Consider the following 215,684-nt stretch of genomic DNA (forward strand, 5'->3'; position numbering starts at 1 on the left):
ACCCATCACCGGCCCCAACCTGACCACCACCACCGGCGCCGCCGCCCTCTCCATCCTGGCCGGCGTCATCCTCAGCTACGCCGCGCGCCGACGCCCACCACACCGGACCACATAGAAACCAGGTACCACCAGCCCACACCACCGCCCCCGGGGCCGCGAAGAGATTCTTCCGTTCCGGGAAGGACCACGTCATGGCAGGGCGCGGGGTGCCCCTGGGGCGGTTCAGAGCGAATCGGGCAGGTTGAACGAGGCGAAGACCTCGGGGGAGAAGGCGGTGATCTCGCGGCGGCCTCGATGGCGGGCCAATCGAGGACGTCGCGCAGGATCAGCACCGCCCGCTGCCGCGGGGGTAGGTGCTGAACCGCCACGAGGAAGGCGAACTCGATCGTTTCTCGCGCCATGATCTGAGATTCGGGCTGCCGTTCGGCCGGCGCGACGGGTTCGAGCAGGTGGTCGGGGAGGGGCTGCAGCCAGGGGACCTCGTCGGTCGGAGGTGGGGGAGTGGACGGTCCGGCGCCCAGGGTGGCCCGCGTGTGGGGGTGTGAGGCGGCCCGCAGGTCGGTAGCGTTGGGCGCGACGCGGCCTCAGAAGTCCGGCGAGGCCGTGCGGCAGGCTCGCCGTCACGATGCGGCAGCGATCTCGTCAAGGCCGCGTCGGGCACGTCACTTGATCGAAGTCGCGCGCACTACGGCAAGGGCGATAGGGAACCGACGGTCGGGATGCTGCGGCAGGCGTACGAGTCCGCCTTCGAGACGATTCGCTTCAACGGGTACGCCCGTCAGATCACCTTGGACCTGCTTGGCGGCCCGCGTGCCACCCGAGACGATGCCCGCGACCTCGCGGTCCGAGTTGGACTCGTCTCGTGCTCCGGAGGTAGGAACTTTACCCACTTCAGCATGCAACCCACCGTGGCTTGTCGTGCACGGGACGCGGCGGGCGGTGCGCGTTTCCTACCAGCGCGAGTGCGGCAAATCGGGTTGAGTCGGGGTGCCGGATGCTGGCTAGATGGGTCGCATGCGCACCATCGTGAGCGACCGCCTCCGGCTGCGCCCTTGGCAGGACGAGGACGCCGACTTTCTGTTGGATCTTGAGTCACGCTGGGAGGTCGTGCGATTTGTGGGCCCGCAGCCCACGATCATGCACGATCGCGAGCGCGCCCTCGCCTCGATCGCACGCCGACGCGCCATCGATGATCCGGTCCACGGGATCTGGGCTATCACTACGGCGGCGGATGGCCGGCTGGTCGGTAATCTCCTGCTCAAGCCGATTCCGCTGTCGGCGGGGGAGCCGGCCGGTGGGCCGGCCGAGGTCGAGATCGGCTGGCAGCTACATCCGGAATCCTGGGGGCACGGCTACGCCACCGAGGCAGCGGCGGCGGTCCTGTCGGACGCGTTCAACCGAGGGCTGACGAGAGTCATCGCGGTCACGCACCCGGACAATCGGGCCTCCCAGGCTGTCTGTCGGCGGCTCGGCATGACACACCTGGGCCGAACAACGAAGTACTACGACATGCCGAACGAACTCTTCGAGAGTGAGACGCGGGAGCCCCAGCCGGTGAGACCCGATCAGGTTCGTCCCTTGCGGGCAACGTGGTCGAAGGTGGCGCCGCATCGGTAGGCGCGATGGCTCAATGACGCTGCCTGGATCCGGCCCTGGTTGGCGGGTTGCGGGTGCCCCCTACCCTTGCCGGCATGGCGTTAGCACCCGCTGCGGTCCACGATCTGGGCGACGAACTGCGAGGTCTCGGCTGGGTCAGCGACCTGATGGTCGCCGGGTCGTTGGCCACCGGCGACTACATTCCGGGCGTCAGCGATCTTGATCTGGTCGCGCTCGTGGATGGGCGCGTTGACGCCGGCCGGAAGGCGGCGCTCGCTGCCATTCACCGCCGGCTCGACCGCGGAAGTGGCGCGGGAGCCAAGCTCGGGTGCGGGTACGTCGACGGCGCGACCGTTGCGGAGCTCGAGCTACCGCATCCCACCTGGTCCCATGGCCGCTTCGTTCACCGCACTCTTTCCCGGGTCACCCGGGCGGAGCTGGTGCGACACGGATCCGAGGTCTTTGGGCGTTCGCCCCGCGAGGTCTTTCCCGAGGCATCGGACGCCGACGTCCGAGCAGCCGCGCGGGCGGAGCTGACCGGCTACTGGGGCTTGGCTGTCCGGCGTCCCTGGTGGTGGCTGGAACCCACGATTGCTGAGCTCGGTCTTACCGCCATGGCTCGAGGCCGGCACGCCCTCGACCACGGCGAGCTCCTCACCAAGACGCAGGCCATCAAGCAGGCGAACGCTCCAACCTGGCTGATCGGCCACCTCAGCGCCAGACGGTGCGGCGAAGCCGTCTCCCTGCCTCGGCTCCGGACCGCTTGGATTGCCTGGCGCGACGCCCGCCGGACAGTCGCCTACGCGAAGCGCACCCGGTGAGTCCACTCTCGAGCGCGGCGTCGACCTCAGCATCGATACTGTGTTCGCGAGTGATCATCGCATGATGGGGGGGGAATGCAGCGATGCCCTTGACGAACCCGTGGCTCGCGGAACCCGCGCCGACGCGGCGACTGCCGCGGGACCGGCTTGCCGAGCGGATCCTTAACCTGCTCTCGTCGCAGAACATGTGCGTGCTGGCCACGGCCGGGCCCGACGGACCGCTGGCCACCCCGGTGCGCTACTACCCGCTCGACTTCGCGGTGATGTTCACCGCCGCGCCACGATCGCCGAAGCTGCGCAACATTGCCGCGGACCCGCGGGTCTCGGTGGGTGTCTTCGCCCCGCTGGTCGGGCTGGCCAGCAGTCGCGGCGCGCAGCTCTTCGGCGAGGCTCGGGTGCTGCCACCCGAGCACCCCGACCGCGAGCCCTACTGGGCGGCGTTCCGGTGGGAGAACGAGCACGCCGAACGGGGCCGGTCGCTCGCCGAGCCACCACGGGACACCCTGGTGGTGATCGAGGCGAACCGGATCGTCTACACCGAGCACTGGCTTCGACGGGAGGGTTTCGCCGCCCGTCAGTTCTGGCGACGCCGCGAGCACGAGCCCGGGGGCGGCGAACGCACCGGCTTCCGCCCGGACCGCGACGACTAAGCCCGGCCGGGGTGTCAGCCGCCGAGCTGTCCGACCTCGGTGATCCGGAGGACCGCCGCGCCCGCCTCGTCGGAGGCGGCGAGTTCCACCTCGGCGCTGATTCCCCAGTCGTGGTCACCTTCGGGGTCGTCCAGGATCTGGCGTACGCTCCAGGTCGTGCTGCCCTGCTCGATCAGCAGCAGCGCCGGCCCGCGGGCGTTCGGCCCGATGCCGATCTCCGGGTACTCCTCGAAGTACGGTGCCAGGGCATCTTCCCAAGCGGCGGCGTCCCAGCCGGCGGCGCTGTCCAGCTCGCCCAGCTCGTCCCAGCGGTGCAGGGCGGCCAGCTCCACCCGACGGAACAGGGCGTTGCGAACCAGCACCCGGAACGCCCGGGTGTTGCGGGTGATCGCCGTCGGCTGGTCGTCCAGGGCGACGGCGACCTCCTCGACGTCGGAGGGGTTGCGCAGCCGCTCCCACTCGTCGATTAGGCTGGAGTCAACCTGGCGGACCAGCTCGCCCAGCCACTCGATGAGGTCGATCAGCTCCTCGGTCTTGGCGTCCTCGGGGACGGTGTGCCGGAGCGTCTTGTACGCGTCGGCGAGGTACCGCAGGACGAGGCCCTCGGACCGGGTCAACCCGTAGAACTGGACGAATTCGCCGAAGGTCATCGCCCGCTCGTACATGTCCCGGACGACGGACTTGGGGGAGAGCTGATGGTCGGCCACCCAGGGGTGCCCCTGGCGGTACATCTCGTAGGCGTTGTCCAGCAGCTCGGCGAGGGGCTTGGGCCAGGTGACCTCGTCGAGCAGTTCGAGGCGGGCCTCGTACTCGATGCCTTCGGCCTTCATCGCGGCGACGGCCTCACCGCGGGCCTTGAACTGCTGCGCGGAGAGCACCTGGCGCGGGTCGTCGAGGATCGACTCGATCACGCTGAGCACGTCCAGGGCGTAGGCCGGGGACTCGCGGTCGAGGAGCTCGATGGTGGCGAGGGCGAGGGGCGACAGCGGCTGGTTGAGGGCGAAGTCGAGCTGGAGGTCGACGGTGAGTCGGGCCCGGCGGCCGGACTCGTCCGGCTCGGGTAGCTCCTCAACGACGCCACCGGCGCGCAGCGCCCGGTAGATGGCGATGGCGCGGCGGATGTGCCGGCGCTGGGCGGCGCGGTCCTCGTGGTTGTCGGTGAGCAGGTGTCGCATCGCCGCGAACGCGTCGCCGGGGCGGCCGATGACGTTGAGCAGCATAGCGTGGCTGACCTGGAAGCTGGAGGCGAGGGGCTCCGGATCGGCCTCAACCAGCCGTTCGAAGGTGGGCTTGCCCCAGCCGATCGACCCCTCCGGTGGCTTCTTCCGGACGACCTTGCGGCGCTTCTTCGGGTCGTCGCCGGCCTTCGCCAGGGCCTTCTCGTTCTCGATGACGTGCTCGGGTGCCTGCACCACGACCCGGCCGAGGGTGTCGAAGCCGGCTCGTCCGGCGCGGCCGGCGATCTGGTGGAACTCGCGGGCCTTGAGGAGCCGGGTCCGGGTGCCGTCGTACTTCGACAGCCCGGTGAAGAGCACGGTGCGGATCGGTACGTTGATGCCGACCCCGAGGGTGTCCGTGCCGCAGATGACCTTGAGGAGCCCGGCCTGGGCCAGCGTCTCGACCAGGCGGCGGTATTTGGGCAGCATCCCCGCGTGGTGTACGCCGATGCCGTGTCGGACCAGCCGGGACAGGGTCTTGCCGAAGCCGGAGGTGAAGCGGAAGTTCCCGATCGCCGCCGCGATCATGTCCTTCTCGGCCCGGGTGCAGACGTTGACGCTCATCAGTGCCTGGGCCCGTTCCAGGGCCGCCGCCTGGGTGAAGTGTACGACGTACACCGGGGCTTCACGGGTCTCCAGTAGCTCCTCGAGGGTCTCGTGCATCGGCGTCGTGGCGTACGAGAAGAGGAGAGGGACCGGGCGTTCGGCCGTCTGGACGACGGCGGTCGGGCGATCGGTGCGGCGGGTGAGGTCGGCAACGAACCGGGTGGTGTCCCCGAGCGTGGCGGACATCAGGATGAACTGTGCCTGCGGTAGCTCGATCAGCGGCACCTGCCAGGCCCAACCCCGGTCCGGCTCGCTGTAGAAATGGAACTCGTCCATGATCACCTGGCCGACGTCCGCGCGGGTGCCCTCGCGCAGCGCGAGGTTGGCCAGAATCTCCGCGGTACAGCAGATGACCGGCGCATCCGGGTTGACGCTGGCATCGCCGGTGAGCATGCCGACGTTGTCGGCCCCGAACACCTCGCAGAGCGCGAAGAACTTCTCCGACACCAGTGCCTTGATCGGGGCCGTGTAGAAGGTCGTCCGGTCGTCGGCGAGCGCGGCGAAGTGGGCCGCCATCGCGACCAGGCTCTTGCCGGACCCGGTCGGCGTATTCATGATCACGTTCGCGCCGGAGACGATCTCGATGACCGCTTCCTCCTGGTGCGGATAGAGATCGAGGCCGCGGTCGGAGGCCCAACCGGCGAACGCGTCGTACAGGGTGTCGGGGTCGGCGCTGGCCGGCAGCGCGGCGGTAAGTGTCATGGCGGGGTCCATGGTGCCCCGACCATCACCGCCCGCGCCAACCGGGCCGGTCATCGGCGTCCCGCGCGGGCTCAGCGGCGGTGGTAGATCAGGTCGGCCACCGGTCGGCCGGCAGTCCGGGCGCGGCGTTCGAACTTCGTCACCGGACGGTGCTCGGGACGGGGCGCGAAGCCGTCGTGCGGGTTCACCAGCCCCGGATCGGCGTCCAGGGTCCGCCGCATCGCCTCCGCGTACTCGGCCCAGTCGGTCGCGCAGTGCAGCGTGCCCCCGGTCGCCAACCGGGAGCGCAGCAGGGCGACGTGAGCGGGCTGGATGAGGCGCCGTTTGTGGTGGCGGACCTTCGGCCACGGGTCCGGAAAGAAGACGTGTACCGCGTCGAGTGAGCCGGCGGGCAGAGCGCTGACCAGGTCCAACGCGTCGCCCTCGGCGATCCGAACATTGCTCAGGGAGTGCCGCTCCACCAGGTCGAGGAGGTTGGCGATTCCCGGCGTGTGCACCTCAACCGCCAGATAGTCTCGGTCCGGATCGGCGGAGGCCATCGCCACGGTGGCGTCGCCCATCCCAGAACCGATCTCCAACACCAGGGGCGCCCGGCGCGGGAACAGGACAGCCGGCTCCACCGGCGTGCCGGGCACCTCCGGGACGGTCAGGCCGTACCGCGGCCACAGCTGTTGCAGCGCGCTGGTCTGGCGCGGCGACATCCGGCCGCGTCGCGGGTGAAAGGTCCGGATGCTCCGCGCGGGCGCGGTGGGGTGAGAGTCGGTGATGGTCACAGCGATCCGAGCGTACGCGAGGACCGCGCCGAATCGGATGTGATGTGCGACGGGGATGTCGGGATTCCCCGTGTGACAGGCCGGGTGTGCAGGGCAGCCCAGCCGGGTCGGGAGGGGGCTGTGGTGCAGGGGACCCGCGGGGGCCTGGTGGCGACGATCGCGGTCGCGGTCGTCGGCCCGCTGCTCGCGGTCGGGGCCACGAACGCGACGGCTGGGCCAGCATCAGCCCAGGCGGTGTCGGCTGCGCCGACTGCTGCCGGAGCGGCATCAGCCTGGTCCTCCCCCGTTGTGGCGTCGGCCCCCGCGGGGGTGCTCCGCCCGGTTGCCGCCCCGATGCAGCCCGAGGGGTCGAAGCCGTCGACCGTCTTCGTTGAGGTGAGTCCGAGCACGGTGAAGGCGGGCTACCTGGTCTGGATCCGGGCGAGTTGCCGGGACAACTCCATCCCGGCAAACGTCTGGTCCGACGCCTTCGGCCGCGTCCAGGTGAAGCCGGACAATGGGCTGTTGACCGCGACGGCGATGGTGCGGGAACGAACCCTGCCCGGCAGCTACCGGGTCAAACTGGAGTGCCGCGACGGCGAGACCGCGTCAACGATGCTCCAGGTCGTCAAGTCGGTCGCGCCCAGTCGTGGCCCGGCCACCGGGTTCGGCGGGTCCGCCAGCAACTTCTCCGCGGGGCTGCTGCTGCCGGTCGGGGTCGGGCTGACCGTGGCCGGTCTGGTGGTGTGGCTGGTGTCCCTCCGCCGTTTCCGCGGGGCTGCCCGCCGATGACCAGGGCCCGTGCGGCCCGCGCGGCCCGCCGACCGGCGGGCCGGCGCAGCCCGTGGGCCGTACCGCTCGCCGTGCTGCTGGTGTTGGTGGGGGTCTTCGCCACTGGTGCCGGGCTGGGTCGAACCACCGGCCCGCTGGAGTGGGCGAACACGGCAGAAGTGGACCGACCCGCCAGCGGCGCCCGGCCCGAACCGGCCACCAGCCGGCCGGTTCGCCTCGCCGTACCTGCGATCGGGGTCGCCGCGCCGATCGCGCCGGTGGGGCAGGCCCGGGATGGCTCTATCGCTGTCCCTCCCCTGGAGCGGGCCCACGAGACCGGCTGGTACGACCAGGGACCGGTCCCCGGCGATCCGGGACCGGCGGTCATCGTCGGTCACGTCGACACCAGGGCTGGTCCGTCGGTCTTCGTTGACCTGCACCGGCTGCGTCCCGGCGACCCGATCGAGGTGACCCGCGCCGACGGCTCGGTCGTGGGATTCCGGGTCGACTCGGTGGAGCGGTTCCCCAAGGACCAACTTCCCGCCGAACGGGTGTACGGCGATTCCGGGCCGGCCGGGCTGCGCCTGATCACCTGCGGTGGAGCCTGGATGGGGGGCCGCACCGGCTACGCCGACAACGTCATCGCCTTCGCCACGATGACGTGAGACCGGCCGGTGATCCGGTCAGGAAACCGCGTCGCGGGCCGGATAGCCGAGAACCTCAACGAGATTTCCGGTCGCCGCCGTGAAAGCCGCGTAGATCTCGTCATCGAAGTGGTTGCGCCAGTCGCCGGATTTGCCTTTTCGGTAGTGGGAAATCTTCCCAGCGCTCTCCCGATCCTTCCGCATCTTGGCGAAGCTGTACCGGGACAACAAGGGCTCCAAGTCGGCGGAGGGCAGCGTGATCCCGCAGTGCCGCATCAGCTGGTCCACCTCCTCCAGCTGCCGCTCCCCGGTTAGGTCCTCGTAGCGGAACAGACGAAAGGTCTCGGAGCTCGGAGCGACCGCCCACGACCGGAGCTGCTTGAAGAGGTGCCGCTTGGAGTGGCGTTCGATGACGTAGAGCAGCCCTTCCTTCATCGGGATTTCCCGCAGGGTTTTCCGCACCTGGAGGATATCGCCCATGGGGGCATGTGAGTTGCGCAGCGAAAAGTAGCTCGAAATGACGATGTCGCGTGGGTCGCGAATCACGAAGAATGCACGGTAGGAGCCAGGCTTCGAGATCTTCTTGAAACGTGGGTAAGAGTGGAATAGTGCCAGACCCACCCGGCCGGATGGAATGAGGGGTAGGTTGCGCCGCTTGTAGAACCGTGGGTCGTAGGGGAGTAGCCCGGAGTGGCGATAGACGGTGGGGTCGCTGAAGAGGGCCTTGATCCACTGGCTGCCCGTCTTGTGTACGGTGCAGTGGTAGATGTTGTCGAACTCGCACCGGTTGACCACCGGCACGGCGAGCCGCTTCTTTGTGTTGTGGGCCTCGAGCTGCGCTCGGCGTGCCATGCGGCGCATGGAGTTGGGCGTGTGGTGCTTGGCGAAGTCGATCGTGCGATTAATCATTGTTGAGGCCTCGTCTACGCCTTTTGGTTAGGGAAGTTCCGGGGGCGTCGTAGGGGGTGGCGGCGGTTGAATCACCGGTCAAACCGTTCCCGTCTCGGTATGTCAGGGTGCCACTAGGAATATCCCCGACGGTCCAATTAAAGTCAATCCTACCCTCGGCGATTGGCTCGTGACGTGGAGTGCGGCGTGAATTGTCGCCGTGTGGGTGCTCAGAACGCCTCCACCGCGGGGACAAGGTCGGCGTCCACGACGATCGGGGCATGGTCAGAGGGACCCTTCCCCTTGCGGGCCTCCCGGTCCACGTACGCGGCCCGGACCACGCGGGCGAACGGAGCGGAGGCGTACACCAGGTCGATCCGCATGCCCTTGTTCTGATGGAACATTCCGGCACGATAGTCCCAGTAGGTGAACGGGTGCGGGCCCTTCAATGGGGTCGGGACCACGTCGGCGAGGCCCAGATCGCGTAGCGCCGCCAGTGCGGCCCGTTCGGCCGGCGTGACGTGGGTGGAGCCGGTAAAACGGGCCGGATCCCAGACGTCCGCGTCGGTGGGGGCCACGTTGAAGTCGCCGCACACCACCAGCGGTGCGTTGCCGGCCAGCTCGACCTCCAGCGCGTCCCGGAGCGCGCCGAGCCAGGCCAGTTTGTACGCGTAGTGCGGGTCGTCGAGGGTCCGGCCGTTGGGCACGTAGACGGACCAGACCCGTAGCCCGGCGCAGGTGGCGGAGAGGGCACGGGCCTCCGGATCGGGAAAGCCCGGCTCGGCGGGGAAGCCGAGGGCGACATCGGTCAGGCCGACCCGGGAGAGAATGGCGACCCCGTTCCACCGGCCGCCACTGTGGCTGGCGACCGTGTAGCCGAGCGCACCAACCTCGGCGACCGGGAACGCGCCGTCCGGGCACTTGGTCTCCTGGAGGCAGACCACATCCGGATTCGTGTCCGCCAGCCAGTCGAGCAGCCGGGGCAGGCGGGCCTTCACGGAGTTGACGTTCCACGTCGCCAGGCGCATGTGTCCCAGCCTGCCCGATCTGTCGCCGGCTCGCTGCCTGCCCAGGGCGTGTCATCAACGGGCTGTCGGGGAGGGCGCTCGGCGCCGCTCCCCGACCTTCGCCCTCGCCGCGGCCCGCCGGGCCGGGCTCAGTGTTCCGGCGGGGATCCCCGCGGCTGGCCGAGCGGCCCGTCCGACCAGCTCAGCCGCCGGGGTTGTCGTTGGGGCGGGTCTGCTCGGCCAGGAAGCGCTCCAACTCGGCACCGAGTTCGTCGGCGGTCGGTAGGGCCTCGGTTCCGGTGTTTAGTAGGTTCGGCTGGCCGCGCCCACGGGTGAAGGCGTCGTACTGCTCCTCCAGCGCCTGGACCAGCGTTGCGGCGTCCTCGGTCTGGGCGACCTGTCGGTCGATCTCCGTCCGGACCGCCTCGGTCGCGGCCCGCAGGTTGTCGCTGGGAAGGAGGAGCCCGGTACTGCGCGAAACGGAGGCGAGCAGCACCTCGGCCGCAGCGGGGTACTCCGTCTGCGCGACGTAGTGCGGCACGTGCGCGGCGAAGCCCAGCGCGTCGCGGCCCTGCTCGCCGAGGCGGTACTCGAGTAGGTGTCCGATGCTGCCGGGCACCTGCACGCGTTGCAGCCACGGCTCGTAGCCCGCCGTGAGTTCACGTCGGGTGGCGTGGGCGGTGACGCCGGTGCGGCGGGTGTGTGGAACCGCCATCGGAATCGCGTTGAGGCCGACCGTCAGCCGGACATCCAACCGGGCGGAGAGCCCGGCCACGGCGGCGACAAAACGTTCCCATTGCAGGTCCGGCTCGGGGCCGGTGAGCAGCAGGAACGGGGTGTCGGCGTCGTCCCGGAGCAGGTGCAACTCCAGGGTTGGGGCGTCGTAGGACTCCCAGTGGTCCTCGACGAAGGTCATCACTGGCCGGCGCGAGCGGTAGTCGAAGAGCTGGTCCAGGTCGAACCGGGCCACTGGCCGCGCATCGAGCGAGGTGAGCAGTTGCTCGCGAGCCAGCCGGGTGGCGTTGCCGGCGTCAACGAAGCCGGAGAGTGCCTGGATCAGGACGGGCTGCCCGAGGTCGGGCAGATCGTCGGTGAGTTCGTAGAGCTCGTGTGGATCGAGCACCGGTGCGGACCTCCCTGGATCTGGCTACGGGCCGTCGTGCACGGACGGCACCCGGTTGGGGAAACTACTCGCAGCCCTGCGGCATTCCGCCGGCCCCCCGGGTCAGGGTCCGGGGCCGCGCTCCCGGCCGGGTCGCCCGGACCGGCGTTTGCTCGGCCGGGGCGTCCCTGCCGACGGGGGGGCGAGCCCCGTGACCGGCCCCAACCCGCCGTACGCTTACCGACCAGCCAGGCACAGCGGACGAGTGCTTCCGTGCCTCAGCACGGGTGTTGTCCCGGCGCGGTACACCTGGATACAGCAATCCGGAAGGAGGCCGACATGTCCCTCAATCGACCGGATCAGCGCGTTCCTCCGTCACGCCGCGGAGAACGACCGATCTTGCAGGGGGCGGGCGGAAAGGTCCAGCAGCCGGGGGTTCGCCGTGCGACCTGAGCGCCACCGTTGACCGTGTCCGAGTCCAGCCGTGAAGCTGGCAAGCAGGCCGCCCAACCGCAGACCCCGGGGAGCCCACCGTGACCGATGCCGCACCCGCCGATGGTCAGCCCGGCGTTCGCCCGCCGCAGCAACCCGAGGCGGCCCCGGCCGTAGCGGGGCCGCCAGCCGGGCTGTGGGACCGGATGCGCGAGGATCCGCAGTACGCACCGGAGCACCTCGCCCTGGCAGCGGTGCGTCAGCTCGGTCCGGAGGCGGCTCAGTGGGCGCGGCGAGTCGGCGCCGAGCAGCCCGCGACGGTGCCGGTCGAGGCCTTGGCCGAGCAGGCGGTTCGCCGATTCGTCAACCATGCCCGGTTCCCCGAGACGGCCGCTGGGGCGACGGGCCTGCCCGGCCTGGTGATCGACGTGGGTCTCCTCGCCTGGACCCAGGCCCGGATGGTGTTGCACGTCGCAGCCGCCTACGGGCTGGACGCCACGCACCACGACCGCGCAGTTGACCTGCTGGTGTTGCAGAAGGTGCACAAGGCCGAGCAGGCCGCACGGCTCGCGCTCGGGGTAGCTGCCGGTCGAGAGCGCGCTGATGCGCTCTTCGGCTCCAGCGCCGGTCAGGCCCCGCTCGGCCAGGTGACACTCCGCCTCGGTGCCCGGCTGGCCCAGATGGCCGGCGCGCGGGCCACGAAGCGGGTTGTCGCGAAGGTACTCCCGGGGGTCGCCATCATCCTGGGCACTTGGGCAAACTCCTCGGCGACCAAGGAGCTCGCGGCGCGGTCCCGGGCGTTGTACCGCCAGCACAGTGGGGTGGGTTGCCGGTGTGGTGGAGCGGGGGAGCACCGGCTCAGGCGTCGCGTTCCCAGGCTCCCCAGGTGACCTCGGCGAGCCGCTCCTGGCCGGCGAGGTTGGGATGGAACCAGTCAAAGGCGTTGACCAGGTCCAGTGTGAAACGGAGCTGGTGGGCGGCGCCGTCGTCGTAGCGGCAGCGGGAGCCGTACGCCGTGCAGGCCGCGGCGAGCTGGTTGTTGTAGTCGGCGACCCGTTCGCGCACGGCGTCTCGCCGGGAACGATCCGCCGGGTCGGTGGAGGTCGGATTCTTGAGCAGGGCTGGGCAGATTCCCAGACTCCAGGCCCGTACCGCCCGGTCGTTGGTGTGCCCCACCTCCCAGAGTCGGTACAGGTCTGGAATGCTGACCACCAGCAGTCGCGCCTTCGGCAGCTCCGCTTTCAGGACCCGCAGCCCCCGATCCACCTGGCTCCGGAACGTCTCCACCGGCGTCATCGCCGTGACCTCGCCGTGGCAGACGTCGTTCGCGCCGATGAGCACGGTGATCCGGTCCGGTCGGTCCCGCGTTGCCTGCTCCGCCTGGCCGGCGAGCGCGGACGCCCGGGCTCCCGCCTGAGCGTGGTTGAACGCCTGCCCGCGGATCGTCGGATCCTGGTCGAGTAGCCGTCGGTAGTGACTCTCCACCCGGAGGCTGTTCCCGGTTGACCAGGAGTTGCGTTCGCACGGGGCCACTACCAGGCAGGAACCGAGGCCGGTGCTGATCGAGTCGCCGAGGGCGGCGATCCCCCCGGCTTCGGTGCCGGGCGAACCAGGACTGGGGCTGGGCGCGGTCCCACCGCCGTTTTCGCAGGCGAGCACGACGAGTGCGAGCAGGCAGAGGACGGCGGTGACCCAGCGTCGAGGCATGGCTTCCCCAAGCGGCCGAGCGGTGAGTGATTGCCTGGGCACTCTAAGGGTGTGGTCGGGGTGGTGGTGGGGCAGTGTCGGATATCCAGCACCGAACTGCGCTGCGGCTCCCGCCCGCTCGCGAGAACCGCAGCCTGCGGTAGTGGGGCTGACTCACCGCGGCCTACGGTCGTCACCGCTGTCCGCGGTTGCTCCTCATCGTGGGCCGCGGGCGGCAGGTCGGCGGTGCAGCCACCAGCCGAGCGCGTGGGTGATCCGGGGCAACACCACGTATGTCATCAGCGGTGTCAGCGTCAGTGTCATGAGCAGCACGCGAGCTGGCACCGGGACATCTGGCATGAACCGGCCGGTCAGCAGGGTTGCGGTCAGGCTGAGGGGGAAGAACGCCAACCAGATCGTCACCGCCTGCTTCCACCGCGGCGGCGACGGTGGCGGAGCGGTCGGTTCTGCGCTGACCGGCTCGACAACCTGTCCCCGCCGGGAGAACCAGCCCTCGACCCCGGTCCGGCGTTCCACCTGGGTGTGCTCGACGACGCCCTGCGCCGAGGCCAGCCACCAGTGCCGTTGCGGTGACTCCTCCCAGCGACGCAGCGTCTCGTCGTCGGCGAACCGGTAGAGCATGTGCCACTCGCCGGAGCCGGGGGCGCTGCGGATCCATCCGGCCCCGAGGAAGCCGGGAAACGCCTCCGCCAGCGCCGTGCCGGCGCGCATCCACGCCACCATCTCCTGGGTCCGAGCGGGGTCGGTACGTCGGGAGACTGAGACGGTCACTGGCATCGCGGGCGTCATGGTCATGTCTCCATGTTCCTCGCCGACACCGGGATCGGCCGGCGCGCGGTGGGTCGGTGTAATGCGACTAACCCGCGTGGTGAGCCGACTCACCACAGCCAGCCCGAGCAGCCGGAACAACCGGCTGGGAGGTGCTGCTGGCCGGGACGTGTTCCTGGTTAGGTATGCCCGGAGCGGGTAGGCCCGGGTGATGACGAGATCGCAGCCCCGGCGTGCCCGTGGCACCGTCGGTCACGCCTACAGCGCGCTCAATCTTCGCCTCGTGCTCGCCAGCTTCGGCTTGGTCACGATGGTGGTTTTCGGTGTGTTGGCGTTCCGGGCGGGGGTGGTCTGGTTGGGGGTGTTCTGCGCCCTCTTCGCCGTGGTCGCCGTCGTCGACCTGGTGATCATCCAGCGGCGACGGGGCGCGCGCCGCCGGGAGGAGCCGGGCACCCGGCATTCGTTGTTCGAGTGACAGGAGTTCGCGATGCCCATCGCCACTACGAACCCGGCCACCGGCGAGACGCTGAGGACGTTTGCGCCGCTCTCGTCCGAGCAGGTGGAGGCGGCGATCAGCCGGAGTTCCCACGTGTTTCGGCAACTGCGCGACACGACCGTTGAGGAGCGTGGTGACTGGCTCAACAGGGCCGCCGCCCTACTGGAGGCCGAGCGCGACGACGTGGCCCGGCTGGTGACAACCGAGATGGGAAAGACCTACGCCGCTGCCCGGGCCGAGGTGGCCATCTGCGTGAACGCCTGCCGCTTCTACGCGACGAAGGCACCGGCGTTCCTCGCCGACGAGCCTGCCGACGCCGCCGGTGTCGGTGCCGCTCGGGCCTTCGTCCGGTACCAGCCGCTCGGGCCGGTGCTTGCGGTGATGCCCTGGAACTTTCCGCTCTGGCAGGTGCTCCGCTTCGCCGCGCCGGCGCTGATGGCCGGCAACACCGGCCTACTCAAGCACGCCTCGAACGTCCCCCAGAGCGCTCTCTACCTGGAGGACCTCTTCCGTCGGGCCGGCTTTCCGCCGGGGGCGTTCAGCACCCTGCTGGTCGGCTCGGACGCGGTGGAGGCCATTCTCCGTGATCCGCGGGTTCGTGCCGCGACGGTGACCGGCAGTGAGCATGCTGGACGCGTCATCGCCCAGATCGCGGGTAGTGAGTTGAAGAAGACTGTGTTGGAACTCGGCGGCAGCGACCCGTTCGTGGTGATGCCCTCGGCCGACCTGGATCGGGCCGCCGAGGTGGCGACCGCTGCCCGGTGCCGAAACAACGGCCAGTCCTGCATCGCCGCGAAGCGCTTCATCGTGCACACCGACGTGTTCGACGCCTTCGCGGAGCGGTTCGCTGCGCGGATGTCCGCACTGCGGGTGGGTGACCCGATGGCGGAGACCACCGACGTGGGTCCACTCGTCAGCGAAGAAAGCCGTGCCGAGATCGTCGCCCAGGTACGCGACGCCGTCGACCAGGGGGCGACCCTCCGCTGCGGGGGTGAGGTGCCGGCGGGGGAGGGCTGGTACTACCCGCCCACGGTCGTCGCCGATCTCACCCCGCGGATGCGGATGTGGGCTGAGGAGGTCTTCGGGCCAGTCGCCGGGCTGTACCGAGTCTCGTCATACGACGAGGCGATCGAGGTGGCCAACGGCACCGCGTTCGGGCTCGGCGCGAACGCCTGGACCCAGGACCCAACGGAGCAGGAGCGGTTCGTCATCGACCTGGAGGCGGGCAACGTCTTCGTCAACGGTATGACCACGTCCTTTCCGGAGCTGCCGTTCGGTGGGGTGAAGAACTCCGGGTACGGCCGTGAGCTGGCCGCGGTGGGGATGCGCGAGTTCTGTAACACCAAGACTGTGTGGGTTGGTGGCGACGGCGGTACCGACTCGGTGGCAGCGCTCGCCGAGTAGAGCGGATGAGCGGTGGCGCGAGCCGGTTGGATGATCGTTGGGCTCGGTACCGGTGAGATTCGCCGCGCCACGCCGGGTCAGGGTGCCTCCTTGAGACAACGGCCTCTCCGCCTGGCAGGCTGCCTCCCATGACCTTGAAGCTGCGTTCGTTCGGCATGAGCGACCGTGGGCTGATCCGGAGTGGGAACCAGGACGCCCTGTACTCAGGTAGCTGGCTCGTCGCCGTCGCCGACGGTATGGGTGGGATGGCCGCTGGTGATCTTGCCAGTTCGATGGCGATCAGTTCGATCGCGCCAATCGACGTGGCGACCCCGGAGGATGAGCTGGTAGCCGCGTTGCAGCGGGCCATCGCGGGGGGGACCGCACGAATCCGGCAGGCCGTCAGTGCGGAGCCGGAGCGCCAGGGCATGGGTACCACGCTGACTGCCCTGCTCCTGGCGCGAACGGGCAGCTGCCTCGCGTTGGCTCACGTTGGCGACTCCCGGGCGTACCTCTTCCGCGAGGGCGTGCTCAAACAGATCACCCGGGACGACACGTTCGTGCAGCTCCTCATTGACCAGGGGGTCATCAGCCCGGAGGAGGCGAGTAGCCACCCCCGGCGAGCGGTCGTGACCCAGGCGCTGCAGGGCGAGGAGGTCTCCCCGGCCTACGCGACGATGATCCCCTGGGCCGGCGATCGTTGGTTGCTGTGCAGCGATGGGCTGTCGAACGTGGTCCGCCCGGAGACGCTCACCGAGGTGCTCGCCGAATACCCCGACCAGACCGAGTGCACCCGAAAGTTGATCGAACTGGCGCTGCACGCCGGCGGCCCGGACAACGTCACTGCCGTCGTCGCCGACCTGGTGGCGGAGTGACCCTCAGCGGCGGCGCGGATTAGCTCGCCGGGTCGGCTCAGCGGTCGTCGGATCCACCGGCCAGGAGTGCCGTGGGTAGCGCCCGCGCAGCTCCGCCCGCACCTGCGGGTAGCCGGACCGCCAGAAAGAGGCCAGGTCCCCGGTGACCGCGACGGGACGCCCGGCGGGGGAGAGGAGTCGTAGCAGGACGGGGACCCGACCAGCGGCGATCCGGGGCGCCTCCGGCCAGCCGAAGGTCTCCTGGAGCCGGACCGCCAACACCGGTGTGGTCGGATCCGTGTAGTCGACGCGGATCCGGGAGCCGCTGGGCACCGTGAGTCGTTCCGGGGCGAGTTCGTCCAGGCGGGCCGCGAGTGGCCAGGGCAGCAGGCGGCGCAGCGCGGAGAGCACATCAATCTGGGCCAGGTCGGCTCGCCGTCGTGCCCCGGCCAGCTCCGGCGCGAGCCAGTCCGGCGCCGCCGCCAGCAGGGCCTCGTCGTCCACCTCGGGCCACTCGTCGCCGAGGGCCGTGTGGCAGAACGCCAACCGCTCGCGGAACGCCCGGGACGCCGGGGACCAGGTCAGCAGTTCCAGCCCGGTACGGCGCAGGCCGTCCACGAGCGCGTTGCGCAGTTCGTCCCGGTTCGGTGCGACGAGCGGGCGCTCCAGGAGGTCGAGGGAGCCCAGTCGGACCACCTCCCGAGCCACCACGTCCGTCCCGGACCAGGCCACCTCGCGCGCCGTGGTCAGCAGCGAACCACCGGCCGCCCGGGCGGTCGCCTCGTCGATCGGAGCCGCCAGTCGGATTCGGGCAGCCGGCGCCCCCGGCGTCCGGTCGGCGACCGCGACCGCCAGCCACACCGAATCGGTCAGCGCTGACCCGGGTGCCAGCGTCGCGGCGGTCCCACCACTCATCAGGTATGTCGGGTCGCCCGGCCGCCGGGCTCGGGCCAGCCGTTCCGGGTACGCCAGGCCGACGACCAGCCCCGCGGCCAGGTCGTCGGGGAGGCCCCGCTCCGGCGTCGTTGGCCCGGCGCCCGAGGGCAGGGCGGTACGCAGCCGGCGTACCTCGGCTCGCCAGCGGTTGGTGGCGGTGACGTCCGTTCCGGCGCGAAGCCGTCGCAGCGCGGCGGTGAGGTCGTCCCGGGCGCCGGCGACCCCCTCCTCGGCGAGGAGCGCGACGACCTCGGCCGCGCGGTCCGGGCCGAGGTGAGCGGCGCCATCGATCAGGGCGCGGCCCAGCCGCGGGTGCGTGCCGACCGCGGCGATCGCCCGGCCGCGGTCGGTGACCCGCCGATCGGCGTCGAGCGCGCCGAGCGCGACGAGGGATTCCTGGGCCACGGCGAGCGCGGCTGGTGGCGGTGGGTCTGGCAGCGCGAGGCCGTGTCCGTCCGGCGTGCCCCAGGCCGCGATGTCCAGCGCGAACCGGGTGAGGTCGGCGGTGGCGATCTCTGGCTCCGGCTGTGCGGCGAGTCGCTCGTGCTGCGCTGCCGACCAGCAGCGGTACACCTGCCCCGGGCCCTCCCGACCGGCCCGTCCGGCCCGCTGGGTGGCGGCGGCCCGGGACACCGGGACGGTGACCAACGCGCCCAGCCCGCGGGCGAGGTCCGTACGCGCGACGCGGGCCAGCCCCGAGTCGACGACCACCCGTACCCCCGGCACCGTCAGGCTGCTCTCCGCGACCGACGTCGCCAGCACCACCCGCCGACGGGGGCGGTCGGCGCCGGCGCGGGGTGGGGTGTCGGAGGTGCCGCGCCGGAGCGGTTGCGCCCGCAATACGGCGTCCTGCTCCGCTGGGCGCTGCCGGCCGTGCAACGGCAGGACCGCGACCTCGCCGGGCAAGCCGGCCAGCCGGGCGCTGATGGCGGCGATCTCGCCGGTGCCGGGGAGAAAGACCAACACGTCGCCGTCGTGCTCGCGTAGGGCCCGCCGGATGGTGGCCGCCACATGGTCGAGTAGCACCGGGTCCACCCGGCCGCTGCCGGCGGGGAGGACCGGGCGGGGCGGCGGTGCCCAGATCCGGGCCACCGGGTGCGCTGCCGCCGACGCTCGCACCACCGGTGCGGCCGTGTCACCGCCGAGCAACGCGGCGACCCGATCCGAGTCAGGGGTGGCCGACATGCCGAGTAGCCACAGCTCCGGGCGGAGCGCGGCCCGCGCCTCCACCGTGAATGCGAGCGCCAGGTCGGCGTCGAGCTGCCGTTCGTGGATCTCGTCGAGCAGGACGGCGCTGCTGCCGGCCAGCTCGGGGTCCCGGTGCAGCCGGCGGACCAGCAGGCCGGTCGTCACCACCTCGACCCGGGTGCGTGGTCCGACGCGGCGGTCGCCCCGCACCGCGTACCCGACCCGCTCGCCCACCCGCTCGCCGAGCAACGCGGCCATCCGGCGGGCGGCGGCGCGGGCGGCCATCCGGCGGGGCTGCGCCACCAGCACCCGGCCGGTCACCTCCTCGGCCACGGCGAGCGGGAGCAGTGTGGTCTTGCCGCTGCCCGGCGGCGCTACGAGCACCGCGGTGCCGGTGGCGTGCAGCGCCGCCAGCACCGCGGGCACCACCGGCCGGACCGGCAGGTCAACGGGGGCGTCGGAGTACACGGCAGGAGTGTCCCACCGGCGATGGGTCAGTCGCCGCCTACCCCGTTGATACCGGCGACGAAGGCCCGCCAGGCCGGTGTGGGGAAGGCGAGCACCGGGCCGCGACGGTCCTTGCTGTCCCGGACCGCGACCTGGTTGGTCGATGTGGACACCTCGATGCAGTTGCCATTGCCCACACTGCGGCTGCTGGTGCGCCACTCAGTCCGGTCGAGCGCCGTCATCGCGTACCTCTCGTCAATGTCGGCGTGCCTCGCCGACGTTACTGAAAGTTACGAGAAGCTGCCAAAAGATGTGCCTGGGACGCCGCTGGATCGAGCGCCAGACGACGCAGCTCCTCGTGCACAAGGCTATACCCAGCCACGTGTTCCGCCCCCTCCAGTGCTAGGCCTGTCGTTAGATTTTCCAGGTAGACCACGGCTGCGTCGGCCGTGTCGGCGAAGGCCAGGATGACGTAGGGCGCGCTCATGGCGGGGTGCCCGCCGGCCGAGAAGGGTAGTACCTGCACCGTGACGTTCGGTAACTGTGTGACCGTCGCGATGTGCGCGAGCTGGTCAGCCATCACCGCGTCCCCGCCGACCGGCCGGCAGAGCACCGCCTCATTGAGGACAACCGACAGCTCCACCGGGTTGTCGCGGTGCAACACCTCCTGGCGGCGCAGGCGCGCTGCCACCTTTCGTTCCAGGCCGCCCTCGCCGGCGGTGCGCCGGAAGACCTCGCGCGCGTACGCCGGGGTCTGTAGGAGTCCGGGTACGGCCTCGCCCTCGTAGGTGTGCAGTGCGGCGGCCTCCGCCTCCAAGCCGACGTAGAACTCGAACCACTCCGGCAGGACGTCGCTGTAGCTCTGCCACCAGCCGCGCTGCTGGGCATCGCGGGCGATCTCGATCAGTGCCTCGGCGTCGGCGCCGGTCACCTGGTAGAGGGCGAGAGCGGCGCGGACATCCCGGGGCTTGATTCCAATCTGGGCGTTCTCGATCCGGGACAGGTTGCTCTTGGACATGTCCAGCTGGCGGGCGGCGGCGTCGAGGGTCATGTTGGCATGCTCGCGCAGCTGGCGGAGTTCACGGGCGATACGGCGGCGGCGTACGGTCGGGCTCGCGGTCACCCTCCGAGTCTGTCACGACAAGATCCCCAGGTCGTATGGATACGGAGTGCAACCCTCCGCATTGGGAGTTGCAGTTCAGCCCGGTGCAGTGCATCCTTGCCCAGTTGCGATCACTGTGGACGAGATAGGTGGGAGGACCGGGTTGCTGGTCGCCGACGAATTCTTCCTGATCGCCCACAACGACTCCCGGGGTAGGGCGAAGCTGCACTCCTCCGCCACCGGCCTCGGGCTCGCTGGCTGCCTCCTGGCTGAGCTGCTCCTAAGTGGAAATATCACTGTGGGCAGTGGTGAGGTTTCGGTCGTCCATACCCGGCCGCCTGCCGATGCGCTCGCCCATACCGTGCTAGACCAGCTGGTGGGCGAGGCGCAACACCGGTCGGTGCGCATCTGGCTCAGTTTCCTCGCGCAGAGCGCCACCACCTCGGTGGGGGAGCGGCTGTCCCGGGCGGGCGTGCTGCGTCGCCAGGAGAGCCGGCGGTTACTACGCAGCAAGGTCGGCTATGTCCCGGTGGATCCGAACGCGGCAGCCTGGCCGGCGACCCGCCTGCGGTTACTGCTGGAGCGGTCGGACCCCCCACCAACCCTCCCTGATGCGGTGCTACTCGGGCTGACCGCCGCGGCAGGCCTGAGCCGGGAGGTGCTGTGGAGCGTCGGACCCCGAGCCGAGCACCGGTTCACCGAACTGGTTGCCTCGCTGCCCCCGCCATTGAAGGAACTGGCGACGCAGACCGAGGCCGCTGTCGGGGCGGCGGTGCTGCGCGGTTCCTCGTGATCGCGAAAACAACATCCCTCGTGTCCCTCAACCGGAGTGGTAATGCCCTCGACAGCAACCATAGAAAAGCCGAGCAACGTCTCTGAGGCGCTGGCCCGTGGCCGGCTCGGCGTGCCATCCGTGGTCTTCTTCGTCCTGTCCGCGGCCGCACCACTAACCGTGGTAGCGGGTGTGGTGACCACCGGCTACGGCGTCATCGGCGTGCTCGGCATCCCGCTGGCCTTCCTCATGGTCGCCGCGTTGCTCGCCCTTTTCTCAGTTGGCTACGTGACAATGGCCCGCCGGCTGGTCAACGCCGGCGCCTTCTACGCGTACATCTCCCGCGGGTTGGGGCGTCCGGCCGGTGTCGGCGCCGCCTGGGTGGCGCTGATCGCGTACAACGCCCTGCAGGTCGGGCTGTACGGCACTATCGGCGCCGCCGCCGAACCGGTCCTGGACCGGCTCTTCGGCGTCAGCGTGCAGTGGTGGGTGGTGGCCCTCGGCGCCTGGGCGTTCGTCGCCGTGCTGGGGCTGCTTCGGGTCGACATCAACGGCAAGGTCCTCGCGGTGCTGCTGCTCGCCGAGATCGCAGTGGTCCTGGTGTTCGACCTCGCCCAGCTGGGCAACCCCGCTGGTGGCCAGGTCAGTTTCGCGGCGTTCGCACCGGACAACCTCTTCGTCCCCGGCCTCGGCGCGGTGCTGGTGCTGGCGATCCTCGGGTTCGTCGGGTTCGAGGCAGCCGTGGTGTTCAGCGAGGAGAGCAAGGATCCCCGCCGGACGGTGAAGGTAGCCACCTACCTGTCTATCGCGATCATCGCGGGCCTCTACGCACTCTCGTCGTGGAGCATGACCGTCGCGGTCGGGCCGGACCAGATCTCCGAGCAGGCCGGCGAGCAGAGTGTCGCGCTGATCTTCAACCTGGCCGCCGAGCACCTCGGCGACACGGTGGTGACCATCGGCCAGGTGCTGTTCCTGACGTCGGTGGTGGCCGCGATGATCTCTTTCCACAACACCACCGCCCGGTACGCGTTCGCCCTTGGCCGGGAGCGGGTGCTGCCGGCGGCCTTCGGGCGCACCTCGCCGAGTAGCGGCGCCCCTCGCACGGCTTCCCTCGCCCAGAGCGCTCTGGGCCTGTTCGTGATCCTGTTGTACGCGGTCAACGGGTGGGACCCGATCGTGCAGCTCTTCTTCTGGTGCGGCACCAGCGGCTCGTTCGGGGTGCTGCTGCTGATCGTCACCACCTCGATCGCGGTGATCGCCTACTTCGCCCGTGATGGCCAGGGGGAGTCGCTGTGGCGGCGGGCAGTGGCACCCGGGCTCGCCGCGGTGGCGTTGCTGACTGTCTTCACCCTGGCGGTGCTCAACTTCGCCGACCTGCTTGGCGTCCCGGCCGACCACACCCTGCGCTGGGGAGTCCCGATCGCGTACCTGGTTGCCGCGCTGCTGGGCGTGGTGTGGGGGCTGGTCCTGCGGTCAAGCCGTCCGGTCATCTACGCCCGGATCGGGCTCGGCGCGGAGAGCGCCGCCACGGCCCTGCCGGAGCCGACCGATCCCCTGCCAGCGGCGTCGGAGCGGGCGGAGGCCCGGCGATGACCGGCGTCGGTGTCGAGCGGCTCGGGCCGGAACGGACGCAGCTGGTCGCGGAGCGGATCGCCGCGGCGTTCCTGGTGCTCGACCAGCCGCGCTGGCTGGTGCCCGACGAAAGCAAACGGGAGACGGTGATCGCCGGACAGTTCGAGATCCTGGTCGACCATGCGATGCGGCACGGCCTGGTCTTCGGTACCACCGACCTGACCGGGGTGGCCGTCTGGTTCCCCTCGATCGGTGCGGAGCCGGCGCCGCCGCCGCCGGACTACGACGCCCGGCTCGCCGCGGTGTGCGGTGAGTGGACGGATCGCTTCGTCCACCTCGATGAGCTCTTCGCCGCGAACCATCCGCAGCCCGACCACCATCACCTCGCCTTCCTCGCCGTGCAGCCGGACCGGCAGGGCCAGGGAGTGGGTACCGCACTGTTGCGGCACCACCACGCGTGGCTGGACGCCAACCGGATGCCTGGATATTTGGAGGCGTCCAGCGAGGTGGCCGTCGAGCTCTACGCCAAGCACGGCTACCAGGTATGGGAACCGTTCCGGTTGCCCGATGGCACGCCCTTCTGGCCGATGTGGCGGGATCCCCGCTGAGCTGATTCTGCGGTGGCCGGGCTCTGCAGCCCGGCCACCGCCCGCTCGGCCCCGCGCCCCGGCCTCCCGCCTGCCGGGGCGAGCAGGTGACTCGGCACGGTTACCTCCTGCCTCGGTGGGTAACTCATTCCTCGGTGCGTCCAGCGGGGGAGCGCAACAGCCCTCGCGGCAACGGGCGCGTCCGCCAGATTCGGACCTGGTTCCCGACTGGCCGGCAGCCGGACGGGACTAGCCCCGAGCGTCGAGGAGGCCAGTCAATGCCCGGTGAGACGAGGAACCGCGGAACCGAAGACCGCCCACCGGCGGCCGAGGGGGAGCGGGGGGCGCTGGTGGCCGTCCTGGTGATGGTGCTCTTGGGCATCGCGGGCATATTCGCGCTGTCCTGAGCCGGAGATGAGTGCACCCCGGCCGCCAGCGGCGGCCGGGGTGCACTCGGTATACGTCCGGTGTCGGCGCCGCTCCTCCACCCGGTCGGTGGCGGCCAGCAGCCGCCTGCCCGGGCGGTGCGAGCTAGTCCGGTTGCCGCTGCGGTGCCTGCAGGTGGAGCCGGCCCAGCAGCTGACGGGCCTGCTCGGCGTACTGCTGATCAACGATGACCGCGTACTGGTTGGCGCGAAGAGAACTGGCCGAGGTGAAGTCGCGGCGACCGCCGGTCATCGCATGTGCCACGGCCCCGAACACCGCACCCCAGATCGCACCGATCACCAGGCCGGCGAGGACCACCGCGAGCCAGTTTCCCGCGGTGAAGATGCCGAACAACAAGCCGATGAAGAGACCGAACCACGCGCCGGTACCGGCGCCGAGTAGCCCCGCCCGCCCGGTGCTCAGCCGGCCGAGGACCGTCTCGACCAGGGTGAGGTCGGTGCCGACGATGGCGGTGTGCTCCACCGGGAACCGGTTGTCCGCCAGGTAGTCAACGACCCGCTGGGCGGTGCGGTAGTCCGGGTATGAGCCGATTGTCACCGTCGGCGGTCCCATCCCTGGCCCGTCGCCGTCGCCGCTGGGCGGTGCCGGATGACCCGCCGGACCGGAGGGGATGGTGTCGCCGCCCGCTGAACCGGGACGCCAGGCTGAGGCCGGACTCGAAGGTGTGTTCATGAGTCTCCTCCTTCGTCACCATCCACGTTCCCCGTTGGCCGAGGGGGTAACCCGTGCTCGTGGCCGGCGAGGGCGGAACCAGGGTGGCGGCGCACCGGCGACCAGTAGGCTCAACCGGTGCACGGGGAAGCGGCGAGCGTGGTGGTGATCGGCGCGGGTCTGGCCGGAGTGGCGTGCGCCCGTGAACTGGCCCGGGCGGGCGTACCGGTGCAGCTTCGAGAACGTGGGCAGGTGGCCGGCGGACGGATGGCCAGCCGGAGCTTCGCGGGGCGCCCGGTGGACCTGGGTGCCGCGTACCTGACGGTCAGCGACCCGGGCTTCGCCGCGGTGCTGCGGCAGTGGCGGGCGGCGGGCCTGGCCCGCGAGTGGACCGACACCTTCCTCGCCTACCGCGGCGAAGACCGTCGGGAGGTGGTGGGTCCCATGCGCTGGGCCGCCCCCCGCGGGCTGCGTTCGCTGGTGGAGCAGCTCGCCCAGGAGCTGCCGGTGAGCTACAGCCGCCCAGTACACAGCGTCGGACCCGGCCCGACCGTGGACGGGCAGCCCTGCGCGGCGGTGGTGCTGGCCATGCCTGGCCCGCAGGCGGAACCGCTGCTGGACCCGGCCCTGACCGCCGCGACCCGGGCCACGCGAGCCCAGGCCTGGTCGCCGTCGCTCGCCGCGATGCTGCGGTTCCCGGAGCGTTGTTGGAGCGGACTACGCGGCGCCTTCGTCAACGACCATCCGGTGCTCGCACTGGTCTGTGATGACGGCGACCGCCGGGGCGACGCCGCACCGGTTCTCGTCGCGCACACCACCCCGGAGTTCGCCGCCGCCCACCTGGATCAGCCCGCCGCTGCTTCCTCCGCCGTCGAGGTGGCCGTTCGGGACCTACTCGCGCTGCCGATGTCGGCCGAGGAGCTGTATGTGCACCGGTGGACGTACGCGAAGCCGACCGTGGCGGCGGCGGCCACCTACCACCTGGATGCCGACGGGATCGGGCTGGCTGGTGACGCCTTCGGCCCGCCCCGCGCCCAGACCGCCTGGCGCTCCGGCCACGACCTGGCCCACGCCCTTCTCGCCCGCCGAGCGGACCAGTAGCGCCCCACCCACGCAGCCAAGGGGGTGGGTAGGCGGCAGTGGCGACCGGAACGGTCTTCGTGGCCGGTCAAGGCGACCCGGCGAGCGTCGGAAAACGCTGAGGAGCGCTGCGGAGTGCCGGTGCGGTGACTGGGTATGCGCGCGAGGTAGTCCATGCGAAGGAGGGCATCATGCCGGAAACCCTCGCGGTACGGCAGGTCGACATCGGGGCCGCCTTGACCGATATGTGGCGGGCGGTGCTGTTGTTCATACCGAGAGCTGTCGCGTTCATTGTGATCCTCGTGATCGGATGGCTCATCGCCCGAGCCGTCCTCAAGGCGGTGGACGCGGCGTTGGAGCGGGTGAACTTCGACCGCGCCGTGGAGCGCGGCGGCATCAAACGGGCACTGGCGCGTACCAAGTACGACGCCAGTGACATCCTCGCGCGGCTCGCGTACTACGCCGTACTGCTGTTCACGCTGCAGTTCGCGTTCGGGGTGTGGGGACCCAACGCGATCAGTGACCTGATCAGTGGTGTGGTGGCGTGGATTCCGCGGGCGTTCGTGGCGATCGTCATCGTGGTGGTGGCGGCGGCCATTGCGAGCGCGGTCCGCGACCTCGTCAGTGGTGCGCTCGGCGGTCTGACGTATGGCCGGGTCCTGGCCGACGCGGCGGCCGTCTTCATTCTGGCCCTTGGTGTGATCGCGGCGCTGAACCAGGTCGGCATCGCCACCACGGTGACCACGCCCGTGCTGATTGCCGTGCTCGCCACGGTGGCCGGGATCCTGATCGTGGGTGTCGGTGGTGGTCTGGTCAAGCCGATGCAGAGCCGCTGGGAGGGCTGGCTGAACCGGATGGCCGAGGAAGGACGGGCCGTCCAGCAGCACCGGCAGGCCCAGGGCGCCGGCCGCAGCGACGTCGAACGGCAGATGGCCGACCGGACCGGGCGCGAACCGGAACGGACGCATGCAAAGACCCACGAGGCGGCGACCGCGGGTAGCGGTGGTCGCAAGTCGGGCGGTGCGGGCGACGAGACCCAACAGTTCGACCGTTGAGCGGCGGCTGGAGCATGGGGGTGGTCGCCGCCGGGTGGCCACCCCCCGATTCGGGTCAGAGCGGCGGGAGCGGGGCCGGTCGGGGACCGTCCAGGGATCGGGCCAGAGCGGCGACCGCGAGTAGGCGGGTGAGGAGCCAGTCCGGCGGCCCCGCCCAGTCGATCGGCCCGGCCGGCGGAGCCCAGTCGTGCTCCCGGGCCGCGGCGTGGATTCCCTCCGTGTAGCCGGCCAGGGCAGCGACAGTGAGCGGCCGACGATCCCCGTCGAGGCTCTCCCGGACCGCCGCGGCGTGCTGGTCAACCAGGGCGAGGAGACCGGGCCGCGCCGCCGCCGCAGCCAGGCCGTCGGTGCCCACGGTGCTGGACAGCGACGCCAGCGTCGAGCGGGCGGCGTCAACGAGCAGGCGGGGGTTGACCCGTTCCAACGGTGCGCGCATGAGGAACGAGACTAGCCCGTGGAACCGGCAGGCGACCTCGTCTGCTCCCCGGCTTGCTTCCTCGGCCAGTTGGCCGATGCGCACCGGTATCCCGGCTCCGCCGCAGCGATATGGGGCGGGCCAGGGGTGCGCAGCGCTCGTGCCGGTGCCGGTGCGTCCCGTCGGCGGGGGATGCACCGGCACCTGGTCAGCCAGGAGAGCCGGCCCCGGTGGATCAGGGCCGGTGTTCGAGATCACATGGTGTCCGGTCCGGTCCGCCCGGTCGTGGACGGGCGGTAGGCCCGGTCCGGGTCAGTCGGTTCCCGGCCGGTCTCGGCAGCCTGGCCGCCGCGATCCACCGCCTGGGGCCCGTGCCCGAACGCGGCCTCCTCCCCGGCGTCGTTCGCGGTTACGTCGTCGGCCTGGCCGTCCATCGCCGAACGAGCGATGGCTCGGTCCAACTCCACCAGGGGAGTCCGCTCCTCGTCACGCCACGCCTTGTCGTCGGTCATACCTCCGGCGGTACCCCGACTCCACCCGCGCGAAACCCGCCGACGGCCCCCGGTGGTGCCGGAGGCCGTCGGCGAGGAGGGCCGCGGATCAGGGCTGCGGGCGGTCGACCTTGCCGCGCCAGGCGCCGGTCGCCTGGTTGCGTCCCTCGATGAACTGCTTGAACCGTTCCAGGTCACCCTTGGCCCGGTGGTCCACGACGCCGAGCGTGTCCCCAGCGTGCTCCACCGCGCCGTGCGGCTCGAAATCGAGTTGGAGCGTGACCCGGCTGGTGTTTTCGTCCAGCCGGTGGAAGGTGACCACCCCCGCGTGCTGGGCGCCGCCGATCGAGCGCCACGCGACCCGCTCGTCCGGGAGTTGTTCGGTGATCTCGGCGTCGAACTCGCGTCGCACCCCGGAGATCTCCACGGTCCAGTGGGTCATCGTCGGGGAGAGGTGCCGCACCTCCTGCACCCCCTCCATGAAGTGTGGGAACTCCTCGAACTGGGTCCACTGGTCGTAGGCGGTGCGGACCGGGACGGCGACGTCCACGAATTCCACGACACCACTCATCAGCTCCTCCTCCCCGCCACTTTCTGGCGGCTCGGGCCGGGTGACGGCCCGGGTTACCAGCGGGTCGTCTCGTTGCGGTGGCCGAGCGCGGCCCAGATCTCCGAGATCGTCTGGTAGCGGGTTCCCGTGGGCAGGCGTTCCAGCGCGGCGACCAAATCGGCCGGAGCGTCGTTGTCCCGTGCGTTGGCGACCAGGGTCTCGCGGTCGCCCGGCAGGGCGGTCATCGTGATGAACCGCCCGAGCCGGCTGCGGGCCTCGACATCCTCGGAGCTCATGCCCTGTGGGCTGCCGCTGCGCAGCGCGCCGGCCGGCGCCGTTGTGGGCTCCGGTTGATCCTCGCCCGCCGGTTCCGGCTGACGGAACTCGTCGACCCGCGATCCGGCCGCTCCCGGACCCTGTACGAGGCCGCTGACCTCGCTCTCCATCTCGTCGTCGAGCCTCGGACCGTGCTTGCTGCTGCCGCGTTCCATGTCTTCTGCGCTACCCGACGGGCTCCGGGGGTAAACCCCGGAGAGATCCGGTTTGTCGCATCGGCCGTGGGGAAAGATCACTGGAGACACCGACGTGGAGGAGGATCGAGATGCCCGGGCGGGAGGACATGCCCAGCACGCTGCGACGCTCCCCAGACAAGGCGCAGCGTACCTGGGAGAAGACCCACGATTCGGCCCTGCAGACGTACGGCGAGGGGGAGCGGGCCAGCCGGACCGCGTTCGCGGCGGTCAAGAACGAGTTCGAGAAGGTCGGCGACCACTGGGAGCCGAAGGGCCGCAAGGGTCCGAGCGATCGGCAGGCCGCCGGTGGCGGTCCCCAGCGCCGCGCGGCGACCGCGGGGGGCGTTGACGCGAACGCCAGCAAGGACCACCTGCTGCAGGTTGCCCGCGAACTCGACGTCGCCGGCCGGTCAACCATGACCAAGCCGGAGCTGGTGCGGGCGATCGAGAAGGCCAACAACCGGCTGACCGCCCAGGCCCGGCAGCGGGGCCGGTAACCACCATTCGGCGCCGGGCGGCCCACGTCACCAGTGTCCGCCGCCCGGCGCCTGCAGGTGGACCACCTTTGTGGCGGTGAACTCGTCGAGCAGCTCCGGCCCGTACCCGAAGCCCTGCCCGCTGCCCCGACGCGGATGAGCGGCCCCACCCGGCGCCCCGCCGAAGACAGCGTTGATTTTGACGGTACCGACGGGGAGATCCCGGCAGGCGCGTTGCGCGTGACTCATCGACGCCGTCAGCACAGTCGCGGCGAGCCCGTACGGCGAGTCGGCCGCGCACCGGAGGGCCTCCGAGAACGAGTCAACCACCACGACCGGGGCGACCGGGGCGAAGGTCTCCTCGCGGATCAGGGGCATGTCCTGCCGGCAGTCCGTGACCACCGTCGCCGGGTAGAAGGCACCCGGCCCATCCGGCAGGGTACCGCCGATCCGAAGCTTCGCCCCCTGCGCCACCGCGGCCGTGACCTGTCCGTGTACGTGGTCTCGGTGCCGCCGGTCAACCAACGGGCCCAGCTCGGTCGCCGGATCGACGCCCGGGCCGGTACGCAGGGCCTGCGCCCGCTCGACCAGGGCGGCAACGAAGTCCTCGGCCACATTGCGGTGTACGTAGATCCGCTCCACGGCGACGCAGATCTGGCCGGCGTTGGCGAACGCTCCAATGGCCGCCTGCTCGGCTGCCCACCGCGGGTCCACGTCCGCGTCAACGACGAGCGGGTCGCTGCCACCGTTTTCGAGGAGCACTTTCGCTCCGGTCCGGGCTGCCGCGGCGGCGACCGCCCGCCCGGTGGTGGTCGAACCGACGTGGGCGAGCACGTCCACCGGCTGGGCGGCCAGCGCCGCCCCCACCTCGGGCCCGCCGGTCAGTAGCGAGAGCACCCCGGGCGGCAACGCCGCGTCCACCGCCTTCGCCAGCAGCCATCCGGTCGCCGGAGTCCGTTCGCTGGGCTTGTAGAGCACCACGTTGCCGGTTACCAGCGCCGCGCCGAGCAGGCCACAGGAGACCGCGACCGGGTCGTTCCAGGGGGTCATCGCGGCGACCACACCGCGGGGCTGCGGCAGCATGAAGTCGATCGCCTCAGCGGCACCGTGTAGGGTCCGGCCACCGCGGATCGGCGCCAGCTCGGCGTACTGGCGCAGGGTGCTTACGCCCGCGTCCACCCCGCCCCGCGCATCCGCGAGCGGCTTGCCCATCTCCACGGTGGTGGCCTGCGCCAGCTCGGCGGCGGCCGCCGCCACCGCGTCCGCGGCCCGATGCAGGGCGGCGGCCCGCTCCGCCGGGGGCGTCCTGGCCCACTCGGTGGCGGCGCCCCGCGCCGCCGCCACCGCCTTGCGGACCTCTTCCGCCGTCGCCACCGGCACCGAGCTGACCGCAGTGCCGTCGGCCGGGTCGTGGACGACGAGGTCGCCCCCCTCGCCGCCCGCCCCCCACACCCCGCCGATGAGCTGAGCAACCGTGTACATGCGGCGGTAGATGCCCCGGGCAGCCCCGGGCAAACGCTATTTGTCCTGGCGACCGGCGGCTAGCATGCTCGAGTGAGTCGAATCGATGTGACGTCCCCGGACGCCATCGTCGTCGGAGCGGGCCACAACGGCCTGGTGGCCGCCAATCTGCTCGCCGACGCCGGCTGGGACGTGCTCGTGCTGGAGGCGACCGGGGCCCCCGGTGGCGCGGTCCGGTCGGCCCAGGTGACCGCTCCCGGCTACCTGAGCGACCTCTACAGCTCCTTCTACCCCCTTGGCTACGCGTCGCCGGTGCTGCGCGGGCTGGGCCTGGACCGGTACGGGCTGCGGTGGCGACATGCCCCGGACGTGTTGGCGCACCTGATGCCGGACGGGCGGGCAGCGGTGCTCAACCGCGACCCGGAGGCTACCGCCGCCTCCCTGGAGAGCTTCGCGGTTGGTGACGGGGAACGGTGGCTGGCGGCCTACGACGACTGGCGTCAGGTGGGCGGCCCAGTGTTGGACGCCATCACCACCCCGTTCCCGCCGGTGCGTAGCAGCGTCGCGCTGCTACGCCGGCTGCGGGTCGCCGGCGCGCTGCGTCTGGCCCGCCGGTTGGTGACACCGGTACGCCGGCTCGGCGACGAACTCTTCACCGGAGCGGGCGGGACGGCGCTGCTCGCCGGCTGCGCGCTGCACACCGACCTCGCCCCGGAGGACGCCGGCTCCGGGGCGTACGGGTGGCTGCTGGCCATGCTCGGTCAGCAGGTCGGTTGGCCGGTGCCGGACGGCGGTGCCCAACGGATCACCGATGCTCTGGTGGCCCGGCTCGCCGACCGGGGCGGCCAGATTCGCTGCGTCGCGCGGGTGGATCGGGTGCTGACCGCCCGGGGCCGGGCGATGGGCGTCCGGACCGAGGACGGCGGGCTCTGGCGGGCCCGCCGTGCGGTGCTCGCCGACGTGCCGGCCCCCGCGCTCTATCTGGATCTGGTCGGGGCCGACGTCCTGCCGCCGCGGCTGGTGGCGGACCTGGCCCAGTTCCGCTGGGACGGCTCAACGCTGAAGGTCGACTGGGCGCTCTCCGCCCCGGTGCCGTGGCGGAACCGGGCGGTCGCCACCGCCGGCACCGTACACCTCGGAGCCGACCTCGACGGGATGACCGGCTATGCGGCGGCGCTGGCCCGCGGGGAACTCCCCCGGGACCCGTTCCTGTTGGTCGGGCAGATGACGGTGGCCGACCCCAGCCATTCGCCACCGGGTACCGAGTCGTTGTGGTCGTATACCCACCTGCCGTTCCGACGGCGGTGGCGGGTCGAGGAGATCGCCGCGCAGGTGCAGCGGATGGAGCAGGTGCTGGAGGAGGCCGCCCCGGGCTTCCGTGCGCTGGTGGTGGGCCGGCACGTGGCGGGACCGGCGGACCTGGAGGCGGGGGACCCGAGCCTGGTCGGCGGGGCACTCGGTGGTGGCACGGCCGCCGTCCACCAGCAGCTCTTCTTCCGCCCGGTCCCTGGACTCGGCCGCGCCGACACCCCCGTTGACCGGCTCTTTCTGGCCAGTTCGTCGGCGCATCCCGGCGCTGGGGTCCACGGCGCGCCCGGTGCGAACGCGGCGCGGGCGGCGTTGGCGCGTGACGCGGCGCTCACCGGTGGTGTGTACGCGGCGACGGTCGGCGCCGCGCAGCGCGCGATCTACCGCTGACCGGGTTCGTGGTGTGGTGCGCCCGAACCCCGCCGGCGCCGTGCCGGTCTCGACCACCGTGCCGGTATCGGCGCTTCGCGGGAGGCGGGCCGCAACTCCGGCCCGGCCCGGCTCAACGTTCGACGTTGCGATGCTTACTGCGTAGGCGGAACGGCATCAGGGCACTTTCAATCTTGGTGGCGGTGGTCATCTTCGAGGCGCCGTCTCGCCGCTCCTCGAACCGGATCGGCACCTCAAGGATCGTGTGCCCCAGCTTCGTGGCCAGGTAGTGCATCTCCACCTGGAAGCTGTACCCATTGGACTGCACCCGCTCCAGGCCGATGTCGCGCAGCGCGTCTGCCCGCCAGATCTTGAAACCGGCGGTGAGGTCCCGGATCCGTACCCGCAGCAGGGTGTGTACGTACAGGTTCGCCCAGCCGCTCAGCGCCCGCCGATAGAGCGGCCAGTTCTCGTCCAGCTCGCCGCCCGGCACGTAGCGAGACCCGATCACTACACCAGCCTGGGTGGACAGCAGCGCGCCCAGCATGCCCGGCAGTGCGTCTGGTGGGTGGGAGAGGTCGGCGTCCATCTGCGCCACGAACTCGGCACCGTCGTTGAGGGCCCGCCCGATGCCGTCAACGTACGCCCGGCCCAGGCCTTCCTTGCCGGCCCGGTGGACGACCTCGATCTGGCCGGGGTGCTCCAGGGCCAGCTTGTCCGCGACCTCGCCGGTGCCGTCCGGCGAGTTGTCGTCGGCCACGAGGACCTTCAACCCGGGCAAGGGCAGCGCGAGTAGCTGTTCCACCAGCGCCGGAAGGTTGCCCACCTCGTTGAAGGTCGGCACCACCACGGTCAGGCGCACGTCCCGCCAGGGCGACGGCAACTGCACGGGTTCACTCATGTCGGAAATCCTTGTTTCGCGGACTTGGCTCCCTGCGAGGGTAGCCAGTGCTCCGGTACGTCATGTGACTGCTCCCTGGCCTCGGCCCGACCCACGTCGGCTGTCAGCGCCCAGCGCAGCCCCGAGGACACGCTTGGTCACCGAAAGGCCCCTCCGCGGGGCAGTCGGGCACATTCTGCCCGAACGCCGGGGACGAACCGAACCGGCGCGCGGGGACGACCGGCGGCCGGGTTAGCTTCTCGGGGGCGGCGGGTAAGTCCACGGCGGGGCGGAGGCCGAGTCAGGTCCACCGCGCCCGCGCCCGCGTCGGCGGCGCCGGCGCTGAGGTTTACTCCCCGGGGCGCCGGGAACCCGCCGGCCGTGCCACAGGTGGAGCCGGATCAGCGCAGGTCGGCCCGGGCAGCAGCCCGCTCCGGCCCAGGTGGGGCTCCCCGCCTCTTTGCTGCGGTGCTGCTGGACCGGGATGGCACCCTCATTGAGGACGTCCCGTACAACGGGGATCCGGAGCGGGTACGGCCGATGCCGGGGGCGCGGGCGGCGCTGGATGCGCTCCGCGCGGCGGGTTTACGGCTGGCGGTGGTGACGAACCAGTCCGGGCTGGCCAAAGGGCTATTTACCAGGACGCAGCTGCGGGCCGTGCACGCCCGGGTTGAGCAGTTGCTCGGCCCGTTCGATGCCTGGCTGGTCTGTCCGCACGACGAAGCGGACCGGTGTGACTGTCGTAAACCCAGGCCCAAACTCATTCACTCCGCTGCCCGCCGGCTCGGCACCACACCGCAAGAGTGCGTTCTGATCGGTGACATTGGCCGCGATGTCACCGCCGCCCTGGCTGCCGGCGCCCAAGCCGTGTTGGTGCCCACGCCGCTGACCAGACCAGCCGAGAGCAGCGCCGCCCCGTGGGTCGCCGCGGATCTACCGACCGCGGTGGCCGAGATTCTTCGTCGGCAGACCGCGATTGCCCCGGCCACCCACCGGCCCACCGCCGCGTCGGCGGCCCCGCAGGTCCCGGCCGCTGTCGGGTCCGAGTCGACCCTGGCCGCTGTCAGGTCCGAGTCGACCCTGGCCGCTGTCGGGTCCGCGCCGATTATGGTCACTGCCGAGCCGGCGCGGCCGTCGCGCTCCCACGGCGGCACCGGAACCGTTCTTGTCGTTCGCTCCGACTCGGCTGGTGACGTGTTTGTTACCGGCCCGGCGATTCGGGCTGTCGCCGCCCACGCCCGCCGAGTCGTCCTGTTGTGCGGACCGCGGGGTCGCGCCGCCGCCGACCTCCTACCCGGCGTGGACGCCGTCGTCGTACACAAACTGCCCTGGATCGATCCCGCGCCCGAACCGGTCTCCGGGCCGGACATCGCCGCGCTCACCGCCACCCTCGCCGCCGTGAACGCCGACGAGGCGGTCATCTTCACCAGCTACCACCAGTCTTCCCTCCCCCTGGCACTGCTGCTGCGTACCGTCGGCGTAGAGCGCATCAGCGCGATCAGCGACGACTACCCCGGAAGCCTGCTCGACATCCGCCACCGCGTTCCGGTCGGCGTCCCCGAGCCCGAACGCGCACTCTCGCTCGCCGCCGCCGCTGGTTACTCCCTACCTCCCGATGACGAACCGGCCCTGCGACTGCGGCCCGTGCCGCCGCCGCCCGCGCGGGCGGGTGCACCGGGCTACGTTCTGCTCCACCCCGGCTCGGCGGCACAGTCCCGGGGGTTGCCACCGGACCTGGCGGTGGAGATTGTCCGGACGCTGGTCAACGCGGGCCACCGCGTCGTGGTTACCGGCGGCCCGGACGAGGTGGCGCTGACCGCCCAGGTGGCCGGCGGACTCGCCGTTGACCTCGGTGGCGGGACCGAGCTGGTCGACTTGGCCGCGGCCGTCGCCGGCGCCGCCGCGGTGATCGTCGGCAATACCGGTCCGGCCCACCTCGCCGCCGCGTACGGCGTCCCGGTGGTCAGCCTCTTCGCCCCGACCGTCCCATTTGGTCAGTGGGGACCGTGGCGGGTGCCGACCGTTCGGCTCGGCGACCCGGACGCCCCCTGCCGCGGCACCCGCGCCGCCACCTGCCCGGTGCCCGGCCACCCGTGCCTGAGCCGGATCCAGCCCGAGGAGGTGCTTACCGCGCTGGCCCTGCTCGGCGTAGCGCCGTCCCGACCGTCGAGCTCGGCGGGGGTCGTTGCCCTGGCTCGGAGCGGCCGATGAACATCCTGCTCTGGCATGTGCACGGCTCCTGGACCACGTCGTTCGTCCATGGCAAGCATCGTTACCTGGTGCCGGTCACCCCCGACCGCGGCCCGGACGGCCGGGGTCGGGCCCGTACCTATCCGTGGCCGGAGAACGCGGTCGAGATCAGCCCGTCGGAGTTGGCCACCGCCGAGGTGGATCTGGTCCTTCTGCAACGACCCGAGGAAGAGGCCCTGGCCATCGAGTGGCTGGACCGCCGGCCGGGCCGCGACATTCCGGCGATCTACGTCGAGCACAACACCCCGAAGGACGGTGCGGTGCCGAACAGCCGACACCCGATGGCCGACCGAGACGACCTGTTGATCGCTCACGTGACCGCCTTCAACCAGCTCTACTGGGACACCGGTGGCACCCGGACCACCGTGGTGGACCACGGTGTCGTGCCGCCGACGGTCAGCTACAGCGGCGAGTTGGAGCGGCTCGCAGTGGTGATCAACGAACCGATTCGTCGCTGGCGGGTCACCGGTACTGACCTGCTGCCCCGCTTCGCCGAGCTCGCTCCGCTGGACGTGTTCGGCCTGAAGGTGACCGGGCTCGCCGACCGGCTCGGACTGCCCGCCGACCGGGTGACCAGCCACGACGACCTGCCCCAGGCGCGGATGCACGCCGAGTTGGCTCGGCGGCGGGCCTATCTGCACCTGTGCCGCTGGACATCGCTCGGGCTGAGTCTGATCGAGGCGATGACGATCGGAATGCCGGTCGTCGCGCTCGCTGCCACCGAGGCCGTGATGGCGGTGCCGCCCGGGGCCGGTGCCCTCGCTACCCGGGTTGACGACCTGCTCACCGCCACCGGTCAGTTGCTGGCGGACCCAGCGAGCGCCCGCCGGGCGGGCGCTGTCGCCCGCCGCGCCGCCCGCGACCGGTATGGCCTGGACCGTTTCCTCACCGACTGGGACCGGCTGCTGGAGGAGGAAGTATGCGGATCGCGATGATCTCGGAACACGCCAGCCCGCTCGCGGTCCTTGGCGGGGAGGACGCCGGCGGCCAGAACACGCACGTCGCCGAGCTCTCCGCGGCGCTCGCCGCGGCCGGCCACGAAGTCCGGGTCTACACCCGCCGGGACGCCGTTGACCTGCCGGGAACGGTTCGCTGCCCGGACGGGTACGAGGTGGTGCACGTCCCGGCCGGCCCGGCCGAGCCGCTGGCCAAGGACGCCCTGCTGCCACACATGCGGGAGTTCAGTCACTGGCTGACGGAACGGTGGCGTGGTGATCGATGGACCCCGGAGGTGGTCCACGCGCACTTCTGGATGAGCGGCCTCGCCGCGCTCGCCGCTGGCCGCAAAACCGGTGTGCCGGTGGTGCAGACGTACCACGCGCTCGGTGTGGTGAAGCGGCGGTACCAGGGCGTACAGGACACCAGTCCGGCCCGCCGTATCGGTTACGAGCGGCAACTCGGTCGCGCGGTGGATCGGGTGATCGCCCAGTGCCAGGACGAGGTCGGCGAGTTGGTGCGGATGGGGGTGCCCCGGTCGCGGATGACGGTCGTCCCCTCCGGAGTCAACCTCCGTACCTTCGCCCCGCTTGGCCCGGCCGCCGCACGCGACGACGGCCGCCCCCGCATTCTCACCGTGGGGCGGCTGGTCGAGCGGAAGGGCTTCCAGACCGTGGTCCGGGCGATGGGATACGTGCCGGAGGCGGAGTGCGTGGTGGTCGGCGGCCCACCGGCCGGGCTCCTCGAAACCGACCCGTACGCGGGGCGGCTCCGCGCCCTGGCGCACACCTGCGGGGTGGCTGACCGGGTGCGGCTGGCCGGAGCGGTGCCCCGGGAGGAGATGGGCCACTGGTACCGGTCCGCGGACGTGCTGGTCGCCGCGCCGTGGTACGAGCCGTTCGGGTTGACCCCGCTCGAGGCGATGGCGTGCGGCGTGCCGGTGGTGGGGACCGCGGTCGGGGGGCTTCGGGACACGGTGGTGGATGGGGTGACCGGTGACCTGGTGCCCGCCCGGGATCCCCGCGCGCTCGGTACCGCGATCCAGCGACTACTCGACGACCGGATTCGTCGGTTCGGGTACGCGGCGGCGGCGCTGGACCGGGCTCGGGAGCGCTACGCGTGGGCGGCCACGGCGGAGCGGCTGGTGGAGGTTTACGGCGACGTGGCGGCCATCGGCCGGGCGACCCGGGTGGTGGCCGGATGACGCCGGCCCGGTCGCTGCTGGAGGAGCACCTGACGGGGCTTACCGCCGCGCTGCCGTCGTATCGCCGAGCCGCCCAGCGACTCCCCGCCTGGGGAGCCGAGCTCGCCCGTACCCTCGCTGCTGGTGGTCGGCTGCTGGCGGCCGGCAACGGCGGTAGCGCCGCCGAGGCGCAACATCTCACCGCCGAACTCGTCGGCAAGCTTCGCGCCGACCGTCAGCCCTTCTCCGCCATCGCCCTGCACGCCGAGACCAGCGCCCTTACCGCCATCGGCAACGACTACGGCTACGACCAGGTTTTCGCCCGTCAGGTGTATGCCCACGGCCGCCCCGGGGACATCCTCCTGCTGCTGTCCACCAGTGGCCGGAGCCGGAACCTCCTCGCGGCAGCGCAGGCCGCCCACCAGGTCGGCCTGCGCTGCTGGGCGCTGACCGGCCCCGCCCCCAATCCGCTGGCCGACCTCTGCCACGAGACCCTCGCCGTCCCCGCACCGGACGGGCAGATCGTCCAGGAGCTGCACCTGGTCACCAGTCACCTGCTCTGCGAGTACACCGAGCAGGCGCTGCCGGTGGTCCTGGCCGCCACCGCGGGTACACCGGAGGGGCTGCCGGTGGCGGGGATGCCGTTGACCGGCCTGGAAGCCGAGGTGCCGGCCGATCCACCGGCCACCGGGCCGGTGCGGACCGGGGTTGAGGTGGTCCCGGAGGACGGGCAGCAGGTCGAGGGGATGAGGAGGTAAGTGTGAGGGGACCCCTGGTGGTGGTCGGCGACACCCTGCTCGACCGGGACGTGGAGGGGGCGGTGAACCGGCTCTGTCCGGACTCGCCGGTGCCGGTGCTCGACGAGACCTCGTCTGCCGACCGGCCGGGCGGTGCCGGTCTGGCCGCGATGTTCGCGGCGGCGGCGCCGGACACCGAGGTCGTCCTGGTGACCGCCCTGGCCGACGATGCCGGTGCCGCCCGGCTCAGCTCGCTTCTCGCCGCCGCCGGCGTCCAGGTGTATGCCCTCGGGCTGGCTGGCGGGACTCCGGAGAAGGTCCGGTTGCGGTCGCAGGGCCGGGTCTTGCTGCGCCATGACCGCGGCGGTGCCGTCGGTGAGCCCAGCCCGCCGGCGGAGGCGGTGCTGCGGGTCATCGCCGGGGCCGCCACCGTGCTGGTCAGTGACTATGGCCGTGGAGTGGCCGGGCAACCGGTACTGCGGGCGGCGCTGGCCGGCACCCGGGCACCGGTGGTCTGGGATCCGCATCCTCGGGGGCCGGCCGCGGTGCCCGGGGTGCACCTGGCCACGCCCAACGAGTCCGAGGTACGCGAGCTGGCGAAGGTGCCGCCGGGCGAGACCCGGCTGGTGACCGCGTCGCGGGGCGCGCTGGAGTTGCGTCAGCGATGGCAGGCGCGGGCCGTCGCGGTGACGATGGGCGGGGAGGGAGCGCTGCTCTGTCACGCCGGGCCGACGCCGCTGATCGTGCCCGCGATTTCCACAGCGGACGGAGACACCTGCGGTGCGGGGGATCGATTCGCGGCCACCGCCGCCATCGCTCTGGCCCGGGGTGCGTTGGTCTCCGAGGCGGTGCAGGAGGCGGTCGCCGAGGCGTGTGCGTACGTGGCGGGTGGGGGAGTGGCGAGTATGCTGCCGCCACCGGTTGGGCCGTTGCCCTCGGTGCTGCCGGGTGTCCCGGCCGAGCGGGTCGGCGTGGCGGCTGCCGCCACCGTCGTCTCCGAGGTCCGCGCCGCCGGCGGCACCGTCGTCGCGACCGGCGGCTGCTTTGACCTACTGCACGCGGGGCACGTGGCGACCTTGCAGGCTGCCCGTCAACTTGGCGACTGCCTGGTGGTCTGCCTCAACTCCGATGCCAGCGTGGCGGCGTTGAAGGGTCCGGACCGGCCGGTGATGCCGCAGGGCGACCGGAGTCGCCTCCTCGCCGCCTTGAGCTGCGTCGACGCGGTCATGGTCTTTGACGATCCAACTCCGCAGGCGGCCCTGACCTGGCTCCGGCCGGATATCTGGGTCAAGGGGGGCGACTATGCCACCGGTGGTGGCGAACCGGTGCTGCCGGAGGCGGACCTGGTGCGGCGGTGGGGCGGGCACACCGTGGTGGTGCCGTACCTGGACGGGCGCTCGACCACCGAGATGATCGCGGCTGCGCACCAGCGGGGTGGTGCCAACGCCACCACGTCGGCGGCAACCGCGGTGCTGCGCGCAGACCCATCACCGGGGGTGGCGACCCGGCCCCATCGATCGGCGGGGATCCGATGAACGCCGGGTACACGGTCCTGGTGACCGGTGGGTCGAGTGGGCTGGGCGCGGCGGTGGTCTCGGCGGTGGCCGAGGCGGGTGGGCGACCGCTGGTGCTGGACCGGCAGCCCCCGGCGGATGGGGTGCCGTGGGCTGCGTGCGATCTGGCGGATACTCGGGGGGCCGAGGCCGCCACTCGAGAACTCGCCGAGGACAGCGGCGGCCTGGACGCCGTGGTGACGGCGGCCGGAATGGATGTACCGGGTCGGCTGGCCGATCTGCCGGGGGAGGTCTGGGACCGGATCGTCACGGTGGACCTGCTCGCCACCGCCGCCGTTATCCGCGCGGCGCTACCGTTCCTCGAGACGGCTCGGGGCCGGATCGTCACCGTCGCCTCAACGTTGGGGGTCAAGGCGGTCGGCGACGCGACGGCGTACTGCGCGGCGAAGTTCGGGGTGGTCGGGTTCACCCGTTCCCTCGCCGCCGAGCTCGCCGGCCGAGTCGGCGTGACCCTGCTCATCCCCGGTGGTATGCGCACCGCCTTCTTTGACGACCGGGACCCGCAGTACCGACCCGGACCGGACGCGATCCTCAACGACCCGGCGGACACCGCCGCCGCCGTCATGTTCGCCCTGACCCAACCCGCCGGCTGTGCCGTCCGGGAGCTGGTGGTCTGCGCCGAACAGGAGTCCTCCTACCCGTGATCCTGATTCTTCGTGCGCTGGGCCTCGGCGACCTCGCCACCGCCGTGCCGGCCCTGCGTGCCCTGCGTGCTCGCTACCCCGACGAGCACCTGGTCCTGCTTGCCCCGCGCTGGTTGGCCCCGTTGGTCGAGCTGATCGGCGGTATCGACGAGCTGGTCGACACCGCCGGTCTGGCTCACCTGCGGTGGCGCGGCCCCGCCCCCGACCTGGCGGTTAACCTGCATGGCCGCGGGCCAGAGTCACACCGCCTGCTGGTCGGCACCCGCCCCCGTCGGCTGTTCGCCTTCGTGAACCGGGCCGCCGGGCACCACGACGGCCCCTCCTGGCGGGCCGACGAGCACGAGGTCCATCGGTGGTGCCGCCTGCTGGCCTGGCACGGTGTTCCGACCGACCCGACTGATCTGGGTCTGCGCCGGCCAGCACCCGGCCGGAACCCGACCGGGGTGACTCTGCTGCATCCTGGCTCGAAGATTCCGGGCAAACGCTGGCCGGTGGAGCGGTTCGCGGCCCTCGGCCGCCAGCTCGCCGGGACCGGTCATCAGATCGTCATCACCGGTGACGCCACCGAGCAACCCCTCGCCCGCCGGGTCGCGCAGCTCGCCGGGCTGCCCGCGCACACCGTACGAGCCGGCCGTACCGACTTGCGTCACCTCGCCGGCCTGGTCGCCCACGCCCGCCTGCTGATCAGCGGTGACACCGGCATCGCCCACCTCGCCACCGCCTACGGCACTCCCTCGGTGGTCCTCTTCGGTCCCCACTCGCCGGCCCATTGGGGACCACCACCCGAACGGACGTGGCATCGGAGCCTCGGGGCGGGCGGCGGGGACTGTCCGGACCGGGACGGGGCGGGGCCCCATCCGACGCTGGCGGCGATCAACGTCGACCAGGTGCTGGTCGCCGTGGCCGAGGTGGAGCGGATGGTGCGGGCGACCGGTGCGACTGCGGCGTAGCGATCCGGGCCGGCCCGGCTACCGGCGCCACCGGCGCGGCCGGGGCTGGGGGTTCTGTGATCCGGCCGGCGAGCCGGTCCGGGATCCGGATCGGCTGGCCCGCCTGCGTGACCTCGTCATCCCGCCGGCCTGGCAGGACGTGTGGATCTCGCCGTATCCGAACGGGCACATCCAGGCAACCGGCGTTGACGCTGCTGGGCGCCGACAGTACCTGTACCACCCGGAGTGGCGGCGCAAGCGGGACGAGGCGAAGTTTGACCACGTGCTCGAGGTGGCCCGGCGGTTGCCCCGGTTGCGCGAACGCATCGCGGAGGACCTCGACGGTCGGGGACTGAACCGAGATCGGGTGCTGGCCACTGTGGCTCGACTGTTGGACCTGGGTGCCTTCCGGGTGGGCAGCGAGCGGTATGCGGCCGGCGACGATCCGACGTTCGGAGTGTCCACCCTGCGCCCGGAGCACGCTCACTCCCGCCGTGGCTGCATGGTCCTCGAGTTTCCGGCGAAGGGCGGCGTCGAACAGGTTCGGTGGATTGAGGATCCGGTGCTGTGTCGGGTGCTGGCCAATCTACGGCGTCGCCGCCGCGCCGCGGCTCGGCTCTTCGGTTACTGGGACGGCCGGAACTGGCGGGACGTGCGCCGAGACGATGTCAACGGGTATCTGCGAGTGGCCAGCGGTGGTGAGATGACCGCGAAGGACTTCCGGACCTGGCACGCCACCGTTTTGGCGGCCACCGGGCTGGCCACTGCTGGCGGAGAGCGGTCCGCCACCGCTCGTCGGCGCGCGGTGGCCGCGGTGATGCGTGAGGTGGCGGGGTTGCTCGGGAACACGCCGACGGTGGCCCGCACGTCCTACGTTGACCCCCGGGTCGTGGACCTCTACCACGACGGGGTGCTGGCGCCGGTCGGTCGGTGGATGCCCCGCGAGGATGCCGAGCGGGGGGTCCTCGAACTGTTGGCCGAGGCCTGAGCGGTCGCCCCCCGAGCCGGGGCAGTCGCCCGGCCGGCGCCGGCGGTCTGGGTAAGCAGTGGCGCAGGGGCCGGCCTCAGCGGCGGAACATCGCTCGGATCGCGGCGACCAGCAGTAGGCCGCCCACCACCACGCCGAGAAGGCGTACGCCGGGGATGTCGGCCGGGCCCGTCGCCTCGGCCAGGAGTTCGGAGTCCATCCCTGAACTCTCCCGGTCCGGTCGCCACCCAGCAACTGTAAGGTTTATTGACTATTTATTTGGGTGATGTGACCATGGCAAAGCGTCGCCACCCGGGCGCAGAGGGGGAGGGACATGACCGACTGGATTGCCGAGCGGCCTGAGGCGGCGGTGTGAGTACACGTGAGGCACACCTTGCTTCCCTGGCCGCCACCGTCCTTCAGCCGGGCTTTGTCGGTACCACCGCCCCGTCCTGGGTGCGCCGCTGGCTGGGGGAGGGGCTCGGCGCGGTGGTGCTCTTCGCCCGTAACGTGGTCGACTCGGAGCAGGTCGCCGCGCTGACCGCGACGCTGCGCGCGGAGCGGCCGGACGTCATCGTCGCCATCGACGAGGAAGCCGGTGACGTGACCCGGATCGAGTCGGGCCTCGGCAGCTCCCGCCCCGGCAACTTGGCCCTCGGCGTGATTGACGATCCGCTTTTGACCGAGGAGGTGGCCAACGACCTCGGCGCGGAGCTGGCGGCGCTCGGGATCACCCTGAACTACGCGCCCACCGCCGATGTCAACTCCAATCCGGACAACCCGGTGATCGGAGTCCGATCCTTCGGGGCGGACCCGGATCTGACCGCCCGGCACACCGCCGCCTGGGTGCGGGGCCTACAGGCCGGCGGCGTCGCGGCCTGCGCCAAACACTTCCCCGGGCACGGTGACACCCAGGTCGACTCCCACCACGGTCTGCCCCGGATCGCCGGCGATCGGAGCCGGCTGGACGCGGTGGAGCTGACCCCGTTTCGCGCCGCGCTCTCCGCTGGCGTGCAGGCCGTCATGACCGGTCACCTGTTCGTGCCCGCGCTGGACCCAGACCTACCGGCCACCCTGAGCCGCCGGATCCTCACCGGCCTGCTCCGGGACGAGTTGGGCTTCGCCGGGGTCGTGGTGACCGACGCGGTGGAGATGCGCGCGGTCGCCGACCGGTACGGCTTCACCGGCGCCGCGGTACGTGCCCTGGCCGCGGGGGCCGACGCCATCTGCGTCGGCGGCGAGCACGCCGACGAGGACGCGGCCCGGCGGCTGCGGGACGCGATCGTGGCCGCCGTCGCAGCGGGAGAACTGCCCGAGGAGCGCCTAGCCGAGGCGGCCAAGCGGGTGGACCAACTCGCCGCCGCCACCGCCGCCCGCCAGGCCGGCCGGCCCACCCGTCCAGCGGCCGGCAGCGGCTCGGCGATAGGGTTCGCCGCCGCCCGCCGGGCCGTGCGGGTAACGACGGTTGGTGCCGGGCTGGGCGCGCTGCCGCTGGCCGGCCCCGCCCACGTGGTCGAGTTCGCGCCGCCCCGCAACCTCGCGATCGGCACGGAGACACCGTGGGGCGTCGCCGCGCCCCTGGCGGCTCTGCTACCGGGCACGACCACCGCCCGATATGTCGAGGCCGAGGTGCCCCTGGACCTCACCAGCCAAGCCGGTGGCCGCCACCTTGTCCTCGTCGTGCGTGACCTACACCGGCATCCGTGGATGCGGGCAGCCGTGACGCGCGCTTTGACCGGTCGCCCGGATGCCGTCGTCGTCGAGTTGGGCGTACCCGAACTGGTCACCGGGGCGGTGCACGTCGCCACCCACGGCGCGACCCGCGCCGGCGGCCGGGCCGCGGCGGAGCTCCTGACCGGGATCAGCTGATCGCGAGCCGCGACGGCCGCCGGACCGGGATCGGCTGACTGCGAGCTGCGGCGGTCAGCGGTCTGGGGAGAGCCTCGCCACCTCGTCGAGCAGACGGTCCACTTCGGGGTGGGTGTTGTAGTGGTACAGGCTGACGCGTACCGCCCCGCCGCTGTCCCGCAGCCCCAACGTCTGGAAGTACTCGTAGGCGTAGTAGTCACCGGCGGAGAGGCAGAACCCCGCCGCACCGAGCGCCGCCTGAGTTTCCGCCGGCGACTGGCCGGCCAGCCGGAACGACACCGTGGGGCAGCGCCGGGCCGGGGAGCCGAGCACGGTGACCGCGGGCAGGTCAGCGAGACCGCCGAGTAACCGGTCCAACAGCTCCTCCTCGTACGCGCGCGCCGCGCTCAGGCTGCTCCGCAGTCGCTCCCGCCGGCTCCCGGTGGCCGTCGGGTCCAGCCCGGCGAGATGGTCCACGGCGACGGCCGCCCCGGCCAGCAGCGGAAAACTGGGCGTCCCGTACTCGAATCGATCGGGTACGGAGTCGGCGGAGGGGCGTAGCTTCGCCGGGCGCAGCTGCTCCCAGCACGCCGGATCCGCCGCCACCGCGGCCAGGTGCGGTCCAGACCACTTGTAGGCGCTGGTGACCAGGAAGTCAGCGCCCAACGCGGTGCGGTCGGTCGGACCGTGCGGCACCGAGTGCACACCGTCCACGCAGACCAGCGCTCCGACGGCGTGGGCTGCTTTGGCGATCGCCGCCACGTCGGGCATCGTGCCGATCGCATTGCTAGCGGCGGTGACCGCCACCAGCCGAGTCCGTTCGTTGACCAGGTCGGGGTACTGACCAGTCGGCAGCTCGCCGCTGTGCCTGTCGAACTCCGCCCACCGTACGGTTGCGCCCGCCGCCTCGGCTGCCTGGATCCACGGCCGGACGTTGGCGTCGTGGTCGAGTCGGGACACCACCACCTCGTCTCCTGGCCGCCAGGTTGCCCCGAGGGCGCGGGCCAGGGTGTAGGTGAGCGCGGTCGCGCTCGGGCCCAGCACCACCCCCTCCGGATCCGTGCCGAGCAGGTCGGCCAGGGCCGTACGGGCGGCGGCCACCAGCTCCAGCGAGCGTCGGCCGGGAAGGTTGCCGCCGCTGCGGTTGCCCAGCGCCGCACCCATCGTCTCGGTCACCGCGGCGATCACCGGCGCGGCGGTCTGGGTGCCGCCGGCACCGTCGAAGTGGACGTGCCCCTCGGCCAGGGCGGGATACGCGGCCCGAATGCGGGCGATGTCGAACGGCATGAGCGGACCCTAACCCGCGCTGCCGAAGTTGGCGGAAAGTCGGTACGGCGGCCGTCTCGTACCCTTGGGCCGTGACGAACCGATGCATTCCCCTCCCCCCGAAAACCCCCCGTCGCACCGCCGGCCTCCTCGTCGGCCTGGCCCTCGGTGCCGCAGTGCTGGCCGGCTGCGGCTCCGCCGAGGGGGTCTCTACCGACTGTGGGCTGGACGGCTGCACAGTCACCTTCGACCGTGAGACCAACGCCGAGGCCAGCATCCTCGGTGTCGAGGCGAGGTTGATCGGTGCCCAGGACGATGAGGTGACCGTCGAGGTCGCCGGCGAGCAGCTCACCCTCACCACCGGGCAGCCGGCCGCCGAGGTTGGCGGTTTCTCGGTCACGCTGGAAAACGTCACCGCCGACCAGGTCGCTATCCAGGTGGCGCAGGGCTCGGAGGGCTGAGCGCCCGGAGCCCCTTCGTCCCGGGGTGGATTTTCTACTCGCTCCGGGACGGCGTCTCCGGGGCTACCGCCGCAGGCGTGACGTACGGTAGCTCCGGGCAGGTGTTATCAGCGCCGTCGCTCCGGCATCCCCCTTTCGGTGCCTTCTGCCTCCTCTGCTGTCGTGACCAGAAGGTCTGAACTGGTCGGCCCGGCCGATCGCCGGCACCATTGGGCCTTCGCCGGGCGTCCTGACGCCCGGTTGGTGAGGAGGAGAGACCGTGCAGAGCTACCTCGGGACGATCATCGTCGTGCTTGCCGCCGCGGCGAGCGCCCTGTTAGTGGTCGGCGTCACGCACCGGGTAACCCAGCGGCTCGGCCAGCGTTCACTGCTGTTGACCGGGCTGGCCCGGCACGCGCACCGCGCGTTCCAGGTGGCGACGACCATCCTCGCCGTGCAGTTCGCCGTGCGGTTCACCACCGGCTACGCGGCCAACGCCAGCTGGCGTAAGGCCCTGCTGCACTTCCTGGTGCTCGGGGTGATCGCAGCCACCGCCTGGCTGGTCGCCGCCTTGCTGGTGGTGGTCGAGGACACCGCGCTCGCGCGGTTCCAGGTCGAGGTGGCGGACAACCGGCACCGCCGGATTCGCACCCAGGTGGTGCTCCTGCGCCGGTTGACCATCGCGGTGGTCGTCTTCCTGGCGCTCGGCGTGATGCTGATGACCTTCCCTGCCGTCCGCGGAATCGGCGCTGGGGTGCTGACCAGCGCTGGCGTGGTCGGTGTGGTGGCGGCATTGGCCGCGCAGAGTCTGCTGGGCAACGTCTTCGCCGGCCTCCAGCTCGCCTTCAGTGACGCGGTACGCCTCGGCGATGTGGTGGTCGTGGACGGGGAGTGGGGTCGGATCGAGGAGCTGACCCTCAGCTATGTGGTGTTGCGAATCTGGGACGACCGGCGGTTGATCCTGCCCACGTCGTACTTCACCAGCAAGCCGTTCCAGAACTGGACCCGGAGCGAGGCTGCGGTGCTCGGCACCGCCGAGTTCGATGTCGACTGGTCGATCTCGGTGCAGGCGATGCGGGAGGAGCTGCGTCGGCTGGCGGAGAGCAGCGAACTGTGGGACGGCAGAGTCTGTGTGTTGCAGGTGATCGACGCGACCGGCGGCATGATCAAAGTGCGCGCGTTGGTCAGCGCCGCGAACGCCGGCCACCTTTGGGACCTGCGCTGCCTGGTCCGTGAGCACCTGGTTGCCTGGGTGTGGAAGCAGCGGCCGACCGCGATGCCGCGAATGCGGGCCGAGGTCGGTGATGCCGGGGGTGGCCAGCCGTGGCAGTGGGCCTCGCCCCGTCGACCGTCCCAGGCGGGCCTGCTCGCCGACGGTGCCGGGTCCGACGATGCGCGGATCTTCGGCGGCAGCGAGGACGGCACCGCCCGCAGCGAGGCCTTCGTCGGCCCGGACGAGCCGGCCGACTCCCGCCGCTGATCGGCTTGCCCTGTCGCTGATCGGCTTNCCCTGCCGTTGATCGGCTTTGCCCGTCGTGGCCACCTCCGTTCTGCCGGTCGGCCGGTCCGGACCGACGGGCCCGCGGTGGGTTCCACCGCGATCGCCGGCTGCGCGGGCTTGGCTGGGGGAGTTAGCGTGACGTGGTGGGGTGGGGGACGTTGGGCCGAGTGCGGCAACGTTTGGAACGGCGTTTTGGGGGGACCTGCTGCGCGACCCCGTGACCTGCGCCGCGCGTTGGCGAAATCAGGCGACGGATCGGCGGCTGGCTGCCAGGGGGCATGAAGCGCGGTGACGAGGAGAGGAGGACAGCATGGCTGACGTGGCGAACGCCCGCCCGACCCAGACTGGGAGTGAGCCGTCCACCGCCGAACTGGTGCAGCGGGCCACCGAGCAGGTTTCCCGGCTGGTCCGCGACGAGCTGGCGCTGGCCCGCGCGGAGCTGGCCCAGAAGGGGAAGCACGCCGGGGTCGGGGTCGGCCTCTTCGGCGGCGCTGGGGTGTTGGCGCTGTACGGGCTCGGTGCGCTCGCGGCGACCGCGATCCTGCTGCTCGCCCTGGTCCTGCCCGCCTGGGCGGCCGCCCTGATCGTCGCGGTGGTGCTCTTCATCGCCGCCGGGCTCCTCGCCCTGGCTGGGAAGAAGCAGGTCAGCCGGGCGGTGCCGCCGGTGCCGGCGAGCGCGGTGCGCAGTGTCCGGGCGGATGTCGACACCGTCACCGCGGCGGTGAAGGATGGGAAAGCCGCGGCGCAGGACGGGAGACAGGCATGACGGGTAACGGGCGGGCCAGCGGGGACACCGAGGCGCTCCGCGAGGAGATCCGGCGGACCCGGGTCGAACTCAGCGAGACCATGGAGGCGCTGGCCGCCAAGGCGGATGTGAAGAAGCGGCTGCGTTCCTCGACCGAGCAGGCGAAGGATCGGATGCGGGAGCAGGCGACCGCGGCGGCGGCCCGGGTGCGCGGGCGGGCTCGCCCGCACGGTGAACGGGTCCATGGCAGCCCGGTGCCGTTCACCGCGTTGGCCGCGGGCGCGGTGGCCGTCGTCGTCGTACTGATGATCGTCCGAGGGAGGCGTCGGTGAGCAGAGGGTTGGAAAAGGCCGCCTACAAGCCGGTCGGCATTCTGTTGGGTTTCGCCGCCGGTGCCGCTGCCGGCGCCATCTTCGAGCAGGTGTGGAAGGTCGCGGGTGCTGGCGCGGCGCCGAACGCCACCGACGAGGACCGCGGTTGGGGCGAGATCCTGGCCGCCGCGGCGTTGCAGGGGGCGATCTTCGCGGTAGTCCGGGCGGCGGTGGACCGGGGCGGTGCGGTGGGGATGCGCCGGATGACCGGCAACTGGCCGAAGTGACCTGGGTCGTTCGAGCTGAGCCCCCTCGCCGAATTCGGGCGGCATGGGGGCCTTTCCGTTGGTTTGCGGGGACCTGCCGGGCTGATCTTTGGCAGCCGACAGGTCACATGTCAGAGAATTTCGTCCGGTAGGCTGTGCAGAGTTTTTGCGTACGTGGTTTGCTGTTCCACGCTGTTGAAGAGATGGCGTGGGTTGAGAGAAGTCTCCTTCAGGGGGGCCGCCTCAGGCGCCGCTGCTCGAAAACGGCCAACCGGCCGCACGGCGTGCACGGCCGCCAGTTTTAGAAGGAGATACACATGGCGCAGGGAACCGTGAAGTGGTTCAACGCTGACAAGGGCTTCGGCTTCATCACCGTCGACGGCGGGGGTGCTGACGTGTTCGTCCACTTCTCGGCCATCCAGTCCAGCGGCTACCGCACGCTGGAGGAGAACCAGCGGGTGGAGTTCGAGATCGCCCAGGGTCAGAAGGGTCCGCAGGCCGAGCAGGTCCGCCCCCTCTGAGCAACGTTGACCGGCGGAGCGCCGGTCAGTGGCTGATCCGGCTCGCCCGGATCGATAAGAGCCCCGCATCCCTTCCCGGGATGCGGGGCCTCGTCGTTTTCGGGCTGGTGGGGCTCAGCGGCGGCGGGTGCGGAGGCCGAACCAGAGCGAGACCAACCCGGCGAGCGCGAGCGCCGGACCGGCGAGGGCCCAGAGCCGCACGTCGGTCATCACGCTGCCCTCGATGTATCCCAGCCCCTGTACCGTCCAGAGGGCACCGAGCACCACGGCCAGCAGCCCGAGTGCCAGCGCCAGCCAGCCCCGCAGCACGAATTCACGTTCTCGCCCCCCGGGGGCGTCCGTCCCGTTCACCACCGGTCGTGCACCGGTGGCCGGACCAGGTCGTTGTAGACGGTGCCCCAGCCGGCTCCGAGCTGTCGGGTGCCGAGGCCGACCATGCCGGGGGCGCGGTTCAGTCGGGGGAAGGTGCGTTGCTCCATGAGGTGAGCCTAGTGATTCGGGCTGGTCCGGATTCGCGGCGGGGCATAGCTTCACAAGACGTACGTACGGTTTGGAGGGGTCATGTGGGATCCGACAACATATCTGCGCTACGGCGACGAACGGGCCCGGCCGTTTCACGACCTGCTCGCCCGGGTGCCGACCACCCAGCCCCGGGCGGTGGTCGACCTCGGCTGCGGGCCTGGCACACAGACCACGATCCTTGCCGAGCGCTGGCCCGGCAGCCGGGTCACCGGCATCGACGCCGCACCAGAGATGATCGACCGCGCCGCCACGCTGGACAGTCCGGTGGAGTTCGCCGTCGCCGACGTCCGACACTGGCGCCCCAGCCGGGACCAGGACGTGGTCATCAGCAACTCACTGCTCCAGTGGGTACCCGAGCACCGGGACCTGCTCACCCGCTGGGCTCGGGAGTTGCCGTCCGGCGCCGTCCTCGCCGTGCAGGTGCCGGGCAACTTCGACGCGCCGTCGCACCAGGCACTGCGGACGGTGGCCAACGGCTCGGCCTGGCGTACGGTGCTCGGCCCGCTGCTCCGCGACGCGCCGGTGGACGACTCGGTCGGCTACGCCCGGCTGCTGGCCGCCGAGGGGTGCGCGGTGGACGCTTGGGAGACTAGCTACGTGCACCTGCTTGCGGCTCCGGCGGACGCCGACCATCCGGTGCTGAGCTGGATGGAGGGGACCGCACTGCGCCCGGTGCGCGCCGCGCTCGACCCCACCCGCTGGGCCGACTTCCGGCGGGAACTGAGCGTACGGCTCGTTGAGGCGTACCCGGTGCAGCAGGGCCAGGTGTACTTTCCGTTCCGCCGCGTCTTCTTCGTTGCCCGTACCGCCGCCCGCGCAGAGGAGAGTCTGTGACCGACCTGTCCACCTTCATCGCCGGTCTGCCCAAGGCTGAGTTGCACGTGCACCACGTTGGCTCCGCCTCGCCCCGGATCGTCGCCGAGTTGGCCGCCCGGCACGAGGGGCGCAGCCCGGTCCCGGCCGACCCGGCGGCCCTCGCCGACTACTTCGCCTTCCGCGACTTCGCGCACTTCATCGAGGTCTACCTGAGCGTGGTGGACCTGATCCGGGATCAGGAGGATGTCTGGCTCCTCACCCACGAGGTGGCCCGGGAGTTGGCCCGCCAGCAGGTCCGCTACGCGGAGCTGACGGTGACCCCGTACTCGCACGTGCACCGTGGCATTCCCGCACCGGCGTTCTGCGAGGCGATCGAGGACGCCCGCAACCGGGCGGCCGCCGACTTCGGTATCGAGCTGCGCTGGTGCTTCGACATCCCGGGCGAAGCCGGCCTGCCGGCGGCCGAGGAGACCCTGCGGATCGCTCTGGACGAGCGCCCAGATGGTCTGATCAGTTTCGGGTTGGGTGGCCCGGAGGTCGGCGTGCCCCGGCCCCAGTTCAAGCCGTACTTCGATCAGGCCCGCGCGGCCGGCCTTCGGTCGGTGCCGCACGCGGGGGAGACCACCGGGGCGCAGACCGTCTGGGACGCGCTGCGCGACCTGGGCGCCGAACGACTCGGGCACGGCATTTCGGCGATCGAGGACCCAGAACTGCTTGAGTTCCTGGCCGAGCGGCAGCTTGCCCTGGAGGTGTGTCCAACCTCCAACGTCCGCACCCGGGCGGTGGCCCGCATTGAGGAGCATCCGTTGCCCCGGCTGGTTGAGGCCGGGCTGTTGGTCACGATCAACTCCGATGATCCGCCGATGTTCGGCACCACCCTCAACGACGAGTACGCGGTGGCCGCCCGGCTGCTCGGCCTCGGTCCGCAGGGCGTCGCCGCGCTGGCCCGCACTGCCGTGACCGCGTCCTTCCTCGACCCGGCGAGCAAGCAGCGGATCGCTGGGGAGATCGACGCCTACCTGGCGAACGCGTCCTGAACGGGGTGCGCGCGGCGGGAGGAGGGGGGAACGGGTTCCCGCCGCGCGCACGGCTTCACCGGTCGAGGCTGCCTGAACGGCGGGCCGGTGAAGTGGTGGGTTCGCGCCCCGATCATGGCACGTTCGCATTGGCGTACCGCCGGTGTTAAGCGGGATCTAAGGAGAACTTACGCCTGGGCACAGCCCGGGGTAATTCAGCGATCAGCCGGGGCGGTACCGCTTCCAGCGTCGGCCCCCGTCGCGGGCCTCCCGGGTCCGCCGGCCCACCAGGCCGAACCGGCTGACCTGTCGCGGCGTCGCCTCCGGGTCGGCCAGTAGCATCACCACGCTCGCCCCGCCCATTCGGGCGCGGTCGATGCTGACCGAACCGTTGGCCTGCACCGCCACCCGCTTCACGATGTCCAGGCCGAGGCCGGTCGAGCCACGGTCGCTGGCGCCCCGGCGCAGCGCCCGGTCCGGGTCTGCGACGCCCGGCCCGGCGTCGTCGATTCGGATGGCGACGTAGCCGTCCCGCCGCGAGACCGCCACCTCGAACGCCGTTCCCTGGGACGTGTAACGGAACACGTTGCCGATCACGGCGTCCAGCGCGGCGGCCAACTCCGCACGCGGCACCGGCGCCGGGATGCGCAGCTGTGCCCCGGTGACCCGGAACGGCCGGTTCTGGTCGCCGGCCAACGCGGACCAGAACCGCATCCGTTCCCGGACCACCTCGCTGACATCGCAGCTGCCCGGCGCGGTCTCCTGGGTAGCCGCCTTTCGGGTCGTCTTGATTAACTGGTCGACCTCGTCCTCCAGCGTGGCGATCGCCTGCCGGATCCGCCGGATTCCGCGCCGGCGATCCAGCTCTGCCTCGCTGAAGATTCCGATGCTGGTGTCGTCCGGGTCCAACGCCTCGGCGTCCAGCCGAAGCGCGGTCAGCGGCGTGCGTAGCCGGTGGGACAGGTCGGCCACCAGTTCTCGCTCGTCCGCGCGAGTGGCGACCAGGTGCTCAGCCATCCGGTTGAACGCGTACCCGGCCGCGACCAGCTCTCCTGGACCGCTCGGCTCCACCCGGACGTTGAGATCGCCCGCGCCGAGAGCCAGCGCGCCCTGCGCCAGGTCACGGGCCGCGTGCACCGTGCGGGCCGCCACGCGATCAACCACCAACACCGCGGTGGCGACCAGCGTCACCGCCACGCCGGCCGAGAGCCACCACGGGCTCCCATCGCCGAGGCCGGTGGCGGACAGCACCAGGAAGGTGAGGGCCGTGAGGGTACCCATAACCGCCACGATCAGGGCCAGTAACCACCTCAGTCGGGCGCTACCAGGCGGAGGCCCACCCCCCGCACGGTGCGCAGGTAGCGCGGCTTCGCCGCGGTCTCGCCCATCTTCCGACGTAGCCAGTAGAGGTGAACGTCGATGGTCTGGTCCTCGCCGACCGACGGTTGTCGCCATACCTCCTCCAAGAGTTCCCGGCGCGACACTACCCGGCCCGGTCGTGCCGCCAGGTACGCCAGCAGGTCGAACTCCTTGCGGGTCAGCGCCAACGGCTCCCCGTCCAGCTCGGCACTGCGTTCACCGACATCGATCCGAAGCCCACCAACCTCGTGCACCGCGGGCTGGACCGCCCGACTGGCCCGGCCGGCCCGCCGCAGCACGGTCGTGATCCGGGCATCCAGGTGCGCGCCGGTGAACGGCTTGACCATGTAGTCGTCGGCACCGGCGCGCAGCAGCCGGACGACCGACTGTTCGTCGTCGCGCGCGGTGGCGATGATGATCGGGATATCGGTGATACCGCGCAGCATCCGCAGGGCGTCCGACCCGTCGAGGTCGGGCAGGCCCAGGTCGAGTACGACGAGGTCGGGCGTTGCCGCCGCCACTCGGCGCAGGGCCTCGAGCGCGGTGCCAACGGCGTGTACGGCGTGCCCCCGGCCGGTGAGGGAGCGCAGCATCGCGCCGCGGACGACATGATCATCTTCGACCAAGAGCACGGTGGCCACCCCAAGACGGTACTCGGCGCGGCAAGGTGGTCGCGTTGCGGCACCGCGGTGAAACCGGCAAGCTGGTACAACGATGCCCTTCACCCTCTTCGCCGACACGAGACTCGCGCTCGCCCGGGATGCCTTGGCCGGGCTGTCAGTCGGTGACGCGCTCGGCTCCCAGTACTTCGTCCCCGGCCGTAAGCCGGCCGAACTGACCGCCGGCCGGCTCCCGCCGTCGCCGTGGGCCTGGACCGACGACACCGAGATGGCCTGCTCGATCGTCGCCGCGCTCGCCGAGACCGGGCGGATCGACCGGGACGCGCTCGCCCTGGCCTTCGCCGAGCGGTGCGAACCGTACCGGGGCTACGGTCCAGGGGCGGTCAGCATCCTGCGGCTGATCCGCACCGGCACCCCGTGGCCGGTGGCCGCGGCCTCCGCCTTCGCCGGGCAGGGCTCCTGCGGCAACGGCGCGGCGATGCGGGTCGGGCCGCTCGGGGCGTACTTCGCTGACTCGAGCAGCCGCGCGGCGGCCCAGGCTCGCGCCTCGGCCGAGGTGACCCACGCCCACCCGGAGGGCATCGCTGGCGCTGTCGCGGTGGCCGTGGCGGCGTCGCTCGCCGCCCGGGGGCGGCTGGACGGCCACCGCCCGGAACCAGCGCGACTGCTCGCTGGAGTGGCCGCCGCGCTGGACCCGACGAGCGAGGTGCACCGGGGGATCCGGCGGGCCGCCGGACTCCTCGGCCGCCACCCGGAGGCGGCCGTCGCCGAGCTCGGCAACGGGTCGCGGGTCACCGCTCCGGACACCGTCGCCTTCACCTGCTGGGTCGCCGCCAGTCACCTCGACGACTACCCGGCGGCCGTGCGGGTCTGCGTCGAGGCAGGCGGGGACGTGGACACCACCGCGGCGATCGTCGGCGCGATCGTCGCCGCGTACACCGGGGTCGGTACCCCAGCCGGAGTACCGGCCGAGTGGCTGGCCGCCCGCGAACCGCTGCCGGACTGGTTGCCCTGAGCGCCGACGGTCCGGCCGAGGCGGGTACGCGGCGGGTCGACCGATAGCATCGGCAGCGAGTCGTACCGTCTGCCCTGAGGAGTCACCGTGTCCGCACCCCGTATCCCCGTTGTGGCCGACCCCGTCGTCGTGGCCGCCGGGACGACGGCGGCCGACGCGGTCGCGGCGGCCGGACTGCCGATGGCCGGTCGCAGTGCGGTCGTGGTGGTGCGGGACCCGCAGGGCCAGCTTCGCGACCTGGACTGGGTTCCGGAGCAGGAGACCGTGGTCGAGCCGGTGGGCATCGACACCCCGGACGGGCTGGCCGTGCTGCGGCACTCCACGGCCCACGTGCTCGCCCAGGCCGTGCAGGACCTCTTTCCCGAGGCGAAGCTGGGCATCGGGCCGCCGATCGAGAATGGCTTCTACTACGACTTCGCGGTTGACCAGCCGTTCCAGCCCGCGGACCTGACGAAGCTGGAAAAGCGGATGCAGGAGATCATCAAGTCCGGTCAGCGGTTCCGCCGCCGCCGCTTCCGGGACCGGGACGAGGCCCGCGGCGAGCTCGCGGCCGAGCCGTTCAAGCTGGAGCTGATCGAGCTCAAGGGCGACGGGCTGGACTCCTCCCAGGTGATGGAGGTCGGCGGCGGGGAACTGACCAGCTACGACAACCTCGCCGCCGACTCGGACAAGGTCTGCTGGTCGGACCTGTGCCGCGGCCCGCACCTGCCGAACACCCGACTGATCGGGGCGTTCAAGCTGATGCGGTCAGCCGCCGCCTACTGGCGTGGCTCGGAGAAGAACCCACAGCTCCAGCGGGTGTACGGCACCGCGTGGCCGACCCGGGACGAGCTGAAGGCGTACCTGCGGTTGTTGGAGGAGGCCGCCCGGCGGGACCACCGCAAGCTCGGCGCCGACCTCGACCTGTTCAGCTTCCCCGACGAGATCGGCTCCGGCCTGCCGGTGTTCCACCCCAAGGGCGGCGTGCTCAAGCGGACGATGGAGGACTACGTCCGGTCCCGGCACGTCGAGGAGGGCTTCGACTACGTCGGTACCCCGCACATTTCGAAGGAAGGCCTCTTCCACACCTCGGGCCACCTGCCGTACTACGCCGACGGGATGTTCCCGCCCATGCAATTCGAAGGGGCGGACTACTACCTCAAGGCGATGAACTGCCCGATGCACAACCTGATCTACCGGTCGCGCGGGCGCTCCTACCGGGAACTGCCGATGCGGCTCTTCGAGTTCGGCTCGGTCTACCGGTACGAGAAGTCCGGCGTCATCCACGGCCTGACCCGGGTGCGCGGCTTCACCCAGGATGACTCGCACTCCTACTGCACCAAGGAGCAGGCGCCCGCGGAGATCAAGCACCTGCTGGCCTTCGTGCTCGGCCTGCTGCAGGACTTCGGCATCACCGAGTATTACCTCGAGCTGTCCACCCGCGACGAGACCAAACCGGACAAGTTCGTCGGCTCCGCCGAGGACTGGGCGACGGCGACGGCGGTGCTGGAGCAGTGCGCCCGGGACACCGGGCTCGAGCTGGTGCCGGACCCGGGGGGTGCGGCCTTCTACGGCCCGAAGATCTCGGTTCAGGCCAAGGACGCCATCGGCCGTACCTGGCAGATGTCGACGATCCAGTACGACTTCAACCAGCCGGCCGGCTTCGGGCTGGAGTACCAGGCAGCCGACGGCAGCCGGCAGCAGCCGATCATGATTCACTGCGCGAAGTTCGGCTCGATCGAGCGCTTCATCGGCGTCCTCACCGAGCACTACGCCGGAGCCTTCCCGGCCTGGCTGGCGCCGGTGCAGGTGGTCGGCATCCCGATCCGCACCGAGCACACCGAGTACCTCGACGGCTTCGTCGCCGCGCTGCGGGCGGCCGGCGTGCGGGCCCAGGTCGACGCCGGTGACGACCGGATGCAGAAGAAGATCCGCACCGCCCAGCAGCAGAAGATTCCGTTCATGGTGATCGCTGGCGACGACGACGTGGCGGCCGGCACCGTGTCGTTCCGCTACCGGGACGGCTCCCAGCGCAACGGGGTGCCGGCGGCGGAGGCGGTCAACCACGTCCTCGATGTGGTCAACTCCCGCGCCAACCAGGGGCCTTCCGCCGCCGAGGGATGACGGGCGCCCGGGCCGGCGGCACGACCGCCCGGAAGACCCCGACGTGGGGTACCCGGCCCGTCCGTCGGGCTGGTCGGGTACGCCGAGCTTCGGCGCACCCGGTGCGGGGCCGTAGGATCGCTGCTGTGACTGGGGCGGAGGAACACACCAACAGCGATGCTATGGCCGACGGCCTGGACCGGCTCTGGACGCCCCACCGGATGACCTACATCTCCGGCGGGGACCGGCCCGAGGGCGGATACGAGCGGCCCACCGGCTGCCCCTTCTGTCTCGCCCCGCGGCGGTCGGAGCCGGAGAACCTGGTCGTGGCGCGGGGTGAGCACGTGTTCGTGGTGCTCAACCTGTACCCGTACAACCCGGGGCACCTGCTGGTCTGCCCCTACCGGCACGTTGCCGACTACACCGACCTCGACGACCGGGAGACGGCGGAGCTGGCCGCCGTCACCCAGACCGCGATGCGGGTCATTCGTAAGGTCAGCAGTGCCCACGGCTTCAACCTCGGGATGAACCAGGGCGGGGTCGCCGGTGCCGGTATCGCCGCGCACCTGCACCAGCACGTGGTGCCCCGCTGGGGCGGTGACGCCAACTTCATGCCGGTGATCGGCCGGACCAAGGTCCTGCCGCAGCTGCTCGGCGACACCCGGGCGCTGTTGGCCAGCGCCTGGCCCTCCTGACCCCTGCAATCCCGCGGCGCCGGCCACCCCTCATCGGCGGGCCGAAGGCGATGACCGCCGTCGCGGTACGCGGTCAGCCGCGCTCCGCGCGGACCCGGTCGGCCTGGTGGCTGGGCATGGTTTCGTAGCGGGCGAACTCGCGGCGGAAGGTGCCCGTACCGGCGGTCATCGAGCGCAGCTCCACGGCGTAGCGGAGGAGTTCGGTCGCGGCCACCTCGGCGCGGATCAGCGTTCGCCCCTCGGCGGTGGTGTCGGGCTCGGTGCCGAGCACCCGGCCGTGGCGGCCGGAGAGGTCGCCCAACACCGCGCCGACCGACGCGTCGGGTACCCGGATGACCACCTCGTCAACCGGTTCCAGCAACGTCGGCTGGCCCTTGTCGGCCGCGTCCCTGAGCGCCAGCGCACCGGCGGTCTGGAACGCCGCGTCGGAGGAGTCGACGCTGTGCGCCTTGCCGTCCACGAGCGTCACCCGCAGGTCCACCAGGGGGGCGCCGGCGGCCAGTCCGCGCTCCAGCTGGGCCCGGACCCCCTTCTCCACCGACGGGATGTAGTTGTGCGGTACGGCTCCGCCCACCACCCGGCTGACGAACTCGAAGCCAGCGCCCCGGGGGAGCGGTTCCACCTCGATGTCGCAGACCGCGTACTGGCCGTGCCCGCCGGACTGCTTGACGTGCCGGCCGTGCCCCTTGGCCGGCACGGCGAACGTCTCCCGCAGCGCGACCCGCACCGGTGTCGTGTCCAGCTCCACCCCACCGCTGCGCAACCGGTCCAACACCACGTCGGCGTGCGCCTCCCCCATGCACCAGAGCACGAGCTGACGGGTCTCGCTGTCGCGGTGGAGCCGCAGGGTGGGGTCACCGGCCACCAGCCGGGCGAGGTTACGGGCGAGCGCGTCCTCGTCGGCCCGGGTACGTGCCACGATCGCCACCGGCAGCAGCGGCTCCGGCATCTCCCAGGGCGCGACCAGCAGCGGGTCGTCCTTGGCCGAGATGGTGTCGCCGGTCTCCGCGCTGCCCGACTTGGTGAGCGCGCAGAGGTCACCGGCGACACCGGCGCGCACCTCGCGTAGCGCCGCGCCGAGCGGTGAGTAGAGGTGGCCGACCCGTTCGTCGGCGTCGTGGTCGGGGTGGCCACGGTCGGCCAGACCGTGCCCGGAGACATGCACGACCTGTTCGGGGCGGAGCGTGCCGGAGAAGACCCGGACCAGGGATACCCGCCCCACATGCCGGTCGATGGTGGTCTTGACCACCTCGGCGACCAGTGGCCCGGCCGGGTCGCAGGTCAGCGGGGGCCGGGGCGTGCCATCCACCCCGGTCACCGCCGGGAGGTCGTGCTCCGGTGGTGCGGGGAAGCCCGCGGTGAGCACCTCCAGGAGGGCGTCGAGCCCGACCCCGGTCTGCGCGCAGACCGGCACCACGGGATAGAAGTGCCCGCGCGCGACCGCCTTCTCCAGATCCTCGATGAGGATGTCGGTGCCGATCTCGGCACCTTCGAGGTACCGGTCCATGAGGGTCTCGTCCTCGCTCTCGGCGATGATTCCCTCGATCAGTTCGTTGCGGGACTCGACGATCGCCGGCAGGTGTTCCGGGTCCGGATCCCGCACCTCGGCGGGCAGCCCGGTGGTGTAGTCCAGAACCCGGCGGGTGATCAGCCCGAGCAGGCCGGCGGTGGAGACGCCGTCGTCGCCGAGCATCGGCAGGTAGAGCGGGAGCACGTTGTCGCCGAACACCCGCTGGCAGAGGGCGACCGCCTCGTCGAAGTCCGCGCGCGGGTGGTCCAGCCGGGAGACGGCCACCGCCCGGGGCATGTTCACGGCCGCGCACTCCTCCCACAGCGCGGCGGTGGTGGCATCCATCCCGTCCACGGCGGAGACGACGAAGAGCGCGGCGTCGGCGGCCCGTAGCCCGGCGCGCAGCTCGCCGACGAAGTCGGCGTAGCCGGGGGTGTCCAGCAGATTGACCTTGATCCCGTCGTGTACGAGCGGCGCGCAGGCCAGGGCCACCGACCGTTGTTGGCGGACAGCAGCCGGATCGTGGTCGCAGGTGGTGGTGCCGTCGGTGACGTTCCCGGCGCGGCCGATCGTGCCGGTGGCCGCGAGTAGCGCCTCGACCAAGGTCGTCTTGCCGGCGCCGGAGTGCCCGACGAGCACTACGTTGCGGATGTCTCCGGGGTGGGTCACCGCCGGTACCGCGCCGGTGACCCCCCTGTCCTGACTCTTCTGCGCCATTGGCGCACCTCCCTCAGCCGGGTGTGGTGGTGGCGACCGCCGCGCGCGAGAGAAAGCGGCCTGGGGCGGGTGCGCGGCGATATCCTCCGGGGTGCTGCTGCCAAGCGGGAACGGGATAGGCGGGTCGGTGAGCTGCCTCACCTTTCTGGGTCGATCAGACACCCCGATGCCGGTACGGCACAAGTTCCCTCGGGCGGGTCGCCCGACCGTCCGAGGCGCTGGGGGCACCGGACCGTTATCGTGGGACCGCCATGGCGAAGATCTTCCAAGTGACGGCCCGTGCGGGCATGACCCGCGTCGTCGAACCGGTCGCGCGCCGCCTGCTCCGTGCGGGCGTGACCCCCAATACCGTTACCGTGACGGGCACCCTCGGGGTGCTCGTCGGAGCACTCGGCTTCGGAGCCCGCGGGCATCTCGTCGCCGGCGCGTTGATCGTCACCGTCTTTGCCCTCACCGATCTGCTGGACGGGACGATGGCCCGGATGAGCGGTGGCTCCACCCGGTTCGGGGCGTTCCTTGACTCGAGCATGGACCGGGTCGCCGACAGCGCGGTCTTCGGCGCGGTGGCCTACTACCTCTCGACCGAGGGCAACGACTCGGGGGTAGTCGCCGCACTGCTCTGTCTGGCCGCCGGTGGACTCGTCTCGTACGTGAAGGCGCGGGCCGAAGGGCTGGGCCTGACCTGCAACGTGGGCATCGCCGAACGTACGGAGCGGCTGTTGATCGTCGGTGTCGGGGGCCTGCTGGCCGGGCTGGGCCTGAAGGTCGCCCTGCCGGTCGCGCTCTGGCTGCTCGCCGCGGTCTCGATCTTCACGGTGGGGCAGCGGATGGCCCACGTGTACCGGCAGGCCCAGCAGCTCCCCACCGCCTCGGGCGGACAGCGGTGAGGGCGGTCGAGGGGCGGCAGCGGTGAACCTCACCGAGCTGGCCTACCTCGCGGGGTGGCGTGCGGTACGCGCACTGCCCCGGTCGGTGGCGGCCACCGTCTTCCGGGCGGGCGCCGACCACACCCACCGCCGCGGCGGTGCGGGCGCGGCCCGGCTCCGCGCCAACCTGCGCCGGGTGGTGGGTCCGGAGGTCTCCGAGGCCGAGCTGGACGGGCTGGTCCGAGCCGGGCTGCGCTCCTACGCCCGGTACTGGATGGAGGCGTTCCGACTGCCGACGCTGAGCCGGGCTCAGCTGCTCGCCGGATTCCGGCTCGACGGCCAGGAGCTGCTCGCCGCGGATGTGGCCGCCGGCCGGGGCGCGATCGTGGCGTTGCCACACTCCGGCAACTACGACATGGCGGGTGCCTGGGTCGCGGCGATGGGCTGGCCGATCGCTACCGTCGCCGAGCGGCTCAAGTCCGAGGGCATCTACCAGCGCTTCCTCGCGTTCCGGCAGGCGCTGGGGATGGAGATCCTGCCCAACCGTGGTGGCGAACGGCCCGCCTTCGACGTGCTGGTCGACCGGGTGAACGCCGGCTATGTGGTGCCGCTGCTCGCCGACCGGGATCTCTCGGCCCGGGGCGTGCCGGTCGACTTCTTCGGTTCCCCGACCCGGATGCCGCCCGGCCCGGCCCTGTTGGCGCTCCGCACCGGTGCGCCGCTCTACGTCGCCTCCTTGTGGTACGAGCCGGAGGTCGCGTGTGCCAGGATCGAGAGGCCACTGGAGCTGCCCGACCCCGAGCAGGGCCCGCTCGACGTACGGGTGCGGATACTGGCCCAGCGGGTCGCCGACGGTCTGGCGGCGGGCGTGGCCCGACATCCGCAAGACTGGCACATGTTGCAACGGATGTGGCTGGACCAACGCGCCACACCGAACGGCGCGGCGCGGCCCTCGCCGCCCACCGGACAGGTCTGAGGGGAGGGGCGCCACCGTGCGGATCGGCATCGTGTGCCCGTACTCCCTGGATGTGCCCGGCGGCGTGCAGAACCACGTGATGGACCTCGCCGAGGCGCTGATCGGGCTCGGGCACGAGGTGAGCGTCCTGGCCCCCGCCGACGAGGAGTCGGAGCTACCGCCGTACGTGGTGCCGGCCGGTCGGGCGGTTCCGCTGCCGTACAACGGCTCGGTGGCCCGGATCGCCTTCGGCCCGGTCTCCACCGCGCGGGTCCGCCGTTGGATCAACCGGTGCGACTTCGACGTGCTGCACGTGCACGAGCCGCTGACGCTGAGCCTGTCGATGCTCGCCGTGCTCTGCGCGCGGGGGCCGGTGGTGGCGACCTTCCACACGGCGATGACGCGTTCCCGGGTGCTCGCCGCCGCCCAGGGGGTGCTCCAGATCGTGCTGGAGCGCATCACCGCCCGGATCGCGGTCAGCGCCCTGGCCCGCAAGGTGCAGGTTGAGCACATGGACGGCGGAGCGGTGGAGATCCCGAACGGGGTGGCCGTCGCGAAGTTCGCCGATGCCGAGCCGCTGCCGGGCTGGCCCGGGTCGTGCACTACCGGCCACGGCGGCACGATCGGCTTTCTCGGCCGGTTCACCGAAGCCCGCAAGGGCTTCCCGGTGCTGCGGGACGCGTTCGTGTCGCTGGCCGGGGAGCGTCCGGGGCTGCGCCTACTGGTCGCCGGCCCTGGTGATCCGGCCGACCTGTACGACCAGTTCCCGGCCGAGCTGCGGGACCGGGTCACCTTTCTCGGGCTGGTCTCCGAGGCGGACAAGGCGCGCATGTTGCGCAGTGTCCACCTCTACGTGGCGCCGAACACGGGTGGGGAGTCGTTCGGCATGATCCTCACCGAGGCGCTCGCGGCGGGGACCGCGGTCGTGGCGAGCGATCTCGACGCGTTTCGCCGGGTGCTGGACCGGGGCCGGGCCGGCCGGCTGTTCCGTACCGGCGACCCGGCGGCGCTGCACGCGGCGTTGGCCGACCTCCTGGACGACGCGGACGCGCGGACCGAACTGACCGCGTACGCGGATCAGGTCGTGGCGACGTTTGACTGGCCCACGGTTGCCCGCCGGATTCTCGAGGTGTACGCAGCCGCGATTGAGGCCGCTGACGGCCGGGTGATCGACCAGGAGTGGGTGGGGCTGGGCTGACCGGTGGGACGGCGGTAGCGGGGAGGCCGGCGGAGGGAACGGAGCAGCACTACGATGCCGGGCATGTGGTGGTTGGTGGGTGCGGTGCTGGTCGGCGCGCTGCTGGCGACGTACCTCGTCTGGACCGCCGGCCGGGTCGAGCGGTTGCAGGACCGGGCGGAGCTCGCGGCCCGGGCGCTCGACGCTCACCTGCTGCGCCGGGCGGCGACCGCCGCGGTGCTCGCCGAACGTCGTTACGGCGTCGAGCTGTACGCGGCGGCCCGCGTCGCCCTGGACGTTCGGCCGGACGAGCGGGAGGCCGCCGAGAACGATCTCACCCGGCAGCTGCGGGCGTTGCAGCTCGATCCCGACGATCCGGACACCGAGGCCGTCATCGCCGCCAGTCGGCGGCTGGCCCTGGCCCGTCAGGTGCACACGGATCTGGTCCGGGACGCCCGCGCGGCCCGGAGCCGGCCGCTGGTGCGGCTGTTACGGATGGGGCGGCGGCGCCCGTGGCCGCGCTACTTCGACATTGACGAACCAACGCTGGCTACCTCCGAGGACATAGTCGAAGACTGACCGGGTACGTGATGGCGGACACAGGGCAGGCCACCAGGGGTCTGATTGGCTGTCGGGCTGCCGGGGTGGCTCCTCGTAGCATTCGCACCAGCCACTCGCGTGCACGTCCCTAGGAGCGATGAACCGTGCCCGATACCCAGACTTCGAATACTTCCGCCAACGCCCCGGTCACCGGTACCCCGCACGTGAAGCGGGGAATGGCCGAGATGCTCAAGGGCGGTGTGATCATGGACGTGGTCACCGCGGAGCAGGCCAAGATCGCCGAGGATGCCGGTGCGGTCGCGGTGATGGCCCTGGAGCGGGTCCCCTCGGACATCCGGGCCCAGGGCGGGGTCTCCCGGATGAGCGATCCGGACATGATCGACAGCATCATGGACGTGGTTTCGATCCCGGTCATGGCCAAGGCCCGGATCGGTCACTTCGTGGAGGCGCAGATCCTCCAGTCGCTCGGTGTCGACTACGTTGACGAGTCGGAGGTGCTGACTCCGGCCGACTATGCGCACCACATTGACAAGTGGGCCTTCACGGTGCCGTTCGTCTGTGGCGCGACCAATCTGGGCGAGGCGCTGCGGCGGATCACCGAAGGCGCGGCCATGATCCGGTCGAAGGGCGAGGCCGGCACCGGCGACGTCTCCAACGCCACCACCCACATGCGGGGGATCCGCACCGAGATCCGCCGGCTCCAGTCCCTGCCCACCGATGAGCTCTACGTGGCTGCCAAGGAGCTTCAGGCCCCGTACGAACTGGTCAAGGAGATCGCCGAGACGGGCAAGCTACCGGTGGTGCTCTTCACCGCCGGTGGTATCGCCACCCCGGCCGACGCCGCCATGATGATGCAGCTCGGCGCCGAGGGGGTCTTCGTCGGCTCCGGCATCTTCAAGTCCGACAACCCGGCCCAGCGGGCCGCCGCCATCGTCAAGGCCACCACCTTCCATGACGACCCGGAGACGCTGGCCAAGGTCTCCCGTGGGCTCGGCGAGGCCATGGTCGGCATCAACGCCGGCACCCTTTCGCAGTCGGACCGCCTGGCCGAGCGCGGCTGGTGAGGGGAGTGCGGCCCCGGTCAACGCCGGCGGTCCGGCAGCCGGGGCTACTCGCCACCCTCCGGAAGGAGCGAACATGACGGCACCCGTCATCGGGGTGCTCGCTCTGCAGGGTGATGTCCGGGAGCACACGGCAGCCCTGGCGGCGGCGGGTGCGCACGCCCGCCCGATCCGCCGCCCCACGGAGCTGGAGACGGTTGACGGGCTGATCATCCCGGGGGGCGAGTCCACCACGATCAGTAAGCTGACCGACCTCTTCGAGCTGCGGGAGCCGATCGACAAGCGGATCGCCGACGGCATGCCCGTCTACGGCTCCTGCGCCGGCATGATCATGTTGGCGAGTGAGGTCCTTGACGGCCGTGCCGACCAGCGCGGCTTCGCCGGCATCGAGATGACCGTTCGACGCAACGCGTTCGGGCGGCAGGTCGCCTCGTTCGAGGCGCCGGTGAACCTGGACGGCATCGACGGCGGCCCGCTCCACGCGCTGTTCATCCGGGCACCCTGGGTCGAGCACGTGGGCCGGGGCGTCGAGGTGCTCGGCACGGTGACCGAGGGCCCGGCGGCGGGTCGGATCGTCGCGGTCCGTCAGGAAAACCTGCTGGCGACCGCGTTCCATCCCGAGCTGACCGGCGACCGACGTCTGCACGCGTACTTCGCGGACCTGGTCCGCGCCGCGATCTGAGCGGCCACCGGGTCGGGTCGGGCGAGCCCCGCCGGGTCGTGCCACCCACGGCGCGACCCGGCGGTGCCGTGCGGCGCTGACGCATGCCTGCGGGCCACCGGTAGGATTGCCGGGATTCGGCAGGGCCAGCTCTCCGCCGCGGCTTCCACCAGAGCCGGCCGGCACCCTCCGCGTACGTCGGCGGGAGCGGGCGAGTGCGGTGCGGTCGATGCAGACGGCGGGTAGCAACGGAGGTAGCGGATGTCCGGCCACTCAAAGTGGGCGACGACCAAGCACAAGAAGGCGGTCATCGACGCCAAGCGCGGCAAGATGTTCGCCAAGCTGATCAAGAACGTCGAGGTCGCGGCGCGTACCGGCGGTGGTGATCCGGCTGGTAACCCGACGCTCTACGACGCGATCCAGAAGGCCAAGAAGAGCTCGGTCCCGAACGACAACATCGACCGTGCGGTCAAGCGGGGCTCCGGCCTCGAGTCCGGTGGCGCCGACTACCAGACGGTCATGTACGAGGGCTATGGGCCTAGTGGCGTCGCGCTGCTGATCGAGTGTCTGACCGACAACCGGAACCGCGCCGCCACCGAGGTGCGGACCGCCCTGACCCGTAACGGCGGCTCGTTCGCCGATGCCGGCTCGGTGTCGTACCTGTTCAACCGCAAGGGCGTGGTGATCGTGGCCAAGGCCGGCACCACCGAGGACGACGTGATGCTGGCCGTCCTGGACGCGGGCGCCGAAGAGGTCAACGACCTGGGTGAGGCGTTCGAGGTGCTCTCCGAGCCGGGTGACCTGGTCGCGGTGCGTACCGCGTTGCAGGACGCCGGCATCGAGTACGAGTCGGCGGAATCTTCGCTCGTCCCGAGCATGAGCGTCCCGGTGGACGAGGAGGGCGCTCGGAAGGTTCTCAAGCTGATTGATGTGCTGGAGGACTGCGACGACGTGCAGAACGTCTTCGCGAACTTCGACGCCTCCGACGAACTGCTCGCGCGACTCGGCTGACCGCCGTTGGTCGGGCGCACCCCGTGGATCCGGCCCGAGCCGGATCCACGGGGTGCGCTTTTCGGGGTGAGATTCAGTCCACTGTCTCTCGTTCCCGCCAGGCCGTCCGGAGTGAGGTGTTGCCGTTGGTCCGCAGCAGCGACCCCTCGTACACCCGGGCACCGGCGGCCAGGACCGCGAGCGCGGTGACCAGGAGCAGGGCCAGGGACAGGGGAGGTTCCCAACCAGCGGCGTCCCCGGTGAACAGCCGGAGCGGCATCGCGGTCGGCGCCGAGAACGGCACGTAGGACAGCACCTGCATGGCGAATGCGTTGTCGCTGAGGAAGATCACCCCGAAGAACGGGATCATCACCACCAACTGGACCGGCATGGCCACCGTGCCGATGTCTTCCAGTCGGCTGACCAGGGCTCCCGCCGCCGCCCAGAGCGCGGCGATCAGGACGAAGCCGAGCAGGAAGTACGGCAGGAACCAACCGATCGCTGGCCCGAGAAGGTTCAGCAGCTCGCTGTCACCGAAGAGTCGCAGGCCCACGACCGCGACGAGCGCCACCAGCGCGATCTGACCCAGGGCCAGCAGGGTGCCGGCGATCATCTTGCCGAGGAGCAGGGCTCGTACCGACACGGCGGCCACCAGGATCTCGACGATCCGGGTCTGCTTCTCCTCGATGATGCTCTGTGCGATCTGTACGCCGAAGGTCTGGGACGTGAGGAGAAAAACGAACGCGAAGATGAACGGCACCAGGGCAGCCCCCGGTGGTTCCGCCGGGGTGGGGTTCAGCAACCGTACCGGCGGTTCGACGCTGAGCGCCGCCACCACGTCGGCGGGGGCCTCCTCCCGGGCGAGGACCGTTGGCCCGGCGACCACCGCCGCGTCGGTGTCGCCGTCCCGAACCGCCCGTTCGGCGGCGGCGTCGTCGGGTACCTCGCGGACCTCGAGTCCGGCGGCGCGCAGTTCGGCCGAGACCGCCGGGGTAGCGGCCACCGTGGACGGGCCGCCCGACAGTAGCGACGGCAGCGTCGTCGCGGCGGCGGCGATGAGTAAAAAGATCAGCGTACTGAGGAGAAAGGTGCGGTCGCGCAGCTTGGCCCGAACTTCACGGGCCGCGACCAACCGGGTGGCGGCGAGGGTGTTCACAGGGCGACCTCTCGGAAGATCTCGGCCAGCGACGGGACAACGGGTCGGAACTCGCGGACGGGCCCACGGGCGAGCGCGGCGTGGAGTACTGGTTGCTCATCCGCCCCTCGGGGCAACTCGAACACGGCGCGGGCGCCCTCGAGCTCGACCAGGGTCACGCCCGGGTGGTCGCGTAGCCAGCCGGCGTCGTTCTCCACCACCAGTTCGTAGCGGGGCGCGGTGTGCGTGGCCCGTAGCTGCGTCCGGCTGCCGGCGGCGCGGATCGTCCCCGCGCTGATGATCACCAGGTCGTCGCAGAGCCGCTCTACCACGTCCAACTGGTGGCTGGAGAAGAGCACCGGTACCCCCGCGGCGGCCCGTTCCTTCAGCACGTCAACGACCGTGTCCACGGCCAGTGGGTCGAGGCCGGAGAAGGGCTCGTCGAGCACCAGCACCTCGGGGTCGGGGACCAGTGCGGCGACGATCTGGGCACGTTGCTGGTTGCCCAGCGACAGCTTCTCCAGCAGGTCGTTGCCGCGGTCGGCGAGACCGACCCGTTCCAGCAACGTATCGGTGTTGCGCGCCGCCGCCGGCGCGGTCATCCCGTGTAACCGGGCCAGGTAGATGAGCTGTTCCCGGACCGCCATCTTCGGGTACAGGCCGCGTTCTTCCGGCATGTACCCGAAGCGCCGACGGACCGCCCGGGTCAGTGGCGCTCCCCGCCAGGTCACCTGGCCGGCGTCGGCGGCGAGTACGCCGAGGATGATGCGCATCGTGGTGGTCTTGCCGGCACCGTTGCCGCCGACGAAGCCGGTCATCCGACCGGCCTCCGCGTCGAAGGACACATTCTGGAGCACGCGTCGGCCACCGAAGCTGCGGTCAACGCCGTCGAGTCGGAGCATGTTCGTCACGCTGGCAACGCTAGATCACCTCGCGCCCCGCTCCGTCCCCCCGCAGGTGGACGACCCGCTCCACCCCGCGACGGAGGCGGCTCACCTCCCCGGCCGCACCACCCCGTGCTCGTACGCGAAGACCACCGCCTGCACCCGGTCCCGCAGGCCGAGTTTGGCCAGCACCCGGCTGACATGGGTCTTCACGGTCGCCTCGCCGAGCCGGAGGGTGGCCGCGATCTCGGCGTTGCTCGCCCCGGAGGCGACCAGAACCAGTACCTCGTGCTCGCGTGGCGTGAGGTCCGGCAGCACCCCGGCTGCCGTCGTTGCTTCGCCGCCCGGCCTGGCGAAGGCGGCGATCACTCGCCGGGTGAGTTCGGGGGCGATGAGGCCATCGCCGCGGGCGACCACCCGGATCGCCGCTACGAGCGCCTCCGGCGTGCCGTTCTTCAGCAGGAATCCACTGGCTCCGGCGCGCAGCGCGGCGAACAGATAGTCGTCCCGGTCGAAGGTGGTGAGGATCAACACCGCCGGAGCGTGCGGTCGGCCTACGTCCCCGACGATCCGTCGGGTCGCCTCCAGCCCGTCGACCCGGGGCATCTCCACGTCCATCAGGACCACGTCCGGGCGGAGCGCCCCGGCCATGCTCACCGCCCGCTCGCCGTCCGCGGCCTCCCCGACGACGTGGATGTCGTCCTCCACCTCGAGGATGACCCGGAACCCGGTACGCACGAGGTGGTGGTCGTCGGCGAGCAGGATCCGGATGGCCCGGCTGGTCGCCGGCGCGGCGGTCACGTCGCCTGCCGCTCGGTCAGCGACAGCGGGAAGCGGGCCCGGACCCGCCAGCCGCCGACGGCGCGAGGGCCGATCTCCAGCGTGCCCCCATGGGTGGCGACCCGCTCGCGCATACCGACCAGGCCCACCCCGTCCGCATTCGTCGTGCCGCTGCCGCGGCCGTCGTCGGTCACGTCCACCTCCACCTCGTGCGCCAGGTAGCGGATCCGTACCTCCAGTGTGGTCGCCGCCGCGGCGTGTTTGAGCGTGTTCGTCACTGCTTCCTGCACGATCCGGTACGTCGCCTGGGAGATCGACTCCGGGATCGGCACCGGCTCGCCGTACACCCCCAGCGTGGCTCCCAGCCCGGTCTCGCGCGCCCGCTCGACCACGGCGGCGACCCGGCTGATCCCGGGAGGCGGTTCGATGGTGTCCGGCTCGTGGTCGCGGGCCCGTAGGACGCCGAGCATCCGGCGTAGCTCGTCCACCGCCGTGCGGGCCGACTCCTCGACCGCGGCCAGTGCGGTGCGGGCCTTGGCCGGATCCCGGTCGAGGATCCGGCGGCAGGCGGCAGCCTGCACCCCCATCACCGAGACGTGGTGGGCGACGACGTCGTGCAGTTCCCGGGCGATCCGCACCCGCTCCCCGACCACGGCGTGCGCTCTGACTTCGGCCTGTGACCGGCGTAGCTCATCGGCCTGCGCCTGGAGTTCGTGCTCCCGTCGGGCGGCCAGCCAGGCGATCTCACCGAAGAAGTAGGCGAACCCGAAGAACAGGATGTTGAAGAGTGCGTCGGTGAGCACCGCGGCGATCAGCGGGGGGATCGGTCCCACGGCGTCGGCGAACACCTCGGGGGACGGGTCCGCCAGCACGCTGCCCAGATTGACCGAGTACCAGAAACCGATCCAACCGAACATGGCGGCGATCACGCCGATCCGAATCCGACGGGCCAGGCGGCGGTCCGGTCCCCAGGCGCCGAGGGTGTAGATGGCCGTGAACAGCACCCCCGTGGTGACCCGCGTCTCCGGCGCGGAGCGGGCTTGTGCCGCGACGAACGCGACCGAGATGACCAGCGTCGTCGCTACCGGGAATCGTCGCCGCCAGATCAGCGGTAGGCCCACCGCGACGGCCCAGAGCAGTTGTTCCGGGAACGACGGTGGCGGGCCGGGCAGGAACAGACCCGTGCCGCGGGTGAGGGTGAGGCTGGCTATCGCCAGCACGGTCACGGCCAGCCCCACAATGAGGTCCCGCCGTTGCTGCTCCGGGGTCGGCCCGGGCCGCCGCCAGTGCGTCCCCGCCGCGGTGTCCATCGGTCGATGATGTTATCTCGCCGGACCGACGCTGCTCCCGGCACGGGCCTGGTGTCGGGGCGGTCTCTCGGTGCGGCCCGCCGGAGGCGTGCCGACGGCCGGGGGAGTTTTCCGCTACAGTCGCAGTGGTTGATGTGGAGGGTGGGCGCTGATGAGCGGCATCGAGCAGGGCAGGCCGAGCCCGGTGCTCGTTGTGCCCTCCGGCCCGCCGGCGCCTCGACCTACTCCGCCGGCGCCCCGCTGAGCGACGTTCCGTCGCCGGCGGGTGTCCGCGCCGGCAACCCTCCCGGCGGCTTGGCCGCTTCCGGCGGCTTGGCCGCTTCCGGCGGCTCGGCCCCTCCCGGCGGCTCGGCCCCTCCCGGCGGCTAGGTCGCTTCCGTCGGGCTCGGCCCCTTCCGGCGTCCAGGCCGCTTCGCGCCCGCCGCCTTTCCGCCTTCCCCGCGCGCACCCTGAGGTTATTCACCGCATCGACCCCGGGTCATTTCCTAACCCTGAGCAGCGCCATTCTGATTTGTGAGGGCATATCCATGAAAATGTCGACCATGTTCGGCGCTACCCTGCACACCGCGCCGGGACGTTCCGAGTCCGAGGGACACCAACTGCTCCAGCGAGCCGCCATGCTCCGGCAGGTGGGGCAGGGCATCTTCGCCTATCTTCCGCTCGGTTGGCGCACCATCCGCAAGATCGAGGCCGTGCTGCGCGCGGAGCTGGAGCGGGTCGGGGGACAGGAGGTCTCGATGCCGGTGGTGAATCCGGCGGAGCTGTGGAAGCAGTCCGGTCGATACTTCACGATCGGCCCGGAGCTGGCTCGCTTTCGGGATCGCCGCGGCCGGGACCTGGTGCTGGCGATGACCCACGAGGAGTTGGTGACGTTCCTCGGCCGGTCGGAGATCGAGTCCTACCGTCAGCTGCCGCGGCTGGTGTTTCAGCTCCAGACGAAGTTCCGGGACGACCCGCGTCCGCGGGCCGGTCTGATCCGGGTACGGGAGTTCGTCATGAAGGACGCGTACAGCTTCGATGCGGACGCGGCGGGGCTGGCGGCGCGGTACCGGACCCAGTACCAGGCGTACTTCAACATCTTCCGGCGGTGCGGGCTGCCGGTCGCGGCGGTCGGCTCCGACGTGGGCATGATGGGCGGCAGCCTGGCCCACGAGTTCGTCTACCTCACCCCGATCGGCGAGGACACGCTGCTGATCTGCGACTCCTGTGGCTTCGCCGCCAACCGGGAGGCCGCCACCTTCGGCAAGCCGGCGCCGGCCACCGCGCCGCGGGCGGAGATGGCGGAGATCGCCACCCCGGGGGCCACCACCATCGAGGCGCTGACGGCGGCGCTGGGCGTGCCGGCGGCCGAGACCGCCAAGGCGATCTTCCTGGCCGCGTCGCGGGAGGAGCGCGACCAGACGGTCCGCACCGAGTTCATCCTGGCGGTCGTCCGGGGTGACATGGAGGCGAACGAGACCAAGATCGGCAACCTGGTGCAGGCGGCGGAGCTGCGTCCGATGACCGAGGAGGAGATCGCCAAGATCGGCGCAGTGGCCGGTTACGGCTCGCCGGTCGGGGTAACGGGCGTGACCGTCGTCGTTGACGAGCTGGTCGCCGCGTCCACGAACCTGGTCGCGGGCGCCAACCGGGAGGGCCTGCACCTGCGTAACGTCAACGTGGGGCGGGACTTCGTCGCCGATCACGTCGGCGACATCACCGCCGCCCGCGCCGGTGACGCCTGCGCGGAGTGCGGCAGCGAACTGCGGACCGCCCGTGGGGTCGAGGTAGGGCAGATCTTCCAGCTCGGCACCCGCTACTCGACCGCCCTCGGTGCGGAGTACCTCGACGCCGACGGCCAGCGTAAGCCGGTGACCATGGGCTGCTACGGGATTGGCGTGGGGCGGTTGCTCGCCTGCCTCGCGGAGGAGCACCGAGACGACCGGGGACTGCGGCTCCCGGTCACCATCGCGCCGTACCAGGTGCACCTCACCCTCCTCGACGACCTGGCGTCCGCCGCCGGTGGGCTGGCCCGGCGGGTCTACGACGAGCTCTGGGCGGCCGGAGTGGAGGTGCTCTTTGACGACCGGGCCGAGCGGGCCGGCGTCAAGTTCGCCGACGCGGACGTGATCGGTCTGCCGCTGCGGCTCACCATCGGTCGGCGTAGCGTCGCCGACGGCGCGGCCGAGGTAAGGGACCGGGTGACCGGGGTCACGACGCAGGTGCCCTTCGCCGAGGTGGTGGCCGAGCTGGTCCGGCGGATCGCCGCCCTGCGGGCCGACGTCGAGGCGACGGTGGTCCCGGTGGAGCTGCCGGCCGAGGTGTTCGCGGATTGATCCCGCGCCGGCGGATCCGGCGGTGTCGGCCTGGCTCCGGGGCGGCACCGCCGGGGTGCTTTTTCCGGCGCCCCGGCGCCGGGCCGGGCGCCCCGCGCGGCTCGCTGGAGGTGTGTCAGCGGCCGGGGATAGGGTGGGCCGACCGTTCTTCTCACCACCCATGAAGCGACCCGGGGGGCCACGCATGGGCGATTCGTTCGCGCATCTGCACGTGCACACTGAGTATTCGATGCTCGACGGTGCGGCCCGGCTGAAGGACTTGTTCGCCGAGGTCAACCGGCAGGGGATGCCCGCCGTGGCGATGACCGACCACGGCAACATGCACGGCGCGAACGACTTCTACAAGCAGGCGATGGCGGCCGGCGTCACACCGATCCTGGGGATCGAGGCGTACGTCGCGCCAGAGTCGCGGTTCCACAAGAAGCGGGTCCGCTGGGGGCGGCCGGAGCAGAAGAGCGACGACGTCTCCGGCAGCGGTGGCTACACCCACATGACCATCTGGGCGAAGAACAAGGTCGGTCTGCACAACCTGTTCAAGCTGACCAGCCGCTCGTTCACCGAGGGGTTCTTCGTCAAGTGGCCACGGATGGACGCGGAGCTCCTCGCCGAGCACTCCGAGGGGTTGATCGCCACCACCGGTTGCCCCTCCGGCGAGGTGCAGACCCGGCTCCGGCTGGACCAGTACGACGAGGCGCTGAAGGCCGCCGCGAAATACCAGGACATCTTCGGCAAGGAGAATTTCTTCCTGGAGGTGATGGACCACGGCATCGACATCGAACGCCGGGTCCGCCAGGAGCTGACGGAGATCTCCCACAAGCTGGATATCCCGCCGGTGGTGACGAACGACTCGCACTACACCTACCAGGCGCAGTCCGAGGCGCACGACGTGCTGCTCTGCGTGCAGACCGCGGCGAACGTCGCCGATCCGAACCGGTTCCGGTTCGACGGCAGCGGCTACTACATCAAGTCCGCCGACGAGATGCGCGCCGTCGACTCCTCCGAACTGTGGCTCGCGGGCTGCCGGAACACCCTGCTGGTGGCGGAGATGGTCGACCCGGCCGGGATGTTCGACTTCCGGAACCTGATGCCGGTCTTCCCGGTGCCGGAGGGGGAGACCGACGAGTCCTGGTTCCGCAAGGAGACGTTCAAGGGGCTCGCCCGCCGCTTCCCGAACGGCGTCCCGGAGACCCACGTCAAGCAGGCCGAATATGAGCTGGGCGTCATCATCCAGATGGGGTTCCCGTCCTACTTCCTCGTGGTGGCCGACTTCATCCAGTGGGCCAAGAACGAGGGAATCGCCGTGGGACCGGGCCGCGGCTCGGCCGCCGGTTCACTCGTCGCGTACGCCCTCGGCATCACCGACCTGGACCCGTTGCCACACGGCTTGATCTTCGAGCGGTTCCTCAACCCCGAGCGGGTCTCGATGCCGGATGTCGACATCGACTTCGACGAGCGTCGGCGCGGTGAGGTGATCAAATACGTCACCGAGAAGTGGGGCGAGGACAAGGTCGCCCAGATCGCGACCTTCGGCACGATCAAGGCGAAGGCCGCGATCAAGGACTCGGCGCGGGTGCTCGGCTACCCGTACGCGGTCGGCGACCGGATCACCAAGGCGATGCCACCGGCGGTGATGGGTAAGGACATCCCGCTGACCGGCATCTTCGACCCGAAGCACTCCCGGTACGCGGAGGCCGGCGAGATCCGTGGTCTCTACGAGTCCGACCCGGACGTCAAGAAGGTCATCGACACGGCGCGCGGAATCGAGGGGCTGATTCGGCAGACGGGGGTGCACGCCGCCGGGGTCATCATGTCCGCCGAGCCGATCGTCGATCACATCCCGTTGATGCGCCGGGACGCCGACGGGGCGATCATCACGCAGTTCGACTACCCGACCTGCGAGTCGCTCGGGCTGCTGAAGATGGACTTCCTCGGCCTGCGCAACCTGACCATCATCGACGACGCGCTGAAGAACATCGAGAGCAACCACGGGCGCACGGTCGACCTGCTCCAGCTGCCGCTGGACGACAAGCCGACCTATGAGCTGCTGTCCCGGGGCGACACCCTGGGCGTGTTCCAGCTCGACGGCGGGCCGATGCGGTCGCTGCTGCGGACGATGAAGCCGGACAACTTCGAGGACATCTCCGCCGTTCTGGCGTTGTACCGGCCGGGCCCGATGGGTGCCAACTCCCACACCAACTACGCGCTGCGTAAGAACGGCCTCCAGGAGATCACGCCGATCCATTCGGAGCTGGCCGAACCACTGGAGGAGATCCTCGGCCCTACCTACGGCCTGATCGTCTACCAGGAGCAGGTGCAGCGCGCCGCCCAGGTCCTCGCCGGCTACAGCCTCGGCAAGGCCGACCTGCTGCGCCGGGCGATGGGCAAGAAGAAGAAGGAGGTCCTCGACAAGGAGTTCGTGCCGTTCCGCGACGGCATGCGCGGCAACGGCTACTCCGACGAGGCCATCCAGACCCTATGGGACATCCTCGTCCCCTTCGCCGACTACGCGTTCAACAAGGCCCACACCGCCGGGTACGGCCTGGTGTCGTACTGGACCGGCTACCTCAAGGCGAACTATCCGGCCGAGTACATGGCGGCGTTGCTCACCTCGGTGGGGGACGACAAGGACAAGATGGCGCTCTACCTGTCGGAGTGCCGCCGGATGGGCATCCAGGTGCTCCCGCCGGATGTGAACACCTCGGCCGGGCCGTTCACCCCGGTTGGCCGGGACATCCGGTTCGGCCTGGCCGCGATCCGCAACGTCGGCGCGAACGTGGTCACCGCGATCATGCGCTGTCGGGGGGAGAAGGGCGCCTACGCCGACTTCTACGACTTCCTGTCCAAGGTGGAGGCGGTCGTCTGCAACAAGAAGACCATTGAATCCCTGATCAAGGCCGGCGCGTTCGACTCGCTCAACCACTCCCGCCGGGGCCTGCTCACGGTGCACGCCGACGCCATCGACGCGTACGCCGACGTCAAGCGCAAGGAGGCCGTCGGCCAGTACGACCTCTTCGGCGCCGGGTTCGCCGACACCGACGCCGGGCAGAGCACCACGGTGATGCCGGTGATCGGCGAGGGGGAGTGGGACAAGCGGGAGAAGCTCGCCTTCGAGCGCGAGATGCTCGGCCTCTACGTCTCCGACCATCCGCTGTTCGGGCTGGAGCATGTGCTCGGCGCGGCCGCCGACACCACCATCGCGGCCCTTTCCGAGGAGGGCACCGTCCCCGACGGGACGGTGGTGACCCTCGCGGGCATCCTCTCCGGGGTGCAGCGCCGGGTCACCAAGCAGGGCCGGGCGTGGGCGTCGGCGACGCTGGAGGACCTGGCCGGCGGGGTGGAGACGCTGTTCTTCCCCAACACCTACGAGGTGATCGGGGAATACATCGCCGAGGACGCGATCGTGGTGGTCAAGGGGCGGGTCGACCGCCGGGACGACACCCCGCGGATCATGGCCATGGACATGTCGATCCCGGATGTCAGCAGCAACCCGGCGAACAAGCCGGTCACCCTCACCATCCCGGTGACCCGCTGCACGCCGCCGTTGGTGGAGCGGCTCAAGGAGACCCTGGTGCTGCACCCGGGCGACGCGGAGGTGCACGTCAAGCTCCTCAACGGTGGCAAGGTGACCCGGCTGCGCCTCGGTCCGTTCCGGGTGGCGCCGACGACCGCCCTGATGGCCGACCTGAAGAGCGTACTGGGCCCGGCCAACGTGGGCTGACCTCCGCCTGGCCCGGTGCTGGGGCCGCCCGCGTCGAATTGGTTCTCTACGGCGGTGGGCCCGGTCGCTAGCGTCGGTACCATGCGGATCGAGCAGGCACAGCAGCTGTGGCAGCCCCATGAGGGCTGGCTGAACACCGCCAGCTACGGACTGCCGCCCGATCCGGCGTGGACGGCGTTGCAGGAGGCGCTCGCCGGCTGGCGCACGGGGAACATGGGTGTGACAGGGGAGGGCTGGGACGAGGCCCAGACGCGCACCCGGGCCGCGTTCGCGCGCCTGGTCGGTGTCCCCGAACGGGATGTGGCGATCGGCAGCGCGGCGTCGCAGCTGTTCGCGCCGGTGGCCGCGGCGCTGCCGGCGGGCGCGACCGTGCTGGTCCCCGAGGTCGAGTTCACCTCCAATCTCTTCCCCTGGCTGGTCCAGGAGCAGCGGGGCGTCCGGGTACGCACCGTTCCGCTTGCGGGTCTCGTGGACGCGATCGACGCCGACACCGACCTGGTCGCGTTCAGCCTGGTGCAGTCCGCCGACGGCACGGTGGCCCGCTACGCGGACATCGTCGCCGCGGCCCGGGCCCACGACGCCCTGGTGGCGGTTGACGCCACCCAGGCCTGCGGTTGGCTGCCGTTCGACGCCGCGCTCGCGGATGTGGTCGTTCTCGCCGCGTACAAGTGGTTGCTGGCCCCGAAGGGGACCGCCCTGGCGTACTACGCTCCCGAGCTGCGGGACCGGATGCGCCCCGACGCCGCCGGCTGGTACGCCGGAGCCGACCCGCTGACATCTCTGTACGGCCCGCCGCTGCGCCTCGCCGACAGCGCCCGCCGCTTCGACATCGCCCCGGCCTGGTTCAGCTATATCGGTGCGGCTCCCGCCCTGGAACTGCTGCTGCAGGTGGGGGTTCCGGCGATCCACGCGCACAACGTGGCGCTGGCGAACCGATTCCGCGCCGGCCTGGGGCTACCGCCTGCCGACAGCGCGATCACCACCGCCGAGGTGCCGGAGGCGCAGTCGCGGCTGGAGCGCGCCGGCCTACGGGCGGCGGTACGCGCCGGCCGGGTTCGGGTCTCGTTCCACATATACTCCACAGAGGACGACGTCGATCGGGCCCTCACCGCGTTGACCGGCTGACCGCCCCGAGACGTCCGGGCCGCTGGTCGGGGCGAGCACGGTCGCCCATGCCGCCCCGTAGTGCCTGCTGCCGGCTGCGGTCGCCAACAGCATAGGCCCGACATCCTGCGAGTCGGGCGGACGGAGCCGGTCGGCCAGCACGGCCTTTCTGTTAGGGGTACAGGAGTAGCCCAAAGGTGGCCGCCAAGCTCCACGCTATTAACTTTCGCGGTCTCCGTCGAGTGGAGCCGGCACGGCACCGGGGTGCTCCCGAGGTGGTGGCCGGTGATGCCCCGAAGGTTGGCGCGTCGGCGGGCACGGATTGACAGCGATGCGGATGACGAGGGGCTTACCGAAGGAGCGTCGGTGGGTGCTTCGGTGCCAATGCTGCTGGCCACCAGGGTGTCAGCGTTAGGTTTGCTGTCGAGCTGCCCCACTGGTGGGACCGACGCCAGGGCTCGACCCGGGCTGCCGCTAGCAGGTGCTATTAGCCGGAGTGGACCGAGGTGTCGGCCGAGGCGGGTGCGCCGTCACGAGTCGACCAACATGGACGCACTGGCCCTGCTGGCGCAAACCTGGTCGGCGCGGTCTTTCGGCGGTGGCCAGGGGCGGGTCGGCGCGGTCTTTCGGCGGTGACCAGGGGCGGGCCGACGCGGTCCTTCGGTGGTGGGCCAGGCCCGGCGGGCTGCCGGGCGGGCGGGTCGGGTATTGCTGCGCCCCATCCATGAGGGCAACTCGACAGCGAACGGCGCAGCACCGCCTGGCACCGGCAGGACGGCGCAGCACCGCCTGGCACCGGCAGGACGACGCTCGCCCGCTCGTCGCACTGACCTTGTTGCCCGGAATAGCTCAGTGATGTCACTCCAGTAGTAAATGAAGCTCCTTTCTTTTACAGTTAGGTGCGGTGGCGGAATGCTAATGGGGTCAGCTCTCCCCCCCCGGCGGTGGTGGCCACGTGGGTCCTCTCGGGGCCGGCTGCGGTGAACCGGGGCCCAGTAGGGCTCCGCCCGCCGCGTCGGCTGCGAAACTCGCTGTGGGCCGTCGGAGCGCAGCGATGGAAAGCCGGGGTGTATAGAGTTCTCACGTTCGCAGATCATCTTCGGCGCTGATCAACGAAAGGTCGCCAGGGGCGCGGCCAGCGACCTCGTCCTGTTCTTCTACGGCCGCATACCGCTGGATTCGCTGAAGTTCGAAGGCGACCGTCGTATCTTCGATCAGCTCGCAGCCTGGGATCCGTCCGTGTGACCAGCGACGACACGCCCTGTCCTGCATCGAGGTCAGGCCCGAGGCCGCCGCGAGACGCGTGATCACCCTGCCGGACAACGGTGGTCGCAGGGATTCGGGCCTGCTCTGGCTTGCGCTCGCGCAGACGACGCCCCGGAGTCCGCGTTCGGGGGCGTCGTCCGGCCATCCAAGGGACTGCGCGTTCCGGGGCGTCGTCCGGCCACGCATCCGGGTGCCGGAATGTGGTGTCCGACAACATAGCCTCTCCTCGATCTACGGCCGTAGGTTTCCTGCACACCCGACGGACCTGTGACCGCAGTCACCACTTTCGTCCGTCGCCAGGTCGGGGAGAGGGGTGGCGATGGCCGGGCAAGGCCTCCTGTCGGCCCACGGGCTGACCTGCGACTTCCGGGGCTTCCGCGCGGTCGACGGCGTCGACCTGGCGGTCGCCGAGGGCAGTGTGCATGCGCTCGTCGGCCCGAACGGTGCGGGAAAGACAACCCTGTTCAACCTGCTCACCGGCTTCCTACCGCCCACCGGTGGCCGAATTGAGCTGGCCGGACGCGATATCACCGGCCTGCCGGCGGAGCAGGTCGCCCGCCGGGGCATCGCCCGCTCCTTCCAGATCACCAGCCTCTTTCCGCAGCTGTCCACCCGGGAACATGTCGAGTTGGCGTTGCAGAGTCCGAGCGGGCTGGGCTGGCGGTTCTGGCGGTCGGCGAAGCTGATGCGGCGCTACACCGATCGGGCCGACGAAATGCTGGAGTTGGTCGGCCTGGCCGAGCTGGCGGCGGTTCCCGCCGAGGCGCTCGCCTACGGCCGCAAGCGCGCCCTGGAGCTGGCGATCGCCCTCGCCCTGGACCCGAAGGTGCTGCTGCTGGACGAGCCGACCGCGGGCATGGGGCTGGAGGACGTCGACCGCACCGTCGAGCTGATCGCACAGGTCCGGCGGGGCCGAACCGTGGTGCTGGTCGAGCACAACATGAGCGTCGTCGGGCGGCTCGCCGATACCGTCACCGTCCTGCAGGCCGGCCGGGTCCTCGTCGAAGGCCCATACGAGCAGGTTCGCGCCGACGAACGGGTGATCACCGCCTACCTGGGAGCCGCCGATGCTGCGCATTGAGAACCTATCCGCCTGGTACGGCGAGGCGCAGGTGCTGCGGGACGCCGGTCTCCACGTGGACCCCGGCGAGGTGGTCACCCTGGTGGGCCGCAACGGCGCCGGCAAGTCGACGCTGCTGCGCTGCGTCATGGGCCTGCACCCCGGCTGGCGGGGCAGCGTCGAGCTGGACGGGACAGCGCTGGGCAACCTGTCGGCGGACCGGCGGGCCCGGCGGGGACTCGGCTGGGTTCCCGACGATCGAGGTAGCTACGCCACCCTGACCGTGACCGAGAATCTGACCCTGCCGCCCACCGTTGGGCCCGACCCGTGGTCGCTGGAGCGGGTGTACGAGGCGTTCCCCGCCCTTTACCAGCGGCGTAACTCGGCCGCCACGACGCTCTCCGGCGGCGAGCAACAGATGCTGGCGCTGGCCCGGGTCCTGCGGATGGGCGCCCGCGTGCTGCTCTGCGACGAACCGACCGAAGGGCTGGCGCCGCTGCTCGTACAGCAGGTCGGTGACCTGCTGCGGGAAGCCAAGCGGCACGGGGTGACGGTGCTGCTGGTGGAGCAGAACCTGCGCTTCGCCACCAGCGTCGCCGACCGGCACTACCTGCTGGCCGAGGGGCGCGTCACGGCGGCGATGGAGAACTCCGAGGTGCGGTCGCGGGAACGCGAATTGCTGTCGTATCTCGGCATCTGAGTAGCCAGGACCGATCCCGCGCGGTGCGCGGACGAAGGGATGGTCATGCGTAGGACGGTGGGTTTGGTCGCGGCGGCGACGGCGACGGCGCTCGTGGTCGCCGGCTGCGGTGGTGGGGGTCCCCAATCCGATGGGGACGAGAAGGTGACCGGTGGCGCGATCGTGCTGGGCGTCCTCAACGACCAGTCCGGTGCCTACTCCGAGCTGTCGGGCCGAAACTCGGTCACAGCCGTGGAGCTGGCGATCGCCGACTTCCAGGCGAAGTACGGCGACCGGGCGGTCACCACGGACATCAGCGTGCGCAGCGCAGACCACCAGAACAAACCGGACCTGGCGAACAGCAAGGCCCAGGAGATGTACGACCGGCAGGGGGTCGACCTGATCCTGGACGTGCCCACCTCGTCGGCGGCGCTGCGGGTCGCCGACGTGGCGCAGGAGAAGCGCAGGCTCTACTTCAACATCAGCGCGGCGACCACCGACCTCACCGGTAAGAGCTGCAACAAATACACCTTCCACTACGCGTACGACACGTACATGCTGGCCAACGGCACGGGCCGGACCACCACCGAGCAGGTCGGCCGGAACTGGTACATCCTCTACCCGAACTATGCCTTCGGCCAGGACATGGAGAAGAGCTTCTCCGCGGCCATCGCCGACGCCGGTGGGCGGGTGGTCGGCAAGGACGGGGCGCCGTTCCCGAACACCAGCGGTGACTACTCCAGCTACCTGCTCAAGGCGGCGACGCTGGACCCGAAGCCGGACGTCCTCGGCACAATGCAGGCCGGGGCGGAACTCGTCAACGTGGTGAAGCAGTACAACGAGTTCGCGCTGCGCGACAAGGGCGTGGGTCTGGCCGTCGGCCTGATGTTCATCACCGACATTCACTCGCTCACCCCGGCGGCGCTGGCCGGCACCACCTACACCGACGCCTGGTACTGGAATTTCGACCAGCAGAACCGGGAGTTCGCCGACCGCTTCCAGCAGGAGACCGGCACCCGGCCGTCGTTCGCGCACGCGGCGAACTACTCCGCCGCCACCCAGTACCTGGAGGCGGTGCAGGCGGCCGGGACCGACGACGCCGACGAAATCGTCGCCGAGCTGGAGGGCAAGGAGGTCAACGACGTCTTCCTGCGCAACGGCAAGATCCGGGCCGAGGACCACCGGGTGATCCACGACGCCTACCTGGCCCAGGTGAAGCCGCAGTCGGAGGTCACCGAGGAGTGGGACTACGTACGGATCCTCGACACCATCCCGGCCGAGGAGGCGTTCCGAGCCCCGTCCCCGGACTGCACGCTGTGACCGCTTTTCTCCAGAGCACCTTCAACGGGCTGGTCAGCGGGGCGTTCTACGCCCTGCTCGCGCTCGGCCTCGCGGTCATCTTCGGGATGCTGCGGGTGGTGAACTTCGCCCACGGCGCCTTCTACATGCTCGGCGCCTTCGGCGCGTACGTGCTGCTGGCCGAGGCGGGGGTGCCGTTCTGGGTCGCCCTGGCGGTTGTGCCGCTGGCCCTGGCGTTGCTCGGCATGGCGCTCGAGCGGGCGTTCATCCACCGGCTCACCCGGCTCGACCCGCTCTACAACTTCCTGCTCACCTTCGGCCTCACGTTGATTCTGCAGGACCTGGTGAAGCTCCGGTACGGGGTGCAGTCCAGCCCGTACGAGGTGCCGGCCGGGCTCCGCGGTTCGGTCGACTTCGGGCTCTTCGACTTCCCGACGTACCGGGTCTTCATCCTCGGTTTCGCGGTGGCGGTCTGCGTCGGGGTGTGGTGGGCGCTGGCCCGTACCCGGGTCGGCATGGTCGTTCGCGCCGCGACGGAGCGGCCGGAGCTGACCCGGGCGCTCGGCATCAACGTCGGGCGCTGGATCACCCCGGTCTTCGGCTTCGGTATCGCGCTGGCCGGGCTGGCCGGGGTGCTCGCCGCGCCGATGCGCGCCGTCAACCCGCTGATGGGAGCGGACCTGATCATCGTGGTGTTCGCGGTGGTGGTGATCGGCGGGCTGGGGTCGATCTTCGGCTCGGTCGCCGCCGGCTTCGGGATCGGGATGGTGCAGGCGTGGGCCGAGGCGTACCTCTCCGCCTTCCCGATCGTGGCCCAGACGATCGTCTTCATCGTGATGGCCGCCGTGCTGCTCTGGCGCCCGGCCGGACTCTTCGGCCGGGCGGAGGCGCCAGCATGACGAGCACCGTGAAGAGCAGGTCCGAGCCGGCCGGGCGGGGGGCGGCCAGCGGCCTGGCCGCGGCGGCCCGGGCCCCTGGTTGGGCCCGGTACGCGCTGCTCGTCGCCGGCCTGGCGGTGGCGCTCTGGCTACCGAACGGCCTGTACCCGGCGGTGGCGGTGGACATCCTCTGCTGGGCGCTCTTCGCCGTCGCGGTGGACCTGCTGCTGGGCTTCACCGGCTTGTTGTCCTTCGGGCACGCGGCCTTCTGGGGCGTGTCGGCGTACGTGACCGGTCTGGTGGCGATCCACCTGGGCCTGCCGTTCCCGGCCGCGGTGCTGGCCGGGGCGCTCGCCGCGGCGGTGCTCGCGGCCCCGATCGGCTACCTGGCGGTACGGCGAACCGGAATCTATTTCGCCATGGTCACCCTGGCCTTCGCGCAGCTGGTCTACTACGTCGCCAACGAGTGGCGGTCGGTGACCCAGGGCGAGAACGGCCTGCAGGGGGTGCCGCGGGAGCTGTTTGGGCTGGACCTGACCGACGACTACTACTTCTACTACGCGATCCTGCCGATCGTGCTGCTCGGTCTGGCCGGCGCGTGGCGGATCGTCCACTCGCCGTTCGGTCGGGTGCTGGTCGGGATCCGGGACAATCCGGCGCGCGCCCGTGCGCTCGGCTACCCGGTGCACCGGTACAAGCTCACCGTGTTTGTGCTCTCCGGCTTCCTCGCCGGCCTCGGCGGCGGGCTCTTCGCCGTCAGCCATCGCTTCGTCTCGCTGGAGGTGCTGCACTGGACCACCTCCGGAAAGGCGGTGATCGTGGTGGTTCTCGGCGGCATCGGCACCCTCTGGGGTGGCGTGCTCGGCGCCGGCATCGTGGTCCGCCTGGAGGACTGGCTGTCGTTCTCCGGCTTCGAGGCGATCGGGCTGGTCACCGGCGGCATCTTCGTCGTGGTGGTGCTGCTGTTCCGGCGGGGTATCTGGGGCACCGCGTCCACGTTGGCCCGGCGCTGGTGGGGGCGCCGGGACTGACTCCCGGCCGCGGGGGCGCACAGCCTCAGCTGGGCCGCTTAAGCGGCACGGCCTCGACCGGCGCGGCCGCGACCGCGGCGCCTCGACCGGCGCGGGCTCAGCCGGGCGGGTGGCGGAGGCGGTGGAGTCGGAGTGCGAGTTGCACCTCGAGCACGCGCTCCGGCTGCTGCCAGTCGCCGCCGAGGAGGTGACCGACCCGCTCCAGCCGTTGGGTGACCGTGTTGACGTGCACGTGGAGCTGCTCTGCGGCGCGGGTCAGGCTGCTCCCCGCCCCGAAGTACGTCTCCAGGGTCCGCACCAGGGCGGTGCCTCGGCGAGCGTCGTAGTCGAGCACTGGCCCCACGGTGGCTGCCAGGAACCGGGAGACGTCGCGGTCGCCGCCGATGTCGACCGCGCCCAGCAGCAGGCCGACGAAGCCCAACTCGTCCGCACTGGCGCCCTGCCCGGCTCGGCCGAGCGCGCCGAGCGCGGTCAGGCAGCGCTCCGCCTCCCGGAACGCCGCTGCCAGCGAGGCCGGACCGGTGGCGGGACCAGCGCCGCCGGCGGTCACCCGTCGCCCGGTCAGCCGGGACAGGTCCCGCGCCACCGCGCGGGCGGCGGTGCCCGCGCCCGAGCCGGGCAGCATCAGCACCACCTTCCCGTCCCGGGCCGCGGCCAGGCCGCCGCGGGTGCCGGCGTAGGTGGTGGCCCAGGAGAGGGTCCGTTGCCGGGCCGAGTCCGTCGCGGCGATCGCGCCGTCGTGCACACAGACCAGCACCTGCGCGGTGTCCACGTCCACGTCGAGTCGGCGGGCCCGGTCGCGGAGCGCGTCGGTGTCCCGCGGCGGATCGGCGATCAGATCGTCGAGGAGTTCGCCGCGGACCCGCCCCTCCGCCTCGGCGACCGTCCGCCGAAACAACAGCAGCAGCGCGGTGACCAGGGCGGCCCGCTCCAGGATCTGCTGGTCGGCGTCGACCAGCTCGTCGTCCGGGCGAAGCACCAACGCCCCCAGGTTCTCGGCGCCGGCGACCACGGCGGCGTACCAGAGTGGGCCGCGGCGCACGCTGCGCCCCGCGGCCCGGGACGCGGCCACCGCCGCCACGATCTCCGCCCGCCTCGGTTCGTCGATCTCGCCGACCCGGGCCAGGAGCCGCCCCTCGGCGTCCAGGGCCAGTAGCGCTCCACCCAGGACCTCCGGTACGGCGGCGGCGACCTCCTCCACTCCGCCGCCGCGGAGCACCAGCGCGGTCATCCGGTCGTGGGCCGCCGCCGCGCGCTCCACCGACGCGCTGTGCGCCCCGATGGTGGTGTTGGCCGCGGACAGCTCCGCCAACGCGGAGCGGGTCTCGGTGAGCAGCCGAGCGGTGTCGATCGCGACGGCGGCGTGCGCGGCCAGCGACGCCAGCAGGGCCACCTCCTCCCGGGCGAACGGGCGCGCCGAGCGATTGGCCGCGTAGAGCACGCCGATCGAGATCGAGCCCAGCCGCAGCGGCACGCCGAGGATCGCCACCAGCCCCTCCTCACCGACGCCGGCATCGATCTCGCGGGTGTGGTGGAACCGGTCGTCCGCCGGATAGTTCGCCGTGACGTACGGGGCGCCGGACTGGGCGACCAAACCACCGAGGCCGGCGCCCATCGGTAGCCGCAGCCGTTGGAACCGGGCCGACACCGAGCCGTCGGTCACCCGCATGTAGGTGTCGCCGCGCCGGTCGTCGTTGAGTGTCATGTACGCGACGTCAGCGTCGAGCAGGTGCCGGGCCCGGCGCGCGATCGCCCGCAGCACGTCGTCCAGGTCGCGGAGCCCGGCCAGGTCGCTGACGGTGTCGTACAGCCCGGAGAGCTCGCTTTCCCGGCGTCGCCGTCGTTCCAGCAGGGCCCGCACCCGCAGCGCGACCTGCTTGGCCCGTTCCAGCTCGGCCAGCCGCTCCGGCGGTGCGCCGGTGGTGCGCGCGGCCACAAGTGGGCCCTCGAACTCCACCGCCGCGGCTTCGCGGGCGAGCAGCTCCAGGAACTCCACCGGCGAGGACATGACGGCCATTGTGCGCCGGTGCCCTAGTTCGCCGTCCACCCCCCATCGAGCGCGATGGACGCACCGGTGATGAAGGCCGCCGGTGGTGAGCACAGGTACGCCACCAACTCGGCCACCTCCTCCGGTTCGAGCAGCCGCTTGATGGCCGCCCGGCCCAGCATGATCTTCTCGACGACCTCGGCTTCCGGGATGCCGTGGCTGGCGGCCTGGTCGGCGATCTGGCGCTGCACCAGCGCGGTGCGCACGTACGCCGGATTGACGCAGTTGGCGGTCACGCCGTGCGCGGCCCCCTCCAAGGCGACTACCTTGGACAGACCCTCCAACGCGTGCTTCGCCGAGACGTACGCCGCCTTGTACGGCGAGGCACGCAGCCCGTGCACCGAGGAGATGTTGACGATGCGTCCCCAGCCGGCGGCGTACATGTGCGGCAGGGCCCGGCGGATGACCAGGAACGGGGCTTCGACCATCACCCGGTGCAGGTATTCGAAGCGTTCCACGGCGAACTCCGGGACCGGGGCGACGTGCTGGAGTCCGGCGTTGTTGACCACGATATCGACCTTGGTGTCGAGGCGGTTGACCGTCTCCGGGTCCGCCAGGTCGGCACCGACGGCTACGCCGCCCACCTCGGCAGCGACTGTCCGGGCGGCGGCGAGGTCCCGGTCCACCACCACCACGGTGGCGCCGGCGGCGCCGAGTCGTCGCGCGCACGTCCGCCCGATGCCGCTGCCGCCGCCGGTCACCAGGGCGGTTCGGCCGGTGAGATCGACCTGTACGACGTGGGGGGTCGTCCTCGGATCTGCCGTCATGGCGCATGAAACTACGACCTGTACGGCCAGGCGCACATGGGGTAGCGGCACATACTCGTCGTCGGGGCTGTGTGGTCGCAGTCGACATCGGGTGAATCCCGGCAGTGCCGGCACCACCGGTCGGGCTCGGTGCCGGCGCCGCCGTCGGGCTCCGGCGTGTCCCGCCGGCTGCGGCTCCGACGATCTCGATAGGGTGTCGAACACACGTACTGCTGGCGGTCGGGGAGGAGGCGGCGTGCGCGTGCTCGGCGTTGACCCGGGGCTGACCCGGTGCGGGGTCGGCGTGGTCGAGGGCGTGCCGGGGCGCCCCTGCACGTTGGTCGCCTACCACGTCGTCCACACTGATCCCGACGACGAGTTGCCGCTGCGCCTGCTGACCCTGGACCGCTCGCTCACCGCCCTGGTGGCCGAGCATCGGCCGGACAGCGTGGCTGTCGAGCGGGTGTTCAGCCAGCACAATGTCCGCACGGTGATGGGCACGGCACAGGCCAGCGGGGTCGCTGTTCTCGCCGGGGCACGGGCGGGCCTGCCGGTGCAGACCTACACTCCGAGCGAGGTGAAGGCGGCGGTGACCGGCTCGGGTCAGGCCGACAAGGCCCAGATGACCGCGATGGTGACGCGGCTGCTGCGGCTCTCCGCCCCGCCCCGCCCGGCGGACGCCGCCGACGCCCTGGCCCTGGCCATCTGCCATGTGTGGCGCGGTGGCACCCGTTCGAAGTTGGCGACCGCCGCCGACCGGGCCCGACGACGAGGAGGAGGAGGCCGATGATCGCCAGTGTCCGGGGGGTGGTGACGGCGACCGGTCCCGACCACGCCGTCGTGGAGGTCGGCGGGGTTGGCCTGGCGGTGCAGTGTGCGCCGGGCACGATCGCCGACCTGCGGGTGGGTCAGCCGGCCCGCCTCGCCACCAGCCTGGTCGTCCGGGAGGATTCGCTGACCCTCTACGGCTTCGCCGACGACGACGCCAAGGCCCTGTTCGAACTCTTGCAGACGGCCAGCGGCGTCGGCCCCCGACTCGCCCAGGCCGTCCTCGCGGTGCATGCGCCGGAGGCGGTCCGGGCGGCCATCGCCAACGCCGACATCGCCGCGTTGACCCGGGTGCCGGGGATCGGCAAGAAGGGCGCCGAGCGGCTGGTACTGGAGCTGCGGGACCGGATCGGTCCCACCCCGGTCGGTGCCGACGCCGCGGCCGGCGTCACGACCGGTAACTGGCCGGAGCAGGTGCGTCAGGCCCTGGTCGGGCTCGGCTGGACGGCGGCGCAGGCGGATCAGGCGGTCATCGCGGTGGCGGAGACGGTGGAGGGGGAGGTCCCCCCGGTGCCGGTCCTGCTCCGGCAGGCGATTCGACTGCTGGGCCGCACGCGATGACGGGCGGGCGGAGTGGGTCGGGCGACCGCATCCGGGCCACGGGTGAGGAATCGGGATGACGGGCGACAATCTGGTCTCGGCGTATGTGAGCGACGCCGAGCGGGACGCGGAGGCCAGCGTCCGGCCGCGCCGGCTGGCCGAGTTCATCGCGCAGGAGCGGGTCCGGGATCAGCTCGACCTGCTGCTTCAGGGTGCGCTACGCCGCGGCAGTCCGCCCGATCACATCCTCCTGTCGGGCCCACCGGGGCTGGGTAAGACCAGCCTGGCCAATATCGTCGCCGCTGAGCTGGGCACCAGCATCCGGGTGACCAGCGGTCCGGCGATCGAGCGTTCCGGTGACCTGGCAGCCATTCTGACCAGTCTCGGCGAGGGGGATGTGCTCTTCATTGACGAGGTGCACCGGATCGCCCGGCCGGCGGAGGAGCTCCTCTACAGCGCGATGGAGGACTTCCGGGTTGACGTGGTGGTGGGCAAGGGTCCCGGGGCGACCGCCATCCCGCTGGACGTGGAGCCGTTCACCCTGGTTGGGGCGACCACTCGCGCTGGGCTGCTCACCGGCCCGATGCGGGACCGGTTCGGCTTCGTCGCACACCTGGACTTCTACTCCCCGGCCGACCTGGAGCGGCTGCTGAACCGCTCGGCCCGCATCCTCGGTGTGCCGATCACCGCTGACGGTGCGGCCGAGATCTCCGGCCGCGCGCGGGGCACTCCCCGGATCGCGAACCGGCTGCTGCGTCGGGTGCGGGACTTCGCCGAGGTCCGGGCCGACGGCGTGGTCACCCGGGAGACCGCGCAGGCGGCCCTCACCGTGTACGACGTGGACGCGTTGGGGCTGGACCGGCTTGACCGGGCGGTGCTCACCGCGCTGGTGGATTTGTTTCGGGGTGGTCCGGTCGGCCTGTCCACGCTGGCGGTGGCGGTGGGGGAGCAGCCGGACACGGTGGAGGAGGTTTGTGAGCCGTTCCTGGTGCGGGCCGGTCTCCTCGCCCGAACACCGCGTGGTCGAGTCGCCACCGAGGCGGCCTGGCACCACCTGGGGCGTACGCCGCCGAATGGTACATTTGGCCCGGATGTCCCTCCCGCGCGTGCCCTGTTCTCGGTGGAGCCTGATCAGCCGTGATGCGAACGTGATCTGTGCCGCATTCGGTGTTCCCAGGTGGAGCGACTAGACTCGCCGCGGTCTGTACAGATGTGAGAAATCGCCTTCAGCCCGGTGCCCTTGTGCCGGTACGAAGGCCAATGGGAAGGTTTTACCACCGTGCTTTTGGCACAAGATGGCGGCGGCGCCGGCGGCTTCACGCCCATCCTTATGATCGTCCTGCTCTTCGGAGTCATGTACTTCATGATGATTCGTCCGCAGCAGAAGCGGCGCCGAGAGGCGGCGGCCATGCAGTCCTCACTGGGGCATGGTGACGAGGTCGTCACCATCGGCGGGCTTTACGGCACCGTCACCGGCGTGGACGACGAGACGGTGCTGCTGGAGGTCGCCCCCGGCGTGGAGACCCGCTACGCCCGTCCCGCGATCGCGCGGGTCGTCACCAAGGCGGAGCAGCCCGCTGACGCGGCGGCCGACGACGCGGACGCAATCAAGGAGTGATACCCCGCCCGTCATTTTCGGCGGCCGGGTAGCGCATGAGTTGGACGAAAATTTGACAATCGGGTCGATACGCCACCCACGGTAGGTGCAGGGTGTGGTGGCGTTCCGCGTCGGCGCCCGTTCGCCGCCGCGGCGACCCCCACATAGCTTCGGCCGGTCTACCCGGCCGACAGCCGCCGCTGGCGTGGCGGCGTGACCCCACAGGGAGACAGGACAGCCGTGGCACCACCTCAGAAACAGATGCGCCCCGGGCGGCAGCTCGCCGTGCTCGGGTTCATCTTCGTGGTCCTCTATCTTCTGGTCTTCTTCGGCGGCGGCGCGAGCGGTGGCTGGCAGGACCGGCTCGAGCCCAAGCTCGGTCTCGACCTGGTCGGCGGCACCCGGCTGACGCTGGAGGCGACCAACACCGTCGACGGCCAGGCACCGACCGCGGAGAGCCTGGAGGAGGCCCGGCAGATCATCGAGAGTCGGGTCAACGCCTTCGGGGTTGCCGAGGCCGAGGTCGTCACCGAGGGCGACCGAAACATCGTGATCTCCCTTCCCGGCGAGAACCGGGACCTGACCGAGGTCGGCAGCGCCGCGGAGCTGCGCTTCCGCAAGGTGCTCCAGGTGACCGACGGTAGTGGTGCGGCGGCGAACCCGGCGCCGAGCCCGACCGACACCCCCTCGGCCACACCGTCCGGTTCCGCTGCGCCGTCTGGTTCCGCCACGCCGTCCGGTTCCGCCACGCCGTCCGCGACCGGCAGCGCTTCCCCGACCCCGTCGAGCAGTGTCCAGGTCACGGCCTCGCCGACCGGAGGTGAGGGCGGTGGTGCCGCGGCGCCGAGCGAGACCCCCACGGCCTCGCCCAGCGTCACGCCCACGCCGAGCGCCTCCTCCTCGCCCAGCGCGACACCGGCGGCGAGTGACAGCGCCACCCCGGCCCCGGCCAGCATCGAGGAGCAGCGCAGGGCAGTCGAGCAGAAGGTCGGTGCGCCCGCCTGGGAGGCCGCGAACGCGCTCCAGTCGCCCAACGACCTGGCCACCGACCCGTCGCTGGTCGAGAAGCTCAAGCCGTTCGCGTCGCTGACCGACCGCGAGGTCGCGGTGCTGCCGGCCCAGGTGCAGTTCAACGTCCCGCAGATCACTTGTGCGCAGCTTGACGCCCGTCCGCCGGCGTCGATCTCCGCCGTTGACCAGCAGGTCGTCGCCTGTGAGTTCGGCAGCCTCAAGTACCTGCTCGACCAAGCCAAGGTTGTCGGCACCGACATCAACGACGCCAACGCCTTGCTAGACCAGACCAGCCAGTGGGTGGTCAGCCTGGACTTCACCAACTCGGGCCAGGAGAAGTGGACCGCGTTGACCGGTGAGGCGTTCCGGAACGAGGGCGAGGCCTGTGACCCGAGCGCGCTCGGGGACAGCGGCAACTGCCGGGTCGCCGTCGTGCTGGACAACGAGATCGTCTCCTCGCCGGAGATCCTGGGTGTGTTGACCGATAACTCGCAGATCACCGGCAACTTCACCCAGCAGGACGCCGGCGACCTGGCGAGCACGCTGCGCTACGGCGCGCTGCCGGTGACCTTCGAGCCGCAGGCGCAGCAGAACGTCACCGCGACCCTGGGCGCCAGCCACCTGCGGGCTGGCCTGCTCGCGGCCGGCATCGGGATGCTGCTGGTGATCATCTACTCGTTCTTCTACTACCGGCTGCTCGGCTCCGTGATCTTCCTGAGCCTCGTGCTCTCCGCGCTGCTCGTCTTCGGCGCGTTGGTGGTTCTCGGCCGGCAGATCGGGTTCACCCTCACCCTCGCCGGAATCGCCGGCATGATCGTCTCGCTCGGTGTGGCGGCGGACTCCTTCGTCATCTACTTCGAGCGGCTCAAGGACGAGATCCGGGAAGGGCGCAGCCCCCGCAGCGCGGTGTCCCGGGCGTGGATCCGCGCCCGTCGGACGATCATCTCCGCCAACGCGATCACCCTGATGTCCGCGGTGGTGCTCTACATCGTCTCGGTCGGCGTGGTCAAGGGCTTCGCCTTCGCCTTGGGCCTCGCCACGGTCCTCGACCTGGTGGTGGTCTTCCTCTTCCGACACCCGATCATGACGATGTTCGCCCGTACCCGGGCGTTCCTGTCCCCGCGGGTCAGCGGCCTCGGCCGGGCGTTGCCGGCCCGGGACAAGCCGGCCCAGCCCCGCAACCCGCACGCGAAGGAGGCCTGAGATGGCCGGTGCTGGTCTCGCGAGTCGCCTCTACCGTGGTGAGGCCGGTCTCGACATTGTCGGCCGTCGCAAGGTGTGGTTCAGCGTCGCCGGGGCGCTGGCCCTGATCTCGGTACTGAGCTTCGCGTTCCTCCGGTTCGACCTCGGAATCGAGTTCGCTGGCGGTAACTCGATCCAGGTTCCCGCCAGTGTCGGCACCCTGGAACAGGCCGAGGAGGCGGTTGACGCCGCGCTGGCCACTGAGGGTGGCGGAGCGGAGGTGGTCACCGCGCAGAAGGTCGGCGGTACCGGTGACGACTTCTACGAGATGCGTACCTCGCAGCTCAGCGCGGAGCAGGCCAACGCGGTCAAGGCGGCGGTAGCCCAGGAGTTCGGCCTCCCGGTCAGCGACGTTGGCGGTGAGCAGGTCAGCCAGGCCTGGGGTAGCCAGGTCACCAAGCGGGCGGTGCTCGGTCTGGTGATCTTCCTCGTGCTGGTGATGGTCTACCTGGTGCTGCGCTTCGAGTGGCGGATGGCGGTCGGTGCGGTCAGCTCCCTGCTGATGAACCTGGTCCTCACCGCCGGCGTCTACTCGCTGGTCGGCTTCGAGGTGACCCCGTCGACGGTGATCGGCTTCCTCACCATCCTGGGCTTCGCGCTCTACGACGTGGTGGTGGTCTTCGACAAGATCCAGGAGAACACCCGCGGCATCACCGCGAACAACAACCAGACGTACGGCGAGGCGGCCAACCTGGCGATCAACCAGAGCCTCATGCGATCGCTGAACACCTCGATCGTGGCCCTGCTCCCGGTCGGCGGCCTGCTCTTCATCGGGGCCGGCTTCTTCGGCGCGGGCACGCTGAAGGACCTCGGCCTGGTGCTGTTCGTCGGTATGGCGGTGGCGTTCTTCTCCTCGATCACCCTGGCGACCCCGCTGCTGGTGCTGCTCAAGAACCAGGAGCCGCGGATCCAGGCGCACAACAAGCGGGTGCTGGCCCGGCGGGCCGCGCTGGAGCGTGGCGAGGGTGCGACGAAGAGCGCGCCCCGGCTGACCGAGAGCGCCGACGAGCAGCTCGACCCGGGGGCGCCGGCCCTCGCCGGCGCGGCCCCGAAGGTGGGGGCACGGCCGGCGGGCAAGCGGCCGACCGGCACGCGTGGTGCGCGCAGTGGCGGTAACCGTCCGGGCGGCAAGCGGCGCTGACGCGCCAGTGGAACGGAACGACGGCGTCCTTCATGCTGTGCGAGCGGCGTGCGGGACGCCGTCGTCGGAACAAGGGAGCGGAACCGCGTGACAGAGACCCACACCACCGTGGTACGAGGGGACAGCGGCCGGGAGATGGCCGAACTGGTGGCCAGCCGGGTGCTGGACGTGCCAGATTTCCCGAAGCCCGGTGTCATGTTCAAGGACCTGATGCCGCTCTTCGCCGATGGGGACACCTTTCGCGAAATCATTGATGGCATCGTGCGTTACCACGGGCGAGACTCGTTCGACACCGTGGTGGGGATCGAAGCCCGTGGCTTCGTGGTCGCGGCAGCGATAGCGTACGCCGCCGGCGTCGGGGTGGTGCCGGTACGCAAGGCGGGCAAGCTGCCCCGGGTGGCCTACTCGGCGTCGTACGCCCTGGAATACGGTGAGGCCACCCTGGAGGTGCACCAGGATGCGTTCACGGCCGGGCACCGGGTCCTGGTGGTGGACGACGTACTCGCCACGGGTGGCACCGCCGAGGCGACCCTCGACCTGGTCGAGCGGGCCGGCGGTACGGTGGCGGGCTGCACCGTCCTGCTGGAGTTGGGCTTCCTGGGCGGTCGTGAGCGGCTGGCGCCGCGCCCGGTCCATGCCCTGCTGACCGTTTGATCGTCCGGCCGGGGCGGATGACCCGGTGCGGCCCGGGTCGGCGAGACGGCGGCGCCCCCTGAGTGCGGGTAGCATTGCCATTTGCTAACCGGGCGCGTCGATTCGTCCGGTGGCGAGGACCCGGCGGCCGGAGGTCGGCGGGGCCCACACCGGCCGTGCGGCCGGTTGGATCGACAACGCCGGTCCGTGCGGCCGGTTGAATCCGACGTCGGCCGCCTGGCCGGCGCGTCTGGCGAGCGGTGAGGAGGACGGTGTCTCACGATGTCGCCCCTCCGTTGGAGGACACGGTGCACCCGACAGGCGACGGCTCGGTGACCGACCGCAGTGGTGGCTCCCGTTCCGGGGTTGGTCCCGGTAGTGGCGCCGGAGCGACCGACGCCCTCCGCACCGGCCCGGACGCGGGGAGCGAGGAGGCGGTCGTTCCGAAGCGGGGCGACCTGGTGCCCGAGACCGTTCCCGGCGGCGGATTCGCACTCTCCAGCGCGCCGACCGGGCGCCGGGTGCGGGCCCGGCTGGCCCGGTTCAACGCGCCTTGGCAGTCATCGCAGGTCAGCGAGGTGCTGGAACCGCTGATCTCAAGTCACCGGGAGAATCACCCGAAGGCCGACGCGCGGCTGTTGCAACGCGCCTTCGACACGGCGGCTCGCTGGCACTCCGGCCAGTACCGCAAGTCCGGCGACCCCTACATCACCCATCCGCTCGCGGTGGCCACCATCCTGGCCAATCTGGGCATGGACACCACCACGCTGGTCGCGGCGCTGCTGCACGACACGATCGAGGACACCGAGTACACGCTGGACCAGATGCGGGCCGACTTCGGCGGCGAGGTGGCGCTGCTGGTTGACGGGGTGACCAAGCTCGACAAGGTCAAGCTGGGCGATGCGGCGAAGGCGGAGACGATCCGCAAGATGGTCGTCGCCATGGCGAAGGACCCACGGGTCCTGGTGATCAAGCTGGCCGACCGGCTCCACAACATGCGTACCCTGATCTTCCTGCCGCGGCCGAAGCAGGAGCAGAAGGCCAAGGAGACGCTGGAGATCCTGGCTCCCCTGGCACATCGCCTGGGTATGAACACGATCAAGTGGGAGCTGGAGGATCTGGCCTTCGGCACCCTCTTCCCGAAGCGGTACGAGGAGATCAACCGACTGATCGGGGAGCACCAGCCGCAGCGGGAGGCGCTGCTGCGACAGGTGACCAGGAAGGTCGGCACCGACCTGAAGTCCGCCAAGATCAGGGCGGAGGTGACCGGTCGGCCGAAGCACCTGTACTCGATCTACCAGAAGATGATCGTGCGGGGGCGGGACTTCAACGACATCTACGACCTGGTGGGTGTGCGGATCCTGGTTGACACGGTGCGGGACTGTTACGCGGCGTTGGGTGTGATTCACGCGAACTGGCAGCCGGTGCCGGGCCGGTTCAAGGACTACATCGCGATGCCGAAGTTCAACATGTACCAGTCGTTGCACACGACGGTGATCGGGCCCACCGGCAAGCCGGTGGAGATGCAGATCCGCACGTACGCGATGCACCGTACGGCCGAGTTCGGTATCGCGGCGCACTGGAAGTACAAGGAGCACAAGGGCACCCAGATCGTGGGCCCGCCGGCGCACATCGATGAGATGACCTGGCTGCGGCAGCTGCTGGACTGGCAGCGGGAGGCGGCCGACCCGAGCGAGTTCCTGGACGCGCTGCGCTTCGACCTGTCCAGCCAGGAGGTGTACGTCTTCACCCCGAAGGGCGACGTCTTTCCGCTGCCCACGGGGTCCACGCCGGTGGACTTCGCGTACGCGGTGCACACCGAGGTGGGGCACAAGTGCATCGGGGCGCGGGTCAACGGCAAGTTGGTGCCGTTGGAGTCGACGCTCTCCAACGGCGATGTGATCGAGATCTTCACCTCGAAGTCGGAGACGGCCGGCCCGACCCAGGACTGGCTCGGGTTCGTCAAGAGCCCGCGGGCGCGTACGAAGATCCGGCAGTACTTCAACAAGGAGCGGCGCGAGGAGGCGATCGAGGCCGGCAAGGACGCGATCGTCAAGGCGATGCGCAAGCAGGGCATGCCGCTACAGCGGATGCTCAGCTCCGACAACCTGATGGCGATCGCCCGGGATCTGCACCTGGCCGATGTCGCCTCGCTCTACGCGGCGGTCGGTGACAGTCACGTCTCCGCCCAGTCGGTGGTGCAGAAGCTGATGGCCTCCTACGGCGGTGAGGAGGGCGCGGTCGAGGACATCGCCGAGACCGCGGTGGCCACCCGCCCGCCACGGAGCCGGGCCAGCAGCAACGACCCGGGTGTCGTCGTCCGGGGCGTCAGCGATGTGTGGATCAAGCTGGCCCGCTGCTGCACCCCGGTCCCGCCGGATTCGGTTTTCGGGTTTGTCACCCGCTCCGGCGGGGTGAGCGTGCACCGGGACGACTGCGCCAACGCCGAGGACCTCAAGACACAGGGGGAGCGGGTCGTGGAGGTGGGCTGGAAGCTCACCAGCGCGTCAACCTTCCTCGTCGCCATCCAGGTCGAGGCGCTCGACCGGCACAAGCTACTCACCGACGTGGCCCTGGTGCTCTCCGACGAGCGGGTCAACATCCTCTCCGCGACCGTGACGACCACGCGGGACCGGGTGGCGGTGAGCCGGTTCAGCTTCGAGATGGCCGACCCCAAGCATCTGGGGCACCTGTTGGCCGCGGTGCGGAAGGTCGACGGCGTCTTCGACGCCTACCGGGTCACCTCCGGCTCCTGAGCCATCAGCACGCACGAGCGCCCCCGGCCGGAGCCGGGGGCGCTCGTGGTCTCTCGCTGGGGCGTCAGCCCTGGGGCGCGCTCATCGTGAGGTCAGTGATGGTGACCTCCTTCTTCGGGTGTCCGCCGCCCATCTGCGCGTATGCCGCGTCGTCGCCGGCCGCCGCGACCTCCTTGACGATGTCCATCCCGCCGGTGATCGTGCCGAGGACGGTGTAGTTCGGGTCGAGCGGCGAGTCGCCGTAGACGATGAAGAACTGGCTGCCGGTGCTTCCGGGGGCGCCGGAGTTGGCCATCGCGATAACGCCCTCCGGGTACGGGGGCCGCTTGTCCGTGGGCAGGTTCTCCTCAACCAGCCCGTAGCTCGGCCCGCCGGTGCCGTCGGTTTCCCGCCAGCCGTCACCGGTCGCGCTCGGGTCACCGCACTGGAGCACCTTGATTCCTTCGGTGACGAGGCGGTGGCACTTGGTGTTGTCGAAGAAGTTCTGCTCCGCCAGGTGGGTGAAGCTGGCGCTGGTGCATGGCGTCTCGGACCGGTCGACCTTGGCCGTGATCGGCCCGAGGTTCGTGTCGATGGTGAGGGTCTGGGTGCCGGTGTTCGGTTGCTGGGCGCTCGGCAGGCCGACGTCCTTGATCTGTGGGGTCCGCTGGTCGGCGGGGATCTCGGTGAAGACGCATTCGGTGGCACCGGCGGTGGTGGTCGAGTCGGTCGCCGAGTCGTCGCCGAGGCTCGACACCAGCCAGACGGTGCCGGCGACCACCAGGAGGAGAGCCGCGCTCGCCCCGACGATCGCCTGGGTCTGTCGACGCCGACGAGCCCGGGCGGTCCGCTCGGCCATCTCCTTCTCGAGCCGAGCGCGGGCCGCCGCGCGTTGCCGCTCACTGGTGGACGTCACGCCTGGGTCCTCCTGCACGATGTGGGTTGGCTGGGATCGGTCAGCCGGCGCTCGGGTCAACCGCCGGGGTGGCCGACGTGGTGGCAGTCGGCGTCGTCGCCGGCTCGGTGACCGTCAGGCTCTGGATAACCACGTCGTCGTCCTTCGGCTTGACCTTCGCCCCGCCCGCATTCTCCACGGTCGGAAGCGAACCGATCTTCTCGACCGTATCCAGGCCACCGGTGACGCGGCCAACGACCGTGTACGCCGGGTCGGCGGTGGTGAAGTCCTTGAAGAAGATCAGGAACTGACTTCCGTTGGCGCCGGGCCTGTCGCCGACCATCGCGACCGTGCCCTTCGGGTAGGTCGCGGGCTGGTCGGGCGCGGGGCTGGCCGAGGCCTCCGCCGGGGTGGGGACGTTCTCGTCATAGAAGGAGTAGGCGGGTCCGCCCAGTCCGGTGCCACTCGGGTCGCCGCAGCGCACCGCACCCTCGGCGGTGATCTCGTGGCACTTCGTGTTGTCGTAGAACGAGTTCGCCGCCAGGTGGGAGATACTCGCGACGGCGCACGGGGTGGCGGCGGTGTCCAGCTCGGCGGTGACCGGGGCGCCCTGGTTCGTGACGACCGTCATCGTCCGGACCCCCTCGGTCGGCAACCCGGTGGTGGCCGGTGTGCCGACGTCGGTCAGGTTGGTGTTGGCGGTGGCGTCTTCCGGGGTCCAGAAGCAGATCTCCTCGGCCGCGGTGTCCTCGACCGGGTCCCGATCGAAGGCGCCCAGCGCCCAGGCGGAGCCGGCCACGATCAGGGCGAGGACGACTGCGACGCCCACCCCGGCCTGGACCTGCCGTCGGCGGCGGGCCCGAGCGGCCCGCCGGGCCAGCTGTCGGTCGAGTTTTGCCCGCGCCAGTTTGCGCTGCCGATCCCTGCTGGAGGCCACCCGCGCTCCCCTTCCTCTACCCTGGTTCCGTGACGGGCGGCCCGACCGTTGGTCAGGTGTGCCATGCCACACGCCCGCAAGAGTGTACGACCAGTGGCGGGGATTGTCGTGTACGAGGTGGCGCAGTGGTGCACCGCGGACCGTGCCGCACCCGCCACCGGGCCGCACCGCGCGAGCTTGGTTGCCGCGGCGACTAGGCTCAGCAGACGACCTGACACTTTGAGGGAAGGGGAGCCGTCGTGCTCGTGGCCGGTTTTCCCGCGGACGCCTTCGGCACCAACTGCTACGTGGTCGCGACGGCGCCGGGGGAGCAGTGTGTGGTGGTCGATCCCGGCATCGGGGTGCTCGACCGACTCGACGCCCTGCTGGCCGAGCACCGGCTGCATCCGGCCGCGGTCCTGTTGACCCACGGCCACCTCGACCACACCTTCTCCGTCGCGCCGGTCTGCGGTGCGCGGGGGGTCACCGCGTACGTTCACCCGGCTGACCGGGAGCTCCTCGCCGATCCGGCGAAAGGGCTCTCCGCCGACCTGACCGGGCTCTTCGGCGGTCGGCTGCCGTACACCGAGCCGGAGGACGTCGCCGAGCTGACCGACGGCGCCACCCTCGACCTCGCCGGGCTGGAGATCACCGTTGACCATGCGCCGGGCCATACCGGCGGGTCGGTGCTCTTCCGGTTGCCCGGCGCGGGCTCCCGCTGGGAGGCAGACGAGCTCTGCCTCTCCGGTGACGTGCTCTTCGCCGGCTCGATCGGCCGTACCGACCTGCCGGGTGGCAGCCATCCGACGATGCTCGCCAGCCTGCGGAGCAAGATCCTCCCGCTGGCGGACGACACGGTCGTGCTGCCCGGCCACGGTCCCACCACGACGATTGGCCGGGAACGCGCCGCCAACCCGTACCTCCTCGAGGTCGCGGGCGCGCAGGCGCGACCGGCGGCCCCTGCCCGCGGCCTGTAGCCGCCGGATCCTCTTTCCCCCGCGTGGACCGCGCGGGGTTCGCGAACGGAGCACCATGAGTAAGCCCACGCCGATCTCCGGCTTTCCGGAGTGGACGCCCGCCCAGCGGATGATCGAGCAGTCCGTCCTGGAGCGGATCCGGGACACCTTCGAGCGGTACGGGTTCGCCCCACTGGAGACCCGCGCGGTCGAGCCGCTCGACCAGTTGCTGCGCAAGGGGGAGACCTCCAAGGAGGTCTACCTGCTCCGGCGGCTGCAGGCCGACCCCGACGGACCGGCCGGCGACGACGCTCTTGGCCTGCACTTCGACCTGACCGTGCCATTCGCCCGGTACGTGCTGGAGAACGCCGGCAAGCTCCAGTTCCCGTTCCGCCGCTACCAGATCCAGAAGGTGTGGCGGGGCGAGCGACCGCAGGAGGGCCGCTACCGGGAGTTCCTGCAGGCGGACATCGACATCGTTGACCGGGACACGTTGGCGCCGCACCACGAGGCCGAGATGCCGCTGGTGATCGGGGACGCGCTGCGGTCGCTGCCGATTCCGCCGGTGCGGATCCAGGTCAACAACCGCAAGATCTGCGAGGGCTTCTACCGGGGGCTGGGGATCAGCGACCCGGAGGCGGCGCTGCGCGCGGTCGACAGGCTGGACAGGGTCGGCCCGGCCCAGGTGGCCGACCTCCTGACCGCCACGGCCGGGGCGACCGAGGCGCAGGCGAAGGCCGTGCTGGCGCTGGCGGAGATCTCGGCGCCGGACGCGTCGTTCGCCGACGCGGTGAACGCGCTCGGGGTCAGTCACCCGCTGCTCGACGAGGGCCTCGCGGAGCTGGTCCAGGTGATGCAGACCGCCGCCGAGCACGCGCCCGGCCTCTGCGTCGCCGACCTGCGCATCGCCCGCGGCCTGGACTACTACACCGGGACCGTCTACGAGACGCAGCTGGTCGGGTACGAGCGGTTCGGCTCGATCTGCTCCGGCGGCCGGTACGACAACCTGGCCAGCGCCGGTGCCGTCGCGTTCCCGGGAGTGGGCATCTCGATCGGGGTGACCCGGCTGCTCGGCCTGCTCTTCGGTGCCGGGGCGCTGAGTATTTCCCGCCCGGTCCCCACCTGTGTGGTGGTGGCGGTGACCAGCGAGGCGCAGCGGGCGGTGAGTAACCGGGTCGCCGAGGCGCTGCGGGCCCGGGGCATCTGCACCGAGGTCGCGCCGAGCGCGGCGAAGTTCGGCAAGCAGATCCGCTACGCCGAGCGGCGGGGCATCCCGTACGTGTGGTTCCCCGGCACGGACGAGGGAGCGGACGAGGTCAAGGACATCCGTACCGGTGCGCAGGTGTCGGCGCGGGCCGAGGTGTGGCAGCCGCCCGCGGCAGACCTGCGGCCGGTGGTGAGCTGAGTTCACGTGACCGCCGGCCCCGCTCGGTCCGGGGTGGGTGTTTCGGCAGGAAGGCGCTGCTCCGAGGCGCGCGTGGGACGTTACTGGCGCGTACCGACGATCGGACCTACGGTGGCGTAAGTTACGCCGCCGTAGGGAGACCCACATGACCGTCCTCAGCCAGACCGCCCTCCTGCACGAGCTGGAAGTCGTCGTGGAGAAGAACCTCGACCGGCACCTGTCGATCGCGAAGGAGTGGTTCCCGCACGAGTACGTGCCCTGGAGTGAGGGGCGGACCTTCGACGGCCCGCTCGGCGGGCAGGCGTGGACGCCGGCCGACTCAGAGCTGCCCGAGGTCGCCCGTACCGCGTTGATCGTCAACCTGCTCACCGAGGACAACCTGCCCTCGTACCACCACCAGATCGCCACGCTCTTTGGTCGGGACGGGGCGTGGGGGACCTGGGTGCACCGGTGGACGGCCGAGGAGGCGCGGCACGGCATCGCGATCCGGGACTACCTGACGGTGACCCGGGCGGTCGACCCGGTGGCCCTGGAGCGCGCCCGGATGACGCACATGTCGGCCGGCTACCGCAACGCGCACGACGAGGAGATGCTGCACTCGCTCGCGTACGTGTCGTTCCAGGAGTTGGCCACCCGGATCTCGCACCGGAACACCGGTCGGGCCACCGGCGATCCGCGCTGCGAGGCGCTGTTGGCGCGAATCGCCACCGACGAGAACCTGCACATGCTCTTCTACCGAAACCTGCTCGCCGCCGCCCTGGAGCTGGCGCCCAGCCAGACGATGCGGGCGGTGGCCGACGTGCTGGCCGAGTTCCAGATGCCGGGCAACGGCATCGAGGGGTTCGCCCGGAAGTCCGTCGCGATCGCCCTGGCCGGCATCTACGACCTGCGCCAGCATCGGGACGAGGTGGTGCTGCCGGTGCTGCGGCAGTGGGACATCTTCGAGGTGTCGGGCCTGGACGCGGACGGCGAGGCGGCCCGGGACCAGATCGCGGCCCACCTCGAGGGCCTGGAGCTCGCCGCGTCCCGATTCGAGGAGAAGCGCGACGCCCGTCGCGCCCGACAGGCGGCCCGGGGCTGACGCCCCAGGGCGCGGCGGGCTCTCCTTCCGCGCACCCGGCAAACGGCGGTGCGGTAGCCCTGACAGAATGCCGGGGCAGAGACATTCTGCCCCGGAACAGGCTGGAAACGAGGATGCGGCCCCGGGGCGGCCCGGCGAGGATGCCGGGCAGATTCATTCCGCAGACGAGGGAGACGCACGCCGTGATCCGTACCCATGACGCCGGAAGCCTGCGCGCGACGGACGCCGGCACCACGGTGACGCTCGCCGGCTGGGTGGCCCGCCGGCGCGACCACGGCGGTGTCATCTTTGTCGACCTGCGGGACGGTTCCGGGGTGGCCCAGGTCGTCCTCCGCGAGGAGGACGCCCACGTGCTGCGCAACGAGTACTGCGTCCAGGTCACCGGTGAGGTGACCCGTCGTCCCGAAGGCAACGAGAACCCGGAACTGGCCACCGGCGAGGTCGAGGTGACGGCGGAGGAGCTGGAGGTGCTCTCCGAGGCGGCGCCCCTGCCGCTGCCGGTGGACGACCAGGTCGAGGCCGGTGACGACGTCCGGCTGCGCTACCGGTATTTGGACCTGCGCCGCAGCGGCCCGGCCAACGCCCTGCGGCTGCGTTCCGCGGCCAACCAGATCGCCCGGACGGTGCTGCACGAGCGGGACTTCCTGGAGATCGAGACCCCGACGTTGACCCGCTCGACGCCGGAGGGGGCCCGGGACTTCCTGGTGCCGGTCCGGCTGCAGCCCGGCACCTGGTACGCATTGCCCCAGTCGCCGCAGTTGTTCAAGCAGCTGCTCATGGTGGGCGGGATGGAGCGCTACTACCAGATCGCCCGCTGTTACCGGGACGAGGACTTCCGCGCGGACCGGCAGCCGGAGTTCACCCAGCTGGACATCGAGATGTCCTTCGTCACCGAGGACGACGTGATCGACCTCGGCGAGGCGATCGTGTCCCGGCTGTGGCGGGAACTGGCCGGCCACCAGATCACCCGGCCGATCCCGCGGATCACCTGGCACGAGGCCATGGCCCGGTACGGTTCGGACAAGCCGGACCTGCGCTACGGCGTGGAGTTGACCGAGCTGACCGACTACCTGCGCGGCACCCGGTTCCGGGTCTTCGCCGGCGCGATCGAGGCGGGTGGCTACGTCGGTGCGGTCGTGATGCCCGGCGGTGCGGCGCAGTCCCGGAAGGAGTTGGACGGCTGGCAGGACTGGGCCAAGGCGCGGGGCGCGAAGGGCCTGGCGTACGTGGTGCTCGACGCCGAGACGGGTGAGGCGCGGGGCCCGGTCGCCAAGAACCTCTCCACCGAGCACCTGGCGGGTCTGGCCGACGCGGTTGGCGCGAAGCCCGGCGACGCGATCTTTTTCGCCGCCGGCGCGGAGAGCCGGGCGGCGCAGGAGCTGCTCGGCGCGGCCCGGGTGGAGATCGCTCGCCGGGCGAAGCTGATCGACGAGAGCGCCTGGGCGTTCTGCTGGGTGGTTGACGCGCCGATGTTCGAGCGGGTCACCGACGGCGAGGCGGGCGGTGCGAGCGGCTGGACCGCGGTGCATCACCCGTTCACCGCGCCGAACGCCGAGTGGGTGGACCGCTTCGAGGAGGCGCCGGAGCAGGCTCTCGCATACGCGTACGACATCGTCTGCAACGGAAACGAGATCGGCGGCGGCTCGATCCGTATCCACCGCGGCGACGTGCAGCAGCGGGTCTTCGACCTGCTCGGCATCACCCCCGAGCAGGCGCAGGACAAGTTCGGCTTCCTGTTGGAGGCGTTCAAGTACGGCGCGCCGCCGCACGGCGGGATCGCCTTCGGCTGGGACCGGGTCTGCATGCTGCTCGCCGGTGCCGACTCGATCCGTGAGGTCATCGCCTTCCCGAAGACCCGCGGCGGGTTTGACCCGTTGACTGCCGCGCCGACCCCGATCACCGCGGCGCAGCGCCTGGAGGCGGGCGTGGACGCCCGGCCCAAGCCGGAGGCGCGGGCGCAGGCCGGCACCGCCGGCCCGGCTGCTCCGGTGGCCGACCCCACCTGATCGCCTCGTTGGTCATTCCAGTGGCGGCCCGGCTCCTGCCGGGCCGCCACTGTCGTGTTCGGCGCCCGGTCGGGCTGAGGGGTGCGGGAGTAGTCGAACCCAAAGGCGTCGCATAAGTTTTGTGCAAAACTCTTGTGCATAGAAGTTGTGCACAGATATTGTGCAAGTATGACTGATGACCGGGAGCGGGCAGGGCCGGCTCCGCGCGTGGTGCACATCGACCACCGGCAGATTCGGGTGCTGGCGCACCCACTGCGGATCCGGCTCCTTGGGGCGCTGCGGGTGCAGGGCTCGGCGACCGCCACCATGCTGGCCGAACAGCTCGACACCAACACCGGTGCCACCAGCTACCACCTGCGTCAGCTCGCCGACGTGGGGCTGGTCGCCGAGGACCCCGACCGGGGCACCGGCCGGCAGCGCTGGTGGCGGGCCGCGCACGAGATCAGCGAACTCGAACCCACCGACTTCGACGACGACCCGGACGCCCGCGCCGCCCTGGAGTGGATCCAGGGCCACCAGCTGCGCCTGCTGACCGAGCAGGCGCAGCGGTGGCGCGCGGCGCAGAGCGAGTGGTCGTCGGAGTGGCGAGACGCCTTCGGGATGGGCGACGCCTTCCTGACCCTCCCGGCAGACCGGCTGAAGGCGCTCAACGACGAACTCTGGCAGGTCCTGGAGCGATACCGCGAAGCGGCCGACCCGGCGGAGCCGGGTGCCGAGCAGGTTCAGGTCTACCTCGCCGCCTACCCGCTACCGAAGGAGGCGTGATGGCTACCCTCTCGATCCAACAGGTCCGCAACCGCTACCTCATTCTGCTCAGCCTGCGCTGGCTGCCGGTCGGCCTGCTGGTCCCGGTCTTCGTCCTGCTGATGCAGGAGCGGGGCCTCACCCTCACCGAGATCGGCGTGGCCTTCGCCGCCCAGGGTCTCCTCGTCCTCCTGCTCGAGTTGCCGACCGCCGGGCTCGCCGACGCCGTGGGACGCCGGCCGGTGCTGGTGCTCGCCGCGGTGGTCAACCTCGTCTCCCTAGCGCTCTTCGTCGTGGTCGACTCGTTCGCCCTGCTGGTGGCGGTGTGGGCGTTGCAGGGGGTCTATCGGGCGCTGGACAGCGGCCCGCTCGAGTCCTGGTTCGTGGACAGCACCCTCGCGGCCGACCCCGAGGCCGAGTATGAGCGCGGCCTGAGCCAGGGCGGGACGGCGCTCGGCGTCGCCATGGCGGTCGGTGCCCTGCTCAGTGGCGCGCTGGTCGCGTTCGGCCCGGTCGGCCCCTTCACTGCGTTGACCATGCCGATCGTGGCCGCCGTGGGCTTGCAGGTCGTCGGGCTGCTGGCCGTGCTCGCCCTGCTACGTGAGCGTCGTCCCACCGCCGGGTCGTCGGCGCTGCGCGAGTCGATCGCGGAGGCCCCCCGGATGATCGGCCAGGCGATGGGGCTGCTGCGCCGCTCCCGGGTGCTGCTCGCCCTGCTCTCCGTCGAGCTCTTCTGGGGCTTCGGCATGGTCACTTTCGAAGCTCTCCTGCCGGTCCGGCTTGCCGAGGTGCTCGGCGACTCCGATCGGGCCGGGGCGCTGCTCGGGCCGGCAACCATGGTGGCCTGGCTCGCGAGCGCCGGCGGCGCGGCGGTGACCCCGCTGTTGACCCGGCGACTGGGCGCCGCGCCCGCCGCGGCGCTGCTGCGGATCGCGCAGGGCGTCACCGTGGTCGGGATGGCGCTGCTCGCCGGTCCGGTCGGCGTGCTGATCGCCTTCGTCGTGTGCTACGTCGTGCACGGCGCCTCGAACCCGTTGCACATGGGGCTGGTGCACCGGCAGGTCGACGGGCCGTACCGAACCAGTGTGGTCTCCCTGAACTCGATGGTGGCCGCGCCCGCCGGTGCCGCTGGGGGGATCGTGCTCGGCCTGGTCGCCGACCGGGCCGGCGTCAGCGTCGCGATGCTGGCCGGCGCGGTCGTGCTCGCGATCGCCGCGCCGCTGTACCTACCCGCCTGGCGAGCCAGCCGCGATGGTTCTCCCACCCCGGTCGGTGCGCCGACGGCCGGCGCGTCGCCCGAGCCCCCGGCGGCCCGGCCGGAGGGCTCGGCGCCGGTCAGCGGAGAGCCCGGCGTGCCCCCGGCCCGCGCCGGTGACCCGACCACCGGAGCGGGCGCGGCCCGGCGTTGATGGCGGTGCCACCGGCCGCGGCACGCGGCCGGTGGCACCGGCCGGACTGCAAGGGGCAGGTCAGCTCCGCCCGGCGGCGCTGATTCTGTTGACCCCGGCCGCGCCCGGTACTGTTCCCGTGATGGATCCTGACGCCCTCTTCTCCTTCGGAGAGCCCGCCGCCGCGGCCGTCGCGCCCGCGGGTACTGCCGGCGTGACTGGGTTCACGCCGGTCGGTCAGGACGCGCCGCTGGCCGTCCGGATGCGCCCGACCGGGCTCGACGAGCTGATCGGCCAGGACCACCTGCGTGCCCCCGGCGCGCCGTTACATCAACTCGTCTCCGGGGCCGCACCGATGTCGGTGATCCTCTGGGGGCCGCCGGGCAGTGGGAAGACCACCATCGCGCACCTGGTGGCCGGAGCCACCGACCGTCGCTTCGTGGCGATGTCGGCGCTGAACGCCGGGGTGAAGGACGTCCGTGCCGTCATTGACGCCGCCCGCCGGCAGCGCCGCGCCGGTGGCCCGCAGACCGTGCTCTTCATTGACGAGGTGCATCGATTCAGCAAGACCCAACAGGATTCGCTCCTCGCCGCGGTTGAGGACCGGACCGTCACGCTGCTGGCGGCGACGACTGAGAACCCGTACTTCTCCGTGATCTCGCCGCTGTTGTCCCGGTGCGTGCTCCTCACCCTGCAGCCGTTGGATGACGACGCGGTGCGCAACCTGCTCCGCCGTGCGGTCGCCGACGGTCGTGGCCTGGGCGGCACGCCCGCCCTCGCCCCCGACGCCGAGGAGCACCTGGTCCGGCTCGCCGCCGGTGACGTCCGCAAGGCGCTCACCGCCCTGGAGGCCGCGGCCGCCTCCGCCACCGCGGTCGGGGCCGACCGCATCGATCTGGCCACCGCCGAGCAGGCGGTGGACAGCGCCGCCGTCCGCTACGACCGCGACGGCGACAGCCACTACGACGTGACCAGCGCGTTCATCAAGAGCATGCGCGGCTCCGATGTGGACGCGGCGCTGCACTGGCTGGCCCGGATGCTGGTCGCCGGCGAGGATCCGCGGTTCATCGCCCGACGGATGGTCATCTTCGCCAGCGAGGACGTCGGCCTGGCCGACCCGGGTGCGCTCGGCGTGGCCACCGCCGCCGCCCACGCGGTGGAGTACGTCGGCCTGCCGGAGGCCCAGCTCAACCTCGCCCAGGCGGTGATCCACCTGGCCACGGCCCCGAAGTCGAACTCGGCGACCACCGCCATCGGGGCGGCCCTCGCCGATGTCCGGGCTGGTCGGGGTGGGGCGGTGCCGCGCGGGCTGCGGGACGCGCACTACCCCGGCGCCAAGGGGCTCGGCCACGGCACCGGCTACCGCTATCCCCACGACGACCAACGGGGTGTGGTCAACCAGCAGTACGTGCCCGACGATCTCGTCGGCACCGACTACTACCGGCCCAGCCAGCACGGGGCCGAGCGAGCCGTCGCTGATCGACTGCCGCTGCTGCGCCGGATCATTCGCCGGTCGGCGCCGACGGCTGACCGCCGGCCGGCGGCGGCGCCCGGTGGCACCGGGGCGGGCAACGGCCGCCAACCCGAAAGACCGGGTGACGACGGGGCGTACGAGGGTGGCGCGGACGCCACTGAGGAGGGGCAGCAGTGAAGTCGCGAGGGGCGGACCAGCCCGAGGAGAGCGCCGACCAGCGGCGCAAGGGGCGCCGCTGGGGGCGGGGGAAGGCCGAGGCCGCGGCCGCCGAGCCGGTAAGCGGCGAAGAGTTCGGCTGGATCGACGACCTGCGTACGGCGAAGGCGCAGCGGGCTGAGCTGGGCCCGGAGGGCGGGCCCGGTCCGTCCACGCCGCCACAGCGCCTCGGTGCCGACCCGGGTCCGAGCGGCACTGGGGCTACCCCGCCCGTGCGGCGAGACGCGACCGAGGCGCCCCGCCCGCGTCCCGACGCTGGCCGGCGGTCCGGCTCCGCGAAGCCCGCGGCTCCTCCCGGGCAGCCCGCTCCTGCTGGGCCTGTCACCCCTCCTGGAGGGGTAGCCGGTCCTTTCGCGCCTCCCGCTCCTCCCGGCCCCTCAGCGCCTCCCCAGGCCCAGGGGCGGGGGGGCCCGCCCGGCCCGCCGACCGCCGAGCCGGTCGGTCGTGGCCGTCCGGCAGCGCCAGCCCGTCCTCCGGCCGCCGCCGCGCCGCAGCCGGGCCCCGCCCCATCGGCTGGCCGAGGTGGACGACGTGGCGCCGGTGAACCGACGGGCGCTCCGGGCGCCCCGCCGGTGGTCCCCGGCCGGGCCGGCGACGATTCCACCGGCGGGATTCCTCTCGCCCCGGGTGGACACCGTGCGTCACCCGAGGTCGGCAGGGCACCCGGCCACCGTGCTGCCCCGCCGTCCGGTGGTGTGGCCCGGCATGGCCGACGGGAGACGCCGGAGGAGGACACCGTTGTCCCGCGTGGCCGCCCGTCCGCCCCCGAGGGCGGCCCGGGGCCGGCCACTCCCGCGGTGAACACCGACATTCCGAGCCCGCGAAGCGACAGCGCCGACCCGGTCCCCGGCGAGGGGCGGCGAGCTCGACCGAAGCGGCCGGCCGACTGGCTGCGGCAGGCCGGCCGTACCCCCCACCAGACCGACCCCACGCTGCGCCCCCTGAATCAACCGGCGGTCCCGCCGGGCTCGCCGGTAGCCCCGCGTAGCGCGCCGCCCGCCGGCGGCCGGGGACCCGCTGACGGCTCGCGTTCTGGACCCGAACCGTCCCGGGGCGGTCCCGCCGCCGGGCGAGCGCGGCCTGGCCCCGCCGGTCCGCACCCGGGAGCGGCTGGCCCCGCGCGGCCACACCCGCCCGCTGGACCGGCTGCCGAGCGCCCCCGCCCGTCCGCCGCCGCGAGCGGCGCGATCGGTGAGCCACCCCCGCCCGGCCCGGGCATTGTCCGTCCGGGCCGTCCGGATCAGCCGCCGCCACGGGCCGCTGCCGGGCCGCCACCACGGGCCGCTACCGCTGGGCCGCCACCACGGGCCGCCGTCGGGCCGCCGTCGGGCACGGTTGCCCCGCGGCGGGCGGGTATGCCGAACCCGCCCGCGGGCGGAGCTCCTCCGCCCGGCGTAGCCCGACCGGATGGCATCCCGGGCGGTCCCCCCGGGATGGCGGCCCCGCCCGGTGCTGCCCGGCCCGGCGATGCACCAGCTGGTCCGCGACCCGCGGCTGGGACGGCCCGGCCCGCCGGCCCCCGTCCCAGCGTGGACGAGCGACCGTCGGGTCGCGCGCTGCCGCCACCGCGAGAGCCGGCCGGGGCCACGCCCCAAGGCGTCCCGCCGACGCCGTTGGCGGCCACGCCGGACGGGCCGCCGCGCGGCGGGGCGGAACTCCCCGCGGTCGACACCGCCGCACCGGACGAATCCGGTGGCGCTCGCTCGTACCTGCGCCGGCAACCGCAGCAGCGGCTCCGGACCGTAGCCCTGGCGCTGGCCAGCATCGTGCTGCTCGGTGTTGTCCCGGCCGTCTTCGGGCTACAGACGCTGAACCGTGACCCGGTCTTCGACACCCTCGACCAGTTGGCGGTTCCCACCTGGGCAGCGACCGAGACGGTGGACGACGTCAGTGGCAGTCGCTGGTGTCTGCTGGACTGTCGACTCCGCGAGCGCACCGTGGTCTCGGAACGTTCTCCGGAGGAGACTGTCCAGGTCTACGAGGCGTCGCTGCGGGGGGACGGCTGGCAGCCCTGGCAGGTCGACCGTTGCCCCGAGCAGTCGGCGAAGGGCAGCTACACCTGCTGGCGACGGGATGAGCTGACCCTCGATCTGTGGGTACGCGAGCCCGCCTGTGTGCCGCCACCAGTCGACGGCGAGCCGGCGCTTGTGCCGTCCCCGGATCCATCAACCCGGGCGTCTGAGTGCACCGGCTCGTTGGTTTCGGTGAAGGTGCGGAACGCCATTGATGATGATCGGACGAGACCGCAGCCGAGCACCGACCCGTCGCTCACCGGCGAGGATCCTTTCCCGACCTTGTCCGAGGATCCGCTCGGTGAACTGACCCCCTCACCATCCTGAGGCGGTCTCCATCACGGACGGTAGGGTCTGGGCTGGCAGGCCCGCCTGCCTCCGGCCGACCAGTGGCCGGGGCGCGCGGCACGGGCGTGGGGACGACGGCGGCTTGCTCTGAAACGTCCGGTGCCCGCTGATTCGGCTTGAGGAGGACAGGCGTGGACCTTGGAGAAGTCGCGGCGTTGATCGCGGCGATCGCGTTCGCGATGCTGGTGTTGATCCTGGTGCTACCGATCCTGCGACTGCGGCACACGGTTGACGCGGCCACCCGGATGATCAACGACGTCAATGAGCGTACCGCGCCGCTGCTGGGCGAGGTCAATACCACGGTGAAGAATGTCAACACCGCGCTGGATCAGGTGCAGACCTCGTTGGATGGGGTGAATCTCCAGCTCGCCAAGGTCGATACCATGACCAACCACGCGCAGAACATCACCGCGAACGTCGCCAACCTCGCCACGATCGTCTCCGCCGCTGCCGCGAGCCCGCTGGTCAAGGTGGCCGCCTTCGGTTATGGCGTGCGTCGGGCCACGGCCGCCCGCCGGCATGCGGAGACCGAACGTGAGGTGCGGGACACCATCAAGCAGCAACAGCGCGACCGCCGGCGCGGTCGCCGCTGAGCAGCGCCGGGGCGCGCAGGAGGGGGAGAGTCATGAGGCGGTTGTTCTGGCTGGGTATCGGACTGGCTGTGGGCGTGCTGGTGGTCCGCAAGGCCACCCGGACGGCCCAGGCCTACACGCCGGCCGGGATCGCCGGCGGGCTGTCCGAATCCGCTGGCGGCCTGGCCGAGTCGGTACGTAGCTTCGTGTCGGACGTCCGGATCGGAATGGCCGAGCGCGAACAGGAGATTCACGAGGCCTTCGCGCGCGGCGAGGCGTTCGACGACAACGTCGCCGAGCTGCGGGAATATCCGCGCGCCGGCGATCGAGAGACTTTCCCGGAGGAGCACCAGCGATGAAGACGGCGGAGATCAGGCAGCGGTACCTCGCGCATTTCGAGGCGAACGGTCACGCCGTGGTGCCGTCCGCTCCGCTGCCCGCCATCAGCGACCCGAACCTGCTGTTCGTCGCCGCTGGCATGATGCAGTTCGTCCCCTACTTCCTGGGGCAGCAGACCGCGCCCTACAAGCGGGCCGTCAGCGTCCAGAAGTGCCTCCGTACGCCGGACATTGACGAGGTGGGCAAGACCAGCCGGCACGGGACGTTCTTCCAGATGAACGGCAACTTCTCGTTCGGGGACTACTTCAAGGACGAGGCGATCCGGCTGGCCTGGGACCTGTCCACCAAACCGGTTGCCGCCGGGGGCCTCGGACTCGACCCGGAGCGGATCTGGCCGACGGTCTACCACCACGACGACGAGGCGTTCCAGATCTGGCGGTCGGTCGGCGTGCCCGCGGATCGGATCGTGCGTCGCGGCAAGGCCGACAACTTCTGGTCGATGGGCATCCCCGGCCCGTGCGGGCCGTGCTCCGAGCTGTTCTACGACCGCGGCCCCGCGTACGGCCCGGAGGGCGGCCCGGCGGTTGACGAGGACCGCTACGTGGAGTTCTGGAACCTCGTCTTCATGCAGTTCGAGCGGGGGCCGGGCACCGGCAAGGAGGACTACCCGATCCTCGGCGACCTGCCGGCGAAGAATATCGACACCGGGATGGGCCTGGAGCGGATGGCATCCATCCTCCAGGGCGTGGACAACCTTTACGAGATCGACGAGGTGCGGCCGATCCTGGCCAAGGCCGCCGAGCTGACCGGCAAGCGGTATGGCGCGCACTCCAGTCAGGTCGCCAGCGAATCGCACCCGGACGATGTTCGGTTGCGGGTCGTCGCCGACCATGTGCGCACCGCACTGATGCTGATCGGGGACGGGGTAACCCCGAGTAACGAGGGGCGGGGCTACGTGCTGCGCCGCATCATGCGTCGGGCGATCCGTTCGATCCGGCTGCTGGGCTGGCAGGAACGGGCGATGCCCGAGCTGCTGCCGGTGGCCCGCGACTGCATGGCCGCGTCGTACCCGGAACTGGCGACGGACTTCGGCCGGATCGCCGACTACGCGTACGCGGAGGAGGATGCGTTCCTGTCCACGCTGCGCGCCGGCACCACGATCCTGGACACCGCCATCGCCGAGACCCGCACCGCGGGCCGGCGCGCGATCTCCGGCGCGAAGGCGTTTCAGCTGCACGACACGTACGGCTTCCCGATCGACCTGACTCTGGAGATCGCCGGCGAGCAGGGCCTGCAGGTCGATGCCGAGGGCTTCCGTCGGCTGATGGCCGACCAGCGGGCTCGGGCGAAGGCCGACGCGCAGGCCCGTAAGACGGGGCACGTGGACCTCTCCGCGTATCGGATGGTGCTGGATGAGGGCGGCCCGGTCACCTTCACCGGCTACCAGGAGGTTTCCCGCGAGTCGACGGTGCGGGCGGTGCTCGGTGCGGCCAGCCCGCACGCCGCGGCGGTGGAGGGCGAGACGGTCGAGCTGGTACTCGACACCACCCCGTTTTACGCCGAGGGTGGTGGTCAACAGCCGGATCTCGGCGTGATCACCGTTGGTGGGGGCCAGGTGGAGGTCCTCGACGTGCAGCAGCCGGTGCCCGGGTTGATCGTCCATCGGGCCCGGGTGCTGCGGGGCGAGGTGCGCGTGGGCGAGACTGGCTTCGCCGAGATTGACACCGATCGCCGTCGGGCGATCTCCCGGTCGCACACCGCGACCCACCTCGTACACCAGACCATGCGCAACTTCCTCGGTGAGTCCGCCACCCAGGCCGGTTCGCTGAACGCACCGGGGCGGCTCCGCTTCGACTTCAACACCCCGACCGGGGTGGCGCCGAGCGTCCTGCGGGATGTGGAGCAGCAGGTCAACGAGGCGCTCCTGGCCGACCTGGAGGTGCGTGCCTTCGTCACCTCGCTGGCCGAGGCGCGGCGGATCGGTGCGATGGCGCTCTTCGGCGAGAAGTACGGCGAGCAGGTGCGAGTCGTCGAGGTCGGTGACTACGCGCGAGAGCTGTGCGGTGGCACCCACGTGGGCCGCTCCGGCCAGCTTGGCCTGGTGAAGATCCTTTCCGAGTCGTCAATCGGGTCCGGGGTGCGCCGGGTTGAGGCGTTGGTCGGGATCGACGCGTTCAACTTCCTTGCCCGCGAGCATCTGCTCGTGGCCCGCCTCGCCGAGCTGTACCGGGTCCCGTCCGACCAGGTCGCGGAGCGGGTGGAGCAGACCGTCACCCAGCTGCGCGACGCCGAGAAGGAGCTGGAGAAGCTGCGCGCGCAGCTGGTGCTCGGTGGCGCGGCGGCCCTCGCCGCCCAGGCGAGCGAGGTGCGTGGGGTGGCGTACGTCGGGACTGAGGCGCCCGAGGGCGCGGCCGGCAACGATGTGCGGACCCTTGCACAGGAGATCCGTGGCCGGATCGATCCGGCACGTCCGGCGGTGGTCGCGGTGGCGGCCCGGGCGAACGGCAAGGCTTCGCTGGTGGTGGCGGTCAACCCAGCTGCCCGGAGCCAGGGGCTGTCGGCGGCGGATCTGGTCAAGGTAGCCTTCGCCGGTCGGGGTGGGGGCAGCCCCGAGTTGGCCCAGGGGGGCGGTCTGCCGGCGGCGGAGGCGCCGGCGTTGCTCCGCACTGTCGAGAATGCCATCGCCGGGGCGTAATGTGCCGGAGGATGTCCGGTGCCGGAGGTGCCGCCCGTTCGTTCTCTCAGGGAGGTGACCATTCGTGGCGCAGTGGTCCCGGGGCGTACGCCTCGGGGTGGATGTCGGACAGGTCCGGGTCGGCGTGGCGCGGTCCGACCCGCATGGCGTCCTGGCGACCCCGCTGGTCACCCTCGCCCGGGATCGCACTGCCGCGCCGGAGGCGGTCCCCAGCGACATGGCCGAGCTGGCCGCGCTGGTGACCGAACACGAGGCGGTCGAGGTGGTGGTTGGCCTTCCGGTGAATCTCGCCGGTCGGCAGGGCCCCGCCGCCGTACATGTGCAGGCGTATGTCGGCCGCCTGATCGAGGTGATTTCGCCTGTGCCGGTGACGCTCGCCGACGAGCGGATGTCAACGGTCGTGGCTAGCCGTAGGCTTGCTGAGCGTGGCGTCCGGGGGCGGCGGCAGCGGGCGGTGGTGGACCAGGCGGCCGCGGTGGAAATCCTGCAGAGCTGGCTCGATGCGCAGCGGAGGCGGATGCAATGATCGAGGAGCTGGATCCCGATTTCGATGCGGATCGGGGGGAGAAGGGCCGGCATCGGCGCGGCTACGTGCGTAAGCGGCAGCGCGAGCGAAAGCGCGGCTCGGGTGGCGGGCGCGGCAAGACCGTGCTGGCCCTACTGCTGACCCTGACTCTACTCGGCGGCCTCGGTGGGGGCGCCTACTACGGCTTCGAACGGATCCAGAGCCTGCTCGGCACGCCGGACTACGACGGTTCCGGGACCGAGGCGGTGACGGTCGAGATCCCGGAGGGCGCTCCGATCGCCGCCATCGCGGTCACGCTCCACGAGGCCGGGGTGGTCAAGAGCAGCAAGGCTTTCGTCAATGCGGCGGAGGATAACAGCCAGAGCAAGAACATCCAGCCTGGCCAGTACGAGTTGCGTAAGCAGATGAGCGGCGAGTATGCCGTGGCCGCGATGCTGGACCCGAAGAATCGGGTCGTGAACGGGATCACTGTGCCCGAGGGGCGGACGGCGAAGAGCATCTACAAGCTACTCGCCGAAGAGACCGAGATCCCCGTGGCGGAGTTCGAGGCGGCGGCGAAGGATCCGCTCGCGCTCGGTGTCCCGGAGTGGTGGTTCAAGCGGACCGATGACCGGAAGGTCGAGCCGTCGATTGAGGGTTTCCTCTTCCCCGACACCTACGAGCTTCCCCCGGACCCCACGGCCGAGTCGATTCTCGCGCTGATGGTGGAGCGGTTCCTCACCGTCGCCGAGGGAATGGAGTTCGTCGACCGGGTGCAGAACGAACGCCAGATCGCGCCCTACGAGGCGTTGATCGTCGCGTCACTCGCCCAAGCCGAGGCGGGTACGCCGGGAGACCTGGGCAAGGTCGCGCGGGTCGCCTACAACCGAGTCTACGGCGACTTCAACTGCAACTGCCTGGAGATGGATGTCACGGTCAACTACTACCTGGAGTTGACCGGCCAGGAGACCAAGACCTCGGCCGAGATGACCCAGGACGAGTTGCTTGACACGGAGAGCCCGTACAGCCGCAAGCTTGAGGGCCTGATCCCCACCCCGATCAACAACCCGGGTCAGCTGGCCATGGAAGGCGCCATGGACCCGCCGCCGGGAAAGTGGCTCTTCTTCGTCGCGATCAACAAGGAGGGGGAGTCCGCCTTCGCGGAGACCTACGAGGAGCAGCTGCGCAACGAGGCCAAGGCGAGGGAGGCGGGTGTCATCTGAGCGCGTGCGGGCGGCGGTGGTCGGCGCCCCGATCGCGCACTCCCTCTCCCCGGTGATCCACAACGCCGGCTACGCCGCGGTGGGCCTGCACAACTGGTCGTACACCCGCTTCGAATGCGCCGAGGCGCAGCTGCCGGCTCTGGTCGCCGGCTTGGGACCGGAGTGGGCGGGGCTCTCGGTCACCATGCCGGGCAAGGAGACGGCGCTCGCGGTGGCCGCGACGGCGTCGTCGGTCGCCGCCGCGGTCGGCGCGGCCAACACCCTGGTCCGCCGGCCGGACGGCTCCTGGCACGCGGACAACACCGATGTCGCCGGCATGGTGGAGGTGCTGACCGGGGCCGGGGTCGGCCCGGAGTCGACGTTGACGGTGCTCGGCGCCGGTGGTACCGCCCGGGCGGCGGTGGCCGCGGCGGCGGCGCTGCGGGCCCGGACGGTGACGGTGGTGGCCCGGCGGAAGGCCGCGATCGCCGACCTGCGTCCGGTGGCCGCGGCGGTGGGCGTGTCGCTGACCGGAGTTCCCTGGTCCGACGCTGTTGCGGCCTGCTCCGCCGACGTGGTGATCTCGACCGTGCCGGCCGGGGCCGCCGACCCGCTCGCCGCGGCGGTGGCGTGGCGGCCCGCCACGGTGCTCTTCGATGCCCTCTACGACCCCTGGCCGACCTCGCTCGCGTCCGCCGCGCGGTCCGCCGGCTGCCGCGTCTACTCCGGTCTCGATCTGCTGCTGGCCCAAGCGGTCGGCCAGTTCGAGCAGTTCACCGGGGTGCCGGCGCCGCGTGCCGCGATGGCCGCCGCGCTCACCGCGGCTCGGGCGGGTTGATCCCCGCAGCGGCGGCTCGTCACACGCCAACGGAGTGAAACAGCGGTGCCGTGCGCCGAGCGGGGGACGCCGGGGCGCGGCCGGAGCGCCCGGGGCTGGGGCCCGCGGGGCAATTGCCGACCAATCGGTGGATATCGCTGAGGGGGTCGGGCAAGGGACGCTACGCGAGTTCTCACCCCTGGGAGGTATAGCGTGGCTGGGTTCTCGCTTCGTCGGCGGACTTCGGGTCGCCCTGTTCGAACGGCCCTGATCTGCTCGGTAACCGTCGTCGCCGCGTTGCTCGTACCAACCGCGGCCTCCGCCACCGTCCCGCCGATACCCGAGACACAGATCCTGGTGTCGAGCGATCCTGTTGATGAGACACCGCACGCCCGCGACGGCGAGGCCCGGGCCTTCGCGCAGATCGGCTCGATGGTGTACGTCGGCGGCACCTTCACCCAGGTCCGGCAGGATCCGACCGCGGCGTGGGTCAGCCAGCGCTACCTGTTCGGCTACGACAAGGTCACCGGGGCGATCTCGACGACCTTCCTGCCGGCGCTCGACGGTGCGGTGAACTCGTTGGTCGCCGGCCCGAACGACACGTTGCTCGTCGGCGGCGCCTTCCGGAACGCCAACGGGGTGTCCCGGAAGAATCTGGTGGCGCTCGACCCGAGCACCGGCGCCACCGTCGACAGCTGGGTGGGCCGCTCCGACGGCGGCACCGTGCGGGACATGGTGCTCTCCGGCGGCTGGCTCTACCTGGCGGGGGCCTTTAACTGGGTGAACGGCACCCCGCACGCCGGGCTTGCCCGACTGCACGCCAGTACGGGGGCGATCGACCCGACCTTTGCCGTCAACGCCACGATGGGACGAGCCGGCACCAATTCGTACGTCTGGACCATCGACGTCTCCCCGGACGGGCAGACGTTGGTAGCGGGCGGCAACTTCACCGACGTCAACGGCCTGCCGCGGAACCAGATGGCGCTCGTTGACCTCTCCGGTACGCCGAGTGTCCTCGACTGGAGCACGGAGAAGTTCGTGGCGCCGTGCGAGGGACGGCTGGCTTTCTCCTACGTGCAGGATGTCCGGTTCGGCGGCGCCGGTAGCTGGTTCGTCGTCGGCACCAACGGCGGGGCGGGCTGGCCGGCCGGATACTGTGACGCGCTCGTGCGCTTCGAGACCACGGCCCGCGGCGACGGTCAGGTCGGCACCTGGGTGAACTACACCGGTCGGGACACCATCACCTCCGTCGAGGTGGTCGACAACGTCATCTACCTCGGTGGGCACTTTCGCTGGTTGAACAATCCGACCGCGCACCGGGGCGGCGCCGGCGACGGTGCCATTGACCGGCTCGGGATCGCCGCGGTCACCCCGGCCACCGGGATGCCGGTGAACTGGAATCCGCGTCGCAACGGCGGCTCGTCGCTGCCCGCCGGCACCAGTCCGTGGGGCTCCACCGTGCCGGTGCTCTGGCGAGGAGAGGACGGGCTCTACTTCGGGCACAACTCCGACGGCATGGGGGGCGAGTACCACGGCCGGCTCGGGATGTTCCCCCGCTCCGGTGGTCGGACGATCACCCCGAAGAACCCGTCGACCGCGACCAGCGGCAATCTCTACCTGGGCACCGGGGAGGGCGAGCTGGCCCGGGTTCCGTTCGACGGCACCGGCATCGGCGCACCGACCACGGTCAGCCAGCCGAACTACACCGGCGCCGGGGCGACCTGGGGAATGAGTGACCGGATCTACTGGGCACACACCGTCGCCGGAACCCCGACGGGCAGCCGGATCGACATCTCGATGTTCCCCGGTGGCGTGATCGGCGTCCCGTGGGAGTCGTCCGGCTACAACGACTGGTTCGATGCGGGGGAGCTGACCGGTGCCTTCTTCCTGGACGGGCGCCTCCACTACACCCGGGCCGACTCCGAAGCCCTCCACTACCGGTACTTCGAGACGGACGGGAACTACCTCGGTGCCACCGAGTTCACGCTGCCCACCACCGGGGTCGACTGGTCGACGGTGCGGGGCATGGCGTGGGTGGACGGCAGGATTGTGTACGGAAACACCGACGGGAACCTGCGTAGCGTCCCCTTCCGGCCAGCGGTGGATCCGGTGGTGGACGGCGCGGAGGGCGTTCTGCTCGTGACCGCGAGCCCGGAGCTGACCTGGTCCACTCCGCAACTGTTCTTCACCGTGCAGTAAGTCGACTGAGGATCGTCGATTATGGTGGATGCTTCATGTTGGCTGACGGTGAGCTATGCCGTCGTCCCCGGACATGGGGAGGATCGTTGCGGGGCATCCGCCGTGGTTTTGGGGTAAGTGCCGGTTTCGCACTGAAGCGCGGCTGGTATCGGTTGCGTTATCCGAGGCTGAGTCTCGGCCGGGATGTGGAGATCCGTGGAAGGGTCCGGCTACGCCGCGGCGTGCGGGTGCGCATCGGCGACCGGACTCGGATCAACAAGCTGGTGCGGTTCGCCGGTCCGGGGGAGGTTCACATCGGCGCTGACTGTCTGTTGAGTGCGACCTGGGTGGGTGCCTGGACCTCGGTCACGGTCGGCGACCGTTGCCTCTTGTCGAACTGTGAGGTGCGGGACAACGACTTCCACAATCTGCGGCCCGAGGTGCGACACGACCCGCCCACCCCGCGCACCCGAGCCCCGATTGTTCTTGAGGACAACGTCTGGATCGGCGCACACGCACTCGTGCTCAAGGGTGTGCGGATCGGCCGGGACAGTGTCGTGGGCGCTGCCACGGTGGTCCGGACGGATGTCCCGCCCCGGGTAGTGGTTATTGGAAACCCGCAACAGACGGTGAAAAAGTTCAATGACTAGCACCGCCGGTGGTGGCTGGACCGCCAACACCGCCTCGGGTGGGGGGACATCGGGTCGTACGGTCACCCTGACCGACCTGCTTCGCGTGCCGCTGCACCGGATCCGGGTGCTGGCCGGTGCCGCCGTGCTCGGGCTGCTCGCCGCACTCGGCTATGTGCTGCTGGTGCCGAGCGCGGTGACCGCCGACGCCGTGGTGGCGGTGCGACCGGTGGTCACCGACGCCTTCACGCCGAGCGGCGCCTCCGCCGATCGCGCGGTGAACATGAACGTGGAGCGGGGCATCGCCACCGGGACCGAGGTGGTGCGGCGGCTGGTGGACGCCACCGGCCGGGACCAGCGTGACGTGCAGGACGCCCTCGAACTCGAGGTGCCGACCGGCGGTCAGATCCTGCGCTTCCGCTTCACCGCGAACTCAACCCGGGATGCGGTTGCCGGCGTCAACCTCGCCGCGGCGGCCTACCTGGACGTGCGCCGCACCATGTACGAGCAGCAGCGGGCGGACATCTTGCGCTCGTACGACGAGAGCATCCGGAAGGTCCAGGCCCAGCAGGCGGCGTTGCAAAGTCGGATTGCCAGCGCGCGGGAGGGCGAGGCGGATGCGGCGGTGGCCGAGCTGTCCGCTGTGAACAGCCAGCTGGTCCAGCTCAGCTCGGCCCGTACCGAGATCGCGGCGGTCGATGTCAACCCCGGTTGGGTCACCCGTGAGGCGGAGACGAACCTGGTCGCCCCGGGCGGTAGCGACCTGCTCCGCCTGCTCGCGGGGCTGCTGGGTGGGGTGCTGCTCGGCATCGTGTTGGCGTACGGGTGGGAGTCGGTGGACCGGCGCATCCGGTCGGTTGACGACGGCCGGGACGCTACCGGCCTGCCACTACTCGGTACCGCCCGCGGCCCGAAAGCGCGCGGCTCACGGCACGCCGTGGACGCCGATGTTCGGTACGTGGCGATGGCCATCGCTGGGCGGATCCGGGAACCGGCCCGGATCGTGTTGTTGACCACCCGGGGAGATCAGACCGCGCTGGGCGCCGGGCTGGCGGTGGCGCTCGCGGTCACCGGCCGGGAGGTGTACCTCGCTGACGACATCGATCGCCTGGGACGGCTGCGCAGCGAGGTGCTGGCTGGCGTGGCACGCCTGCCGGCGACGGCGAGTTCCGCCCGGCCGGTGGTGCCGCAGCCGCGCCAGGGCCAGCGGGCGGCCCCCATTGACGAGGTCACCGAGCAGATCGCCGTCCGGCGACCATCCCCCCACCCGACCGCTCTTCCCCGCCAGGCCACGGTCCAGCGCGCGACCCCGGCCGGCCACGGTCCTGCCGCTAACCACCAGACGCCCGACGACCCGGATGGCACGATCTCGCTCCCCCGGATCGCATCCACCGCGCCGAGCAGCGGAAAGAGCGCAGTCGGAGCGTCCGCCGACACGGTTACGGTGGGTGCCGGCAGCATCCGGTTCGGTACCTGGCGGCAGCGGGCTGCCAGCGGGGTGGTGCTGTTCAACGCCCCACCGGCCGAGGCCGATGAGCGGGGCGTCGCGGCGGCTCGACAGGGCGCCGCGGTGGTGGTGGTCCAGCAGGACCAGACCCGGCAGAGCGATCTACGTCGGCTGGCGGAGCGGCTGCGGGCGGCTGGTGTGGCCCCCCTCGGCTTCGTTCTCACCCACCGCGGTCGGGGCTGACCGTGCCCGTGGGCGGGACCCCGGTGACTAGCGAGCCGGCGGGGGACGGGGCCGCCGAAGTCCTTCCGTCGCCCGCACCACCGCGACTACCGGTCTGGCCGCTGGCGCTGATGTTCGGCCTGGTGCCGATCTGGTGGCTGGCCGGCGCGTTCTATCTGGGCTGGCCGCTGCTGGGCGCGGTGCTGCTGGCCCTGCTGCTGGTTCGGGGTCGGGTTCCGCTGCCGCCGGGCACCGGGATCTGGCTACTCTTCCTCGCCATCGTCCTGGTCAGCGCCATCCAGCTGGGGACGCCAAACTCGGTGTTGACCTTTGGGCTGCGGCTGGGGTTCTACGCCACCGCGCTGGTGGTCGGCGTCTACGTCTACGTGGTGGCCCGGGAGCGGGCCGGAGGCAGCGGGGTGCTCCTGCCCCTCTGCGCATTCTGGCTCGGGTTGGTGGCGTTGGGCTGGCTGAGCGTGCTCGCTCCCCGGCTCGGCCTGACCACCCCGGTGGAGGTCCTACTGCCCGGCACGATCGCCACCGAACCTTTCGTCTATGACATGGTCCACCTCTCCACCGCCGAGTACAGCACCCGGTCGCTGAACCCGATCTACCGTCCCGCGGCGCCGTACGCGTACACCAACAACTACGGCAGCGCGTACGCGATGGTGTTGCCCGCGGTGGTCGCGGTGATCATGCTGCGGCGGCGCGGGGTGCTGCGCTGGTTGCTGCTCGGGTCGTTGCCGCTCTCCCTGGCACCGGCTTTCCTCACGCTGAACCGAGCGATGTTCCTCAGCCTCGGTGTTGGTCTGCTGGTACTCGGTCTCCGGGCCGGCCGGCACGGCAACACCCGGGTCGCCACCTCGATTGTCGGCGTGCTGCTGGTGGGGCTCCTCGCCACCGTCTTCATCCCGGTCGCCCAGCTGATCGGGGACCGGGTCGGAAACAGCGGCACCAACACCGACCGGCTCGCCCTCTACCGCGCGGTGCTGGGGCGGGTCGGTGACTCGCCGTGGCTTGGCTACGGCGCTCCGGCGAATGTCGACACGGTCTCGGCCCAGGCACCGATTGGCACCCAGGGGCAGCTGTGGATGGTCCTGTTCAGCCACGGGATCCCCGCCCTGCTCTGCTTTCTGGCCTGGTTCGTCGTGGCCGTCCGGGCCTGTGCCCGGGCAGCTTCGCCGGCGGGGCAGTGGCTGGCGATCGTCCCGGTGGTGTGCCTGGTGCAGATCCCCTTCTACGGCATGGCCAATCAGAACCTTGCCGTCGCCTTCTACGTGATCGCCTTCGCCATGGCACGTACCGAGGGCGAATCGGCGTCAGGGCCCCGTCCTTCGCTGGACGCTGGTCCGACTGGTCTGACTGGTCCAGCACGAGGGCAGCCCACGCGGCTGCCGACGACGCTTGGCAGGACGGCCGGATGACCGCCGGCACAGCTCCGGCCGCCTCGTCCGGCCCCGACGCGGGTAAGCCGGACGAGGCGGAGCGCCGGGACAGCGCGCGCAGCGGGGTCGCCGGGCTGCTCGGTGCGGCCACCAGCGGCCTCTTCGGCTTTCTCCTTGCGGTGGTGATCACCCGCGGCTACGGCCCCACCGGCTCCGGCGTCTTCTTCGCCGCGATCGGGGTGATCACGGTGGCCACGGCCGTCTGCACGCTGGGTGCCGAGACCGGTCTGCTGTGGGCGCTGCCGCGCCGCCGCATGGCCGGGGGGTGGCGGGATGCCGCCCGGGTGCTGCCGGTGGCCCTACTCCCACCGTTCGTGGTTGCCGCCGTGGTCGCGCTGGCCGGGTTCTTCGCCGCCGACTCCCTGGCGCCCCGGGTGTTCGGCCCGGCTGCCGGGTCGCAGCTGCTGGCGGTGAGCTTCGCCGCCGTCCCGGTGGTCGTCCTCCTGACCCTGCTGCTCGCCGCCCTGCGGTGTGTCCGGCCGATTCGGGCGTACGTGTCGGTGCAGTTCTTTCTCCTACCGGTGGCCCGGCCGGTCCTGGTCGCCGGTGCGGTCCTGGTCGGCGGTGGCCTGGTGGCCGGCGTGTCCGCCTGGCTGGCTCCGGCCGCCCTGGCCCTGCTGGTCTGCCTGGCCCTGGTCGTGCGGCCGCTGCACATCGGGCGGGGCGCCCGGCTCCGCCCCGGACCGCGGGACTGGTCAACCTTCTGGCGGTTCGCGCTGCCCCGGGCCGTCTCGGCCGCCATCGACGCCGGCAATCTGTGGATCGGGGTGCTGTTGACCTCAGCGCTCGCCGGAGCGGAGGAGGCCGGTGTCTTCGGCGCCGTCGGCCGGTACGTCCTCGCCGGCCAGCTCGCCATCCAGGGGCTGCGGGTGACGGTGGCCCCACGGCTGTCCCGGCTGCTCGGCGCGGGCCAGACGGCCCTTGCGGCGGCCGTGCACCGGCAGCTGACCACCTGGGGGCTGGTGCTCTCCTGGCCGGTGTATCTGCTGCTCGCTGTCTTCGGGGTGGCCTTTCTCGAACTGTTCGGGCCCGGTTTCACCGCCGGAGCCCCCGCACTGACCGTCCTCGCCCTGGCCATGCTGGTGCGTACGGGCGTGGGCAACGTGCAGAGCCTGCTGCTGATGGGGGGCCGCAGCGGTCTACACCTGGCCGCCACCCTGGGCGGGCTGCTGGTGACGGTCTCGCTCGGCCTGGTGTTGATCCCCGGGCACGGCGCCACCGGCGCGGCGGTGGCCTGGGCCGCGGGCATCCTCACCGAGAACCTCACGGCCGTGACGTACGCCTGGCTCGTGGTGCGGCACCCGCTGGTGGATCCGGTGATGCTGCGCGCGGCAGCGAGCACCGCCGCCGTGGTGGGCTCCGCCGCCGGGGTAGGGGTGCTGGTCGGCGGCCGGGGCATTACCGGGCTGCTGGTGGCGGTGGCGGTGCTGGCCCTCGGCGGGGTCGGGACGTTGTCCCGAATCCGGCCCGGCATTGGGGCGAGCCTGCGGCAACTCCGTGGGGAAGCGGTGGCCGTCCCGGCCGCCTCCGGCTTACCAGAGCAGAAGGAGAGGTGAGTCCGTCGTGTCGGTGCTGCGTGATCGAGTGAAGCGGTTCGTGCCGGACCGGGTGACCGAGCGGGTGCGGGAGTCTCTCGTCGGCTACGGCGTGCAGACCAGCGACCGGCGGCCACTGCCAGATTTCCTGGTCATCGGCACCAAGCGGGGCGGCACCACGTCCCTGTGGAACTATCTGGTCCAGCATCCGCTGGTGCCGCGGCTCTTCCCGGCCTGGAACACGAAGTCCACGCACTACTTCGAGGAGCACTGGCGGCGGGGCGAGGCGTGGTATCGCTCGCACTTCCCGACCCGACGCCAGCGGACGGTGCTGGAGCGGCGGCACGGCGGCCCGGTCCGGGCCGGTGAAGCCGCCCCGCTGTACATGTTCCACCCGCTCGCCGCCGAGCGGGTCGCCGCGCTGATGCCGTCGGTCAAGCTGGTCGTGCTGCTGCGCGATCCGGTGCAGCGGGCCTACTCGCACTGGAAGGAGCGGCGCACCCACGGCATCGAGCCGCTGGACTTCGCCGCTGCCCTCGGCGCCGAGCCGGAGCGCACCCGGGGGGAGCGGGAGCGGCTGGTCGCCGAGCCGGAGTACGTCAGTGCGGCGTACGACTGGTACAGCTACCGGGCCCGGGGTCGCTACCTCGAGCACCTTCAGCCGTGGCTGGACCGGTTCGACCGCGCGCAGTTCCTCTTCCTGCGCAGCGAGGACCTCTATCGGGACGCCCGGTCGACGTACCGCCGTACCCTGTCCTTCCTCGGGCTGCCGGCCCACGACCTGGCGAGCTTCCGGGTCTACAACGACCGCCGCTCCGCGCCGCTGGACCCGGCACTTCAGGCGGAGTTGACGGCCTACTACCGCCCCTACAACGAGGCGCTGCGGCAGCGGCTCGGCATGGACCTCGACTGGTCGGACGGCGCCTGATGACCGAGCCGGCCACCGCCTCCGCCGACCCGCGGACCCGCACCGACGGGTTGGGCTGGGTCACCCGGGCGGTCTTCGGTGCCGAGCGGGTCGGGCTCACGGTGGATGGTGCGGTACCGGCCGGGCACCGGACGGTGGCGCGGTACGCGATTGTGCCCACTGTCCAGCGGGCCCGGTTCCTGTTGCCGTTGGGCTCCCCGCGGGCGACGGCGGCGTCGCTGCTGGCGTACAACGCGCTGCGACCACCCCGGGTGCGGGCGGTGCGGGCGGTTCTCGGTGGGCTCGCCCGGCTCGGTGGGCTGGAGCTGGCCCGCTTCCCGGTCCTGACCGTGTCGCTGCCCGAGGCGGTCGCCGCGGAGGAGGCGCTGCTCGTCCACCGACTCGCCACCCTGCTGGGCGGGGGAGCCGCGTACGCGGCGTGTGGGGTGCGACCGCCGGATCCGAACCACAAGCCGACCCTGCAACTCTTCGCCCCGAGTGGCCGCCCGCTCGGCTTCGCGAAGATCGGCTGGAACGACGCCACCCGGGACCTGGTGACCGCCGAGGCGGCGGCGCTGCGGGAACTCCCCGCACTGGCCCGGGTGCCGGAGCACCCGGTGGCGCCGCGCCTGCTGGCCGAGCTCCGCTGGGCCGGGCGGCCCGTCGCGTTGGTGCAGCCGCTGCCGCCGGCGGTCCGTGGGCTGTCCACCGCCGCCGAGCCCGAGGTCGCCGCGGTGCTCGCGGTGGCTCGCCGGGGCAGCCCGCCCGCCCGGCCCCGGTCACTGGCCGGATCGAGCTTTTTGGCGCGGCTCACCCAGACCGCGCACCGGGCCGCCGCCACCATGTCAGCCGACCCCCGGGCGGTCGTGGCGGTGGCGGGGCTCGTCTCGCGGCACGGGGAGACCCGGGTCGAGTTCGGGCACTGGCATGGTGACTGGGTCCCGTGGAACCTGGGCCGACACGCCGGCCGGCTGGTCGCCTGGGACTGGGAGCACAGCGCCCCGGATGTCCCGGTCGGCTTCGACCTGGCGCACGACGCGTTCCAGCGGGCCCTGGTGCTGGGAGGTTCCTCCGTCGCCGTCGCGGCCGACGCTGTTGATCTCCAACTCCGACGGTACGGCGACGCGCTCGGCCTCAACCAGGCTGGGCAGCGCCTGGTGGCGGAGGCGTACCTGCTGGAGCTGTGGCTGCGGACCTGGCGGCTGGCCAACGCCGGTGCGGGCTGGAACCCCGCGCTACACCCCGCTCTGCTGGAGCTCCTCGTGCAGCGGGGCCACCGGTGATCGTCCGGTTTCCCGATGCCTCCACGGCGCGATACGTGGTCTGCTTTCGCAAGCCATCGATCGAGGCCGACGGAAGCAGGCGGTGAGGCTCGCATGGAGACATACCCCAGGGGTCGCGGTGACTCCCCGGTTCTGCTGCTCGTCGGATCGAGCGGTGGGCACCTGGCCCAGCTGCTGGCGCTGCGTTCCTGGTACGAGCGCTGGCACCGCTGCTGGGTCACCTTCGATACCCCGGACGCACGCTCCCGGCTCGCGGGGGAAGAGGTCGTCTCGGCGCATTACCCGACCACCCGCAACGTGCCCAACCTGGTGCGCAACGCGGTGCTGGCGGTACGCCTCCTGCGGCGGCGTCGGGTCGCCGCGGTGGTGACGACCGGAGCCGGGGTTGCGGTGCCGTTCGTGGTCTTCGCCTGGCTGCGGCGAATTCCCACCGTCTATGTCGAGGTGTACGACCGGATCGACACCCCGACCCTGACCGCGCGCCTGTGCCGCCCGTTTCTCTCCGCGATGCTCGTGCAGTGGGAGGAGCAACGCCGCCACTATCCGGAGGCGACTGTGGTGGGGCCGCTGCTGTGAGCGCGGAGGTACGGCGAAGCGACGACGCGCGATGCCAGGTCTCGTCAATCAGGGTGGAGGGGATGCGGTGAGTACGAAGCGAGTCGTCGCGCCGTCGGGGTCTGAGTCCAGCCACATTCCCCGGCAACGGAACCGGTCCGGTGTCGGCCGGAGGCAGGTGTTGGTCGTCGTCGGTACCGACAAGCACCCGTTTGACCGGCTGGTCGACTGGCTGCGGGGTTGGCGGCGCACCCTCCCCGACCGCGTGGTCCTGACCGTCCAGCACGGTCACACCGGAGCGGCCGACGTTCCCGGCGCGGTGGCCTTTCTGGGGCACGACGAGCTCCAGGCGGCGATCTCCACGGCCGACCTCGTGATCTGTCACGGTGGCCCGGCCACCATCCTGGAGGTCCGTCGGTACGGTCGGGTGCCGATCGTGGTTCCCCGGGATCCGTCCCACGGTGAACACGTTGACGACCACCAACTGCGGTTCGCCCGTCGGCTCGGAGCTGCCGGCCTGGTGGTGGTCTGCGAGACCCGAGCGGAGTTCGTGGCGGAGCTCACCGCTGGCCTGGCCGAGCCGTCCCGGTTCGTCGTCCGGGCGGACCCCGATTCGGCCCGGGAGCGGGAGGCCGCCGTGGCCCGGGTCGGGGAGATTGTGGAGGGTCTGGTGGTCGCGGCGAACGGGCGGCGGGGATGGTGGCGGCCGTGGTCACGGTCCCCGCGGAGTGGAGCGCGAGGATGACCGCACTGCCGCGGCTTACCGCACTGCCGAGGGTGAGTGCCGTGGTGCCCACCCGGGATCGCCCGGAGCTGCTGCGGGCCGCGGTCCGCGCCCTCCTCGACCAGGACTATCCGGGTGAGCTCGAGGTGGTCGTCGTGTACGACCGTTCGGAGCCGGATCAGACCCTGACCGAGCTGTCCCGACCGGGTAGGCCGGTTCGGGTTACCGAGAACGGCCGGACGGCCGGCCTCGCGGGTGCCCGCAACACCGGCACCCTGGCCGCCACCGGCGAGTTGATCGCCTTCTGCGACGACGACGACGAGTGGTTGCCCGGCAAGCTGTCGGTGCAGGTCGCGGCGCTCACCACCACTCCGGGTGCCGAGTTCGTCTCGGGTGGCATCCGGGTGAGCTACGACGGACACACCGTCGAGCGGTTGCTGCCTCGGGACCGGATCACCTTCGCCGACCTGTTGCGGGATCGGATGACCGAGCTGCACCCGTCAACGTTCCTCTTCCGCGCTGCCGTGCTTCGCGACGGCTTCGGACTGGTCAACGAGGAGATTCCGGGCAGCTACGCCGAGGACTACGAGTTCCTGCTGCGGGCGGCCCGCCGCGCACCATTGGTCAATCTGCGCACCCCGCTGGTGCTGGTGCGTTGGCACAACCGGTCGTATTTCACGCAGCGCTGGGACACCATCTCGGCGGCGCTGCAGTGGCTGCTCGAACGCTACCCGGAGTTCGGCAGCCAGCCGGCCGGTGCGGCCCGGGTGGCGGGGCAGATCGCCTTCGCGCGCGCCGCCTCCGGCGACCGCCAGGGCGCGCTGAGCTGGGCACGCCGCACCCTCCGGGGTAACCCGCGCGAGCCACGGGCGTACCTGGCGCTCGCGGTGGCCGGGCGGGTGGTCCGGGCGGACGCGGTGCTGCGCACCCTGCACAAGCGCGGCCGGGGCATCTAAGCCCGCAAACCACCCCCCGTTATCCGTACGAGCCGCGAGAGCAGCAGTCCCGGTCGACGCAGAGGTATAGGAGTTCGTTCGTGGCACTTCACTCGTTGAGATTTCGTCTGGTGGACGCACCCTCTTCGGTTGGCGCCAAACGGAGGGCACGGCGGGCGGCCTGGCTCTCCGACACGTTTCCCGACCTCGCCGAGATGAACGTGCTTGACCTTGGTGGACGGGTGGAGAGCTGGGCAACGGTGCCGGTTCGACCGGCACACGTGCACGTGGTGAATCTGGAGCCGTTGCCGACGGAGCTGCCCGACTGGGCTGAAGCCGATCATGCCGATGCCTGCGAACTGCCGAGGCGCATTCTTGGCCGTCGGTACGACCTAGTCTTCAGCAACAGCGTCCTGGAGCATGTCGGCGGGTACGAGCGTCGTCGTCGGATGGCGGAGGCGATCCGTGAGCTGGCCCCTGCGTACTGGGTGCAGACCCCGTACCGGTATTTCCCCGTGGAGCCGGACTGGGTGGCGCCCGCCATGCAGTTCCTGCCGGTGCCGGCGCGGGTGGTGGTGGCACGGAAGTGGCCCCTGGCCTACACGCCGGGTAAGTCGTACGAGGCGGCGATGCGACAGGTCCTGACGACCGAACTGATCGGTCGAGCGGAGCTGCGTTACCTATTCCCGGACGCGGGCATCCGTAACGAGCGTCTGCTCGGCCTCACCAAATCGTTGATCGCAATTCGAAAATCATCCTCGGCGTGACCGGTGCGCGGGTTTCACCGAGGCTGAGGTCGTGGGGCGCGGTGTCCCGCTCATATTGCGGGAGTCATTAAGAATGCGCGAAACCGGCTTGAGGTGGGCTGAATTGAACACGTCCACCGCAGCACCTTTCTTGGTGCGGATGAACGGGTCTTTGACCCAAGCAGCTCCGGCCTTGCTTCGGTGGTATTTCTGGTTCGTCGGGACGGGCCGGGGCCGGTCTACGGCGGCGGCTGGTCCCCGTCGCTGCGGCGTTCTCGGCGATCGGCCGGGGCTGCCTGTAGTCGTTCTGACCACTGGGGGGTCATCGCCGGGTTGAAGATCCGGGCGACCAGGACGTCGGTTGACGAGTGCGCCAGGATCGACAAGACGACGGTCAGCGCCACCAGGTGGAACACCTCGTCTCCCGCGGTGATCCCGGCCTGGAGCACGAGCAGACCGTAGACCACCGAGGCGAAACCCTTCGGGCCGAACCACATGGCGGCGAACTGCTCGGTGCGGCTCAGCTTCGAACCGAGGAATGACACCGCGAGCGCGAGTGGGCGGGCCACCACGATGGCCAACACCGCGAAGAGCCAGCCGGTCCAGTTGATCTCACTGAGGAACTTCACCGAGATCAGGGCGCCGAACACCAGCAGGGCGGCGAGCTTGAAGAGTTCGGCGATCAGCTCGCCGAAGTGTTCGAAGCTCTCCCGCTGTCGCTCGCCGAAGGTGGCCACGGTGATGCCGGCGGCGAACGCGGCGAGGAAGAGGTTGGCGTGGGTGATCAGCCCCAGCGCGAGGACCAGCAGGCCGATCGCCACACCGTTGAGGGGCTCGTACTTGGTGGAGGCGGAGAAGAACCGCCCCTTCTCCAACTGCAGGGCCAGCCACGGCACCGCCACCCCGATCACCAGGCCCAGGAGCAGTTCGGTCCCCAGCTCGTCAAGGTGCAGGTCGTCGGAGCCCTCCACGACCGTCAGGAAGAGGATGACGAACGGCAACGCGAGGCCGTCGTTGATGCCGGACTCGACGTTGAGCAGGTGCCGCAGCCGGCGCGGAACGCCCACGTTGCCGACCAGGGCGGCGGCGAAGACCGGGTCGGTGGGGGCGAGCACCGCCCCGATCAGCAGTGCCTCCGGCCAGTCGAGCCCGGCCACGTAGTGCGCCAATACGGCGGTGATCAGGAGGGTCAGCGGCAGCCCCCAGCCGAGCGCCCGCCCGGGCAGCCGCCACGCCGCGCGTAGGTCGGCGAAGCCGACCCGCATGCCGTCGGTGAAGAGCACGGTGAAGAGTGCCAGCTCCGCGAGCCCGGCGACGATCTCGCTGTCGGCGGTGATCTCCAGGACACCGGTGGTGTCCGGGCCGAGCAGGATGCCGGCGAGGAGGAATACCACGGCGGTGGAGAGGATGCTGCGGTGCGCGAGGCTGGACAGCAGGACGGCCAGCAGCAGCACGGCTGCGAACGCGAGGAGCAGCACCGGGGCCTCCGGGTGGGTCGAAACCACGTCGTTGCCGACCAGACTTCCGGGAGGCCGCCATGATCGTACGGATTCGCTGCCAACGGGGGCGATCGTGACCGTCTCGCGGACAGTCGTGTCCGCAGGGCGAGACGGGCCGGGTGTGGCACCCGGCGTCGACCGGGCGTGCCAGACTGGCCGTTGTGTTGCGCTGGTTGACTGCAGGGGAATCGCACGGTCCCGCCCTCGTCGCGTTGCTCGAGGGGGTCCCGGCCGGGGTCGAGGTGACCACCGAGGAGATCGCCGGTGAGCTGGCCCGGCGTCGCCTCGGCTACGGCCGTGGTGCCCGGATGGCGTTCGAACAGGACGAGATCGAGATCATCGGTGGGCTGCGGCATGGGGTGACCCTGGGCAGTCCGGTGGCGATCCGGGTCGGCAACTCCGAGTGGCCCAAGTGGCGCACGGTGATGGCGGCCGACCCGGTCGACCCGGCGGAGCTGGCCCGGCAGGCGCGTAACGCGCCGCTGACCCGTCCCCGGCCGGGGCACGCCGACCTGGCCGGCATGCAGAAGTACGGGCACACCGATGCCCGCCCGATCCTCGAACGGGCCAGCGCCCGGGAGACGGCTGCCCGGGTCGCCGTCGGCACCGTCGCCAAGGCCCTGCTCCGGCAGTCGCTGGGCATCGAGGTCATCTCGCACGTCGTGGAGCTGGGGTCAGTCGCGACGAAACCGGGGCTGCGACCCAGCCCGGCCGACGCCGAACGGATCGACGCGGACCCGCTGCGCTGTCTGGACCCGGAGGCGAGCCTCCGGATGGTCGCCGAGGTGGACGCCGCGAAGAAGGACGCCGACACGCTCGGCGGCGTGGTCGAGGTGCTGGCGTACGGGGTGCCCCCGGGGCTCGGCAGCCACGTGCAGTGGGACCGGAAGCTGGACGCCCGGCTGGCCACCGCGCTGATGTCCATTCAGGCGATCAAGGGGGTGGAGATCGGCGACGGCTGGCAGCAGGCGCGTTCCCGGGGCTCGGTCGCGCACGACGAGATCATCCCCACCGCGACCGGTGTGCGGCGAGTCACCGACCGGGCCGGCGGCCTGGAGGGGGGTATCACCACCGGTGAGCCGCTGCGGGTGCGGGCCGCGATGAAGCCGATCTCCTCCCTGAACCGCGCGCTGTCGACGGTGGATGTCACCTCCGGTGAGCCCGCCACCGCGATCAACCAACGCTCGGACGTGTGCGCGGTCCCGGCCGCGGGGGTCGTCGCCGAGGCGATGGTGGCGCTGGTGCTGGCCGAGGCGGCGGTGGAGAAGCTCGGCGGCGACTCGGTGGCCGAGCAGCGCCGCAACCTCGCCGGCTACCTCGACGCGCTGGTTGTCCGCTGATGGCGCCGGTCTGTGTGTTGGTGGGCCCGCCCGGCTCGGGCAAGACCACCGTCGGGCGAGCCCTCGCCGAGCTGCTCGGGGTGGAGTTCCGGGACACCGACCTGGACATCGAGGCGACGGCGGGCAAGCCGATCTCGGAGATCTTCATCGACGAGGGGGAGGCGCACTTCCGTACCCTCGAACGGGCGGCGGTGGCGACGGCGCTCGCCGCCGGCAGCGGCGTGCTCGCCCTCGGCGGTGGTGCCGTGCTCGCCGAACAGACCCGGGCCGCGCTGGCCGGCCACACCGTCGTGTACCTGTCGGTGGAGCTGCCCGACGCGGTACGCCGGGTCGGACTCGGTGCCGGACGACCCCTGCTCGCGGTCAATCCGCGGGCCACTCTCAAGCACCTGCTGGAGCAGCGCCGCCCGCACTACGCGGCGGTGGCGACGGCGACGGTGGTGACCGACGGCCGCACGCCGGAGCAGCTCGCGGCCGAGGTCGCCGCGCTGCTCCCCACCTGACGGTTAGGCTGCGCGCGATGGACGAGATTACCCGGATCCCGGTTGGCGGTGACCAGCCGTACGACGTGTTGGTGGGGCGCGACCTGCCAGACCTGCCGCGGTTGCTGCCGGGCGCGGAGCGGCTGGCCGTGCTGTACGCGTCGCCGATGCAGGGCTGGGCCGAGCAGCTGGCGGAGCGGACCCGGGCGGATGGGGTGTCGCCGCTGCTGGTCGAGGTGCCGGACGCGGAGGCGGGTAAGCAGATTGAGGTCGCCGCCAGCTGTTGGGAACGGCTCGGTGCGGCGGGCTTCACCCGCGCCGACGCGGTCGTTGGGGTGGGCGGCGGCGCGGTTACCGACCTGGCCGGCTTCGTCGCGGCCTGCTGGCTGCGCGGGGTGCGTTGGGTGCCGGTGGCGACGTCGCTGCTGGGCATGGTGGACGCGGCGGTAGGGGGCAAGACCGGAATCAATACCTCCGCCGGTAAGAACCTGGTCGGTGCCTTTCACCGCCCGGCCGGGGTGATCTGTGACCTGACCGCGCTGGACAGCCTCTCCCCGACCGACCTGGCCGCGGGAATGGCCGAGGTGGTCAAGTGTGGCTTCATCGCCGACCCGGTGATCCTTGACCTGGTCGAGCGGGAGCCGGCCGTCGCCATGGACCCGGCAGGGTCGGTGCTCCGGGAGCTGATCGAGCGGGCGATCCGGGTCAAGGCGCAGGTCGTCGCGGGGGACCTTCGCGAGTCGGGGGCCCGGGAGATATTGAACTACGGGCACACCCTGGCGCACGCCATCGAGAAGGTGGAGGGCTACCGCTGGCGGCACGGCCACGCGGTCGCGGTGGGGCTGGTCTACGCGGCGGCCCTGGCCCAGCTCGAGGGGCGGCTGGACGCGCAGACCGCGCAGCGGCACCGGGCGGTGGTGGGTGCGCTGGGCCTGCCCACCGGATATCGGGCGGAGGCCTGGCCGGAGCTGCTCGCCACGATGCGGGTGGACAAGAAGGCACGGGGCAGCATCCTGCGTTTCGTCGTACTGGCCGGGCTCGCCCGCCCGACGATTCTCGCGGCGCCCTCCGACGAGTTGCTGCACGCCGCCTACCAGGAGATCGCCGAATGAGGGTGTACGTGCTCAACGGGCCCAATCTGGGCCGCCTGGGCACCCGGCAACCGGAGGTCTACGGCACCACCACCTACGCCGACCTCGTCGAGCTGTGCCAGCAGACCGGGCGGGAGCTGGGGCTGGAGGTGGTCGTCCGGCAGACCGACGCCGAGCATGAGCTGCTCGGCTGGCTGCATGAGGCTGCTGACCTGGGCGCTTGCGTGGTGCTCAATCCAGCCGCCTGGTCGCACTACTCGGTCGCGGTACGGGACGCCTGCGCCCTGCTGCGTGCCCCGTTGGTGGAGGTGCACCTCTCCAACATCCATTCCCGGGAGGCGTTCCGGCACCATTCGGTGGTCTCGGCGGTGGCGACCGGGGTGATCTGTGGGCTGGGCGTGGACGGCTACCGCCTGGCCCTGCACCACCTGGCGGCCCGGGTCTGCTGATCGTCGGCGCGGCCGCGGCTTGCTCGGGCGAGCCTGCCCAATCGCGGCCTAGTAGACTTGCTGGGTCTGTCCGCCACCTTATGATCAAGGCAGGAAATGGCCACCACCAACGACCTGAAAAACGGCATGGTACTCAACCTCGACGGTGAGCTCTGGGCCGTCGTCGAGTTCCAGCACGTCAAGCCCGGAAAGGGTGGTGCGTTCGTGCGCACCACGCTGAAGAACGTGCTCTCCGGCAAGGTGGTCGACAAGACCTTCAATGCGGGCACCAAGGTCGAGACCGCGACCGTCGACAAGCGTACGATGCAGTACCTGTACGCCGACGGCGAGGACTTCGTCTTCATGGACCTGGAGACGTTCGACCAGATCAATGTGCTCGGCGACACGGTCGGCGAGGCCGCGAACTATCTGCTGCCCGAGGCCGAGGCGACGGTCGCCACCCACGAGGGGGTGCCGCTCTACGTGGAGCTGCCGACCAGCGTGGTGCTCGAGATCACGTACACCGAGCCGGGCCTCCAGGGAGACCGTTCGACCGGTGGTAGCAAGCCGGCCACGGTCGAGACCGGCGCGACCGTGCAGGTGCCGCTCTTCATCACCACCGGCGAGAAGATCAAGGTCGACACCCGCGACGGCCGTTACCTCGGCCGCGCCTGATGGCCGAGGGGCCCAAGCAGCAGATGCCGGCGCGTCGCAAGGCGCGCAAACGGGCGCTGGACGTGCTCTTCGAGGCGGACCTGCGGGGCCGTCCACCGGTCGAGGTGCTCGCCGGCTACGTGGAGCGGATCGAGAAGCCCCGACCGGAGCATCTGGGATACGCGGTCGGCCTGGTTGAGGGGGTCGCTGCCCACCTGGACCGGGTTGACGAGCTGATCGCCAGCTACGCCGAGGGGTGGACGCTGGACCGGATGCCGACCGTTGATCGGAATCTTGCCCGGATCGCGGTCTACGAGCTGCTCTACGTGGACGAGATCGACGACGCGGTGGCGATCAGCGAGGCGGTGGAGTTGGCCCGGCAGATGTCGACCGACGATTCACCGCGGTTCCTCAACGGGATTCTCGGCCGGATCGCGGAGTACGCCACCCGGTAGCCGCCACCGGGGTCTCTGGCTCGGAAGCGAGACGGCCGGAAGCGAGACCGGATAGTCGAAAAGGGCCCGTGCCGACCGGCACGGGCCCTTTTCGGGTGGCGCTACTCAGGAGGCGAAGAACGCCCGGGGGTCGGCGACGAGGACGCCGTGCTCGTTCAGCCGTTCGATCAGGCCGGACGGCGAGGCGTCGTAGACGATCGCCAGGGCGCGCAGGTCGTCGGCGCGGATCGACAGCACCCGGCCGTTGTAGTCGCCGCGCTGCTGCTGGATCGCGCGGGCGTACCGGGCGACGTAGGCGAGGTCCTCCGAGGCCTCGTCGTAGAGCCGCTCGAGGTCCAGCACGATCTTGCTGGTTGGCTCGTGGCGGACGCCACTGCCGTCCGGCAGTAGCTCGGAGACGGGAACACGGTAGAAGTCGGCCAGCTCGGCCAGGCGGGACACGGTGACGGCTCGGTCGCCGCGCTCGTATGAGCCAACCACGACGGCCTTCCACCGTCCGTTGGACTTTTCCTCTACGCCCTGCAGGGACAGGCCCTGCTGCTGGCGAATGGAGCGCAGGCGGGCGCCCAGCGACTTGGCGTACTCAGAGGGCATTCGGACACTCCCAGTGCTGCTCGGGGTTCTCCCGTCGATCGCTACGGAGCGTGACGGTACGGGGATTGGGACAGCCGGTCAAGTGGTCGTGAACTTTCCCGTTTCATCCTGGGGGAGTTGTCCCAGTTTCGCCGTTCTGTTGCGGGGCCCTCGGCCGGCGACGGTCGAGACGGTGACCACTGGTAACGTTGCCGGAAGCCCCGGCCCGGTCCGTTCGCGGTCCGCGCCGGTCACTCCGACATCCTTTAACGACCCGTCCCGTGAGGCGGGGAAGGAGGTCTGCCGTGGCCTACCCACCGGCTGCCCAACCGCCGACCACCCGACAACCCTCGGTGAAGGTGATACTCACCAGCGCCGACGTGCAGCGCGTGGTTGATCGCATCGCCCACCAGATCCTCGAGAAGACCCAGGGCGCCCAACAGACCGTCCTGCTTGGGATCCCCACCCGGGGAGTGCCGCTCGCCCGGCGGCTCGCCGCCCGGATCAGCGCCTTCGAGGGGGTGGACGTCCCGGTCGGTGTGCTCGACATCACCCTCTACCGGGACGACCTGCGGCAGCACGCCACCCGCGCGATCGGCCCCACCGATGTTCCCGCTGGCGGCATCGACGGTCGGCGAGTCGTACTCGTTGACGATGTCCTCTTCTCCGGCCGAACCGTGCGGGCAGCGCTCGACGCGCTGAACGACGTCGGCCGTCCCGCCTCGGTCCAACTCGCCGTCCTGGTTGATCGCGGACACCGGGAGCTGCCCATCCGCGCCGACTACGTGGGTAAGAACATTCCGACCGCCCTCGCGGAGAGCGTCCGGGTCACCCTGGCGGAGCCCGACGGCGTGGACGAGGTCCGGCTCTACGGCGGTGACCGGTGAGCCCGCGGGGCACGGCGCGGCGCCGCCGGCCGGTCGCGACCGGAAGGAAGCTCGACGCATGATCCGTCACCTGCTCTCCAGCGCCGACCTGGACGCTGGCACCGCCCTCCAGATCCTGGACACCGCCGCCGAGATGGCGACCGTGGCCGGGCGGGAGGTCAAGAAGCTGCCGGCGCTGCGCGGCCGGACCGTGGTGAACCTCTTCTACGAGGACTCCACCCGGACCCGGATCTCCTTCGAGGCCGCCGCCAAGCGGCTCAGCGCCGACGTGATCAACTTTACGGTCAAGGGGTCCAGCGTCGCCAAGGGCGAGAGCCTCAAGGACACCGCGCTCACCCTTCAGGCGATGGGCGCCGACGCCGTCGTCGTCCGGCACCCCGCCTCCGGCGCCCCATACCAGTTGGCCGACTGGGTTGACGGCTCGGTCGTCAACGCCGGCGACGGTACGCACGAGCACCCCACCCAGGCGCTACTCGACGCGTACACGATGCGTTCCCGGCTGGGCCGGCTCGCCGGTCTGTCGGTGGCGGTGGTCGGTGACGTGCTGCACAGCCGGGTGGCGCGCTCCAACGTCCTGCTGCTCTCCACCCTCGGCGCCAAGGTCACCCTGGTCGGCCCACCCCCGCTGATCCCGGTGGACATCGCCGCGGCCCTCGCACCCGGCGCCGCCGTCTGCTACGACCTGGACTCGGTGCTGCCGCAGTCGGACGTGGTCATGATGCTGCGGGTGCAGCGGGAACGCATGAACGACTCCTACTTTCCCTCCGCCCGTGAGTACGCCCGCCGTTACGGCCTGGACGGCTCGCGGATGCGGCGGCTGCCGGAGCACGCGATCGTGATGCACCCCGGCCCGATGAACCGGGGCATGGAGATCACCTCCGAGGTGGCCGACTCGCCCCGCTCCACGATTGTCGAACAGGTCGCCAACGGCGTCTCCGTCCGGATGGCCGTCCTCTACCTGCTGCTCGGAGGGAACAACCGGTGACCGCATATCTGATCACCAACGTGAGCGTCCTCGGCGCCGCGCCGACCGACCTGCTGATCCGCGACGGCGTCGTGGCCGAGACCGGCGTGGGGCTGACGGCCCCCGGTGCGGTCGTGGTTGACGGCACCGGCCTGGTCGCCCTGCCCGGCCTGGTGGACCTGCACACCCACCTACGCGAGCCCGGCCGGGAAGACGCCGAGACCGTCGAGACCGGCTCCCGGGCCGCCGCGCTCGGTGGCTACACGGCGGTCTGCGCGATGGCGAACACCTCCCCGGTCGCCGACACCGCCGGGGTGGTCGAGCAGGTCTGGCGGCTGGGCCGGGAGGCCGGGCTGGTGGACGTGCAGCCGATCGGCGCCGTCACCGTCGGGCTGGCCGGCGAGCGCCTGGCCGAGTTGGGGGCGATGGCCGACTCCGCTGCCCGGGTCCGGATCTTCTCCGACGACGGACACTGCGTCGCCGACCCGCGGCTGATGCGCCGGGCCCTGGAATACGTGAAGGCGTTCGACGGCATCGTCGCCCAGCACGCCGAGGAGCCACGGCTCACCGAGGGCGCCCAGATGCACGAGGGGGAGATCTCCACCCGCCTCGGCCTGACCGGCTGGCCGGCGGTCGCCGAGGAGGCGATCATCGCCCGGGACGTGCTGCTCGCCGAGCACGTGGGGAGCCGCCTGCACATCTGCCACGTCTCCACCGCCGGCAGCGTCGACGTGCTGCGACAGGCCAAGGCCCGGGGTGTTCAGGTCACCGCCGAGGTCACCCCGCACCACCTGTTGTTGACCGACGAGAAGGCGGTCACCTACGACCCGGTCTACAAGGTCAACCCGCCGCTGCGTACCGCCGCCGATGTCGCCGCGCTGCGCACCGCGCTGGCCGAAGGGGTGGTGGACATCGTCGCCACCGACCACGCCCCGCACGCCGTGGAGGACAAGGAGTGCGAGTGGGCGTACGCCCGGCCGGGCATGCTCGGCCTGGAGACGGCGCTCTCCATCACGCTGGACGTGCTCGGCCCGCGGTGGGATCTCATCGCCGAGCGGATGTCCCGTACCCCCGCCCGGATCGCCGGCCTGACCGAACACGGCCACGACCCGGCACCGGGCGCACCGGCGAACCTGACCCTGGTGGATCCGGCGGCGCGTCGCGTCGTCGAGCCGACCGAGTTGGCCAGCCGCAGCCGCAACACCCCGTACGCCCGCATGACGCTGCCGGGTCGCATCGTGGCGACCTTCCTGCGCGGCGAGGCGACGGTTCTGGACGGAAAGGCAGTGAAGTGATTCGACTACGGAGTGCGGTGGGGCAGTGCCCCGTGGCCCGGAGCGCGGGGTGCGTGGCGTGAGGCGGCGACCGGCGATTCTCGTCCTGGAGGACGGGCGCACGTTCCACGGCGAGGCGTACGGCAGCGTCGGGGAGACCTTCGGCGAAGCGGTCTTCAACACCGGAATGACCGGGTACCAGGAGACGCTCACCGACCCCTCCTACCACCGGCAGGTCGTGGTGCAGACCGCGCCGCACATCGGCAACACCGGGGTCAACGGCGAGGATGACGAGTCCGGCCGGATCTGGGTCGCCGGGTACGTGGTCCGTGATCCCGCCCGGGTCGGCTCGAACTGGCGGGCCACCGGTGGCCTGGAGGACCGACTCGCCGCCGAGGGGGTGGTCGGCATCAGCGGCGTGGACACGCGCGCGCTCACCCGGCACCTGCGGGAGCGGGGCGCGATGCGGGTCGGGGTCTCCAGCGTCGAGACCGACCCGCAGGCGCTGCTGGCCCGGGTCCGGCAGGCCCCACCGATGGTCGGCGCGGATCTCTCCGCCGAGGTGACCACCCCGAAGCCGTACGTGGTCGAGGCGCAGGGGGAGCACCGGTTCACCGTCGCCGCCTTGGACCTCGGCATCAAGCGCAACGTGCCCCGGCGGCTCGCGGCGCGGGGTGTCACCACCCATGTCCTGCCGGCTCATGCGGGCATCGACGAAATGCGGGCCACCGGCGCGGATGCGATCTTCCTCTCGCCCGGCCCCGGGGACCCGGCGACCGCCGACGGGCCGGTGGCCCTGGCGCGCGCGGTGCTCGCCAGCGGGGTGCCGCTCTTCGGTATCTGCTTCGGTAGCCAGATCCTCGGCCGGGCACTGGGATTCGGCACGTACAAGCTTGGCTACGGCCACCGCGGGATCAACCAGCCGGTGCTCGACCGGGCCACCGGCAAGGTCGAGGTGACCAGCCACAACCACGGGTTCGCCGTCGCGTTCCCCGGTGTCGAGCCGGGGGCCGTCGTGCCGGACCAGGTGATCGAGACCGAGTTCGGCGGGATCGAGGTCTCGCACGTCTGCCTCAACGACAACGTGGTCGAGGGGCTGCGGGCGCGCGACGTGCCCGCCTTCACCGTTCAGTACCACCCGGAGGCGGCGGCCGGTCCGCACGACGCGGACTACCTGTTCGACCGCTTCGCCGAGCTCATCGAGGGTCGCAACCACAGCGGGGGGCGCGCGAATGCCTAAGCGGACCGACCTCAAACACGTCCTGGTGATCGGCTCCGGGCCGATCGTGATCGGGCAGGCCTGCGAGTTCGACTACTCCGGTACCCAGGCGTGCCGGGTACTGCGCAGCGAGGGGATCCGGGTCAGTCTGGTCAACTCGAACCCAGCGACGATCATGACCGACCCGGAGTTCGCCGACGCCACGTACGTCGAGCCGATCACCCCGGAGTTCGTCGAACTGGTCATCGCCAAGGAGCGGCCGGATGCGGTGCTGCCCACGCTGGGTGGCCAGACCGCGCTGAACACGGCGGTCGCGCTGCACGAGGCCGGGGTACTGGAGAAGTACGGCGTCGAGCTGATCGGCGCGAACATCGACTCGATTCGCCGCGGCGAGGATCGGCAGCTGTTCAAGGACGTCGTCGCCAAGGCGGGTGTCCGGATCGGGGTCGAGGACCCCGCGACGCTGGTGCCGCGTTCCCGGGTCTGCCACTCGATGGACGAGGTCCGCGAGACCGTCGCCGAGCTGGGCCTGCCGGCGGTGATCCGGCCGTCGTTCACGATGGGCGGTCTCGGCTCCGGCATGGCCCACACCGATGCGGACCTGGAGCGCATCGCCGGTGCCGGCCTGGCCGCCAGCCCGGTGCACGAGGTACTCATCGAGGAGAGCGTGCTCGGCTGGAAGGAGTACGAGCTCGAGCTGATGCGCGACCGGCACGACAACGTCGTGGTGGTCTGCTCGATCGAGAACGTCGACCCGATGGGCGTGCACACCGGCGACAGCGTCACCGTGGCCCCGGCGATGACCCTCACCGACCGGGAGTACCAGCGCCTGCGGGACCTCGGCATCGCGGTGTTGCGCGAGGTCGGGGTGGACACCGGCGGCTGCAACATCCAGTTCGCGGTGAACCCGGTTGACGGCCGGATCGTCGTGATCGAGATGAACCCCCGGGTCTCCCGCTCGTCGGCGCTCGCCTCGAAGGCGACCGGCTTCCCGATCGCGAAGATCGCCGCGAGGCTGGCCATCGGCTACACCCTCGACGAGATCCCCAACGACATCACCCTGAAGACGCCGGCCGCGTTCGAGCCGACGTTGGATTACGTGGTGGTCAAGATTCCGCGCTTCGCGTTCGAGAAGTTCCCGGGTGCCGACCCGGAGCTGACCACCACCATGAAGTCGGTCGGTGAGGCGATGAGCCTGGGCCGTAACTTCACCGAGGCGCTGAACAAGGCGATGCGCTCGATGGAGACGAAGGCGGCCGGTTTCTGGACCGTGCCCGACCCGGCCGGTGCCACCCGGGAGGAGACCCTCGCGGCGTTGCGGATGCCGCACGACGGGCGGCTCTACACGGTGGAACGGGCGCTGCGGCTCGGTGCCTCGATCGCCGAGGTAGCGGCGGCCTCCGGCGGGATGGACCCGTGGTTCCTCGACCAGATCGCCGGCCTCGTTGAGCTGCGAGCCGAGATCGTTGACGCCCCGGTGCTCGATGGCGACCTGCTGCGCCGGGCCAAGCGGGCGGGGTTCTCCGACCGGCAGCTCGCCGCGTTGCGCCCGGAGTTGGCCGCCGAGGACGGTGTTCGGACGCTGCGGCACCGGTTGGGCGTCCGGCCGGTGTACAAGACCGTGGACACCTGCGCGGCGGAGTTCGAGGCGACGACGCCTTACCACTACTCCACCTACGACGCGGAGACCGAGGTGGTCGGGTCGGACCGGCCCAAGGTGCTGATCCTTGGCTCGGGGCCGAACCGGATCGGGCAGGGAATCGAGTTCGACTACTCCTGCGTGCACGCCGTCATGGCGCTGCGGGACGTCGGATACGAGACGGTCATGGTCAACTGCAATCCGGAGACCGTCTCCACCGACTACGACACCGCGAACCGGCTCTACTTCGAGCCGCTGACCTTCGAGGACGTCCTCGAGGTGTGGCACGCGGAGGACTCCTCCGGCCGGGCGGCCGGTGGCCCCGGCGTGGTCGGGGTGGTCGTACAGCTTGGTGGCCAGACCCCGCTGGGGCTGGCGCAGCGGCTCAAGGACGCTGGGGTGCCGGTCGTCGGTACCTCCCCGGAGTCGATCCACCTCGCTGAGGAGCGGGGGGCGTTCGGCGCGCTGCTGGCCCGCGCCGGGCTGCGGGCGCCGGCACACGGCACCGCGATCTCGTACGACGAGGCGAAGACGATCGCCGCCGAGATCGGCTATCCGGTGCTGGTCCGCCCCTCGTACGTGCTCGGCGGCCGGGGCATGGAGATCGTCTACGACGACGCCACGCTGCGTGACTACATCGGTCGGGCCACCGACATCTCCCCGGATCATCCGGTCCTGGTGGACCGGTTCCTCGATGACGCCATCGAGATCGACGTGGACGCGCTCTGCGACGCCGCCGGTGAGGTCTACCTCGGTGGGGTGATGGAGCACATCGAGGAGGCCGGGATCCACTCCGGCGACTCCTCCTGCGCGTTGCCACCGATCACCCTGGCCGGTTCGCACGTCGCCGAGGTCCGCCGGTACACCGAGGAGATCGCCCGGGGCATCGGCGTGCAGGGCCTGCTCAACGTGCAGTACGCCCTCAAGGACGACCAGCTCTGGGTGCTCGAGGCCAACCCGCGTGCGTCCCGGACCGTGCCGTTCGTCTCCAAGGCCACCGCGGTGCCGTTGGCCAAGGCGGCGGCTCGGATCGCGCTCGGTGCCACCGTCGCCGAGCTGCGCGCCGAGGGCCTGCTCCCCGCTGACGGTGACGGCGGCACCCTCCCCGCGGATGCGCCGATCGCGGTCAAGGAGGCGGTGCTCCCGTTCAAGCGGTTCCGCACTCCGACCGGGAAGGGGATCGACTCGCTGCTCGGACCGGAGATGAAGTCCACCGGCGAGGTGATGGGCATTGACACGGCCTTCGGGTACGCCTTCGCCAAGTCGCAGTCGGCCACGTACGGCTCGTTGCCGACCAGCGGGAAGATCTTCGTGTCGGTCGCCAACCGGGACAAGCGTGGCATGATCTTCCCGATCAAGCGCCTGGCCGACCTGGGCTTCCAGCTGATCGCCACCACGGGCACCGCTGAGGTGCTGCGCCGGCACGGCGTCGCCTGCGAGCAGATCCGCAAGCACTACGAGTCGGGGGAGAGCGAGGACGCGGTCTCGCTGATCCGGTCCGGCGAGGTGGTGCTGGTGGTGAATACTCCGCAGGGTTCGGGAGCGAGCGCGCGTTCGGATGGCTACGAGATCCGCAGTGCCGCCGTGACGGCGGACATCCCCTGCATCACGACCGTCCCCGGCGCCGCCGCCGTGGTGATGGCGGTCGAGGCCCGGATCCGCGGTGACATGGTGGTCCGTCCGCTGCAGGCGCTGCACGCCTCGCTGCGGAGCGCCCGGTGAGCCCGAGCGGGCCGAGGTCGTTCACCCGGCCGGGGAGGTTGGGGTGATCTTCGAACGGGTGGTGCGGCCGCGGCTGTTCCGGCTCGGGGGCGGGGATGCGGAGGTGGCGCACGAGTTCACGGTCCGGCGGCTGGCCGGCCTGGCTCGGGTGCCCGCGGCGCTGGCCGTGCTCCGGGCCCGGTACGGCGTTTCGGCTCCCCGAACGGTGTTCGGGCTCCGCTTCCCGAACCCGGTCGGGCTGGCCGCCGGGATGGACAAGAACGGGGTGGCGCTGCCGGCCTGGCCGGCGTTGGGCTTCGGCTTCGTCGAGGTGGGTACGGTCACCGCGCATCCGCAGCCGGGCAACCCACGGCCGCGGCTGTTCCGGCTTCCCGACAGCCGGGCGGTGGTGAACCGGATGGGCTTCAACAACGCCGGCGCTGAGGCGCTCGCGGCGCGGTTGGCGGCGTTGCCCCGCCCGCTCGGGGTGCCGCTGGGCATCTCTCTCGGCAAGTCCAAGGTCACCCCGCTCGAGGAGGCGGTTGCGGACTATCAGGCGTCGTACCAGGCCCTGCGCGAGTACGGCGACTACTTCGCGGTCAACGTCTCCTCGCCGAACACGCCGGGGCTTCGTGCGCTGCAGGACCGGGCGCACCTGGACGCCCTGCTGGCCGCTCTGGTCGGCGAGAAGCCGGTTCTGGTGAAGATCGCTCCAGACCTTCCGGACTCGGCCATCGCGGAGCTGCTGGAGGTCTGCCTGGCGCGGGGCGCGGCCGGGGTGATCGCCACGAACACCACGCTCTCCCGAGCCGGCCTCGCCGCCGCCGATCAGGCCGGTGGCGCCGAGGCGGGTGGGCTCTCCGGCCGCCCGTTGGCGCACCGGGCCCGGGAGGTGGTCTCCTTCGTGCACGCCGAGACCGGCGGCCGGCTGCCGATCGTCGGCGTCGGCGGCATTCTCACTCCGGATGACGCCGAGCGCATGTTCGACGCGGGCGCGTCGCTGGTGCAGCTCTACACCGGCTTCATCTACCGGGGGCCGGCCCTGGTGCGGGCTGCCGCGGTGGCGGCCCGCACGCCGTGACACCGTGCGGGGGTACTCGCCCGGTTGCTGCGGACCGCTCGCCGGTCATCGACCGGGCTAACGGGACCCGAGGGCTGGTCGCGACGCGGTGACCGGCTAGTGAGGAGGCGACGTCGTTGACCCCGGAGGAGATCAGCGCCGCGGACGCGGCTCACGTGTGGCATCCATACGAGGCGCTGCCGCCGGCCATTCCGCCGCACGTCGTGGAGAGCGCCGCCGGGGTGCGGCTGCGCCTGGCGGACGGGCGGGAACTGGTTGACGGGATGGCGTCGTGGTGGTCGGCGATCCACGGCTACCGGCACCCGGTGCTGGATGCGGCGGTGACCGACCAGCTCGGCCGGATGAGCCACGTGATGTTCGGCGGGCTCACCCACGAGCCGGCCGTCACGCTGGCCCGGACCCTCGTCGAGCTGGCGCCAGATGGGCTGGAGCACGTCTTCCTGGCCGACTCCGGCTCGGTGAGCGTCGAGGTGGCCGTCAAGATGTGCCTGCAGTTCCAACGGGCCACCGGTCGGCCGGAACGCCGTCGGCTGGGGACCTGGCGGGGTGGCTACCACGGCGACACGTTCCACCCGATGAGCGTCTGTGACCCGGAGGGGGGCATGCACCACCTCTGGGGTGACGTGCTGCCCCGGCAGGTTTTCGCGCCGGTGCCGCCGGCGGGATTCACCGCACCGCCGGATCCGGCGTACGAGGCCGTCCTGGCGGACGCGGTCGCCCAACACGCCGACGAGCTGGCCGCGGTGATCGTCGAGCCGGTCGTCCAGGGGACCGGGGGCATGCGGTTTCACCATCCGCGCTACCTACAGGTGCTGCGGGAGGTCACCCGCGCCCACGGGGTTCTGCTCATCTTTGACGAGATCGCTACTGGTTTCGGTCGTACCGGGGCGATGTTCGCCGCCGAGCACGCCGGCGTGACCCCGGACGTGCTCTGTGTGGGCAAGGCGCTCACCGGGGGGTACCTGACCCTGGCCGCCGCCCTCTGCACCGCGGAGATCGCCCGTGGGATCTCCGCGAACGGTGTGCTCGCGCATGGCCCGACCTTCATGGGTAATCCGCTCGCCTGTGCGGTGGCGAACGCCTCTCTCGGCCTGCTGCGGGCCGGCGACTGGCCCGCGCAGGTGGCGCGGATCGAGACGGGTCTGCGGGCCGGTCTGGAGCCGCTACGGGCGCAGCCGGGGGTCGCCGACGTCCGGGTGCTCGGTGCGATCGGCGTGGTGCAGCTCGACCATGCGGTGGACCTACCGGCGGCTACCGCCGCGGCGGTCGCCGCCGGCGTCTGGCTGCGACCGTTCCGGGATCTGATCTACACCATGCCCCCGTACGTCACCGCAGACGCCGATCTGGCCCGGATCACCGCCGGGATCGCCGCCGCGGCTCGGGCGGGCTGATCCGCCGGCTGGGGGCGGAGGGTGGGCGGGCGGAGCCCGCCGGGTGGGCGGCATCAGCCGCCCGCCGAGACGATGCGTGCGGCGCACGCGAGAGGGAGGTCTGCGATGGAGAGCTTCGGTGCCCGGTTGCACCGGTCGGTCGGCGAGCGGGGTCCGCTCTGCGTTGGCATCGACCCGCATCCGGGTCTGCTCGCGCGGTGGGGCCTCGACGATGATGTTCGCGGTCTGGAACGGTTCGCGGGCACGGTTGTGGAGGCGTTGGGGGACCGGGTCGCGGTGGTCAAGCCGCAGTCGGCCTTCTTCGAGCGGTTCGGGTCTCGGGGCGTGGCGGTCCTAGAGTCAACTATCCGACAGTTACGGGCGGCTGGTTCGCTCGTACTTCTCGACGTCAAGCGTGGTGACATCGGCTCGACGGTCGCCGCGTACGCTTCCGCGTACCTTGACCCATCGAGTCCGCTGCATGTCGACGCGGTGACAGTGAGCCCGTATCTCGGCGTTGGCGCGCTCGCCCCGATGTTCGAGCTGGCCGCCGCGCAGGGCGGCGGGGTCTTCGTGCTGGCGCTCACCTCCAACCCCGAGGGCGCCGCGGTGCAGCGGGCGCGTACCGCCGACGGGCAGACCGTCGCACAGCTGGTGATCAACGAGATTGCCCAGCTCAACGCCGGTGCGCAGCCGTTGGGCAGCGTGGGGTTGGTGGTGGGGGCGACCATCGGTGCGACGGGTCACGATCTCAGCGCGGTCAACGGTCCGCTGCTCGCTCCGGGCCTGGGGGCGCAGGGCGCCAGCGCCGCCGACCTACGGGTGGTTTTCGGCGCCAGCCTGCCCGCAGTGCTCCCCACGTACTCCCGTGAGGTGCTGGCGGCGGGGCCCGATCTGGGTGCCCTGCGGGGCGCCGCGGATCGGGTGCTGGCCGACTGTCGAGCGGCTTTGACCGGTTCGTAACTGACTGACGGCTCGGTCACTTTCCGGCGATCTTCGCGTGCCCACGTTGCCGAATGCGCCGTTGACCGCTAGTTTTCCCCGCGCTGGGAACCATGGGCCTCCCTGGTTCGCAGCGACACCACGTTTCACAGTGCGGCGGTGCGTTCGCCCGTCGCGATAGGGACCTGAGGAGAACTGGTGCCGCTCCCGTCACTGACCCCTGAGCAGCGCGCAGCAGCGCTGGAGAAGGCCGCGGAGATCCGCAAGGCCCGTGCTGAGCTGAAGGAGCAGCTCAAGCAGGGCAAGACAACGCTCGGAGCCGTTCTCGAGCGGGCCGAGTCCGACGATGTCGTCGGCAAGCTGAAGGTATCCGCTGTCCTGCAGGCGATGCCGGGAATCGGCAAGATCCGAGCGACCCAGATCATGGAGAAGCTCAAGATCGCCGATAGCCGGCGCCTGCGTGGCCTCGGCGAGCAGCAGCGCAAGGCCCTGCTTGGGGAGTTCGCCGCCAACTGAGGTTGGCAGCCGTGTAGAAACGAGCAGTGAGCACGGATGGTGAGGCGCGCCCGGCGGGCCGGCTCACCATCCTGACCGGACCCTCGGGTTCCGGTCGGGATGGTGTCGTCGGGTTGGTCCGGGCGCGCTTGCCTACCGTGTGGACGCCGGTGCCGGTGACCACCCGGCCCCGGCGGGATCGCGAGGTGGCGGGCGTCGATCGGGTCTTCCTCGACTCGGCCACGTTCGACCAGCTGCTGGCCGCTGGCGGTCTGCTGGAATGGAGCCAGGTCGGCCGGTACCGGCGCGGTACGCCGGGACAGCCGCTGCGGTCCCGACTGGCCGCGGGGGCGCCAGCTCTGCTTTCGATGGACCTGGCCGGGGCGCTACGGCTGCGGGCTGTGCTGCCGACGGCCCAGCTGGTTCTGCTGCACCCACCCGGCTACGTGACTGATCCGGTCACCGAGCCGCATTTCGCACATACCATTGTGCATGGCCGGACTGCGCAGGTCGTGGACGAGCTGGTAGGATTGTTCGGTTCGTCATTCAAAGCTCCGGCGCGACCGCGCGTGCGCGGTTGACCGCCAGCACCGCGAGCGGTGTCACAGACGCAGAGGTCAACACGTGGGATCCATCGCCACCAACCCCGAAGGCATCACCAACCCGCCGATCGACGAGCTCCTCGAGAAGACCACCTCGAAGTACGCGCTGGTTATCTTCGCCGCCAAGCGGGCCCGTCAGGTCAACGCCTACTACAGCCAGCTCGGCGAGGGCCTGCTGGAGTACGTCGGCCCGCTGGTCGAGACGACCCCGCAGGAGAAGCCGCTCTCGATCGCCATGCGGGAGATCAACGCGGGCCTGCTCACCGCTGAGCCCACCGACCAGCCGTAGCGCGTACCCAACGATGTCCCCCCGGATTATCCTCGGGGTCGGTGGCGGGATCGCCGCGTACAAGGCCTGCGAGTTGTTGCGGCTGTTCACCGAGTCCGGTCATCGCGTTCGGGTCGTGCCGACCGCATCGGCGCTCCACTTCGTCGGGGCCGCGACCTGGTCGGCGCTCTCCGGGCAACCAGTCGCCGACGACGTCTGGTCCGACGTGCACGAGGTGCCGCACGTGCGGCTGGGTCAGCAGGCGGACCTGGTCGTGGTGGCTCCGGCCACCACCGACCTGCTCGCCCGGGCCGCTCATGGGCTCGCGGACGACCTACTCACCAACACTCTGCTGACGGCCCGCTGCCCGGTTGTCCTGGCGCCGGCGATGCATACCGAGATGTGGGAACATCCGGCGACGGTGGCCAACGTGGCGACGCTGCGCTCCCGCGGGGTGCGGGTCGTCGAACCGGCGGTCGGCCGGCTCACCGGGATGGACACCGGCAAGGGCCGCCTACCGGACCCGGCGGAGCTCTTCGCCGTGGCCCGACGCGTGCTCGCCCGCGGCGCCGCCGCGCCAGCGGATCTAACCGGGAAGCGGGTGCTGGTCACCGCCGGGGGCACCCGGGAGCCGCTCGATCCGGTCCGGTTCCTCGGCAATCGCTCCTCCGGCAAGCAGGGGTACGCGTTCGCCCGCGCCGCGGTGGCGCGCGGAGCCCGGGTCACCCTGGTCTCCGCCAACGTCGCGCTGCCCGATCCGGCCGGTGTGGATCTGGTGCGGGTCGGCACGACCGCCGAGCTGCGCGAAGCCACGCTGACGGCTGCCGACCGCGCCGACGCGGTGGTGCTGGCGGCGGCTCCCGCCGATTTCCGCCCCGCGACGTACGCGACTGGCAAAATCAAGAAGTCGGACGACGGCAGCGCGCCCACCATTGAGCTCGTTGCGAACCCGGACATCGCTGCCGAGCTCGGGAAACGTCGTCGCCCGGAGCAGGTGTTGGTGGTGTTCGCCGCGGAGACCAGTGACGCCGAGGCCAACGGCCGAGCCAAGCTCGCCCGAAAGCGGGCGGACCTCATCGTCATCAACGAGGTCGGCCCGGACCGGGTTTTTGGCGCCGACACCAACGCGGCGACTGTCATCGGCGCGGACGGATCGGCCAGCCGGATGCCCGAGCAGTCCAAGGAAGATCTCGCCGACGGTGTCTGGGACCTCATCGTCCCCCGGCTGGCCGGCCATCCCGGATAGCTGGATCAGTGTGCGATAGGGGGATCCGGTACCGGACGCGAGTGACTAAACTGCCGCGGAACGAGTTTCCCTGACTTAGGAGTGCCGTGACACGCCGCCTCTTCACTTCCGAATCGGTCACCGAAGGTCATCCTGACAAGATTGCTGACCAGATCAGTGACGGGATCCTCGATGCGTTGCTGGCAGAGGACCCGAGTAGCCGGGTTGCAGTGGAGACGCTGATCACAACCGGTCAGGTGCATGTTGCGGGCGAGGTAACCACCCAGGCCTACGCCGACATCCCGTCGATCGTGCGTCGGACGATTTTGGATATTGGGTACGACTCGTCGCGAAAGGGCTTCGACGGGGCGTCCTGCGGGGTAAGTGTGTCGATTGGGTCTCAGTCGGCGGATATCGCCCAGGGTGTTGACAACGCGTTTGAGCTGCGTACCGGCGCGTCCGAACACGTGTTGGATGCGCAGGGCGCTGGTGACCAGGGGATGATGTTCGGGTTCGCCTGCTCGGAGACCCCAGAGTTGATGCCGTTGCCGATCGCGTTGGCGCACCGGCTGTCGCGCCGCCTCGCACAGGTGCGGCGGGAAGGCGTGGTGCCGTACCTGCGTCCGGATGGTAAGACGCAGGTGACGGTGGAGTACGAGGGATTGCGGCCGGTGCGGCTGAACACGGTGCTGGTGTCGTCGCAGCACGCGGCCGACGTGTCGCTGGACTCGCTGCTGACGCCGGACATCCGGGAGCACGTGATCGCACCGGAGGTGGAGAGTCTCGGGCTGGGGCTGGACATCGAAGACTATCGGCTGCTGGTGAATCCGACGGGCCGGTTCGAGGTCGGCGGCCCGATGGGCGACGCGGGTCTGACCGGTCGGAAGATCATCGTGGACACCTACGGCGGGTACGCGCGGCACGGCGGCGGAGCGTTCTCGGGCAAGGACCCATCCAAGGTGGACCGTTCAGCGGCGTACGCGATGCGCTGGGTGGCCAAGAACGTGGTGGCGGCCGGGCTGGCAGAGCGGTGCGAGGCGCAGGTGGCGTACGCCATCGGCAAGGCGCAGCCGGTGAGCCTCTTCGTGGAGACGTTCGGCACGGAGACGGTGCCGGTGGAGCGGATCGAGAAGGCGGTGACGGAGGTGTTCGACCTTCGGCCGGCGGCGATCATTCGGGATCTGAAGTTGACCCGGCCGATCTACTCGCAGACCGCGGCGTACGGACACTTCGGTCGAGAGCTTCCCGACTTCACCTGGGAGAGCACCGACCGCGCCGCTGACCTCAAGTCGGTAGCGGGCGCCTGAGTAACACCCCGCGTAGCGACCGGCGGCCCGCGAATGGGTCGCCGGTCGCTCGTGTCTGCGTGGACGTTCCGCTGGCCCACCTCGATCGGCCCTTCGACTATGCGGTGCCCGAGTCCCTTGACGCCGAGGCTGTCCCCGGCGCTCGGGTGAAGGTCCGCTTCGCCGGTCAGCTCGTCAACGGCTGGCTGTTGGAGCGGGTGAGTGAATCCGCCCATCCCCGGCTGGCGTACCTGGAGAAGGTCGTCTCCCCGGAGCCGGCCCTCGCGCCGGAGATCGCCCGCCTGGCCCGCGCCGTCGCCGACCGGTACGCCGGCAGCCTCGCCGACGTGCTTCGCCTCGCTGTCCCGCCCCGGCATGCCCGGGTTGAGAAGGAGCCGCAACCGTCCCCCGCGGCCAGTTCGGCCTCGCCGGACACGGAGAACGGGTCGGCCGACCCGGTCGGATGGGCGGACTACCCGACTGGCCCCGCCCTGCTGCGGGCCCTCGCCGACGGCCGTGCCCCCCGCGCGGTCTGGTCTGCCCTGCCGGGGGAGGAGTGGCCCACCCGCTACGCCGAGGCGGTCGCGGCGACCGTCGCCGGTGGCCGGGGCGCGGTCGTGGTCGTCGCCGACGCCCGAGATCTCGACCGGCTCGACTCGGCGCTGACCGCTGTGCTCGGCCCCGGCCGGCACGTCCAGCTCACCGCCGCGCTTGGTCCGGCCCGCCGGTACCGGGCATTCCTCGCCGCCCGGCGGGGTCACGTGCCGGTGGTGATCGGTACCCGGGCCGCCATGTTCGCGCCGGTATCTCGACTCGGCCTGGTCGCCATCTGGGACGACGGTGACGACCTACACGCCGAGCCCCGCGCCCCTTACCCGCACGCCCGCGAGGTGTTGTTGACCCGCGCCCAGCTGGCTGGCGCCGCTGCCCTGGTCGGCGGCTATGCCCGTACCGCCGAGGCGCAGCTACTCGTGGAGACCGGGTGGGCCCGCGAGGTGACGGCCGCCCGTGCCGCCGTCCGGGCGCGGATGCCGGCGATCGCCCCCACCGGCGACGACCCCCAGCTGGCCCGGGACCCCGGTGCGGCTACCGCCCGGTTGCCCAGCCTGGCCTGGACGGTGGCGCGCGCTGCCCTCACCGCCGATGCGCCGGTCCTCGTCCAGGTGCCCCGGCGTGGTTACCTGCCGGCGGTGGCGTGCGCCACCTGCCGGACTCCGGCGCGCTGCCCGCACTGCGCCGGGCCGCTCGCGTTGCCTTCGGCGCGGGGTGCGCCGGTCTGCCGCTGGTGTGCGCGGGTCGCCGCCGCGTACGCCTGCCCGGAGTGCCGCGGCCGGCGGCTCCGCGCCTCGGTCACCGGCGCCCGGCGGACGGCGGAGGAGTTGGGCCGGGCCTTCCCCGGCGTGCCGGTGCGCACCTCCGGGCGGGAGGAGGTCCTCGCGACCGTCCCTGGTGGCGCCGGGTTGGTCATCACCACCCCCGGTGCCGAGCCGGTAGCCGAGGGCGGTTACGGGGCGGTACTGCTGCTGGACTCCTGGGCCCTGCTGACCCGTGCCGATCTGCGGGCGGGGGAGGAGGCGCTGCGGCGCTGGCTCGCCGCCGCCGCCCTGGCCCGCCCCGGCCCAGCCGGCGGCCGGGTGGTGGTGGTCGCCGACGGTGCGCTCGCCCCGGTGCAGGCGCTTCTCCGCTGGGACGCTGGCTGGTTTGCGGCCCGCGAACTCGCCGAGCGCCGGGAGCTCGGTTTTCCACCGGCGGTGCGGATGGCGAGCGTCACCGGGCCGCCGACCGCCGTCGCCGAGTTGCTTGCCGAGTCCCGGCTACCGGCGGAGGCGGAGCTGCTGGGGCCGGTGCCCGCCGACGGCGACCGGGAACGGATGCTGGTCCGGGTTCCCCGTGCCCGGGCGTCCGCCCTGGCCGCGGCCCTGCACGCCGCAGCGGGGGTGCGCGCTGCCCGGAAGGCTGCGGATCCACTCCGGCTCCAGGTCGACCCGCTGGCTCTCTTCTGATCCGCCACGCAGCGGAGACCGATACTCACTATGAGTTACTTCGGTCGGTGCGACGGACACGCTGTGTGGGGATGGCGGCGGATCCGGTGATAGCATCGCCCCTCATGCCGGGCCGGATGAAGGCTTCAGGTCAGGGGTGTGTCGTTCGATGCGCCTGGCCGGAGCTGGTGCCGGTTCGGCGGCGATGGCGACGGAGCGCGTCGGGTGGCGCGGTGCCGACGAGTGTTAACAGCCCGCAATCATAGGTGGACCAGTCGTGACCGTTCCTCAGTCGATTGTCTTCAACGGCGACCTCGGCAGCGGCAAGAGCACCGTCTCCGTGGAGATCGCCGAGCGCCTCGGCATGCGTCGGGTCAGCGTGGGCGACCTCTACCGGCAGATGGCCCAGGAGCGGCAGATGACCGCCCTCCAGCTCAACTTGCACGCCGAGCTGGACCAGGCTGTTGACGGCTACGTTGACCAACTCCAACGGGACATCGCGGCCTCCGGCGAGTGCCTGGTGATGGACTCGCGGCTCGCCTGGCACTTCTTCACCGACGCGCTCAAGGTGCACATGATCACCGAGCCCGGAGAGGCCGCCCGACGCGTGCTGCTGCGCCCCTCCGGCCCGGCTGAGCAGTACACCTCCCTGGAGGAGGCGAAGGCCCGACTCATGGAGCGCAGCGAGAGTGAGCGGAATCGATTCATCATCCGCTACGGCGTGGACAAGGCCCAGCTGCGCAACTACGACCTGATCTGCGACACCACCCGGGCCGGCGCCGCGGAGGTGATCGAGCACATCGTCGCCGCGTACGAAGGTCGGCTCTGCCCCGAGGTGCTGCGGGAGGCTCCGCCGCTGCTGCTGCTCGACCCGACCCGGGTATACCCGACCGAGGACATCGTCACCCTCCGCGGCCAGTGGGACGCCGAATCCGCGGGCGAGGCCGCTGCGGCGGGCGACGAGCCGCCGGAGCCGCTGCGGATCGGCTACACGGGCGAGCACTTCTTCGTGGTGGACGGGCACCGTCGACTCAGCGCCGCGCTGCGGGACGGGTGCCGGCTGGTGCCCGCCGGGCTGGTCGCCGAGGTTGACGAGCCCGTCGTCGGTGGGATGAGTGCGATCGACTACTTCACCGCCCAGGTCCGGCCCAGCATCATCCACGACTGGTCGGTCGCGCACGGGATCGATCTGCCGCTGCCCGAACCGGCGCTCTTGGGCGGCGGTGCGGTGTTGGCGGGGGAGCCGGGCGCCAGCGCCTGATAGCCGCGCCGCCGTCCCCATAACCCGGCGTGGGGGTTACGGCATGCCAACAGAGCGTGCATGATGGGCCACCTGACCCTGACATAGGAGGTGGCGAATGGATGCATCTGAGGCGGTCGCACTGCTGATGTCTCCGCCGGGCCGGCTTGACCCCTACCCCACGTACGAGCGGCTGCGCGCGCACGGCCCGGTGGTTCCGACGGCGGCCGGATTCTTCGTGGTCACCGGGTACACCGAGGCCGACGCGGTGTTGCGAAACCCCCGGTTTGGGGTGATGGACGATGAAGAGCGCGACGGCGTCTTCCCGCATTGGCAGGACAGCCCGGCGATGATGTCGATCTCCCAGTCAATGATTCGTGCCAATCCGCCAGACCACAGCCGAATGCGCCGTCTCGCCGCGGGGGTGTTCACCCCGCGACGGGTCGCCGCCCTCCGCGAGGTGGTAGCCGCCCAGGCCGACGAACTCATTGACGAGATGATCCGGGCCGGTCGAGGTGGCGCTCCGGTGGACTTCCTGGGCAGCTTCGCCTACCCGCTGCCGGTCACCGTGATCTGCGCCCTGCTCGGGGTGCCAGCGGCCGACTGGGCTCAGTTTCGGCGCTGGGCCAGCGATCTGACCGGTGTCCTGGAGCCGGAGATCACCCCGCAGGAGTTGGCCATCGCCGACGCCGGCGCCACCGAGTTGCGCGACTACTTCACCGAGCTGATCGCCCAGCGCCGCCGGGACCCGACCGATGATCTGACCACCGCCCTGGTCCAGACGCACGACGCCGACGGTGACCGGCTGTCCGGCGAGGAGCTGCTGGCCAACCTCGTGTTGCTGTTGGTCGCGGGCTTCGAGACCACCACGAACCTGCTTGGCAACGGTCTGTTCGTGCTCCTGACCCACCCCGAATCGGCGACCGCGCTGCGGGATCAGCCCGAGCTCGCTCCCGGCTACGTGGACGAGCTTCTGCGGTACGACTCACCCGTGCAGTTGACCACCCGTACGGTCCGCGAGTCGGTGCCCCTCGCCGGGGTTGAGCTGCCCGCGGGGAGTTGGCTGCTGGTGCTGCTCGGCGCGGCCAACCGCGACCCGGCGCGCTTTACTGATCCGGCCCGATTCGACCCGGGCCGGGCCCAGTCGCCCCCGCTGTCCTTCGGTGCCGGCGCGCACTACTGCCTCGGCGCCGGGCTGGCTCGACTGGAGGCCCAGGTCGCCTTTCCGCTGTTGTTGCGCCGGCTGCCCGAGCTCGCGCTGGCCGGCGAGCCGATCCGCCGGAACCGGCTGACCCTGCGTGGCTACGAGACGCTTCCGGTGACCGTCGGTGCCGTAGCCGTTGATCACGGTACGCCGGCCGGGGCCGCGCTGAGCACTCCGTAGACTGGTACGGCACGCCCGTTGCCAAGCCCACGAAGGAGCCAATCCGCGTGACCGTCCAGCCCATCCGCCTCTTCGGCGACCCGGTGCTGCGCACGCCGGCCGACCCGGTGGTCGACTTCGATGTCGAACTGCGCAAGCTCGTCGCTGATTTGATCGACACGATGCGTGAGCAGAACGGCGCTGGTCTGGCCGCGCCGCAGCTCGGTGTGGGCCTGCGGGTGTTCACCTTCGACGTGGACGACGTGGTCGGCCACCTGGTCAACCCGGTGTTGGAGTTCCCCGACGCCGAGGAGCAGGACGGCCCCGAAGGCTGCCTGTCGCTACCGGGTCTGTACTTCGACACGAAGCGTCGGCAGAACGTGGTCGCCAAGGGCTTCAACGGCTACGGCGATCCGGTGCAGATCGTCGGTACCGGGTTGATGTCCCGCTGCGTGCAGCATGAGACCGACCACCTGGACGGGGTGCTGTTCATCGACCGGCTCGACCCGGCCGGCCGCAAGGCGGCGATGAAGGAGATCCGTCGGGCCGAGTGGTACGACCCGGCGACCCCGCCGACGGTGAAGCTCAGCCCGCACGCCGCCACCAACCCGTTCGGCCTGGGGCGGTGACCGGTCGATGCGCGTGATCTTCGCCGGTACGCCGGCCGTCGCCGTCCCCACCCTCGCCGCGGTGGCCGCCTCCCGCCATGAACTGGTAGCGGTTCTCACTCGTCCGGATGCTCCGGCGGGCCGGGGCCGTGGCCTGTCCCGTTCCCCGGTCGGCGCCTGGGCCGACGAGCACGGCGTCGAGGTCCTCACCCCGGCCCGGCCCCGGGAGCCGGAGTTCCTCGACCGGCTGCGCACGCTGGCGCCGGACTGTGTGCCGGTCGTCGCCTACGGCGCGTTGGTCCCGCCGGCCGCCCTGGAGATTCCACGGCATGGCTGGGTCAACCTGCACTTCTCCCTGCTACCCGCCTGGCGCGGCGCGGCTCCCGTGCAGCACGCCCTGCTGCACGGCGACGAGCTGACCGGTGCGAGCGTCTTCCAGCTCGAGGAGGGCCTGGACACGGGCCCGGTGTACGGCACCGTCACCGACGAGGTTCGCCCCACCGACACCTCGGGCGACCTGCTGGAGCGGCTGGCGCACTCCGGTGCCGAGCTGCTGATCGCCGTGCTGGACGCGATCGAGGAGGGCGGCGCACGGGCACAGCCGCAACCGAGCGACGGGGTGAGCCTGGCGCCGAAGCTCACCGTGGCGGATGCCCGGGTGCGCTGGGGTGACCCCGCCTTCGCCGTGGACCGGCGCGTCCGCGCCTGCTCCCCGGCCCCCGGCCCGTGGACGACCTTCCGCGACGAGCGGGTCAAGCTCGGCCCGGTCACTCTCGTCGGGGATGGCCCCGAGCTGAAGCCGGGCGAGTTGTTGGTGGAGAAGACCCGGGTGCTTGCCGGCACCGCCACCACCCCGGTTGCGCTCGGGGAGATCCGGGCGGCGGGCAAGAAGGCCATGCCGGCGAGTGACTGGGCGCGCGGCGTCCGGGTCGGCGCTGGGGAGGTGCTCGCATGACGGGCCCGGTAGATGGCCAGGACGTGGACCGGCCCGGTGGTTTCCGGGGCGGTCGGCCCACCACCGGCCACGGTCGCTCCGGTGCCGGGCTCGAGCGCCGCCCGGAGCGGCGGGGTCATGGCGGCCAGCGGCCGACGGCCGGCGGGCGCGGCCGTCCCACCGGTCGGAGCGCTGTTGACCTACCGCGGCACGCCGCCTATCAAGCGGTCGCCGCGGTCAACCGGGACGACGCGTACGCCAACCTTGTGCTCCCGGCGATCCTGCGTGACGCGGGTCTGGTTGGCCGGGACGCCGCCTTCGCCACCGAGCTGACGTATGGGACGCTGCGTCGGCTCGGAACTCTCGACGCGATCCTCACCGAGGCCGCTGGGCGGGATGTGGCCCGCATCGACCCGCCGGTTCGGGACGCGTTGCGGCTCGGTGCCTACCAACTGCTGTACACCCGGGTGCCCGCCCACGCTGCTGTCTCGGCAACTGTTGACCTGGTTCGATCGGTCGGGGCGGGGGCGACCGGGTTCGCCAACGCGGTGCTCCGGGAGGTCGCCAGCCGGGATGCCGACGCCTGGGTGGCCCGGCTCGCCCCACCGCAGGAGACCGACCCGATCGGGCATCTGGCGCTCGCCTACAGCCATCCGCAGTGGATTGTGCGGGCGTTCGCCGAGGCGCTCGGTGGTGATCTCGGTGAGACCACCCGGTTGCTCATCGAGGACAACGAGCGTCCGCCGGTGCACCTCTGTGCCCGACCGGGGCTGGCTGATCCGGTGGCCCTGGCCGACGAGGTCGGCGGTGTCCCGGGTGCCTTCTCCCCGTACGCGGTCTACTCCGGTGGGGGCGCCCCCGGCGACCTGCCGGCGCTCACCGAGGGGCGGGCCCACGTCCAGGACGAGGGCTCCCAACTGGTGGCCGACGCACTCACGGCGGCGCCCCTGGACGGCCCAGACGGTCGTTGGCTCGACCTGTGCGCCGGGCCGGGCGGCAAGTCCGGCCTACTCGGTGCCGTCGCGGCCCAGCGTGGCGCGCGCCTGACCGCTGTGGAGGTGTCCGAGCACCGGGCCCGTCTGGTCGGGCAGGCCACTCGCGACCTGCCGGTCACTGTGCTCAACACGGACGGTCGTAACGTCGGGTCGACGCCGAAGCTTGCGGAGGGGCACTTCGATCGGGCACTGGTGGACGCGCCCTGCACCGGTCTGGGCTCGCTGCGTCGGCGGCCCGAGTCACGCTGGCGTCGGCAGCCGTCGGACCTGCCGGCGTTGACCCGGTTGCAGCGGGAACTGCTCAGCGCGGGGCTGCGGGCGGTCCGCCCGGGTGGGCTGGTGGCCTACGTGACCTGTTCGCCGCACGTCGTCGAGACGCACGTGACGGTTACCGAGGCGGCGCGCCGCGCGGGGGTGCCGGTCGACTTCGTTGACGCCCGTCCGCTGTTGCCGAAGGGGATGCCGGGGCTCGGCGACGGGCCGACGGTGCAGCTGTGGCCGCACCGGCACGGCACCGACGCCATGTTCCTGGCGGTGCTGCGCCGCGGCTGATCCTGGCGGTGCTGCGCCGCGGCTGATCCTGGCGGTGCTTGCGCCGTGGTCGACCTGTTCCCTCGCCCGGTGCCCGGTGCCCGGTGCCCGGTGCCCGGTGCGTTTCGTTGATCGACCCGGGGCGGTCAGTCCGCGCGGTGCGCGGCGTGGCCACCCCGGCTCGGCCGGCCCGGGCGGCTCAGGCCGGCCCGGGCGCCGCCGGCCCTATGTCGGCAGGCCCGCCTTGCCCGCGCCCTTCACCGACCGCGTCAGGCTCCGGTCGTGGATCCAGAGAAAGCACTGCACCCCCCGGTTGCCGCTGAGCCACTGCTCCTTCCGCGGCTCGTAGTAGATGTAGCCGGCGCGGTACTTCACGTCGCTGCGGGGCACCCCGGCGTACTCGGCAATCAGCTTGAGGCAGCCCTCGCCGATCCGGTCACCGTCGCGCTGGAAGTCGGCGTAGTCGACATCCGGTGCGGCCCAGACGCCGACGAACTCGCTGCGGTGTTTCTCCGTACACGCCACCGGTGTCATCTCCGCCACCTGGTCATCCTCGATCACCGGCTCGAAGCAGGTGTGCCGAAGTGGGGAGTCGCCCTCTTTGAGCGTTCCGGCCAGGCTGGCGGTGCGGGACACCGCGCTCGGATCGTCCAGGCTCTGCTCCTCGCTCACGTCGCAGCGGAACCAGCGGGAGCCTCCCTCCCATCCGGCCGGCGACGGCAAGACGACGTACAGGCCGATTCGTCCGCTGCGCCAGTCGCCGCCCAGCGCCTGGTTCACCTTCTGCTCGCAGGTGGCGTAGGCGGTCTGCATCCCGGCCGAGCCGGCTTCCGGTGGCGTGGAGTCCGTCGCCTCGTCCCCGGTCACCGTGCCGACGTGCATGGTCTCCACCAGGTGCGGCTGGTCGCAGGGAGTCGGCGCGTACACGCTGCGGTGACCGACCTCGGTCACGGTGGGGTGGCAGATGCCCGCTTCGGGCGTGAAACCGGTCGGGGCGGCGATGGGGGCCCAGTCGTCAACCAGATCGCCGTCGGTCCCCGGTGGCGGTGCGGTAGCGCATCCGGCGAGCGTCAGGGCCACCAGCGTGGCGCACAGCGTGACTCGTTTCATCCGGCGACCCTCTCCGGGTGTGGTCGATAGGTATGGCGTCGAACACGCCACGGTGCGGCAGCTTACGGCACGTGGCAAGCCGGCTCCGGTGGGCCAACGACGTCGGGGCTGCCGCCGGCGCGGTCCAGCGTTCCCAGCTCGCGGTCCGCTGCCGCCGGCACGGTTCGACCGTGACCGCTGTGGAGCGATGGCGCTGCACGGCGCCCTGATCCGTTATGGCCAGTTCCCTCCGGGGGAGCCGCGGGGGTGCGCCCGAGGGCGCCTCGGTCGTGCCGCGCCGGTGGCGATGGGGGGTTGCGTTCGTACACTGGCCTCGTGACCGTACCGTTGCCAATCGTCGCACCGAGCATTCTGGCCGCCGACTTCGCCCGCCTCGCGGACGAGGTCCGCGCCATCGAAGACACCGCCGACTGGGTGCACGTGGATGTCATGGACAACCACTTCGTGCCGAATCTGACGATCGGGCTGCCGGTCGTGCAGAGCCTGCGGGCCGCCACCCCGCTCCCCTTTGACGTACACCTCATGATCGAGGATCCCCGGCGGTGGGCACCCGGCTACGCCGACGCCGGGGCGTACAACGTGACGTTCCATGCCGAGGCTTGTGACGATCCGGTCGCGTTGGCCAAGGATCTCCGTTCGGCCGGTGCGAAGGCGGGGCTGGCGATCGACCGGGACACTCCGATCGAACCGTACCTGGACCTGCTGCCCAGCTTCGACACCCTGTTGATCATGACGATCAAGGCGGGGTTCGGTGGGCAGCGGTTCATCCCGAACCTGTTGGACAAGGTGCGCACGGCCCGTCAACACGTCAACGCCGGTCACCTGGAGCTGCGTATCGAGGTCGACGGTGGGATCGCCGTGGACACCATCGCCGATGCCGCCGAGGCGGGCGCGGACGCCTTCGTCGCCGGCACCGCGGTCTTTGGTGCGGACGACCCGGCCGAGGCCGTACGCCGGCTGCGGTCCCTGGCCGAGTGCGCGGCGCCCCGGGCCTGACGTGGAGCCCGACGGGGATCGCCAGGACGTCATTCTGGTCGTTGACGACGACGAGGACATTGCCCGGTTCGTCGAGTTCAACCTGAGGTTGCACGGTTACGAGGTAATCCATGCCGGGGACGGCCAGGCGGCGCTCGAGGTGATTGCGCGGCATCGCCCGGACCTGGCCGTGGTCGATCTGATGATGCCCCGGATGGACGGGTTGGAGCTGACCCGACGGCTCCGGGCCGACCCGATGACCGCCGCCCTGCCCGTGATCATGTTGACCGCCAAGGGGATGACCGCGGACAAGGTGCATGGCCTCAGCGCTGGCGCCGACGACTACCTGGTCAAGCCCTTCGACACCGCGGAGTTGGTGGCCCGGGTCAGCTCCACGCTGCGTCGGAACAAGGAGTTCCGCGAGGTCTCGCCGCTGACCGGACTACCTGGCAACAGCCGAATTCGCCGGGAGATCGCCGACCGGATTCGGGTCGGATCCGACTATGCGGTCGGTTACATCGACATTGACCGTTTCAAGAGTGTCAACGATGTCTATGGGTTTGTTCGCGGCGACGACTTCATCAGCGCGTTGGCCCGCAGCCTGCACCAGGCGGTCGTCGGGGTGGGGGTCCCATCGGCCTTCCTGGGTCATGTCGGCGGCGATGACTTCATCTTCGTCAGCACGCCGGAACAGGTCCGGCAGCTGACCTCGCAGGTCTCCGCGGACTTTGAGCAGGCGGCCGACGCGCTCTACGACCCGCCCGACGCCGCCCGCGGCTACGTGGAGCTCAAGGACCGGCGGGGCAATCTACGCCGTGCCGCGCTGGTCACCCTGTCGATCGGCGTCGCGGTCTCGGATGCCGACAAGCGGCTCACGAACCCGCTGGCGGCGATGACGATCGCCTCCGAGATGAAGTCGGTGGCCAAGAGCCAGCCGGGGTCGTACGTGGCGATGGACCGGCGTCGCGGTGTGTCGGATTCGAGTCATCGTTCTGTGAAGTAGCGCGCTGAGGGTAGCCGTTGACCCCCCAGAGCGTGTAAGACTTCGGGTAGTACCCACCACGCGCTGGCGGGACTCGGTGTAATTCCGAACCGGCGGTGATCCACGGCCTGACCGTGGTAAGCCCGCGACCCGGGAGCGGTTCGTCCGCCCGGTGGACCTGGTGTAAATCCGGGGCCGACGGTTGGGTGCGGGCATGCCCGCGTCCAGACAGTCCGGATGGGAGACAGCGCGCGGGACGGACGGGCCGTGCCCGGCCGCCGGTGTCGGCGTGTCGTGCGGTCCTCCCGGGGCGGCTGTGCCGTTCCCGGATCTCCGCCACCGCACGCCCGCGGCCCGATGCCGCCGCTCCTATCGCCGCCCGCGCACCGATCGGCGGGCGGGAGGGCAGGGCATGGCCGGCGTCTCCGTAGATGAGGCGATGCGTCGCGCAGTTGAGCTCGCCGCGCGCGGCCTCGGTACCACCAGCCCCAACCCGGTCGTCGGCTGCGTGCTGCTCGACCCGGGTGGCCAGGTCGTCGGTGAGGGCTTCCACGCGTACGCCGGCGGCCCGCACGCCGAGATCGTCGCGCTCGCCAACGCGGGGGAGCGGGCGCGGGGCGGCACCGCGGTGGTCACGCTGGAACCCTGCGATCACACCGGCCGTACAGGCCCGTGCAGCACCGCTCTGGTGCAGGCCGGCGTTGCCCGGGTGGTGATCGCCGTACCCGACCCGAACCAGGCCGCGTCCGGTGGCGCCGCCACGCTGCGCGCCGCCGGGGTCCGGGTCGACCTGGGCGTACGCGCGGTTGAGGCGGAGGCGGGCAACATCGCCTGGCTGACCTCAACGCGTCGGGGCTGGCCGTACCTCGTCTGGAAGTACGCGGCGACGCTGGACGGGCGGTCCGCCGCGGCCGACGGCACCAGCATGTGGATCACTTCCGAGGCGGCTCGGATGGACGTGCACGCGTTGCGCGCGACGGTGGACGCCGTCCTCGCCGGGGTGGGCACCGTGCTCGCCGACGACCCGCGCCTGACCGTTCGGAACCTGCGCGACGGCAGCCTCGCCATCCGGCAGCCGCTGCGGGTGGTGGTGGACTCTGCGGGCCGGACCCCGGCCGGAGCGCGGGTCCGCGACGACGCCGCGCCGACCTGGATCGCCACCGCCGAGGAGGTTGGCACCGATTCGGCGGGCCGGGTCGATCTGCCGGCGCTGCTCGCCGCGCTGCACCAGCGCGGGGTGCGCGCCGCGCTGCTGGAGGGTGGGCCGCGGCTGGCCGGTGCGTTCCTCGCCGCCGGGATGGTCGACAAGATCGTCGGTTACGTCGCGCCCCGGCTGCTCGGCGCCGGCCCCGCTGCGTTGGCAGCCGCGGGGGTGACCACGATCACCGATGCCATCGACTGCGAGGTCGTTGACGTTACCCAGGTCGGACCCGACCTGCGGATCACCGCACTGCCCCGGAAGAGGGAGGGTTGACATGTTCACCGGCATCGTCGAGGAACTCGGTGAGGTCATCCACATCGCGGAGACCGCGGAGGACTCCGCGGTGGTCACCATCAACGGCCCGCTGGTCGTCTCCGACGCCCGGCCCGGTGACTCCATCGCGGTCAACGGAGTCTGCCTGACCGTGGTGGAACTCGCCGGTGGTGCCTTCACCGCCGACGTGATGGGCGAGACGTTGCGCCGCTCCGCACTTGGCGTGCTGCGCGTCGGTGACCGGGTGAACCTGGAGCGGGCCGCCACCCTCGGCAGCCGCCTCGGTGGTCACCTGGTTCAGGGGCACGTCAACGGCGTTGGCGAGCTGCTGGCCCGGGAACCGGCCGCGCGGTGGGAGACAGTCCGTTTCCGCCTGCCCACCGCCCTGGCTCGGTATGTGGTGACGAAGGGGTCGATCACTGTTGACGGGGTTTCCCTGACCGTGGCGAGCGTCGGGCCCGACTGGTTCGAGGTGGGCCTGATCCCCACCACCCTGCGGCTGACGACACTGGGCGCCCGGAGCGTCGGTGACGTGGTCAACCTCGAGGTTGATGTCCTGGCCAAATACGTCGAGCGGCTGCTCGGCGGGGGTCAGCTGGCCGGGCCGGACGACCTGCCCGCCGCTGATCACCTGCCCGCCGCTGTCGGCCGGCCCGGTGCCGCGCCGGTGGGTGGGCCGGCGTGATGGGGCCGCTTGGCTGGCTGCTCGACGCCCAGGTGAGCCTCGCCGGCTCACCGGTGCTGGTCCGCGAGATTGTCGGCAACGTCTTCGGCCTGGCCGCGGCGATGTTCGGCCTGCGCCGGGTGGTGTGGGCCTGGCCGGTCGGCATGATCGGTAACGCGCTGCTGTTCACCGTCTTCCTCGGCGGAGCGTTCGCCACCCCACAGGCACACGACCTCTACGGCCAGGCGGGCCGGCAGGTCTTCTTCTTCGGGCTCGGCCTCTACGGCTGGTGGCGCTGGTCGCGGAACCGTCGCCGGGGCAGCGACGGCACTGCCGCCGCGGTGGAGCCCCGCTGGGCTACCGGGCGGGAGCGGCTCGGGATGCTGGCGGCCGCCGTCGTCGGCACCGCCGTCAGCTACCCGGTCCTCGCCGCCCTGGGCTCGTGGGGACCGCTGCCGGATGCCTGGATCCTGACCGGCAGCCTGCTCGCCACGTACGGCATGGCCCGCGGGTACGTGGACTTCTGGCTGATCTGGATCGCCGTTGACGTGGTCGGGTTGCCATTGTTGCTGCGCGGCGGGTTCTACCCTTCTGCGGCCATGTACCTCGTCTACGGCGCCTTCTGCGCCTGGGGTCTCGTCGCCTGGTGGCGGACGTCGCGTGCTGCTCGTACCGACCTCGCGCCGATTCCATCGAGCTATGCGGAGGTTGCGGCGTGACCACATTCGCCAGGATTGAACGAGCGATGGCGGAGATCAACGCCGGCCGGCCCGTCGTCGTGGTCGACGACGCCAACCGGGAGAACGAGGGCGACCTGATCTTCGCGGCCGAGCTGGCCACGCCCGAGCTGGTCGCCTTCATGGTCCGCTACACCTCCGGCTACATCTGCACGGCCTTGACCGAGGGTGAGTGCGATCGGCTGGACCTGCCGCCGATGCACCACACCAACCAGGACCGGCGCGGCACCGCCTACACGGTGACGGTGGACGCCCGGGCGGGCGTGAGCACCGGCATCTCCGCCGCCGATCGGGCGCACACGATCCGGCTGCTCGCCGACCCCGGCACCGGGCCGGAGGATCTGGCCCGGCCCGGTCACGTGGTCCCGCTGCGGGCCCGCGAGGGGGGTGTGTTGCGCCGGCCCGGTCACACCGAGGCCGCGATCGACCTCACCCGGCTGGCCGGGCTACGCCCCGTGGGCGTCCTCTGCGAGCTGGTCAACGACGACGGCACCATGATGCGGGGCCCGGACCTGGAGCGGTTCTGCGCCGAGCACTCGCTGCTCCTGGTCACCATCGCGGACCTGATCGCCTATCGCCGGCGGACGGAGAAGCAGGTCGAGTTGGTCGCCGAGGCGCGGCTCCCCACCCGGCACGGGGTCTTCCGGGCGCTGGGGTACAGCGGCGACTACGACTCGGCCGAGCATGTCGCGTTGGTGCTGGGTGATCTCGGTGACGGTCGAGATGTGCTCGTGCGGGTGCACTCCGAGTGCCTCACCGGTGACGTCTTCGGCTCGCTGCGCTGCGACTGTGGTCCGCAGCTGGACGCCGCCCTGAAGCGGGTCGCCCAGGAAGGACGCGGAGTCGTGCTCTACCTGCGCGGTCATGAGGGGCGCGGGATCGGGCTGTTGCACAAGCTCCAGGCGTACCAGTTGCAGGACCTGGGCCGGGACACCGTGGACGCGAACCTGGAGCTTGGCCTGCCGGCGGACGCGCGGGACTACGGCACCGGCGCGCAGATCCTCTACGACCTGGGGGTGCGGTCGATGCGGCTGTTGACTAACAACCCCGCCAAGCGGGCCGGCCTGGAGGGGTATGGCCTGACCGTCACCGGCCGCCTGGACCTGCCGGTTCGACCGCACCCCGAGAACGTGGACTATCTGCGGACCAAGCGGGACCGGATGGGACATCTGCTGAAGTTCGACGAGGTGGTCGACGCGCCCACGGGGCGCACCGTCGTCGGTGATGGGATTGGAGCATAGGTATGGCGGGCTTCGGGGAACCGGGCATTGATGCTGTTGCTGCCACGGGTCTGACCGTTGGCGTGGTCGCTGCCCGCTGGCACGGCGAGCTCACCGACCACATGCTCGACCGGGCGGTCGCCGCCGCCGAAGCGTGTGGGGCCGGCGTCACGGTGGCCCGGGTGGCCGGTTCGGTCGAGCTACCCGTGGTGGCGCAGGCACTCGCCCGGCGCTGCGACGCGGTGGTGGCACTCGGGGTGGTGGTCCGGGGGAGCACCGCACACTTCGACTACGTCTGCCGGTCAGTCACCGACGGGCTTACCCGGATCGCCCTGGATGAGGGGAAGCCGGTGGGGCATGGGGTGCTGACCGTGGAGACGATCGAGCAGGCCCGGGACCGGGCTGGGCTGCCCGGCTCGGCGGAGGACAAGGGCTGGGCGGCGACCGTCGCGGTCCTCGATGCGGCGCTCGCGGTTCGGGACCTGGCTGGCGCCACCGCACGGGTGGGCTTCGGCGTCTGAGGTCTCGGGTCGGCATCGTGGGACACTCCGGACCCGGTGGAGCCGCGGCGGCCGGTCGGTTGCAAGAATCGACCCTGTGAAGACGTTCGAGGAGTTGTTTGTCGAGCTGCAGGCCAAGGCCGCTGCCGGCACCCCGGGCTCGGGCACCGTCGCGGCCCTGGACAAGGGGGTGCACTTCGTCGGCAAGAAGGTCGTCGAGGAGGCGGCCGAGTCCTGGATGGCAGCCGAGCACGAGGGGCCCGAGCGGACCGCCGAGGAGATCTCCCAGCTGCTTTACCAGGTGCAGGTGTTGATGCTCGCTACTGGCCTCGACCTTGAGGACGTCTACCGACATCTGTGAGTGTCCCGTGCCGACCGACCCTCCCGCTCTCCGACAAGGAGCATTGCACCATGCTGCGAGTCGCGGTACCCAACAAGGGGACCTTGGCCGAGAAGGCCGCTCAGATGCTGCGCGAGGCGGGTTACCGCCAGCGAACCGACCCGAAGGACCTGGTCTGCCGGGACGAGTCAAACGATATTGAGTTCTTCTATCTGCGTCCGAAGGACATCGCTACCTACGTCGGCTCCGGAGACCTGGATGTCGGCATCACCGGCCGGGACCTGCTGGTCGACTCCGGTGCGGCCGCCACCGAGGTGGTCGACCTGGCCTTCGGCCAGGCCACCTTCCGATTCGCCGCTCGACCCGAGGACATCGCCTCGGCGCAGGACCTGGACGGGCGTCGGGTCGCTACCGCCTACCCCGGCCTGGTCGAGCGGCACCTCGCCGAGCTGGGCGTCAAGGCCGACGTGATCCGCCTGGACGGCGCGGTGGAGAACGCCATCCGGCTGGGCCTCGCCGACGTGGTCGCCGATGTGGTGGAGACCGGTGCCACGCTGCGTCAGGCCGGCCTGGTGGTCTTCGGTGAGCCGCTGCTGCGCTCGTCCGCCGTCTTGGTCTGCCGCTCTGCCGCGCCGCCCCACCCGCAGTGCGAGCTGCTGCTCCGTCGTCTGCACAGCGTGCTCGTCGCCCGGCGTTACGTGATGCTGACGTACGACGTCCCGGCCGACCTGTTGGCACGGGCCAGTTCGTTGACTCCGGGCATCGAGTCGCCAACCGTCTCCCGGCTGCACCGGGAGGGCTGGGTAGCGGTGCAGGCGATGGTGCTCCGCGACGATGTGCACCAGATCATGGATGAGTTGTATCAGGTCGGCGCCCGCGCGATTCTGGTCACGAGCATTCAGGCCTGCCGCCTCTGACCCGGGCCGGGGCATGCGCCGGGGATTACTTTCCCCGGCCGGACCGGTCGCCCCGCCGCCCCGGCCGAGCCTCGCCGCGCCCGGCTGTGTGCCGGGCGCGGGTCGCCCGGGCGTGGGTGGCAGACTGGCGGAGTGAGCGAAACCGAAGCGTTCCGTATCCGGCCCCGGCGGGTCCGGCTGGTCTGCTGGGCCTCGGCGATTGCCCTGGTGCTGCTGTTCACGGTGCTGGCGACGTCGCTGCACGGGGCGACCGGCAGCGGCTATGGCTCGTTTCAGCGAGGCGACCAACTCGGCATGGTCGGCCTTGGCGTGCTCGGCGCACTTGCCTTCCTGCTCTTCACCCGGCCGCGGGTGGAGGCCGACGCGCAGCGGGTCCGGGTGCAGAACGTGATCGGTTCGTACGAGCTGCCCTGGGAGCTTGTCCGTGGTGTCCGGTTCGACCGCGGGGCGCCCTGGGCGAGCCTTGAGCTGCACGATGACGACCTGGTGCCGATGCTTGCCCTCCAGGCCGCCGACAAGGAGCTGGCCGTGGACGCAGTCCGCAAGCTGCGCCGGCTGCATCAGGCCCGGCTGGCTGAGGGCGCCGCCGGTTCCTGACCGCCCCTGACCCCGTCAGATCAGGTACGGGGCTGATGCCCGGTTTGGGGCGGACCGGCGCGGGGTGTAGGCTATCTGGGACGACCAGGCCAGCTGCGGCTTTGCGGGTGGCCTTGAAAGCGGAGCGCCTGCTCCCACCTGATTCGCCGCGCGGCGGACGGGTCCGGTCCCCGATTCTGAGCATGCCTCGGTGTCGGATGCGCGACTATATGGTCGTGCCGACCGGTCGAGCGGGCCCTGGCAGCTGCCAGGGCCTTCTGCTTTCCGGGTCGGTTCCTACCCGGGAGCCGCAGGGTCGGCAACGCAGAAGACTCGACTCGAGGAGGCCCCATCAGCGTCGAACCACGCGTGAACGAGCAGATCCGGGCACGTGAGGTCCGACTGGTCGGTCCCGAGGGTGAGCAGGTGGGCATCGTCCCGCTAGAGCGCGCCCTTCAGCTGGCCGCGGACGTCGACCTGGACCTGGTCGAGGTTGCGCCAATGGCGCGCCCGCCGGTGTGCAAGCTCATGGACTTCGGCAAGTTCAAGTATGAGAGCGCACTGAAGGCGCGCGAAGCGCGGCGTAATCAGCAGCAGACCGTCATCAAGGAAATGAAGCTTCGGCCGAAGATTGATCCGCATGACTACGAGACCAAGAAGGGTCACGTGGTGCGGTTCCTCAAGGCCGGGGACAAGGTCAAGGTGACGATCATGTTCCGGGGTCGCGAGCAGAGCCGCCCGGAGCTGGGTTACCGGCTCCTGCGTCGGCTCGAGTCCGAGATCTCGGAGCTGGGGTACGTCGAGGCCGCGCCGAAGCAGGACGGTCGAAACATGATCATGGTGCTCGCACCGCACCGCGCCACCAAGGCTGCCGCCACAGCGGCCCGCGGCGGCGCGCTGCCGCGGGGCGAGCGGGAGTCCGGTGCCGCCGCGGCAGCACCGCCGGCCGAGGCGGCCGGACCCGCCGGAACTGCCGGCGAGTAGCAGGGGAGAAGACGTTCCACATGCCGAAGATGAAAAGCCACACCGGGATGGGCAAGCGCGTCCGGGTGACCGGCAAAGGCAAGATCGTGAAGCAGCAGGCCGGCCTGCGCCACCTCCTGGAGGGGAAGTCCTCCACCCGTACCCGCCGGCTGACCGGGCGGGTCGAGGTGGCCAAGTCGGATGTCAAGCGCATCAAGAAGCTGCTCGGCCGCTGACGCGCGCCACCCTGAACCAACGAAGGAGCTGAGATGGCACGCGTCAAGCGGGCTGTGAACGCCCAGAAGAAGCGCCGTACCCTGCTCGCGACCGCGAGTGGCTACCGCGGTCAGCGCTCGCGGCTGTACCGCAAGGCCAAGGAGCAGGTGCTGCACTCGATGCAGTACTCCTACCGGGACCGTCGCGACCGCAAGGGCGACTTCCGGCAGCTGTGGATCCAGCGGATCAACGCGGGTGCCCGCGCCAACGGGCTTACCTACAACCGTCTGATCCAGGGCCTCAAGCTGGCCGGCATCGAGGTCGACCGGAAGATCCTGGCCGACCTGGCCGTCAACGACGCCGCCGCCTTCGCGGCGATCGTCGAGAAGGCCCGTGCGGCCGTCGCGGAGCAGGGCACCGGCGGCGCCGGCGCCCAGGCCGCCTGATCCACCCACGGCAGCGCGAGGCGTCTCCCATGCAGTCACGACCGCACGGGAGGCGCCTCGACGCCGTCTCCGGACCACTCACCCCCCGCACCCCCCGGATCGTGGCGGCCCGTCGACTGCACCGCCGCCGGGACCGCGAGGCCACCGGTCGGTTCCTGGCCGAGGGTCCACAGGCGGTCCGCGAGGCCCTGGCACGCCCCGGCACGGTCCTGGAGCTTTTCGGCACACCGGCCGCCCTGGACCGGTACCGGGAGCTGGCCGCCCAGGCCGCCGCCGCGGACCTCCCCGTCTCCGAGGTAACCGATGCGGCGCTCGCCGGGCTCGCCGAGACGGTCGCTCCCCAGGGCCTGATCGCCGTCTGCCAACATCTCGACCTACCGCTGGCCACCGCTCTCGCGCGAGCGCCGCGGCTGGTCACCGTCCTCGCCGACATCCGCGATCCGGGCAACGCCGGCACGGTCCTGCGTACCGCCGACGCGGCCGGAGCCCAGACGGTGGTCTTCGCCGGTACGGCGGTCGACCCCTACAACGGCAAGGTGGTGCGGGCGTCGGCGGGCAGCCTGTTCCACGTGGACGTGGTGCGGGCGCCCGATCCGCTGCAGGTGATCGCCGACCTGCGGGCCGCCGGGCTCGGCGTGTTGGCCACCACCGGATACGGCGCGGACGACCTGGACGACCTGGCTGATGCCGGCCGGTTGGCCGCCCCCACCGCCTGGGTCTTCGGCTCCGAGGCGCACGGCTTGCCCACCGATCTGACGGCGGCTGCCGAGGCCCGGGTCCGGGTACCACTGCACGGGCGGGCGGAGAGCCTTAACCTGGCTGCCGCGGCGGCGGTGTGCCTGTACGCTTCAGCGAGAGCGCAGCGCCGGCCGTCGTCCCCGCGCCCGGTTGAGGCCAGCACCGCGGTGGAGACCACACCTACGGTCGAGGAAGTAGCAGCGGTCGAGGAAGTAGCCGCTGTTGAGGCCGGCACCGCGAGCGAGACAGCAAAGGAGAGCGGCCGCCCGTGAACGTGCAACGGCGTTCGTTTAGCCAGCCCGCCGGTGCCGGCGGGCGGCGGCTCTGACCCGCTCTCCGCACGACTCCCACCGGCGGGCTGCGGCACAGCCGCGCGTCCGTAGACTCGCTTCGCCGCCTGACAAGGCCGGCGCCGCCGTGAGGGAGTGCCTGTACGCCATGTCCTACCGCAACGACCCGTACGACCCGAAGCAGGTCGCCCTGCTCGACCCGGCCGCACTGGCCGAGGCTGTCGCCACTGCCGAGGCGGCGTTCGCCGCCGCCGCCAATCCGGAAGAGCTGACCGCGCTGCGCCCGGCCCACCTCGGGGACCGGGCCCCGGCGTCGCTGGCCCGACGTGAGATCGGCGCGTTGCCGCCGGCCGCCAAGGCCGATGCCGGCAAGCGGGTCAACGAGGCCCGCCGGTCGATCGAGAGCGCCTACGCCGCGCGCGCGCAGGTCCTGGAGCGGGAGCAGGCCGAGCGGATGCTGGTCGAGGAGCGGGTGGATGTCACCCTGCCCTCCGACCGGCGTCCGGCCGGGGCCCGCCACCCGGTCAGTAGTTTGATGGAGCAGATCACCGACTTCTTCGTCGGAATGGGCTATGAGGTGGCCGAGGGCCCCGAGGTCGAGTTGGAGTGGACCAACTTCGACGCGCTCAACATCCTGCCGGACCACCCGGCGCGGGGGTTGATGGACACCTTCCACGTCGCGCCGGAGCACTCCGGCATGGTGCTGCGGACCCACACCTCGCCGGTGCAGGCGCGGACGATGCTGACCCGCACGCCGCCGATCCACGTGATCTGCCCGGGCCGGGTCTACCGGACCGACGAGTTGGACGCCACCCACGCGCCGGTCTTCCACCAGGTCGAGGGCTTGGTGGTGGACCGTGGCATCACGATGGCGCACCTGCGCGGCACGCTGGACCACTTTGCTCGGGCGATGTTCGGGCCCCAGGCGCGAACCCGTTTCCGGCCGCACTATTTCCCCTTCACCGAGCCGTCGGCGGAGTTCGACGTGTGGTTCCCGGAGCACCGCAAGGGTGCGCAGTGGGTTGAGTGGGGTGGCTGCGGCATGGTGAACCCGCGGGTCTTGCGGGCCTGCGGCATCGACCCGGAGGTCTACTCCGGATTCGCCTTCGGCATGGGCATCGACCGTACGGTCATGTTCCGGCACGGCGTCGGCGACATGCGGGACCTGGTGGAGGGGGACGTCCGGTTCGCCCGGGCGTTCGGGTACGGCGCGTAGGCGCGGGCACGAGTTACGGAGACGGTGATCTGAGTCATGCGAGTTTCTGTCAGTTGGCTGCGTGAGTACGTTGACCTGCCGGCGCACCTGACCCCGGCCGACCTTGAGCAGTCCCTGGTCGGCCTCGGTCTCGAGGTGGAGTCCGTCGTGGACCTGGCCGATACGGTCACCGGGCCGCTGGTCGTCGGCGAGGTGCGGGAGATTGAGGAGCTGACCGGCTTCAAGAAGCCGATTCGCTTCTGTCGGGTGGACGTGGGGGACGCCAACGGCACCGGCGAGTTGCAGGAGATCGTCTGCGGGGCGCGCAACTTCGCGGTGGGCGACCGGGTGGTGGTGATCCTCCCCGGCGGGGTGCTGCCCGGCGACTTCGCGATCGGGGCACGCCGGACGTACGGGCGTAACTCCAAGGGCATGATCTGCTCCGCGAAGGAGCTGGGCCTGGGCGACGACCACGCCGGCATCATCGTGCTGCCCGGAGCCAGCCCCGCCAAGCCGGGTGATGACGCCCGCCCCGTGGTGGGCCTTGACGACGTGGTGGTCGAGGTGGAGCTGACCCCGGACCGGGGTTACCAGATGTCGGTGCGGGGGATCGCCCGGGAGCTGTCGCACGCGTTCGGGGTGCCGTTTCGGGACCCGGGCCTCGCGTCCGCCCCGGCGGGCACCGAAGCGCCCGCGTACCCGGTGGAGGTGCGGGATCCGGTCGGCTGTGACCGGTTCGCGGCGCGGATGGTCCGTGGTGTCAACCCGGCCGCGCCGTCGCCGGCCTGGATGGTCCAGCGGCTCACCACCGCCGGTATCCGCAGCCTCTCGCTGCCGGTCGACATCACCAACTATGTGATGCTCGAGCTGGGCCAGCCGATGCACGCCTTCGACGCCGACCGGATCACCGGCTCGCTGGTGGTCCGCCGGGCGGTGGCGGGGGAGCGGTTGACCACCCTGGACGGGGTGGCGCGCACGCTGGTCGCCGAGGACATGGTGATCTGTGACGCCGGGCTGTCGAACCCGGACCCGGCGGCTGGCGCGGACGCCGGTGTCCCGATCTCGCTCGCCGCCGTGATGGGTGGGGAGAGCAGCGAGGTGGTCGCGGAGACCAACAACGTGTTGTTCGAGGCCGCGCACTGGGATCCGGTGCTGGTGGGGCGCACGGCCCGCCGGCACCGGCTGTTCAGCGCGGCGGCCAAGCGGTGGGAGCGGGGTGTTGACCCGGCCCTGCCGTTGGTCGCCGTCGAGCGGGCGGTGCGGCTGCTGGTGGAGCATGGCGGCGGCGCGGCCGGTGCGGAGATCCTCGATATCGATCATGTGTCGGCACCGGCCCCGGTGGTCCTGCCGGCGGATCTGCCAGCCCGACGGGTCGGGGTGGCCTATCCACCGGAGCGGGTGGCTGCCCTGCTCACCGAGGTTGGCTGCACGGTCGTGGCCGGCCCGGATCGACTCGCCGCGGATCCGGGTGCGGTGGGCGTCGACGCCGGTGGCGCGGTGTCGTTCCTGGTTACCCCGCCGACCTGGCGGCCCGACCTGACCGACCCGGCCGACCTGGTCGAGGAGGTGGTTCGCCTCGACGGCTACGACCGGGTGCCGGCGGTGCTGCCGGTGGCCCCCGCCGGCCGGGGCCTGACCTGGCAGCAGCGGCGCCAGCGGGCGGTGGCCAGGATGCTCGCCGACCAGGGGTACGTGGAGGTGCTCTCCCCGCCGTTTGTAGCGGTCGAGCTGGCTGACCAGCTGGGCCTGCCGGCCGGTGATGCCCGGCGGCGGGTGGTGCGGCTGGCCAACCCGCTGTCGGAGGAGGAGCCGGCGCTGCGGACGACGTTGCTCGGCCCGCTGCTCGGGGTGCTCCGGCGGAACCTGGGCCGAGGCCAGCGGGACCTCGCGCTCTACGAGATCGGTACGGTCTTCCACCCGCGGGCGGCGGCCGGCTCGCCGCCGGCGATGGGGGTGGAGCATCGGCCGTCGGACGCGGAGTTCGCCGCCGCCGACGCGGTGCTGCCGGAGCAGCCGCGGCACGTCGCCGTGGTGCTCGCCGGTGAGGTCGAGCCGGGTGGCTGGTGGGGCGAGGGACGCCCGGTTGGCTGGGCGGACGCGGTCGCGGCGGCCCGGTCGGTGCTCGCCGCCGCCGGCATTCCCGAGGACCGGGTGGCCGTGCGAGCCGTGGAGCACGCCCCCTGGCACCCCGGGCGCTGTGCGTCTCTGGTGGTGGATGGCGTGACCGTCGGGTACGCGGGCGAGCTACATCCGGCGGTGATCGCCGAGCTGGAGCTGCCCCGCCGTACCGCCGCGATGGAGCTGGATCTGGACGCGGTTCCGGCGGCTCCGGTACGGCAGGCCCCGGTGCTCTCGTCCTTCCCGCCCGCCCTGATCGACGTGGCGTTGGTGGTCGATGTCGATGTGCCGGTGGCCGAGGTGCAGGGGGCGCTGGTGGCGGGGGCCGGTGCGTTGTTGGAGTCGGTTCGGCTCTTCGACGTGTACGCCGGTGCGCAGCTCGGCGCGGGTCGTCGGTCGTTGGCGTACAAGCTGACCTTCCGGGCGCCGGATCGGACGCTGACGGTGGAGGAGGCGGTCGCGGCGCGGGACGCGGCGGTTGCCTGTGTCGCGGAGCGCTTCGGCGCTACTCTCCGCGGCGTGTGAGGGCAGCTCTGGCCTCTTCCCACCGTTTGAGGGTTTTCCGTCGAAGGGCCCGCGTCGCGTATCGCGATGCGGGCCCTTCCGTCGGTGGCGGCCGGTGATCCAGAACACGACTTCATCGCCATGCAATGCTTTGTATGATCATGCAGTCGCTGCTAACCTTCCCTGCATTGTCATACGGAGGTAGGTATGGGGATCCGAGTTGCGGTCGCTGGGGCGAGCGGTTACGCCGGGGGTGAACTGCTGCGCCTGATCGCCGGGCATCCGGAGTTCGACCTGGTCGCCGCCACGGCGCACAGCCAGGCCGGGCACCGGCTGGACACCGTGCACCCACAGCTGACCGGGCTGGATTTGGTGCTGGCCAAGACCGACCCGGCGGCCCTGGCCGATGCCGATCTGGTCTTCCTGGCGCTGCCGCACGGTGAGTCGGCGGCGCTGGCCGCGCAGTTGCCGCCGGAAGTGCGCGTGGTTGACCTCGGTGCCGATCACCGGCTGGCCGACCCGTATGCCTGGGCCAACTACTACGGCGGCACCCACGCCGGGCAGTGGACCTACGGTCTGCCCGAGCTACCGGGTCAGCGCGAGCGGATCGCCGCCGCGACCCGGGTGGCCAACCCCGGTTGTTACGCCAGCGCCATCATCCTGGCGCTCGCCCCGCTGATCGCCGCCGGCGCGGCCCAGCCCGCCGACGTGGTGGTGGTGGCCGCCTCCGGGACCTCGGGCGCCGGCCGCGCCGCCAAGGCGCACCTGCTCGCCAGCGAGGTCATGGGGGACCTGTCGCCGTACCGGGTCGGTGCGCACCAGCACGTTCCGGAGATCAAGCAGGCGACCGGGGCGACCAGCCTGTCGTTCACCCCGGTGTTGGCACCGATGCCACGGGGGATCCTCGCGACCGTCACCGCCGTGCCGGTACGGGAGGTTGACCCGCAGGCGGTGCTCGCCGAGGCGTACGCGGACGCGCCCTTCGTGCACGTGCTGCCCGAGGGGCGGTGGCCACACACCGCCGCGACCCTCGGCTCCAACTCCTGCCACCTGCAGGCGACCGTTGACGTTGACGCCGGGCGGTTGATCGTGGTCAGCGGCCTGGACAACCTCGGTCGGGGCGCGGCCGGCCAGGCGGTGCAGAACGCCAACATCATGCTCGGCCTGCCGGAGACCACCGGCCTCTCCGTCTGGGGGAGCACCCCGTGAGCGTCACGACTCCCCGTGGATTCCGGGCGGCCGGGGTGCCCGCCGGGCTCAAGGAGGGCGGGGCGGCCGACGTCGCCCTGGTCGTCAACGACGGCCCGCACGCCGGAGCGGCCGGTGTCTTCACCGCCAATCGGGTGAAGGCCGCGCCGGTGCTCTGGACCCAGCAGGTCGTCCAGGGCGGTCTGGTCCGCGCCGCGATCCTCAACTCGGGCGGCGCCAACGCCTGCACCGGCCCCGGTGGCTTCCAGGACACCCACGCCACCGCGGAGCACACCGCGGCGGTACTGACCGCAGTCGCCCCCGGGTTGGACCTCGGCGCGGGCGAGGTGGCCGTCTGCTCCACCGGTCTGATCGGCGAGCGGCTGCCCATGGACCGGCTCCTGCCCGGGGTGGGCTCGGCGGTCGAGGCGTTGAGTCAGGACGGCGGACCGGCCGCCGCCGAGGCCATCATGACCACCGACTCCCGGCCGAAGAACGCGGTCGGGCACGGCGCGGGCTTCACCGTCGGTGGGATGGCCAAGGGCGCGGGCATGCTCGCGCCGGCGATGGCCACGATGCTCAGCGTGCTCACCACCGACGCGGTCGCCGACCCGGAGACCCTGGACGCGGCGCTGCGGGCCGCCTGCCGGGTCACCTTCGACCGGGTCGACTCGGACGGGTGCATGTCCACCAACGACACGGTGCTGCTGCTGGCCAGCGGTGCGAGCGGCGTCGCGCCCACCGAGGCCGAGCTGACCGCCGTGGTCACCGCCGTCGCGCACGACCTCGCGCAGCAGCTCGTCGCCGACGCCGAGGGCGCCACCAAGCAGATCACGATCGACGTGGTCGGCGCGGCGAGCGAGGACGACGCGGTCGAGGTGGGCCGGAGCGTGGCCCGGAACAACCTGGTCAAGACCGCGTTGTTCGGTAACGACCCGAACTGGGGGCGCATCCTCGCCGCCGTCGGCACCACCGCCGCGGCGTTCGAGCCGGAGCGGGTCGACGTGGCGGTGAACGGGGTGTGGGTGTGCCGGGGCGGCGCCGCCGCCGAGGACCGGTCCAAGGTCGACCTCGGGGGCGTGGACGTGACGATCTGCATCGACCTGGGGGCGGGCGCGGCCGCGGCGACGATCTGGACCAACGACCTGTCCCACGGGTACGTGCACGAGAACTCGGCGTACTCGTCGTGAGCATGAGGATCGCCGCGTGGTGCGGCACCGCGATCGGAGACGGAAGGCAGGTTCGGGCATGAGCATCACCGCGGATCTCACCGGCGCCCAGGCCAAGGCCGCCACCCTGATCGAGGCGCTGCCGTGGCTGGCCCGGTTCGCGGGCTCGACCGTCGTGGTCAAGTACGGCGGCAACGCCATGACTGATCCGGAGCTGCGGCGGGCGTTCGCCGCGGACATGGTCTTTCTCCGCTACGCCGGCCTGAAGCCGGTCGTGGTGCACGGCGGCGGACCGCAGATCTCGGCGATGCTGGACCGCCTCGGCATCGACAGTGAGTTCCGGGGCGGCCTGCGGGTCACCACGCCCGAGGTGATGGACGTGGTCCGGATGGTGCTCCTGGGGCAGGTCGGCCGGGAACTGGTCGGGCTGATCAACGCGCACGGTCCGTTCGCGATGGGGCTCTCCGGCGAGGACGCGGGTCTGTTCACCGCGGTCCGACGCCCGGCGTACGTCAACGGGCTACCGGTCGATATCGGCCAGGTCGGCGACGTGGAGTCGGCGGACATCTCGGTGGTGACCGACCTGCTTGAGGCCGGCCGGATTCCGGTGCTCTCGACGGTGGCCCCGGATGCGGACGGCGTGCCGCACAACCTCAACGCGGACACCGCCGCGGCGGCGTTGGCGGTCGCGCTGCGGGCGCGCAAGCTGGTCGTCCTGACCGATGTGCCGGGCCTGTACGCCAACTGGCCGGACCGGTCCAGCTTGGTCGGCGAGGTCACCGCGAAGGAGCTGGAGAAGCTGCTGCCGTCCCTGGAGTCGGGGATGGTTCCCAAGATGGAGGCGTGCCTGCGGGCGGTGCGCGGGGGCGTACCCGCCGCGCACGTCGTGGACGGACGGGTCGCGCACTCGACCCTGTTGGAGATCTTTACCTCGGAAGGCTTCGGAACCATGGTGATTCCCGGATGAGCCCGCTCCGTGACCGCTGGCAAGAGTCCATGATGGACAGCTATGGCACGCCGCCGCTCGCACTGGTCGGCGGCGCTGGCGCCGTGCTGGTCGACGACACCGGCCGGGAGTACGTGGACCTGCTCGGCGGCATCGCCGTCAACACCCTGGGCCACGCCCACCCGGCGGTGGTCTCCGCCGTCTCCAAGCAGGTCGCCACGCTGGGGCACGTGTCGAACCTGTACGCCGCCGAGCCGCCGGTGGCCCTGGCCGAGCTGCTGCTCGCCCTCGCCGGTCGACCGGGACGGGTCTTCTTCGCGAACTCGGGCGCCGAAGCGAACGAGACGGCCTTCAAGATCTCCCGGCTCACCGGGCGGACCGAGGTTGTCGCGACCCGGGGCGGCTTCCACGGCCGCACCATGGGGGCGCTGGCGCTTACCGGCCAGCCGGCCAAGGCCGACCCGTTCCGTCCGCTGCCCACCACCGTCACCCACGTCGATTACGGCGACAGCGCCGCGCTGGCGGCGGCCGTCACCGACGCGACCGCGATGGTGATCCTGGAGCCGATCCAGGGGGAGAACGGCATCGTCGTACCGCCGGCCGGCTACCTCGCCGAGGCCCGCCGGATCACCGCCGAGCACGGTGCCCTGCTGGTGCTCGACGAGGTGCAGACCGGAATCGGCCGTACCGGGCACTGGTTCGCGCACCAGGCCGAGGGCATCGAACCGGACGTGGTGACGCTCGCCAAGGGGCTCGGCGGTGGCCTGCCGCTCGGCGCCTGCATCGCCTTCGGCCCCACGGCCGACCTGCTGCGCCCCGGCTCACACGGCACCACCTTCGGGGGGAACCCGATCAGCTGCGCCGCCGGGCTGGCGGTGCTGTCCACGATCGCCGGCACCGGTCTGCTCGACCACGTCGAGCGGGTCGGAGACCGGCTACGCCGGGGTGTCCAGGCGCTCCACCATCCCCTGGTCGCCGAGGTGCGGGGCGCCGGCCTGCTGCTCGGGATCGTGCTGACCACGCCGGTCGCGGCGGTCGCCGTCGAGGCGCTGCGGGAGGCGGGCTTCCTGGCCAACGCGGTGCAGCCGGATGTCATCCGGCTCGCCCCACCGCTGATTCTCACCGCCGACCAGGCCGACGCCTTCCTGGCCGCCCTGCCGGCGGCCCTCGACGCTGCCAGCCCGACCCCGGCCGACCTCAACGCGACCCGCGCCGCCGACCCGACCCCAGCCGCCGGGCCCCGGCCAACGGGACCGGGCAACCCCAACCCGCCGGCCCAACCGGCCAGAATTCCGACCCCGACCACCCCAACCACGACGGAGGCCAGGGCATGATCCGGCACTTCCTGCGGGACGACGACCTCACCCCCGCCGAACAGGCGACCGTGCTCGACCTGGCCGCCGGCATGAAGGCGGACCGCTTCGGGTACCGCCCCCTGGCCGGCCCGCGAGCGGTGGCGGTGCTCTTCGACAAGCCGAGCCTGCGGACCCGGATGTCCTTCGACGTCGGCATCGCCGAGCTGGGCGGACATCCGCTGGTGGTGGACAGCCAGGTGACCCACCTCGGCCGGGGCGAGACCCTCGCCGACGCCGGACGGGTGCTCTCCCGCTACGTGGCGGCGATCGTGCTGCGGACCCACGGGGACGAGCGGATCGCCGAGATCGCCGCGCACGCGACCGTGCCGGTGGTCAACGCGCTCACCGACACGTACCACCCGTGCCAGCTCCTGGCCGACCTGCTCACGATCCGCGAGCACCTTGGCGGCACCGCCGGGCGGACGCTGGCGTACCTGGGCGACACGGCGAACAACATGTGCCACTCGTACCTGCTGTCCGGTGCCGCCGCCGGCATGCACGTCCGGATCGCCGGGCCCGCCGGGTTCAGCCCGGACCCAGGGGTGCTGGCCCGGGCGGAGAAGATCGCCGCCGGCACCGGCGGGTCGGTGCGTACCGGCATCGACCCGGTGGCGGCGGTCCGCGACGCCGACGCCGTCGCCACCGACACCTGGACCTCGATGGGGCAGGAGTCCGACGGGCTGGACCGGGTCACCCCGTTCCGCCCGTACCAGGTCAACGCCGCGCTGCTTGCACACGCCGCGCCGCACGCGATCGTGCTGCACTGCCTCCCCGCGCACCGCGGCGACGAGATCACCGACGAGGTGCTCGACGGCCCGCAGAGCGCCGTCTTCGACCAGGCGGAGAACCGGCTGCACGCCCAGAAGGCGCTGCTGACGTTCCTCCTCGGCCCGGACGCACCGGCGTCGGGCGGCCACACCGGGCAGCGCGCATGAGCGCCCCGCTGACCCGCGCCGCCCGGCACGCCCGCATCGTCGAACTGATCCGGGACAAGGCGATCCACTCGCAGACCGAGCTGGGCGACCTGCTGGCGGGGGAGGGCATCCAGGCCACCCAGGCGACCCTCTCCCGGGACCTCAAGGAACTCGGCGCGGTCACCGTACGCGGTGGCGACGGCCGCGGCGTCTACCTGATCCCGGAGGACGGCCAGCGTCCGTTGCGGGAGGCCGAGACCGCGCCGGCGCGTCTCGTGCGCCTGCTGCGCGAGCTGCTCAACGGGGTGGACGCCAGCGGCAACATCGCCGTGCTCCGTACCCCACCGGGTGCGGCCCAGTACCTGGCCAGCGCGTTGGACCGCGCCGGCCTGCCCGAGGTCGTCGGCACGATCGCCGGCGACGACACCATCCTCGTCGTGGCCCGCGAGGCCGACGGCGGAGCCGCGCTCGGCGACCAACTCGCCGGCTGGGCCCGCCGCGAAGACAACGTTGAAAGGAGCACCACATCATGACTGAGCGGGTCGTTCTGGCGTACTCCGGAGGGCTGGACACCTCCGTCGCGATCCCGTACCTGGCCGAGCAGACCGGCGCCGAGGTGATCGCCGTGGCGGTCGACGTCGGGCAGGGCGGTGAGGACCTGGAGGTGATCCGGCAGCGGGCGCTCGACTGCGGGGCCGCGGAGTCCGAGGTGGTCGACGCGCGCGACGAGTTCGCCGCCGAGTACTGCCTGCCCGCGGTCCGGGCCAACTCCCTCTACCAGGGCCGGTACCCGCTGGTCTCCGCCCTGTCCCGGCCGCTGATCGTCAAGCACCTGGTGACCGCGGCCCGCAAGCACGGCGGCACCATCGTGTCGCACGGCTGCACCGGCAAGGGCAACGACCAGGTGCGCTTCGAGGTCGGCCTGGGGGCGCTCGCCCCGGATCTGCGGATTGTCGCGCCGGCCCGGGACTACGCCTGGACCCGGGACAAGGCGATCGCGTTCGCCGAGGAGAAGGGGCTGCCGATCGACGTGTCGGCGAAGTCGCCCTACTCGATCGACCAGAACCTGTGGGGCCGGGCCGTCGAGACCGGCTTCCTGGAAGACATCTGGAACCCGCCGATCGAGGACCTGTACTCCTACACCGCCGACCCGGCCCAGCCGCGGGACGCGGACGAGGTCGTCATCACCTTCGACGCCGGCAACCCGGTCGCGATCGACGGGGAGACGGTCACCCCGTACCAGGCGATCGTGGAGCTGAACCGGCGTGCCGGCGCGCAGGGCGTCGGCCGGCTGGACATGGTCGAGGACCGGCTCGTCGGGATCAAGAGCCGCGAGGTGTACGAGGCGCCGGGCGCGATCGCGCTGATCACCGCCCACCAGGAGCTGGAGGCGGTTACCGTCGAGCGCGACCTGGCCCGGTTCAAGCGGAGCGTGGACCAGCGCTGGGGCGAGCTGGTCTACGACGGCCTGTGGTTCTCCCCGCTGAAGGACGCGCTGGACGCCTTCGTCGACGACTCGCAGCAGCACGTCTCCGGCGAGGTACGGCTCACCCTGCACGGCGGCCGGGTCACCGCCACCGGCCGGCGGTCCGAGGCCAGCCTGTACGACTTCGGCATGGCCACCTACGACACCGGTGACACCTTCGACCAGTCCCTCGCCAAGGGGTTCGTGCAGCTGTGGGGGCTGCCCAGCAAGATGTCGGCGGAGCGGGACGCCCGGCTGGGTGGGGCGCGGTGAGCGCTGCCACAATGGGCGGGGTGGACGACAAGAGCCTGACCGAGAAGAGCGCAGCCACCAACCGGACCAGCCTGTGGGGAGCCCGCTTCGCCGGCGGCCCGGCCGAGGCACTCGCCCGGCTGTCGGTGAGCGTGCAGTTCGACTGGCGGCTCGCCCCCTACGACCTCGCGGGGTCCCGGGCGCACGCCCGGGTCCTGGCCGGCGCCGGCCTGCTGGACGCCGAGGAGCTGGGGCAGATCCTGGCCGCCCTGGACGACCTGGAGGCCGCCTGCGCCGCCGGCACGTTCCGGCCCACCGTTGACGACGAGGACGTGCACACCGCCCTGGAGCGGGGGCTGCTGGAGCGGCTCGGCCGACTCGGCGGCAAGCTGCGCGCCGGCCGCTCCCGCAACGACCAGGTCGCCACGGACCTGCGGCTCTACCTGCGGGACCACGCCCGGGGCGTGGCCGCTCGACTGGTCGAGCTGGCCGAGGCGTTGGTCGAGCAGGCCGGGCGGCACGTGGACACCGCGACGCCGGGCATGACCCACCTGCAGCCCGCTCAGCCGGTCACCTTCGGGCACTGGCTGCTCGCCCATGTGCAGCCGCTGCTGCGCGACCTACAGCGGCTGCGCGACTGGGACCACCGCACGGCGATCAGTCCGCTCGGAGCTGGCGCCCTCGCCGGCTCCGGTCTGCCGCTGGATCCGGTGGCGGTCGCCCGGGAGCTGGGCTTCCGGACGTCCTTCGCCAACTCGATGGACGCCGTCGCCGACCGGGACTTCGTCGCCGAGTTCCTCTTCACCACCGCGCTGATCGGCGTGCACCTGTCCCGCCTCGGCGAGGAGGTGGTGCTGTGGACGTCGCCGGAGTTCGGTTGGGTGGAGCTGGATGACGCCTTCGCCACCGGCTCGTCGATCATGCCGCAGAAGAAGAACGCGGACATCGCCGAGTTGGCCCGAGGCAAGTCCGGTCGGCTCGTCGGGGGCTTGGTGGGCGTACTCACCATGCTCAAGGGCCTGCCGATGACCTACGACCGGGACATGCAGGAGGACAAGGAGCCCGCCTTCGACGCGGTGGACACGCTGGAGCTGCTCCTGCCGGCTCTCGCGGGGATGATCTCCACCATGACGGTACGGGCCGACCGGCTGGTCGCCGCGGCGCCGGAGGGCTTCTCGCTCGCCACCGAGGTGGCCGACTGGCTGGTCCGCCGCGGGGTGCCGTTCCGCGAGGCGCACGAGATCACCGGCCGGTTGGTGGCGCTCTGCGTGGCCCGGGACTGCGCGCTCGACGAGGTCTCCGACGCCGACCTCGCCGCGGTCAGCGAGCACCTCGACCCGTCGGTGCGGGACGTGCTGTCGGTCCAGAGCGCGCTCGCCGCCCGCACCACCCCGGGCTCCACCGGCCCGGGTCCGGTCGCCGAGCAGCTCGCCGCCGCCGCCGACCAGCTCGTTGGCTGGCGAGAGTGGGCCGCCGAGCAGGTCGTTCCCCGCTGACCGGTTCACCTGACCAGTTCATTGACGGGCGGCGGGCGGCGGCCCAACGCCAGACGCGGCCGACCAGCGCGGCGTACGCGACGCCGAGCGCGAGTGACGCGGCGAGGGCGACCAGCGGCAGCTCCCGCAGGTGCGGGTAGACCTGCCAGTGGGTCACGTAGATGTAGAGCGAGCTGCCGGCGAGTACTCCCGCCACCTTGTTCAGCACGCCCAGGCTGGGCACGGTCGGCAGCCAGGTCAGTAACGCGAAACCGGCGACGATCAGGGTTTCACGGGCCGGCTGCCCGAAGAAGCCCGGCACGGTGGCCACCGCGGCGAGCGTGACCAACAGCCGCTGCCGTACCCCGTCGGCTCGGGCGGCCGCCCAGCCGAGCGTGAACAGCCAGCCGGCCACGAGCGCCGCCGGCAGGTCATGGCCCGCCTCGAGGCCGAAGACGTCGTACCGGCCGAGCAGCGCGACCGCGGTCAGCCCCAGCGGAAACGCGAACGGGTACCGCCGCTCCCAGCGGTCGACCCGGCGCAGGCCGAGGAGGGCGGACAGTGCCACCAGAAGGTAGACCACCGTCTCGATAAACCAGAAGTGCCAGCCGTGTGGGGCGTCGTCGGGCCGCAGGATGCTGTTGGCCAGCAGTAGGGTGCTCAGTCGGTACTGGTCGTCGAAGAGCATCACCGCACCGATCCACGCCACCGTGGGCAGCACGATGCGCAGCAGGCTGACGCCGATCTGCCGTAGCCGCTCTCCCCGCCCGGCGGTGGTGAGCTGAAACCGGGCGAAGTTGAAGCCGGCCACCGCGAGCAGGAGGTGTGCCCCACCGGTGATGGTGAACATCGGGATGTGTGAGCCGACGATCAGCACGATCGCCGCCGCCCGCAGCGCCACACTGGTCTCCAGCGAACGCCGCCGACGTGGCCGGGGAGCGCGTCCGGGAGCTGCGCTGGATCGGCGCAGGTCTGCGATCGGCAGGGTGTGCCAGTCCGCCGGCAGGTCACCCAACTCCCGCTCCAACCGCACCGACATCTCGACGTACGACAGGGAGTCCCCGCCGAGGTCGACGAAGCTGCGATCCGGCGTGACATCGGTGCGGTCGAGCACCTCCGCGTACAGCGTGCAGAGGTCGCCGGCCGGCGCCGCCGGCGGCGCCGAGCTCTCGGCGGCGAGCCTACGCAGCGTCGCCAGGTCAGGCTTGCCGGAGGCGAGCCGGGGCAACTCGGCCAGGGGGAGCACCCGCACGGCCCGCGGCGGCAGCCCCACCTCACCGGCGACCAGGAGGCGTACCCGGCGTGGGTCTTCGGCGCCGACGGCCGCCACGATCAGTTCGTCGTCACCGCCGATGCAGCTGGCGGTGACATCGTGCGCGGACAGCAGCGCCTCGACTTGCTGCGGGTCAACCCGTAGCCCGAGAATCTTGGCGAACTGGCTACGGCGGCCGACGATCTCCCACACTCCGGCTGCGGTACGCCGAGCCAGGTCCCCGGTGTGCAGCTCGTCCACGGTGCGACCCAGCGCCAGATCGGCGGGAGAGTGGGCGTAGCCGAGCATGACGTTCGGGCCGGCGTAAACCAGCTCGCCGACCTCCGGGTCCGGATGGTCGGCGACCGGGGCGAGCCGGAAGTCGCCGCCGGGCACCGGTACCCCGATCGCCGTCGGGTGGTCGAAGGCGAGGTCCGGTGGGAGGTACGCCATCCGCGCGGTCGCCTCGGTCTGCCCGTACATGACGAAGAAGTCCCAGCCCGCGCCCCGACCCAGCTCGGCGTACTGACGTACCCGCTCCGGTGCGAGTCGACCACCGGCCTGGGTGACGTATCGCAGGTGTGGCAGGTCCATGGCGGCGAAACCGACCCGGTCCAGCAGGTCGAAGGTGTACGGCACTCCGGCGAGGGTGGTGGCCCGGGCCTTCCGGAACAGCTCCCAGAAGCAGGTGTCGGCGACCGACAGGTCGGTCAACACCAGCGCGGCGCCTCGGGCCAGGTGGCTGTTGACCACTGACAGGCCGTAGCAGTAGTGCAGTGGCAGGCTGGTGGCCGCCCGGTCGGTGTCGCGGATGCCCAGGTACTCGCCGATCGCCTCCGCGTTGGCCTGCAGGTTGGTGTGGGAGAGCCGGACCAGCTTCGGGGAGCCGGTCGACCCGGAGGTGGAGAGCAGCAGGGCCAGGTCGGGGTGCAGATCATGCGCGGAGGTGGCGCGGCGGTGCTCGATCCGCCAGCCCTCGTCGGCGCCGCTGACCAGCACGTCCGGGTCGTAGGTCTCGATCAGGCCGGCGAGCGCCGAGGCCCGGTCTTCGGGCACCAGCAGGACCGGGTGACCCGCGTGCATCGCGGCCAGGTACGCCACCAGCGAGTCGACCGTGTTCGCGCCGACGACCAGCACGAGCCGTCGCCCCACGCCAAGCTGCTCGGCGGTTCGCGCGACCCGAGCGGCGAGGTCGGTGTAGGAAATCTCCCCATCCCGGGTAACGATCGCGGTGCGCTCGCCATGCGTTGCCAGGTCGCGGACGAACGGCACCTGCACGGCCGGGAACAGGGCGGATGCGGAAGTCACGAGCATCGACTCTAAGGTAAGGCTGGCCTAATCCATAGCTCTGGCGACCCGCATCACCCCGGGATAGGGTCGCAGCCGTGGATGATCTCGCGCGACTAGCCGTCCTGCTCGGCGGACCGGTGGTGCCGGCGGCGCGCGGCCTGCTCGGTGCCCAGCTCCGCGCTGGCGAGGTCACCCTCCGCATCACCGAGGTCGAGGCGTACGCGGGCACCGCCCAGGACCCGGCCTCGCACGCCCACCGGGGGCGCACTCCCCGCAACGCGGCAATGTTCGGCCCATCCGGGCACGTCTATGTCTATTTCACGTACGGCATGCATTGGGCCTTGAACGTGGTGACCGGCCCAGAGGGCGAGGCCGCGGCGGTGCTGGTGCGGGCGGGAGAAGTGATCGCCGGCCACGCCCAGGCCCGGTCCCGCCGTCAGGCGGCGCGATCCGATCGCGACCTCGCCCGGGGGCCGGCCCGGCTCTGCGCCGCGCTGGGCGTCGACCGCTCGGCGTACGGGGAGTACCTGCTCGGCGACGGCCCGATCCGACTGCGTCCACCCCTCGAACCAGTGCCGGAAACGGCCGTAGCGGCCGGGCCACGGGTCGGCGTCACCGGTGCGCACGACGTGCCGTGGCGGTTCTGGATGGCCGGCGACCCGACCGTCAGCACCTATCGCCGCCACACACCCCGGCGCCGGCCCGCTCGCCCCAGCGCCTGAGCAGCTTCGTCGCTGGCCAAGCCCTTCTGGTGTCCTGAGTAGCGCGGGCACGATCAACAGGTCGATCCACTTGTCGCGGAGGTGACTCAGCTGGGGTCGTCCGACGCGTTCGCGGCGTGGCGCTGGTAGTGCCGGGACACGCGGGCGCGGTTGCCGCAGGACGGCTTGCACCACGCCTGGCGCGGATGTCCCTTGACGAAGTAACGCACGCAGCGTGGCGCCGGGCAGGCGAGCAGTTGGGCCCGGGCCGGGCTGGCGAGGAAATCGATTGCGGCCCGGGCCAGTCCCGCCGTGAGTTGCATTCGGGCGTCGGCCGGCGCGCAGTGCCAGACGACTGTCGGTGTCGACTCGTCCGGCCAGTTCAGCATGGGCCGGACCGGCAGCCGGCCAGCGGCCTGGTTGAGTTGATCGATGGCGTCCGGCACGGGAAGCAGTGTTGAGGAGTCGGCCCGGCTCGGTTGCCCGGGGCGAACCGCATGCGCGAACAGAGTACGCACGGCGCGTCGCAGCGCGACCACATCGAGGCGGAGTTGCTCGTCGGGCGTGCTGGCGTACGGCCCGGGCTCGGCGGCGTACTCCCGTAGCGGATCGGCGTGTTCCCGGAGCCAGGTTGTCAGTCCGGCGACGTCGGCGAGGTCATCGGCGACGCCTCCGTTGCCGTCGTGCCGGATGGTGCTGGCCAGAGCGAGCGTGAGTTGCTGTGGCATCGGCTCTCCTCTGGTACCTGCTTGACCTGCCTGGCTTGATTGAGTGTAGCGTCCCTAATGTTTGAGGCGGAGATAACCATTAGGGGATGTCTTGCTCGTCATCGCGCACCTCAGTGACACGCACGTCGACAGTCATCCCCGGTCGGCCGAACGGACCGCCCGGGTGATGGATTACCTGCACGCCCTGCCGCGACCGGTTGACGCGATCCTGATCAGCGGGGACATCGCCGACCACGGCGAGGTGGCCGAGTACCGGACCGCCGCGAAGCTCTTCTCGTCACCACTACCTGTCATGGTTTGTCCCGGTAACCACGATGTCCGCGACGCGTACCGCAAGGGCCTGCTCGGTGACGAGGCTGGCGGCAGCGGCGCGATCAACACCCGGTTCGACCTCGCCGGCGCGGTCTTCCTGCTCGCGGACTCGTCGATTCCGGGCGAAGACGACGGTCGCCTCGACGCCGAGACTATGGACTGGCTCGCCGATCAACTCGGCTCGGTGCCGGCCGGGACGCCGGTCTTCGTCTCCTTCCACCACCCGCCGGTCGAACTGCACCACCCCGTCATCGATTCGACACGGCTGCTTCCCGCCGAGCCGCTGGCCGAACTGCTGGCCGCCCATCCGCAGGTCGTCGCGGTACTGACCGGGCACTTTCACACCGCCGCCGCGAGCACCTTCGCCGGTCGGCCGCTACGGATCGCGCCCGGCGTCGTCTCCACGCTCCGGCTTCCCTGGGAGGGCGACGGGCCGCTGGTCGACTTGCGGCAGCCGCCCGGGGTGGCGTTCCACGTCTACGACGACGAGGGGCTGCTGACCACCCACTACCGGGTGGTGGTCTGAGCATGCAGGGGATCTCCGTACTCGGGTTCCTGGTTGCCCCCCGCGCCGATCACCATGACGCCCGGGACCAGCCTGACCCTGGTCGTATCCCGGGTCGCCGCCGGTGGGCGCCGGCAGGGGTGGTGGGTGATCGTGGGTACGGTCACCGGGATCTACGCGCATGCGACTCTCGCTGCCGTCGGCCTCGCCGCGCTGGTGCTGCGCTCGTCGCAGGCGTTCTGGATGGTGAAGCTGGTCGGCGCTGGCTATCTGGTCGGGCTCGGTCTCTGGCTGCTCTGGCTACGCCAGCCGACACGGGCACACGTTGATCGACCGTCGGGTCTACCTGCCGAGATCCTGGACCGACGACCGCACGCGGTGTAAGCAGGCCGGCGTCCCCGACGACGTCGCGTTCGCTACCCGCACGCAGCTGGCCGATGACATGATCACCGCGGCCGTGGACGCGCAGGCGCCCGTCCGATGGGTCACCGCGGACGAGGCCTACGGCAACAACACCGCGCTACGCGCCCGGCTACGCCACCTACGCCTGGGCTACGTCCTGGCCGACTCCTGCGATCACCTCGTACCGATCAACGCCGGCAGCACCCGCTGCCGCGCCGACCGCCTCGCCGCTGACTACCGCCACGGCATGGACCCGCCGCAGCGCAGGCAACGGCTCGAAGGGCCCCGCTACTACGACTGGGCCTGGCTCGGCCACGTAGGCGTTGACGGCGACCCAGATGATGGTGGCCGACACAGCCTGCTGATCCGCGCAACAACACCACCGGCGAACTGGCCTTCTACCGCTGCTGGACACCCCGCCCGGCCGCCCTCGCCCACCTCGTGGAAGTCGCTGGTGTCCGTTGGACCGTAGAGGAGTCGTTCCAAACCGTGAAGGGATAGGTCGGCCTCGACCACACCAGGTCCGCCGCTGGAGCTCATGGCATCGGTTCACCACCCTGGCCCTGGCCGCCCTCGCCATCCTCGCGATCTGCGCCGCCGAGGCAGACCACAACGACGATCACGCTCAGCCACACATGATCCCACTACCGTCAACGAGATCCGCCGCCTGATCAACGCCCTACTCAACCAGCCCAACCGCAACCTCAGCCACCGTTTACGCTGGTCAAACTGGCGACGCCGCCACCAAGCACAAGCCAGGCGAGCGCACTACGCCCGCCGCCTCAACCTCGAACCCCAGCCATGATCACGAATGGCGGCTGCCGTACTAGCGACAGCACGCCGGGCGAGTGCCTAACCCAATCGAGGCCGAGGTACGTTCCGTGCGCGATCGAGCAGTCGTGGCGGGCCTTTCCAGATGCATCGACAGGCCACGGACTCGTCCACCGGCCTCTACCCGCATCGATGTATAGTGCCCGTAGTTGTATAGCGCGAGTGCGCTGATCTCACCCGCGATAACCGGATGCCCGTTCAGTTCCACTTCGGTGCCTCGCAGGTTTCGGCGTTCGGCCGCCTTGCTCAAGTGCGGCCGACGGTCAGGTGCGGATCAACTCCAGCAGCTGATAGGTAAGCGTCACGGGGTGCCTAGCGGTGAAGCTTCGCACCGTCTGGAGTTCGAGGTGCGCCTGATCAGCCAGGGATTTCAGCAGCTGCCCATTGCCAAGGTCGCTGAACCCCAGGAAGATGCGGCCGCCCGGCGCCGAGTGCGCCGATACCTCATTCAGGAATGCAGCGTGAGTGCGGTATCCGGGGTCGAAGATCGCCAGCTCCAGTGCATCGAGCGCAGCGTTGGGCGACGCCTCGATGAAGCTCGAATTCCAGAACACACAGTCGAAGCGCTCGCCCTGCGGCACCTCAGCGAACAGGTTGCTGCGCAATACACGTACCCGTTCGGCTACACCATGCCGGCGGGCATTTTGTATGGCGTTCTCAATGGCCCGGTCATTGATGTCGAGCGCCGTCACCCGTGCGCAACCGCGCAACGCCGCCGTCACGGCGGTCACTCCGGCACCGCATCCAATCTCCAGGAACGATCCGCCGATTGGATAAGGTAGCCAAGCCGTGAACAGCTGAGTTGACACATCATAGATCGGCGCGAATACTCCCGGGAGTAGATCCCATTTTCGCCCAAGGAGAGGGAACTCGCTCGGGCGCCCACCTTTGGTGGAATTTCTGTGCAGCAGGACTCTACCCAGGTCGAGCGCGGTGACCTCACCGTCCGTCATCGATCCGCCCTTGCTCTCGTGAATCGTCGCCCACGGCGCTTCCGCCGGGGAATTCTTGGCCAAGAAGCCGCAGCAGCGGAGTGGCTTTAACCATCGTCTCCTCGAACTCGGAAGCCGGATCCGAAAGCGCGATGATTGCGCCGCCGACGCCGAACTCGGCGCTGTTTGATGAGATCACCAGGGTCCTGATCGCGATACTGAAATCAGCGGCACCAGAGAGCGAGAAATAGCCGATCGTGCCTGAGTAGACACCCCGTGGGCCCTGCTCTAGCCCGTCGATGATCTGCATCGTGCGCACCTTCGGTGCACCGGTCATCGAGCCACCGGGGAACGCCGATCGCAGGCACGCCACGGCCGATATCCCGGACAGTAGCTGGGCGCGCACAGTACTCACCAATTGGTGCACGCTCGCGAAGGTCTCAACGTCGAAGATCGGGTCGACCGACACGGATCCAATTTCGGCGTTGATGCCCAGGTCGTTGCGGACCAAGTCCACGATCATCAGGTTCTCGGCGCGATCCTTCGGATGGTGCGCCAGGTCCTCACGCAGACGCTGGTCGGTTTCCGGGTCAATCGAGCGCGGACGCGTTCCTTTGATCGGTTTCGACTCGGCGACTCCGTCCGCACTGATCCGCAAGAACCGTTCCGGGGAGGTGCTCAGAACCGAAAGCGGACCCAGCCGCAGAAGGGCGCCGAACGGCACCGGATTTTGTCGCCGCAGGATCCGGTAGGTGTTCCACGGGTCCAGCGAATCCGCCACGGTGAGCATGTTCGTCAGGCATATCTCATAGGATTCGCCCGCGATGGTCTCGGCCTGGCAGCGGCCGATCAGTTCCAGATACTGCTGCCGCGAATGCCGCAGGCGCAGCTGGCTGGTGGCCCGCAGGTCTTCGATCGGGGAGGGGGTCAGGCCGCGGAGTTGCTCGCGTTCTAGCCGATACAGCGAATCCTGTGTGTCGTCGAGCCAGCGGATCGCGGAGGCGTCGTCAGCCGACCCGGCCAGAGCGAGCAGGTAGATCTCCGCGGCCGCATGGTCGAAGACGATCATCCGGTCGGCGAAGACCATGACTGCGTCGGGGTGTTGCGAACGGTGTGCGCGCTCACCATCGCATTCGGCCTTGAGCTCATAGCCAAGGTAGCCGACCCAGCCCAGGGTGAAGTCGAACGGCAGACTTGGAACGGCGACCCGTGCTGAGACTAGATCCTCCTCGAGCCACTGGAAGAAGGACCCGTGGTGCACTGTGCGGCCGTCTGCGCTGTCGATGAGAACCTCGTTGCGCCACACATCCACGCTTGCTACCCGGGCGAGCGGACCCCCCGCACTGCCCATGAAGGAGAAACGTTCATCGCGGCGACCTGTATTGCCGCTGTCGAGCCAGAAGGCGTAGGGAGCCTCGGAATAGATGCCGTCGAACACCGTCTCCGCGCTCACCTCGGCGGCGCACCTGCGGACCAGGACCTGCCTGGGCGCTTCGTCGTGCACGGCGCTGGACCCATCGCGCTGAGTCGCCCGCAAGGCCGTAGCCGGGTCATCGGATGCCTTCAGTCCATTAGCCTGCCGCCAGCGACGGGTCAGGTAGGCGAAGTTGCGGAAGAGCGTCTTGCCGTGCTCGGTGCAAATCGATTCAGGATGAAATTGCACACCCCAGATCGGCCGCTCTCGGTGCCGAAGTCCCATGATGACGCCGTCCGACGTCCACGCCGTGGCGACGAGCTCGGGTGGCAGTTCAAGGGCGGCCAGAGAGTGATACCGCACCGCCGTAAACGGCGACGGGATGCCCGCGAAAATATCCTCACCGGTGTGCTCGAGGTGCCATTGCGTGCCGTGTTCGACGTGGGGAGCGGCTCCCACCTTGCCCCCGAAGATGTCACATATGCCTTGGTGCCCGAGGCAGATACCGAGCAGTGGCATTTCGGCGGCAGCGATGACCTGCGCCGAGATCCCAAAGTCCGCCGGCTGCTCCGGCCGGCCCGGCCCGGGGGATATCACGACGTTGTCGAACTGTCGCAGCATCCCCATGTCCCAACCGGGCTCATTGTTGCGGATGACGACCGGCTCGACCCCATTCACCTCGGCGATGTACTGCGCCACGTTGTGCGTGAAGGAATCGTAGTTGTCGATTATCAGTGTTTTCATATATCTCCTCGGCGATCCAGCGGCCGGAAGGTCAGTTGTGGATACTCCGATACGCGGCCCTCAAGAGCTCCGGGCTGCGGATGATCTTTCCGTTCGGATTCCTCGGAACTGCTGCTGCAAGGTGGAATAGGCGCGGAATTTTGTAATCGCTCAATCGGTCCCGGCACCAGTCAGCGAGATCATCGGCGGTGAGCGACCTGTCCGCACCGACGTACGCCTCGATGCTCCGGTCAAAGACCACGACTGTCTCCCGGACCTCCGGGTGCTGCCGTAGCACCGCCTCCACCTCGCCCAGGTCCACCTTCAGCCCGCCGATCACCACCACAGCGTCCGCCCGGCCGAGGATGCTCAGATGGCCGGATTCCGGCTCCAGTTGGCCCCGATCGAAGGTACGAAGCCACCCGCGCTCGTATCGCCCGGGCTGATCGAGATAGAGGTAAGGGTTCCGTTCGAGCGCGACGAGAACCTGACCGTCGTTCGTCTTCACCCGCATGTCGTGGACCGGCCGCCCGACGCACGGCGGGCGGCAGTCGCGTGTCAGATCCGCCGCGATGAGGCCAGTCTCCGTGGTTCCGTACACCGGCCGGACGGTCGTCGTGAAGGTATCGGCGAAGCGATCGTAAACCTCGGGCGGAAGGATCTCCCCAGCCGACACAGCCAGTCGCAGGGCCGGCAGCGCATCGTGCCGCATTCGGGAGATCAGATCGAAGTGCACCGGAACACCGAAAATGGCTTGGGCCCGCGCCTGGATCGCGGCCTGTACCACAGCTTCCGGGTTCACCCGGGTGGGGAAGACCAGCTCGACACCCGTGTTGAGCCCGTGCAGCAGTCCACCGACCAAGCCCATGGTGTGGAACAGGGAGTTCAACAGCACGAGGCGCTCGCTCGGGCCGGGCATGCCCTCGAGGTTGGCGTACCGGTCGATTTCCGCGAGAAGCGAAGCCGGGGAACGCCCGATAGCCTTGGGGACCCCCATGGATCCGGAGCTGAACTGGACCAGGCAGACGTCGTCTTCGGCAGGGCTGCCGGACCCCCGCCGGTCTATCCGGATCGCGTGCTCATCGGCAAGAACCGCAGATGCCTTTTTCGGGACCTCCTGCGCGCGAACCAGGAACTGGGCGCGGCACAACCCGAGGATCCGCTCGACCTCGGCACCGGCAGACCGGTGGTCGATCAGGATGGCCTGCGCACCGAGCGCCCACACCGCGAGCAGCGCGTACACCGCAGTCAGCCCTTGCGGCATGTTCAGCGCTACAGTGGATCCCGGCCCGATGCCCTGAGACGCCAGAGAATCCGCGACGCCGGCGATACCGGAGCGCAGATGTCCCAGGGTCAGTTTCTCCGGGGTTCTCGCCCAGACCGCCGTCGCTGGACCCCGTGCCAGCAGGTGCGCGCCCCACCAGGAACCGGTCTCACCGCTCATTGATGGCCCCCTCGTTCACTTTGGTGCTCAGACTCGCAAGCCCCCGGCTCTGCCGCCGGGACCGCAGTGCCGCTGGTGCGAACCCGATGAGCGCGGTGGCCAAGGCGATTACTGACGCCACGGCGGGAACCGCGTACCCGGACCGGGCACCGGCCTGCTCGACGGCCCAGCCGCCGATGGCGGCACCGGCGGAGATGCCAATCAGCATCCCGGTGATGGTGAGCGTCATGCTTTCGTTGATGCGTGATGGTGGCGCCAGCTCGTTGACGAGCGTCATGCTGGTGATCATCGTTGGGGCGGTGGCCGCCCCAGCGACGAAGAGCAGCATGGCGAGCGCCCAGATGTTGTCCGCGAGCAGGATGGGCTGCATGAGCAGCGCCATCGCGGCAACGCAGACCAGGAAGCGCACCGGCGCGGGTCCTCGTACCTTCAGCGCGCCGAAAACCAGTCCGGCGATCGCTGATCCGCCGGCGAGCAACGCGAGGATCACCCCCGCTGCTGCCGCGTTGCCAGCTTCCTCGGCGTAGGCCACCGTGACGATCTCCATACTCCCGAAGATCACGCCAGTGAATAGGAAGGTAGCGGTGATCTCCTTAATGCCCTTGATGCCCAGGGGCGATCCGTTGGCGGCAACGGCCGGATGAACGGACGGCTCGGTCCGGCGCTGGGCGGTGAACAACAGCGATCCGGTCAGTAGGAGAAGCGCCGCGACGGCGAGCCCGGCCTCGGGGAAGAGCAGTGTGCAGAGCAGCGTTGCCAGCACGGGGCCGAGCATGAAGCACAGCTCGTCCAGGGCCTGCTCGAACGAATTGGCACTATGCAGCAATTCCGCCTGGTCCCGGTACAGTTCCGCCCAGCGGGCCCGGGCCATGACGCCGATGCTGGGAACTCCGGAGGAGGCGATGTAGGCGACGAACAACGTCCAGTCCGGTGCGTTCCACCGCGCGCATAAGATCAGTAGTGTCGATGCGGTTACGGAGATCAGCGTTGCCGGAACGGTGACCCTGGCCTGACCGTAACGATCGACCAGGCGCCCGATCCACGGGGTGGCGACGGCGACCGCCGCCAGGCCGGCGGCGGACACGGCGCCTGCCAGAGCATATGAGTCACGGCGCGTGGCTACCATGATGACGACGCTGACGCCGAACATGGAGATCGGCAGCCGCCCCAGAAAGCCGGTTACGGTGAATCCGACAGCGCCTGGCGCTGAGAAGATTCGCCGGTAAGACTTAAGCACTTGACCTTCCTCAAGCAAAAGACAACCCTTAGGCGGACGACAACGGCACGTGTGGATGACGGACGACTTGGGATCCCTCGCTCGACAGCCGGAAGACACGCTCGGTGAAGCGGTGCTCCGCCATGGCCGCACGGACATCGCCGGCCGCCCGGGCCGGCGCGTACACGAGCAGGAAGCCACCACCGCCCGCGCCGAGGACCTTGCCCCCAACCGCGCCGGCGGCCAGCGCGTCCCGGTAGGCGTGATCGATGGACGGGAGCGACACTCCGCCACTCAAGCCGCGTTTGAGTTCCCAGTGGCGGCCCAGCACGGCACCCAAAGCGATGGTGTCGCCACCTATCAGCGCGTTGCGTGCCACCGCGACGAGTTCCCTGATCTCGTGCAGCCGCTGCTGCGTGTCTCGGTCACCTCGCGCCACCCGTTCGTGCTGCCCAGCCAGAATGCATCCCGCGTCACGGACAGTGCCGGTGAAGAACAATAGGAGTTCGTCGTCCAGCCGCTGGATCGTCTCTGGGCTGATGTGAACCTCTTCCACAGTCACCGCACCGGAGCGGTCGAAATGGAGCTGCCGCATCCCCCCGTACGCGGACAGCAAATGGTCCTGCCTGCCCACCGGCCGCCCCAAACCGCGGGTCTCGATGTCTCCCGCCGCCTCCGCGAGCTCCGCCGGGGACAGCGGCTGCTGTGACAGCCCCGCGATGAGGGCGACGCAGAATGCCGACGAGCTACCCAGGCCGGTTCCGCCCGGTACATCGCCGAACGACGCCAGCCTCAGCGGTGACCCGTCCCAGTGGCTGCGCAGCACTTCCCGGGCAAAAGGGTTCGTCTGTTCCTCAGGTGTGCCGGTGTGGGCGCAACCGTCAAGGCAGGAACGGATGCCGTGACCCGCGCCGGCTGACTTCCCCACGACGGTGACGCGTAGATCAATGGCCGAACCCAGCACGGTGCCCCCGAACCGCCGTGCATAGCTCGGCAGATCGGTGCCACCTCCGGCCAGGGATATCCGGAGCGGAGCACTACTGATCCACATAGTCTTCCTTGTGGCTGATCACCGACCGCAGGTTTCTCGCGGTCTGCTCGGGATCGGTCTCACTGACGAAGGCGCCGGCGCCCAGCTCACCGGCGGCGGGGTGTTTGCGCGCTGTCTCCGAATGGCGGTCGGAGAAGATCCGGGCATGGAGATGGCTGTGCTTTTGCCCGTCCCGGGTGGGCGCCTGGACCCAGAGCGCCATGTACGGCAGCGGTGTAGTGGCCACCGAGTCGAAGCAGGCGATGACCGATCGGTAGACGGTGGCGAGCTCGTCGAGTTCCGCCGCCTTCAGGGCCGGCAGATCGGGTACATGCCGCCGGGGGTACACGTAGATCTCGTACGGCCAGCGGCAGGCGTAGGGCACGAAGGCCACCCAGTGCTCGGCATCAACGACCAGACGCTCCCGGGCGGTGGTCTCCGCCTCGATCAGGCGGCATCCAGGGCAGCCTTCACCGCGCGCGTGTGAGCTCCGCGCGCACTCGTGGATGCGGGCAAGCCGCGCAGGCACGAACGGATAGGCGTAGAGCTGGCCGTGAGGGTGCGCCAGACTCGCGCCGATCTGCGCCCCTCGGTTCTCGAAGCACAGCACCTGCGCCACCCCGGGGCGGGCGTTCAGCACCCGGGTTCGATCGGCCAACGCGTTGATCACGGTACGTACCCGCCCGATGGGCAGGCGGCTCAGCGGCGTCCGATGGTCACTGCCGAATGAAATAACCTCACAGGCCCCGGACGCCGGCGCATCCTGGAGGAAGCCGCCCGTGTCCGGTACGGCGGCAGCGCCGTTCAGTGCGGGATACCGATTCTCGACAACGGCGACGTCATATTCCGCGACTGGTATCTCGGTGGCCGCCTGGCCCCGGGTGGGACAGAGCGGGCATTCTTGTTCTGCCGTGGCCGCGCGGGCCTTGCGGCCAGGCGCCGAGATCACCCACTCCTGTTCTAGTGGATCCCACCGCAGGCGCCCTGGCTGAGGGCGGGTATGCGGAATCCGGCGATCCCGGACGGTCCGGGTGCGGGTCGGGCCGTCATCGTAGAAGTGCACACGCCGGCCGTCGGCGAGCCTGCCCCCGGAGGGCGCGGCCTGAATGGCATGCAGCACCTCCGCTGTGCTTGCGGCGACGACGTCGGCCACGTCCGCCCCATCAGCATGGCCATTGGTGACACGGGCGGTGCGGCACCCCGCACGAAGGCCGGCCTCGACGTCGCTGGCGAAGTCACCAACCATCCAGGACCTGGCCAGGTCGATGTCCAGCTCGCGCGCGGCTCTGAGAAGCATGCCGGGCTCGGGCTTGCGGCAGTCACAGGCGACGGCAAGATGGGGGACGACTCCGTCTACGTGATGCGGGCAATGCAGGATCGCGTCGAGCCGCACGCCCTCGGCGGCGAGCTCGCGGCGCAGATGCGCGTTCATCAACTCCAGCGCTTGCTCGTCGAACATCGCCCGGGCGAGACCGGATTGATTGGTGACGACCACGAGGGCCCTCCCCTGTTCTTGAAAAGCGCGCAGGGGCGGCCCCACCCCTGCGGACAGGATGAGGTCCCCGGGACGGCTGGGATAATGCCGGGGCTCGGTCAGGGTTCCGTCACGGTCGAGGAAGATAGCGGGCCGCCGCCTCACCGGCCATCCCCGCCGAGGGCCAGCAACGGTGTCGCGTCCCGGGATGCAAGGATGAAATCGCGCATGTGCCGGGTCAGCACGTGCGACATGGTCATGTGCAGGTCTTCCTGCTCCTCGACAGACTCTGCGGGCGCGGCCACCCAGGCATCGCACAGGTCGCGGGCCCGCCCGCCGGTCGAACCGAGCAGGCCGACGGTCTTCATGCCGTGCTCCCGGCCAAAGGCAAGGGCGTGCAGGATGTTTGCAGAGTTGCCGCTGGTGCTGATGGCGATGACTACGTCTCCCTCAGTGGCCAGGCCGGCGAGCTGGCCCTTGAAGATGGCCTCATAGCCGACATCGTTGGCCCAGGCGGTCACGGCCGGCATGTGGTCGACCAACGAGACGATGCGGATCGGGGCCACCCCCGGATGCCGGGTGTTCTTAGATAGGTCAACGGCCAGATGCGAAGCGGTCGCGGCACTGCCCCCGTTGCCGCAGACGTAGAGCGTGCTGCGGGACCGGTAGGCGTCCTGAAGGATTGCGGCGACCCGGAGAAGATCCGGCACAGAGACGGCCTGCAGGCTTCGGCTCAAGCGAGTGAGGTAGCGATGCATTGTTTGTGGTCCTGTCGGTTCGGTTGCGGGGAAGATCTGGCTTGCTGGGCTCACCGGGTACGGCGCAGCGCGCCCAGCGCATACATCTGGTCGTCGGCCTCAGTGGTGAAATCTTTGAAGTCCGGCTGCGCCACCGCCCACGACAGGTATTCGTCCACGACGGCGGGAAGCCCCACCCGGGGCCGCCAGCCGAGCCGCTCCAGTGCCGCGTTGCTGGAGAGCACGTGACGCGTGTCGCCGACGCGGTAGCTTCCGGAGATCCAGGGCTCCATCTCGGCTCCGGCCGCCCGGACGACCAGATCGGCGTATTCTCGGATGCTCACCCGGCGCCCGCCACCTACATTGAATGCCTGCCCGACCGCTCGGTCGTCGGCGAGAACCAGCAGATTGGCCCTGGTCACGTCATGCACGGAGATGTAGTCGCGAACTTGGTGCCCGTCCTCATAGGCCAGGGGAGCGGCGCCGTTGAGCACGCGCTGCGCGAAAATCCGGAGTATGCCGGAGTAGGCGTTGCGAAACGACTGCCGAGCGCCCTGGACAATGGAATACCGCAGGGCAACCGTGGGAATGCCGTAGCGCTCGCCCAACATGAGGGCGGCGGCCTCTTCGCCATACTTCGACAAGGCGTAGGAGTTGTGCGGCCGGGTTTGGCTCTCGTCGGTCCACTCAGGCTCGAGAGCGGTGCCGCACGAAGGGCAAGGCAGATCCCACAGGCCGCGATCCAGCCGGTCGCGGCTACGCGGCCCCGGCCGTAGCACATCGGCCTGCGGGCAGGCGGGGCAACGGTACGTGCCTTCGCCGTAAACAGCCTGACTGGACGCGACGACCACCCGCGAGAGGGTCTGCCCGCGGGCGACGAGGACTTCGTACAGCAGCGCGGTCGAGACGGTGTTAGTCGCGAAAAAGGTCGAGAAGTCGGTCAGGTAGTCCTGGTAAGCGGCTAGGTGGTACACGGCGTCCACACCGTCCAGTGCCTTTTCCCAGGCATCGCGGTTCCGGACGTCGCCGAGCACGCATTCGACGCCACGATCCAGCAGATGCCCGGGGAATTTCTGGCCCGTGTGAACCGGGGGCCGCAGGGCATCCAGTACCCGGACCTCATGGCCCCGATCGACGAGGGCGTGCGCGGTATGCGATCCGATGAAGCCGGCACCGCCGGTTATCAAGACCTTCATGCGTTCTCCCGGTGGCTTGGCGTGGGGGCGGCCGCACGCGGCATGACCAGACCCCGGTAAAGCTCGGCAAAGTCATTTGCGGTCCGCGCCCAGGACCAGTCCTGGCCCATGAGGCGGCAGCGAAGCTCGTTCACGCGATCAGGCTGATCCTGGAGGAAGGCGAGGGCCTCACGCATGGTGTCCAGCACGGCTTGCGATGTGTGGGCGGGAACAATCCAGCCACTGCCGTCACCGGCGCCCACGGGCACGACGGTGTCGTTCAGCCCGCCAACCGGGCTGACGACGGGCAGCGTGCCGTACGCCATTGCGATCAGCTGGTTGAGGCCGCAGGGCTCGACCCGTGAGGGCATCACCGTGAGGTCGGAACCGGCGTAGATGAGCCAGGCCGTGTCCTGGTGGAACCGCGGAAGGTGGACCGCCCGCTGTGGATGCGCGGCCACCAAGTCGGCCAAAGCACCTCGGTAGGGCTCTACGGCCGGTCCCATGAGGACCGCCTGAGTCCTTCCCTCGGCCAGCAGCGGTGCGAGGGCTCCGAGCAAGAGGTCGACGCCCTTTTCATAAACGAAGCGAGAACAGACGCCCAGCACCGGGACATCTGGTTGCGCGTGCAGCCCGAGTCGGCGCTGGAGGATCGCCTTGTTGCGGCTCTTTCCCTCGGCTACGTTGCTCTGATCAAACGCAACGGCGGACCTCCCAGCAGCGCTCGGATCCCAGATCTCGCCATCCACACCTGACACGATTCCGGTGTGTGCCATCCGCGCCCACACGCTGGCAGCCACGCTGTCCCCGTGGATCTGCGGGAGTTCCCGAGCGTAGGTCGGGCTGCAGGTCACCGCGGCGTCCGCGCTGAGCAGGCCGAGTACAAGCAGACTTTCGCGGCCCGGGGCATGCTCGCGCAGCCGAGTGACGGCGTCCTGCGGCAGTGCCAGGTCGTGGACCGGGTCCGCCGTGAGCCGTGCGAGGTCACCCTCGTAGACGGCGCTGTGAATGTTCATCAGCAATGCCGGCGAATCAGCGCGGCGCCGGGTGCGCAGGTGGGCTAGAGCCGCCCCGGACTGCCAGTCGTTGCCATGGACCAGGTCGTAGGTGGCACCGCTGCGATCGATCCAGTTGGCGACGCACCACCCGAAAAAAGCGGCCCGCTCCACTTCGTCGGCGAACGGCCGGTAGCCGCTGTCGCGGTACATCCCGTTGCGGTCGTACCAGTTGTCAGCCGCAATCAGATACACATCGCACGGCCCGCCGTGGTCCAGGAGCCGCAGGACTGTCGGATCGGCGGTGACTCCCCCGAGAGAAATCGCGGGCAGCCGGTGCACCTCGATGGTCCGCAGCCCGTGCTCGGTGATCAACCGGGGATACGCGGGGAGTACAAGGTCGTGCATCAGATCGTGCTCCACCTGTAGCGCCGCCGGTAGTGCCCGGCTGGTGAGGCCCAGGCCTCCCTCAGTGAAGTACGGCGCGTACTCCTGGGTGATGTAAAGGCATCTCATGCGGTTGGGACCTCGTGTTGCACACCACCGGTAAGTAGCCAGAGCCCGAACAGGTGGATGTCGGGATTGATCGGGAGGATCAGCGCAGTACATGGCCGGGGGGAGCCGAACATGCTCTGGTGCCGGAAGAGCCGGGGACGCGGCCCGACGACTTCCTTGCCGTTCTCCCGCAGCAGCGAGCCGATGAAGTGACATTCGTCGTCGTACCGGGGCCGGGCGGCGAGGAAGTCGGTCAGCGCGAACGGCGCCCGGTATGCGTTGCCGTCGCTGTCGTCCAGTACGAGGGTGTCCCGGAAGGAACCGCCGGCACAGGCGCCGAGTACGACCAGGCCGGTCACCCGGGTCTGCCGGGGCAGTTCGATGCGCTGGCCGTCGCAGCTGACGTTGTCGGCAGCTCCGCCGCCCCATGCGTCTGCCGGAACACTCAGCAGAGCGGCCACCTCGCCGAGTTCCTCGGCCGGATAGGCGCGGCCGAATCCATCCATACCGGCTCCGGCGTCGGCACCGGGCAAGGCACTGGCCGCGTTGTTACGGTGTGAGGACATGTCGATCAACACGCTTCCAGCCGGCAGCTGACCGGCCGGTGACACACCCCTCACCACCCGGACCGCCCAGCCAGTCGGCGCAGAGCGTCGGACGCGGCAAGGTGAGCGGAAGTTACCTCTGCGAGCCGATGAAGGATTTCGTCGCGGTATCTGCCTCGGTCAACCGCGGAAAGCACCACACTGCGGGTGAGCAGTCCACGCGCGACGAGCCAGTCCTGCGAAGCTCGTTCGATGGAGTCCGCCGCCACATCGAACTCCAGCCGGGTGGCGTCGTCCAGCTGGCCGGCTGCGGCCAGCGACGGTACGAGGGCCAGATGACGCTCAAGCCAGCGCAGCGTGTGGTGGTAGCTCCACATGCCCAGGAGCAGCCCGGCGACTCGGTCGCGTTCCGGATCGGCTCCGGGCGCGCGTTTCGGCCGTCGCATTCTGTCCAGGGTCGACAGCACGTCGTCAATGGCCCCGGCCAGCCACTGAGTCAGCTCTACCCCGCTGAGCCGATCGCCGCCTGCGCCGGTCAGCGACCCGGCATAGCTCTGGAACCGGCCGGGCCAGGAGGCGACCGGGACGCCAGCGCTTCGGGTGGGACGCACTGTAAGCCAGCTCAGCTCGACGTGGGTGTCACTCAGCGCGGGGATCAGTGTTCCGACATCCACCCGGTCGTCGAAGTAGACGATGTCGACCGGGTCGGTGAGCCGCACCGTGTCGTCCGCCGGGTTGTAGGCGCGCAGCACCACGGCGTGCGGCGCGTGCGCCCGTCCGTGGTCGATCCAGTAGTACGCCAGGTGGAACGTGTCGGCGATGGCCACGACCGGACGACCGTCGCGCATGTCCTCAAGGAGTGCGTCGAGGTTCCCGTCGAGCGGCTGGCTCACGACGTCGTAGCCGAATCCGCGCAGCGTCTCGCACAACGTCGGAAGGCTGTCGTGCACAGTCACCCAACCGTCAGCCAGCTCAGCATCGGTTCCGGCCGTGCCGCCGAGCACGAATGCGGGGTCGGCCTCGGGTGTGTGCTCTTTCAGCAGGGTGGCCAGGGTCGCGTGATAGCAGCTGGGGTCGGTGAACGAGGGCTCCTGCCCGTGCTGGTGGACGTGCTCGGCGGCTACGCTCACTGGCTCACGTCCTCGGCCGCGCCGGTTGGATCGTACTGTTCGTAGTACTGGCGCAACCGGGTGGCGATACGCGGGTTGTGCCGTGCCGTGGCGAGAATCTCGGGCGGCGGAGTCAGGCGGGGGTGCAGGGTGTCCGCGAAGCGAGCGAGCTCGCGATGCATGTTGTGCTCGATCTGCCCCGGCCAGTCCACGGGCAGGTGCCAGTCCGACTCATAACCGACCGCCATTGTGTGGGTGACGGTAGTGCGGATGATCTCATGCCGGCTGAGCGGCTGGAGCGGCGGACGGACCGGCGCGAACAGGTCCAGGTCGAGCTGGGGCTGTTCGCCAAGGATCCGGCGGGCCATCTCCGGGGCGAGAAGTGGCGAAAGGGCCAGGCCGTCGCGGTAGGTTCCAGTCAGCATCCACAGGCCCTCGAGGCCGGCCTGGCCGATGATCGGGTAGCCGTCCAGAGACACCGGCCGGTTGCCGACGTGTGTGCGGGTAACCGGGCTATGCCACAGTCCTCGATGCAACTGACGCACGGCACAATCGAGCAGGAAGTGGATGTCGCGTACGACCGGGTGCTCGACCGGGTCGGCCGACACGATGTTGGTGGCGCCGACGTACACCCGGTCGGCGCCGCGTGGCACCAGGTGCAAGCCGCACGCGAAGGCCCGGTTGGGTGTCCGCAGGACACTGCGGGGCCCTCGGATTCCTAGCGGGGACGTATCAAGCAGGACCGACATTCCATAGCCGGAGACCAGCGGGGGGACGGTCCGGGCGAGATCGGGAATGCTGTCTACCAGCATCTGGGAACGCGCTCCCGCGGCAACGACCACGCATCGGCTGCTCAACCGCTCGCCTGAGCTGAGCGCGACACCGCTGATACGGCCACCGTCGGCGAGCAGTTCCACCGCCTCGTCGGAGACGAGCGTGCCCCCGCGCCGGAGGAACGCCTGCCTCAGGCGGTCCAGCAGCCCACCCGAGTCCACCGCGTGCTCCCCGGGGATGTGCAGAGCCCGCAACGGCCGGGCCAGCGCGTCGGGTTCCATCCAGTCGATCTCTGAGGGTTCGACCTCGTCGTACTTTTCCCCGTACTTGTCGAGTGCCTGCCGGATCGCCGCGTAGTTCTCGGAATCAACGCCGGGTGAGCCAATCGCGTTCAGGAGCACGAATGTTCCGTCAGCGGTGAGGAGGTTCGCTGAACCGGATGCGCCCGCCTCGGAGTCGAGCGCGGCAAGCCAGTCGTTCCAGAGACCGCGGGCGTGCACGCCGAGGTCCAGCTTCGCCCGGCCTGAGGGGGTCTGCAGCAGAGTTGAGGTGACCTCGCCGAAACAGCCGATCATGGCGCCTGCCGCAACTGAGGCTGACCAGGGACGATGATCCTGTCCGACCAGAGCGACGGAGATATCGCGGCGCCTCAGCATGAGGGCCAGGGAATATCCTAGAACGCCATTTCCGACGACAACAGCATCGTAGGTCTCGGCCCCTGAATTCGGACTGGTCAAGCTTCACCCTCTTTACCGATTATGTCGGGCAACCAACATGGAAATTCTTTTCAAGCGCAGGAATTGTCGATAAGGAAGTGGCACCCTATGACAACAATCCGTTGATTATTTTGGAGGATCGTCGTACCCCGGTGCGGCGCGTAGAAGGCCAGATCGAGCAGGGGATAGGAAGGCGATGATCGCCTTCACAAAGAAGCGGTGTCGCTCGAGGCCTTCTCAGCAAGGTACTCGTGCACTGCTCGAACCGAGGCGAGTTTCCGCAGGTCAGATCGTTCAGGATCGACCTTCAAGCCGTACCGCTCCTCCAGAAGGTGCTGAATCCAGACCATCGCGAGCGAGTCCACGACGATCGGAGCGTCGACGTCCAGCCCCTGGGGCTCACCGAGGCCGAGGCATTCGGCAACAATCGATCGAACTCCATCCAAGCTCAATGAGTGCATATCAACCTTCCTGAGCACGTGCCCAGCCGGATGGTGGGAGGTCTAAGTGACCTGCTTGCGGGCGCGACATCGGACCCGAGGGCCGTGCCGGCCAGTGCCGCACCGTAATCGAGTAATCCACACGCCCTTGCAGATTCCTGGAACTCCTGCAATTCCTTTCAGTCGACCTGCGGTAGCTCGACTTCCCAAGGCGTCCAGCCGGGGTGGTGAGAGGTCGTACGAACCAACTTTAGGGTACGAAATCGGACTGAGGGTGGTGCGCTAACCGCGGCGCACCGTAGCCAAGCAACCACCACGTCGTGGCAGCTGCCTGGAACTTCTTGCAAGATCTTTCAATCGAAGACCCTAGGGTCATCCAATCTCGCTGTCAAGCCTTCAGGGCCGCCGGACGATGTCCGGCAACTACAAGAATCCATAGACAGAAGTGGCCCCCTGACCGGCGTTGATGCTGGTCAGGGGGTTTCCTCTGGTCGGGGTGGCCGGATTCGAACCGACGACCTCTTCGTCCCGAACTCTCGGCGGGCCGGCCGGATCGGGTGTCATGCAAGGTCGTCTGGCCTGTTGGGGTCGCTTCGGGTCGGGTTCGGTGGGCTGGGTTGCTGTACTTCGCTGCTGTACTGATCGTCAATGAGGAACTGCGGGGGTTGATGCTGGACGGCCGGCGGAAGTCGATGCAGCTGATAGCGCAGCGGCTCGGGGTGGATCATCAGCAGTTCCTGACCTCGTCCACCTGGGACGCCGGCGGTGTGCGGCGGCGGCTGGCCACGGCCGCGGTCGAGGTGGTGGCGCCTCAGGTGTGGGTGGTAGATGACACCGGATTCCCGAAGGACGGCAAGGCCTCGGCGTGTGTGGCCCGGCAGTACTCCGGCACTCTCGGCAAGGTCGCCAACTGCCAGATCGCCGTCACGGTTCACGCGGCGACTGACACGGCGTCGGCGGTACTGAACTGGCGGTTGTTCCTCCCGGAGTCCTGGGACGAGGGCTGCGTGCCCGGCCCGGACGGCAAGCCCGCCAACGTCCACGCCCGCAGAATGCGTCAGCAGCCCGTCACCCGCGACCAGGCCGGGGCAAAGAAACCACACACCCGGGTGCGACTGCCGCCCGCCGAACAGATCGCGCAGATCCGCCGCCGACGGGCGGCATCCAAGGTCCCCGACACCGAGCGGTACCGACCGAAGTGGCTGATGGCCCTGGAGATGCTCGACGAGTTGGCCGAGTGGGGGCTGCGTCCGCCGCTGCTGACCGTCGACGCCGGCTACGGCCAGGTCGCCGAGTTCCGCCAGGGACTGACCGAACGCGGTATCCCCTACATTGTCGCGACCACGTCGTCAACCACCGCGCAACCCGGCCACGCCCAACCCGTGCAGGTGCCCTACGCCGGGGTCGGCCCACACCCCACACCGCGCTACCCCCAGCCGGCCCGCAGCCTGAAACACCTCGCCCTCACCCACGGCGCCGACGCCAAGACGCTGGTGCGCTGGCGCGCCCGGCTACCCACACCCGACCGCGACCCGGACCGGCCCGCCGGTGAACTATCCGGGCACATCTTCGCCCTACGGGTGCGTCTCGCCGGCCGGGCCATCCAACGCGGATCCCACCGCGGCGACGACCGAGCCCTGCCCGAATGCTGGCTACTCGTGCAATGGCCCCCCGGCCAGGACGAACCCAGCGACTACTGGCTATCCGACCTGCCCGCCGACACACCCCTTGCCGAACTGGTCCGCCTCGCCAAAAGCCACTGGCGCATCGAACACGACTACCGCGAACTCAAAGCCGCCCTCGGCCTCGACCACTTCGTTCGTCTGGACCAGGACCGCAGACGAGATCAACAGCCTCGCCACATATCGCAGCCGCCAACGACTCAGGAGACTGGTGTGAAGGCCCGGCTCGCAGGGGCCGGGCCTTCGCGCTGATGGTGGGTCAGTGCTGCTCGGGGAGCCGCGCGACGAATGCCTGCCACGCCACCGGCCCGAACACTAACGCCGGTCCGGTCGGGTCCTTGCTGTCCCGGACGCCGACGATGCCGGAAAGGTTGTCGGCGACCTCGACACATGCCCCGCCATTGGAGCTGCTACGGGTGCTCTTGCGCCACTGGGCGCTGCTCAGGTCAACCATGATCGCGCTTTCAGGAAGTCGATGGTTTGGCTACGCGGAAGCGTAACCGACCTCAGGGTATCCCAGACCGCCCACAGCATCGCAACGTCCTTGGTGATGCGGCCGGCGGCCTGGTCGTCCACGTAGCCGACATCATCACCCTCCGGTGAGGTGGCGATGACAAATGGTCCGGCTTGACCTGGGTGTAGGCCAGCGTCAAGCGGTAGGACGTGCACCATGACGTTGGGTTGTTGAGCCATCATGATGAGGTGATCAAGCTGAGGCTCCATGATGTCTCGTGTGCCACGGCGCAGTGCGGCCTCGTCAATGACGAAAACGGACAGCGGCCGTCGGGGACGCTCGAACACGGCGGCCTGCCGCTGTAGTCGGGTGCCGAGGTGGTTCTCCACATCGTTGACCAGGGGGCCACTGCTGAGGACGGCGCGGCCGTACTCCTCGGTTTGTAGCAGCCCTGGCAGTACAGCCGATTCAAACCACCGCAGTCCTACGGCGTCTCGTTCGACTTCGGTCCACGGGCGGAACCAGGCGGGCTCCTTGCGTCTCTGGGCGTCCGGCCAGAGATCGAATACGTCCCGCTTGAGTATCTCGGCTACCTGGGCACGGTGTCGCGTCTGTGGTATCCGTCCCTGGGTCACCCACCGGGCAACGGTCTTCGGGTCAACTCCAACCTGAGCAGCGATGCTGTCGGCGGTTTCGCCTGCCTCGGCCATTGCAATCTGTACGACACGGTTCATTCCAGACCCCATTGTGTTCGTCCCAGATGTTCTGAGTACATAGTGCTACGCGGTGTTGCTGCGCCACAACCCTCCGCCATGGTGCTGTGTGGATGGCGTAAGCCGGTGGAGGTATCCGAGCCCGCCGGAGGCGCTGTCAGACCGCTCCCGTATTCCGCGGGTGCGGGAGCGGTCTATCAACATCCACTCACGTCCGGGAGTCTGCCTTGCCAGTCACAGCCGAACAGCTACCAGTTGGGAAAATCGGGGCCGCGTTCAGCTATTCGATCAACCACAATCGACCGAAGGATGCTGTGCCGGAGAAGGATCCAGGGCATCCGCTGAGTGCGGAAACTCGTGGTCGTGCGGTGGGTCGTGCGCGGGTGTACTACACCTCGTACCCGAGTATCGATGTACTTGAGGCTGTGCTCACCGGATTGAGGAGGCTGTGATGGCCGACGACGACCCGCCCGCTGACCGACGCGCACATCCCGACCCGTACGGCACGCCGCCGTTGCCCGATGGCGACCGGGTGCGGCCGCGCACGCCGAGCCCGCCCCCGCCGCCCGCCACCACGCGGCACCTGCTGCTCGCGGCGCTCATCCTGGTCATCATCGTGGCGGCCATCGTGCTCCGGGTGCTGCGATGACGGCCAGCCCGAGGCTCCCTCGCCCGAATCCGGGAGACTCGGCCGCCGACCGGACACACCTACCCATGCGTCCCCTGTGGGGTTGCGGCACCTGCCGGGCCGAGTGGCCCTGCCCGGCGGCCAGAGCCGCCCTTCTGATCGAGTACCGCGAAAACCTGGTGGCCTTGCGCGTGTATCTGAGCGCATTGATGACCGAGGCGGATGCACAACTTTCGCAGGTCAATCGAGCTTCCGACCTCTATCGTCGCTTCCTCGCGTGGGTCTGATGAGAGCCACCCGACGGCGTTGGTGAAGACCCTGGTCAAGCCACGGTGACCAGGCCGGCTTCGTAAGCGGCAATGACCAGTTGGACCCGATCTCTGGCGGCCAACTTGCTGAGCAGGCGGGTGATGTAGGTCTTGACGGTGGCCTGGCTCAGCACAAGTTCGTCCGCGATTTCGGAGTTGGACCGCCCTCGTCCCACCAGCGTGAGTACCTCCCGTTCCCGGTCGGTGAGCCGAGGGAGTGGCCGGCGTGCGGCAGCGGGTGCGGCGCGGGTGTCGACGAAGTGCTTGATCAGGCGGCGGGTGACACTGGGAGCAAGTTGGCCGTCGCCGCGTGCGACGGCGCGGACGGCGTCGAGGATGTTCTCCAGCGGCATGTCCTTGACCAGGAATCCGGCGGCACCGGCCCGCAACGCCCCGAACACATGATCGTCCTCGTCGAAGGTGGTCAGCACGAGGATGTGCGTCTCGGGAGCCACCAGGGCGATCTGAACCGTGGCTTCGACGCCTCCCATCCCGGGCATCCGTAGATCCATCAGGACGACGTCGGGTCTCAGTTCGCGGGTGAGCCGGACCGCTTCCTCCCCGGTTCCGGCCTCGCCGGCGAGCGCTATGTCGTCAGCTTCCGCGATGAACATGCGCAACGCCGATCGGATGAGTGGCTGGTCGTCAACGACCAGAACCTCGATCGTCATGCCACCGGGAGCGGGAGGTGGGCTGCCACCCGGAAGCCGCCTTCTGGGCGTGGACCGGTGGTAATTGTGCCGTGCAGCATCTCAACTCGCTCCCGCATGCCGACCAACCCTAATCCGTTGCCGGGCCGATGGCCGCGACCAGATCCGTCGTCGACTACCTCGACGAACAACTCCGCCTCGCGGAAGTTGATCAGGATTCGGCAGGAGTTGGTGTCGGCATGGCGCATCACGTTGGCGACGGCCTCCTGGACGATGCGGTAAGCGGCGGCGTCGACCTCCATCGGCAGCGTCTGGGGCTCGCCCTGTTGCCGCAGTTCGATGTCGATGCCCGCTGCCCGGGTGCTGGAGATGAGCCGGTCGAGGGTGGAGAGCGAGGGGACGTCTGGGTGGTCAGGGTCGGTGTCGCGCAGGGAGGAGAGGACTCGCCGCAGACCCGCAAGAGTCTCCTGGCCGACCTTCTCGATGCTGCCAACCGCTTCTCGGGCTGCTTCCGGTTGCGTTCGCATGACGCGGCCCGCCGCGCCTGCCTGCAGGGTGATGACCCCCAGGCTGTGCGCCACCATGTCGTGCAGGTCGCGGGCGATCCGAAGCCGTTCGGCACTGACCGCCTCGGCGGTCGCCCGTTCGCGTGCGGCTGCGGCCTGCGTTCGTCCTTGGCGGATCACCGTGCCGAGGAGGACGGCCGTGCAGACGGAGAGAGCCATGCCGGGCTCCGATGGGATGCCGCCCTCGCCGCCGAGCATCAAACGAGCCGTCAGATAGGTGGCGAGGAGGAGCAGGGCCAGGCCGGCCGCGGTCAGTGCCACCCGACGTCGGTGGTGGAGCGTGAGGACCACCAGGGCGATATCGATCGGAAGGATCTGCGGCGACCACACCTCCGGCTGTCGCCACACCAGGGTGGGTATCGCAATGCTCGCGAGCAGGAGCGTGAAGGCGAGCAGGGGCGTCTGTCGTAACCGGATGCTTCCGGCCAGCGCGGCCACCGCGGCTACCAGTAGCGTCCCCCGGCTTGCGGTGGCGGCGAGGGTGTCCGGTGGGAAGAGTAGCGACCAGCGCTGATCGGGCCCTTCGGTCAGGAACCAGAACCATGGGTAGACCGTTACCAACCAGCTGGTAAAGATCAGGAGGCTGATGAGCCAAGACGAGCTGAGCCCGTCGGAACGGAACCTGGTGGGGAGGAGACTCCGCGCCGCAGACACGGATCGAATCTAGCCGGGGGATCGTCCGGAAGCATCCGACCACGGTTGTACGACCGAGGATGTTTGCGGATCGCAAAAGTGTCAGCGCTGGTGGGACGCGCCGAGACACTCTGATCAGGACGATGGTTCTCGTGATCGAAGTGAAACAATTGACGAAGCGTTACGGCGACACCGTAGCCGTTGACGAGCTGACCTTCACCGTGCTGCCCGGACGGGTGACCGGCTTCCTCGGGCCCAATGGCGCGGGTAAGACCACCACCCTGAACATGCTCGTAGGACTGAGCGCACCTACACGCGGCACAGCCATCATCGGCGGGCTTCCCTTCACCGCGCATCCCCGCGGCCTGCGATACGTCGGCACCCTGCTGGATGCCCATGCTGTTCATGGCGGACGTACCGCCTACGACCACCTCGCCGCGCTGGCCCGGAGCAATCGTATCGGCAAGGCCAGGGTGTGTCAGGTACTGGCGGAGGTAGGCCTGGCGGACGTGGCGCAACGGCGCGTGCAGACCTATTCGCTGGGTATGAAGCAGCGACTGGGCATCGCTGCGGCTCTGCTCGGCGACCCGCCCGTGCTGCTGTTCGACGAGCCGCTAAACGGTCTCGACCCGGAAGGCGTGAAGTGGGTGCGCGGGCTCTTCCAGGGTTTGGCGGCCGAGGGACGCACCGTGTTCGTCTCCAGCCACCTCATGTCGGAGATGGAACACATCGCGACCGACCTGATCGTTGTGGGACGAGGCCGGCTGATCGCGGCCGAGACGCTGGCCCAGTTCGCAGCCCGTGGCGGCACGTTGTCGTCAGTATCCGTACGGACGCCCAACCCCGGTGCCCTGGCCGGAGCGCTGAGCGAGGCCGGCGCGAGGGTGGCCCAACACGCCGACGGGTTGCTGTCCGTGGAAGGAATGAGCGCCAGTGACATTGGCGACCTGGCCTTCGCAAAATTGATTCCGGTGCACGAGCTGAGTCCTCGGTTGGCCTCCCTCGAGGAGGCGTTCATGAGGATGACGAGTGACAGCATCGAATATCGGGCGGGGGTGTTGTGGTGAAGGCAACGATAAAAGAGCCAGTTGCCGAAACGGTGCGAACGGAAACTCAGGCACGCTTCCGTGATCTTTTTACTGCTGAATGGATCAAACTCTGGTCTCTGCGTTCGACTGCTTGGACGCTACTGTTGAGCGCCGTAGCGATTTTTGGTTTCAACTGTTATTCGGCGCACAGCGACTATGTAAATCTGGAATACTTCTCAGCCGCCGCTCGCGCGGATTTCAGCAGACACGCGATGTTCGATGCCTTCACCCCCGCCTCCTGCATTGCCCTGATGCTGTCCATCGGCGCCATCGGTGCGAACGTCGTGGTCAGCGAGTACGGCACCGGGTTGATCCGCACTACCTTCGTGGCGGTGCCGGCGCGGCACGGGGTGATGGCGGCGAAGCTGGCGGTCGTCACCGCGGTGTCGTTGAGCTACGGCCTGGTGGCCGTCGGTGGCTCCTTCCTTGCCACCCAGGCCATCCTCGACGGCAAGGACGTGGGCCTTTCCATCTCCGACCCGGGCGTACCGGAACGGCTGCTCGCCTCGGTGCTGATGGCGCCGCTGACCGCCCTGGTCGCCATGGCCATTGGTGTTCTTGTGCGGCACAGTTTCGGCACGCTGAGCACCTTCGTGCTGGCCTTCATGCTCCTGCCGCTCGCCCTCAGCGAACGGCTGTACGCCACGGCCGTACTCGGTCACCTGACGCCCTACCGCGCGTGGGGGCGCATCGCCGATATCGAGTTCGGAAGCCAGCCATATCCGTGGACGGCATCCGGCGCATGGACGGTCTACGCCGTCTGGGCGGTTCTCGCCACCATCCTCACGGTGGTTGTCGCGCAGCGCCGGGACCACTGAGCCCGGACCGGTCAGCGTCCTCGACCGTACGCGTGCGCCACGAGCACCGGGCAGTGGGCGTGCTGCACCAGGGACTGGCTGACCGAGCCGAGCAGCATCCCGGTGAATCCGCCTCGTCCTCGGGTCCCCACGACGATCAGGGCAGCGTCCCGGCTTGCCTCGATCAATGCCTGGTCCGGCTTCTCCGCCCGCAGCTGGCGAGCGGTCACCATTAGCCCCGGGTGGCTGCCGCGCACCGACGCCACCGCGGTGTCCAGCACCTCCGTGGCGTCGGTCGCGCCGGGGGTGTGCACGTGCACCAGTACCAGCTCGGCCTGCTGCCGGGTGGCCTCGTCGGCGGACTGCCCGACCGCGACCTCCGCCGACTCCGACCCGTCCACCGCGACCAGCACCGGTCCGCCCACCTCGATCGGCTTATCGGTGGGCCGGACCACCAGTACCGGGCTGTGCGCGTGCGCCGTGACCTGCGAACCGACCGCGCCGAGCAGCAGCCCGGCGAAGCCGCCGTGACCCCGGCTACCCACCACGACCAGCTCCGCCCGGCGGGACTCCTCAATCAGCGTGGCTCCCGGCCCGCCGGCGACCTGCCGTACCTGGATGGTCAGCCCGGGCCAGCGGTCGGCCAGCTCGGCCGCGGCCCGTTCCAGCATCGACTGCGCTTCGTCGTTCGGGGCCGGAACCCCAAACTCGTACGGGTTGATGGGAATCCCGAACCCGGACGGGTGCAGGTAGCCGTGCACCAGGTGCAGCGGCCGCGACCGCTGCACCGCGGCGCGGGCGGCGTGCTCCGCCGCCACCAGGCTCGGTGGCGAGCCATCCACCCCTACCACCACGGGTCGGTTCATCAGCATCCCTTTCAGCCTCTGTCGGCATATTGTCCCCTGGGCCGGTGTGGCAGGCCCGGTGTTGCGAGCAACGACGTCAACGGGATCGTGGCGTTCACCGGGGCGCGGCCGAACCGGCGGGAGGCCGCCGCTGCCGCGGCGGTGCGGTCAGCCGGTAGCGGGTCGGACGATGGCCAGTGGGCTGTGCCCGTGATGCAGGACGGCGTGGCTGACCGAGCCGAGCAGCAGCCCGCCGAGGGCGCCGCGCCCGTGTGCGCCGACGACCACCAGCTGCGCGCTCTTCGACGCCTCTACCAGCACCCGCGCCGGAGCCCCACGCACGACCCGGTGCCGCACCTGCACCTGCGGATACCGTTCGGCGAAACCGGCGAGCGACTCGGCGAGGGTCCGCTCCTCCTCGCCCTCGACGGCGTCCAGGTCGTAGACCAGGGGCAGGATGTCCCCCGGGCCGACGGGGGTGGGGAAGAGCCAGGCGTGCAGGGCTACCAGCGGAGCGTCCCGGCGGGCCGCTTCCTCGAATGCAAAGGCGACCGCCTCGGTAGACAGCTGCGAACCATCGACACCCACCACGACCGGACCGTCCGCGCGTGGCTCACCTCGGACGACCAGCACCGGGCTCGTCGCCCGGGCAGCGACCTGCACGGTGACCGAGCCGAGCAGCAGCCCGGCGAAGCCGCCGAGACCCCGGTGGCCGAGCACCGTCAGCACCGCTTCCCGCGCCTCCTCGACCAGCACCGGAGTGGGCGCCCCGTCCACCACGACGCCAGTGATCCGCAGGTCGGGGGAGATCTTGCGGGCCTGTTCCACCGCTTCCCGTACGTACTCTTCGGCCTGGTTGCGCAGCCCGGCGGTGACCGGGGCGCCGGGAACCGGGGTCAACGGGGTCCCGGTCAACGGCCAGATGAAGGCGTGCACCACCCGGAGCGGGCGCTGCCGGTATTCCGCCTCGCGCACCGCTACCCGGACCGCGTCCAACGCGGCGGCAGAACCGTCCACACCCACCACGACCGGGGCTCCGGCGTTGCTCGTCATAATGTCTGCCCTCCTTCGGCTCGTTTCACCTTCAGCCTGCCGGGCCGGCCGCGGCCCAATCAGGGGCGGTCGGCCCAAGCCCGGGGCCAATGGTCCTTCGCTCGGCGGCCTCGGCCGGAGCTACCATCGCGCGATGCCCACCGATCTGCGCCTGCGCCCCGTACTCGACAGTGATCTGCCGTTGTTCTTCACCCACCAGCAGGATGCCGAGGCCAACTGGATGGCGGCGTTCGGCCCGGCCGACCCCGCCGACCGCACCGCGTTCGACGCGCACTGGACGCGGATCCGCGCCGATCCGACGGTGGTGTCGCGGACGGTGGTTGTTGGTGATGAGGTGATAGGCCACGTGAATGTCTTCCCCGCCGACGGACGCACCGAGGTCAGCTACTGGATCGATCCGGGTCGCTGGGGCCAGGGGTACGCGACCGGTGCGCTCGTCGTCCTGCTGGGTGAGCTGCCCCGCCGGCCCGTGCACGCCCGCGTGGCCAAGGACAACCGTGCCTCCCTCGCCGTGCTGCGCAAGTGTGGCTTCGTCGTCACCGGCGAGGACCAGGGGTATGCCCCAGGGCGGGGCGTCGAGGTCCAGGAGTGGATCTTGGAGCTCACTGACCCCGCCCCCTTACCCACTTCGGGCTGAGCCACTACTCTCGCCGAGGTGAACTGGCTGGAACTGATCGGCTGGGCCGGCTCCGCGGTGCTGGTCTGGTCGCTACTGCAGACCGCTATCCTCCGGCTGCGCGCCCTGAACCTGGTCGGGTGCGTCGTGTTGATCGGCTACAACGCGGCGATCCCGGTATGGCCGATGGTCGGTCTGAACATCGTGCTGGCCGGCATCAACGTGTGGTACCTGCGCGGCATGCTGACGACCCGCCACGACGCCGCGACCTACCAGGTGGTCGAGGTGGGCGTTGACGATCAGTTCCTGGCCCACACGCTGCGGGTGCACGCCGCCGACATCGCCCGGTTCAACCCCGGTTTCACCTGGCACCGAGGCGGGGAGCGGTCCGCGTTCCTGGTCGTCAAGGCCGATGAGGTGGTCGGGGTGGTGCTGGCGCACGCGGAGCCGGGCGGGGTGGCCCAGGTCGACCTCGACTATGTCACCCAGCGGTTCCGGGACTTCACTCCGGGCGAGTTCGTGTACCGGCGTAGCCGCCTCTTCACCGACAAGGGTTTCCGGCAGGTCGTCACCCCGCCGGGCATGGTCGCCCCCTACTATCACCGGCTCGGCTTCCATCGGCAGGGCGACGCGTACGTGCTGGACCTTCCCGCTGCCGCCTAGCGCGCGGCCACCGGCTGCGGCTATCCGGTCGTGGACAGGTTCTGTAGCCGGACCTGGCCCCGTGCCACCAGCCGGTCCCCGTCATCGGTGATCTCCACCTGCCACAGCTGCTGACTGCGGCCCCGGTGGATCGGGGTGCCCACAGCGGTCAACTCACCCGACCGGACTGCCCGCAGGAAGTCGGTCTGGTTCGACACGCCAACGACCTGCCCCCGGTCGCCCAGCCAGGTGGCCCCGCCGATACTCGCCGCCGTCTCGACCACCGAGCAGTAGACACCGCCGTGCTGGATGCCGTACGGCTGGTGTAGCTCGGGACGGACCCGCCAGCGGAGGACCACCCGGTCGGCGCTGACCTTTTCGTAGCGCAGCCCCAGCAGGCCCACGAAGCCGCCGGTCAGATCTGGATCGTCCACGGCATAGCCCTTCGTCGTTGCGGGGCGGCCAGCATAGCCGGCTGGTAATCCCGGTAGTGGTGCCGGCTGGTCATGCGGGAGAATCGGGGACTGTGACCGACACCAGCTCCCCGCCGTCAGAGCGGGAAACACTCTTCGACGATCTTCGGTGGCGTGGCCTGATCCAGGACTCCACCGGCCTCGACGAGCTACGCGCGTTGCTCGACGGCCCGGGAGCGGCTTTCTATGTGGGCTTCGACCCGACCGCGTCGAGCCTGCACGTCGGTCACCTCATGCAGGTCGTCACCGCCCGGCGGCTCCAACTCGCCGGCCACCGGCCGCTGCTGCTGGTAGGCGGGGCGACCGGGCAGATCGGCGACCCGAAGGAGAGCGCCGAGCGGGTTCTCAACCCACCCGAGGTGGTGGCCGGCTGGGTGGCCCGGATTCGGGACCAGCTGGCCCCCTTCGTGTCGTACCAGGGTGCGAACGCGGCGCAGCTGGTCAACAACCTGGACTGGACCGGCGAGATGTCGGTGGTGGAGTTCCTGCGGGATGTCGGCAAACACTTCCCGGTCAACCGGATGCTGGCGCGCGAGGTGGTGCGGGCCCGACTGGAGAGCGGGGTCAGCTTCACCGAGTTCAGTTACCAGCTGCTCCAGGCCAACGACTTCTTCGAACTGCACCGACGTCACGGGTGTCAGCTTCAGTTCGGCGGCTCCGACCAGTGGGGCAACATCACCGCTGGCGTCGACTTCGTCCGTCGCCGGGGCGCGGGGCCGGTGGAGGCGTTCACCACGCCGTTGGTCACCAAGTCGGACGGTACGAAGTTCGGCAAGACCGAGGGTGAGGCGATCTGGCTCGACTCGGAGCTGACCAGTCCGTACGCGTTCTACCAGTTCTGGGTCAATGCGGATGATCGCGACGTCGTCCGCTACCTGCGCTACTTCAGCTTCCGTTCCCGGGCCGAGCTGGAGGCCCTGGAGAAGGAGGCCGCGGAGCGGCCCGCCGCTCGCGTCGCCCAGCGGGCGCTCGCCGAGGAGCTGACCACCCTGGTGCATGGCGAGCGGGAAATGGCCCAGGTGGTCGCCGCGAGTCAGGCGTTGTTCGGGCGGGGGTCGCTGGCGGAACTCGCACCCGCGACGCTGCGCGCCGCCCTGACCGAGGCGGGCCTGGTCCACCTCGACGAGCTTCCCGACGTGGTCGGGCTACTCAAGGAGTCTGGTCTGGTGCCGAGCAACAAGGAAGCCCGTCGGGTGATCGCCGAGGGGGGTGCCTACCTGAACAACAACCGGGTGTCCTCGACGGACGCGGTCGTCACTCCGGCGGACCTTTTGCACGACCGCTACCTGGTCCTGCGTCGGGGGAAGCGTTCCTTCGCCGGTGTTGAGCTGCGAAAATAGCTAGATCCTGATGATGTGACCGGGGACGCGTCCGGCGGATTTGACGGCAACTCCGTCGGACGCGTAACTTTCTCTCTGCCAGCGCGGAACGGACAAAAACGGGGCGGTCGCCCCGAGCGGCCGGAGCGCTGGAAATGACCTCTCGGACTGACCGAGCCTCACGGCCCGGATGGTTCGCTTGGGCGGTGCCCCAGACTCGCCGGTAGGCGGATTTGGCGAGGCGAAACCGACCGGGTAAGGTTAACCGCCGGCAGGAGCCGGGCGCGCTAGCGGGAAACCGCAAGCGGCCGGTCTGCAGAAATCACGACGAAGGCGACGGACAGTCGGTGACGTTGTGGTGCCCAAAAGTGGACGAAGTCGACAAATCGCAGCAAAGCGGTTTGACACGGCAGAAACCACCGGGTAAAGTAGTAAAAGTGCCTGGCGCGAGAGTGGCGGGCTGGAGCGGTTGCCTCCGGAGGGGCCCTGGTTTGGGGTTCTGATGGTGTGTGGTTGTTCTTTGAGAAC

The 215,684-nt window shown here is 70.6% G+C and carries 201 protein-coding genes, 3 pseudogenes and 1 riboswitch; of the genes and pseudogenes, 147 read left to right on the forward strand and 57 right to left on the reverse strand.

Features of this window, described 5'->3' with window-relative positions; all coding sequences use genetic code 11:
- Nucleotides 1–573: 573 nt before the first annotated feature.
- From SALPAC4_RS26825 to SALPAC4_RS0118350, 4 genes and pseudogenes are all read left to right on the forward strand, one after another.
- Nucleotides 574–863 (forward strand): annotated as a pseudogene (locus SALPAC4_RS26825) (XRE family transcriptional regulator); the annotation flags it as partial.
- Nucleotides 864–1,014: 151 nt separating this feature from the next.
- Complete coding sequence (locus SALPAC4_RS25470) at nt 1,015–1,617, forward strand: GNAT family N-acetyltransferase (protein WP_019871564.1); 603 nt, start codon at nt 1,015–1,017, stop codon at nt 1,615–1,617.
- Nucleotides 1,618–1,691: 74 nt separating this feature from the next.
- The gene (locus SALPAC4_RS0118345; protein ID WP_019871565.1) at nt 1,692–2,417 is read left to right on the forward strand and encodes a nucleotidyltransferase domain-containing protein; all 726 of its coding nucleotides are present in this window, start codon (nt 1,692–1,694) and stop codon (nt 2,415–2,417) included.
- 83 nt (nt 2,418–2,500) lie between these two features.
- Nucleotides 2,501–3,067: a pyridoxamine 5'-phosphate oxidase family protein gene (locus SALPAC4_RS0118350; RefSeq protein WP_019871566.1), complete on the forward strand. Its 567-nt coding sequence runs from the start codon at nt 2,501–2,503 to the stop codon at nt 3,065–3,067.
- 14 nt (nt 3,068–3,081) lie between these two features.
- On the opposite strand, the gene SALPAC4_RS0118355 is transcribed toward SALPAC4_RS0118350, so the two are convergent.
- Together SALPAC4_RS0118355 and trmB are read right to left on the reverse strand one after the other, a co-directional pair.
- Nucleotides 3,082–5,592 (reverse strand): DEAD/DEAH box helicase, encoded by a 2,511-nt coding sequence (locus SALPAC4_RS0118355; protein WP_027644346.1) that lies wholly within the window; start codon nt 5,590–5,592, stop codon nt 3,082–3,084.
- Nucleotides 5,593–5,663: 71 nt separating this feature from the next.
- On the reverse strand, nt 5,664–6,365 hold the full coding sequence (gene trmB / locus SALPAC4_RS0118360; protein ID WP_019871568.1) for a tRNA (guanosine(46)-N7)-methyltransferase TrmB: 702 nt from the start codon (nt 6,363–6,365) through the stop codon (nt 5,664–5,666).
- A gap of 120 nt (nt 6,366–6,485) precedes the next feature.
- On the opposite strand from trmB, the gene SALPAC4_RS0118365 reads away from it, so the two are divergent.
- Both SALPAC4_RS0118365 and SALPAC4_RS0118370 read left to right on the forward strand, forming a co-directional pair.
- Entirely contained in the window at nt 6,486–7,136 is a 651-nt protein-coding gene (locus SALPAC4_RS0118365) for a hypothetical protein (protein ID WP_019871569.1), read from the forward strand.
- A complete protein-coding gene (locus SALPAC4_RS0118370) occupies nt 7,133–7,780 on the forward strand; it encodes a class F sortase (RefSeq protein WP_019871570.1) in 648 nt (215 codons plus the stop codon). The genes SALPAC4_RS0118365 and SALPAC4_RS0118370 overlap by 4 nt, the downstream gene beginning before the upstream one ends.
- Before the next feature lie 18 nt (nt 7,781–7,798).
- On the opposite strand, the gene SALPAC4_RS0118375 is transcribed toward SALPAC4_RS0118370, so the two are convergent.
- The 3 genes from SALPAC4_RS0118375 to SALPAC4_RS0118385 all read right to left on the reverse strand — a co-directional run bounded on the left by SALPAC4_RS0118375 (nt 7,799) and on the right by SALPAC4_RS0118385 (nt 10,777).
- On the reverse strand, nt 7,799–8,668 hold the full coding sequence (locus tag SALPAC4_RS0118375) for a sulfotransferase domain-containing protein (protein WP_020113533.1): 870 nt from the start codon (nt 8,666–8,668) through the stop codon (nt 7,799–7,801).
- A 209-nt stretch (nt 8,669–8,877) separates the two neighbouring features.
- Nucleotides 8,878–9,675: an exodeoxyribonuclease III gene (locus SALPAC4_RS0118380; protein ID WP_019871572.1), complete on the reverse strand. Its 798-nt coding sequence runs from the start codon at nt 9,673–9,675 to the stop codon at nt 8,878–8,880.
- 181 nt (nt 9,676–9,856) lie between these two features.
- Entirely contained in the window at nt 9,857–10,777 is a 921-nt protein-coding gene (locus SALPAC4_RS0118385) for a proteasome assembly chaperone family protein (RefSeq protein WP_019871573.1), read from the reverse strand.
- A 512-nt stretch (nt 10,778–11,289) separates the two neighbouring features.
- Here SALPAC4_RS0118385 and SALPAC4_RS0118390 point away from each other — a divergent pair.
- A complete protein-coding gene (locus SALPAC4_RS0118390; RefSeq protein ID WP_033664812.1) occupies nt 11,290–12,078 on the forward strand; it encodes an EcsC family protein in 789 nt (262 codons plus the stop codon).
- On the opposite strand, the gene SALPAC4_RS0118395 is transcribed toward SALPAC4_RS0118390, so the two are convergent.
- Both SALPAC4_RS0118395 and SALPAC4_RS0118400 read right to left on the reverse strand, forming a co-directional pair.
- Nucleotides 12,047–12,895 carry an SGNH/GDSL hydrolase family protein gene (locus SALPAC4_RS0118395; RefSeq protein WP_019871575.1) on the reverse strand — a complete coding sequence of 283 codons (849 nt, stop codon included), beginning with the start codon at nt 12,893–12,895 and terminating at the stop codon, nt 12,047–12,049. The two genes, SALPAC4_RS0118390 and SALPAC4_RS0118395, sit on opposite strands and share 32 nt — an antisense overlap.
- A gap of 195 nt (nt 12,896–13,090) precedes the next feature.
- Nucleotides 13,091–13,690, reverse strand: a complete 600-nt coding sequence (locus SALPAC4_RS0118400; RefSeq protein ID WP_019871576.1) for an antibiotic biosynthesis monooxygenase — start codon at nt 13,688–13,690, stop codon at nt 13,091–13,093.
- A gap of 184 nt (nt 13,691–13,874) precedes the next feature.
- Here SALPAC4_RS0118400 and SALPAC4_RS0118405 point away from each other — a divergent pair, with 184 nt between their 5' ends.
- From SALPAC4_RS0118405 to SALPAC4_RS0118415, 3 genes are all read left to right on the forward strand, one after another.
- A complete protein-coding gene (locus tag SALPAC4_RS0118405) occupies nt 13,875–14,138 on the forward strand; it encodes a DUF6343 family protein (protein ID WP_018730111.1) in 264 nt (87 codons plus the stop codon).
- A 12-nt stretch (nt 14,139–14,150) separates the two neighbouring features.
- Nucleotides 14,151–15,563: an NADP-dependent succinic semialdehyde dehydrogenase gene (locus tag SALPAC4_RS0118410; RefSeq protein ID WP_019871577.1), complete on the forward strand. Its 1,413-nt coding sequence runs from the start codon at nt 14,151–14,153 to the stop codon at nt 15,561–15,563.
- Between the two features lie 128 nt (nt 15,564–15,691).
- Nucleotides 15,692–16,417, forward strand: coding sequence for a PP2C family protein-serine/threonine phosphatase (locus SALPAC4_RS0118415; protein ID WP_019871578.1), 726 nt, complete (start codon nt 15,692–15,694; stop codon nt 16,415–16,417).
- 3 nt (nt 16,418–16,420) lie between these two features.
- On the opposite strand, the gene hrpB is transcribed toward SALPAC4_RS0118415, so the two are convergent.
- From hrpB to SALPAC4_RS0118430, 3 genes are read right to left on the reverse strand one after another with little or no spacing between them, the layout of a single operon-like run.
- Nucleotides 16,421–18,988: an ATP-dependent helicase HrpB gene (gene hrpB / locus SALPAC4_RS0118420; protein ID WP_019871579.1), complete on the reverse strand. Its 2,568-nt coding sequence runs from the start codon at nt 18,986–18,988 to the stop codon at nt 16,421–16,423.
- 26 nt (nt 18,989–19,014) lie between these two features.
- Complete coding sequence (locus SALPAC4_RS0118425; protein ID WP_019871580.1) at nt 19,015–19,209, reverse strand: DUF397 domain-containing protein; 195 nt, start codon at nt 19,207–19,209, stop codon at nt 19,015–19,017.
- Nucleotides 19,210–19,247: 38 nt separating this feature from the next.
- Nucleotides 19,248–20,090, reverse strand: a complete 843-nt coding sequence (locus SALPAC4_RS0118430) for a helix-turn-helix domain-containing protein (protein ID WP_019871581.1) — start codon at nt 20,088–20,090, stop codon at nt 19,248–19,250.
- Between the two features lie 142 nt (nt 20,091–20,232).
- On the opposite strand from SALPAC4_RS0118430, the gene SALPAC4_RS0118435 reads away from it, so the two are divergent.
- From SALPAC4_RS0118435 to SALPAC4_RS28835, 4 genes are all read left to right on the forward strand, one after another.
- The gene (locus SALPAC4_RS0118435) at nt 20,233–20,862 is read left to right on the forward strand and encodes a GOLPH3/VPS74 family protein (protein WP_019871582.1); all 630 of its coding nucleotides are present in this window, start codon (nt 20,233–20,235) and stop codon (nt 20,860–20,862) included.
- 42 nt (nt 20,863–20,904) lie between these two features.
- The gene (locus tag SALPAC4_RS0118440) at nt 20,905–22,434 is read left to right on the forward strand and encodes an APC family permease (protein ID WP_027644347.1); all 1,530 of its coding nucleotides are present in this window, start codon (nt 20,905–20,907) and stop codon (nt 22,432–22,434) included.
- Nucleotides 22,431–23,021 (forward strand): GNAT family N-acetyltransferase, encoded by a 591-nt coding sequence (locus tag SALPAC4_RS0118445; RefSeq protein ID WP_019871584.1) that lies wholly within the window; start codon nt 22,431–22,433, stop codon nt 23,019–23,021. Before SALPAC4_RS0118440 ends, SALPAC4_RS0118445 begins: the two co-directional genes overlap by 4 nt.
- 257 nt (nt 23,022–23,278) lie before the next feature.
- On the forward strand, nt 23,279–23,407 hold the full coding sequence (locus SALPAC4_RS28835; protein WP_019871585.1) for a hypothetical protein: 129 nt from the start codon (nt 23,279–23,281) through the stop codon (nt 23,405–23,407).
- 124 nt (nt 23,408–23,531) lie between these two features.
- On the opposite strand, the gene SALPAC4_RS0118455 is transcribed toward SALPAC4_RS28835, so the two are convergent.
- Nucleotides 23,532–23,999, reverse strand: coding sequence for a general stress protein (locus SALPAC4_RS0118455; RefSeq protein WP_018730101.1), 468 nt, complete (start codon nt 23,997–23,999; stop codon nt 23,532–23,534).
- Nucleotides 24,000–24,257: 258 nt separating this feature from the next.
- Here SALPAC4_RS0118455 and SALPAC4_RS0118460 point away from each other — a divergent pair, with 258 nt between their 5' ends.
- Nucleotides 24,258–25,199 carry an NAD(P)/FAD-dependent oxidoreductase gene (locus tag SALPAC4_RS0118460; RefSeq protein ID WP_027644349.1) on the forward strand — a complete coding sequence of 314 codons (942 nt, stop codon included), beginning with the start codon at nt 24,258–24,260 and terminating at the stop codon, nt 25,197–25,199.
- 170 nt (nt 25,200–25,369) lie between these two features.
- A complete protein-coding gene (locus SALPAC4_RS0118465) occupies nt 25,370–26,233 on the forward strand; it encodes a mechanosensitive ion channel family protein (RefSeq protein WP_027644350.1) in 864 nt (287 codons plus the stop codon).
- A 55-nt stretch (nt 26,234–26,288) separates the two neighbouring features.
- On the opposite strand, the gene SALPAC4_RS0118470 is transcribed toward SALPAC4_RS0118465, so the two are convergent.
- The 4 genes from SALPAC4_RS0118470 to SALPAC4_RS0118485 form a co-directional block, all read right to left on the reverse strand.
- A complete protein-coding gene (locus SALPAC4_RS0118470; protein ID WP_018743909.1) occupies nt 26,289–26,669 on the reverse strand; it encodes a DUF6401 family natural product biosynthesis protein in 381 nt (126 codons plus the stop codon).
- A gap of 233 nt (nt 26,670–26,902) precedes the next feature.
- Nucleotides 26,903–27,160: a hypothetical protein gene (locus SALPAC4_RS0118475; protein ID WP_018730097.1), complete on the reverse strand. Its 258-nt coding sequence runs from the start codon at nt 27,158–27,160 to the stop codon at nt 26,903–26,905.
- Nucleotides 27,161–27,248: 88 nt separating this feature from the next.
- Nucleotides 27,249–27,710, reverse strand: coding sequence for an SRPBCC family protein (locus SALPAC4_RS0118480; protein WP_018730096.1), 462 nt, complete (start codon nt 27,708–27,710; stop codon nt 27,249–27,251).
- Between the two features lie 53 nt (nt 27,711–27,763).
- Nucleotides 27,764–28,180, reverse strand: a complete 417-nt coding sequence (locus SALPAC4_RS0118485) for a DUF2795 domain-containing protein (RefSeq protein WP_018743911.1) — start codon at nt 28,178–28,180, stop codon at nt 27,764–27,766.
- A gap of 110 nt (nt 28,181–28,290) precedes the next feature.
- On the opposite strand from SALPAC4_RS0118485, the gene SALPAC4_RS0118490 reads away from it, so the two are divergent.
- Nucleotides 28,291–28,698, forward strand: a complete 408-nt coding sequence (locus tag SALPAC4_RS0118490; RefSeq protein WP_019871589.1) for a ChaB family protein — start codon at nt 28,291–28,293, stop codon at nt 28,696–28,698.
- A gap of 27 nt (nt 28,699–28,725) precedes the next feature.
- Here the strand turns inward: SALPAC4_RS0118490 and SALPAC4_RS0118495 are convergent, their stop codons facing one another.
- On the reverse strand, nt 28,726–30,159 hold the full coding sequence (locus SALPAC4_RS0118495) for an aldehyde dehydrogenase family protein (protein ID WP_019871590.1): 1,434 nt from the start codon (nt 30,157–30,159) through the stop codon (nt 28,726–28,728).
- 87 nt (nt 30,160–30,246) lie between these two features.
- Here SALPAC4_RS0118495 and SALPAC4_RS0118500 point away from each other — a divergent pair, with 87 nt between their 5' ends.
- Nucleotides 30,247–31,836 carry a phytoene desaturase family protein gene (locus SALPAC4_RS0118500; RefSeq protein ID WP_019871591.1) on the forward strand — a complete coding sequence of 530 codons (1,590 nt, stop codon included), beginning with the start codon at nt 30,247–30,249 and terminating at the stop codon, nt 31,834–31,836.
- A gap of 112 nt (nt 31,837–31,948) precedes the next feature.
- On the opposite strand, the gene SALPAC4_RS0118505 is transcribed toward SALPAC4_RS0118500, so the two are convergent.
- Nucleotides 31,949–32,716, reverse strand: coding sequence for a polyprenol monophosphomannose synthase (locus tag SALPAC4_RS0118505; RefSeq protein WP_019871592.1), 768 nt, complete (start codon nt 32,714–32,716; stop codon nt 31,949–31,951).
- Between the two features lie 360 nt (nt 32,717–33,076).
- On the opposite strand from SALPAC4_RS0118505, the gene SALPAC4_RS0118510 reads away from it, so the two are divergent.
- The 8 genes from SALPAC4_RS0118510 to SALPAC4_RS0118545 are packed head-to-tail and all read left to right on the forward strand — an operon-like array spanning nt 33,077 to nt 41,936.
- The gene (locus SALPAC4_RS0118510; RefSeq protein WP_027644352.1) at nt 33,077–34,906 is read left to right on the forward strand and encodes an HAD-IIIA family hydrolase; all 1,830 of its coding nucleotides are present in this window, start codon (nt 33,077–33,079) and stop codon (nt 34,904–34,906) included.
- On the forward strand, nt 34,903–35,880 hold the full coding sequence (locus SALPAC4_RS0118515; protein WP_019871594.1) for a glycosyltransferase: 978 nt from the start codon (nt 34,903–34,905) through the stop codon (nt 35,878–35,880). Before SALPAC4_RS0118510 ends, SALPAC4_RS0118515 begins: the two co-directional genes overlap by 4 nt.
- Nucleotides 35,865–37,085, forward strand: coding sequence for a glycosyltransferase (locus SALPAC4_RS0118520; protein ID WP_019871595.1), 1,221 nt, complete (start codon nt 35,865–35,867; stop codon nt 37,083–37,085). The genes SALPAC4_RS0118515 and SALPAC4_RS0118520 overlap by 16 nt, the downstream gene beginning before the upstream one ends.
- Entirely contained in the window at nt 37,082–37,822 is a 741-nt protein-coding gene (locus tag SALPAC4_RS0118525) for a D-sedoheptulose-7-phosphate isomerase (RefSeq protein ID WP_019871596.1), read from the forward strand. Before SALPAC4_RS0118520 ends, SALPAC4_RS0118525 begins: the two co-directional genes overlap by 4 nt.
- 2 nt (nt 37,823–37,824) lie before the next feature.
- Nucleotides 37,825–39,336, forward strand: coding sequence for a PfkB family carbohydrate kinase (locus SALPAC4_RS0118530; protein ID WP_027644353.1), 1,512 nt, complete (start codon nt 37,825–37,827; stop codon nt 39,334–39,336).
- Complete coding sequence (locus tag SALPAC4_RS0118535) at nt 39,333–40,019, forward strand: SDR family oxidoreductase (RefSeq protein WP_019871598.1); 687 nt, start codon at nt 39,333–39,335, stop codon at nt 40,017–40,019. The genes SALPAC4_RS0118530 and SALPAC4_RS0118535 overlap by 4 nt, the downstream gene beginning before the upstream one ends.
- Nucleotides 40,016–40,969, forward strand: coding sequence for a glycosyltransferase family 9 protein (locus SALPAC4_RS0118540; RefSeq protein WP_019871599.1), 954 nt, complete (start codon nt 40,016–40,018; stop codon nt 40,967–40,969). Before SALPAC4_RS0118535 ends, SALPAC4_RS0118540 begins: the two co-directional genes overlap by 4 nt.
- Entirely contained in the window at nt 40,953–41,936 is a 984-nt protein-coding gene (locus SALPAC4_RS0118545) for a DNA topoisomerase IB (RefSeq protein WP_019871600.1), read from the forward strand. The genes SALPAC4_RS0118540 and SALPAC4_RS0118545 overlap by 17 nt, the downstream gene beginning before the upstream one ends.
- Nucleotides 41,937–42,012: 76 nt before the next feature.
- Here the strand turns inward: SALPAC4_RS0118545 and SALPAC4_RS28840 are convergent, their stop codons facing one another.
- Nucleotides 42,013–42,135, reverse strand: coding sequence for a hypothetical protein (locus tag SALPAC4_RS28840; protein ID WP_018743924.1), 123 nt, complete (start codon nt 42,133–42,135; stop codon nt 42,013–42,015).
- A gap of 152 nt (nt 42,136–42,287) precedes the next feature.
- On the opposite strand from SALPAC4_RS28840, the gene SALPAC4_RS0118555 reads away from it, so the two are divergent.
- Entirely contained in the window at nt 42,288–43,784 is a 1,497-nt protein-coding gene (locus SALPAC4_RS0118555; RefSeq protein WP_019871601.1) for a glycoside hydrolase family 3 protein, read from the forward strand.
- A 54-nt stretch (nt 43,785–43,838) separates the two neighbouring features.
- Here SALPAC4_RS0118555 and SALPAC4_RS0118560 read toward each other — a convergent pair whose 3' ends face one another.
- Nucleotides 43,839–45,050, reverse strand: a complete 1,212-nt coding sequence (locus tag SALPAC4_RS0118560) for a cysteine desulfurase-like protein (RefSeq protein ID WP_019871602.1) — start codon at nt 45,048–45,050, stop codon at nt 43,839–43,841.
- Nucleotides 45,051–45,121: 71 nt separating this feature from the next.
- Between SALPAC4_RS0118560 and SALPAC4_RS0118565 the strand changes: the two genes are divergently transcribed.
- From SALPAC4_RS0118565 to SALPAC4_RS0118590, 6 genes are all read left to right on the forward strand, one after another.
- Nucleotides 45,122–45,490: a hypothetical protein gene (locus SALPAC4_RS0118565; RefSeq protein ID WP_019871603.1), complete on the forward strand. Its 369-nt coding sequence runs from the start codon at nt 45,122–45,124 to the stop codon at nt 45,488–45,490.
- A 259-nt stretch (nt 45,491–45,749) separates the two neighbouring features.
- On the forward strand, nt 45,750–46,949 hold the full coding sequence (locus SALPAC4_RS0118570; RefSeq protein ID WP_019871604.1) for a mechanosensitive ion channel family protein: 1,200 nt from the start codon (nt 45,750–45,752) through the stop codon (nt 46,947–46,949).
- Between the two features lie 331 nt (nt 46,950–47,280).
- Entirely contained in the window at nt 47,281–47,736 is a 456-nt protein-coding gene (locus tag SALPAC4_RS0118575) for a phage holin family protein (protein ID WP_020113534.1), read from the forward strand.
- Nucleotides 47,733–48,047: a DUF3618 domain-containing protein gene (locus SALPAC4_RS0118580; protein WP_019871606.1), complete on the forward strand. Its 315-nt coding sequence runs from the start codon at nt 47,733–47,735 to the stop codon at nt 48,045–48,047. The genes SALPAC4_RS0118575 and SALPAC4_RS0118580 overlap by 4 nt, the downstream gene beginning before the upstream one ends.
- Entirely contained in the window at nt 48,044–48,313 is a 270-nt protein-coding gene (locus SALPAC4_RS0118585; RefSeq protein ID WP_026271364.1) for a DUF4235 domain-containing protein, read from the forward strand. The genes SALPAC4_RS0118580 and SALPAC4_RS0118585 overlap by 4 nt, the downstream gene beginning before the upstream one ends.
- A gap of 296 nt (nt 48,314–48,609) precedes the next feature.
- A complete protein-coding gene (locus tag SALPAC4_RS0118590) occupies nt 48,610–48,813 on the forward strand; it encodes a cold-shock protein (protein WP_013732668.1) in 204 nt (67 codons plus the stop codon).
- Nucleotides 48,814–48,927: 114 nt separating this feature from the next.
- Here SALPAC4_RS0118590 and SALPAC4_RS0118595 read toward each other — a convergent pair whose 3' ends face one another.
- A complete protein-coding gene (locus SALPAC4_RS0118595; RefSeq protein WP_019871607.1) occupies nt 48,928–49,167 on the reverse strand; it encodes a hypothetical protein in 240 nt (79 codons plus the stop codon).
- Nucleotides 49,161–49,292, reverse strand: a complete 132-nt coding sequence (locus SALPAC4_RS28845) for a hypothetical protein (RefSeq protein WP_019871608.1) — start codon at nt 49,290–49,292, stop codon at nt 49,161–49,163. Before SALPAC4_RS28845 ends, SALPAC4_RS0118595 begins: the two co-directional genes overlap by 7 nt.
- Before the next feature lie 82 nt (nt 49,293–49,374).
- Here SALPAC4_RS28845 and SALPAC4_RS0118605 point away from each other — a divergent pair, with 82 nt between their 5' ends.
- Complete coding sequence (locus SALPAC4_RS0118605; protein ID WP_019871609.1) at nt 49,375–50,169, forward strand: trans-aconitate 2-methyltransferase; 795 nt, start codon at nt 49,375–49,377, stop codon at nt 50,167–50,169.
- Nucleotides 50,166–51,188 carry an adenosine deaminase gene (locus tag SALPAC4_RS0118610; protein WP_019871610.1) on the forward strand — a complete coding sequence of 341 codons (1,023 nt, stop codon included), beginning with the start codon at nt 50,166–50,168 and terminating at the stop codon, nt 51,186–51,188. Before SALPAC4_RS0118605 ends, SALPAC4_RS0118610 begins: the two co-directional genes overlap by 4 nt.
- 201 nt (nt 51,189–51,389) lie before the next feature.
- On the opposite strand, the gene SALPAC4_RS0118615 is transcribed toward SALPAC4_RS0118610, so the two are convergent.
- Both SALPAC4_RS0118615 and SALPAC4_RS0118620 read right to left on the reverse strand, forming a co-directional pair.
- Entirely contained in the window at nt 51,390–52,448 is a 1,059-nt protein-coding gene (locus tag SALPAC4_RS0118615) for a HAMP domain-containing sensor histidine kinase (RefSeq protein ID WP_019871611.1), read from the reverse strand.
- 29 nt (nt 52,449–52,477) lie between these two features.
- Nucleotides 52,478–53,167 carry a response regulator transcription factor gene (locus tag SALPAC4_RS0118620; protein WP_018730069.1) on the reverse strand — a complete coding sequence of 230 codons (690 nt, stop codon included), beginning with the start codon at nt 53,165–53,167 and terminating at the stop codon, nt 52,478–52,480.
- A gap of 73 nt (nt 53,168–53,240) precedes the next feature.
- On the opposite strand from SALPAC4_RS0118620, the gene SALPAC4_RS0118625 reads away from it, so the two are divergent.
- The 3 genes from SALPAC4_RS0118625 (at nt 53,241) to SALPAC4_RS0118635 (ending at nt 56,938) form a co-directional block, all read left to right on the forward strand.
- Nucleotides 53,241–54,161: an ADP-ribosylglycohydrolase family protein gene (locus tag SALPAC4_RS0118625; protein ID WP_019871612.1), complete on the forward strand. Its 921-nt coding sequence runs from the start codon at nt 53,241–53,243 to the stop codon at nt 54,159–54,161.
- Nucleotides 54,162–54,248: 87 nt separating this feature from the next.
- On the forward strand, nt 54,249–56,264 hold the full coding sequence (gene thrS, locus SALPAC4_RS0118630) for a threonine--tRNA ligase (protein WP_027644355.1): 2,016 nt from the start codon (nt 54,249–54,251) through the stop codon (nt 56,262–56,264).
- Between the two features lie 161 nt (nt 56,265–56,425).
- Nucleotides 56,426–56,938 (forward strand): HIT family protein, encoded by a 513-nt coding sequence (locus SALPAC4_RS0118635; RefSeq protein WP_018220238.1) that lies wholly within the window; start codon nt 56,426–56,428, stop codon nt 56,936–56,938.
- Nucleotides 56,939–57,011: 73 nt separating this feature from the next.
- Here the strand turns inward: SALPAC4_RS0118635 and SALPAC4_RS0118640 are convergent, their stop codons facing one another.
- Entirely contained in the window at nt 57,012–59,165 is a 2,154-nt protein-coding gene (locus SALPAC4_RS0118640; protein ID WP_019871614.1) for an elongation factor G-like protein EF-G2, read from the reverse strand.
- 251 nt (nt 59,166–59,416) lie between these two features.
- On the opposite strand from SALPAC4_RS0118640, the gene pgsA reads away from it, so the two are divergent.
- The 7 genes from pgsA (at nt 59,417) to SALPAC4_RS0118675 (ending at nt 65,457) form a co-directional block, all read left to right on the forward strand.
- Nucleotides 59,417–60,052 (forward strand): phosphatidylinositol phosphate synthase, encoded by a 636-nt coding sequence (gene pgsA / locus SALPAC4_RS0118645; protein WP_018735597.1) that lies wholly within the window; start codon nt 59,417–59,419, stop codon nt 60,050–60,052.
- A gap of 22 nt (nt 60,053–60,074) precedes the next feature.
- The gene (locus SALPAC4_RS0118650) at nt 60,075–61,007 is read left to right on the forward strand and encodes a phosphatidylinositol mannoside acyltransferase (protein WP_019871615.1); all 933 of its coding nucleotides are present in this window, start codon (nt 60,075–60,077) and stop codon (nt 61,005–61,007) included.
- A gap of 16 nt (nt 61,008–61,023) precedes the next feature.
- Nucleotides 61,024–62,184, forward strand: coding sequence for a glycosyltransferase family 4 protein (locus SALPAC4_RS0118655; RefSeq protein WP_019871616.1), 1,161 nt, complete (start codon nt 61,024–61,026; stop codon nt 62,182–62,184).
- A 63-nt stretch (nt 62,185–62,247) separates the two neighbouring features.
- A complete protein-coding gene (locus tag SALPAC4_RS0118660) occupies nt 62,248–62,742 on the forward strand; it encodes a hypothetical protein (protein ID WP_019871617.1) in 495 nt (164 codons plus the stop codon).
- A 125-nt stretch (nt 62,743–62,867) separates the two neighbouring features.
- Nucleotides 62,868–63,788 (forward strand): pyridoxal 5'-phosphate synthase lyase subunit PdxS, encoded by a 921-nt coding sequence (gene pdxS / locus SALPAC4_RS0118665; protein WP_027644356.1) that lies wholly within the window; start codon nt 62,868–62,870, stop codon nt 63,786–63,788.
- A gap of 73 nt (nt 63,789–63,861) precedes the next feature.
- On the forward strand, nt 63,862–64,467 hold the full coding sequence (pdxT, locus tag SALPAC4_RS0118670) for a pyridoxal 5'-phosphate synthase glutaminase subunit PdxT (protein WP_019871619.1): 606 nt from the start codon (nt 63,862–63,864) through the stop codon (nt 64,465–64,467).
- A gap of 240 nt (nt 64,468–64,707) precedes the next feature.
- Nucleotides 64,708–65,457 carry a YebC/PmpR family DNA-binding transcriptional regulator gene (locus SALPAC4_RS0118675; protein ID WP_018725613.1) on the forward strand — a complete coding sequence of 250 codons (750 nt, stop codon included), beginning with the start codon at nt 64,708–64,710 and terminating at the stop codon, nt 65,455–65,457.
- Between the two features lie 73 nt (nt 65,458–65,530).
- On the opposite strand, the gene SALPAC4_RS0118680 is transcribed toward SALPAC4_RS0118675, so the two are convergent.
- The 4 genes from SALPAC4_RS0118680 to SALPAC4_RS0118695 form a co-directional block, all read right to left on the reverse strand.
- Nucleotides 65,531–66,592 carry an ABC transporter permease gene (locus tag SALPAC4_RS0118680; RefSeq protein ID WP_019871620.1) on the reverse strand — a complete coding sequence of 354 codons (1,062 nt, stop codon included), beginning with the start codon at nt 66,590–66,592 and terminating at the stop codon, nt 65,531–65,533.
- Nucleotides 66,589–67,473 carry an ABC transporter ATP-binding protein gene (locus tag SALPAC4_RS0118685; protein WP_019871621.1) on the reverse strand — a complete coding sequence of 295 codons (885 nt, stop codon included), beginning with the start codon at nt 67,471–67,473 and terminating at the stop codon, nt 66,589–66,591. The genes SALPAC4_RS0118680 and SALPAC4_RS0118685 overlap by 4 nt, the downstream gene beginning before the upstream one ends.
- 90 nt (nt 67,474–67,563) lie before the next feature.
- Nucleotides 67,564–68,256 carry a response regulator gene (locus SALPAC4_RS0118690; RefSeq protein ID WP_019871622.1) on the reverse strand — a complete coding sequence of 231 codons (693 nt, stop codon included), beginning with the start codon at nt 68,254–68,256 and terminating at the stop codon, nt 67,564–67,566.
- Nucleotides 68,253–69,545 (reverse strand): sensor histidine kinase, encoded by a 1,293-nt coding sequence (locus SALPAC4_RS0118695; protein ID WP_019871623.1) that lies wholly within the window; start codon nt 69,543–69,545, stop codon nt 68,253–68,255. The genes SALPAC4_RS0118690 and SALPAC4_RS0118695 overlap by 4 nt, the downstream gene beginning before the upstream one ends.
- Before the next feature lie 533 nt (nt 69,546–70,078).
- On the opposite strand from SALPAC4_RS0118695, the gene SALPAC4_RS0118700 reads away from it, so the two are divergent.
- The 8 genes from SALPAC4_RS0118700 (at nt 70,079) to SALPAC4_RS0118735 (ending at nt 82,895) form a co-directional block, all read left to right on the forward strand.
- Nucleotides 70,079–71,860 (forward strand): proline--tRNA ligase, encoded by a 1,782-nt coding sequence (locus SALPAC4_RS0118700; RefSeq protein WP_019871624.1) that lies wholly within the window; start codon nt 70,079–70,081, stop codon nt 71,858–71,860.
- A gap of 184 nt (nt 71,861–72,044) precedes the next feature.
- The gene (dnaE, locus tag SALPAC4_RS0118705; RefSeq protein ID WP_019871625.1) at nt 72,045–75,578 is read left to right on the forward strand and encodes a DNA polymerase III subunit alpha; all 3,534 of its coding nucleotides are present in this window, start codon (nt 72,045–72,047) and stop codon (nt 75,576–75,578) included.
- Between the two features lie 81 nt (nt 75,579–75,659).
- Nucleotides 75,660–76,703 carry an aminotransferase class V-fold PLP-dependent enzyme gene (locus SALPAC4_RS0118710; protein ID WP_027644358.1) on the forward strand — a complete coding sequence of 348 codons (1,044 nt, stop codon included), beginning with the start codon at nt 75,660–75,662 and terminating at the stop codon, nt 76,701–76,703.
- A gap of 1,564 nt (nt 76,704–78,267) precedes the next feature.
- On the forward strand, nt 78,268–79,029 hold the full coding sequence (locus SALPAC4_RS0118715) for an ABC transporter ATP-binding protein (RefSeq protein WP_019871628.1): 762 nt from the start codon (nt 78,268–78,270) through the stop codon (nt 79,027–79,029).
- On the forward strand, nt 79,016–79,708 hold the full coding sequence (locus SALPAC4_RS0118720) for an ABC transporter ATP-binding protein (protein ID WP_019871629.1): 693 nt from the start codon (nt 79,016–79,018) through the stop codon (nt 79,706–79,708). The genes SALPAC4_RS0118715 and SALPAC4_RS0118720 overlap by 14 nt, the downstream gene beginning before the upstream one ends.
- Before the next feature lie 39 nt (nt 79,709–79,747).
- Nucleotides 79,748–81,007, forward strand: coding sequence for an ABC transporter substrate-binding protein (locus SALPAC4_RS0118725; RefSeq protein ID WP_019871630.1), 1,260 nt, complete (start codon nt 79,748–79,750; stop codon nt 81,005–81,007).
- The gene (locus SALPAC4_RS0118730; protein WP_019871631.1) at nt 81,004–81,885 is read left to right on the forward strand and encodes a branched-chain amino acid ABC transporter permease; all 882 of its coding nucleotides are present in this window, start codon (nt 81,004–81,006) and stop codon (nt 81,883–81,885) included. Before SALPAC4_RS0118725 ends, SALPAC4_RS0118730 begins: the two co-directional genes overlap by 4 nt.
- Nucleotides 81,882–82,895, forward strand: a complete 1,014-nt coding sequence (locus SALPAC4_RS0118735) for a branched-chain amino acid ABC transporter permease (protein WP_019871632.1) — start codon at nt 81,882–81,884, stop codon at nt 82,893–82,895. Before SALPAC4_RS0118730 ends, SALPAC4_RS0118735 begins: the two co-directional genes overlap by 4 nt.
- A gap of 97 nt (nt 82,896–82,992) precedes the next feature.
- On the opposite strand, the gene SALPAC4_RS0118740 is transcribed toward SALPAC4_RS0118735, so the two are convergent.
- Together SALPAC4_RS0118740 and SALPAC4_RS0118745 are read right to left on the reverse strand one after the other, a co-directional pair.
- The gene (locus SALPAC4_RS0118740) at nt 82,993–84,912 is read right to left on the reverse strand and encodes a helix-turn-helix domain-containing protein (RefSeq protein WP_019871633.1); all 1,920 of its coding nucleotides are present in this window, start codon (nt 84,910–84,912) and stop codon (nt 82,993–82,995) included.
- 14 nt (nt 84,913–84,926) lie between these two features.
- Nucleotides 84,927–85,709, reverse strand: coding sequence for a 3-hydroxybutyrate dehydrogenase (locus SALPAC4_RS0118745; RefSeq protein WP_019871634.1), 783 nt, complete (start codon nt 85,707–85,709; stop codon nt 84,927–84,929).
- A gap of 235 nt (nt 85,710–85,944) precedes the next feature.
- Here SALPAC4_RS0118745 and ruvC point away from each other — a divergent pair, with 235 nt between their 5' ends.
- From ruvC to SALPAC4_RS0118785, 8 genes are all read left to right on the forward strand, one after another.
- A complete protein-coding gene (ruvC, locus tag SALPAC4_RS0118750) occupies nt 85,945–86,478 on the forward strand; it encodes a crossover junction endodeoxyribonuclease RuvC (protein WP_018740294.1) in 534 nt (177 codons plus the stop codon).
- Complete coding sequence (gene ruvA, locus SALPAC4_RS0118755; protein ID WP_019871635.1) at nt 86,475–87,077, forward strand: Holliday junction branch migration protein RuvA; 603 nt, start codon at nt 86,475–86,477, stop codon at nt 87,075–87,077. Before ruvC ends, ruvA begins: the two co-directional genes overlap by 4 nt.
- A 55-nt stretch (nt 87,078–87,132) precedes the next feature.
- The gene (gene ruvB / locus SALPAC4_RS0118760; RefSeq protein ID WP_018730040.1) at nt 87,133–88,197 is read left to right on the forward strand and encodes a Holliday junction branch migration DNA helicase RuvB; all 1,065 of its coding nucleotides are present in this window, start codon (nt 87,133–87,135) and stop codon (nt 88,195–88,197) included.
- A gap of 138 nt (nt 88,198–88,335) precedes the next feature.
- Nucleotides 88,336–88,674: a preprotein translocase subunit YajC gene (gene yajC, locus SALPAC4_RS0118765; RefSeq protein WP_027644359.1), complete on the forward strand. Its 339-nt coding sequence runs from the start codon at nt 88,336–88,338 to the stop codon at nt 88,672–88,674.
- 240 nt (nt 88,675–88,914) lie between these two features.
- The gene (secD, locus tag SALPAC4_RS0118770; RefSeq protein ID WP_019871637.1) at nt 88,915–90,867 is read left to right on the forward strand and encodes a protein translocase subunit SecD; all 1,953 of its coding nucleotides are present in this window, start codon (nt 88,915–88,917) and stop codon (nt 90,865–90,867) included.
- Between the two features lies 1 nt (nt 90,868).
- Complete coding sequence (gene secF, locus SALPAC4_RS0118775; RefSeq protein ID WP_019871638.1) at nt 90,869–92,047, forward strand: protein translocase subunit SecF; 1,179 nt, start codon at nt 90,869–90,871, stop codon at nt 92,045–92,047.
- 87 nt (nt 92,048–92,134) lie between these two features.
- Nucleotides 92,135–92,701 carry an adenine phosphoribosyltransferase gene (locus tag SALPAC4_RS0118780; protein WP_018730036.1) on the forward strand — a complete coding sequence of 189 codons (567 nt, stop codon included), beginning with the start codon at nt 92,135–92,137 and terminating at the stop codon, nt 92,699–92,701.
- Between the two features lie 275 nt (nt 92,702–92,976).
- Nucleotides 92,977–95,436: a RelA/SpoT family protein gene (locus SALPAC4_RS0118785; RefSeq protein ID WP_019871639.1), complete on the forward strand. Its 2,460-nt coding sequence runs from the start codon at nt 92,977–92,979 to the stop codon at nt 95,434–95,436.
- Nucleotides 95,437–95,500: 64 nt separating this feature from the next.
- Here SALPAC4_RS0118785 and SALPAC4_RS0118790 read toward each other — a convergent pair whose 3' ends face one another.
- Nucleotides 95,501–96,331 (reverse strand): peptidylprolyl isomerase, encoded by an 831-nt coding sequence (locus SALPAC4_RS0118790; RefSeq protein WP_027644361.1) that lies wholly within the window; start codon nt 96,329–96,331, stop codon nt 95,501–95,503.
- Nucleotides 96,332–96,371: 40 nt separating this feature from the next.
- Nucleotides 96,372–97,247 carry a peptidylprolyl isomerase gene (locus SALPAC4_RS0118795; protein ID WP_019871641.1) on the reverse strand — a complete coding sequence of 292 codons (876 nt, stop codon included), beginning with the start codon at nt 97,245–97,247 and terminating at the stop codon, nt 96,372–96,374.
- Nucleotides 97,248–97,486: 239 nt separating this feature from the next.
- Here SALPAC4_RS0118795 and SALPAC4_RS0118800 point away from each other — a divergent pair, with 239 nt between their 5' ends.
- From SALPAC4_RS0118800 to SALPAC4_RS0118920, 25 genes are all read left to right on the forward strand, one after another.
- Nucleotides 97,487–98,203 carry an MBL fold metallo-hydrolase gene (locus SALPAC4_RS0118800; RefSeq protein WP_019871642.1) on the forward strand — a complete coding sequence of 239 codons (717 nt, stop codon included), beginning with the start codon at nt 97,487–97,489 and terminating at the stop codon, nt 98,201–98,203.
- 55 nt (nt 98,204–98,258) lie between these two features.
- Complete coding sequence (gene hisS, locus SALPAC4_RS0118805; RefSeq protein WP_027644362.1) at nt 98,259–99,587, forward strand: histidine--tRNA ligase; 1,329 nt, start codon at nt 98,259–98,261, stop codon at nt 99,585–99,587.
- A 145-nt stretch (nt 99,588–99,732) separates the two neighbouring features.
- Nucleotides 99,733–100,668 (forward strand): acyl-ACP desaturase, encoded by a 936-nt coding sequence (locus SALPAC4_RS0118810; protein ID WP_019871644.1) that lies wholly within the window; start codon nt 99,733–99,735, stop codon nt 100,666–100,668.
- Nucleotides 100,669–100,850: 182 nt separating this feature from the next.
- Nucleotides 100,851–102,674, forward strand: a complete 1,824-nt coding sequence (gene aspS, locus SALPAC4_RS0118815; protein WP_019871645.1) for an aspartate--tRNA ligase — start codon at nt 100,851–100,853, stop codon at nt 102,672–102,674.
- 168 nt (nt 102,675–102,842) lie between these two features.
- Entirely contained in the window at nt 102,843–103,439 is a 597-nt protein-coding gene (locus SALPAC4_RS0118820) for an ArsR/SmtB family transcription factor (protein WP_026325298.1), read from the forward strand.
- Nucleotides 103,439–104,827 (forward strand): MFS transporter, encoded by a 1,389-nt coding sequence (locus tag SALPAC4_RS0118825; protein WP_019871646.1) that lies wholly within the window; start codon nt 103,439–103,441, stop codon nt 104,825–104,827. Before SALPAC4_RS0118820 ends, SALPAC4_RS0118825 begins: the two co-directional genes overlap by 1 nt.
- A gap of 121 nt (nt 104,828–104,948) precedes the next feature.
- Nucleotides 104,949–106,457, forward strand: a complete 1,509-nt coding sequence (locus SALPAC4_RS0118830; RefSeq protein ID WP_027644363.1) for a replication-associated recombination protein A — start codon at nt 104,949–104,951, stop codon at nt 106,455–106,457.
- A gap of 1,652 nt (nt 106,458–108,109) precedes the next feature.
- Complete coding sequence (locus tag SALPAC4_RS0118835) at nt 108,110–108,835, forward strand: hypothetical protein (protein ID WP_019871648.1); 726 nt, start codon at nt 108,110–108,112, stop codon at nt 108,833–108,835.
- 152 nt (nt 108,836–108,987) lie between these two features.
- On the forward strand, nt 108,988–109,449 hold the full coding sequence (locus SALPAC4_RS0118840; RefSeq protein WP_018730025.1) for a DUF948 domain-containing protein: 462 nt from the start codon (nt 108,988–108,990) through the stop codon (nt 109,447–109,449).
- Between the two features lie 32 nt (nt 109,450–109,481).
- Nucleotides 109,482–109,787, forward strand: a complete 306-nt coding sequence (locus SALPAC4_RS0118845; protein ID WP_019871649.1) for a hypothetical protein — start codon at nt 109,482–109,484, stop codon at nt 109,785–109,787.
- Nucleotides 109,784–112,462, forward strand: a complete 2,679-nt coding sequence (alaS, locus tag SALPAC4_RS0118850) for an alanine--tRNA ligase (RefSeq protein ID WP_019871650.1) — start codon at nt 109,784–109,786, stop codon at nt 112,460–112,462. The genes SALPAC4_RS0118845 and alaS overlap by 4 nt, the downstream gene beginning before the upstream one ends.
- A 64-nt stretch (nt 112,463–112,526) precedes the next feature.
- Nucleotides 112,527–112,988: a Holliday junction resolvase RuvX gene (gene ruvX, locus SALPAC4_RS0118855; protein ID WP_018730022.1), complete on the forward strand. Its 462-nt coding sequence runs from the start codon at nt 112,527–112,529 to the stop codon at nt 112,986–112,988.
- Nucleotides 112,985–114,190 (forward strand): endolytic transglycosylase MltG, encoded by a 1,206-nt coding sequence (gene mltG, locus SALPAC4_RS0118860; RefSeq protein ID WP_019871651.1) that lies wholly within the window; start codon nt 112,985–112,987, stop codon nt 114,188–114,190. Before ruvX ends, mltG begins: the two co-directional genes overlap by 4 nt.
- Nucleotides 114,180–115,007 carry a shikimate dehydrogenase gene (locus tag SALPAC4_RS0118865; RefSeq protein WP_027644364.1) on the forward strand — a complete coding sequence of 276 codons (828 nt, stop codon included), beginning with the start codon at nt 114,180–114,182 and terminating at the stop codon, nt 115,005–115,007. The genes mltG and SALPAC4_RS0118865 overlap by 11 nt, the downstream gene beginning before the upstream one ends.
- A gap of 246 nt (nt 115,008–115,253) precedes the next feature.
- The gene (locus tag SALPAC4_RS0118870; protein WP_027644365.1) at nt 115,254–117,185 is read left to right on the forward strand and encodes a delta-60 repeat domain-containing protein; all 1,932 of its coding nucleotides are present in this window, start codon (nt 115,254–115,256) and stop codon (nt 117,183–117,185) included.
- A gap of 86 nt (nt 117,186–117,271) precedes the next feature.
- A complete protein-coding gene (locus SALPAC4_RS0118875; protein WP_027644366.1) occupies nt 117,272–117,814 on the forward strand; it encodes an acyltransferase in 543 nt (180 codons plus the stop codon).
- On the forward strand, nt 117,807–119,483 hold the full coding sequence (locus SALPAC4_RS0118880) for a P-loop NTPase family protein (RefSeq protein WP_019871655.1): 1,677 nt from the start codon (nt 117,807–117,809) through the stop codon (nt 119,481–119,483). Before SALPAC4_RS0118875 ends, SALPAC4_RS0118880 begins: the two co-directional genes overlap by 8 nt.
- 8 nt (nt 119,484–119,491) lie before the next feature.
- Nucleotides 119,492–120,886 carry an O-antigen ligase family protein gene (locus SALPAC4_RS0118885; protein ID WP_019871656.1) on the forward strand — a complete coding sequence of 465 codons (1,395 nt, stop codon included), beginning with the start codon at nt 119,492–119,494 and terminating at the stop codon, nt 120,884–120,886.
- Complete coding sequence (locus SALPAC4_RS0118890; RefSeq protein WP_019871657.1) at nt 120,883–122,463, forward strand: lipopolysaccharide biosynthesis protein; 1,581 nt, start codon at nt 120,883–120,885, stop codon at nt 122,461–122,463. The genes SALPAC4_RS0118885 and SALPAC4_RS0118890 overlap by 4 nt, the downstream gene beginning before the upstream one ends.
- A gap of 7 nt (nt 122,464–122,470) precedes the next feature.
- Nucleotides 122,471–123,370 carry a sulfotransferase domain-containing protein gene (locus SALPAC4_RS0118895; RefSeq protein WP_019871658.1) on the forward strand — a complete coding sequence of 300 codons (900 nt, stop codon included), beginning with the start codon at nt 122,471–122,473 and terminating at the stop codon, nt 123,368–123,370.
- Nucleotides 123,370–124,632, forward strand: a complete 1,263-nt coding sequence (locus SALPAC4_RS0118900) for a hypothetical protein (RefSeq protein ID WP_019871659.1) — start codon at nt 123,370–123,372, stop codon at nt 124,630–124,632. Before SALPAC4_RS0118895 ends, SALPAC4_RS0118900 begins: the two co-directional genes overlap by 1 nt.
- Nucleotides 124,633–124,725: 93 nt before the next feature.
- Complete coding sequence (locus SALPAC4_RS0118905) at nt 124,726–125,208, forward strand: glycosyltransferase family protein (RefSeq protein WP_019871660.1); 483 nt, start codon at nt 124,726–124,728, stop codon at nt 125,206–125,208.
- A 157-nt stretch (nt 125,209–125,365) separates the two neighbouring features.
- On the forward strand, nt 125,366–125,932 hold the full coding sequence (locus tag SALPAC4_RS0118910; RefSeq protein WP_019871661.1) for a glycosyltransferase: 567 nt from the start codon (nt 125,366–125,368) through the stop codon (nt 125,930–125,932).
- Nucleotides 125,884–126,867, forward strand: coding sequence for a glycosyltransferase family 2 protein (locus tag SALPAC4_RS0118915; RefSeq protein WP_019871662.1), 984 nt, complete (start codon nt 125,884–125,886; stop codon nt 126,865–126,867). The genes SALPAC4_RS0118910 and SALPAC4_RS0118915 overlap by 49 nt, the downstream gene beginning before the upstream one ends.
- Before the next feature lie 80 nt (nt 126,868–126,947).
- Nucleotides 126,948–127,613 (forward strand): class I SAM-dependent methyltransferase, encoded by a 666-nt coding sequence (locus SALPAC4_RS0118920; protein WP_027644367.1) that lies wholly within the window; start codon nt 126,948–126,950, stop codon nt 127,611–127,613.
- Between the two features lie 218 nt (nt 127,614–127,831).
- On the opposite strand, the gene SALPAC4_RS0118925 is transcribed toward SALPAC4_RS0118920, so the two are convergent.
- Nucleotides 127,832–129,097: a cation:proton antiporter gene (locus SALPAC4_RS0118925; protein WP_019871664.1), complete on the reverse strand. Its 1,266-nt coding sequence runs from the start codon at nt 129,095–129,097 to the stop codon at nt 127,832–127,834.
- A 155-nt stretch (nt 129,098–129,252) separates the two neighbouring features.
- On the opposite strand from SALPAC4_RS0118925, the gene aroC reads away from it, so the two are divergent.
- The 6 genes from aroC to nusB all read left to right on the forward strand — a co-directional run bounded on the left by aroC (nt 129,253) and on the right by nusB (nt 133,541).
- On the forward strand, nt 129,253–130,431 hold the full coding sequence (aroC, locus tag SALPAC4_RS0118930; RefSeq protein WP_019871665.1) for a chorismate synthase: 1,179 nt from the start codon (nt 129,253–129,255) through the stop codon (nt 130,429–130,431).
- On the forward strand, nt 130,431–130,934 hold the full coding sequence (locus tag SALPAC4_RS0118935; protein ID WP_019871666.1) for a shikimate kinase: 504 nt from the start codon (nt 130,431–130,433) through the stop codon (nt 130,932–130,934). The genes aroC and SALPAC4_RS0118935 overlap by 1 nt, the downstream gene beginning before the upstream one ends.
- A gap of 17 nt (nt 130,935–130,951) precedes the next feature.
- Nucleotides 130,952–132,025, forward strand: a complete 1,074-nt coding sequence (aroB, locus tag SALPAC4_RS0118940) for a 3-dehydroquinate synthase (protein ID WP_019871667.1) — start codon at nt 130,952–130,954, stop codon at nt 132,023–132,025.
- Nucleotides 132,022–132,453: a type II 3-dehydroquinate dehydratase gene (gene aroQ, locus SALPAC4_RS0118945; protein ID WP_027644368.1), complete on the forward strand. Its 432-nt coding sequence runs from the start codon at nt 132,022–132,024 to the stop codon at nt 132,451–132,453. The genes aroB and aroQ overlap by 4 nt, the downstream gene beginning before the upstream one ends.
- Before the next feature lie 96 nt (nt 132,454–132,549).
- The gene (gene efp / locus SALPAC4_RS0118950) at nt 132,550–133,107 is read left to right on the forward strand and encodes an elongation factor P (RefSeq protein WP_011905742.1); all 558 of its coding nucleotides are present in this window, start codon (nt 132,550–132,552) and stop codon (nt 133,105–133,107) included.
- A gap of 23 nt (nt 133,108–133,130) precedes the next feature.
- Entirely contained in the window at nt 133,131–133,541 is a 411-nt protein-coding gene (gene nusB, locus SALPAC4_RS0118955) for a transcription antitermination factor NusB (protein WP_180199258.1), read from the forward strand.
- A 105-nt stretch (nt 133,542–133,646) separates the two neighbouring features.
- Here nusB and bldD read toward each other — a convergent pair whose 3' ends face one another.
- The gene (gene bldD / locus SALPAC4_RS0118960) at nt 133,647–134,135 is read right to left on the reverse strand and encodes a transcriptional regulator BldD (RefSeq protein WP_011905744.1); all 489 of its coding nucleotides are present in this window, start codon (nt 134,133–134,135) and stop codon (nt 133,647–133,649) included.
- Between the two features lie 284 nt (nt 134,136–134,419).
- On the opposite strand from bldD, the gene pyrR reads away from it, so the two are divergent.
- The 19 genes from pyrR to SALPAC4_RS0119055 all read left to right on the forward strand — a co-directional run bounded on the left by pyrR (nt 134,420) and on the right by SALPAC4_RS0119055 (nt 156,741).
- Complete coding sequence (gene pyrR, locus SALPAC4_RS0118965) at nt 134,420–135,001, forward strand: bifunctional pyr operon transcriptional regulator/uracil phosphoribosyltransferase PyrR (protein ID WP_019871669.1); 582 nt, start codon at nt 134,420–134,422, stop codon at nt 134,999–135,001.
- A 58-nt stretch (nt 135,002–135,059) separates the two neighbouring features.
- Nucleotides 135,060–135,986 (forward strand): aspartate carbamoyltransferase catalytic subunit, encoded by a 927-nt coding sequence (locus SALPAC4_RS0118970; RefSeq protein ID WP_027644369.1) that lies wholly within the window; start codon nt 135,060–135,062, stop codon nt 135,984–135,986.
- On the forward strand, nt 135,983–137,260 hold the full coding sequence (locus SALPAC4_RS0118975; RefSeq protein ID WP_018734020.1) for a dihydroorotase: 1,278 nt from the start codon (nt 135,983–135,985) through the stop codon (nt 137,258–137,260). The genes SALPAC4_RS0118970 and SALPAC4_RS0118975 overlap by 4 nt, the downstream gene beginning before the upstream one ends.
- A gap of 58 nt (nt 137,261–137,318) precedes the next feature.
- Nucleotides 137,319–138,479 (forward strand): glutamine-hydrolyzing carbamoyl-phosphate synthase small subunit, encoded by a 1,161-nt coding sequence (carA, locus tag SALPAC4_RS0118980; protein ID WP_018735543.1) that lies wholly within the window; start codon nt 137,319–137,321, stop codon nt 138,477–138,479.
- Complete coding sequence (carB, locus tag SALPAC4_RS0118985; RefSeq protein ID WP_019871672.1) at nt 138,472–141,819, forward strand: carbamoyl-phosphate synthase large subunit; 3,348 nt, start codon at nt 138,472–138,474, stop codon at nt 141,817–141,819. The genes carA and carB overlap by 8 nt, the downstream gene beginning before the upstream one ends.
- Nucleotides 141,820–141,862: 43 nt before the next feature.
- Nucleotides 141,863–142,879 (forward strand): quinone-dependent dihydroorotate dehydrogenase, encoded by a 1,017-nt coding sequence (locus SALPAC4_RS0118990; RefSeq protein WP_018729997.1) that lies wholly within the window; start codon nt 141,863–141,865, stop codon nt 142,877–142,879.
- Nucleotides 142,880–142,995: 116 nt separating this feature from the next.
- On the forward strand, nt 142,996–144,270 hold the full coding sequence (locus tag SALPAC4_RS0118995; protein WP_019871673.1) for an adenosylmethionine--8-amino-7-oxononanoate transaminase: 1,275 nt from the start codon (nt 142,996–142,998) through the stop codon (nt 144,268–144,270).
- 105 nt (nt 144,271–144,375) lie between these two features.
- Nucleotides 144,376–145,212 carry an orotidine-5'-phosphate decarboxylase gene (gene pyrF / locus SALPAC4_RS0119000; protein ID WP_019871674.1) on the forward strand — a complete coding sequence of 279 codons (837 nt, stop codon included), beginning with the start codon at nt 144,376–144,378 and terminating at the stop codon, nt 145,210–145,212.
- A 177-nt stretch (nt 145,213–145,389) separates the two neighbouring features.
- Entirely contained in the window at nt 145,390–145,707 is a 318-nt protein-coding gene (gene mihF / locus SALPAC4_RS0119005; protein ID WP_007458370.1) for an integration host factor, actinobacterial type, read from the forward strand.
- Nucleotides 145,708–145,733: 26 nt separating this feature from the next.
- Nucleotides 145,734–146,267 (forward strand): nucleoside/nucleotide kinase family protein, encoded by a 534-nt coding sequence (locus tag SALPAC4_RS0119010; RefSeq protein ID WP_019871675.1) that lies wholly within the window; start codon nt 145,734–145,736, stop codon nt 146,265–146,267.
- A 43-nt stretch (nt 146,268–146,310) separates the two neighbouring features.
- Nucleotides 146,311–146,577, forward strand: coding sequence for a DNA-directed RNA polymerase subunit omega (gene rpoZ / locus SALPAC4_RS0119015; protein ID WP_013285517.1), 267 nt, complete (start codon nt 146,311–146,313; stop codon nt 146,575–146,577).
- A gap of 13 nt (nt 146,578–146,590) precedes the next feature.
- Nucleotides 146,591–147,802 (forward strand): bifunctional phosphopantothenoylcysteine decarboxylase/phosphopantothenate--cysteine ligase CoaBC, encoded by a 1,212-nt coding sequence (gene coaBC, locus SALPAC4_RS0119020; protein ID WP_019871676.1) that lies wholly within the window; start codon nt 146,591–146,593, stop codon nt 147,800–147,802.
- Nucleotides 147,803–147,888: 86 nt separating this feature from the next.
- Complete coding sequence (gene metK / locus SALPAC4_RS0119025; RefSeq protein ID WP_019871677.1) at nt 147,889–149,088, forward strand: methionine adenosyltransferase; 1,200 nt, start codon at nt 147,889–147,891, stop codon at nt 149,086–149,088.
- A 59-nt stretch (nt 149,089–149,147) separates the two neighbouring features.
- Nucleotides 149,148–151,070, forward strand: coding sequence for a primosomal protein N' (locus tag SALPAC4_RS0119030; protein WP_019871678.1), 1,923 nt, complete (start codon nt 149,148–149,150; stop codon nt 151,068–151,070).
- Between the two features lie 256 nt (nt 151,071–151,326).
- Nucleotides 151,327–152,310 carry an AAA family ATPase gene (locus SALPAC4_RS0119035; protein WP_019871679.1) on the forward strand — a complete coding sequence of 328 codons (984 nt, stop codon included), beginning with the start codon at nt 151,327–151,329 and terminating at the stop codon, nt 152,308–152,310.
- A gap of 97 nt (nt 152,311–152,407) precedes the next feature.
- Nucleotides 152,408–153,673 carry a cytochrome P450 gene (locus SALPAC4_RS0119040; protein WP_019871680.1) on the forward strand — a complete coding sequence of 422 codons (1,266 nt, stop codon included), beginning with the start codon at nt 152,408–152,410 and terminating at the stop codon, nt 153,671–153,673.
- A 47-nt stretch (nt 153,674–153,720) separates the two neighbouring features.
- Nucleotides 153,721–154,281: a peptide deformylase gene (gene def, locus SALPAC4_RS0119045; protein WP_019871681.1), complete on the forward strand. Its 561-nt coding sequence runs from the start codon at nt 153,721–153,723 to the stop codon at nt 154,279–154,281.
- A gap of 7 nt (nt 154,282–154,288) precedes the next feature.
- Nucleotides 154,289–155,215 carry a methionyl-tRNA formyltransferase gene (fmt, locus tag SALPAC4_RS0119050; RefSeq protein ID WP_027644371.1) on the forward strand — a complete coding sequence of 309 codons (927 nt, stop codon included), beginning with the start codon at nt 154,289–154,291 and terminating at the stop codon, nt 155,213–155,215.
- Entirely contained in the window at nt 155,212–156,741 is a 1,530-nt protein-coding gene (locus SALPAC4_RS0119055; RefSeq protein ID WP_019871683.1) for an RsmB/NOP family class I SAM-dependent RNA methyltransferase, read from the forward strand. Before fmt ends, SALPAC4_RS0119055 begins: the two co-directional genes overlap by 4 nt.
- Before the next feature lie 204 nt (nt 156,742–156,945).
- Here the strand turns inward: SALPAC4_RS0119055 and SALPAC4_RS0119060 are convergent, their stop codons facing one another.
- Nucleotides 156,946–157,830: a septum formation family protein gene (locus tag SALPAC4_RS0119060; protein ID WP_019871684.1), complete on the reverse strand. Its 885-nt coding sequence runs from the start codon at nt 157,828–157,830 to the stop codon at nt 156,946–156,948.
- A gap of 315 nt (nt 157,831–158,145) precedes the next feature.
- Between SALPAC4_RS0119060 and rpe the strand changes: the two genes are divergently transcribed.
- The 24 genes and pseudogenes from rpe to argH form a co-directional block, all read left to right on the forward strand.
- On the forward strand, nt 158,146–158,826 hold the full coding sequence (rpe, locus tag SALPAC4_RS0119065) for a ribulose-phosphate 3-epimerase (RefSeq protein WP_019871685.1): 681 nt from the start codon (nt 158,146–158,148) through the stop codon (nt 158,824–158,826).
- A 1-nt stretch (nt 158,827) separates the two neighbouring features.
- Nucleotides 158,828–159,808 (forward strand): GGDEF domain-containing response regulator, encoded by a 981-nt coding sequence (locus SALPAC4_RS0119070; RefSeq protein WP_020113535.1) that lies wholly within the window; start codon nt 158,828–158,830, stop codon nt 159,806–159,808.
- A 58-nt stretch (nt 159,809–159,866) separates the two neighbouring features.
- Nucleotides 159,867–160,040, forward strand: a riboswitch (FMN riboswitch).
- Between the two features lie 159 nt (nt 160,041–160,199).
- Nucleotides 160,200–161,261, forward strand: a complete 1,062-nt coding sequence (gene ribD, locus SALPAC4_RS0119075) for a bifunctional diaminohydroxyphosphoribosylaminopyrimidine deaminase/5-amino-6-(5-phosphoribosylamino)uracil reductase RibD (RefSeq protein ID WP_019871687.1) — start codon at nt 160,200–160,202, stop codon at nt 161,259–161,261.
- A 1-nt stretch (nt 161,262) separates the two neighbouring features.
- On the forward strand, nt 161,263–161,946 hold the full coding sequence (locus tag SALPAC4_RS0119080; RefSeq protein WP_018734027.1) for a riboflavin synthase: 684 nt from the start codon (nt 161,263–161,265) through the stop codon (nt 161,944–161,946).
- On the forward strand, nt 161,946–162,644 hold the full coding sequence (gene pnuC / locus SALPAC4_RS0119085) for a nicotinamide riboside transporter PnuC (protein ID WP_019871688.1): 699 nt from the start codon (nt 161,946–161,948) through the stop codon (nt 162,642–162,644). The genes SALPAC4_RS0119080 and pnuC overlap by 1 nt, the downstream gene beginning before the upstream one ends.
- The gene (locus tag SALPAC4_RS0119090; protein ID WP_027644372.1) at nt 162,641–163,903 is read left to right on the forward strand and encodes a bifunctional 3,4-dihydroxy-2-butanone-4-phosphate synthase/GTP cyclohydrolase II; all 1,263 of its coding nucleotides are present in this window, start codon (nt 162,641–162,643) and stop codon (nt 163,901–163,903) included. Before pnuC ends, SALPAC4_RS0119090 begins: the two co-directional genes overlap by 4 nt.
- A gap of 2 nt (nt 163,904–163,905) precedes the next feature.
- Nucleotides 163,906–164,403, forward strand: coding sequence for a 6,7-dimethyl-8-ribityllumazine synthase (gene ribH, locus SALPAC4_RS0119095; RefSeq protein ID WP_019871690.1), 498 nt, complete (start codon nt 163,906–163,908; stop codon nt 164,401–164,403).
- Nucleotides 164,404–164,479: 76 nt separating this feature from the next.
- Complete coding sequence (locus SALPAC4_RS0119100; RefSeq protein WP_018744025.1) at nt 164,480–164,743, forward strand: phosphoribosyl-ATP diphosphatase; 264 nt, start codon at nt 164,480–164,482, stop codon at nt 164,741–164,743.
- Nucleotides 164,744–164,793: 50 nt separating this feature from the next.
- Nucleotides 164,794–165,639: an ATP phosphoribosyltransferase gene (gene hisG, locus SALPAC4_RS0119105; protein WP_019871691.1), complete on the forward strand. Its 846-nt coding sequence runs from the start codon at nt 164,794–164,796 to the stop codon at nt 165,637–165,639.
- 132 nt (nt 165,640–165,771) lie between these two features.
- Nucleotides 165,772–166,236 carry a PH domain-containing protein gene (locus SALPAC4_RS0119110; RefSeq protein ID WP_018729975.1) on the forward strand — a complete coding sequence of 155 codons (465 nt, stop codon included), beginning with the start codon at nt 165,772–165,774 and terminating at the stop codon, nt 166,234–166,236.
- Between the two features lie 348 nt (nt 166,237–166,584).
- The gene (infC, locus tag SALPAC4_RS0119115; RefSeq protein ID WP_011905774.1) at nt 166,585–167,199 is read left to right on the forward strand and encodes a translation initiation factor IF-3; all 615 of its coding nucleotides are present in this window, start codon (nt 166,585–166,587) and stop codon (nt 167,197–167,199) included.
- Nucleotides 167,200–167,219: 20 nt separating this feature from the next.
- Nucleotides 167,220–167,414, forward strand: a complete 195-nt coding sequence (gene rpmI / locus SALPAC4_RS0119120; protein WP_018722829.1) for a 50S ribosomal protein L35 — start codon at nt 167,220–167,222, stop codon at nt 167,412–167,414.
- A gap of 33 nt (nt 167,415–167,447) precedes the next feature.
- A complete protein-coding gene (rplT, locus tag SALPAC4_RS0119125) occupies nt 167,448–167,840 on the forward strand; it encodes a 50S ribosomal protein L20 (RefSeq protein ID WP_018215009.1) in 393 nt (130 codons plus the stop codon).
- Nucleotides 167,841–167,869: 29 nt separating this feature from the next.
- The gene (locus SALPAC4_RS0119130) at nt 167,870–168,850 is read left to right on the forward strand and encodes a TrmH family RNA methyltransferase (RefSeq protein WP_019871692.1); all 981 of its coding nucleotides are present in this window, start codon (nt 167,870–167,872) and stop codon (nt 168,848–168,850) included.
- A gap of 166 nt (nt 168,851–169,016) precedes the next feature.
- Nucleotides 169,017–170,084, forward strand: a complete 1,068-nt coding sequence (gene pheS / locus SALPAC4_RS0119135; RefSeq protein WP_019871693.1) for a phenylalanine--tRNA ligase subunit alpha — start codon at nt 169,017–169,019, stop codon at nt 170,082–170,084.
- Between the two features lie 36 nt (nt 170,085–170,120).
- The gene (gene pheT / locus SALPAC4_RS0119140; RefSeq protein WP_019871694.1) at nt 170,121–172,706 is read left to right on the forward strand and encodes a phenylalanine--tRNA ligase subunit beta; all 2,586 of its coding nucleotides are present in this window, start codon (nt 170,121–170,123) and stop codon (nt 172,704–172,706) included.
- Between the two features lie 186 nt (nt 172,707–172,892).
- A complete protein-coding gene (argC, locus tag SALPAC4_RS0119145) occupies nt 172,893–173,894 on the forward strand; it encodes an N-acetyl-gamma-glutamyl-phosphate reductase (protein ID WP_019871695.1) in 1,002 nt (333 codons plus the stop codon).
- A complete protein-coding gene (argJ, locus tag SALPAC4_RS0119150) occupies nt 173,891–175,063 on the forward strand; it encodes a bifunctional glutamate N-acetyltransferase/amino-acid acetyltransferase ArgJ (protein ID WP_019871696.1) in 1,173 nt (390 codons plus the stop codon). The genes argC and argJ overlap by 4 nt, the downstream gene beginning before the upstream one ends.
- 58 nt (nt 175,064–175,121) lie before the next feature.
- Nucleotides 175,122–176,009, forward strand: coding sequence for an acetylglutamate kinase (argB, locus tag SALPAC4_RS0119155; protein ID WP_019871697.1), 888 nt, complete (start codon nt 175,122–175,124; stop codon nt 176,007–176,009).
- Nucleotides 176,006–177,322 (forward strand): acetylornithine transaminase, encoded by a 1,317-nt coding sequence (locus tag SALPAC4_RS0119160; protein ID WP_019871698.1) that lies wholly within the window; start codon nt 176,006–176,008, stop codon nt 177,320–177,322. Before argB ends, SALPAC4_RS0119160 begins: the two co-directional genes overlap by 4 nt.
- Nucleotides 177,319–178,278: an ornithine carbamoyltransferase gene (gene argF, locus SALPAC4_RS0119165; protein WP_019871699.1), complete on the forward strand. Its 960-nt coding sequence runs from the start codon at nt 177,319–177,321 to the stop codon at nt 178,276–178,278. Before SALPAC4_RS0119160 ends, argF begins: the two co-directional genes overlap by 4 nt.
- Nucleotides 178,275–178,790: an arginine repressor gene (locus SALPAC4_RS0119170; RefSeq protein WP_018729966.1), complete on the forward strand. Its 516-nt coding sequence runs from the start codon at nt 178,275–178,277 to the stop codon at nt 178,788–178,790. Before argF ends, SALPAC4_RS0119170 begins: the two co-directional genes overlap by 4 nt.
- Nucleotides 178,787–179,995, forward strand: coding sequence for an argininosuccinate synthase (locus tag SALPAC4_RS0119175; RefSeq protein ID WP_019871700.1), 1,209 nt, complete (start codon nt 178,787–178,789; stop codon nt 179,993–179,995). The genes SALPAC4_RS0119170 and SALPAC4_RS0119175 overlap by 4 nt, the downstream gene beginning before the upstream one ends.
- A gap of 11 nt (nt 179,996–180,006) precedes the next feature.
- Nucleotides 180,007–181,365, forward strand: a pseudogene (gene argH, locus SALPAC4_RS0119180) (argininosuccinate lyase); the annotation flags it as partial.
- Here the strand turns inward: argH and SALPAC4_RS25480 are convergent.
- Nucleotides 181,295–184,015 (reverse strand): AMP-binding protein, encoded by a 2,721-nt coding sequence (locus tag SALPAC4_RS25480; protein ID WP_020113536.1) that lies wholly within the window; start codon nt 184,013–184,015, stop codon nt 181,295–181,297. The pseudogene argH and the gene SALPAC4_RS25480 sit on opposite strands and share 71 nt — an antisense overlap.
- A 71-nt stretch (nt 184,016–184,086) precedes the next feature.
- Between SALPAC4_RS25480 and SALPAC4_RS0119190 the strand changes: the two genes are divergently transcribed.
- Nucleotides 184,087–184,713: a DNA-3-methyladenine glycosylase gene (locus SALPAC4_RS0119190; protein WP_019871703.1), complete on the forward strand. Its 627-nt coding sequence runs from the start codon at nt 184,087–184,089 to the stop codon at nt 184,711–184,713.
- 86 nt (nt 184,714–184,799) lie between these two features.
- On the opposite strand, the gene SALPAC4_RS0119195 is transcribed toward SALPAC4_RS0119190, so the two are convergent.
- Nucleotides 184,800–185,420, reverse strand: a complete 621-nt coding sequence (locus SALPAC4_RS0119195; protein WP_019871704.1) for a CGNR zinc finger domain-containing protein — start codon at nt 185,418–185,420, stop codon at nt 184,800–184,802.
- 91 nt (nt 185,421–185,511) lie between these two features.
- Here SALPAC4_RS0119195 and SALPAC4_RS0119200 point away from each other — a divergent pair, with 91 nt between their 5' ends.
- From SALPAC4_RS0119200 to SALPAC4_RS25755, 3 genes are read left to right on the forward strand one after another with little or no spacing between them, the layout of a single operon-like run.
- Nucleotides 185,512–186,258 (forward strand): metallophosphoesterase, encoded by a 747-nt coding sequence (locus SALPAC4_RS0119200; RefSeq protein WP_019871705.1) that lies wholly within the window; start codon nt 185,512–185,514, stop codon nt 186,256–186,258.
- 33 nt (nt 186,259–186,291) lie between these two features.
- Nucleotides 186,292–186,621, forward strand: coding sequence for a LysE family translocator (locus tag SALPAC4_RS0119205; RefSeq protein ID WP_223874789.1), 330 nt, complete (start codon nt 186,292–186,294; stop codon nt 186,619–186,621).
- Entirely contained in the window at nt 186,563–187,111 is a 549-nt protein-coding gene (locus SALPAC4_RS25755; RefSeq protein WP_080640927.1) for a transposase, read from the forward strand. The genes SALPAC4_RS0119205 and SALPAC4_RS25755 overlap by 59 nt, the downstream gene beginning before the upstream one ends.
- A 622-nt stretch (nt 187,112–187,733) precedes the next feature.
- Here the strand turns inward: SALPAC4_RS25755 and SALPAC4_RS0119215 are convergent.
- The 13 genes from SALPAC4_RS0119215 to SALPAC4_RS0119275 form a co-directional block, all read right to left on the reverse strand.
- On the reverse strand, nt 187,734–188,423 hold the full coding sequence (locus SALPAC4_RS0119215; RefSeq protein WP_027644856.1) for a methyltransferase: 690 nt from the start codon (nt 188,421–188,423) through the stop codon (nt 187,734–187,736).
- Nucleotides 188,410–190,560: an aminodeoxychorismate synthase component I gene (gene pabB, locus SALPAC4_RS0119220; protein WP_019871708.1), complete on the reverse strand. Its 2,151-nt coding sequence runs from the start codon at nt 190,558–190,560 to the stop codon at nt 188,410–188,412. Before pabB ends, SALPAC4_RS0119215 begins: the two co-directional genes overlap by 14 nt.
- A gap of 31 nt (nt 190,561–190,591) precedes the next feature.
- A complete protein-coding gene (locus SALPAC4_RS0119225) occupies nt 190,592–191,983 on the reverse strand; it encodes a class I adenylate-forming enzyme family protein (protein WP_019871709.1) in 1,392 nt (463 codons plus the stop codon).
- Entirely contained in the window at nt 191,973–193,220 is a 1,248-nt protein-coding gene (locus SALPAC4_RS0119230; RefSeq protein WP_223874790.1) for an MFS transporter, read from the reverse strand. The genes SALPAC4_RS0119225 and SALPAC4_RS0119230 overlap by 11 nt, the downstream gene beginning before the upstream one ends.
- 28 nt (nt 193,221–193,248) lie before the next feature.
- Nucleotides 193,249–194,250, reverse strand: coding sequence for a GHMP family kinase ATP-binding protein (locus SALPAC4_RS0119235; protein ID WP_019871711.1), 1,002 nt, complete (start codon nt 194,248–194,250; stop codon nt 193,249–193,251).
- On the reverse strand, nt 194,237–195,868 hold the full coding sequence (gene galT, locus SALPAC4_RS0119240) for a galactose-1-phosphate uridylyltransferase (RefSeq protein WP_223874791.1): 1,632 nt from the start codon (nt 195,866–195,868) through the stop codon (nt 194,237–194,239). The genes SALPAC4_RS0119235 and galT overlap by 14 nt, the downstream gene beginning before the upstream one ends.
- Nucleotides 195,865–196,440, reverse strand: a complete 576-nt coding sequence (locus SALPAC4_RS0119245) for a D-sedoheptulose-7-phosphate isomerase (RefSeq protein ID WP_239061302.1) — start codon at nt 196,438–196,440, stop codon at nt 195,865–195,867. Before SALPAC4_RS0119245 ends, galT begins: the two co-directional genes overlap by 4 nt.
- 71 nt (nt 196,441–196,511) lie before the next feature.
- Nucleotides 196,512–197,636, reverse strand: a complete 1,125-nt coding sequence (locus tag SALPAC4_RS0119250) for an NAD-dependent epimerase/dehydratase family protein (RefSeq protein ID WP_019871714.1) — start codon at nt 197,634–197,636, stop codon at nt 196,512–196,514.
- A complete protein-coding gene (locus SALPAC4_RS0119255) occupies nt 197,633–199,126 on the reverse strand; it encodes a glycogen synthase (RefSeq protein WP_019871715.1) in 1,494 nt (497 codons plus the stop codon). The genes SALPAC4_RS0119250 and SALPAC4_RS0119255 overlap by 4 nt, the downstream gene beginning before the upstream one ends.
- Nucleotides 199,123–199,671, reverse strand: coding sequence for a hypothetical protein (locus SALPAC4_RS0119260; protein ID WP_223874792.1), 549 nt, complete (start codon nt 199,669–199,671; stop codon nt 199,123–199,125). The genes SALPAC4_RS0119255 and SALPAC4_RS0119260 overlap by 4 nt, the downstream gene beginning before the upstream one ends.
- Nucleotides 199,672–199,721: 50 nt before the next feature.
- Nucleotides 199,722–200,780: a cysteine peptidase family C39 domain-containing protein gene (locus tag SALPAC4_RS0119265; RefSeq protein WP_019871717.1), complete on the reverse strand. Its 1,059-nt coding sequence runs from the start codon at nt 200,778–200,780 to the stop codon at nt 199,722–199,724.
- On the reverse strand, nt 200,777–202,270 hold the full coding sequence (locus tag SALPAC4_RS0119270) for an NAD(P)/FAD-dependent oxidoreductase (protein WP_080640929.1): 1,494 nt from the start codon (nt 202,268–202,270) through the stop codon (nt 200,777–200,779). Before SALPAC4_RS0119270 ends, SALPAC4_RS0119265 begins: the two co-directional genes overlap by 4 nt.
- 185 nt (nt 202,271–202,455) lie before the next feature.
- Nucleotides 202,456–202,710, reverse strand: coding sequence for an acyl carrier protein (locus tag SALPAC4_RS0119275; RefSeq protein ID WP_019871719.1), 255 nt, complete (start codon nt 202,708–202,710; stop codon nt 202,456–202,458).
- Between the two features lie 635 nt (nt 202,711–203,345).
- Between SALPAC4_RS0119275 and SALPAC4_RS0119280 the strand changes: the two are divergent.
- Nucleotides 203,346–204,506: pseudogene (locus SALPAC4_RS0119280) on the forward strand (IS701 family transposase); the annotation flags it as partial.
- A gap of 124 nt (nt 204,507–204,630) precedes the next feature.
- On the opposite strand, the gene SALPAC4_RS0119285 reads toward SALPAC4_RS0119280, so the two are convergent.
- Entirely contained in the window at nt 204,631–204,825 is a 195-nt protein-coding gene (locus tag SALPAC4_RS0119285; protein WP_019871721.1) for a DUF397 domain-containing protein, read from the reverse strand.
- Nucleotides 204,813–205,559 (reverse strand): Scr1 family TA system antitoxin-like transcriptional regulator, encoded by a 747-nt coding sequence (locus tag SALPAC4_RS0119290; protein WP_019871722.1) that lies wholly within the window; start codon nt 205,557–205,559, stop codon nt 204,813–204,815. The genes SALPAC4_RS0119285 and SALPAC4_RS0119290 overlap by 13 nt, the downstream gene beginning before the upstream one ends.
- 430 nt (nt 205,560–205,989) lie before the next feature.
- Between SALPAC4_RS0119290 and SALPAC4_RS0119295 the strand changes: the two genes are divergently transcribed.
- The gene (locus tag SALPAC4_RS0119295; protein WP_019871723.1) at nt 205,990–206,187 is read left to right on the forward strand and encodes a hypothetical protein; all 198 of its coding nucleotides are present in this window, start codon (nt 205,990–205,992) and stop codon (nt 206,185–206,187) included.
- Nucleotides 206,184–206,453 carry a hypothetical protein gene (locus SALPAC4_RS0119300; RefSeq protein ID WP_050563991.1) on the forward strand — a complete coding sequence of 90 codons (270 nt, stop codon included), beginning with the start codon at nt 206,184–206,186 and terminating at the stop codon, nt 206,451–206,453. The genes SALPAC4_RS0119295 and SALPAC4_RS0119300 overlap by 4 nt, the downstream gene beginning before the upstream one ends.
- Before the next feature lie 35 nt (nt 206,454–206,488).
- On the opposite strand, the gene SALPAC4_RS0119305 is transcribed toward SALPAC4_RS0119300, so the two are convergent.
- Nucleotides 206,489–207,145, reverse strand: coding sequence for a response regulator transcription factor (locus SALPAC4_RS0119305; RefSeq protein WP_019871725.1), 657 nt, complete (start codon nt 207,143–207,145; stop codon nt 206,489–206,491).
- On the reverse strand, nt 207,142–208,344 hold the full coding sequence (locus SALPAC4_RS0119310) for a sensor histidine kinase (RefSeq protein ID WP_019871726.1): 1,203 nt from the start codon (nt 208,342–208,344) through the stop codon (nt 207,142–207,144). The genes SALPAC4_RS0119305 and SALPAC4_RS0119310 overlap by 4 nt, the downstream gene beginning before the upstream one ends.
- Before the next feature lie 122 nt (nt 208,345–208,466).
- Between SALPAC4_RS0119310 and SALPAC4_RS0119315 the strand changes: the two genes are divergently transcribed.
- Entirely contained in the window at nt 208,467–209,390 is a 924-nt protein-coding gene (locus SALPAC4_RS0119315; RefSeq protein WP_019871727.1) for an ABC transporter ATP-binding protein, read from the forward strand.
- The gene (locus SALPAC4_RS25490) at nt 209,387–210,229 is read left to right on the forward strand and encodes an ABC transporter permease (RefSeq protein WP_223874793.1); all 843 of its coding nucleotides are present in this window, start codon (nt 209,387–209,389) and stop codon (nt 210,227–210,229) included. The genes SALPAC4_RS0119315 and SALPAC4_RS25490 overlap by 4 nt, the downstream gene beginning before the upstream one ends.
- An 11-nt stretch (nt 210,230–210,240) precedes the next feature.
- On the opposite strand, the gene SALPAC4_RS0119325 is transcribed toward SALPAC4_RS25490, so the two are convergent.
- Nucleotides 210,241–211,080, reverse strand: a complete 840-nt coding sequence (locus SALPAC4_RS0119325) for a universal stress protein (protein ID WP_019871729.1) — start codon at nt 211,078–211,080, stop codon at nt 210,241–210,243.
- A gap of 141 nt (nt 211,081–211,221) precedes the next feature.
- Nucleotides 211,222–212,106 (reverse strand): universal stress protein, encoded by an 885-nt coding sequence (locus SALPAC4_RS0119330; RefSeq protein ID WP_019871730.1) that lies wholly within the window; start codon nt 212,104–212,106, stop codon nt 211,222–211,224.
- Nucleotides 212,107–212,239: 133 nt separating this feature from the next.
- Here SALPAC4_RS0119330 and SALPAC4_RS0119335 point away from each other — a divergent pair, with 133 nt between their 5' ends.
- Both SALPAC4_RS0119335 and SALPAC4_RS0119340 read left to right on the forward strand, forming a co-directional pair.
- Nucleotides 212,240–212,743, forward strand: coding sequence for a GNAT family N-acetyltransferase (locus SALPAC4_RS0119335; RefSeq protein ID WP_019871731.1), 504 nt, complete (start codon nt 212,240–212,242; stop codon nt 212,741–212,743).
- Nucleotides 212,744–212,761: 18 nt separating this feature from the next.
- Entirely contained in the window at nt 212,762–213,385 is a 624-nt protein-coding gene (locus SALPAC4_RS0119340; protein WP_019871732.1) for a hypothetical protein, read from the forward strand.
- 20 nt (nt 213,386–213,405) lie between these two features.
- Here the strand turns inward: SALPAC4_RS0119340 and SALPAC4_RS0119345 are convergent, their stop codons facing one another.
- Nucleotides 213,406–213,798: a PaaI family thioesterase gene (locus SALPAC4_RS0119345; RefSeq protein ID WP_019871733.1), complete on the reverse strand. Its 393-nt coding sequence runs from the start codon at nt 213,796–213,798 to the stop codon at nt 213,406–213,408.
- A 92-nt stretch (nt 213,799–213,890) separates the two neighbouring features.
- On the opposite strand from SALPAC4_RS0119345, the gene tyrS reads away from it, so the two are divergent.
- Complete coding sequence (gene tyrS / locus SALPAC4_RS0119350) at nt 213,891–215,177, forward strand: tyrosine--tRNA ligase (protein ID WP_019871734.1); 1,287 nt, start codon at nt 213,891–213,893, stop codon at nt 215,175–215,177.
- Nucleotides 215,178–215,684 lie beyond the last annotated feature (507 nt).

The organism is Salinispora oceanensis (assembly GCF_000383575.1).
GTDB classification, from domain to species: domain Bacteria; phylum Actinomycetota; class Actinomycetes; order Mycobacteriales; family Micromonosporaceae; genus Micromonospora; species Micromonospora oceanensis.

Bases quoted from the DNA above. Each gene is read 5' to 3' on its own strand.
- SALPAC4_RS0118745 (WP_019871634.1), bottom strand. From the start codon at position 85,709: ATGACGGCAGATCCGAGGACGACCCCCCACGTCGTACAGGTCGATCTC.
- SALPAC4_RS0118890 (WP_019871657.1), top strand. From the start codon at position 120,883: ATGACCGCCGGCACAGCTCCGGCCGCCTCGTCCGGCCCCGACGCGGGT.
- SALPAC4_RS0119060 (WP_019871684.1), bottom strand. From the start codon at position 157,830: ATGAAACGAGTCACGCTGTGCGCCACGCTGGTGGCCCTGACGCTCGCC.
- SALPAC4_RS0119325 (WP_019871729.1), bottom strand. From the start codon at position 211,080: ATGCTGATGAACCGACCCGTGGTGGTAGGGGTGGATGGCTCGCCACCG.
- SALPAC4_RS0119335 (WP_019871731.1), top strand. From the start codon at position 212,240: ATGCCCACCGATCTGCGCCTGCGCCCCGTACTCGACAGTGATCTGCCG.
- SALPAC4_RS0118710 (WP_027644358.1), top strand. From the start codon at position 75,660: ATGCGGATCGAGCAGGCACAGCAGCTGTGGCAGCCCCATGAGGGCTGG.
- SALPAC4_RS0118905 (WP_019871660.1), top strand. From the start codon at position 124,726: ATGGAGACATACCCCAGGGGTCGCGGTGACTCCCCGGTTCTGCTGCTC.
- SALPAC4_RS0118395 (WP_019871575.1), bottom strand. From the start codon at position 12,895: ATGCCTCGACGCTGGGTCACCGCCGTCCTCTGCCTGCTCGCACTCGTC.
- SALPAC4_RS0119175 (WP_019871700.1), top strand. From the start codon at position 178,787: ATGACTGAGCGGGTCGTTCTGGCGTACTCCGGAGGGCTGGACACCTCC.
- SALPAC4_RS0118830 (WP_027644363.1), top strand. From the start codon at position 104,949: ATGGATCCTGACGCCCTCTTCTCCTTCGGAGAGCCCGCCGCCGCGGCC.
- fmt (WP_027644371.1), top strand. From the start codon at position 154,289: ATGCGCGTGATCTTCGCCGGTACGCCGGCCGTCGCCGTCCCCACCCTC.
- SALPAC4_RS0118495 (WP_019871590.1), bottom strand. From the start codon at position 30,159: ATGTACACGGTTGCTCAGCTCATCGGCGGGGTGTGGGGGGCGGGCGGC.
- ribH (WP_019871690.1), top strand. From the start codon at position 163,906: ATGGCGGGCTTCGGGGAACCGGGCATTGATGCTGTTGCTGCCACGGGT.
- dnaE (WP_019871625.1), top strand. From the start codon at position 72,045: ATGGGCGATTCGTTCGCGCATCTGCACGTGCACACTGAGTATTCGATG.
- SALPAC4_RS0119195 (WP_019871704.1), bottom strand. From the start codon at position 185,420: ATGCCACAGCAACTCACGCTCGCTCTGGCCAGCACCATCCGGCACGAC.
- SALPAC4_RS0118475 (WP_018730097.1), bottom strand. From the start codon at position 27,160: ATGACCGACGACAAGGCGTGGCGTGACGAGGAGCGGACTCCCCTGGTG.
- SALPAC4_RS0118470 (WP_018743909.1), bottom strand. From the start codon at position 26,669: ATGCGCGCACCGTTGGAACGGGTCAACCCCCGCCTGCTCGTTGACGCC.
- SALPAC4_RS0118445 (WP_019871584.1), top strand. From the start codon at position 22,431: ATGACCGGCGTCGGTGTCGAGCGGCTCGGGCCGGAACGGACGCAGCTG.
- coaBC (WP_019871676.1), top strand. From the start codon at position 146,591: ATGTCCCCCCGGATTATCCTCGGGGTCGGTGGCGGGATCGCCGCGTAC.
- SALPAC4_RS0118345 (WP_019871565.1), top strand. From the start codon at position 1,692: ATGGCGTTAGCACCCGCTGCGGTCCACGATCTGGGCGACGAACTGCGA.
- SALPAC4_RS0118935 (WP_019871666.1), top strand. From the start codon at position 130,431: ATGGCGCCGGTCTGTGTGTTGGTGGGCCCGCCCGGCTCGGGCAAGACC.
- SALPAC4_RS0118640 (WP_019871614.1), bottom strand. From the start codon at position 59,165: ATGGCGCAGAAGAGTCAGGACAGGGGGGTCACCGGCGCGGTACCGGCG.
- SALPAC4_RS0118405 (WP_018730111.1), top strand. From the start codon at position 13,875: ATGACGAGATCGCAGCCCCGGCGTGCCCGTGGCACCGTCGGTCACGCC.
- SALPAC4_RS0118635 (WP_018220238.1), top strand. From the start codon at position 56,426: ATGGCCGACGGCCTGGACCGGCTCTGGACGCCCCACCGGATGACCTAC.
- mltG (WP_019871651.1), top strand. From the start codon at position 112,985: ATGATCGAGGAGCTGGATCCCGATTTCGATGCGGATCGGGGGGAGAAG.
- SALPAC4_RS0118350 (WP_019871566.1), top strand. From the start codon at position 2,501: ATGCCCTTGACGAACCCGTGGCTCGCGGAACCCGCGCCGACGCGGCGA.
- hisS (WP_027644362.1), top strand. From the start codon at position 98,259: ATGAGTAAGCCCACGCCGATCTCCGGCTTTCCGGAGTGGACGCCCGCC.
- SALPAC4_RS0119330 (WP_019871730.1), bottom strand. From the start codon at position 212,106: ATGACGAGCAACGCCGGAGCCCCGGTCGTGGTGGGTGTGGACGGTTCT.
- SALPAC4_RS28835 (WP_019871585.1), top strand. From the start codon at position 23,279: ATGCCCGGTGAGACGAGGAACCGCGGAACCGAAGACCGCCCACCGGCG.
- pdxT (WP_019871619.1), top strand. From the start codon at position 63,862: ATGACGGCACCCGTCATCGGGGTGCTCGCTCTGCAGGGTGATGTCCGG.
- SALPAC4_RS0119255 (WP_019871715.1), bottom strand. From the start codon at position 199,126: ATGAGATGCCTTTACATCACCCAGGAGTACGCGCCGTACTTCACTGAG.
- SALPAC4_RS25470 (WP_019871564.1), top strand. From the start codon at position 1,015: ATGCGCACCATCGTGAGCGACCGCCTCCGGCTGCGCCCTTGGCAGGAC.
- SALPAC4_RS0118740 (WP_019871633.1), bottom strand. From the start codon at position 84,912: ATGGCCGTCATGTCCTCGCCGGTGGAGTTCCTGGAGCTGCTCGCCCGC.
- alaS (WP_019871650.1), top strand. From the start codon at position 109,784: ATGAAGACGGCGGAGATCAGGCAGCGGTACCTCGCGCATTTCGAGGCG.
- pgsA (WP_018735597.1), top strand. From the start codon at position 59,417: ATGGCGAAGATCTTCCAAGTGACGGCCCGTGCGGGCATGACCCGCGTC.
- SALPAC4_RS0118820 (WP_026325298.1), top strand. From the start codon at position 102,843: ATGACTGATGACCGGGAGCGGGCAGGGCCGGCTCCGCGCGTGGTGCAC.
- SALPAC4_RS0119040 (WP_019871680.1), top strand. From the start codon at position 152,408: ATGGATGCATCTGAGGCGGTCGCACTGCTGATGTCTCCGCCGGGCCGG.
- SALPAC4_RS0118845 (WP_019871649.1), top strand. From the start codon at position 109,482: ATGAGGCGGTTGTTCTGGCTGGGTATCGGACTGGCTGTGGGCGTGCTG.
- SALPAC4_RS0118915 (WP_019871662.1), top strand. From the start codon at position 125,884: ATGGTGGCGGCCGTGGTCACGGTCCCCGCGGAGTGGAGCGCGAGGATG.
- SALPAC4_RS0119130 (WP_019871692.1), top strand. From the start codon at position 167,870: ATGCAGTCACGACCGCACGGGAGGCGCCTCGACGCCGTCTCCGGACCA.
- rpmI (WP_018722829.1), top strand. From the start codon at position 167,220: ATGCCGAAGATGAAAAGCCACACCGGGATGGGCAAGCGCGTCCGGGTG.
- pheS (WP_019871693.1), top strand. From the start codon at position 169,017: ATGTCCTACCGCAACGACCCGTACGACCCGAAGCAGGTCGCCCTGCTC.
- SALPAC4_RS0119285 (WP_019871721.1), bottom strand. From the start codon at position 204,825: ATGGTTGACCTGAGCAGCGCCCAGTGGCGCAAGAGCACCCGTAGCAGC.
- SALPAC4_RS0118380 (WP_019871572.1), bottom strand. From the start codon at position 9,675: ATGCGCCTGGCGACGTGGAACGTCAACTCCGTGAAGGCCCGCCTGCCC.
- SALPAC4_RS0118675 (WP_018725613.1), top strand. From the start codon at position 64,708: ATGTCCGGCCACTCAAAGTGGGCGACGACCAAGCACAAGAAGGCGGTC.
- SALPAC4_RS0118575 (WP_020113534.1), top strand. From the start codon at position 47,281: ATGGCTGACGTGGCGAACGCCCGCCCGACCCAGACTGGGAGTGAGCCG.
- SALPAC4_RS0119215 (WP_027644856.1), bottom strand. From the start codon at position 188,423: ATGACGGACGGTGAGGTCACCGCGCTCGACCTGGGTAGAGTCCTGCTG.
- SALPAC4_RS0118660 (WP_019871617.1), top strand. From the start codon at position 62,248: ATGTGGTGGTTGGTGGGTGCGGTGCTGGTCGGCGCGCTGCTGGCGACG.
- SALPAC4_RS0118715 (WP_019871628.1), top strand. From the start codon at position 78,268: ATGGCCGGGCAAGGCCTCCTGTCGGCCCACGGGCTGACCTGCGACTTC.
- SALPAC4_RS0119300 (WP_050563991.1), top strand. From the start codon at position 206,184: ATGACGGCCAGCCCGAGGCTCCCTCGCCCGAATCCGGGAGACTCGGCC.
- SALPAC4_RS0118410 (WP_019871577.1), top strand. From the start codon at position 14,151: ATGCCCATCGCCACTACGAACCCGGCCACCGGCGAGACGCTGAGGACG.
- SALPAC4_RS0118525 (WP_019871596.1), top strand. From the start codon at position 37,082: ATGACGCCGGCCCGGTCGCTGCTGGAGGAGCACCTGACGGGGCTTACC.
- pnuC (WP_019871688.1), top strand. From the start codon at position 161,946: ATGGGGCCGCTTGGCTGGCTGCTCGACGCCCAGGTGAGCCTCGCCGGC.
- hisG (WP_019871691.1), top strand. From the start codon at position 164,794: ATGCTGCGAGTCGCGGTACCCAACAAGGGGACCTTGGCCGAGAAGGCC.
- argF (WP_019871699.1), top strand. From the start codon at position 177,319: ATGATCCGGCACTTCCTGCGGGACGACGACCTCACCCCCGCCGAACAG.
- SALPAC4_RS0119290 (WP_019871722.1), bottom strand. From the start codon at position 205,559: ATGAACCGTGTCGTACAGATTGCAATGGCCGAGGCAGGCGAAACCGCC.
- SALPAC4_RS0118400 (WP_019871576.1), bottom strand. From the start codon at position 13,690: ATGACCATGACGCCCGCGATGCCAGTGACCGTCTCAGTCTCCCGACGT.
- SALPAC4_RS0118490 (WP_019871589.1), top strand. From the start codon at position 28,291: ATGCCCGGGCGGGAGGACATGCCCAGCACGCTGCGACGCTCCCCAGAC.
- SALPAC4_RS0118615 (WP_019871611.1), bottom strand. From the start codon at position 52,448: ATGGGTACCCTCACGGCCCTCACCTTCCTGGTGCTGTCCGCCACCGGC.
- SALPAC4_RS0118685 (WP_019871621.1), bottom strand. From the start codon at position 67,473: ATGCTCCGACTCGACGGCGTTGACCGCAGCTTCGGTGGCCGACGCGTG.
- SALPAC4_RS0118580 (WP_019871606.1), top strand. From the start codon at position 47,733: ATGACGGGTAACGGGCGGGCCAGCGGGGACACCGAGGCGCTCCGCGAG.
- SALPAC4_RS0118425 (WP_019871580.1), bottom strand. From the start codon at position 19,209: ATGACGGCGCTCGACCGGACTGAGTGGCGCACCAGCAGCCGCAGTGTG.
- rplT (WP_018215009.1), top strand. From the start codon at position 167,448: ATGGCACGCGTCAAGCGGGCTGTGAACGCCCAGAAGAAGCGCCGTACC.
- carB (WP_019871672.1), top strand. From the start codon at position 138,472: ATGCCTAAGCGGACCGACCTCAAACACGTCCTGGTGATCGGCTCCGGG.
- SALPAC4_RS0118560 (WP_019871602.1), bottom strand. From the start codon at position 45,050: ATGCCGTTCGACATCGCCCGCATTCGGGCCGCGTATCCCGCCCTGGCC.
- SALPAC4_RS0118590 (WP_013732668.1), top strand. From the start codon at position 48,610: ATGGCGCAGGGAACCGTGAAGTGGTTCAACGCTGACAAGGGCTTCGGC.
- secD (WP_019871637.1), top strand. From the start codon at position 88,915: ATGCGCCCCGGGCGGCAGCTCGCCGTGCTCGGGTTCATCTTCGTGGTC.
- bldD (WP_011905744.1), bottom strand. From the start codon at position 134,135: ATGCCCTCTGAGTACGCCAAGTCGCTGGGCGCCCGCCTGCGCTCCATT.
- SALPAC4_RS28840 (WP_018743924.1), bottom strand. From the start codon at position 42,135: ATGGACTCCGAACTCCTGGCCGAGGCGACGGGCCCGGCCGACATCCCC.
- SALPAC4_RS0118900 (WP_019871659.1), top strand. From the start codon at position 123,370: ATGACCGAGCCGGCCACCGCCTCCGCCGACCCGCGGACCCGCACCGAC.
- SALPAC4_RS0118465 (WP_027644350.1), top strand. From the start codon at position 25,370: ATGCCGGAAACCCTCGCGGTACGGCAGGTCGACATCGGGGCCGCCTTG.
- SALPAC4_RS0118370 (WP_019871570.1), top strand. From the start codon at position 7,133: ATGACCAGGGCCCGTGCGGCCCGCGCGGCCCGCCGACCGGCGGGCCGG.
- pabB (WP_019871708.1), bottom strand. From the start codon at position 190,560: ATGAAAACACTGATAATCGACAACTACGATTCCTTCACGCACAACGTG.
- SALPAC4_RS25480 (WP_020113536.1), bottom strand. From the start codon at position 184,015: ATGCTCGTGACTTCCGCATCCGCCCTGTTCCCGGCCGTGCAGGTGCCG.
- ribD (WP_019871687.1), top strand. From the start codon at position 160,200: ATGGCCGGCGTCTCCGTAGATGAGGCGATGCGTCGCGCAGTTGAGCTC.
- SALPAC4_RS0118720 (WP_019871629.1), top strand. From the start codon at position 79,016: ATGCTGCGCATTGAGAACCTATCCGCCTGGTACGGCGAGGCGCAGGTG.
- ruvA (WP_019871635.1), top strand. From the start codon at position 86,475: ATGATCGCCAGTGTCCGGGGGGTGGTGACGGCGACCGGTCCCGACCAC.
- SALPAC4_RS0119250 (WP_019871714.1), bottom strand. From the start codon at position 197,636: ATGAAGGTCTTGATAACCGGCGGTGCCGGCTTCATCGGATCGCATACC.
- SALPAC4_RS0118355 (WP_027644346.1), bottom strand. From the start codon at position 5,592: ATGACACTTACCGCCGCGCTGCCGGCCAGCGCCGACCCCGACACCCTG.
- SALPAC4_RS0118535 (WP_019871598.1), top strand. From the start codon at position 39,333: ATGAACGCCGGGTACACGGTCCTGGTGACCGGTGGGTCGAGTGGGCTG.
- SALPAC4_RS0118970 (WP_027644369.1), top strand. From the start codon at position 135,060: ATGATCCGTCACCTGCTCTCCAGCGCCGACCTGGACGCTGGCACCGCC.
- SALPAC4_RS0118605 (WP_019871609.1), top strand. From the start codon at position 49,375: ATGTGGGATCCGACAACATATCTGCGCTACGGCGACGAACGGGCCCGG.
- SALPAC4_RS0119295 (WP_019871723.1), top strand. From the start codon at position 205,990: ATGGCCGACGACGACCCGCCCGCTGACCGACGCGCACATCCCGACCCG.
- SALPAC4_RS0119080 (WP_018734027.1), top strand. From the start codon at position 161,263: ATGTTCACCGGCATCGTCGAGGAACTCGGTGAGGTCATCCACATCGCG.
- SALPAC4_RS0118810 (WP_019871644.1), top strand. From the start codon at position 99,733: ATGACCGTCCTCAGCCAGACCGCCCTCCTGCACGAGCTGGAAGTCGTC.
- SALPAC4_RS0119055 (WP_019871683.1), top strand. From the start codon at position 155,212: ATGACGGGCCCGGTAGATGGCCAGGACGTGGACCGGCCCGGTGGTTTC.
- efp (WP_011905742.1), top strand. From the start codon at position 132,550: ATGGCCACCACCAACGACCTGAAAAACGGCATGGTACTCAACCTCGAC.
- SALPAC4_RS0119170 (WP_018729966.1), top strand. From the start codon at position 178,275: ATGAGCGCCCCGCTGACCCGCGCCGCCCGGCACGCCCGCATCGTCGAA.
- argC (WP_019871695.1), top strand. From the start codon at position 172,893: ATGGGGATCCGAGTTGCGGTCGCTGGGGCGAGCGGTTACGCCGGGGGT.
- SALPAC4_RS0118520 (WP_019871595.1), top strand. From the start codon at position 35,865: ATGCGGATCGCGATGATCTCGGAACACGCCAGCCCGCTCGCGGTCCTT.
- SALPAC4_RS0118455 (WP_018730101.1), bottom strand. From the start codon at position 23,999: ATGGGACCGCCGACGGTGACAATCGGCTCATACCCGGACTACCGCACC.
- secF (WP_019871638.1), top strand. From the start codon at position 90,869: ATGGCCGGTGCTGGTCTCGCGAGTCGCCTCTACCGTGGTGAGGCCGGT.
- aroQ (WP_027644368.1), top strand. From the start codon at position 132,022: ATGAGGGTGTACGTGCTCAACGGGCCCAATCTGGGCCGCCTGGGCACC.
- SALPAC4_RS28845 (WP_019871608.1), bottom strand. From the start codon at position 49,292: ATGGAGCAACGCACCTTCCCCCGACTGAACCGCGCCCCCGGCATGGTC.
- SALPAC4_RS0119160 (WP_019871698.1), top strand. From the start codon at position 176,006: ATGAGCCCGCTCCGTGACCGCTGGCAAGAGTCCATGATGGACAGCTAT.
- SALPAC4_RS0118825 (WP_019871646.1), top strand. From the start codon at position 103,439: ATGGCTACCCTCTCGATCCAACAGGTCCGCAACCGCTACCTCATTCTG.
- argB (WP_019871697.1), top strand. From the start codon at position 175,122: ATGAGCATCACCGCGGATCTCACCGGCGCCCAGGCCAAGGCCGCCACC.
- SALPAC4_RS0119315 (WP_019871727.1), top strand. From the start codon at position 208,467: ATGGTTCTCGTGATCGAAGTGAAACAATTGACGAAGCGTTACGGCGAC.
- SALPAC4_RS0118415 (WP_019871578.1), top strand. From the start codon at position 15,692: ATGACCTTGAAGCTGCGTTCGTTCGGCATGAGCGACCGTGGGCTGATC.
- SALPAC4_RS0118375 (WP_020113533.1), bottom strand. From the start codon at position 8,668: ATGATTAATCGCACGATCGACTTCGCCAAGCACCACACGCCCAACTCC.
- SALPAC4_RS0119225 (WP_019871709.1), bottom strand. From the start codon at position 191,983: ATGAGCGGTGAGACCGGTTCCTGGTGGGGCGCGCACCTGCTGGCACGG.
- SALPAC4_RS0118700 (WP_019871624.1), top strand. From the start codon at position 70,079: ATGTCGACCATGTTCGGCGCTACCCTGCACACCGCGCCGGGACGTTCC.
- SALPAC4_RS0118505 (WP_019871592.1), bottom strand. From the start codon at position 32,716: ATGAGTGAACCCGTGCAGTTGCCGTCGCCCTGGCGGGACGTGCGCCTG.
- nusB (WP_180199258.1), top strand. From the start codon at position 133,131: ATGCCGGCGCGTCGCAAGGCGCGCAAACGGGCGCTGGACGTGCTCTTC.
- SALPAC4_RS0118725 (WP_019871630.1), top strand. From the start codon at position 79,748: ATGGTCATGCGTAGGACGGTGGGTTTGGTCGCGGCGGCGACGGCGACG.
- SALPAC4_RS0118695 (WP_019871623.1), bottom strand. From the start codon at position 69,545: ATGGACACCGCGGCGGGGACGCACTGGCGGCGGCCCGGGCCGACCCCG.
- SALPAC4_RS0119305 (WP_019871725.1), bottom strand. From the start codon at position 207,145: ATGACGATCGAGGTTCTGGTCGTTGACGACCAGCCACTCATCCGATCG.
- SALPAC4_RS0119235 (WP_019871711.1), bottom strand. From the start codon at position 194,250: ATGTGGATCAGTAGTGCTCCGCTCCGGATATCCCTGGCCGGAGGTGGC.
- ruvB (WP_018730040.1), top strand. From the start codon at position 87,133: ATGACGGGCGACAATCTGGTCTCGGCGTATGTGAGCGACGCCGAGCGG.
- SALPAC4_RS0118735 (WP_019871632.1), top strand. From the start codon at position 81,882: ATGACGAGCACCGTGAAGAGCAGGTCCGAGCCGGCCGGGCGGGGGGCG.
- SALPAC4_RS0119260 (WP_223874792.1), bottom strand. From the start codon at position 199,671: ATGTCCTCACACCGTAACAACGCGGCCAGTGCCTTGCCCGGTGCCGAC.
- pheT (WP_019871694.1), top strand. From the start codon at position 170,121: ATGCGAGTTTCTGTCAGTTGGCTGCGTGAGTACGTTGACCTGCCGGCG.
- SALPAC4_RS0118625 (WP_019871612.1), top strand. From the start codon at position 53,241: ATGCCCTTCACCCTCTTCGCCGACACGAGACTCGCGCTCGCCCGGGAT.
- pyrF (WP_019871674.1), top strand. From the start codon at position 144,376: ATGGAGAGCTTCGGTGCCCGGTTGCACCGGTCGGTCGGCGAGCGGGGT.
- SALPAC4_RS0118485 (WP_018743911.1), bottom strand. From the start codon at position 28,180: ATGGAACGCGGCAGCAGCAAGCACGGTCCGAGGCTCGACGACGAGATG.
- SALPAC4_RS0118440 (WP_027644347.1), top strand. From the start codon at position 20,905: ATGCCCTCGACAGCAACCATAGAAAAGCCGAGCAACGTCTCTGAGGCG.
- SALPAC4_RS0118515 (WP_019871594.1), top strand. From the start codon at position 34,903: ATGAACATCCTGCTCTGGCATGTGCACGGCTCCTGGACCACGTCGTTC.
- aroB (WP_019871667.1), top strand. From the start codon at position 130,952: ATGGACGAGATTACCCGGATCCCGGTTGGCGGTGACCAGCCGTACGAC.
- SALPAC4_RS0118480 (WP_018730096.1), bottom strand. From the start codon at position 27,710: ATGAGTGGTGTCGTGGAATTCGTGGACGTCGCCGTCCCGGTCCGCACC.
- SALPAC4_RS0119275 (WP_019871719.1), bottom strand. From the start codon at position 202,710: ATGCACTCATTGAGCTTGGATGGAGTTCGATCGATTGTTGCCGAATGC.
- SALPAC4_RS0118880 (WP_019871655.1), top strand. From the start codon at position 117,807: ATGACTAGCACCGCCGGTGGTGGCTGGACCGCCAACACCGCCTCGGGT.